The organism is Dysgonomonas sp. HGC4 (assembly GCF_001261715.1).
In the GTDB taxonomy this organism is placed as follows: Bacteria; Bacteroidota; Bacteroidia; order Bacteroidales; family Dysgonomonadaceae; genus Dysgonomonas_A.
The window spans coordinates 1-168597 of sequence record NZ_CVRU01000158.1; the positions used below are offsets into that span (position 1 = coordinate 1).

The following is a 168597-nucleotide window of genomic DNA, read 5'->3' on the forward strand; positions in this document are numbered from 1 at the left end:
CTGTTTCGATATCGAAACAGCTCCTCTTTTTTATAGTATAATTTCTGATCAGAAATCAAACCCGATCTTTATAGTAATAGCTCCGATATTAGGGTGAGACGAATCAATTTTTCGCCCATATTCATTAAGTACAGGAACTTCCAGTTGTTGTAATGTGTACCCCATACTAAAATTTATTGCTGTTCCTGTAGTAATAGCACATCTAGCACCTATAGAAGGAGAGAGATAAAGTCCTTCTACGTCTTCACCAAGTGTATAACCACCTTTTAGGTCAATAAAGGGAGAAATTTTTCCAGTATTAAAATCGATCCGAGGGTTAATGAATATAGGAAAAGACACAGTAGACTCAGAATCGTTGCCATGGTAAAAGCTCACTCCACCACCAACACCTAAAAACAGATATGGATTAAATTGGTAACCATGCGAAGTTGTAAATTCTAATCTATTCAATTCAGCAACATCCACACTTACAGAATAACCCAAATCGAACATACCACGATAACCTTCATGTAAGCTATATTCATTTGATGAATACATTGGCTCGGAAAATTCTTCCGCATGCCTGCCATAATGCCCAGATGATGTTCTACGATCATTATATCTTCTGGGAGGTGCAGCCGCCGCATTCTTTTCGATGCTCAATACCTCGTCCATATCATAAACATACACCTTACCATCTTTTGATCTTATTTCTAGAGACTTGTCAGGAATTATTTGTATAATTTCTCCTCGAATCAAATTACCATTTTTAAGATATACTATTTCAGGTAAATCTTGGGCACTCAGCGAAACGCCGACAAATATAAGAAGAGTTAATAAAATTAGTTTTTTCATCTTATTCAGATATTAGTTGTTAATAGAGTTTGTTCACTTTATATTATAATTTATTTTCAATCTGATCATTAGAGCCACTTAGAATATGTAAATTTATGTTATTTTATGATAAAAACCAAAACTTCTGTCAAATATATAGAGTATTATAATCTTAATTTAGAATGCATCCCCTCCTACCTTAACGATCATTATTAACAAACTGTCTTGAATAAGAAAGGGTTGCCTAAAACGACAACCCTTTTTCATACTATTTTAATAAGTATCTTTTATTTTATACATCTGCTCCAAATTCCATAAGGAAAGCTTTGATGAAACCATCAATATCGCCATCCATTACCGCATTGACATTCGAAGTCTGATAATTTGTTCTATGATCTTTCACACGGCGGTCGTCAAAAACATAACTGCGGATCTGCGATCCCCATTCTATTTTTTTCTTTCCGGCTTCAACCTGCGATTGCATACGGCTTCGTCTTTCAAGCTCCATATCATAAAGTTGCGATTTCAATAAACGTATCGCATTATCTTTATTACCGAACTGAGAACGACTCTCTGTATTTTCGATTACAATCTCTTTGTCCTCACCCGTTTCTTCGTCTTTATATTTGTAGTGAAGACGAACTCCCGTCTCTACCTTATTTACATTCTGACCTCCTGCTCCACTAGAACGGAAAGTATCCCATGTAATACTACCCATATTGACTTCAATCTCAATTGTATCGTCAACCAAAGGCACCACAAAAACAGAAGCAAAAGAAGTCATACGTTTACCTTGTGCATTGTATGGAGACACACGCACTAAACGGTGTACACCATTTTCCGACTTAAGGTATCCATAGGCAAAATCTCCTTCAACCTGAATAGTGGCTGTTTTGATTCCCGCCTCATCACCTTCTTGAAAGTTGGTAATGGTTACCTTGTAGCCTTTAGACTCGCACCAACGTTGATACATACGGAAAAGCATCGAAGCCCAATCTTGACCTTCGGTACCACCTGCACCACTGTTTACTTTGAGTACTGCACCCAGCTTATCTTCTTCACGGCGAAGCATGTTCTTAAGCTCCATATCCTCCAATACTTCTATTGTTTGGGCATAGGTCTCGTCCACTTCTTCTTCTGAAGTAATTCCTTCTTTGTTAAAATCAAAAGCCAGTTGTAGTTCTTCTACCGCTGCTTTTACTTTATTATAACCCGAAAGCCATCCTTTTAGTCCTCTGATTATTTTCATCTGCTCTTCGGCAGCTTTATTATCAGACCAAAAGTCAGGGTCTTGCGTTCTTATTTCTTCTTCTTCTAATTGGATTATTTTTGCATCGACGTCAAAGGTACCCCCTCAACGCTTGCTCGCGCTCCAACACTTCTTTGAGTTGGTCTACAGTAATCATATGCTATGATTGTTTAGTTATTATTCTTAATTTTTCAGTTGACAAAGTTAATTAAAATATCGTTTCATCACTGCATCTATCATTTTTTGCCAAACTACCACAAATATGAGAGTTAAAACCAAAGCTATAACATCTACAAACTTATTTGCATAGAACAATGTTATCTCTATTATCTTCACATGCGTAATATAAAGCAATAAAGAATGTGTCCCGAAAAATGTTAAGATTGAATATTTATAATTTTTAAATTTTGAAAGAAAATAAGATACAAACAGACAAAATGGGAATGTTATTAACCAAAATGGCAGCATAGTCTGGCTAAACCGTGTCCTAAATTCAGGGTGATATTCAAAGAAATAGAAAAGCAGCCCAATCCCTATGATAAAAGATAAAGCCCAAATACCTACCCACAAAGAATGTATTCGCATTTCTTTATTCTCCTTTATTAAGTATCCAACCCAAATCCCCCCCATAAATACAGGAAAACGGAGAAACGCAATAAGCAAATGATTTAGTTTAGTATCTACAAAAATGAAATAAGAAATCAGAGTGAAAGCTAATACTAATATTGTTGGGACTATCTTATTCTTCTTGAAGTAATGAAGAAACAAAGGAGTTAGTAAATACAATAATAACAATGATGGAATATACCAATCAAATGTCCCAGGTAAATTAAACCAAAAGCTTAATAACAATATGTTAGTTACAACTACCTCTCCACTGATATAGTTTATACTATACATATATAAAGAGTAGGCCAGAACCAACGGTAAATAGTATGGAAAAATACGTTTTACACGTCTGAGATAAAAATCCTTAACATCTCCTTTATAAGCATAATAAACCCCTAATCCCGATAAAAAATAGAAAAAATCAACGCCTCCATATCCAATATCCTGTAAGAATGTAAGGAAATGTACGGACTCAATTCTAGAATGTGCATGAAAAAACATCACCCACAAAATAGAAACGCCCATCAATTGAGTTCTATACTTACTTATAAGATTTAATTCCATTTAGCCTGTTACCAATTAATCCAAAAATCTTAGTTCAATTGCTCTATCAAGTTCGAAGGAAGATAGAATGTATCATTTTTATCGATATAAACTGTTACTGATCCTAAATCTATTTCTTTGCCATTAACATAAGCAATCGACTTAAATGCAGGAACAACTAATGTCTTCTTACCTTTTCTTACGGTTAGTTGAGGAAAAGCGGTCGATTTATCAATTGTACATTTTAATCCCTTAAATACCTCCTGATGTTTCGCAAAAACCTCTTTGGTCATTTCAGGTAAACTTTCTTCAAGCCCTAAAACGTCAGACAGATAATTGTTAATCTGTATATTGGTATTCATACCCAATGGCACATCTCCTTGAGGATGGTAAGCTGCCAAGAAAACCTCTTCACCTGTATGTCCTCCTGTTGTAAAACCAAAATAAGTACGGCTATTCATTATATCAACAATGGCATGTCCCATATTTTGACTCTCGGCTTTCTTCATATAATCCGCCTCTTTATAGTTCTTCGAACTTAACAAACTAGCCAATTCGTCCTCAGTAAGATCTATATCTGTGTATTTCTTAAATACAGCTTTAAAATCTTCGGGTTTCTCTTGTAATAAGATGCGCTCTAATCCTTCGCCTGTTCTTTTGTATTTCGAAACATTGGCAAACAGATCGTGAATAGTTGCTTTATCATAACTCTTTAAATCTCTGCGTCCGATGGTAAATCCGCTGTTACCATGATCGGGAAGTATTACAACTGCTGTTTCACCATCTTTTTTTGCAAATTCAATAGCTGCACCTACTGCCTTATCAAAAGCCAAGTATTCAGTTATACAACCTACTGCATCGTTTCCATGCGCAACCCAATCGACTTTACTACCTTCTACCATAAGGAAGAATCCGTTATCATTTTCAGATAAATGATCTATTGCTTTTCGGGTCATCTCTTCTAGAGACGGAATCTTCGAATCATCGCGATCTAAATCGTAAGGCAATTCTTTTTCCTGAAATAAAGCCCACACTTTATTATCGCCATCGAATGAACGAAAAGCGTTTATATCATCTTGTATCAAAGTTGTATTATTCTTTTTGAAGTGATTCTTCATATCATCCGTCACGATAGAATTACCACCGCCAAACATTACATCCAAATTATTATATGCTATCTGAGGAGCAATATATTCGTATTTGCCACGTGCATAATAGTGAGACGAGCAATCGGCAGGTGTAGCATGAGGAAATTCAACAGTAACAACCATCCCAACAGCTTTCTTCTTTTGAATCTTGGCTGCTTCGAGAATAGTTACTAACGGCTGATAGGCCATCGAAGGATCTACCTTTACTAAATCGTTTTCGGGGTCGGCAACAGGATAGATAGCTACATTACCTGTACGCTGAGGCATACCTGTCATATATGCAGAGGTAGTTGGAGCCGAATCGCCAATAGGAGCATTAGACGAGAAAGTTTTCACCGTACCACACACATAGGGGTCGATATTCAAATTCTCGCCACCCAACTTATTATATATTTGATACCATCTTGCAGCAGATACTACTCCTATAGAGGTACCATCGGGAATCATTACTATCACGTTTTTAACTGGTTTAACCGGTCTGTGGTATTGTTGAGACCAAACCAAGCCGCAAGAAAGAATCAGAATTAAGGAACAAATAGTTTTTTTCATAAAATAATATTTAACCAAACATCAATCTTAAGGTTCTAAACCTTAGCGTATCTACAAAAGTAGAAAATTTAGACCAACATTCCCCTTTTAAACCTCTGCCCTTTTTATTTATTCATCAAAATATAACAATAATGGATAGCCACAACTATAAGATATAGTAATAAATAGATAAAATTAGACAGTCCTACAAGATACCCTAAGCTATTATTTATCTATCAAACGGACATATTTTTTGAAGCACGGATACTTTCGGAGTGCAAAGCGTGAATCGCCTTGATATAGGAGACATGATTAGAGGCAACCGAGCAAAATTGAGTATATCGTTGGTCCACAAACAATTATTCAGATGGAAAAACAGCACAACCCAGCGAATAACCCAACAAACAATCCTCTTATCACATTGATAATAAACAACTTGAACACAAACAAAACCCAACGATGGATTCACAAAATAACTGAGTAACAACCCAGCGATAACCCAAACTTTAAGAAAGAAAAGAAAGAGGAAGAAAGAAATACTATTTCCCCCTATAATCCCCCAATGGGTAAAATCGCTCACCGAAAATATTTCTGTATCTTTGTAATTCAATGTAAAATATAAATTTGTTATGTCTGCAAAGAAACCATTAATACTCATTACAAACGATGATGGCTACCAAGCCAAAGGTATAAAATCGCTAACCGAATCATTGGTCGGACTAGGAGAAATAGTAGTTGTTGCACCAGATGGCCCACGATCAGGAATGTCTAGCGCCATCACATCAATACATCCGATACGCTATTATTTATTAGAAAAACACATAGAGAAAGATATAACCATTTACGGATGTACAGGTACGCCTGTGGATTGTGTAAAATTGGGAATTAGCGAAATATTAGATAGAAAACCCGATCTTGTGGTTTCGGGAATCAATCATGGCTCCAATGCCTCTATCTGTGTTATCTATTCGGGAACGATGGGTGCTGCAATAGAAGGATGCTTATACAAAGTACCATCTATCGGTTTCTCGTTACTAGATCATCATTTTGATGCTGATTTTTCTCATACGTACAAAATAACACGCTCGCTAAGTGAAAGCGTACTTAAAACCGGCCTACCTAAAGGAGTTTGTCTGAATGTAAACATACCTCATTCAACAAAAGAACTAAAAGGTCTGAAAGTTTGCAAACAAGCTCCGGGACAATTTGTAAAAGAATTCAAAAAATCGGCAGACGGTGCTGATAACGAAATATACTGGTTGACTGGATATTTTGAGAATGACACTCCTGATGATACTTCTACAGACGAATGGGCTTTAGCTAATGGTTACGCTTCGGTTGTTCCAACCAAAGTAGACTTTACTGACCATGAGCTAGTGGATCAAATGAAAAACTTGGAAAACCTTATTTAAGGGCACAATATCGATCTATTTACTTATAAAGTATCTGACATATGAAATATTTTCTTGTTGCGGGAGAAGCTTCGGGCGATTTGCATGCTTCTAACCTTATGGCTGCACTTAAAGCTTCAGATCCTAAAGCAGATTTCTGCTTTTTAGGAGGAGATCTTATGCAGGCTCAAGGAGGCAAGCTTATCAAGCATTACCGAGAAATGGCTTTTATGGGCTTCATTCCCGTCTTGCTAAATCTGAGGACAATTCTCCGCAATATGAAAATGTGCCAACAAGCAATTGTTGATTACCAACCCAATGTAGTTATTCTAATAGATTATCCGGGATTCAATCTAAAGATTGCCAAGTTTGTAAAGACACAAACTAATATTCCCGCATATTATTACATCTCGCCCAAAGTATGGGCATGGAAAGAATACAGAGTAAAATCGTTCAAGAAATATGTCGATGAAATGCTATGCATACTTCCTTTTGAAGTTGATTTCTTTAAGAAACACAACTATCGGGTAGATTATGTAGGCAACCCTACAGTTGATGCAATAGCAAGCTTCAAAGAAAAAAACAAAGAAGATTCTCGCGAAAAATTCATACAAGAAAATAACTTAGAAGAAAAACCTTTCATCTCTCTATTGGCGGGAAGCCGTAAGCAAGAAATAAAAGACAACCTCCCTACCATGTTGGAGGTAGTAAAGAAGTTCCCTAACTATCAAGCGGTGATTGCCGGTGCACCGGGTATGGACCCCCATTACTACAAAACATATATAGGCGATAGTAATTGCAAAATAATTTTCGACCAGACTTACCGCTTGCTTTCTTATTCAGATGCAGCACTTGTAACCTCAGGAACTGCAACTCTCGAGACATCCCTATTCAGAGTACCACAAGTAGTATGTTACAGAATGCCTGTACCCCACATTGCACATTGGGCATTCAAGCATATTTTGCATACTCCTTACATTTCGCTTGTGAATCTGATTGCAAACCAAGAAGTGGTTAAAGAATTGTTTGCTAAATACTTCTCGCGTCAAAACATCGAAGAAGAAGTAGATAGACTTCTAAACGATAAAGCTTATAGAAATAATATGCTGGAGGGATACGATCGCATTATCGGTATATTAGGCAAACCGGGAGCATCACAAAAAGCATCACAAATTATTATACAGAAGCTAAGCCCTAACAAAGAACTATAAGGAACGAATCAATCTACAATATTAATACTTCTCAAAAGCTGATTTTGAAGGAAATACTTCTTTAAAACTTCTCTTTAAAGTATTCTTTGCACGCTTGAAATCTAAGATTTCCACACTGTCATTGAGGCACATTATATCATACTCCTGACGTGATATCTGATCGCAGATATGAAGCAATGAACTATCTGTAATATCTACATACGTTGTGTCTTTTACAGTATTGTAAGGGTAAAAATTCCCCGCAGCCAATTGCCAATAACGTATCAACCATTGATTTACATCAGTGTTTGATCTAAATCTAGATCGACATGTCAAATGCAATACTGATGTTGCCTGAGACCACACCTCGTGGTAAGTAGATTTTAGGAACGCATTGGGAAGATGAGGATCTACAAATCCCGAGAAGTCGCGCCAAGTAAACAGAAAGGCATTACTCAATAGACTAAACCCATAATTTAAAGAAAACCATTTCCTCCAGAATTTTCTTATTTGTTGATGCTTATTGAAGAAAGAATCAATTATATCCAAATCATTTATAGCCATATGAATAATACTTCCATCCGAAGGCTTCGAAGTCATAACACCATAATCGCAAGGCAGTCCCTTTTTGAAAAACCGTGAAGGCTTTACAGGATTCAGAACATATAAGTCGTCATTGAAATATATAAAATGCTCGGATAACGATTCTATACGATGCAAATTGAGTTCTATCGTATTTGCACTGAATGTAGGTAGATATTCTTGAGGAATAAACTCTTCGTGCTTCACCCAGTTTAATTGAGGATGCTCGAGATTGAGCCAATCGGGAATATGCCCCGATGTCACAAAATGAATCTTATTAATCCAGGGCATAAACTTCTCTATCCCCCTAAACCAATAACGAAGCAAATCCCAATCTCTAAAACGAATAGAGCTGGTATCACCTATCGACGACCGTCCTGCATGTTGTCTGAAACTTTGCTGCCATTCCTTGTCTTGCCCATTCACCCAAGGCAACACAATATCGATACTGGATGTATTCATTTTTAATCTTCGTAACTTTTCTGTAACATCTAACCTAATAAGAAAAAGCCCCAACACTCTATTCTCCTATACTTATAAACAGTATAATTTTACAAAAGTTTATACCTTTGTTTGTACATCAATATTTTTTTGAATGAAAATTCTTTTATTGGGAGAATACAGCAACCTGCATTGGACTTTGGCACAAGGGCTACGGGCTTTAGGACATTCGGTTGTAGTGGCTTCTAATGGTGACAGGTTCAAGAATTACAAAAGAGATATTGACCTTTCGCGAAAGAGCGATAATATTATCGACACTCTTAAATACGCTTATCTACTCAGCAAGAACTTTAGACAATTCAAAGGATTTGATATTGTACAAATTATAAATCCTCTTTTTCTCGACCTTAAACCCTATAAAAATCTCTCGGCTTTCAATTATCTAAAAAAGCACAACGGGAAGGTTTTCATGGGAGCTTTTGGTAATGATGCATATTGGTTGCAAGCTTGTTTAAACAAAAACACCTTTCGATATTCTGAATTTGATATTCCCAATCAATCAGACTATCTCTGTTCTGCAAAAGATATAATCAAAGTTTGGACTGACGAAGACAAAGTGAATGTAAACAAAGAAATAGCCGAAAGAGCAGACGGTATAATTGCCTGCCTTTATGAATACTTTGTTTCTTACAAGTCACAATTCGAGAAGAAGCTGACTTACATACCTGCCCCTATCAATACTTCCGAAATAGCTTTTACACAAAGAGGCAAAGATCCATCTAAGGTTAGATTCTTTATAGGAATACAAAAACAGAGAAACGAAATCAAAGGAACTGATATCCTATATAAATGCTTGCAAGAAGTACAATTAAAGTACCCGAATGAATGTATCATCCACAAAGCAGAATCTGTACCTTACGATGAATACATCACCATGAGAGATCAATCGGATGTATTATTAGATCAACTCTATTCATACACTCCCGGAATGAATGCGTTGACAGCCATGGCACAGGGTCTTTTAGTGGTAGGAGGTGGAGAACCCGAAACATACGACCTCTTAAATAAAAAAAACAACCATCCTATCATAAATATACTCCCTAGCGAGGAGGATATATTCAACAAATTAGAGAATCTAATCTTAAATAGGGAACAGATTCCTCTACAATCAATTAATAGCCGTTTATTCGTAGAGCAACATCACGACTATCTAAAAATAGCACAGCAATATTTAGATACTTGGTCATAAAAATATTTTCTGACCTCTTTGATATTTAGATCAGAACAAAAACTATAATCTTTTAGAATAAGAAAACTGTTCATTTAAATACTTTCATCTACCGATTAACTCTTTTAAGATAAAAAATACAGTCTTTATAGTTATTTCTTTACCTTTGTGATACTAAAAAAACATATAATATGAAGAAACTTTTTGTAGCATCCGTTGCTCTATTGATAGCTGTATCAGCATGGGCACAAAACGATAACACGGGCTCATCCGGTTATCAGTTTTCTGTAGTAAAAGAAAACCCAATCACTTCTATAAAAAATCAGGGAAGTAGTGGCACATGTTGGTCATTTTCAGGCGTTGGCTTTTTAGAGTCAGAGCTATTGAAAATGGGAAAAGGAGAACAAGATATTTCCGAAATGTATATTGTACGTCGAAACTATGAAGACAAAGCTGTAAAATATATCCGTTTGAACGGAAGCCTAAACTTTGCACAAGGAGGTTCGTTTGCCGATGTTATCGAAACACTGAACGAATATGGAGTTGTACCCGAAGAAGCTATGCCTGGGCTTAGCTATGGCGAAACCGGACACAAGCATGGCGAAATGGCTGATGGTCTTACAGGATACATCAACGGTATCATGAAGAATGGTAACAGAAAGCTTTCAACTGCTTGGTACAATGGATTCACTGGAATACTTGATGCTTTTTTAGGACAAAAGCCTGAAAATTTTACATACAAGGGTAAGAGCTATACACCACAAAGTTTTGCTAAAGAGCTTGGCTTAAACAGCAATAACTATGCATCATTTACCTCTTTTACACATCACCCATTTTATGCACCTTTTGCAGTAGAGGTTCCAGACAACTGGCGTTGGGCATTGTCGTACAATGTTCCTTTGGACGATATGATAAAGGTAATGGATAATGCTATCGAAAAAGGATATACTATTGCTTGGGCTTCGGATGTAAGCGAAGTAGGCTTCTCTCGTAATGGAATTGCAGTAGTTCCAGATGATAGTGCTCCCGAAAATGTAGGTTCAGACCAAGCTCATTGGTTAGGATTATCCGCAACTGAAAAGACTTCAACTATAAAAAAGAAAATAGAGCAAGGTCCTGTTAAAGAACTTGTAATTACTCAAGAGATGCGCCAAAAAGGATATGATAACTATGAGACAACTGACGATCATGGTATGCAGATTTTTGGTATAGTAAAAGATCAAAACGGCACTAAATACTATTTAGTGAAAAACTCTTGGGGCGAAGCAGGAGCATACAAAGGTATCTGGTATGCATCAGAGGCTTTCGTAAAATACAAAACAATAAGTTTTGTTGTAAACAAAGAAGCTGTTCCTAAAGACATTGCAGGCAAATTAAATCTTAAATAAGCCATAACGTAGGACAATGTATAAAAAGACCCTTTCTTTTAAAGATTGGGTCTTTTTTATTGTTCAATAAACTGCATATATTCTCTTCTTTTTCATCCATATTGTCTGTAAAGAAATGACTAAAGATCATCTAAAATGGATCTATACACACACAATTTAACAAATAAGCTTTACTGATAAATATATCATTAATTTATGATAAAAATCTTTTTTTAGCAATATTGAAATTAAAAGATAGTTATTTGCCGAGCACCTTAGTCTAGTATTGATATTTTTTGCGTATTTTTGTAGCCGTTTTTTCAATTTATTCTATACATATTATGAGTTCAAAAGTAAGGGTGCGCTTTGCTCCCAGTCCTACAGGTCCATTGCATATCGGAGGAGTGCGTACTGCATTATATAATTACCTTTTTGCTAAACAACAAGGTGGAGATTTCATTCTTCGAATTGAGGATACAGACTCGCAACGCTTTGTGCCGGGTGCTGAGGAATATATCATTGAAGCACTTACATGGTTAGGTCTTAACTTTGATGAAGGAACTCATGCTGGAGGTCAATACGGTCCATACAGACAATCAGACAGAAAACATATTTATAAAGAATACGTTGATATTCTTCTCAACAAAGGTGCTGCTTATATGGCATTCGATACTCCTGCAGAGTTAGATGCTAAGAGATCTGAAATTGAGAACTTTCAATATGATGCTTCGACAAGAGGACTTATGAAAAACTCTCTGACTCTTTCGAAAGAAGAAGTTCAGGCATTAATTGACAAAGGAGAAAATTACGTTGTCCGCTTCAAGATAGAGCCTAATGAGGACATTACAGTAGACGACCTTATCAGAGGAAAAGTAGTTATCAACTCATCTGAGCTTGACGACAAGGTATTATTCAAATCAGCAGATAATTTACCAACATATCATCTTGCAAATATTATAGATGACCATTTAATGGAAATATCACATGTAATAAGAGGCGAAGAATGGCTACCATCTGCTCCTCTGCATGTTTTATTATACAGAGCTTTTGGATGGACAGATACCATGCCAAAATTCACCCACTTAGCACTTCTTTTGAAACCGGATGGCAAAGGTAAACTAAGTAAACGCGATGGTGACCGTTTAGGCTTCCCTGTATTTCCTTTGCTTTGGACTGATCCTAAGACTCAAGAAGTATCTTCGGGATATAGAGAAAGCGGATATTTACCAAGTGCAGTTGTTAACTTCTTAGCTCTGCTAGGATGGAATCCGGGCAACGATCAGGAGATTATGTCAATGGAGGAGTTGATCAAACTTTTCTCAATCGAAAGATGTAGCAAAAGTGGTGCAAAATTTGACTTCGAAAAAGGAAAATGGTTCAACCATCAATATATTCAAGCTACATCAAATCAAGAATTAGCAAAGTTATTCGAACCAATCTTGCAAAAAGAAGGGGTTAATGCTAAAATTGAATATATTGAAACAGTTGTAGGTCTTATAAAAGAACGTGCCAACTTAATTCCTGACTTATGGGATCAATCTTCTTTCTTCTTCAAAGCTCCCGATAGCTATGATGAGAAAGTAGTAAAAAAACGTTGGAAAGAAGATTCGTCTGCTCAGATATCTGAACTGTCTGATGTATTGAATGCAATCTCTGATTTCTCAGCACATAACCAAGAAGAAATTGTAAAACAATGGATCGAAGATAAAGGATACCATCTGGGCAATATAATGAATGCTTTTCGACTAGCAATTGTTGGCGAATCGAAAGGACCTCATATGTTTGACATCACAGCAACAATCGGAAAAGAAGAGACTCTTAATCGACTAAAAACTGCTATTTCTAAAATTGAATACAAAGCTTAAGCATGTATAATTTCATCATAGGTCTTTACGCTTTTATTGTATATATCATATCGCCTTTTCACAAAAAAGCCAGATTGATAGTTAAAGGACACAGAGATGTGTTCAAAAAACTTGAGTCAGAAATAGATCCAAATGCTAAATATATTTGGTTACACGCCGCTTCATTAGGTGAATTTGAGCAAGGAAGACCAATTATTGAAAACATAAAGGAGAATCACCCATCCTACAAAATACTATTAACATTCTTCTCCCCTTCGGGCTACGAAGTACGTAAAGATTATGAGTTGGCTGATATAGTATGTTACCTACCTTTCGATAGAAAGAGTAAAGTAAAACGCTTCTTGAATCTGGCAAACCCTCATATGGCGATTTTCATAAAGTACGAATTCTGGTACAATTATGTAAGCCAATTGCACAAGAGACAAATTCCGACCTATATGGTATCGGCTATTTTCCGTCCCAATCAGATATTCTTTAGATGGTACGGAAAATTTTACCAAAAGATGCTTCATTTTTACTCTTGTATTTGTGTACAAGATGAAAACTCGAAGCAACTACTCAACAATATTGGAGTAAATAATGTAGAAGTTTGTGGTGATACTCGCTTCGATCGGGTTTTAGATATTAAAGCCGGAGCTAAAACGCTTCCTATTGCAGAAGCATTTACCAAAAACGAAAAAGGCGAAAAACAGATAACGCTTGTAGCCGGAAGCTCATGGCCTAAAGATGAAGATATATTTATAAAATACTTCAATGGCAATCCTGACCTTAAGCTTATAATAGCACCCCACGAAATACACGAAGCACACTTAAGCTACATAGAGAGTATATTGAAACGTCCTTCTATTCGCTATTCGAAGGCAACAGTAGAAAACATACAACAATACGACTGTCTTATAGTCGATTCTTTCGGCTTATTGTCTTCCCTTTACGAGTATGGCGAAATAGCTTATGTAGGTGGTGGATTTGGAGTCGGCATTCACAATATTCTTGAAGCTGCTGTATATGGTATCCCTGTATTCTTTGGACCAAATTTCAAGAAGTTCAGAGAGGCGCATCAACTCATCGAAGAAGGTGGTGGATATCCGATACAAGATGACGAAAACTTCTGGAGTCTTATGAATGAGTTTTTAGAATACCCTCAAGTACTAAGTTCTGCGGGTAATCTTGCAGGAGAATATGTAAGAAACAATGCAGGTGTAGTAGATAAAGTAATGCAGATTATTGATTTGAAGTAAAGGAGCCGAGTTAGAAGTTAAAGCATTTACTCGTTTATCATTAACTTTCCAATAATCTCTATTGCTTTAACAACAGCCTCATTCAAATTAAAAATGCTTTTCCCTGTTTTCCTTATAGGATTCTCCCAATCTTGATTATAGATTATAGAAACGATAAATCCTTCACTTGCACCATACCAACCAACATCTAACAAATAGCCTTTCGGATAAATAACCTGCAACATATCTTCACGTAAACTGTCTCGGGAAAAATCAGTTTCAATATGGGTTACACATCCATCTTTAAAATCAATATCCTCAAAAGGGTTAGCTACTACTCTCACTTCGATTGGTTCTAAATTCTCATCCTGTTGTTCATGCCAGTTGAGTATCGCTCGAACATTATGAGTAGAAATAAATTCGTCTGCTATTGGTGAGAAGAAGCAATATAATCCTTTTTTCAATCTATTACTTTGCAGAACACTGATTTTCGGATGTATAAACTCATCACTGATTTGATTCACTCGATAGACCAGACACAGCCGCCTGTCATCCGAAATGATATGCAAATAAGGTATACCATAATCTTCATCTAATTTCACAAACCAATAAAACAATTGATCGTTATAGATAAGCTTGCGTTTTCCTCTTTCACTTATCATGCTCTACATCTATTAAGAATGAAGCTGCTTGAAGAAATCCCATATTACAATTCCCGTAGTTACGGCTACATTCAGAGAATGCTTTGTTCCATATTGAGGAATCTCAATGCAGCCATCGCAAGCATCAACAACAGCTTGTTGTACACCTTTCACTTCGTTACCCATAACAATTGCATATTTCTTATTAGAATCGAGCTGTAAATCATCCAGCATAACACTGTTTTCTACTTGTTCGATAGCAAAAACAGTATAGTTATTTTCTTGCAATTTCTCCACAGCTTTTACCGTATCTTCAAAATATTGCCATGTTACAGAATGTTCTGCACCCAATGCAGTCTTATGTATCTCTGGATTAGGAGGAGTTGCAGTTATTCCGCACAAATAGATTGCTTCTACCAAAAAAGCATCCGAAGTTCGGAATACAGATCCTACATTATTCAGACTTCTAATATTATCTAACACAACCACTAAGGGTATTTTCTCTGTCTCTTTAAATTCTTCTGTCGAAATTCTATTCAATTCCGTTATTTTCAGTTTTCTCATGACATTTCAATCTATAATCACCACACTAGCAAACTCGACTTGTCCTCCTACGGGAGGGTTTCTCTTCGAGATTTTCAGCTCTACTTTCTCGATTTTGGAAAACTCGCTTTTTAACGCTCTAACGATCCTGCCAGCTACATGTTCTAGCAACTTAGACGGTATCATCATTTCTCTTTTTACAACATCATAAACCGAAGCATAACTTAGAGTTTCATCCAGATCATCCGATACGGAGGCTTTCTCAAAATTAACGTTTAGCTTAAGATTTATAACGAAATGATTTCCAACCAGAGTCTCCTGAGCAAACACACCATGATTGGCATATATCTCGACATTTTCAAGTAATATGTATGTTTCCATAACCTGTGATATACATTAGTAGAAAAATAGAGCTGCAAAGCTAAGTTTTTTTTTTACATTTGTTATCTGAATAAACTCAATTATAATTTGACATATGCTAAATCGTAAGGAAGTCGCACCAGCCCCAAGTGGCATGCATAATGTATTATCGACAGGAACCGTCCTGACAGGAAATCTAGTCACGCAAGATGATATTCGAATCGATGGAGTTATTGAAGGAAATATTATCAGCCAAGGAAAAATAATCATCGGTAATAACGGTCACGTTTCGGGTGATGTAGAATGTCAAAATCTTGATTTACTTGGAAAAGTTTCAGGCAACGTGTTGTGCGAAGACACGATAATACTTAGAGTTACAGCAAATCTGATTGGAGATATTACTACTCAAATCATAGAGATAGAACCGGGAGCCCGTTTTACTGGATCCTGCAAAATGAAAAGTTAAATAGAGTCCCCAACTACTACGCCCGACTCTTATAGTTTCACCATACTTAAATATTGCACGTCATGGCAAACACAATACAGCGCCATCTGGGAGCACTAAGAAAGTTTCTGGAAGAAAAACAATTACATGCGTTTATAATCCCCAGCACCGATCCTCATCTGAGTGAGTATCCTGCTGCACATTGGGCTTCGAGAGAATGGATTAGCGGATTCACCGGATCTGCCGGTACTGTGGTTGTTACACGAGATAAAGCCGGTTTATGGACCGACTCACGATACTTTCTTCAAGCTGCAAAGCAGTTAGAGAATACAAATATCGATCTTTTCAGAGAAGGCTTGCCTACTACCCCAACTATTGAAGAATGGCTGATTTCTGAATTATCCGAAGGTAATACTGTGGGCATTGATGGAAACGTATATGCAGCAAACGAAGCTTTTCAGCTAAATGTTAGATTGAATCTGAACGGATTACATCTAATAACTGATTACGACCCTTTTGCTGAAATATGGAAAGATAGACCTCAGATACCTTTGAATCCTATTTTTGAACTGCCCGTTAAATATAGCGGACTTGAAGCTTCTAAAAAGATTTCACAAATCTGTACTATCATAGACAAGCATGGTGCCGACTCGCTATTAGTAGCATCGTTAGATACTATTGCGTGGCTCTTCAATATCAGAGGAAACGATGTTCAGTGTAATCCAGTAGCGGTTTGCTTTGCTTATATTTCTAAAAAAGAAACTGTAGTGTTTATCAACCCTAAGAAGCTAACTCAAGAGATGGGTCAATACTTCAAACAGGAAAATATACAAGTAGCCGATTATGATAAGATATTTGATTATGTAAGTTCAATTCCTGCTCAAACCCGAATTTGCTTACAAAGCTCAAAAGTGTCTTTTACCCTGCATAATAAGATACCAAAGACTTGCCGCATCATAGATATTCCTTCTCCTGCTGATCTGATGAAAAGCAAAAAGAATGAAACTGAACAAGAAGGCTTCCGCAATGCAATGCAACGCGATGGTGTTGCTTTAGTAAAATTCCTTATGTGGTTTGAAAAAGCTGTACCAACCGGTGAAGTAGAAGAAATGACAATTGTAGAAAAACTAATCGAATACAGAAGTCAACAAGACCTATATGTAGGAGAAAGTTTCGCTACAATAGCAGGTTATGGACCTAATGGAGCAATTGTTCACTACCATGTAACACCCGAAAGCTCAGCCAAAGTGATACCCGAAGGGCTTCAACTAATAGATTCGGGCGCTCAATATTTTGATGGCACTACCGACATTACACGTACTGTTGCTGTAGGACTTCTTACCGAGCAAATGAAAAAGGATTATACGATGGTACTCAAAGGTCACATAGGTATAGCAACATGCAAATATCCAGAAGGAACACGAGGCAGCCAGATAGATATATTGGCTAGAAAAGCTTTATGGGATAATGGACTTAATTATCTACATGGAACTGGGCATGGTATCGGTCATTTTCTCAATGTACACGAAGGTCCTCAAAATATACGGATGAACGAAAATCCGACTACATTACAACCGGGAATGGTAACATCTAACGAACCGGGACTTTATCGAGCTAATCAATACGGTATCCGTATCGAGAATCTGATCTTAACAAAAGAAGATTGTGTAACAGAGTTTGGAGCTTTCTATTCTTTCGAAACACTTACTCTTTGCCCGATAGACACGACCCCAATCGTAAAGGGAATGCTTACCGAAGACGAAATTTCATGGTTCAACAATTATCATCAATATGTATATGATAGATTGTCACCAAGCCTTTCGGCAGAAGAAAAAGAATGGTTGAAAGATAAGACTAAAGCAATTTAAGGCTACACCCTTTTTTGCTGCTCTTCGTATTACTTTATATTATATAGAAAAAGAACAATGGCTTTAATAAAAGAAGTTAGAGGTTTTACACCTCAAATAGGAAAAAATGCTTTTTTAGCGGACAATGCAACAATAATAGGAGATGTAATCATGGGTGATGATTGCAGCGTTTGGTTTAATGCTGTACTTCGTGGTGATGTTAATTCAATACGTATAGGCAACCGTGTGAATATTCAAGATGGTACTGTTTTACATACACTTTATCAAAAATCGACCGTTGAGATAGGCGACGATGTTTCGGTAGGTCACAATGTAGTAATACATGGGGCTAAAATCGAAAGCGGAGCTTTAATCGGCATGGGAGCAATAGTACTCGATCATGCAGTAGTAGGAGAAGGCTCTATTGTTGCTGCCGGATCGGTAGTACTCAGTGGAACAATTATAGAACCCGGAAGCATATACGCCGGAGTACCTGCCAAATTCGTAAAGAAAGTGGATGCTGAACAGGCTAAAGAAATGAATCAAAAGATAGCAAAGAACTATTTAATGTATTCAGGTTGGTTCAAAGATGAAGAATAAGGTTGCTAATCTTATTGTTAACTTTTACTTTCTTAAATAAAAGATAAACAATAATAAATCATCCCTAAAACATAAATACAAAACGAGGCTTTTTTATTAAATTGGCTTCGTTTTTATTTTAAACAAAACACTAAACTGATAAATAATGAAAACTAAACTTTTACTACTACTTTGCCTAGTGAGCTGTTCGTTTTTTGCGAATGCTCAGAAAATAACTGTTGCAACATACAACATTCGTAACGACAATGCGGATGATGTAAAAAACGGTAATGGCTGGCAGCAACGTTTACCCGTAGTATGTAACCTGATTAAGTATCATAATTTTGATATTTTTGGGACACAGGAAGGATTATATAATCAATTAGAAAATATAAAAGAACAATTACCCGAACTCAACTATATTGGAGTTGGGCGCGACGATGCTAAACAAGCTGGAGAATACTCTGCCATATTTTATAAAAAGGATAAGTTTAAATTGCTCGATTCGGGTAATTTCTGGTTAGCAAACAACTCTTCTAAACCCAATCTGGGATGGGATGCCGTTTGCATCCGTATCTGCACATGGGGTAAATTTAAAGAAAAAGCATCCGGAAAAGAATTCTATTTCTTCAATTTACATGCCGATCATGTTGGTGTAAAAGCACGTAAAGAAGGGGCAAAACTGGTTCTTGAAAAAATTAAAAAGATAGCAGGAAAACAATCAGCTATATTGACCGGCGACTTCAATGTTGATCAGCATAACGAAAGTTATTTATTTTTAGATACATCCGGTCTGTTAAGAGACTCTTACGACTTATCACCTATTAAGTATGCCAATAACGGGACATTCAATGCATTCAATTTGACGCGTGTTACAGATGAACGTATAGATCATATTTTTCTAACTAAGAAGTTCAGAGTTTCACGTTATGGCATCTTAACCGATATTTATTGGGATAAGAATGGAGTTCCACGCATACCTTCCGACCACTATCCGGTAGTTGCCGAAGTTGAATTTACGAAATAAAGGTCTCAGACCTCTATTTACTTTTGACAAGCATAACAAACATAAATGCTATAGCTCCAAAAACATATTATCAAATACTTTAATTTACTCAAAGTTATAGCCCTAATGAAAAAATTTATCAAAGAGTGGAAAAACAGATATAAGAATGCCAAACTTAAATACAAAATAGCGATTCCTTTGTGCAGTATTTTAGTTATCTGGTATATGTTCTGTCTACCTTCGCCACTTTTTGATGTTCCATATAGTACGGTGGTCTCCGATAGAGAAAACGAATTATTGGGGGCACGTATTGCTAACGATCAGCAATGGCGTTTTCCTTCCGTTGATTCTGTTCCCGAAAAATACAGAGTATGTGTTACTCAGTTCGAAGATCAGTATTTCAGTTATCACTGGGGTATAAATCCTATCTCGCTCTTTAGAGCTATTAAACAGAATATCTCTCAGAAACGAATTGTAAGTGGGGCTAGTACCATTACCATGCAAACCATCCGTTTATCGAGAAAAGAAAAGCGGACTTTCGGAGAGAAGTTTATTGAAATGATTTTAGCTACACGGCTCGAATTCTCTTATTCGAAAGATGAAATTATAAATCTATATGCTTCGCATGCACCAATGGGCGGTAATGTTGTAGGAATAGAAGCCGCATCATGGCGATATTTCGGGCATCAATCATCTACTCTATCTTGGGCAGAAGCTGCAACGCTCGCTGTACTTCCTAATTCTCCTGCCATTATGCACTTTGGGCGTAACAGAGAGAAACTTTTAAACAAACGAAACAACCTACTCAAGCGTCTGCAAGAAAAAGGAATTATCGATGAGATAGATTACGAGCTTTCGATAGCCGAGCCCCTACCCTTCGAGCCCTATGCATTACCTCAAGTTGCACCTCACCTTGTAACCAAGATATACATGGAACAGGGCGGAAAACATATACATTCGACTATTGATAAACGCCGACAATTACTGGTCGAGAATATATTATCGAGATGGAATGCCGAATTTGCACAGAATGAAATAAAGAACATCGCCGCCGTAGTTATCGATATAGAAAAGAATGAGGTTGTTGCTTATTGCGGAAATGTCAATTTCGACAAAAGCGTATCAGCCAATCAGGTAGATGTTATTCAAGCACCTCGAAGTACGGGAAGCATACTGAAACCTTTCCTTTATTGTGCCATGCTCCAAGATGGACAATTACTGCCCAATCAGTTACTGGCAGATATACCGATCAATATAAACGGTTTCAGTCCTAAAAATTTCAGTCTCAATTACGATGGTGCAGCTCCTGCTTCCGAAGCATTGGCACGATCTCTCAATATTCCCTTTGTGGTTTCACTTCGAAAATATGGAATACCTAAATTCTACTCCCTTTTGAAAGAAGCAGGTATGACAACTTTGTCACGTTCGCCCGATACTTACGGGCTTTCGCTTATTCTTGGAGGAGCTGAAGGTAAATTGTGGGACATCACGTCGATGTACGCACATATGGCACAATCTTTGAACGATTACAACAACGAACAACGTTACTGGAAACACAAACCGATCTCGTATATCTACAACGAGGATAATAACGAACCCATTGAGCGTATTACGAGACCTTTATTTGAAGCTGGTGCTATCTGGCTAACCTTTGATGCTCTGACGAATGTAAATCGTCCTGAAGAGATCGATTGGAGGTCTATCCCATCCATACAAAAGATTGCATGGAAAACAGGCACAAGCTTTGGTTTCCGCGACGGTTGGGCAGTGGGTGTTAGCCCCAAATATGCAGTGGGCGTATGGGTTGGAAATTCAGACGGAGAAGGTCGCCCCGGATTGACGGGTGCTAGAACTGCGGGAATGGTAATGTTCGACATCTTCAATTCGCTACCCTCCTCTAAATGGTTTACAGCTCCTACGAGCGATCTTGTACGAGCTGAAACTTGTAGAGAAAGCGGAATGTTGACGGGTATAAATTGCCCTGAAACATCTATTGATACAACATGGATTACAAAAAAAGGTATGGAGACTAATGCCTGCGATTTTCATATAAGGATAAATGTATCCGAAGATTTCAAATACAGAGTGTATGAAAACTGCGCAGGAAGCAGAGGTATAATACAAACTTCGTGGTTTGTTTTACCGCCTTCATGGGAATGGTTTTACAAAGAACAACATCCGTCTTATAAAATGTTACCTCCATTCTCGCCCGAATGTATGAACGAAGATCAAACCAAAACAATGGAATTCATATATCCGTTTGCAAATGGGGTTGTAAGCATTCCGAAGCAATTGGACGGATCGCCCGGAAAGGTAATCTTTGATTTAGCTCACCGCAATCCACAGACAAAAGTCTACTGGCATTTAGATGACACTTATGTAGGAGAAACTCAAAACTTTCACAAGAAAGAGTTAGCTCCTGCTGCGGGTAAACACCGATTGACTGTGGTGGATGAAACGGGCAACTCATTAGTTCTTAACTTTACTGTAAAGTAATTGGATAAACACCTTTTGTTACCTTTTGGAGTGAACGAATAAGTAGAATAAAGTGTTAATAACATACGGGTTTATACAGATTAAAAATGCATGGGTGTATTACGTATACTCCATAAGCAACAGAAAACCCTATAAATGGACGTATTTAATATGTCTATACAAGGAAAACAAGTTGTAAGAAAAATCGATAATCAGTACAAACTCTATAAACTAAATAAAATATGGCATTTATTGATTATTATAGCGTACTTGGGCTAAAGAAGGATGCCTCTGCCGACGATATCAAAAAGGCATATCGAAAATTAGCCAGAAAATATCATCCGGATTTGAATCCGGATGACAAGGAGTCACATCAAAAATTTCAGCAGATTAACGAAGCGAATGAGGTTTTGAGTGATCCCGAAAAAAGAAAAAAATACGATACATACGGCGAACATTGGCAACATGGCGAAGAATACGAAAAAGCCCGTCAACAACAATCTCAAAGTGGAGGTTTTGGAGGAGGCTTCGGCGGATTTGGAGGCGATGCCAGTTATAGCTACTCTAGTGACGACAGCGAATTTTCAGACTTCTTTGAATCCTTATTCGGAAACAGAGGAGGTAGAGGTTCGCGTTCCGGCAGATCGCATGGTTTCAAAGGGCAAGACTATACTGCTGAATTACATCTCAGCTTAAAAGATGCATCGGAAACACATAAGCAAACTCTTGCCGTTAATGGTAAAAATATACGTATAACCGTTCCCGCGGGTATTGCCGACGGACAAGTTATCAAACTACCCAAACAAGGAGGACCGGGAGTAAACGGAGGTCCTGACGGTGATCTGTATATCACATTTGTAATTGCAGAAGACCCTATATTCAAAAGATTAGGAGACGACCTATATGTAAATGAGTCGTTAGACTTATACACCGCAGTACTGGGTGGTGAGACTATGATAGATACTCTCTCGGGAAAAGTAAAATTGAAAGTAAAACCCGAAACTCAAAACGGAACTAAAGTTCGGTTAAAAGGCAAGGGATTTCCTGTATATAAAAAAGACGGACAGTTTGGTGACCTATACATCACCTACTCCGTGAAGGTACCAACAGGTTTGAATGATGAGCAAAAAGACCTCTTCAGAAAACTTGCAAGTTATCAATCCAAAGTCTAATATCTATTTATTACTTTGGTAAGTATAAGTACAATAAGCTGATATTATTGAATAATATTGTATTTAATATTTACTGTTACTTAAAGAATATCGTTATGAAAACAGGACTAATTATAATAGAAGAATACTGTAACAGTTCGCAAGTAGAACCATCTTTCATCGATCTGTTAGAGAACGAAGGATTGATAGAAATAGAGATAGTTGAAGGGGAACATTATATAAGAGAATCTCAATTGCAAGATCTCGAGCGTTTTGCTAATTGGTATTACGATCTTTCTATTAACATAGAGGGTATTGATGTAATACAAAATTTATTGCAGAAAGTGCAGAGCCTGGAACAAGAGCTATACTCGTTACGAAAACTAAAATCGCTCCATCATAAGGACTTGTGGGAAGAGATAGACGAATAAGAAAAGAGACATCAGTATTGATGTCTCTTTTTATTTTAGAGAGAAGTATTTATTGAAAGGCAACCATTAACTATATTTTATTTTATTTACTAATGACTATTTAGTACATTTATACCTTATTGTTGTAAGACAGTTTATTACGAAATACTATAATAACCAATCTTTTTAGATGCTATGAAAAAAAACTTGATTTTGGCAAGAAACTTAATCTGCCTAATAATACTTTGCGGAATATCTGCAAGTTGTGAACAGAAAAGACCCATAAAAACGTGTGACACTTTTGCTGAAATGGCTGATCCGACAGCAGATACTCTGTCGAACTGGAGCCAGACACCTCCGGGACTGAATGCTTCTTTTGTCAGCATAGATAATAAATACCCTAGATCGGTAATGCCCGAAATTACAAATAGTCAATCATATACGGTAACCGGATGGAAAGGTGAAAAACTTTCGGGACAACTATTGCTTTGGAGTGCTGAAGATATTCAACAAGTAGAATGCGAATTCAGCGATTTTACTTCTCCCAACGGAAAACTATCTTCTGATATAGCTCAAGCCAGATTTGTTCGTTATGTTATGACCGACATATTCGAACCGGGTTGCGGCTATCGTAAACCCGAGGATTTTCCTTCGTCACTAGCTGCCGATATGCTCGATAATTTGGAGTGCTTTAACATCGAAGCTAAAACGGTACGCCCAGTATGGCTTAGTATAAACATTCCTCAATCGGCAACAGCAGGAACTTATAATGGTAAGCTTAAAGTTTATGCAAGAGATCAAAAGACTCAGGAATTTGAGATAAGCATAGAGGTTCAAGACCGCACTTTGCCTTCTCCTTCCCAATGGACTTATCACCTTGATTTGTGGCAACATCCTTCGGCTGTGGCTCGTGTTCAGAACCTAGAAATGTGGAGCGACAAACACTTTGAAGCTCTTAAACCTCAGATGAAAATGCTTGCCGATGCAGGACAGAAGGTAATTACTGCAAACATCAACAAAGAACCTTGGAACAACCAATGCTTCGACCCATATGCAGATATGATTATATGGACTAAAAACACAGATGGAACATGGTCTTATGACTATACCATATTCGACAAGTGGGTACAACTAATGATGGATTTAGGAATCAATAAAATGATCAATTGTTACTCTATGATTCCTTGGAATAACGAGATACATTATACTGATGCTGCCTCTAAAGAGATTATAAACGTGAAGGCTGATCCGGGAACAAAAATATTCGCTGATATGTGGACTCCGTTTTTAACCGATTTCACCAAACATCTGAAAGAAAAGGGCTGGTTAGAGATAACTAATATTGCTATGGACGAGCGTTCGCCCGAAGCTATGAAAGCAACAGTAGACCTTCTACAAAAAGTAGCACCCGAGTTAGGAATATCATTAGCTGATAATCATAAAAGCTATAAAAAATACCCATTCATAAAAGATATGTGTGTAGCTGCCGGTGCAAAAGTAGATTCGGCTGACATAGCTATGCGTCGCGAAAAAGGTTTGATAACCACGTATTACGTTTGCTGTTCTGACAAATTCCCCAATATGTTTACATTCTCCAACTCAGCAGAGTCTGTTTATGCCAGTTGGTATGCTATTGCTGCCGATTTCGATGGCTTCTTGCGTTGGGCATACAACTCATGGGTAGAGAACCCATTAACCGACTCTCGATTCAAAACATGGCCAGCCGGTGATACATATATTGTATATCCTGAGGCACGCAGCTCTATACGCTTCGAACGTTTGATAGAAGGTATCCAAGATTTTGAAAAGATTCGCATTCTAAGAGAAGACTTGAAGAAAGCCAACACTCCCGAATCTTTAAGCAAGTTAGAAAAACTGAATGCCGAAGTTGCTAAATTCAATACAATTGAACCAACAGAGCCTATTAATGATATGTTGAAAAAAGCGAAGATGACGATTAACGAAATCTCTAAGTAAAGAGAACGAGAAATAGAAAAGAGGCGATGTTTGAAATCAAACATCGCCTCTTTTTATTTTAGAACAAATTTGTTTAAGCTTTTTCTGCAAAATACTGCTTGATCTTATCTTCTAAGAATAGAATAGCAATTATGGCACTGAATATAATCAAAGTACCAACACTATATTCTTTGGAAATTACAAAACTAGCAATCCATGAAGCAACTACTGCTACAATTAAAAGGATTCGGCCGATTGCTTTACCTTTCAATAATAACAATCCTGATATCAAGATTAGCGGACCTGCCACAAAATTTTCAATTATCACCTGAGTAATCAAATTAGGATTTTCAGTAAGAAAAGCTTGCAATCCTATAAGCCCCAATATTCCCGCAACTATTCTTATAATACCTAATACTATCAATACAATACTTACAACCCTTAAAGGTTTTGGTATATCCATTTTTTCAGAAAATTTAGTGTGTTTAATTTTATATCGAAGCTTTTTCTTCTGCCTCTTCTATGTTCTTTTCTGCCTCCTTCGATAATTCTGGATAGGCAATACGAGAATGGTATATAGTCATCAACTTCTCTTTGAATATATTCTTTGCAATCTCAATATCTCTAAAGGTAATAGGTGCATTCCTCAGTAATCCGTCATGCATTTGAGTATCAATTAGCTTATTTACCAATTGAGATATAGATTCTTCCGTATATTCTTTTAAGCTTCTCGATGCAGCTTCTACTGTATCTGCCATCATAAGAATCGCTGTTTCTTTTGTAAACGGATTTGGACCCGGATACGAAAAGTCAGCCTCATCTACAACCTCATCTGCATGCTCATTTTTATAAGAATTGTAGAAATATTTCACTTTTCCCGTTCCATGATGAGTAGCTATAAAGTCGATAATCTGTTGAGGTAGATTGTATTTTCGAGCAATCTTAATTCCTTCGGGTACATGGTTTATAATTATGCGTGCACTTTCTTTATATGAAAGGCCTACATGAGGATTCATTCCCGGAATCTGATTTTCGGTAAAATAAGCAGGGTTAGTCATCTTTCCAATATCATGGTATAATGCTCCGGTACGAACCAGCGGTGCATTTGCTCCAATACGTGTAGCTACCGCTGCCGCCAAATTAGAGACCTGCATCGAGTGTTGGAATGTACCCGGTGCAACCTCCGACAGTTGCTGTAATAAAGGTTTGTTGATATTCGATAATTCGATCATACTCACTCCCGATATAAAACCGAACACCTTTTCGCACATATACACCAATAGATATGCAAACATTACGAACATAAAGTTGATCGCAAAATAAAGGAACATCAAAGGGTCAATCTGTTTGATATCGCCTTTCAGAGCCAATGTTACACCAATATAAAGAGATGTATAGGTAAGTAAGATAAAGAATGACGATTTTATAAGTTGAGATCTTTCCGACAAATCTTTCAAACTAAAGATACACATAAAGCCTACGGGTATCTGTAACAGAAGAAACTCCTGAGGAAACGGCACCATCAGCGAGCAGATTATAGCGGTTATAAGATGCGTAAGCATGGCTGTACGAGAATCGATAAACGTACGTACCATAACCGTTGCCATAGCATAAGGGATTATATAGACATTGAATCCCAACTTTACAAACAGTCCTGTAAGTACACACAGTACAACAATCATCATCAGCATGAAGACGACATTGCGACGGTCATAATATTCTCTCGGACGGAAAAATATCAAGTAAGTCATAAATGCCATAATAAGGGCAGTTATCAAAATAATATCCCCTACTATCATCCAATTTTTACGCGTACCCGACCCTTCCTTTTGTTCGGTTATTTTCTGTAAAGAGTTGAGTATATGTACTGTTTTTGCAGTTACAATTTCTCCTCTATCGATAATTTTTTGTCCTGCTAAAACATTCCCCTCCGCAAAAGGAACCCTCATCAATAACTCATCTTTTGCTTTCTTCGACAGTTCGCTATCTAAGATTATATTATCGTACAAGTAATTATTCAAGTTGAGAGACTGAATAACATACAATTGCAAATTTTCGGGCAGATCATTTATCAACTTCTCATAAGCAAGCTTCGAAGTATAGAATGAATTGATATTCCGGATAGAAGCCACATTATCCCCATTAATTAGGTAAAGCTGTTTCAAGGAGCTTTCCTCTATCTTATCATAATCAGTAGCAGCAATTAATCCTGCCTGATAAATTTCGTGCATTTTTCGCTGTACATACTGAATATATCCTTTAGGAATTTCAGCTGCCTGAGCATCATTCGTGAAGAGAGTTATTGCCCGTTCCGATCTGAATTTATCCAAGCTATAATAAGGGATATATTCCTTTAAAATACTATCCCTTTCCTGCTCTAACTGCGCTTCTGGCTTATAGATAGGAAAGTCCATAGGGGCTGTCACAAGTCCATACCGCCAAGGCTTACCTTCGCTTTCATTGTAACTTACAGTAGTCTCACGCGGAGCAAAGTAAGCTATCAGAATAATCGCAAATATAAAAAAGGTAGGGGTTGGTATTTTTATTTTCTTATTTAAATATCCCATAGTTATATAATTAAGGTCGCAGACCTCTTTACTTGTTTAATAGTATTTGTCGGAAGAAGAGTTTAAATCTGATCAATCCAATGATAAACACACATCGAAAAGATTGTCTCTACAATAACAACATGGCACTAAAACAGTTTAGTGTTACTCAATATATTAACTATTGAGCAATGACTTTAGTTCAAATTCACCAAGAAATTGAAATCATCGTTAGAAGTCAATTCGCATGGCTCTTTTCCGAATTTAAATATACGTGCAGAGCGATCTCCAATCAACGACAATTTTCCATTCTCAAAATGCAGAATAGTTGATTCTCTCAGACCCACTACATAAACATCTGGATTTTCGATCACAAATTCATTTATTCTCATTTCTCTGGTTTCTCCACCATGATTATCAGGATGAGCATCCAGATAATGTGGGTTCAACTGAAAAGGAACTAAATTGAGTGTTTCGAAACTCAAAGGAGCCACAATAGGCATATCATTTGTAGTTCTCAATGTTGGGCATGCCACATTAGAACCTGCACTCCATCCAATATAAGGTGTACCTGTATTTACTTTCTCGCGAATAAGATCTATTAAATCGTTTTCTTGAAGAGTTCGGGTCAATTTCCAAGTATTACCACCACCAATCATTATAGCATCTGCTGTGCGTATAGCTTCTTTGGGGTCTACAAATGTATGTATTCCTTTTACCTGAATACCTACTTCCTGCAAGCTATCGTTTACTTTTCCCGCATATTCGTCATACGAAAAAGTTACTGCTGCATAAGGTATAAACACTATATTGAGGGGTTTATCTCCTAAAAAAGATTTTATTGTTTGTTTAGGATAACCTAAATACGACTCACCCGGATTAGTTGAATTGCTCAGTAATAATAATTTCATCATTCTAATTATTGGTAATTTCTATACAAATTTAAGTATAATATGATTGATGCAGTGCATATTGCAAAACAAAGTTTAGATAAGTATTCCTATTTTAGAGATCATTGGGTCTTAAAACTCGTCAGAAAGGCTACTCTTAATAGTGATTTTTTCTATATATTTGCTTACGAATAAATAACAAGTAAGTATTTAATGTTGCATTATTTAATTCTAAACATTGTGCATCCAATACTTTCAAAAAAACAATTACACCATGGTTAAACATATTGTGTTCTGGAAGCTCAAAGAAGAAGCTCATGGAAATGATAAGGCTACAAACGCTTTGCTAATCAAAGAAAAACTAGAAGCTCTTAACGGAAAAATAGATGGTCTGCTTAAAGTTGAAGTAGGTATCAATTTTCTTGATTCGGCTGCTAATTACGATGTAGCTCTTTATTCCGAAGTGGCATCTAAGGAAGCATTGGACGTTTATCAAAATCACCCATTGCACCAAGCTGTATTACCTTTTGTAAAAGAAGCCGTAAATAGCCGAGTAGCTGTTGACTACGAGATTTAAGAACACATATCTATTTGTGCTCTATCTAAATATACATCAACTGCCGGTTACACTCTTGTAATACGGAATTAAGGTTGCAAGCCTTATTTACTGCTTTGCCATGCACACAACTAGAAATAGTTAGGGTGATAGAACATTGCATTAAGTATTAGCATTACTTACATACTTTCAGTTACTAAAATGATGCAGGAAAAAATTATAAAAGATATTCGCAAGCGATGCCGAATGGCAATGAATGGTGTTGCTTCTGCGAGTATGAGAGGTTATGGGCTTAATTACAAGCTCAATTTTGGCGTATCGATACAAAAGATTAAAGAGATTGCCTCTCGTTATGAATCGGATAAAGATCTGGCTGAAACTCTTTGGTTAGACGGAACTCGTGAATTAAAGATATTGGCAACATTGTTATACCCTACTGATCAGTTTTCAAAAGAAACGGCTAATGAGTGGGGGTCGCAAGTTCCTAATCAGGAAATAAGGGAACAGGTTTGTGTAAATCTTTTTCAGGTTCTCGACTTTTCTGATCAAATAGCTTTAGAGTGGATAAACGAAGAGGATGAGAATGTACGAGCAACAGGATATTGGCTTATTGTAAGACTTTTTCTCGCGAAAAAATTTGCAGGAACGATAGAAATAGATACATTTCAGTATATATGGAAAGATATTGTTTCCGAAAACGTATCTCTACGCAATGCCGCCGTTTTGTTTCTGAAAAATGCAGGTAAGTTCTCCCCCACATTGGCTGAGAAAATTTTAGAAAAGGTGACAATATTCAAAGATTCGGAAGATCCGTTACTAAAAGAAATTTATGACAGCCTTTCTTTTGAGTTCGAATTTTTCTACGATAATTAATTGAAGAGATAAATAATTCTAAAAGAAATACTTTAGAGAATATATTTGATTTCTTTAAAGGCGAATTTTCGGATCATACCCGATTCGAGTTTTAAGACTAATAAGCCTGAATCTTCAACATCGTGAATCTGGGCAAGAAAAGTTGCCTCATTGTCAGTAAATAGATGAAACCCCTCTTTTCTGAATAAAGAGGCTTTATATTCAGCTTTTATTATTTCCGGAGAGTCTAGTTTTGCATAGTAAAAAAGCAGACGCTCTATTATTTGAGTCAGTATATCCTCTACATTATATGAATCGCCCGTAATCTGTTTCAACGATACAGGATTAGGGGCGTTACTCGTAAAAGTATCTTGATTAAGATTAAGCCCTACCCCTATAATCATTCGGTTGACTTCGTCTCCCATAATATCGTTTTCGATAAGAATACCCGTTATCTTCTTCTCGTTCCAATAAATATCATTCGGCCATTTGATAGAGATACCCAAGGTATAGTTATCCAACACATCTTTTATTGCAAGAGATATAATTTGAGATATAATAAACGGACGATCGGCTTTTAGTCCCTTGGGATATAAGATAGTACTGAACATGAGGTTCTCGCCTTTTGCCGACTCCCACGAATTGCCTCTTTGACCTCGCCCAGCACTTTGAAAATCAACATATACAGATGTTCCATCTCCCAAAGACTTTACATCACTGAGGTTTTTCAGATAAGAATTGGTAGATGTTACTTCTTCCAAATGAATAAACAATGGCTTCTTCATATATTTCGATCCTCCATAACAGCATATTCCGCTTGTCTTTTTTTAGGCAATTTCTTGATTACTTCTTCTACCGAATGCATAATAAGCTCTTTTATTAAATCATCTGGAACATCACTCTCCAGATAAATAGAGTTCCATGTTAAGGTTTTAGTATGCTGACCATTTACAACGCCTTCATATTTTTCTCTCAACTCTACCGACCTTTCGGGATAACACTTCATACTCACTCTGAACATTGCATCTTTAGGTTCGATATTCACATAAGCAAACATTTTATCCATTACTTTAAATACCAATATTCTATCATCAAAGAATGGAAACGATTCACTCGCTCCTTTTACAGACATACAGAACTCTCTCAGGTCTTCAATATTCATAGAGTTTCTTTTTATAGAGAGTCCGACTTCATTTCAGCATATTCTGCCTGTTGTTTCTTGGGTAGTTTTTTAATGACTTCTTCTACTGAATGATTTACCCAATATTTAAGTTCGTCATCCGGCATATTTTGCTCAATAAAAATAGAGTTCCAATATTTCTTATTGGAATGATAACCGGGAATAACACACTCATATTTTTCTCTAAGTTCTATTGCCTTTTCGGGATCACATTTCAGGTTTAACAGAAACCCATCATCGCGCCTTTCTAGCCCCATATAGGCAAACATTTTACCCATTACCTTAAATACAATTGTAGTTTCATCAAAAGGAAAACATTCTTCCGCTCCTTTTACCGAAAGGCAATATTCTCTTACATCTTCTATATTCATATCACTTAAGTAATGCTAAGTATTTATTTAATCCTATTCTCAACTATAATAAACTCTCGTAGCTCAATTTACCGGTGCAAAAAAAGCATCTTCTATATGATCTATTTCCTGCGTTTTCTTATTTATAACGATAGCTATTACATCAAATCGGGCAGGAGTTTCGATATTATGTTCTTTAAGATAAAAATCGGCAGCCTCCACTATTCGTTTGATTTTTGTTTTCGACACAGCCTCTTCCGGATTTCCCCAGTGATTGGATGTTCGGGTTTTTACTTCCACAAAAACAATAAATTCGGTGTTAGATGCAATTATATCTATTTCATATTTCCCGACACCCCAATTACGTTCTATAATCTGATAACCATTCTTACGAAGATAGTCTTCGGCAAGATCTTCACCTTTTTTCCCCAGATCGTTGTGTTCTGCCATCTTCTTAGATTAGTTTGGTTATTAAGTATTACAAATATATGATTTATACTCTTCTTTATTAATAACCTTCTAAAAGAATTCTTCTAATTGAGGCTCGTAACAAATTGTTATTTTTATAATAATTAGCAGCTTTGATATTCACATTGGCTTGATTGTAACAAAAATTATTTAGTTTTGTATTTATTATTGTATAAATATTTAAGGTCTTGTACCTATTTAATATTTTGGCAAGTATAACAGATATAGTCTGTTATTACCCTAAGATGTATCACTAAATACTTTTATCTACTTAATAAATGGCAAAATATAAGCGAGTACTACTCAAACTTAGCGGCGAATCTCTCATGGGAGATAAACAATATGGCATCGACGAAAAACGTTTGTCGGAATATGCAACCCAAATTAAAGAAATTGCAGAAATGGGTGTGCAGGTCGGAATAGTTATCGGAGGTGGAAATATTTTTCGCGGACTGAGTGGTGCATCGAAAGGATATGACCGCGTAAAAGGCGACCAGATGGGTATGCTGGCAACTGTAATCAATAGCTTGGGACTCAGTTCGGCTTTGACTGCTATCGGACAGAAATCTCGTGTATTGACAGCCATACGAATGGAACCTATTGGCGAGTTGTATTCTAAATGGAAAGCTATAGAAGCATTGGAGAACGGCGAAGTTGTTGTTATCTCATGCGGAACGGGCAATCCATTCTTCACGACCGATACAGGTTCGGCACTTCGAGGTATTGAGATAGAAGCCGATGTTATGCTAAAGGGTACTCGTGTAGATGGTATTTATACCGCCGATCCTGAAAAAGACCCTACTGCAACCAAATTTGAGAATATATCTTACGACGATGTATACAACAAAGGGCTTAAGGTTATGGACTTAACTGCAACTACGATGTGTAAAGAAAACAATCTTCCGATCGTTGTTTTCGATATGGACACTGTTGGCAATCTGGCGAAGGTGATGAGAGGCGAAAACATTGGTACTTACGTTCACGCATAAGAGGTTGCAGACTTTTTTATGGCTTCGCTTGATATAATAAGCAGATAAGCTGCTAATGATACGCTCCATACAACCATATTTAATAAATAGAAAGAATAAACATATTTGTAATTTTCACAACAAATGACAGACATTAAAGACTTCGAAAAGAAAGCTGAAGCCAAAATGCAATCAACAATTGAGTTTTTAGAAGAAACTTTGGCTCACATACGTGCAGGAAAAGCAAATCCTCGTATTTTGGATGGTATCAAATTAGACTATTACGGAAACATTACTCCTCTTACAGGTGTTGCTTCTGTTAATACTCCTGATGCTAGAACTATCGTTATCCAACCTTGGGAAAAAAATATGTTAAGCGAAATAGAAAAAGCTATTATCAACTCCGATCTTGGATTAAACCCTGATAACAATGGAGAGATGATTCGTTTATCTATTCCTCCTCTTACCGAAGAACGCCGTAAAGCACTCGTAAAACAATCGAAACAAGAAGCCGAAGATGCTAAAATAAGCGTTCGTAATGCTCGTCGCGATGTTATAGATGCTGCAAAGAAATCAGTAAAAGAAGGTACTCCCGAAGACGTTGCTAAAGATGCCGAAGCTTCTATTCAAAAAATTCACGACAAGTATATCAAACAAATAGATGACTTGTTTGCTGCTAAGGAAAAAGAGATTATGACTGTATAAGTATCAGTCTTTTCTTAAAAAGAAATAGGGAGTAAAGAATTTAGAGGTGTAAAGCTCTTTATTCTTTACTCTTTTGCTATCTTACACACTTTATCAAATTGTCATACCTTATTAAAAACAGTAACAGCCAAAGGGTATTCTAAAATATATCCTTAAATAATTTAGATCAACTTAATACGCTTACATGAAATAAAGAAACCTTTTATCCATTCCACTTAAAACACATCTCTTATGGCTACAATTAAACCATTTAAAGGCTTACGCCCTCCTAAAAGCATCATCAAAGAAGTAGCATCACGCCCCTATGATGTATTGAATTCTCTTGAAGCCAGACTTGAAGCAGAAGGTAACGAAAAGTCGTTGTACCGAATAATTAAACCCGAAATTGATTTTGAAACAGAAATAGACGAGCATCACCCCGAGGTCTATGAGCGTGCTGTGAAAAACTTTCACAAATTTCAGGAAAGAGGATGGCTTGTACAAGATGAGCAGGAAAATTACTATGTATACGCTCAAACAATGAATGGAAAAACTCAGTACGGTTTAGTAGTTTGCTCTCATGTTGACGATTACATGACGGGGAAAATAAAGAAGCACGAACTGACCCGAAAAGACAAAGAAGAAGATCGCATGTTACATGTTAGTGTGAATGATGCTAATATAGAGCCTGTTTTCTTTGCATACCCTGACAATGAAGAATTAAATATAATCATAAAGCGAGTTATAGCATCGCCTGCCGAATATGATTTTACGACTCCCGATAATGTAGGGCATCATTTCTGGATAATAAATGATAAAAAGGATATAAATAATATAACCGATCTCTTTGCTCGAATACCCTATTTATATATTGCAGATGGGCATCACCGATCGGCAGCCGCCGCATTAGTATGTGCTGAAAAGGCTAAGAAGAACCCCAATCACACAGGAAGCGAAGAGTATAATTACTTTATGGCGGTATGTTTTTCGGCAAGCCAGCTCAACATTATTGATTATAATCGTTTGGTAAAAGACCTCAATGGACTAACTCCCTCTGAGTTTCTAAAAAAGCTAGAAGCCTCTTTCGTAATTGAAGAAAAAGGATCGGATATAATCCGCCCAACAGGATTACACAACTTCTCTATTTATGTAGACCACAAATGCTATAGTTTAACTGCTAAAGAAAATACTTATAACGATGATGATCCTATAGATGTACTTGATGTAACCATTTCATCTAAATATATTCTCGATGACATTCTTGGTATCGAAGATTTGCGCACCGACAAGAGAATTGATTTTGTTGGAGGGATAAGAGGCTTAAATGAATTGAAGCAACGTGTAGACAGTGGAGAAATGGCTCTGGCAATAGTTCTCCATCCTGTTACTATGGAGCAATTGATGAGAATCTCAGATTCAAACAATATTATGCCCCCAAAAACTACATGGTTTGAGCCAAAGCTTCGATCAGGATTAGTTATTCACAAGCTAAATTGAGGTATGCATTCTTAAATCGCACAAGAATAAATCATTATTAGCACTTAATTTATACCTTTACAGACGAAAGAAAAGTAGAGGTATAGCGTTATACACCTACGGAAAATTAATTAATATCAAAAAGGTATAAGACCTTAAGAATTAGAAAACAATGAAAAAAGCTTGATGAGAGGATTGGTTATAAAAAATACAGGAAGTTGGTATCTTGTACGAACAGATGAGAACAAAGATGTTGAGTGCAAAATAAGAGGCAGTTTTAGGCTTAAAGATATCAGAAGTACCAACCCTATAACGGTAGGAGACAGAGTATCTATTGTAATGAACGAAGATAATACTGGCGTTATTACTGAAATTGAAGCCCGTAAGAACTACATCATCAGACGATCGTCTAACCTATCGAAGCAATCTCATATCATAGCTTCTAATCTCGATCTGTGCTTTCTCATTGTCACCGTTTCAAAGCCTGTGACTACGACAGTCTTTATAGATCGTTTTCTAGCCTCAGCCGAAGCATATCGTATTCCAGTCAATCTACTATTCAACAAGATAGACATTTGTGATGAAGAGGAAATAGAATATATGGAAGCGCTGATAAACTTATATGAGTATATAGGTTATCCATGCTTCAAAATTTCAGCAAGAAACAGCACCGGACTAGATATTCTGAATGATAAGCTAAAAGACCAGATAACTTTATTCTCAGGACATTCGGGAGTCGGAAAATCAACTCTTATCAATGCCATAGTGCCCAATGCTACTTTGCGGACAGGTGATATTTCTAATTATCACGGAAAGGGAATGCATACAACGACGTTCTCCGAAATGCTCGAACTACCACAAGGAGGCTTCATTATAGATACTCCTGGCATTAAAGGCTTCGGAACGGTAGATATGAGTCCCGAAGAAATAAGCCACTACTTCCCCGAGATATTTAAATTCTCGCACAATTGCCGCTTCAACAATTGCATGCACACCAATGAACCGGGATGCGCTGTTAGAGAAGCCGTAGAGAATCATTATATAAGCGAAACCAGATATAAATCATATATCAATATTTTAGAAGACGAAACCAATGACAAATACAGAAAGTAAGGTCGCTATAAAATTTAGATTCGATCTTAAATCTTTTTTATGTTTTTTACTTATATTTGTTATTGAGGTTATTATAGCTTTATTTGTAAAAGATAGTATTATCCGACCCTATGGAGGCGATGTACTAGTTGTTATTTTGATGTACTATTTTTTCAAGACCTTTGTAAAGATGAATCCCTTACCTTTGGCTATCGGAGTTTTATTCTTTGCATACGCTGTAGAAATTGGACAATATTTCAACTTAGTTGAAGTTTTAAATATGTAGGACAATCGAATTATGCGAATCGTAATAGGTTCGTCATTTAGTTGGGGCGATATGCTTTGCTATACATTAGGAGCAATTATCTGTCTATTTTTAGATAGAAAAGAAATGAAAGCAATCACACAATAAGAGCACTGACCTTTTTATTGATAAGGTTAGTCTAATAAAAACAGTTAGTTATCGTTATCAAAAATAGCACTAAACAGTTGAAATTACTTACATGATTCAGCAAAGAAAAAAAGATTATTTACAACGACTTATCGAAGACTTTTTCAGCAAGCTACACGAACTGATAAATCAGGATAAGAATTTAGAATCTGTCACTACCGAGAAAAAACAGATTCTGCGTGAATGCTTTACTCTTTTTGATAATGATTTCAACATCAGCCAAGAAGATTCGGCAGAGACTATTATTATAAAAATAGGCGACAACGACCTGATTGAGCAATACGCCAAACTCTTGCTAACTAAGTACGAAATAAGTGATATAAAGGAAGTGTATCAACTGCATATAGCTCTCGACCTGGTAGAGTATATCGAAGCTACAGACAAAACATATTCGTGGAACAGAACTATCTTAAAAGAAGATATACTTAGACTACTCGATGTATGAATAATATAATGGAAATCTTTTCGGCAAATAACTTCATTTTAGTATTCCAATTGCTATATGTACTTACAGCAATAGGAGTAGTAATAGTTGTTATTTCCGAGAATAGAAATCCATTAAAAACAATAGCATGGGTATTAGTGCTTCTTCTGCTGCCTTTGGTCGGACTTATTTTTTATTACTTCTTTGGAGAAGATCACCGTAAACAAAGGTTGATCTCTCGTAAGATGCACAAAAAGATAAACCGAAAAACTCTAGAACGAATAGAATTACTAGAGACTCTAAATCCACCCATAGAGTACAAAGGATTAATCAATCTGCTCAACAAACAAAAAGACACACCACTTTACGGAGGCAACAAGATTACCTTTTATACAAATGGTATTGATAAATTTGACGCCCTTTTCGAAGAAATAAGAAAGGCGAAGAAATACATCCATCTCCAATATTACATCTTTATGGATGATGTTATTGGCAATCAGGTGAAGAGTCTTTTGATAGAAAAAGCACAAGAGGGTGTCGAAGTTAGAGTCTTATACGACGACGTAGGCTCTTGGACTGCCAAAAGAAAATTCTATAAAGAGATGGCAAAAGCAGGAATACAAGTTACCCCATTCCTTAAAGTTGCATTCCCCTTATTAACCAGCCGTGTAAACTATCGTAATCACCGTAAAGTTGTGGTTATTGATGGCGAAGTCGGTTTCATGGGAGGAATGAATATTGCTGACCGATACATCAATGGTGTTAAGGGTGGAGTATGGCGAGACAGCCACTTTAAACTCGAAGGGAAAGCGGTGCATGCCCTACAAACCTCTTTTGTTATAGACTGGTATGCCTCTCGTTCTGAATTTTTGGTAGCTAATAAATACTTCCCGCCCCTCTCTGCTAAAGGTGATAATCTGATGCAGATTGCAACAAGTGGTCCCGTTGGAGAATTTAAAGAGATACATCAAGGCATATTTCAGGCAATAACCAATGCAAAGGAATATGTTTATATACAAACTCCGTATCTGATACCTACCGATGCCATTATGTTGGCCATACAAACGGCTGCTATGAGTGGTGTAGATGTACGGATTATGATACCTAAAAAATCAGATACTACATTTGTGAATATCGCATCCCAATCGTTTATCAAGAACTTTTTAGACACCAAGGTTAAGATTTATTTCTTTACAGGAGGATTCATTCACTCTAAGATGATAGTTATAGATGATGCCCTCACCATAACCGGATCGGCAAATATGGATGTGAGAAGCTTTGAACATAATTTTGAGATTGATGCCTTTATCTACAACCAAGATACTGCATTGACTGCTAAAAATATATTTCTGGATGATATGGAATCTTCTGAGCTAGTCGACCCCGAAGAGTGGGACAAAAGACCTAGACACAGACGATTCTTCGAATCAATTTTCAGACTATTTACACCTCTCTTATAAAATGAACTATCAAGAAACTCTAGAATATCTATATAGCCAGTTACCCGTTTATCAGCATGTTGGCGGAAGCGCTTACAAGGAAGGCTTAGACAATAGTTTGTCATTAGACAAATACTTTAACCATCCTCATAAAAAGTATAAAACAATACACGTTGGAGGTACTAATGGTAAAGGCTCGACATCGCACTTGCTTGCGTCTATACTTCAACAAGCAGGACATAAGGTAGGACTCTATACGTCGCCTCATCTGGTAGATTTCAGAGAACGAATACGTGTAAATGGCAAGAAAATATCGGAACAATACGTAGTCGATTTTGTAGCTAATCACAAGAAACATTTCGAGCCTATACACCCTTCGTTTTTCGAACTGACGATGATGATGTCTTTCTGCTATTTTGCAGAGCAAGAAGTAGATATTGCTATAATTGAAGTAGGTCTTGGCGGACGCTTAGACAGTACAAATATTATAACTCCCGAGCTATCGGTTATCACCAATATAAGTCTTGATCATACTCAATTTTTAGGAGATACACTCGAAAAGATAGCCTATGAAAAAGCAGGTATTATAAAACCCCATATTCCCGTAGTTATAGGCGAAGCCGAAGGAGAGGTACGCAAAATATTTGAATCGAAAGCCCAATCGGTTGATGCTCCTATTATATTTGCAGAAGATGAGAATCTGATATATGCAGCCGATAAATTGGACAACGGCTCGTGGCTGTTCCAGACAAATGCTTACCCTAATCTGAAAGGCGAATTGGGTGGTTTACCTCAGATCAAAAATGCGGCAACTGTACTTTGCGCTGTTGATGCCCTTCGTAAAAGAGGAATCCACACCACTATGCAATCGGTTTACACAGGCTTTTCGCTGGTAACAGAAATTACAGGCCTTATGGGCAGATGGCAGATAATCCAACAAGCTAACCCTAAAATAATTTGCGATACAGGTCATAATGTTGGAGGCATAAAATATGTCTCAGAGCAGCTGCTTTCCGAGAAATACGACCGTCTGCACATTGTTATAGGAATGGTAAACGATAAAGATATTAGTCATGTATTAGCTCTCCTTCCCAAAGAAGCTATCTATTACTTCACAAGAGCAACAATATCGCGTGCATTGGACGAAAAAGAACTTGCTGATAAAGGTTCGGCTTTTGATCTGAAAGGAAATACATTTCACACTGTAAAAGAAGCTGTTGAAGCAGCTCTCACCAATGCCAACCCCGATGATCTTATATTTATAGGAGGAAGCAACTTTGTTGTGGCAGAAGCTTTCGAATGCTTTTAAACTTACCTTATTGACTCTTAATTAAATCTTCATAAGATAAAAACGGCTCCGAAATCTCGGAGCATATTTTTTGTTGCAAATTTACATTTGTTACAACGAGAATCTTATGACTACTATTGGAAACTACCACATAAACTATAGCCTTTAACTATAGTAATATCAGATAAATTAGAAACAAAACCCCTCAGTATCTGTTTATAATAATATAGAGTTCTGTTTGCAGGAAAACAAACAACTATTTAATGATGTATTCTCATATTACAGCTTTATATCGTTGTTTTACATGCCAAAGCGATAACACGGTCTTATATCTTAACTATATTCTTAACCATTTCGTAACATTTCCTTGACACCATTGTTGCAATTCTCCTCTAATATTGCAACAGATAAAAGTAACTAAAGAAAACGAAAATATGAAAAAATTACTATTCATTCTAGCAGCAGCTATCTCGCTGACAGCCTGTAACTCTAACAAAGGTGAAACAGCAAAACTATCGGGTGCAGGAGCCACATTTCCTGCTCCATTTTATAATATAGTATTCAAAAAGTTTGGAGAATCATCTGGTAACAATGTTACATACGGTGCTATTGGCAGTGGTGGCGGAATACGAAGCTTAAAAGACAAAACTGTGGACTTTGGAGCAACTGATGTATTTTTATCAGATGCAGAGCTTAAAGAAATGGGATCAGATGTAATACATATACCAACAGCACTTGGCGCGGTAGTTTTATCTTACAACCTGCCAGGAGTAACTGATTTGAAACTGAATTCTGAAATCATCTCAGATATTTTCAGAGGTAAGATTACAAACTGGAATGATGCTAAAATCAAAGCTATCAACCCAAACATTACATTCCCAAACAAAGAAATAACAGCTGTTTATCGTTCGGATGGCAGTGGTACAACCTCAGTATTTTCTGAATATATGGCTAAAACCAACGAAGCTTGGAAAAACGAAATAGGCAGCGGAAAATCGTTGAAATTCCCCGTAGGAGTTGCAGCAAAAGGTAATCCGGGTGTAGCAGGTATTATTTCGGGAACAGAAGGTTCTATCGGATATATCGGTTCTGAATATGCATTGGCACTGAATATTGCATCAGCATCACTACAAAACAGTTCTGGCAACTTTATCGCAGCTAATGATAAGAGTATCTCAGCATCAGCCGAAGCTGACCTTCCCGATGATACAAGACAAATCATTACCAACTCATCTAATCCTGAAGCTTATCCTATCAGTACTTTTACTTGGATTATTGCCTACAAAGATCAAGGCTACAACAAGAAAACCGAAGTTCAGGCTAAAGCATTAGTGGCATTGTTCGACTACATTATAAGCAAAGAAGGACAAGAGATTGCAGTGAAAACTCACTACGCTCCCCTACCTGCTAAAGCTTTAGAAAAAACAGAAGCTATCATCAGATCAATCACATTTAATGGTCAAGCAATAGAGGTTACTAAACCTACTGCTACACCTCAGAATTAAATAATAAATAGGTCTGCAACCTAAAGAAAGAAAAAAGACATTAATTAGTCGGAATGAAAGACAAGATTTTCAAATCAATATTATTCATAGCGTCATGCCTTATCTTGGTTCTGACAGCAGGGGTTATTTATGCTCTGGTCACCCAGAGCATAAGTGCTTTTTCTGCCTTTGGCTTATTCAACTTTATAAGTTCAACCAATTGGGATTCTGTCAATAACGATTTCGGCGCTCTCCCTTTCATTACAGGTACACTTATTACAGCACTATTGGCTTTGTTTTTTTGTATACCCTTTTCATTATCAATTGCATTGTTTAATGGAGAGTATTTCAAACAAACCAAAATAGCAACCATAGTGAGTTCCATAGTAGACCTCCTAGCAGGAATACCCTCTATTGTATTTGGTCTATGGGGATTCTATGTTTTACGTCCCATTCTTATAGATATGGGTGTAAGCGCTCAGGGATTTGGCGTATTACTGGCTTCAATTGTTCTTGCGATAATGATTATTCCTTACGCATCATCGCTAAGTACAGAGTTTATATCAATGGTTCCCAACGAGCTGAAAGAAGCTGCTTATAGCTTGGGTGCTACCAAAATGGAAGTCATAAAAACGGTTAGCTTGCCCGTATCTTTATCGGGTATCTTTGCCGCATATATATTGGCATTAGGTAGAGCATTAGGCGAAACAATGGCGGTAACGATGCTTATAGGAAACACCAATAACATACCAACTCACATATCGGATACAGGAAATACAATGGCGAGTATCATAGCCAACCAATTTGGTGAAGCTGATGGCTTGAAGCTAAGTTCGCTTATGGCTATCGGATTATTATTATTCCTGATAACAGCAACGATTAACTTTATAGCCAAGTATATATTGAAACTTGTAAATAAATGAAAAAGACAATATTCTCAACATCCCGATACAGACAATTCAAAAGTAAATTGTTCTTTTACGCTGTTTGTACCTTCTGCGGAATCACAATGATTCCACTATTCCTCATCTTGTGGGAACTGGTGAAGAAAGGATATAAACAATTCAATCTAAGTTTATTTACCGAAGTATCGCCTTCGTCAATGGATGCCATGCTTGCCAAAATAAGCGACGAGGCTATTCCCGGAGGTATATTAAACGGACTGACAGGTACACTACTTATTCTTTTATTGGCTATGATTATAGCTATTCCAGTAGGGATTCTTACCGGAATATATCTTGCCGAAAATCAAAAGAAAACTTTCACTAAACTCATAAGAAGCCTTTCCGATCTCTTGCAAGGTATTCCTTCTATCGTAATAGGTATTATAGTATATGTATGGGTAGTAAAACCAATGCACAGCTATTCGGCACTTGCCGGTAGTATTGCACTTGCTATTATGATGTTACCCATGATTATCCGATCCACCGAAGAGAGTATTAAGATGCTGCCCACTTCGCTCAAAGAAGCAGGTTTAGCATTGGGAGGCTCATACACATCCGTAGTATTACAAATACTTGTACCGTCGGCTTTTGGAGGATTATTTACAGGTTCGCTGCTCGCAGTATCAAGGGTTATGGGAGAAACAGCCCCTCTGCTCGTTACCGTTTTGGGAGCATCTACTGTAAACTGGCATATAACCGAACCCACAAGTGCAATATCTTTACTAATCTGGGAATTTTACAACGACCCCAATCTTGCACCGCTTGTATGGTCTTCATCACTATTACTTTTGTTAGTTGTATTAGGTATAAATATATTTGCTAAAAGCATTGCTAAAAAATGGAAAATTCAATAAATAACGATAAATATATTCTGGAGCTTAAAGATGTTTCGGTATCTTACAACCCTGAAAAGAAAGCGATAAAAGACGTTAATGCAACTATTAAGGAGCATACAGTGACTGCAATTATGGGGCCTTCAGGGTGTGGAAAGAGTACCCTTCTGAGAGCCATAAACAGAATGCACGAATTATATCCTGATATTAAAACAACGGGAGAAATTTTGCTCAAAGGTGAAAACATTTTCGATATGAATCCCATGCGCGTAAGACGTTTGGCGGGTATGGTATTCCAACGTCCAAACCCATTCCCAGCCATGAGTATTTATGATAATGTTTTGGCAGGATACAAGCTGAACAATATTGGACTCAACAAAACTGAAAAGGACGAAATTGTAGAAAACAGTTTAAAGAGTGTTGCTCTTTGGGATGAGGTAAAAGACTCGATGACTCAAAAAGGAAGTTTCCTTTCGGGAGGACAGCAACAACGTTTATGTATTGCTCGCGCCATTGCTCTGAAACCTGAAATATTATTGATGGACGAACCTACATCGGCACTTGACCCTATTTCGACAAACAGAGTTGAAGATCTAATTCTTGAACTGAAAAAGGAGTATACGATAGTAATTGTTACGCACAATATGTCGCAAGCGGCTCGTATATCTGACAATTCGATGTTTATGTATCTGGGAGAACTGATAGAATATGGTACAACAAAACAAATGTTTACCAAACCTAAGGATAAACGCACCGAAGATTACTTAACAGGAGTATTCGGATAAGGTTGCAGACCTTATTCATCTACAAATGGCTATAATATAAACGAGTTACAACTGAATACAATACAAATATGACAACCAATATAAAACTAAAACAGCTTAAGGTATTACTTAATGATTTTGAGTTACTCTCGCGAACAGCTTTGTTGCAAATGCAAATTGCTGAAAAAGTATTGCAGGATCAGAGTTTAGTAGCACTTTATGAGGAAGCCGAAGCAAATGAGATAATCATGGACAGGCTCGAAATAAAGATACGTGAAGAAGTCGTTTTCTCTATCTTTCAGTTTTCGCCAAAGGCTGCCGATCTAAGATTAATCATTACCTATCAGGATATAACAACCAATCTCGAGAGAGTTGGCGATATGTTATTGAATGTGATTCATTACACAAAAACGACTTATCAAAATCAACCAGAATTTGAGGAAGAGAAGAAGCAAATATACAAGATGCTGAAATCGGTAGATGAGATGCTTCGCAATGCAATATTCTCATTTTCGAATGAAGATACACGTCTTGCTTATCAGGTGATAAAAGACGATGACAAGGTAGATCACCTTTTCTATCAAATAAGCGAATCGTTACAAAGTTCTTTTGCAAACAAGAGTTTAACGAAAGAGCAGATCATGAATATTATGAATACAAGCGCAATAGCTCAGAATCTCGAACGTATTGGAGACAGTGCTACGAATATTGCCGAAGCAACAATTTATCTAACAGAAGGTAAAGACATTAGACATGGAAACAACGAATAAAGATATTTCGATCTTAATTGTCGACGATGAAGTCGACATCAGGGAGATTCTACAATTCAACCTCGAAAATGAAGGTTATAAAATAGATTTGGCGGAATCTGCCGAAGAGGCTATAAAGAAGTTAACGCCCGATCATAAATTGATACTGCTTGATGTGATGATGGGTGGAATATCAGGATTCAAGATGGCAGATCAATTAAGAAAATCGGGAAATTATACACCTATCATATTTCTGACTGCCAAAGATACCGAAAATGATATGCTCACAGGATTCTCTATCGGTGGCGACGATTATATATCTAAACCTTTTTCGATAAAGGAAGTTATTGCCCGTGTTAAAACTGTATTGAAGCGTACAGCATTGCCTGTACAAACCAATCAAGGAGATACCTTAAGTATCGGCAGCTTAAATATAGACATGGATATGAAAACCGTTTCGGTAAGTGGTAAACCAATAGAACTGACTAAAACGGAATTTAATATACTTACTCTTTTAGTGAAAAATACGGGAAAAGTATTTTCACGATCCGATATCTTAGCTAAAGCTTGGGAGGGAGACGGCATCGTATTAGAAAGAACAGTAGATGTGCATATAGCCCGTTTGAGAAAAAAAATAGGAGTATATGGCGATCATATTGTGAATAGAACAGGCTATGGATATAACTTCGTCTCTGAATAATAAACCTGATAACATATCTATCAAAAATAGCGATACTATATGAAACTAAATTATAAGCAACGGATATTCGGATTCATGCTAATCCTTTTTGCTATCTTCTCGATATGTATTATTATATCAGAACAAAAGCAGGAGAAAAAATACAGGACGGAAGCTCTTGAGTCGAAACTCGATGGCTATGTAGAAATTATCCACCAATATATTGCTCTGAACCAATCGGGCGATGGCAATTTGGCACATGTAGATGAATTGATTAAAATTCTACCTCAAGATATAAGGGTTACTATTATCAATGGAGAGGGAAATGTTCTTTATGACAAAGACGTTTCAGACCTTAAGACCCTAGATAACCACCTCAGCCGTCCCGAAGTAAGAAAAGCTCAATATCAAGATTTCGGAACCAATATCCGCATGTCGTCTTCCACACAACATGAATACTTGTATTATGCAAAATACTTTCAAACATATTTTATTCGTGTAGCTTTACCTTATAATGTAGAAACTCAAAGTTCGCTTCAAGCTGATAACTTATTTATATACATCGTAATAATACTATTCATAATTATATTGATATTAGTAAATATAGCTGCTACCCGCTTCGAAAATTCTATCACTAAACTGAAAGACTTCACGTCACGAATAAAAACAGGAAAACCTCTTCCTGAGGATACTAAGTTTCCGGATGATGAGCTGGGAGACATAAGCAAAGAGTTGGTACATATATTCAACGAAATAGAGAATAGTAAACGAAATGTAGAAATAGAACGCGAAAAGCTAATTCAACATTTCCAATATTCGGAAGTTGGACTGTGTATATTTACCTCCGATTTTCAGAAAATATATGCCAATACACATTTCATTCAATTTCTGAATCTGATAGCAAATCGTCCTACATTCGATGTAAATTCGTTATTCGAAAATGAGGCGTTTAAACCCATATTGCAATTTTTAAACACCAGAAGAAAAGATCAAAACTATTCGGCATCACAATACGAAGTCGGCGGAAAAATTCTTTCGATACAAGTTATTGTTTTTGATGACAAATCGTTCGAGATCACGATCAGAGATATAACCAGAATAGAGAAAAATCGTCTTTTGAAACAAGAAATGACCAATAACATTGCACACGAGTTAAGAACTCCTGTTACAAGTTTACGTGGCTATCTTGAGACTTTAAACGAACAGCATCTACCCGAAGACAAGCAAGCCTTCTTCATTAGTCGAGCTTATCTGCAATCGATACGCTTATCAAATCTGATAGAAGACGTAAGCCTTATCAGCAAGATAGAGGAAGCTCCTGCACAATTTGTGATGGAACAAGTAAATCTTTCTCTCTTATTGGACGAGCTGAGAATAGACATGGCCAGCAAGCTTAAAGACAATAACATTGCTCTTTCTATTTCAGTAGATAAAGATTTGGTTATACATGGTAATTACACTTTGCTATATTCTATATTTCGTAATCTTATGGATAACTCCGTAAATTATGCAGGAGCCAATATAGAGATTCATATCAACAATTATATGCAAGATGACAAGTACGTGTATTTCTCATTCTACGATACAGGAGTTGGTGTAGGCGAACAGTATCTGGGACGTTTATTCGAAAGATTCTATCGTGTAAATGAGGGTCGCACCCGAGATTCGGGAGGCTCAGGTCTTGGCTTGTCTATTGTGAAAAATGCCGTACTGCTTCACAAAGGAGAGATACAAGTAAAGAACAGATTGGATGGAGGCTTAGAATTTCTGTTCTCGTTGATGAAATGATAATTATCATTTATTAACACCTAAAGAACTTACTTATACGTTTCTGCTTAGATAAAATGTGTATTTTTATAATTGAGTTATATATGAATACACACCTTTAAATCTAATTAAGTATGAAACTTAGAAGTAAGTTCTTTTGGCTATTTTTGTGCATTATAGCCTTCTCTTCGATGGCACAAATACCCCTCGTCAGGGACGGAAAGCCACATTCTCGCATTATTGTAGACCCAAGTGACAGCATAGATATGCAAGCCGCCATATTGATGCAGGATTTTGTGAAACAAATATCAAATGCAGAACTACCTATTATTACAGATAGCCGTCAAATAAAAAAAGGCGATATTCTTCTTGGTAATTTTCAACTACCCATCCAAGGATTAGACCCTACAAAACTCACCGAAGATGGATTTTACCTCTCAACTAAAGGTGGCTACATAAGAATTGCCAAAGGAAAAGGAAAGGGTACAATCTATGGTATAGTCACACTTTTGGAAGACTATTTCGGCGTACGCTATTATGCAGCCAATACGGCAGTATTTAAGCCTGATAAGAATTTGACCTTAGCGGAAAACATCACGCGCATAGATAATCCCTCCTTTCGTTATCGCCAAACACAGGCATACAGCACAAAAGATCCCATTTATAAAATGTGGCATCGCCTAGAAGAACCTTCTGAAGTATTTGCAGATCACTTATGGGTACATACCTTCGATAGAATATTACCATCCAAAGAATTCGGAAAGTCACATCCCGAATATTATGCACTCATCAATGGCGAGCATCGCCCCGGATGGGCCAGCCAATGGTGCTTGACCAATCCTGAGGTTTTTGATATTGTGGCTCATCGGGTAGACTCTATATTCAAAGCCAATCCCGACAAAAATATGATTTCGATCAGTCAGAATGATGGTCATGACACCTATTGTACTTGCGAGAACTGTACTACAATCAACCAATACGAAGGGAGTTTATCGGGTAGTATCATTCATTTCCTGAATAAGCTAGCAGCTCGTTTTCCAGATAAAGAGTTCTCAACATTGGCGTACATGTATTCGGTTGCACCACCTAAACACGTGAAACCGTTATCCAATGTAAACATTATGTTATGCAATATTGAATGTACACGTGAAGTTACGTTACCCGAAAATGAGATTGGACAAAAGTTCGTAAGCGATATGGAAGGATGGGCTAAAATAACTGATAATATTTTCGTTTGGGATTATGGCATTGACTTTGATAACTACCTCTCGCCTTTTCCTAATTTCCATGTACTGCAACCAAACATGAAGTTGTTTAAAGACAATAAAACAACCATGCATTTCTCTCAGATTGCAGGAAGTAAGGGTGGCGATTTTTCTGAATTACGCTCATACGTAGTCTCTCAACTAATGTGGGATACATCGCTAAACTCTGATTCTTTAGTTGTAGAGTTCTTAGAAGGCTATTATGGAAAGCCTGCCTCACCTTACCTTTACGAATATATCAAACTGAGACAAGGTGCATTAATTGGTAGCAACATTCCTCTTAAATTGTACGATACTCCTGTATCTCATAAAACAGGAATGCTCAACCAACCGATGCTAACTATTTATAAGAACCTTCTTGAGAAAGCAGAGCAAGTATCAAAAGATGATCCAACTTTTTATAAAAGAGTAAAAGAAGCACACCTTCCCATACAATATTCAGAATTAGAGATAGCTCATACCAATAAAATAAACAACCCAAGAGAGTTAGAAAGCAAACTCAACTTTTTCAGACAGCGTGCTCATGAACTTAATGTTACCGATCTGAACGAACAGAGCAGTAAAATAAACGACTACTGTGATCTCTATAAAGAAAGGTATCTTACTAACAGAGATAATAACTTAGCCTTAGGAGCTAAAGTCAGTTATATTACAACACCCAATGCCCCTTACAATCATCTACCCGAGAGGACTCTCACTGATGGTATATTAGGAGCAGCGGCACCGAGTGAAGAATGGATAGGTTGGCAAGGGCAAGACGGAGAGTTTGTAATTGATCTGGGAGAGACAAAGAGTATCCAAACTATCCATTTCGATTTTTTGCAACGCCTTGGTTCTTGGGCTATATTACCCAAAAGTGTAACAAGTTATACATCCGTTGACAATACTAACTTCACAGAGATGGGTCGCAAAGATATTCCCGAAGATCGCGATATAAAAGCTAAGTTTGTGAATGTAGAAATACAATCGAAAGAAAAAGTTGAAGCCAGATATGTCAAGATAAAAATTGAAAATATCGGATTATGTCCTTCGTGGCATTTAGCAGTAGGACATCCTGCCTGGTTCCTCATCGACGAAGTCTTTATATACTAAGAAAACAACTTAGATAGATATTGTTTCCCAACAGATTTAAATTGTTAATTACCCAGGGGAACAATATCTATTTATAATCGTTGTATATTTGTATATATTTCAGAAAAAAGAAAGCTCTATGATAATAACTATTTCTCCAGCCAAGATATTAGATTTTGAAACTCCTCCAACAATTGAGAAAAAAACAAAACCTGTTTTCGAAAAAGATGCGCATTATTTAAATGAAATTCTGAAAGATTTATCAGCAAATGAGATTGGTACACTAATGAATATCAATCCAAAGATAACTCTTGATGTTTATCAGTATGTGCAATCTTTCGGCATTGGCAGAGCTCCAAAGAAACAAACAGCCTTGGCTTATAATGGAATGGTGTATCTGGGATTGGATAGTAAAACATTCTCCGAAAACGATTGGGATTTTGCGCAAAAGCATCTTACTATCTTATCGGGATTGTATGGAGCTTTGAAACCTTTCGATATAATACATCCCTACCGTTTAGAGATGCACACCAAAGTTGCTAACGACAGAGGTGTAGACTTGTATGCTTATTGGAGAAAGACTTTAACTGAATATCTTTCTAAACAACTTAAAGCTAATGGGAATATCTGGCTCAATCTAGCATCGAATGAATACAGCAAAGCAATCGATAAGAAAGCTCTGGATAAAAAGGTACGTATAATAACACCTTCATTCAAACAAGACACTCCTAAAGGCTACAAGCAAATAGTAGTATATGCTAAAAAGGCTAGAGGTTTGATGAGTCGTTTTGTAATCCAGAATCAGATTACAACCATTGATGGTTTAAAAGAATTCGATACTGAAGGATATTCTTTCTCTCCTTCTTTATCAAATGGTGATGACTGGGTATTTATAAGATAGATGCTCGCAGAGCCTTTTGTAGTTCCGGACTATAAACCAAACTTAATAAAATGATTTTTGTGTCCTAACGTTTGCTCTTGAAGAAGTCTTGCATCAGTTGGGCACATTCTTGTTCTAAAACTCCTGAAACGATAGTTGTTTTAGGATGCAATGATTTTGGAGAAACCATCGAGTAACCTTTTTTCTGATCAGTAGCTCCATATACAATTCTTGTAATCTGAGCCCAACCTAAAGCACCTGCACACATAGGGCAAGGCTCTACTGTTACATACAAGGTGCAATCAATCAAATATTTTCCACCCAGCACATTTGCCCCTGCTGTTATAGCTTGCATTTCGGCATGGGCAGTTACATCATTCAATGTTTCGATGAGATTATGTGCTCGGGCTATAATTCGGTTCTGACACACAACTACCGCACCAATAGGCACTTCGTCTTTTTCGTATGCATATTTAGCCTCATTAAGAGCCTGACGCATAAAAAATTCATCGTTAAGTATAGGTGTTGTCATCGGCGCATTTCGTTTTCACCAAAAAGGGTAGGATAATCCAGTTCGAGATTCTTTAGGACATGAGCTAATACAGTCTCTCTTAACCACCGCGATTTATTCGATATTTTATACTTCTTCATGTATAAAGATATCAGATTGTACTCTTCATCACTCAATGAAAAGTTTGCTTGTTTGGTGCGAATCGCAGCCGTCAGTTTCGGTTTTGGCTTCATTGGTGCAAAAATAACTTGCTTTGAGCGAATATAAAAATAAATTGTTGTTTTTATACCACTAAGCCAGCTATATACTTAGCGAATACAAGAATGAGCTTATATAAACAGAAATATGTTTACCTTTATATCCTCAGTATGTCATTAATAAAAATCTTCTTTATGCATTTTTCATTTAGCCATATCACTAAAGACCAAAGCTCTATAATAAAAGCAATAGCAATTGTAATGATAGTGCTTCATAATTTTCTGCACTGGTCAAATAATATAGGTGAAAACGAATTGGTCTTAGACCCCAATAGAATAAATCTGTTTATCAGTTCGATATACAACACTCCTCTGATGATTTTCAATTCTATTATTTCTTATTTCGGACACTATGGAGTACAATTATTTGTCTTCATAAGTGGCTATGGGTTAACCAAGCAATATTCTCAAAACAGTAATATATCATATTATAACTATATTGTACCTAAGCTAGTTAAAATTTATTCTTTACTTATATTCGGAATAATAGTTTACTTCCTGTTTTTCTTTTATTCGATGGATATACATTATGCTATATCTTTCGTATCATCTACTCTATTGATGTTTAACAATTTATTTTCTTCACAAATTTTCAGATTTGTAGGTCCATGGTGGTATTTTAGCTTAGCAATACAACTCTATCTAATTTTCCCTTTCTTATATAAATTCATAAACCGAAAAGAAAACACATCCAGGTATTTTGTTATATCTCTAATAGCTACTTATATCGTAATCTATTTGTTATTCCCGACAACACAAAAATATAACATCCCGATATTTGGCAATTTCATCGGACACCTTCCTGAATTCTTATTAGGTATATTTCTGGCAATATCGCCTAAAACAATATTATCATGGAAAGTAATACTACCCACTTTGCTTATATTCGTCCTATCAAATAAAATCATATACCTTTTCCCTTTTAGCTTTCTATGTGTCACCATATTGTTGCTAGTAATATCTTATTATATATATACCTATTCAAAAGGGATTATTCTAAAACTCCTGCTTTTTATAGGTACTATTAGTATGATGATATTTGTAATTAATGGACCTTTAAGATATATATCCATACCTATTTTAGAAGGTACTCCTTTTTTGGAAGGACCTTTGATTCTTAAAAAAACGCCCTATTTTGAGGGAATACCTCCACTTGTAATTTTAGGCTTTTCATTTCTGCATTTAGCATTTGTAATAATGGTATCATTTATTCTTCAAAAAATTTATAACAAGTTCGTAACTCCTAATACCATAAAAGTCACAAACTTGCTTATTAATAAAAAGAATAAATAATATATACATACTTTAGTAGTTTCAAAATTTTCTCTCATCTATTAAAATATTGGATACTTATATATAAAACCATTTCAGTAATGGAAAAAGCGATACTAAAACCCTTCTGGCGAAGCTTCCTTACATACAATTGGAAATTTGGCATTCTACTGATACTTCTATTCGGTATACCCCGATTCATCATAGTTCTTCAAGCTAACGTTTCAGGGAGTTACGGTTGGGTATCTATCATATTCATGCTTATGTGGATTACTCCGTTTATTCTTCTGAATAAAGACGGACGAAGATATATTGGCATAAAGAAGCCCCAGAATTATAGATGGTTATTATATTCTTTCCTGATCGGGATAGCTTTTTGTTCCTTTATGTTTATAAGTGCGAATCTATTATTTGGAGACTCCTTAAACAATAGCTTTATATACATTTCTAAATCATACACCCTTCCGGCAGGTGAACTAACAGCAACTAATAAGCTGATATTATTTCTTACATTCTCACTTACGGGCATGACATTTAGCCCCATTGGTGAAGAGTTTTTATATAGAGGACTAATCCATGGCAGCTTTGTCGAGAAATACGGTGAACAAAAAGCTTCAATATTTGATAGTCTGGCATTCGCTCTTACACATTTAGCCCATTTTGGAATTATTTACAACCTAGGTAAATGGGACTTCTTATTTATCCCTGCTCTACTTTGGGTATTGGGGATGTTTATTTTAAGTCAGTTATTCTTTAGATGCAAACAAATGACTGGATCAATATGGGGAGCAGTAGTCTCTCATGCTGGTTATAACTTTGGAATGATGTATTGGATATTTTATCATATATTTTAAGCCGATGAAAAGAGGACATGCCGATCTTCCCCTCCACTACGGAACTGTACCACCTTGGCTTGCACAACGCATGAGTCATCTGGGCGGAGCTATTGTAGAGGCTATTGTTATAGAATATGGACGTACTGCCTTGTTACAAAAATTAAGCGATCCGTTTTGGTTTCAGTCCTTAGGTTGTGTCTTAGGTATGGACTGGCACTCTTCGGGTATCACAACATCGGTGATGAATGCTTTAAAGAAAGCCATTAATGTACGTTCAGCTGAGTTAGGCGTATATATTTGCGGTGGACGAGGAAAAGCATCGCGGCAAACCCCTACCGAATTATTAGCAGTTGCCAATAGAACAGGGCTAAACGGAGCTGAACTTGTTACTGCCAGCCGACTATCTGCTAAAGTAGATAATACAGCAATACAAGACGATTTTCAACTGTATCTTCACTCATTTGTAGTTACTGTTGAAGGCGAATGGGCAGTTATACAACAAGGTATGAACCCTAATGAGAAAATGGCGCGCCGTTATCACTGGATGTCGGAGAATGTAAAGTCATTTACCGAAGAACCTCATTCCTATATTTATGGGAAGAATCAAGGGCTAATTCTGAATCTCACAGACAAAGATGCTCGACCTCTAAAAACTGGTATATTGGACTTAACCAAAGAAAACCCAAATAAGTTGATGCGTGAAATATCGTTGATAATGCCTCGACACCACGAGGTGAAAGCAAAAGATGTTAACTTGAAACGTTTGGGTGCTGCTCTGGCATTGGCCCACGAAACTAATGTACAAGATATTGAATCATTACTACTTTTGGAAGGTGTAGGACCTCGTACAGTACAATCTCTAACATTGGTGAGTGAAGTTATACATGGTTCGCCGTCACGATTTTCAGACCCTGCCCGATTTAGTTTTGCTCATGGTGGCAAAGACGGGCATCCGTTTCCCGTTCCATTGACTATTTATGACGAAACTATTGAGATATTCGATAAGGCTGTTCATCTTTCCAGTTTAGGCGAAAAAGATAAGTCAGATGCTCTTAAAAACTTATCAAAAATTGCTCAGGAGATGGAGCGCGGATTTACTCCAAACAATAATTTTGATGCAATTATTCAAAAGGAGAGAGATGAATCGTACCTCTACAAAGGAAAAACAGTCTTTGGAGATGCTAAAAAGCCCGATAAACCCAAAGGAAATATTCAACTTAACTTGTTTGATTGATCTGAGTAACAGCCCTTACCCATCGCCAACGAAAAGGATATTCGTTTTTGATGATTTTTTTTCGGGTAAACATCTTGTTTGAGTAAAAAAAATATATATCTTTGCACCGCAAACAAAATGGTGATTGTAGCTCAGTTGGTTAGAGCGCCTGATTGTGGTTCAGGAGGTCGCGGGTTCGAGCCCCGTCTTTCACCCTTAAGCATAGAAGCATTCTTGATTCATTTCAAGAATGCTTTTTTATTTCACTATTTTTACATACGTTTGTAATCATTAAACCTTATAACTAAGGTTGTACACGTTTTTATTATTCTGATAAGTCTCAACTATAAAACCAGAGATGATTATAAAAACAATACTCAATGTCACTAAAAATTACACAACATATGACTAGAAAATTATTAAATCTGTCTAAAATAGCATTGCTAGTATTCTCAATTTCATTTTTATTAGGTTCATGTACTAAGGAAAATTTCACTGACGTATACATAGATAACCCTACTCAATGGGATGCAAGAGACTTTGTAGTGAATGAGAATATGTGGCTATGGGATTCTAAAGACGAATGCTATTATTGTGAATTTAATCATCCACTATTAACTGAATTTGTGGCAGAAGAAGGTGCTGTATCCGCTTCCGCATTTATTGAAGGGACATTTAGACCATTAGCTTTTACGACTTACTTTTGGGACGAAAAATCTCATTATGTATCGGAAACTATAAACTTCGAATATGGCACTAACTTTATTCGATTTAATGTTACTGCATCTGATCTTTTTGACAATGTAAATGTTAGTACATTTAAACCAGGTAAGTATACTTTTAAAACCACTTTGATTTGGTAAGTAATCCTCATCACATAAAGTCCTCTCTATTAAGTTAGTGAGGACTTTTTTATTTTACCCCTCTTTCTAATCCAATTCTAATGTTACCTTAACAAACTTCTAATACAACTCAAAAACGCCTCTAATCTTAGGACAATATATTTGTAAAATAAAATATTGACTCCTAAAGATGAAAAAATATCTACTACTTCTGCTGAGTATTTTCAGCCTGACAAATATCAAAGCACAAGAACTACAAGTGCTACAGCTATCAGCCGAACAGGTTGAAGCATTATTCCTAAAACAAAACCTACAACTTATAGCCGAGCACCTGAATATAGATATTGCAGATGCTGCCATTGTACAAGCTAAATTATGGGATAATCCCGAAATATCTGTCGGACAAATCAACCTCTGGAGTACTGACAGACAACGTGAAGGTGAGAAAGAAGCTATTCCTCCCCTATTCGGGTCTTTTGCCCGAAACACGCAATTCTCAATTGAACTGAGCCAACTAATTCAGACAGCAGGAAAGAGAGGCAAACTTGTAAAGCAAGAGAAAATATCTAAAGAAATAGCCATTCAAGAATTTGAAGAAGTATTCAGAGGACTTAAAGTTGAACTCAGAAAATCAATCAACGAAATAGTTTATCTACAAGCCTACCAAAAAGTTTTAGCACAACAAGAAGAGTCTTTGGGGCAATTAACCATTGCTTATCAAAAACAAGTGGCACAAGGTAATATTGCCAAAAGCGAATTACTCAGATTACAATCGGCTTTACTCGAATTGGAAAATGAGGCTAATGACACTCAAATAGATATAAATGAACAGCAGAAAGGGCTTAAAACTCTGCTAAATGTTCCCCCTTCGGTTGTTATCAAAATAATAGATAATACAAAAAAGGTTCAAGATCCTACTAACTTATCATTAGCTGAACTGTTAGCTATGGCTTCAGAGTATCGCCCTGATGTAAAAGCATCCAGATTACAAACTCAATATCACGAAAAGTCATTGGCTTATGAAAAAGCGCAGCGCATTCCCGATCTTACAGTAAATGCCAATTACGACCGCTATGGTGGTGTATGGAAAGACTTTATTGGCTTTGGAGTAAGCTTTGATATACCCTTTTTCAATCGTAATCAAGGAAACATAAAAGCTGCCCGTATAAACAGAGACCAAAGTATTCATTTGGCAGAATTACAACAAAATCAAGCACAGCACGAAGTTGCTGAAGCATTCGGAAATTATGCTTTAGCATATCGATTTTATAAACGTGTAAGTGAAAATAGTTTACTATCGGAACTAGACGGAATGCTCACCATATACACAAAGAATCTATTAAATAAAAACATAAGTATGCTTGAATATATAGACTTTATGGATTCTTATAAGACAAACAAAGAAACCCTTCTTTCGGCACGCAAGAAAGTTGATACACAATTTGAGGAACTACAATACACAGTGGGCTCTGAAATTAAATAAGATTACAACAAATAGAAAGAACTAAAATATATGATAAAGAGACAGATTACATTTACGATTGCTGCTTTACAAATTCTGCTTTTTGCTTCTTGCGGAAGTAAATCAAATGCAGATAACGCAGACGGAAAACCTGAGATCAAGCAAGCTTTTCTTCAGAATGTAAAAACAACCAAAGCCCTATTAAGCAACCAAGAAGAAGAGTTGACTTTGACAGGTAAGGTAGAATATGATCCTGACAAAGTAATCAACTATGTACCTATGGTTGGGGGGATTATAGAGCGTTCTTATTTTTCTCTTGGTGATAAAGTGCAGAAAGGACAGACATTACTTGATATCAGAAGTACAGAGTTAAGCTCCCTACAATCGGAACGGGTTGGTTTGGAATCGGATGTTAAGATTTCCGAGCGTGAATTAAAGACTGCTCAAACAATGTTCGATGATAATATGCTCTCCGAAAAAGAACTGATGGAAGCAGTAGCCAAACTTAATCAAGCAAAAGCGGCTTACAGCAAAATACAAACTGATATGGCGGTATTTGGGTCAGACAAAGGAAGTGGTACATTTTCCATTAAAGCCCCTATGAGTGGATATATTGTCAGCAAAAATGCCTCATCAGGAAGCACCGTCTCAGCCGACAGTGATCCTCTGTTTATTATTGCAGATTTGAGTACTGTGTGGATTACAGCAAATGTATATGCAAGTAATCTGCTGTTTGTAAAAGAGGGGCAAGATGTTAAAATCACTACCCTATCCTATCCTGGTGAAATATTTCAGGGTAAGATAAATTCTCTGTCACAAGTATTTGATCCCGAAGAAAAAGTACTTAAGGCTCGCATTGTAATGCCTAATAAAGACTTACGCCTAAAGCCTGAAATGTCTGCCGTGATCAGATTAAAAAATGAGACTCACAATAAATTGGTATCAGTACCATCAGAAGCTTTAGTTTTTGATAACGATCGCTATTATGTTGTAGTCGAAGAATCGCCAGATAATTTCAAATCGAAAGAAGTCACTCTCAGCGGACACCATAACAATGTAACCTATATAACCTCAGGGGTATCGGAAGGAGAGAACATTGTTATAAAGAATCAATTACTGATACACTCAGGTCTAAAAGATTAAGGTTTCATTCCTTTGTCACTATTCTGGTAAGCACAATAACAACAGACTGTTATAGCTTTTAAATATATCATTTAATATTACTAGTTATCTATATAGTATGCACAAGTTTGTCGAAAAAATAATAGCATTTGCCTTACGCAATCATATACTTGTACTATTTCTTACCGGTATACTCTTTATTGCAGGTATCATATGCTACATACATACGCCCATTGAGGCCTATCCGGATGTAACCAACACCCGAGTCAGAATTATTACACAATGGCAGGGACGGAGTGCCGAAGAAGTCGAAAAATTTATAACGCTCCCCATTATGCGGGAAATGAACACTATTCCCCGTAAAGCAGATGTGCGCTCTACTTCACTTTTCGGTTTATCTGTAGTTACAGTAATATTCGAAGATGATGTTGACGATTTCTTTGCACAGCAATATGCTTCGAATCGTATGCAGGGGTTGGATTTGCCCGATGGAGCCGATCCTTCGATTGAACCACCTTCAGGAGCAACAGGCGAAATTTATCGCTATGTTCTCAAAAGTGACCTGCCAATCAGAGAAGTAGCAGCCATCAACGAATGGGTTGTAGAACGCGAGTTATTATCTGTACCAGGTGTGGCAAGTATCGCCAGCTTTGGAGGTGAGGAGAAGATGTTCGAGATAAAAGTGAACCCTGCCGAACTTAACAATTACGATTTATCTCCTTTGGAAGTATTCGAGGCCGTATCGAACAGTAACATCAATGTTGGTGGAGATATTATACAGAAAGGTAGTCAGGCATTTGTTGTAAGAGGTGTAGGATTACTCGAAAGTGTAGAAGATATAGAGAATATACTTATCGAAGTGAAAGGTGGTACACCCATCCGAGTAAAACAGGTAGCATCGGTTAATGTTTCATCTAAACCGCGATTGGGACAAGTAGGTCTTGATGACGATGACGATGTGGTTCAAGGTATTGTTATAATGCTTCGTGGACAAAATCCGAGCGATGTAATTGTCAACCTCAAAGAGAAAATAACCGAACTTAATGAGAGAATATTACCCGAAAATGTCAAAATAGAACCATTTCTCGATCGTACAACTTTAGTAGATTCTACTGTGCATACAGTTATCAGAAACTTGCTGGAAGGCATCATCTTGGTTTCTATTGTAGTATTCATTTTCCTATTCAACTGGCGAACAACTTTAATTGTAGCCACAGTGATTCCACTATCGTTTTTATTCGCCATTGTAATGCTGCGTATCCAAGGGTTACCCGCCAATCTTATTTCGATGGGGGCACTCGATTTTGGATTGCTTCTGGAAGGGACTCTGGTCATAGTGGAGATTGTTTTTGTGGAGATGGAAAAACGATCCGTCTTACTTCAAGGTAGGTATGAAAACACGCTCAAGAGCGGACTTATCAAAAAGAGTGCAGGAACTGTTGCCTCACACATTTTTTTCGCCCAATTGATTTTGGTTGTAGCCCTATTCCCTATTTTCTCGTTCCAAAAAGTCGAAGGCAAGATGTTCTCTCCTTTAGCATTTACACTAGGATACGCGCTTCTGGGATCACTTATCCTTAGTTTAACTTATGTGCCTGTAATGTGTAAGGTTCTACTGACAAAACCTTTAAAAGAAAGAACTAATTTCATCAGCCGATTCTTTACATCAACATTGTATAAGATATATGAATTGAGTACACGATACCGTAAAGGAACTATTATTGCTTTCTGTATCTTATTATCGCTGTGTGTTGCCAGATTCTGTTATTGGGGTACCGAGTTTATACCCAGTATGAACGAAGGGGCTATTTATATTCGTGCCACTCTACCGAATAGTGTAAATCTGGAAGAGTCGGTAAAAATAACCAAACAGATGAAGAAGAAACTGAGAAATTTCGGCGAAGTTGAATTTGTTTTATCACAAACAGGTCGCCCCAATGATGGTACGGACCCAACGGGATTTTTCAACATAGAATTTCACACTCAGTTAAAACCTGAAAAAGAATGGGATCGTAAGATCACCAAAGATGATCTTATAAACGAAATCAAAGATTCGCTCGATATATATCCCGGTGTAATCTTCGGCTTCAGCCAACCCATACAGGATAATGTTGAAGAATATGTAGCAGGAGTAAAAAGCTCATTGGTTATCAAAATATTCGGAAACGACCTGCACCAATTAGAAGACCTTGCCAATCAAACAGCAGCTTCCATTAAAGGTATTAAAGGCATCGAAGATGTGAACGTTTTTAAGAGTATAGGTCTTCCCGAATTACAAATCAAATTAGATGAAACCCGAATGGCTCGCTATGCAGTATCTATGGCGGATGCACAAGCCGTAGTAGAAATGGCAATCGGAGGAAAATCGGCAACTAAGTTTTATGAAGAAGAACGAACCTTTGACGTAAATATCCGTTTCCAAAAAGAATATCGAGACAATGAAGATAAAATTGGAAATATACTGATACCTACAATGGATGGTAAGCAAGTACCTTTAAAAGAGATTGCTGATATAACATTCATCACAGGGCCCACATTTATTTACCGAGACGGAAACAGCCGATACATTGGTATAGGATTCAGCATACGCGATCGAGATTTAGGATCTACTATTGCCGAAGCACAGAAGAAGGTAGCTGACAATGTTCAGTTGAAACCCGAAAACAAGATGCAATGGGCAGGCGAATTCGAAAGCCAACAACGAGCCACTAAACGTTTGATGGTTATTGTTCCTGCTGCGTTACTTCTTATATTGTTCCTTCTTTATATGAATTTTGGAACTATAAAAGATACCCTTATTGCAGCCAGTGCCATGCCTTATGCCTTTATTGGAGGGTTTATATCGCTATGGATAACGAATACAACCTTCGGCATATCGGCAGGAATCGGCTTTATTATCTTATTCGGTATAACGGCAATTGACAGTATTCTGCTTATCGCATTAATGAAAAATAAAATGCAGAGGAGCCATAATCTTCGGTTAGCGATCGACGAAGCAGTACACAATAGAGTACGCCCAGTATTGATGATTGCCCTTATGGGATCGATGGGGTTATTTCCGGCAGCTATGTCAACAGGAATGGGTTCTGAAATACAAAGACCACTGGCAATTATGATTGTAGGGGGGATATTAATTTGTATGCTCTTATCATTTACCGTTTTGCCTCAAGTATTTTACTTTGCTTACAGACGTGACAAAAGGCTGAGATAACAGATCGTTTTATTGACACACCCAATATAATACCCAATGTAGGGTCAGCCCTATGTACCTATTCAGAGAAAAGGAGCGAACAAGCAGGTTCGCCCCTACCTCGAAATACATCATTAATTTTTATTGATTACTCAAAAGAGATTAAGCTCAATAAAAATTATTATTTTTAGATTTTAAACTAATATAATCCGCTTACTATTGTATTCTATAGTTAGAACTATCTTTAGCTAGTATACAATAAAAGGTCTTCGACCTTAATCAAATGATTGTTCTTATGGAGCTACTTCTTGTTGAAGATAACATACGCATTAGTGAGTTCATGGTTAAAGGACTTACCGAAAGTGGATTTTCAGTTGTTCTGGCTGAAAATGGCACGGATGCACGAAGTTTGATAAGCCAACGGGAATGGGATCTGATTTTACTTGATATTATGTTACCCGATATTGACGGGATAGAGCTTCTGCAATACACCCGTTACAAGAAGATAAACACCCCCATCCTTGTAGTCAGTGCTTTGGGAGAACCCGACGATAAAGTAAAGGCTTTAGATTATGGAGCTGACGATTATTTAGCAAAACCTTTTCATTTCAAAGAATTGATTGCGCGCATCAATGCTTTGACTCGTAGAGCTAAGCTGAATTACAATACACCTTCGGAAATTCTGGAATGTGATGATCTTAAACTCTACATAGATGAGCATCGCATAGAAAGAGGTGATACTGAAATAAAACTAACTCTTCAAGAATTTAAGCTGCTTAAGATCTTGATGGAAAATAAGAATAAAGTTCTTCCCCGTAGCCAAATTCTTGATTCGGTATGGGGTATCAACTACGATTCGAGTACCAATGTAGTAGATGTATATATATCATATCTGCGTAACAAAGTAGATCTTGAAGGCCATACCAAACTCATAGAAACTATTAAAGGAAGAGGGTATATGATAAGAACACATAACGAATGAGATTATGAAAGTTCAGACCCGTTTAAGCCTATTTTGTTCTATTGTATTTGGAGTGATATTTGCAATCTTATCTTTCCTTATATACGCTTTGTATTACAATAATCTAGAGAAATCTATCTATCAGGGCTTGCAAAAAACGGTTCAGATTACAGCTCTTTTTTATCTGGAAGAAGACGAGCTAAACAGTAAAGACTTTGCCAAGATCAGGAAGCAATTCGAAGAGGCAGTTTCAGATTCTCACTATCAAATATACAACGAAGAAAATAAAGTTAGCTATGGAGCTAAGCCCGCAAACATTCCGATTGACATACTCGATCGTATACGTAAAGAGAGACAATTGTCGTTTTCGACCGACGAGTTTCTCTGCACTGGTATCTTCTACGAAGATAATCAAGGAGACTTTGTGGTTATCACTAAAAAGAAAAAAGAATACCTCAACGAGCAGATGAATCAGCTTCTATGGGTTCTTCTGGCAGCTTTTATAATAGGATTGTTAACCATCATAGCATTGAGCCGATGGGTATCGCATGTGGCATATCGTCCATTTAGAAGGATAATAAATCAGGTGAATAATATCTCCACCAAAAATTTAGATGTTCAGATAGAGTCTCCTCAAACCAAAGACGAACTGCAAGACCTAACAGATACCTTCAATGTACTTCTAGATAAACTTTCAGAAACATTTATCATACAAAAGAATTTTGTGAATTATGTATCCCATGAGTTTAAAACACCTCTTGCATCAATACTTGGTAATCTGGAAGTATTTTCGATAAAAGACCGCACAGCAGAAGAATACAAACAATTATCGGATAAACTTATTCAACAGATTTATCAATTGGAAGAAATACTCAATATCCTGATTGTTATTTCCGATCTGAGAGAAGACTCAGATATTAGGGCACAGATACGGATTGACGACTTGATATGGGAAATAATAAGTAAGATATCCGATCGTTATCCCGACTCTAAAATAAAAGTCAATGTAGATATTTTACCAAAAGATGAGCAACTGCTATCTGTAAGCAAAGACAAAACTCAATTACTCATGGCGATGTTCAACCTCATAGAAAATGCGGTAAAATACTCTCAGGGAAATACTGTGGATATTCATTTATCTAAAAAAGGGGGCAATCTATCAATGTCAATTACAGACAAAGGTATAGGAATACCTTCCGACCAATTAGCCAATATAAGCAAACCTTTTTATCGGGCAGATAATACAAATAAAATACAAGGTAGTGGCATAGGCTTATCTATCGCTCTGCGCATTCTTGAAAAGAATAATATCAACTACGAAATAATCTCAGAAGAGAATAAAGGCACTACAATAATACTCACATTACCCAAAGCCTGATCTCGTCTTACATGGACCTCACATTAGACGATTTATGATATAGATGACCGAGTTATTGATTTTAAAGGAAGACTTATTTATAAAGTCATCTTATCTATTGAACACAAATACTATCTAAGAAAAGCTGATAGGAAATAATTTAGTTTTCCATAAATATATATTCTATCTTTAATGCTTAAATCTATCAAAACCGAATAAATAAATACTAATATCTATGAAGAAAATCTTTTCTCTATTGCTAGCTATGTGCTCTATTTTAGGGCTCCTTGCCCAGCAAAGCAATAATAACGAAGCAATATTAGCAGCAAAACACGAGCGTTTATCGTTAGATAAAGGGTGGCGCTTTCATCTGGGAGATATTCCCTTTCCAATAATCAAAGGTCATAATGCAACCTATAGCAGCACCAAAGCAGCTCGTGCTACAGGCGCAGCAGCTCCCGGCTATGATGATAAAGGGTGGCGCGAACTTGACTTACCACACGATTGGGCAGTAGAAATGCCTTTCGACTCTACCGAAAACCTGTCGCAAGGCTATAAGCAAAGAGGTTACGGATGGTATCGTCGTCACTTCAAACTAGATAATTCTGACAGAGGCAAACACCTCGAACTCCAATTTGATGGTATTGCAACACATGCCACTATTTGGGTGAATGGCACAGTTGTACATCGCAATTGGTGTGGCTATACCTCATCATACATTGACGTATCTCCTCTGGTAAAATATGGCGATGAAATAAATACAATCGCTATTCGGGTAGACGCAGTAGCACAAGAAGGATGGTGGTACGAGGGTGCAGGCATTTATCGCCACACATGGCTGGTAAAGCGTTCGCCTCTTCATATTATTACTGATGGAGTATATGCCAACCCTGTAAAAACAGTAAGCGGTAGCTGGAAGATTCCTGCCGAAATAACATTACAGAATTCAGGAAAAGGTGATGCCTCAAATATAGAAGTAGAGGTAAGTTTATTGGACAAGTCGGGAAAGCTAGTTGTACAGAACGCAACCAAAACCTCAGTAAAGCTTTTCGATCAGGCAGTGGCAGCATTGTCTATACCCGTAAGCAATCCGCATTTATGGTCAGTAGATGATCCTTACTTATATACTGTAGAAACCAAGGTGAAACAAAATGGGAAACTATTGGATGAAGCTACAACTAAATGTGGTTTTCGCACCATCCGTTTTGATAAAGACACTGGCTTTTATCTGAACGACCAGCCTATGAAACTTAAAGGAACATGTAATCATATAGATCATTCAGGTGTAGGAGTTGCTATGCCTAATTCTCTTTGGGAATTTCGTTTACGTAAGCTGAAAGAGATGGGATCAAACGCTTATCGTTGTGCCCATAATCCGCCATCGCGCGAATTTCTGCAAGTGTGTGATAGTATAGGTATCATGGTTATGGATGAAAACCGTAACTTCAATTCTTCGCCCGAATATATACGTCAATTACAGTGGCTAATACAGCGCGACCGTAATCACCCCAGCGTTATCCTATGGTCGGTTTTCAATGAAGAACCTATGCAAGGAACCGAAATCGGTTACGAAATGGTACGACGTATGTCGACCGAGGTAAAGAAATTAGATACAACACGCCCCGTTACTGCTGCAATGAATGGAGGACTATTTTCTGAAATAAATGTATCGCAGGCTGCCGATGTTGTAGGTTTCAACTACCAATCATACGCTTATGATGATTTCCGAAAAGCAAACCCACACATGTGTCTCACCAGTTCGGAAGATGTATCGTGCGTAATGCAACGAGGACAATACGTGACAAATCATAGTAAAAATCTATTAGATTCGTACGATACACAGCACCCAGATTGGGGCACAACTCACCGTAAATCGTGGAAAGATATTAATGAACGCCCGTTTCTGGCAGGTTGTTTCGTCTGGACAGGTTTCGACTACAAAGGAGAGCCTACCCCATTTGCATGGCCAACAGTAAGTTCTAATTTTGGAATCATGGATTTATGCGGATTCCCAAAATCGGCTTATTATATCTATCAGGCTTTCTGGTTAGATCGTCCTATTCTTCGCCTAGAGCCTCACTGGAATTGGCCTGCTGATAGTATTGGCAAGAATATAAAAGTAATGGCTATCAGCAATGTTGATAAAGTTAAGCTTATAGTGAATGGTAAAACAATAGCGGAAGAAGATGTAGATAAATACAATTTCAATTCGTGGGATATCCCTTATCAACCCGGAAAACTAGAAGCTATCGGTTACCGAAATGGCAAAGAAGTAATTCGTACGAAAGTAGAAACTACGGATGAACCCGTAAGCATTCAGTTAATTGCAGATCGCCCTTCTATTGACGGAGACGGATGGGATGCTATGCCCATCACCGTACAAGCTTTAGACAAAAAGGGAAGACCCGTACCTACAGCAAATATGCTTATTGAATTTGAAGTATCGGGAGATGGTAAACTGATTGGTGTTGGTAACGGAGATCCAAACTCACATGAATTAGATAAAGCTTCCACAAGAAGTCTTTACCATGGGTTAGCTCAGGCAATAATTCAAAGTAACGAGAATACAAATGACAAAGTGATAGTGACAGCTAAGAGCAAAGGTCTAAAATCGGCAACAATAAGTATTCCCGTCACACAAGTTACACAGATTCCCCTCGTAACAAGAGTATCACCTACTCTAGTACTCGATAAATGGCTCTTGTCTCCTAGTACAACATCACGACCCGATCCAAATCTAAAACTTTCGGATAATGATATGAATAGTTGGGAACCCATCCGTAATGGTCAGTTACAGACTTTGGAAAAAGGAAAGTATCAGGTTTACCGATCAACATTTACACCATACAAACTTCAACAAACCGAAGGAGGCAGAATTCTTTTCAAAAACCTAACTGGCAAAGCTGAGATCTGGCTTAATGGACAACTCATCGGAACCAAAAATAAAGCGGAGGCTTCTGACTTTGTTGCTGAATTCCCTCCATTAGCAGGAGACTATCAGCTTAATGTTCTTATCGAAGGAAATATAAGTGATAAAGTAGGATTAGGAGGAATGGTTTCTATTCTCGATAAAGCTACAGTTACTAAATAGAAAATAACTTTTTAAAAGTTTTCTATTAATTCAATTATAGAAGAAATAAAAAACGTCAGATTACATCTGGCGTTTTTTTTAGTTTAGAGTTGAGCCCTTATTTATAACTCCAGAATATGAATATTTTGAAAAACTTTACATGGTTTTCCTTTGTTTAGTATAAGGCTTCTAAATCGGAAGCCACAACAAAAGTGACCACTATTCAAATGAACATTATGAAATCTATTTTAATCTTAGCAGCCTTTTTTCTATTGGTAGTTTCTAACTCATTGGCACAAAGTTCAACACAGAATGATTCGGTTGAAAATATAATTCCATATGGCAAAATGCTGAAAATGTCACATGAAGAATTATTGAATCAAAAATTCAAGTATAATAGCGATAAGAACCAATATACCCTGAGAAAGAAAAACGGTCTGATGGTTGCCGCCAGCATCTTGGGAGCTCTCGCTGATAATCCGACTAACTATATTCCCGATGTCAATGACTATGAAGTTATTATTCAGAAGGGAGAAACAGGCGTGGCATCTATTGAAGTCATATTCTATGACCCAGAGTTATATCACAAAATAATGACATTCGCCAAAGATAATGGAGAGGCTCAACTCGAGACCAATTCCGGACTATTAAATAAGATGCAGTTTAATTACGACAAGTATTCGTTTGCATTGACCTATACTACAAGATCACAATCATCTACTCAATCCACAACACAAGATACCAGCACCAAATGGTCTCCAGCCAAAGAACAAACTAAATCTGCATCTCACGATGAATCTTATAATGTTTATACCTTTACACTTTACACAGGAATAGAACCTTCTTCCAATTACATAAAAAAGCATCAGGATAAAGAAAGAAAAAGAGATGAAAAAGGTAAGAAGAAAAACAGTGTAGCCGATTTGATGTAATAACAATATGGACTAATTTCATTTAGAATCGCTATATCCACAGATTCGTTTACATTAGTTTTGTAGGTTTTGCAATAGGAAATACAATGAAGAAAGAAACAAGAAAACTCAACTATTTGAGTTTTCTTGTTTTTAGCACTTCTAGTCCTTCTATTCTCAAACGAGTTAGAGATTTAAACCTCATTTCTGAACTGAGATAGCAGATTCCTAAATCATATATTGCATATATTTGCAAGAGAGAATTACTCTGAAAAGACATATCCTTTAAGAATAAACATAATTCTTGTATTATAAATTCGTTAAGGTTTTTGTATAGATAATCTTAACGAAGATAAACATCTCCTCAATACAAATAACAAATAGAAATAAAATGGAAAATAGAAATGGAGTCCCTATAATCGGTATGAACGTTGTGATAGATTGTGCTGATGCAAGCATTATGGCTGCGTTTTACAGTAAATTAATGAGTTGGGAATGGACGCATCCTCGTGCTAATGAAGGTTGGGCGGCAATTACTTCTCCAACAGGAATGGTCTTTATATTTCAGGAAGTCGAAGGATACCAACCACCTATGTGGCCATGGCAAGAAGGGAAACAAGCGCAAATGTTGCATCTCGATTTATTTGTCAATAATCTCGAGGAAGGAGTGGAGCATGCGATCAAATGTGGAGCAAAAATAACAGATGAACAATATTTCAAAACATCAAAAACAATGATCGATCCGGCAGGTCATCCATTCTGCATTGGTACATACACACATGAACCCGTATAATATTTATCCGTGACTTTCATGTATATAAAGTAATCTATAACAGTAAACGAAGCTTGTCTTAGTATTTTATGTAAAGAAGAGGAATTGCAAGCTGAATACTATCAATTGAAGCCAGTCGCCATTATTTTAATAATAGATGAAAGACGAACGACAGATACATAAATACTACATAAAACAAAAATCTGACAGGTTTCTCTATCTATTTTCTTTAAGTACCCTTAAGCGTTCTATTCTCTGACCAAATTCTTGAAAATTGAGACTTAATTTTTGAAGTGAGGTAATGAATACCGAAACCGTAAATTACATATATTTGTATATAAAAAAGCGACATAAGTATGGAAAATATACTCATAAAAAAAGTAACTCTAAATAATATTAATCAATTACAAGAAATTGGTAGACGAACTTTTCATGAAACATTCTCATCAACAAATACAGAAGAGAATATGACTAACTATTTAGAAGAGAAATTTTCGATAGAAAAATTAACCACTGAACTTAGTAATAGTGATTCCTTACTTTATTTCGCAATCATTAACGATGACATAATCGGCTATTTAAAAATAAATTGGGGGCAAGCTCAGACGGAAATAAAAGATGAGCAAGGACTGGAGATTGAACGGATTTATGTTCTTCAAAAATTTCAAGGGAAATATGCAGGACAGTTACTTTATGAAAAAGCAATAGAAAAGGCAAAACAGAAAAACATCGACTACGTCTGGCTAGGAGTTTGGGAAGAGAACCCAAAAGCCATAGCCTTTTATAAGAAAAATGGTTTTATCGAGTTTGATAAACATATTTTCAAATTAGGTAATGATGAACAGACAGATATAATGATGAAACTACAATTAACTAACAAAAATAAATCCTGACAGATTTCTCTATCAGGATTTATTAGTACCCAGACCCGGGATCGAACCGGGATGGAAGTGAATCCACTGGTGTTTGAGACCAGCGCGTCTACCAATTCCGCCATCTGGGCATTTTTTGTGAGTGCAAAGATAGATATATTTTCGAGATTACCATACATCTGCCCTTTTTTTTGGAAAAAGAAGTATTTTTTTTTCTATGCATAAAATATATTACATTTGTTTACGTCTTAATAATGTTAGACGAACATATAAATATAAATTCATACCATATTTTAAACCATGGACAATAAAAACAGTTATTGTGTAATTATGAGTGGCGGAATTGGCAGCCGTTTTTGGCCTTTCAGCCGAGAAGCTCGTCCTAAACAATTTCTTGATTTCTTCGGTACAGGTCGTTCTCTTTTACAGATGACAGTAGATCGATTCAAAAAGATTCTGCCTCTTGAAAATATATTTATTGTGACTAATGAGAGTTATGCAGAACTTACGATGCAAGAAGTTCCTGAATTATCTCCCAGCCAAATACTATTAGAACCACTTAGGCGAAATACAGCCCCTTGCATTGCTTATGCAAGCTATCACATAAATTCGATAAACCCTAATGCCAATATAGTAGTAGCACCTTCTGATCACCTCATACTCAAAGAGGATGAATTTGCTGCTGTCATTAACAAAGCATTAAGTTTTGTTGATAACCATGAAATTCTTTTGACTTTGGGTATTAAACCCAATAGACCAGAGACAGGATATGGATACATCCAAATTGACGAAGCAACTGTTGGAGATATCAACAAAGTAAAAGTTTTTACAGAAAAGCCAAATCTTGATTTAGCTAAAATTTTCTACGAAAGTGGGGAGTTTCTTTGGAATTCGGGACTATTTATATGGAATGTAAAAACAATAATAAAAGCCTTCAATGATAATCTACCTGAAGTAGCTACTATTTTCAACCAAGGAAAAGAAATATACAGAACCGATAAAGAACATGCTTTTATAAAAGAACAGTACTCTTATTGTCCTAGTATCTCTATTGATTATGGAGTTATGGAAAAAGCCAATAATGTATGTGTGATAATGGCAGATTTTGGATGGTCAGATCTTGGAACATGGGGTTCACTACACGACATCTCTGACAAAGACAAAGATGCAAATGTGTCACTCAAATGCGAAACTCTATTTTATGACAGTTCAGAAAACATAGTTGCTTTACCTGATGGAAAATTAGCTGTAATTCAAGGACTAAACAATTATATTGTGGCTGAGGTAGACGATATTCTTTTAATTTGTCAGAAAGAAGAAGAGCAACGTATCAAACAATTTGTAGCCGACACCAAATTAAAATATGGTGATAGTTATATTTAATATATTAAAAGACTTATCGATATATAAAAAGTGGCATTATCTGTCACTTTTTTTCTTTAATTTTGTCGACAATGAATAAGATATCCATCATAACAGTAAACAGGAATAATGCTGAGGGTCTAGAAAACACGATCAAAAGCGTTATCGAACAAACTTATAGCAACTATGAGTTTATTATTATTGATGGAGATTCAACAGACAATAGTATAGAAGTTATTAAGCGTTATTCTTCCAAGATATCTTTTTGGATTAGCGAAAAAGATACCGGCATCTTTAATGCAATGAATAAAGGAATCGCACGCGCCACGGGAGACTATTGCTATTTTCTTAATTCGGCTGACAGATTTGCGTCTAAGAATGTTTTAACTAAGATTTTCAATAACCAAAGATATAAAGCTCCGTTTATTAATGGTCACCAAATTAATGACTTTGGAAGCTATACACAAAAGGTTCCCTGCCTAAACAGAAAACTAACTTTATTTGATTTCTATTGGGGAACTATAAAGCATCAAGCAACTTTCATCCGCAGAGACTTATTCGTAACCTATGGTCTTTATGACGAAAGCTTAAAAATAACTTCTGACTGGAAGTTTTTCCTTCAAACAATCGGATTACATAATGAGCAGCCTCTATTTATAGATGTAGATATTGTTCTTTTCGAATGGAATGGTCTAAGCACCAATCCTCAATTAACTGCAGCGCATGCAGAAGAAAGAACACATGTTCTCAACGAATGTATTCCAACATCAATACAGAGTGATTATGAACACTTTCACGAAATGAGCGATTATCAATACATTGTTAGAGTGATGAAAAAAAACCGCATATTTAGATTCCTTGTAAAAGGGCTAGTGAAAGTATTCAAATAAAAAAATAACTAAAGCTATAAGTATCAAAGTATCTGCTTTAGATATCTAAGCAACGACACAATATAATACTTACACTCTCTACCCTTAAGATTTTAACTGAGTACTATCTATAATACACTTTTCTTCGATAGAGATACCAAACAAAGCAAAATCATACTTCACAGGATCATTAGCATCAAACAATCTTAGATTATCAGTCAATTCTATTGCAGCAGCCCAATCGGGCTTATCACGAGACAATATCCCTATTTTTTTAGCAGTACGCTCCACATGTAAATCTAAAGGGCATATCAAATCTTTTGGTTGAATTGTTTTCCACAAACCAAAATCAACACCTTGCTCATCGTTCCTCACCATCCAACGCAAATACATATTTAATCGTTTACATGCCGATTTTCGGGTAGGATTAGGAATATGTTTACGAGTACGGGAAGGTGCATCCGGTGCATTAAAAAAATACTCTTGAAAATGATTCAAACCCAGTTCTACAGTCATACCCTCATTCGGAAAGAATGCACTTTCCAAAGTAGCATATTTAGAATAATGTCTCTTGAAAAAATCGATACAATACAGTAGGTCTGTATCATTAAACGTGCGATGCTTAAAGCCGAGTAATTGCTTTAAATCGTTGTCCTTATGTTGTGTTATAAACTCATAAGGAGCATTATCCATTCGTTGAGATAATTCTTTACATTTTTTTATGATAGTTGGACGTTGTCCCCACGCAAAAATAGCAGCAAAAAATCCCATAATTTCTATATCTTCGCATTTACAATAAGCATGCGGAATACAAATAGGATCATTTTCTATGAATTGTGGACGATTATATAGTAAGACCTTCTGATCTAAAAAATCTTTTAGGTATTCAAAATTAATTACAGCCATTATTATAGATTAATATATTTCTTCGTATCTTTAGTAAACAAGTAATGTATATGATACGTTATTAATAAATATGAACTAAAATTAATTATAAAAAAACAAAAGACATGAAAAACAAGGTTGAAATTCTCTTTCGGTCTACTATGATTGCATTATTTGCTGTCATATTAGTGTCGTGTAGTAGCAAATTAACACCCCTCTCTCCTTCACTTTTCAGTGTAACACCTAGCCCATTAGAAGTTCAAGGCTCTAAAATCCCTGCAACAGTTAATGGCAAATTCCCTGAAAAATGGTTCAATAAAAATGCAGAAATAACTATTACACCTGTATTGAAATGGGGTATTTCGGAACAGTTAGGAACAGCCGTTACTTATCAAGGCGAAAATATAGCGGGAAATGGTATTGTTGTCCTTCAAAAACAAGGTGCGCCTTTCACAATCAAATCTGAGTTCGACTATGACCCAGAGATGGCTAATCCTGCACTCTATCTACGATTTACAACTCTTGTAAAAAACAAACCTGTAACTCTTCCTGATGTAAAAATTTCAGAGGGACTTATTACTACGGCTGCATTAGCAAATGCTTTAACAAACACTCCAGCAGATGCTCCTGATGATTTCCAAAAGTTGATAAAAGACGCTTATGATGCGAATATTCTTTTCCTTATTCAACAAGCAGAACTTAGATCAAGCGAATTGAACTCTAATAATCTTGCAGCTTGGAAAAGCTTAGTAAAAAGTGCAGATAACAACCCAAGACAAAATGTAAATGTAGAGGTTCTTGCTTATGCATCTCCTGACGGTGGTTATGAATTAAACTCAAAATTAGCAGCACAACGTGAAAAAAACACGACTGGCTATTTGAATAAAGAATTTAAAAAAGACAACGTAAACACAAATGTATATGCTAATTATACAGCTCAAGACTGGGAAGGTTTCAAGAAACTGGTAGAGGCTTCAAGCTTACAAGACAAAGACTTAGTATTGCGTGTACTTTCTATGTATACTGACCCTGCGGACAGAGAGCGTGAGATTAAAAATATATCTGTAATCTACAAAGATCTTGCAGAAACTATCTTGCCTCAATTGAGACGTTCACGTTTAGTTGCTAATGTTGAAACAGTAGGAAGAACTGACAATGAGTTGATACAAGCATTCAACACAAATCCATCTTCTCTTACTGCAAACGAATTGCTATATACTGCAACGTTACAAGGTACACCTCAAGAAAAAATATATACTGTGGTTACTCAAAGATTCCCTGCTGATTACAGAGGATGGAATAATTTAGGAGCTTTCTATTTTGCAAACGGTCAAATAGATGCTGCTCAAAAAGCATTCTTGAAAGCTCAACAAATAAATAACAAAGCTCCTGAACCAAACATGAATCTAGGTTTATTAGCTATGGCAGACGGAGATATTGCTAAAGCTGAGCAACTAATTGCTAATGGATCGCAAGCAAATACTTCTAACGAAGCTCTAGGCTTGTTGTACCTAAAGAAAGGTGATTACAACAAAGCCATTCAAGCTTTTGGTGATACAAAATCGAACAATGCTGCTTTAGCTCAAATATTGACTAAAAACTATAATCAGGCAGAACAAACTTTAAATAGCATCAGCAACAAAGATGGTATGACTCATTATCTTGAAGCAATAGTAGCTGCACGTACAAACGATGCAACGGGTGTTGCTCACCATCTTGGAGCGGCTTTTGAAGCTGATCCTAATTTGAAACAAAATGCGATATATGATTTAGAGTTTGCTAAGTTTGCAAACAATACAACTGTATCTTTCCTTTTTAAATAATATAGAACAACCATTCTATACTATTATTAAGTAAGACTATAAAATAAATAAGGCTACCCAAGGGTAGCCTTATTTATTTTTGCAATCATTATTAGTATATCACATCGTGATTTCTCTTCCTTGATAGAAGTCTAATATCTTACTTCTGAATACAAAATCGTATTTAGCTTGTATTTGTTCCGATTTACTGCTTATCAATCTGGTTTGAGCCTCATTATATTCAAACACACTTGTTTTACCTATCTGATAACGTTCTTCGGCATATTTGAATGACTCTGCGGCTGCCTCATACGCTTTCTCTGTAGATATAAACTTAGCTTGCGATGCCGTAGCATTCTGATAGGCTTGTTGTATTTCCTTAAAGAGTGCCAATTTCACATTCTCCAGTATCAACTCTTGATTTTCGATACTTAAACGAGCCTGACGTACCTTATTGCGAGTTTGAAATCTATCAAAAATAGGAATACTTAAGTTTAAGCCCATTGCTATACGATAGTTATCTCTCAACTGATGAGCTATTCCTGCATTAGGAAATGCCTCATCTGCTCCGTAAACATGACTAAAACTATTATCATACGAAGCTCCAAAGCTAAGCGTTGGCCAATAACCTGCTTGAGCAACTTTGAGTGCTTTCTTTGTGCTTTCCACATTAAATTCAGCCTCTTTTACATGAGGTCTCGTTTGTACTGCTTGATCATATACAACATCAGGCTTTACCAAACCTGCAAGTACATCCTCCACCATCAAAGTTTCGGTCAATTTAGGAGCTTCAATATCAAACCCATCAAAAGTAGGTAGATTAAGAGCTTGAGATAAATCCAACAAACTAAGTTGAAGTTCATTTTCTGATGTAGTTACATTCAGCTCGTCTTTAGCAAGTTGTGCTTTTATATCATACAATTGAGATTCGGCAACCTTACCTGTCTCTACAAGAATAGAAGTTCTATCAACTTGCTTTTGAGTTAAAGATACCTGCTCTTTATACACTCTCAGTATTTCTTTTTTAAATAGAACCTCTAGAAAATAGGAGGTGACTTGTAACTCCATATTTTCTTTAGCCTTATTCAATCCTGCCATAGCAGCAAGCAAACTCAACTCATCCGCTTTTATCTGATTTTGTATCTGAAATCCGGTAAAAATCGGAACGTTAGTAGCAACTGAAAAGCTTGTAAGTGAAGCCGTTTTTGCTTCAAAAACACCAGTAGATGCATTAGGTGAACGCCCGAAGTTAAAGCTTTGACCTGCCCCTCCCGTTAAATCAGGGAGACGTTGATTTTTGCTTGTATTTACATCTACCTCAGCACCTTTCACCTTCAAGTCTTGCTGTTTTATTTCTATATTGTTTTTTATTGCATAATCAATACATTGCCTCAAATCCCAAGCCGATTGGCTTTGCATACTAAAGCTCAATAATAAACAACCTACAGCTATAATATATTTTTTCATAGAGTTATATCGTATTTTATAAGTAAAGTATCAGACCTATTTATTATTTAGGTTGTTGTGGCATATCAGCCTTTTCATCTCTTTCGTTACCCCTTACTTTCTGACCTTTGGTTAAACCTGATTTAACTTCGATATTGATACCATTTGATAGTCCAACTTTTATAAATTGTTTATCAAATACCTGTTTGGGTGTTTCTTGTTTAAGTATATACACAAATGCAGAATCGTTACTGAAAGATACTGTACTCTCTGGTATTGTTAATACACCTTTTGCATTTGCTACAATAATTTGAGCATTGGCACTATATCCTGCACGTATATTTATAGTATCAGTAATCTGAGCAGCAGCTTTTATCTCGAAAAGGATTGCTCCATTCTCTTCAACACCTTTAGGAGCAACATACTCAAGTGATGCGTCAAATTTCTTATTATCAATAGCTCCGATCGACAATTTAATAGGCATTCCGGTATGGATACGTCCTACTTCTGTTTCATCTACTTTACCTATGAAGATCATATCGTTCATGTTTGCAACAGTAGCAATAGTAGTTCCCTCGTTGAAGTTATTAGATTGAATTACCGAGTTACCCACTTTTACGGGTATATCTAAGATCATTCCATCTATAGTAGAACGGATCTGAGTATTACTGTATTTAGCGGTTTTCTTAGAGACCCCTGTCCGTATAATATCCAGATTATCTTTTGCATTTTCAGCATCTTCTTGTGCCTTTCTATAATCAGCTTCGGCTTTGTCCATTTCCTCTTTAGCTATTACACCCTTTTCAAATAATTGCTTTTGACGGTTATAATCAGCATTAGATAAATTCTGATTAATTTTAGCAATATTCAATTGAGATTCGGCAGCACTCAACGATGCAGATTCGGGAACAACTTGTATGGTAGCAATTACTTCTCCCGCTTTCACATAGTCACCAGCTTCTTTAAGAACCGTTTCTATAATACCTGCAATTTGCGGCTTAATAAGAACTTCGTCACGAGGAGAGACTTTTCCTGTAGCAACAGTAGCATTCTCAATATCCCCTTCTACAACCTCTACTATTTCATAAATAACCTCCTTCGGTTGGCTCTTTTGCCAAAGGAAAACAAAGATGCCAACAACTACAACTGCGATAAGAACTACTCCAAGTATACTGAAGATTTTCTTCACAGGACTTTTCTTTTTTGCGCTACTTTCCATATTTATTTGATGTTTATTTTTTTGCTTTTAAGGTTGTAAACCTGCTTCTTTTTATTTTATATATCAGTATTATATTGTACTTATCTATTCTTCTCGAATTGCATCGATTGCCTTAATATTCAGAGCTCGTAAAGCAGGTATCAATCCGGCAAACAAACCCGAAACAATAAGTATTGTCATCGAAATGATAGCTGTTCCGAAGGATATAAACGGAGGTATAAAGAACATATCGTCACTAGCTCCTCCCCTCATTGCTGTACTTATCATTTCCAAGATAACCACGCCCCAAAACAAGCCTCCAAATCCCGCAATGAAAGTAAGAACAAAACTCTCACTTACAATTTGAGATACAATTGCAACTGGTTTTGCTCCCAATGCACGACGCACCCCAATCTCTCGGGTTCGCTCACGTACAGTAACCAGCATAATATTACTTACACCAATAATACCCGAAAGTAAAGACCCTAACCCTACAATCCAGATAAGTGATCTTATGCCCAGGAATAAGTTGGCAAAAGTTTTAAACTCCTTTTCTATATTAAAGCTTCGCACAGCTTTCTCATCATTAGGAGCAATATTATGATTCGTTTTTAAAATTGTTTTAATTTGATCTTCCAAAACCGAAACAGCCATTCCAGGTTTAGCTGTAGCCCCTAGAAAGTGGATAACATCCCCTTGGTTAAAAGCTTTTTGCATAGTAGAGAATGGTATAAAAACCGAAGTTTCGGCATCTCCTCCAATCTGAGCTTTAGAATTGGGACGAATTACCCCCACTACTTGAAAATATATACCATTAACCCGAATATACGCTCCAATAGGATCTTGACCACTATCGAACAAGTTTTCGGCAACTGTTTTACCAATCAAGGCAACCTTGCTCACATTACGAATATCTAAATCATTAAATAATCGCCCTTTCAATATAGTCTGAGTTTGTATTTTGAATTGATCGGGGTAAACGCCCATTACCTGAGCCGATGTTGATTTACGACCAATTACCACATTCTTCGAAGAGCTTTCGCCAAATAACATTGGCGAGATATATTCAAGAGCCGTAGCTTTTTGTTTAATAATTTCGAGATCTCTATTATTCATATTCCACCAACGTCCCTTGCGAAAACCTTTGTAAGGCTCGCTTGTTACATTCGTAAAAAAGAAGCCCGAGTTAGTTGCAAAACCTTTTACGTTTTTCGCCATACCTCCCTCTAGAGCATTACCTGCACCTATAAGAATGACTAACATTAAGATCCCCCAAAAGACTCCAAAGCCGGTCATCACACTTCGCATTTTGTTTGCGGTGATGGTATTCCATATTTCCTGCCACTTATCTAAATCGAACATAGTCTACTATTTCTTTTTTATTTTTATTCGGAACGCATAGCTTCGATAGGACTAATACTAACAGCCCTTTTAGCAGGAATATAGCCTGCAAATACTCCAGAGACAATCAATACGGCAGTTGCTGCTAAAACAATACCCAGATCGACAGTAGGATCTTTGAAAATACTAGGTCCTCCATCCGCAGAAGCAGGAGCCATCTTCATTCCCTCACTGATCAACTCGGTAAGTCCGACACCAAATACCATTCCTATATAACCAAATGAGGTGGTTATAATTATCGACTCCAATAATACGAGTTTCAATATAGAATAGGGATTTGCTCCGATTGCTTTTCTAATACCAAATTCGCGAGTACGCTCCTTTACAGTTATAAGCATAATATTACCTACGCCTACAATACCTGCAATAAGAGAGGCAATACCCACAATCCAAATAAACATAGTTATTCCACCAAATATAGCCTCAGTTTGCACTGCATCTTCTGCTGTATTCCAAATCCAGATGGCAGATTTATCTTCGGGATCGAAATTATGCAGAGCGCCCAATTTCTCTCTCAACCTTTTAATGAAAGCTTCGTTCTCGGGCATTGTATTAAGCCCTTTTACTGTAAAATCGAGCCTATCTACATTGTAGCCTTTTCCGTAAAGACTTTGAGCTGTAGAAAATGGGACATAAGAGGGAACATTGGTACGTCCCGTTTCATCTTTATATACACCTACTACTTGATAAGCAATTCCATCGGAAGTTACATACTTGCCCAATGGATCTTCATCTTTAAAAAGAACTTGCTGCATCTCGGTATTAATGACGATAACCTTGCGTCTCTGATCCATATCTATCTGATTGATAAATCGACCTGTTCCTGTAGACATATCAATATTACTAATATAAGCTGCATCAGGATATACACCATTCATTCCCCAAGAACCATATTCTTTTTCAAATGAAATAGTTGATCTTCGTTCGATCTGAGCCGACACATAATCTATCTCAGGAATTTTATTTCGTAGTAAGTCGTAGTCTTTATTATCAAATTTAACTTGTCTATCAACAGGCAAACCTTTATAAGGCATCGAAACATATCCAGTTCCAACACTTACTGCATTTTTTGCCCGACTCGAAAAGTTAGCCGTTATTCCGTTTTTCAGCCCATTGCCTGCTCCAAGCAAAACAATAAGCATGAAGATACCCCATGCAATAGAAAATCCCGTCAAAAAAGTACGGAGCTTATTCTTATTGATCGTGGCACCAATTTCTCTTAATGAATCAAAATCAAACATAGATTATTTTTTATTTATCTCGATCGATCCTATTATACCATCTTTTATATGTATCACACGATCGGTAGCATCAGCTACACCCTGCTCGTGAGTTACAATAATCATAGTCATGCCATCAATCTCATTGATTTCGCGAAGCAAACGCATCACATCTTCCGAAGTCTTACTATCTAATGCTCCCGTTGGCTCATCCGCAAGAATAATCTGAGGCTGAGCAATCAAAGCACGAGCTATAGCTACACGCTGTTTTTGTCCTCCCGACAATTCGTTAGGTAAATGTGTAGCATGACTGGCCAACCCCATTTTATCGAGATATTCCATTGCCATTATATTTCTCTTTTTACGGCTCACCCCTTGATAATATAATGGAAGAGCTACGTTTTCCAACGCGTTCTTAAATGTTATCAAGTTAAAGGATTGAAAGATAAAACCAATCTTACGATTACGTAGTTCTGCAGCCTTCGACTCACTAAGGTCTTTTATGAGGACATTGTCTAAATAATAGTCACCGGTATCATAAGTATCCAATATTCCGAGAATATTTAACAAGGTAGACTTACCAGATCCTGAGGCTCCCATTATAGATAGAAACTCGCCTTTATCAACACTCATATCTATACCTTTGAGCACGTGCAAAGGTGAGCCTCCATAGTACGTTTTATTGAGATTTCTTATTTGTATCACTTTAAGTCTGTTTATATGTTTTTAGTAAGCCACACTTCTCTATTAGTATCATTTCGAAAGGAAATATCACAAAGTTCTAAATTATTTTTATTAAGCAAGCTTTTTAAGATTTTTTTTATTACAATAGCTTCTAAAAACTATATTTAATAGTCAAAATAGATGTTTTTAACCTCTCACTACATTGCTCAACATACATAAGACTCCATATTTTATTATTGGTTACAGAAAAATGTTAGTTTTTTTCATGACATCTCTTTTTTATCATATTTAAAATTATTCTTACTTTTTTTCATCCAAAATTCGCTGTATATTTGTAGTATCTTTTTAAAAGTATTAAAAGAACATTTCCACCTTAGAAAACTGTAATGACAGAAGCATTAAAGCACGAATGCGGGATCGCAATGATCCGTCTTTTAAAACCACTTGAATACTATCAGGAAAAGTATGGTACATGGAGGCACGGTCTTAACAAACTGTACCTGCTTATGGAAAAACAACATAACCGAGGACAAGAGGGAGCCGGACTAGCTGTTGTAAAGTTAGACGCACAGCCGGGTACTGAATTTATTTTCAGAGAAAGAGCAACAGGGTCGAGTGCCATTTCCGAAATATTCGGCAATGTACACAACCACTTTGGCAAAATCTCTTCTCAAAACCTCGAAGATCCTCTTTATGCAAAGGAGAACCTCCCTTTTGCCGGAGAACTATTTCTTGGACATCTAAGATATAGCACTACGGGAAAAACTGGATTATCTTATGTACATCCTTTCCTAAGACGTAACAATTGGGCTTCACGCAATCTGGCTCTTGCCGGAAACTTCAACATGACTAATGTTGACGAGTTATTCAACGATTTGGTAAAAGAAGGACAACATCCACGTGATTATGCTGACACCTTTGTTCTATTAGAATCATTAGGTCATCATCTTGATCGTGAGGTGCAATTTCAATACGACAAATACGGTAAAGACAAAACTGTAAAAGGCACCGATCTTAATAAGCTTATCGAAGAGAATCTAGATATACCATTTATGTTACGTACAGCGAGCGAGAAATGGGATGGAGGATTTGTTATTGGTGGACTTATAGGTTGTGGAGACTCTTTTGTATTCCGTGACCCATGGGGAATTCGTCCAGCATACTATTATATGGATGATGAGATTGTGGTTGTTGCATCGGAACGCCCGGTTATCCAAACAACAATGAATTTAGATGTATCTGACATCAAAGAACTGGAAGCGGGACAGGCTATCGTAGTAAAGAAAGACGGTCGTGTTATGTTCCCTCAGATATTAGAAAAGAAAGAATCATTTGCACCTTGCTCCTTCGAACGCATTTACTTCTCGAGAGGGTCTGACTCTGACATTTACAGAGAAAGAAAAGAGCTTGGGAAACTGTTACTTCCACGTATCCTAAAATCTATTGATTCGGATCTTCGCAATACTGTATTTTCATTTATTCCAAACACAGCCGAAGTTGCATTTTATGGTATGACCCAAGGCTTGGAAGAATATATGCAGGAAGTAAGATTCAAAAAGATCAGAGAAAAAGGTGAACATGCAACCAATGACGATCTTAAACGAATATTGGCAATGAAAGTTCGCACCGAAAAGGTGGCGATTAAAGATATCAAACTAAGAACATTTATTTCCGAAGATAAAGGTCGTAACGATCTGGCAGCACACGTATACGATGTAACGTATGAGTCGATCCGTCCATACAAAGACAATCTTGTTGTTATAGATGACAGCATAGTTAGGGGAACAACTCTTCAACAAAGTATTATCAAAATGCTAGATAGACTACACCCTAAGAAAATTGTAGTATTATCTTCATCTCCTCAAATTAGATATCCCGATTGTTATGGTATAGACATGTCTAGGATGAGCGAATTTGCTGCTTTCAGAGCAACAATACAACTTCTAAAAGACAGAAATCTAGAACACATTATTGACGAAGTTTATCAAAAATCGGCAGCACAACGCAATAAGCCGAAAGAAGAAATAGTTAACTATGTAAAGGAAATATATGCACCTTTCACCGAAGAAGAAATATCTTCAAAAATAGCAGAAATGCTAACACCCGAAGGTACGGAAGCAAAAGTAGAGATTGTATTCCAAAGCATTGATAATCTGCACAAAGCATGTCCAAACAACAATGGAGATTGGTACTTCTCTGGTAACTATCCTACTCCGGGAGGAAACCGCATGGTAAACACAGCCTTCCTTAACTATGTTGAAGGTTTAGAAAAAAGATCATACTAATGTAGTAAACTTTAGATAGTACAATTCTATAAAAAAAGCGACAGATTATTCTTCAAGAATACGACTGTCGCTTTTTTTCGTATTAACACATTCTAATTTTGCATAAAACTGCATCTATTTAGTATTTAATACACAAAAAATTGTCTATCTTTGTATGATTATTTCTCAGCAATCACTTTGTATAGCTAAAACACTATTATACATGAAGATATTGGTAATAAACGGACCTAATTTAAACTTATTAGGAAAACGTGAACCTTCAATATATGGCAATACTACATTTGACATGTATTTTGCCGAATTGGTTTCATTATATACTGATAGTTGCAAATTATTCTATTACCAATCTAATCACGAAGGCGATCTGATAGATAAAATACATGAAGTCGGATTTGAATATGATGGTATCGTAATGAATGCGGGAGCATACACCCATACCTCAATAGCACTGCATGATGCAATAAAAGCGGTAACCACTCCGGTTATAGAGGTGCATATCTCTAACATACATGCAAGAGAAGAGTTTCGTCACAAATCGATGATAGCACCAGCCTGCAAAGGGGCAGTAGTCGGACTGGGACTCGAATCCTACAAATTAGCGATCGAATACATTATTAGAAATACAAAATAATTATTATAATTAAAAACTACTTTTATGTTTAAGAAAACGAAAATTGTTGCAACAATTTCAGACATGCGTTGTGATGTTGATTTCATCCAATCGTTGTACAACGAAGGGATCAACGTAGTTAGAATGAACTCGGCTCACATGACAGAAGAAGGATTCGTTCAAGTAATCAGCAACGTGCGTGCAGTATCAAAGACTATTGGTCTTATGATGGACACTAAAGGTCCTGAGATCCGTACAACTGCAACTGAGTCTGGTGAGAAGATTGTTGTAAAAACAGGTGATAGACTGAAAGTTATCGGAGACATCAATGTAAAATCTACTCCAGAACAAGTAGCTGTATCATACCCAAGTATCGTAAAAGATGTTCCTGTAGGAAATCTTCTTCTTATCGACGATGGTGAAACTGCTCTTAAAGTAATCGAAAAAGGAAATGACTATCTTCTTGTAGAAGTTCAAAATAACGGAACAATTGGTAGCCGTAAAAGCGTAAACATCCCTGGTGTAAGCGTAAACTTACCTTCAATCACTGAGAAAGATAAAAAATGTATTGAAATCGCTATCAAATACGGAGCTGACTTCATTGCACACTCTTTCGTAAGACATAAAGAAGACGTTCTTGACGTTCAAAAAATATTAGATGCTCACAACAGTGACATTAAAATCATTGCAAAAATCGAAAATCAAGAAGGTGTTGATAACATCGACGAAATTTACGAACACGCTTATGGTGTAATGGTTGCTCGTGGTGACTTAGGTATCGAAGTTCCTCAAGAAAACATCCCAGGAATCCAACGTTTGTTGATCCGTAAAGCAATCGAATATAAAAAACCGGTTATCGTTGCGACTCAAATGTTGCACACTATGATCGAAAACCCACGTCCAACACGTGCTGAAGTTGCCGATATTGCAAATGCAGTATATTACGGAACTGACGCTGTGATGTTGAGTGGTGAGACTGCTTATGGTAAATATCCAGTTGAGGCTGTTCGCACAATGGCTCAAGTAGCTCGTGCTGCTGAAATCTCTAAATTAGAAGAGAACATTATTCCTGTTCCATTCAAAGATTCAGAATACGATAATACTTCATTCCTTGCTAAACAAGCTGTTAAATCAGTAAACCAACTTGGTGTTAAAGCAATTATTACTGATAGTGTAACTGGACGTACTGCACGTACATTAGCTGCTTTCCGTAGCAAAAACCCAGTATTCGCAATCTGTAACAAAGAAGAAGTAGCTCGTTACCTTTCTGTTTGCTATGGTGTTGATGCTCGTTTCCAAGAGGATACCGGTTATACAACTAACAAACACAAACAATATTTCTTGAAAGCATTAAAAAATCTTACTGAAGCTAAATCTGTTAGCAAAGAAGATACTGTTGCATATTTAAGCGGAAGCTTCACTGAAGGTGGAGGTACATCTTTCCTTGAAATCAACAATGTAGGTAAAGTGCTTGAAGCTGGTGACAAATATGATGTTCCAGTAGAATAATATTGCAACTTTGTATAGAAACAAAATAGCATAACTGCAACTGATGAGATAATAGCGATATAACAATCGCCTATTATCTCATTCGTTTTTAGTATCCCAGCCACATGCAAATTAGAGAATATATTCCGGAAGATTCTTCCTACTTGACTAAAATATTATATCTGGCAGTACATAATATCCCCACCGATATATATACTCGTGAGCAGCAAAATGCATGGGCACCCATTTCAATTCTTGAGCAGAATCTCAATCTGACTAAAACTTGGGTCTGCCTTATTGATGATACAATCGCGGGATTTATAGATTTCATCCTTTCAAAGGGACACATCAATTATTTATATACTCACCCCAATTATCAACGCAAAGGAATAGCGTCTTTATTATATGAAAAAGTAGAGACAGAAGCTATAAGACTGCAAATAGAAAAATTGACAACAGATGCTTCGAAAGTAGCACTTCCATTTTTCTTACATAAAGGATTTACTTTAGAAAGAGAAAACATTGTAGAACGAAAAGGCGTAGAAATGATTAATTTTACCGTCAGTAAGATTATCATATAAAAAGTATGGAGCAAGACAATATAGAACAATACATCCTATCGCATATAGATGAAGAGGGCGAATTATTGAGAAATCTCAACCGAGATGCTCACGTAAACTTGCTTCGTCCACGTATGATATCGGGACATCTGCAAGGAAGACTTTTGAAAATGTTTTGCAGAATTGTACAACCTAAATATATTCTGGAAATAGGAACATATACTGCATATGCAACCCTATGTTTGGCAGAGGGAGCTGATGATAATGCAGAAATCCATACGATAGAAGTTAACGATGAATTGGAAGATTTCATCATGAAACACCTACATAAATCGAAACTCAAAGACAAGATACACTTACATATTGGCGATGCAATACAAATAATCCCAACAATAGATTGTATCTTTGACCTTGTATTTATAGATGCTAACAAGCGGCATTACTGCGAATATTATGATTTGATATTCGACAAAGTACGTTCGGGAGGTTTAATCATAGCCGATAATACCCTTTGGGATGGGAAAGTTTTAGAAAGCCCTCACCCCACCGACAAACAAACAATAGGCATACAAGCATTTAATGACATGCTTGAAAAAGATAACAGAGTGGAGAAAGTTATATTACCAATTCGGGATGGACTGACTCTAATTTGGAAAAAATAAGGTCTCAGACCTTTTTATCACTTTGGCGAAAAAGACAGCCAAACACAATTATAATTATAAAATGCAGTAATAGAATTGAATATTACTGAACTAGGAAACATTCAAGATATACATAAAAAAAATGGAAACAACCAGACAACAAAAAATAAACAGACTGATCCAAAAAGAATTGGGTGAAATTTTCTTATTACAAACTAAAGCTATGCCCGGAATATTGGTATCGGTTAGTGGTGTAAGAATTAGTTCTGATTTAAGTGTAGCAAAAGCTTACTTAAGTATTTTCCCTTCTGAGAAAGGACCCGAATTATTAGTAAACATCAAGACTAATGTGAAAGCAATACGCTACGATTTGGGACAACGCTTAGGGAAACAACTACGCATTATTCCTTCACTGGTATTTTACATAGATGATTCATTGGATTATCTGGAGAATATCGATAGATTATTAAAACCTGAAGATAAGAAAGAAACCGAAGAGTGAATCTATCTTTCTACATAGCACGCCGATATTTATTCTCCAAGAAATCGCATAATGCAATTAATGTGATTTCGATGATTTCGGTGTGCGGAATAGCTATTGCTACTTTGGCAATGGTATGTACTCTTTCTATATTTAACGGGTTTACTCAACTCGTATCGGACTCTTTTAGTGTGATTGATCCTACTTTGCAAATTTCTCCTGCAAAAGGAAAAGTATTTGACCCCTCCGATCCTAATATTCAAAAAATAAAGCAGCTACCCGAAATAGAAGTCATATCCGAAACTATTGAAGAACATGCCTTAGTGAGGTATGGAGAGAGACAAGACCCGGTTTTAATAAAAGGAGTGTCGGACAACTTCAAAAAGATGGCAGATATAAACCGAATTACAATAAATGGTGTTTTTGCCCTGAAAGAAGGCGATGTAGATTATTGTGTGGCGGGAGTTGGACTGGCTATGAATTTGGGATTAAGAGCAGATAATATCACCCCACTAGAGATATACTCTCCCAAGCGAGATGTAAAAATACAATTAGCTAATCCTTCAAGTGCATTCACACAAGTATATGCTTACCCTTCGGGAATCTTTTCTCTTAATCAGGCTAAGTACGATGAACAAATGTTGATTGTATCACTTAGTCTGGCACGACAACTTTTCAGATACGACAAAGAAGTTACATCATTAGACCTAAAACTAAAGGATGATGCTTCGGTGGATAACGTACAAAGTAAAATTCAAAATATACTTGGTGATAGCTTTATTGTAAAAAATAGGTTTGAGCAACAGGCAGACTCATTCCGAATGGTGAATATCGAAAAGTGGGTAACATTCCTTATACTTGCTTTTATCCTCATTATTGCAGTCTTTAATGTTGTGGGATCATTATCTATGCTGATAGTAGACAAGCACGATGACATTAAAATACTACAAAATATGGGAGCAAATAACAAACTGATCTCACGAATTTTCCTAATAGAAGGATGGCTTATTTCGATGACAGGAGCTATCATCGGGCTCATCCTAGGACTTACACTTTGTCTTTTACAAGAGCATTTAGGTCTACTTAAACTAGGACAAACTCCTGGCACCTTTGTAGTTGATGCCTACCCCGTCTCAGTTTTGGCTTCCGATATATTATTTATATTCGTCACAGTTAGTCTTATAGGATTTTTAATTGTTCTATATCCCGTAAACACTTTGAAGAAGAAATTAAATACATATTCTTAACTGACAAGTAAATAGATTATCACAATGTTCAAATTGTTCACTTTTTAATGTTAAAAAAAGGTTAACTTTTTATTTTTTTACTATATCTTTGCACCAAAATATTCAAACCGAGTATCTAGACTTACAGGTTAAATAAACATATGAAGAATAACTTATTCGACAGATTTGTTCCAAAAGAAAACAAATTCTTTCCACTACTCAGTCAAATGGCTGATGTTATCCTAACGGCTTCTGATTTAATCATTGGATGTGTACAAGCAAAAAACCATGAAGAAGCAGTTGAGTTATACAAAAAAGTAAAAGATCAGGAACGTCGCGGAGATAAACTCCAAGCGAAGATTTTTGAAGAGTTAAACAACACGTTTATTACTCCATTCGACAGAGAAGATATCAACACACTGTCGAGCAGGCTGGATGACGTAATTGATCACATCAATAGTTGTGCTAAAAGAATCATGCTGTACAGCCCGAAAGTGATGCCCGAGAGTGCTAAATTACTAGCTCTATTGGTTCGTGAATCGGCTGAATACTTGACTAAAGCTATTGACGAGCTTGATGTTTTAAAGAAAAACCCCACAAAGGTTAGAGAGTATTGTAATAAATTACATGAAATAGAATCTAAAGCGGACGATGTGTATGAGCATTTCCTCATCGATCTTTTCGAGAATGAAAAAGATGCTATTGAAGTAATAAAGTTGAAGGATATCCTACATGAGCTTGAAAAAGCAACTGACACTCAAGAGGCTGTTGGTAAAATAATAAAGACTATCATCGTCAAATACTCATAAAATAAAGCAAATCAATGACGCTATTAATTATTATTATTGTTCTTGCTATTATTTTTGATTACATAAATGGTTTTCACGATGCTGCAAACTCTATTGCAACCGTAGTGTCAACTAAGGTCCTTACCCCTACTCAAGCTGTTATCTGGGCAGCATTCTTTAATTTCGTTGCCTATTTTATTGCGAAACATATTATTGGAGGATTCGGTATAGCAAACACTGTTGCAAAAACAGTAGATTTGTCTAATATCGCATCGCCTTCGCATGTTATCATAGCAGGATTAGTAGCTGCAATTACATGGAACCTTATCACTTGGTGGCTTGGTATTCCTTCCTCGTCTTCGCATACTCTTATCGGAGGATTTGCGGGTGCTGCTATTGCAGGAGGTGGACTCAAAGCTGTTCATTTAGATACAGTTGGTGTAATAGCATTATTCATTGTGGTTGCTCCTCTAATAGGTATGATCGGTGGTAATATTATTACAATAATTACCCTTCATGCAATGAAGAAGGTAAAACCGGGCAAAGCCGACAGATGGTTTAAAGGATTGCAACTTATATCATCAGCTTTACTTAGTATTGGGCACGGACTGAATGATTCTCAAAAAGTAATGGGTATTATAGCTGCGGCACTTATTGCCAATCAGGGTATACCTGAACTTCCTCATTGGATGGCTATGTCTGACATGAACGAAATGCATGATTGGATTCCGTTGGTTTGTTTCTCTGCTATTGCAGTAGGTACTATGTCAGGAGGATGGAAAATCATGAAGACTATGGGTAACCGTATCACTAAGATAACTCCTGTTGAAGGCTTTTGTGCACAAACTGCAGGTTCTATTACTCTATTCATTTCTGAAATGTTACACATTCCGGTAAGTACTACTCACGTTATCACAGGTAGTATCATGGGTGTAGGAGCAGTTAAGCGACTATCAGCAGTTAGATGGGGTGTAACCAAAGATCTATTGGTTGCGTGGATTATAACTATTCCGGTAAGTGCTCTTATGGCTGGATTCGTATATTGGATATTGACTCTTTTCTTCTAATACTAGAGTTCTTATTTCTAAGAAGGAAACTTAAAGATATACCGAAAAGGGGAGATTTTACAATCTTCCCTTTTTAATTTTAAATAGCGTGATACAGTTCATTTAGATATGATAATGCTTCATCCTATTTGATGATTCTTTCTCTTATAACATCAAATGGTTGCCTTTAAAGTCATATCAAACCAACGCTCCATACCTTTATGCCGATTAAAATACAGATCTTGATTCATACAGACACAAAATATAAAACGGTTTCAATTGATTGAATTGAAACCGTTTTATATTTTGTTCTATGGCTATTTCACTAACCATTTTTAGATTATCTACCTTTTAGTTCTCTGTTGTTTCTGTCCCCGGACTTCTCAGATCTGGATTTGCTAGAAACATACATCCTCTGGCATTGGTGTGATAATACAAAACATAAGGACCACAAGTAGCATCTGTTATCGTAAGACGCATATATCTGCGCGAAGGATTCGCTTGTGTACTTGTAAATACATAAGTTGTGGAAGTGGATTTAAATATCGGATTTGTCTCTCCAGCGATATCGTACCAAACTCCTGTACCTAAATTACTACTATTATATGCCCATTGGTATGTAAAGTTTTCACTTCCTCCGGTAGCAGCCTCTCCTAGCATAATTGCCTGATATACACAGAATGTTGCTTCTTGAGTTTTTCCATGCAAATCGGCAATACTCACAGGATCATATACCGAGATATCAATAGTATCTTTAACTGTTACACCACATGTTGTACTGGTAATTTCTACTATATACAATCCCTCTTCTTGGGGTGACGCATTAGGTATTACAGGATTTTTTTCCGTTGAGGTAAATCCATTCGGACCTGTCCACTTATATGTTGCATTAGTAACTGTAAATCCATTGAGACTAATAGGGCTACCATAACATACCGGAGTTTGCCCGTAAGCTAAGGCTGTTCTGTCTAATGAAACAAGTGTAACTTGCTGATTAAAAGCATTTCCACATCCATCTGAAATACGCACTGTATACGTCTCGTTGGCTATACCAAAATTACCGAGATCAATTTCATGGTCAGAAGTCATAGGTTCTGTCAGTCGTATTGTATTTGTCTCATCATAAACCGTATAAGTATACGGTAATACTCCGTTGGTAGCCTTTAGGGTTAGATACCCGGTATCACCCGAAGGACAAGAGTATGCACTTGTTCTGTCTCTGTCTAAAGCCAACGGCACCGGATTATAGACTATAGTATCTAACTTTATGGTACACCCTGAAATACTGTTTGATGTCATCATCCCCAGAATATAGGTACCTGCTGTAGTAAGCAAGAAAGAGTCATTGCTTGCACTGGATATCACTTTGGTGTTGGCTGCACTTCCGGACGGCACCTGAGTCATGCGGAAATAAACGGTACTCAAAGGGTTTCCATTATTAGAAATGACACCTGTAGGAAAGAGATTCATACCCATACAATCCCGCACGGTGGTATAAGTCAGTTTATCTCCAGTATACCCTCCTGCAATATTATTTCGTACCGTAAAAGTTTCACCACAAGATACAATTGTAGCAGTATACTCACCTGCAGGCATATAGGCTTCAGGAGTATAGTGGTAAGCACCATCAACATTATATGGATAAGTATAAGAATACCCTGCATACCCAGCCGGACCTGTAATTGTTATTGTTGTACCAGCTTTAAAACTTCTAGCACGAGCTCCGGTAGAGATAGATAATTGCCCTCTATTATCGAAACATGTAGAAGTCGCGTATTTTGTCATTGTGAAAGCGATAGGAAGAACATCTGCTCTATTCTGAAATGTAGTAGTAGAAACTGTACGATTATCCCAATTAGGGAAAACAACAGTAACTGTATATGTTACTCCGTACTGGAAATTATCAATTGTTCCACTTGTTCCAGTTGTCACCGTATCCGATTTAATTACATTTCCAGAGCCATCAGTTACCGTCAGATAGTGGGGTGAGAGCGATTGCCCATCACATGGAGTACCACCTAGAGAATAAACTCTTTTGTAACTGTCGCAGCTATTGTATTCAGGCCAAGTAGCTATAGAATTAAGCGAGATTGTTGGCAACGCAGACGTTGGAGTAGCACCGGTCATCGGATAATTAGTTTGTATTTTATATCCGGAAGCATCGGTTATATTCAAGTACTGGTCGTCTCCTGGGTTACAATCCCATGAGAAATTTGGATCTGTAAATAAATAATTAGCATTAGAATATTTTACATCTCCAGTCACCCTGTCAGTTATAGTAATAGTTAATGGATAACACCATACATGGTAGTAAGGATAGCTACTTTTCGAATAATTAAAAAAATAGTTTCTAACTCCTGAACATATATTCGTAGTCGAAGTTACACTTGTATTATTCTGATTGTTTGTAACATACGATACTATAGCAGAGGGGCAACTTTTTATCCTTGTATATACAGTTAAAGAGTTTGTAGTGTAAAAATCGGATACTTTCTTTGGACTAAGATCAACTAAATCTCGATATGTAGCACTAGAGCCAGAAAAGTATCTTACTCGAAACCAATTTTCCTCTTTTGGCATTTCTCCCACTGGTGCTACCCCGTACTCTAAAAGTCCATCATACATGTACCGATACCAGTCTGGATAAGAAGCCACAGGTGTATAATAATAATATGGCTGGGCATAAATTTTTGAGCAGTCCGTTCCATCTCCATATACATTAAAGAGATTAGAACTATTTGATCCGGAAGGAACAGCCGTAAGTTCTTCTATTATAAATGATGTAGCAGCAGTGTAACAACCATCGTTAACAGCCACCGTATATGTACCGGCAGGCCAGGTACCATCTAGTAAGTAACGCCAGCCGGCAGCAGCTGAACCACTGGTTGCCTTGGTAGCACCTACTGTTTGTGGTACTGTTACTCCTGTGGGAGCTGATGTGATCGTAAAAGTAGGCATATCAGTCTGATTACCGTTTTCAAGATTTACTACTATCAGTCCGGTACTACAACCTATATATGATTTACGTGAAGTCATCACAGATGCTGTATTAGCACTAGTACCTTGAGCAACAAACGACAACCGTGGTTCTTGATAAGAACCTGTAACTACAACATTATTAATAGTACGCACAATGCTTTCGCCGGTTATACTATTACAGAAACCTGCAGCTTCGAGATTATAGTTTCCCGGAGGCAGGTTCGTAAATACATTAGTGCTAACAGGTCCTATAGAAAGGCTTCCTGTTGTTGATCTCAGTGAGTATTGTTTATTTACCAGTTTATCTGCCGACGCACCGGCGAAGTTAATCGTGATAGTTCCGTTACTCTGACAAGTAGAAGGAGTCACAACAGCAGAGGCTGTAACATCGTTACAATCCTGAGCATATATGCTGGGAATGAAGAGTGTAAAACTCAAAAATAGATAAAGTAACTTTTTCATTGCTGATTTTCTGCTTTTAAGGTTTTACATAAATCATTTCGCACTTTCCTACCAGTGTTTGTCCAGGATAGTTAGAAGAGCCGTAAATAATCTGGTCGAAAGTTATTGTCAATTGATTACCCGATTGTCGGATAGTATATTCGGGAATATGAGATCCACTGATTGTCTCGGTAGCCTTCTTTTCGTCTAGGGAAAATCCTACGATTTCCTCCTTTTCGGGTAAAGCTTCTATTAAAGTCAATACATTAGATTCAGCATCTAGATTATATCTATTGCCATTATCTAAAAGTTCTACCGACGTAATTCTATCACCTTCTAACATCACTGATTTAAAAACGGGTATTAGAGGAAAATTCCATTCATAAGAAACAATCTGTGCAGAATCATTTAGACTCTTCTCTAAAACCAAAGCCTTAGAATCATAATCGCGAATGTTCAATACTACTTTGTCTAAACTATAAACATCCTGCGAATACACAGTCGAAGTTGCTAGACAAACTATAATAAATATCAATAGTTTTTTCATTTTTCTTTCAACATTATATTCATAAATGTTTTCTCTGATACACTATAATCTGCAACAATGCTATAACTTAACACTCCTGCCGTAGATACAGAGACAGAAGTATATACTGAGGGATCATAGTAAAGAATAAAGTAATCGAGTGCAGAAGCTGCCGCTGCCACTGATAAAGCAGCCGAAGAAATACTCTTAGCCACAGGAGTACCATACTGATTTTTATAAAGGTTGAACAGATTAACTGTAAAAACTCCATTAGAGTATGTGTAGTATGTAGTATTGGGCAAAGCATCGCCTTTAATAGGTAGGACTACCGAGGGCATATAAAATTGCGGTTTTTTAACTCCCGAAAGAGGAATCCACAAACCCGAATTTGCTCCTGCTCCATTATTTGCTGCAGCATCGTAATAGTAGTACCCGGATGCTGTTATATTCAAAGTTTTACCGGCAGGCGCTGTAGCCGCATCTGTAACATATACGATAGCTCCATTTTGTGCCGCTACGTATAGTGCGTTTTTATCCGCCAGCTGGTCTCCTGTCAATCGGGGTGCGATAAATCCTTCGGCAGTAGTAGCACCTGTGCTTCCTGCTACCACATCGAGAGTAGCTACAGGATTATCCGTATTTATTCCCACCTGCGCAAACATAAAACTGTTCACACAAAAAAGTGAGATTAGCGATAAATATAGTCTTAACCTTTTCATTGTTAGCTGAGTTTTTATTGTTGTTGTTTTTATTTTTCTCTGAATACTATATTCATAAATGTTTTTTCCGTTGGGGTATATCCAGTTAGAAGATAGTATGTCAATATACCAGCTGCACTTACTGAAACCGAATAATACACAGTAGTGTCGTAATAGAGTACAAAGTAATAGTAGTCACTTGCTGCTGTTCCTGTTCGCAAAGAAGATATGGGATTACTTGAAGCTTTAGGACTACCCAATTGCTCTTTATAAAGATTATACAAATTAACAGTGAACCTATTGGTTGACGGGGCTGTATAATTCACATTATCGGGCAATGTATACATATCAGTAGGTAAAAGAGTCGTCTGAATGTAAAACTGTTCTTTACTCGGGTCAGCAAATGGCACCCATAAACCTACCCCACTTTCGGCCGTAGCATCATAAAAATAATACCCAATGGTTTTCACATTCTTAGTCTTGCCCGTAGTAGCACTCGCTACCTCTGTAACGTATACGAGAGTTGCATTTTGAGCTACCCCATACTGTGCATTTTTGGCTGTTAGTTGATTCCCTGTCAATCGGGGTGCGATAAAACCTTCCACTGTTGAGCCATCGGTAGCAATTGCTGTTACATCTAACGTGGCAGATGAAGTAGTCTTACCTATCCCTACTTGGCTGTATATCGCCATCGAGAATAGAGAGAGTACAATCGAAAAAAACAATTTAACTTTCATCCTAATTTTCATTTATAATTAAACAAACTTTTCTCTAGGTTTGTTGCTAGTGTTATATCCTAATATTGGGGACTTTTATTTCTTAACGTATATAAATACATCCAAGACATTGCCGCAGGCTTCATTTTAACCATTTATATTACATATATTTATCATCGACATACTTTTATTGCCTAGAGAAGAGAGTCCCACTAAAAAGTCGAAAAAAAATCTCGTCCTCATAGTTTCTTTATCTGAAATCCATCCCCAATCTTTCAATTACAGATACTTATGTTGTTGTCTTTAGACTTATTAATATGCAAGAATAGACCTTAATTGTTAAATCAAAGTCTACACAATTGTTATATAGTAAATAAGTTGTTGTCATTCAAGTACTCTAAAGTCCCCCAGACTCTAGTAACACAAAACTAGTATAAATTTATTAAATGACAAAAAAAGCCTAAACCGAATTATGAATTATTGTGCTCTTTCTATAAAAATCTTTACAAAAAGCCTTTTTTCCTCATATTCCGCATCCATTTACGCAAAATACTCTCACAATTATGAATTATTAAAGCAACAGAATGTGTTAAAAAAAAATAGAGGTAAACAGTTTTTTTTCTCAATACCTAGTACGTCTTTTAATACATTTCACTCTTTCGTTTTTATTTATAACTATCTTTGTAAGATATCATTTATATCTATTATGGATTTCAAGATTACCTCAGCATATAAACCCACCGGAGACCAGCCCACAGCCATAAAAGCGTTAGTGGAAGGTATCAATGGTGAGATTCCTCATCAAACACTCTTAGGAGTTACAGGATCAGGAAAAACTTTTACAATAGCTAATGTTATACAAGAGGTTCAAAAACCGACATTAATACTTAGCCACAATAAAACTCTGGCAGCTCAGCTATATAGCGAGTTCAAAGGTTTTTTTCCTGAGAATTCTGTGGAATATTTTGTATCGTACTACGATTACTATCAACCCGAAGCATACATTCCTTCAACCAATACATACATAGAAAAAGACCTCTCTATTAATGACGAAATAGAGAAATTACGATTGGCCACCACATCTGCCCTACTATCGGGACGAAAGGATGTAATCGTTATATCGTCTGTATCTTGCTTGTATGGTATGGGAAATCCTGAGGATTTTGCGAATAACACTATACTTATCGAGAAAGGCAAGAAGCTAGTTAGAGATAAATTTCTACGAGATTTAGTTGCTTGTTTATACTCAAGAAATGAAGTAGAGTTTTCGCATGGTAATTTTAGGGTAAAAGGTGACACTGTTGATATATTTCTGGCATATGCCGAAATAATTATTCGTGTTATGTTTTGGGACGATGAGATAGAAAGCATTGAAAGCATAGACCCTTTGACAGGAGCCAGAATAGAACGATTTGAAGAATACCGTATCTATCCTGCTAACTTGTTCGTTACAACAAAGGAAAGAATACACAGGGCAATAGATGAAATATCAATAGACCTTGGTAAACAAGTTGATTTCTTTCAATCGATAGGTAAACCTTTGGAGGCTAAACGTCTTTACGAAAGGGTAACCTACGATTTAGAAATGATTCGCGAAATAGGACACTGCTCCGGAATAGAAAACTATTCGCGCTATTTTGACAATCGTCCTCCCGGTACACGTCCTTTCTGCCTTTTAGACTTCTTCCCCGACGATTATCTGGTAGTAATAGACGAAAGTCACGTTACACTACCTCAGATACGTGCCATGTATGGAGGCGACCATTCGCGAAAAGAAAATCTAGTCGAATATGGTTTTCGTTTACCTGCTGCTATTGACAACAGACCTTTGAAATTTGAAGAATTTGAATCGCTTGTAAAACAGATTATATATGTAAGTGCAACTCCTGCCGACTACGAATTGATTCAATCGGAAGGCGTAGTTGTTGAACAGTTGATACGACCTACGGGATTATTAGATCCGCCAATTGATATTCGTCCAAGTCTCAATCAGATTGATGATTTAATGGAGGAAATACAGATACGGGTAGATAAGGACGAACGTACGTTGGTAACAACACTTACTAAACGCATGGCCGAAGAGCTTACTACTTATCTGGCTAACAACGGTGTAAAATGTAACTATATCCACTCGGATGTAGACACCTTAGATCGTGTTCAGATTATGGACGATCTCCGCAGCGGAGTATTCGATGTGCTGATAGGTGTCAACTTGCTTCGTGAAGGGCTCGATCTACCCGAAGTATCGCTGGTAGCCATTCTGGATGCAGATAAGGAAGGCTTTCTTCGATCTCATAGATCTTTAACTCAGACAGTGGGACGTGCTGCCCGTAATGTGAATGGAAAAGTTATTTTTTATGCTGACAAGATTACGAATAGCATGCAGCTAACGATAGACGAAACAAATCGTCGTCGAGAGATTCAGTTGGCTTACAATGAAAAGCATGGAATCACTCCACAGCAAATCAAGAAAGCAAGAGGATCAGCATTGGGAGGCAAAGGAACAGACAACGAGCCTAAACCATATATTGAACCAACTCATATGAATATCGCAGCAGAAACAAAAGCCGGCTATATATCAGAAACCGATTTGAAGGCTGCTATTGCTAAAACAAAAAAGCACATGACAGAAGCTGCTAAAAAGCTTGATTTCCTCGAAGCTGCTCAATATAGAGATGAAATTATTCAGTTAGAAGATTTACTAAAATCTCACAGCAAGAAATAAAGCATATTTCCAGAAGACATTTTAAAGAGGCTATCCAAAAGGATGCAGCCTCTTTTTTGTGCTATTATCATTTAATGGTAATCTCTAAAACCAAAAAGTGACTATACCTTTTATTAGTATAGTCACTTTATATTTCTTTGCGTATTTATACGTCAAAATTACTTATTCAGCATCTTCATGCACTTTCACTTCATAGCCTAATTTTTCGATCGCTTTTTGAAGCTTCTCCTGATCGGTTTTGTTTGCCTGATAAACAACCATCACCGTTTTTCCAGGAAGATCTACTTTCATATCGCTGACACCTTTTTCGAAAGCAATATTTTTTTCAATCTTTTTCTTGCAGTTATCGCACGTCATAGACACATCAAATGTGATCTCTTTCTTCTCATTCTTCTTCTCTTTCTTATCCTGAGCATAAGTACTAAAGCTCAGAGATACCAGACACAACATAACGATTAAAACAATTTTTGATTTCATATTTCTAAGGATATTTATGTTAAACAATTATTTACCAATAGTATATCTAAATCCAAGATAAAAGCGGCGTCCTTGTGTTGGCCCCCATGCCATAGTAGCATCAAAATCGGGACTGAATGGGTTGTCTGCCGAAATTATCGGATTGTCCTGAATAAAATCTGTAAGATTCTCACCACCTAGGTACACACTCCAAGTTCGGAAAAATTTTGTAACCTGAGCATTCATTATCACAAAAGATTTGAATCTCTTGTCCCAAAGTGGAGTCTCAGCATCAGGCAAAGGCATTCTACCTCCCCCATTGAATTGCGATGTTAGATCAAATTGCCATTTTCTCAATGGAGTTTCGTAAGAAGCGGTTAGCAAAGCTTTATAATCACTCACTAAAGGCTTTTGCATTTCTATCCCTCCATAATTCACTTTAGTATTCATCCATCGGTACGAAGCCAATACATTAAATCCTCTGAACACGGGATATGTAGCTTCAAGCTGAATTACATGTGCATGCGATTTCCCATCAAGATTATAGAAACTAACAGCACGTGGATCAGAATCCATATCCATTACCACTTGTCGCGAAAAATCGGTATAGAACCATTCAGCCGAAAGAGTAAGTTCTTCGCCTTTAATCGGGATATGATACGTTCCACTTACACCATAATTCCATGCACTTTCTTGTTTCAAGTTATCCGCAATATTCAATGTTCTGCTACTAGCCAGCAGGTAACTATTTTCAGCTAAAGCAAATACCGAGCGATATCCTTTTCCTGCTGAGACTCTGAAATAAAGAGAAGAGTTCAGGTCATACTTCACATGTAGACGAGGTGTAACAAACCAATCATGAAGCGAGCTATAATCAGCCCTTAATCCGGCTAATACCGTAAACTTATCGTAATTAAATGTGTATTGACCGTAAGCTCCCGAGACTGCTTCCCTATCAGGCTGCTTACCCGAAACTAACTGAGGAATATCATAAGATTGTCCAAAATTATCCCAATTGTAACTCAAACCTGTACTGATTTTATGCATAGGTGAAAAATCTTTCTCATACATCAACGATGCATAAGCATTGCTCTCATAAAGATTGTAAATACTTTTGGCATAACGCGATTTTTGATCGTGATAAGATCCTGAAACGATTAGTGCTATACTTTCGTTTTTATCTGGATTTAAGACATAACCGTTTTTCGTAAAGAACTCAGCTCGGTTGGTAAAAATAGAAATCTTATACGGATCATGCATACTTTCGCTATTCATTGTATGGTCATCCTGTCCACTAAAACGCTCATCATTCAGAAACTTAATTCCTGTTTGAGAAATCAGTCTATCCTTTTGATAATGCCATCTATTCATCATATTGAATTGATGCTTCTTTGGCATATCAAGGAAACCATCATTATTGACATCATGACTTGTTTTCTCATTCGAATAGTGAAGAAAAATTCCCGTAGACAGATTCTCGTTTACTGTGATGGCTGCATCTGCATTACCCTCAACACGCCCCACATCTCCCAAGAATAAATTAAGACTCAAAGGATCAGCTGTTGTAGGTTTCTTATAATCTACGTTTACCTGCCCCGATATAGATTCAAATCCATTCTTAACAGAGGCTGCTCCTTTTGATATTTGTACTCCTTCCATCCAAGGACCGGGTATATAATCGAGACCATATACTTTAGCTGCTCCTCTAAAGTTAGGGAAATTCTCTGTCATTATCTGAACATACTGACCTGATATACCGAGTAATTGAATTTGCTTGGCTCCTGTTACCGCATCACTAAAAACGACATCCACAGATGGATTAGTTTCGAAACTCTCTCCCAGATTACAACACGCTGCACGAGTCAATTCCTTTACTGTCAACTTCTCGGTCTTGAGTAAATCAGTACGTGAGCTTATACGCCCCGATACAGATTTGGTTACTACTACCTCACCCAATTCTGTATTTTCTTTTAGAATTATATTTTGAAGATCTGTGAAGCTATTTATATGAGTCACATTTTCGGCATACCCAATATAAGCGATATGCAACATATGATCTTTATGAGGTGTACCATCTATTTCGAAATAGCCATTCTCGTCCGTAACAACACCTTTCTTAGCATTCTCCCAATGCACCTGAGCCCCTATAATCGGGCTATTATCTGTTGCATATACATATCCTTTGAGCTTTTGAGCTGCAAAAGTAAAAATAGGTATAAAGAATAATAATATTATAAGTTTAAATTTTCCCATTAAATTTTCATTTATTTGATAGGATCTCAGATCCTTTTTATTGTTTTGATAAGTAAAACAACCATAATTGGTTATGATACAAAATAGCGGCAGTACGAGATAACTAAGTTATCTGTACAACAAAATTTTGCTTTACAAACAATAAAATCAAATAATGAGAACTCTGATCAGACTCAGATAGTTTCGGGGAGGGATAGGTATAGGATCTCGTGCTTCTGCAATCAGCAAAGGCTCGTTATTATCAGCTATTAAAAGAAAGTTGCTGATAAAAGAAGGAACCAATGTCCAAACCATTGAATGTAGAAGATTGGCTTGCTTTACTGTATAATTGATGTCAATAGAGACACGTTTAGCTTCGCAGCATTTGTCGGTATGCTCGCTTACGCACAATGAGCCATCTTCTGAATGACTGTTTTGCGAACAGCATGAAGGAACTTCTGCCTTCATTTCTGTTTTCATACAATCGCCTTTATGAACATTAAGAGACATAACCTGCTCGATACATCTCGAACAGCAAAGATCTACAACAGTTACTCCAGCTCCAACAAAAAATACAATTGCAGCCAGAAACAAAACTAATATGTTACGATATTTCATCTCCATATTCCATTGCAAATATATGGATTCGCTCCTATTATAACAAAAGAATAGTAATTGTTTAGTATTTTTTATTCATATATTTGCAAAAAATATTTACACTTAGATAGCCATATATTATGAAGGTCTTCCAGAATTTATTTGCCATTTTTATTTTGTGTGCCCTTGTATCGTGTTCTGATAAAGGACCCAAATTTGTTATTGAGGGAAAGATATCTGACACAGCAGATACAACAATGCTTTATTTAGAAAAGCGTGAATTGAGCCAGATAACTCTACTCGATTCTGTGAAACTTGGCACTAAAGGTGAATTCAAATTTAAAGGGACATCTACTCCCTACCCCGAGTTTTATGTACTACGTCTCAACGGACAAGTTATTAATTTGGTTATCGATTCAACTGAAACTATTAAAGTAAATGCTTCGGCGGGAACCTTCGGAACTGAATATACCGTAGAAGGTTCTGAATATAATTTACAATTAAAAGCTATCACCTTAGCTCAATACAAAGCGACTCAGGCACTGGACGATCTTCAAAAAAGATTTGCTAATAAAGAAATTCAGGAACAAGAATACTTCGATCAAATACAGATTATAGCTTCTGAATATAAAGATACTGCCTTGAAGATTATATTTGCAGACACTAAAAATCCTGCATCTTACTTTGCTTTGTTCCAAAAGGTAAGAGGTTATTTATTTTTCGATCCTTACGATAAGTCAGATTATAAGCCTTTTGCAGCAGTAGCAACAGCATGGGATATGTATTATCCTAATTCGCCACGAGCTAAACATCTTCACGACTATACTTTGAATGCTATAAAAGTACGCAGACAAAGCGAAAAGCAACCTTTTGACATAAATAATGCTAACGAGATTGACGCTGCTAAATATTACAACATAGAATTACCTGATGTAAACGGTACTCTTGTAAGTTTAACTTCACTCAAAGGAAAAGTGGTTTTACTAGACTTCACAGTATACCAATCTGAAAAGTCACCCGAACATAATATTGTATTAAACAGATTATACAATAAATTCAAACCGAATCTCGAAATATATCAAGTTTCGTTCGATACCGATGTTCATGTATGGAAAAATTCAGCACTCAATATACCTTGGGTTGCTGTACACGAAAAAAACTCTTTAAACTCCGATCTGGTTGCCAGATTCAACATACAAGCATTACCTGCCTTACTATTAATTAATCGTAATGGTGAAATTGTAAAACGCTTAGTACCAGGAGAAAATATAGAAACTGAAATCCAAAAATTATTATAATTATGTGATAGGATTTTGTTTTGTCCGAAATTTAAGTATATATTTGCATCAAGCATAAAAAGAAAAGGAGTTCTGGTCTATACGACAAGGATTCTTTTTCTTTTTATCTCTTATAAAAAGTACTAATCTTTAATTAACATTTTGCTATGGCTGTTACTTACATGACCGCAGAAGGTTACGACAAGTTGAGAGAAGACATCAACTTATTGGAAACAGTGGAAAGACCTAAAATCTCAAAACAAATTGGAGAGGCTCGCGATAAAGGCGATCTTTCCGAAAATGCTGAATACGATGCAGCAAAAGAAGCTCAAGGTTTACTTGAGGCTAAAATAGGACAACTTAAAAATCTATTGGCTAACGCTAGACTAATAGACAAGAGTTCTATTGGCATAGACTCTGTACAGATTCTAAATAAGGTTACAATAAAAAACACAAAAAACAATCAGCAAATGACATATATGCTGGTTGCAGAAAGTGAAGCTAATCTTAAGGAAAATAAAATTGCTATAAACACACCGATAGCTCAAGGTTTAATGGGCAAAAAAGTAGGTGAGATTGCAGAAATAAAAGTTCCTAATGGGATAGTATCTTTTGAAATTATTGATATATCTATTTAAAAAAGAAGAAAAATGTCGACTATTTTCAGTAAAATAATAAAAGGAGAGATACCATGTTATAAGATTGCCGAAAACGACAATTTCTTTGCTTTTTTAGACATCAGACCGATGGCTAAAGGACATGTATTGGTTATACCGAAACATGAAACAGATTATTTATTCGATTTGGACGATCAGATATTATCTCAGATGATTGTATACAGCAAAAAAATTGCCAAAGCCATACAAAAGGCTGTGCCTTGTAAACGAATAGGACTTATGGTTATAGGAATGGAAGTTCCCCATGCACACATACATTTAATACCGATCAATGCCGAAAAGGATATGAATCTGTCTAATCCAAGACTAAAGTTATCTGAAGACGAATTCCAACAAATCACTAAAGACATTACATCTGAATTAGAAAATATCTAGGTCAGAAATTTCCACAAATAACTAGAGAGTAAGCACAAGTGCCTACTCTTTTTTCTTTTAGAACCAGTCCAATACTACTCATCCGGAATAGACACTCCTTCCTTATCTGTAAATATCTTTAACTGAAACTGTATAATTATTTTACACTCTATACATACATTCTCATCATAGAGTACTATTAACCAATAGACTATATCTTTGGCACGGGTTTAGTAGACTTTTCAATGAACGTTTTTATCCAAAAATATCATGAAAGCTATATTCCGCAATTTTCTGCATGTTATAAAACGCTTTAAGACAGCATCAGTACTGAATATACTGGGATTATCTGCCGCGCTTGTAGTATTTACTATTTGTGCGATACAGACCTATTATGACTTGACGTTTAACCATAGTCTAAAAAATGGGAACAGGCTATATCAACTTTCAATTTATCAAGATACTAACTATGGAAGATGGTCAAATTTTGATATGTATTATAAGTACTCGGAAATTATTAGGCTCAATCAACCAATGTTTAATACTTCTAATATGGTGAGGGTTCTCAAAGCTTCCGACTTAAGTGTAAAATATAAAAAGGATGGGGAACAATTTAATACAAAAGTATCTGTAACCAATGCAGAACCGCAGTTTTTAGATATTATTGGATTGGATATTATTGAGGGGGATGGTTATAGTGCATTGGCAGATATAAACAAGGTACTTATCAGCGAGAAAACAGCTAAACGACTTTTTGGGGAGAAGAGTCCTATAGGTGAACTTATATCTATTTCAATGGCTAGAACTCATATCACAGAAGAAGGGGTAAGCAGTTCACGCGAAGATGTAGTAATGCCTGTATCTGCGGTTTACAAAGATTTTCCAACAAATACAAGCTTCGACAATGGAATATTTACTCGTCTGGAGCCAAACAGATTCGAGTTATTTACCTCCGAAGGTGGTAGTATTCAAATGGATGGCAACTTTGCAACATTCTATTTATTAGATAACAATCAAGAATTAGCCGATCTGAAAAATATTTTAACCGATAAAAGGCTGCTTGATTTGATTTACTTAAATCCTCCCCGAAGAGAAGAAATCAAAAATGCGGAAGGACAAGGTGAACTCGAAGTTATAAAAAAAGGCTTAAACCTCACTCCTTTATCTAACATACATATAAGTAACCCTGAAACTGTACCACAAAAAGCTAAAAGTTGGTCGAGTATTCTGGCACTCATGGCTATAGGTATAATAACATTATTGATAGCGTATATCAACTTTATGAATTTTATTACAGCAATGGCTCCTATGCGGATACGATCTATTAATATTCAGAAAATATTAGGAGCAAGACGTGTTACACTTGGTATTTCAATTCTCTTAGAAACTTTGATATTTACATTCTTTTCTTTTGCTATAGCACTGCTGGTGATTTACTATATTAACAGCAGTATTATTGCAGAGTTTTTCACAGCCAGTTTGTTACTCAAAGATAATGTGGGTATCCTTGTTGCACTAGGTGTTATTCTTACGATAGTAAGTACGCTAGTAGCACTTTATCCATCGTTCTATTTGACTTCCTTTAACCCTGTAGCCAGCTATGGAGGAGCAGGAGTAGGAAAGGATGGTAAACGATTAAGGAATGTACTAACTACTATACAATTTGTAGCCGCAAGCATACTAATACTAGTTACACTATTTATAAAATTGCAACACGAATATTTCAAGTCATATAATTTAGGTCTAAATACTGAGAATATATTAGTTGTCAACAATAGCAATTTAGATCTGGAGCCTTTATTAAATGATGTTTATCCTTATATGAAAGCAACTACAGGAGTAAACGGAATTGTAAATAGTACAGCCAGCAGTTTTCGTTTAGGTTTGGGAGTCCCGAGGTATGGACTAATGGTAGAAGATAAACAAGTCATGTATTCTGTTATTGAAGGGTCTAAAAACTTCTTAGACTTCTTTGGCGTAGACATAGTAGAGGGAAAGAAAAATATCGATAATAAGGATAAAGAAAAAATAGAGGTAGTAAATCAAAAAATGATGAATCAATATGGAAGTGAGATTGTTGAAAACCATGTAACCAAGGGAAGTTCTGTTGTAGTCAGTGATTTTAATTTTATGCCTCTCCGCGAAGATATATCCTCTTTAAATATCGTATTGTACGATAATTCTAAATATTCGAACATATACTTTAAGGTAAACGGTAAGGGTATAGATCAATCGATCAAACATCTGGAAACTACGTGGAAGAAATTTACTACAGCTCCTTTCGAATATTATTTTATGGATGAGTTAGTAGATGGTCTTTACAAGCAGGAAAGTAATTTGGCCTCTCTACTATCCATATTCTCTGTAACCGCAATCCTTATAGCTATTATGGGTGTTTATGGCCTGGTCTCCTTCAATTCAAAATACAGAGCCAAAGAAATAGCTATCCGCAAAGTACAAGGTTCTACTATTCAGCAGATCATGCTATTGCTAAACAAAGGTATGTTAACACAATTTGTTATAGCGTTTGTCATTGCCATGCCAATAGCCTATTACATTGTTAGTAAATGGCTTGAGCAGTTTGCGTATAAGACTCCGATATATTGGTGGGTGTTTCTGCTAGGAGCATTGATTGTACTACTGATAACTGTTTTGACAGTAAGTGTACAAAGCTATCGTGCCGCCAGTTCAAACCCAATCGGAGCTTTGAAAAATGAGTAAAAAAAGTCTAATCTACAATGAAAGCACAAAAGAGTAAGCATTACTGCCTACTCTTTTTTCTTTCTCCTATCAGAAGTCGCATATTGCTCTCGCATGAAAATTATAGCTCTTATCCTGCGGAAAACGTTCTCCATTTCCAAAATGTAAAACTAATGCTTTCGACTCGTCATACTCAGTTGATGAGACATATACCCCACTCCCCAGATTGTCACTTCGGAGCATAGTAGATAATACATGATTCAAAATTTCTTTTTGCTTATATATCATAAACAACTCATTAATAGCCGGAAGATACCAACCTTTACCCTTATTTAAACACCAACTGAGAGCTTTATATTGAGATAAAGAGCTAACTTTTTTACTTAAAATGACTTTATTACTAGCGCCACTTATTCTACTTTTTGCTCCCGTTTCGAAGAAAGGTCCCCATTCCAGATCAATAGCCTCATCTAGTGATACCATTTTGCCATGCACTCCTTTATTATCGATGATGCTAAATACAACACCGATAGCCGACAGAGGGTCATCTGGAATGGGATAATAATCGCCCACTTTATAGACCCTTTCAGATACTGCACCTACATTATCCGATCCGCAATTTTTAGTTCTCGGATATTCTTCCGCTTCTACATGTAAGCCCGAATTATCAACAACTATATTGCACGTATACTGCATGCTAACCTCTACATTAACATCATACTTTGTTAGATAAGAATACTCCTTCGTTCCTATCCTTAATTTAAAAATAGGTGTATTAGCCAGTATAGTTTGGGGGATCAGTATAGCTTCTAAGGTATAATTAAACCCAGCAGGCACCTTTTTCTTTCTTATAGGTTTTATATTACTTATATCATCAGATCCGAATAAAACTCCGGTACGTAGATTTATATTTGTAGAGGTTGCGACATTCGTGATTTCAAAATCAATATTTTCGGAATTCAAAAGTCCAAATGTTTTTATATTAATTACAATTTTTGAAAACTTTGTCTTAAACGGAAGATTTATCTCATTTGAAGATGTTCCCTTACTATTGGTATTTGCATATAAAAAGTCACTAGCAATATAATTAGCCGAGTCTCTTTGATCCGAAGAAACTATTATATGATGATTAGTGAGGCTTGACTTAATATCTTTCCGATATGGAGCATAGGCATATATACTTACATTTTGGTTCTCCAGATCTTTGTGGCAGATCTCACTTGAATCAGCGAGTAAATACAAGCCTTCTTTATTTTCGTACTTCAGATTAATACACGATGTTGAAGAACTTTCACTCTCCATATACACACCTATGGGCATAGAGTCACCCTCTTCATCCGGAAAATCAGCTTTAAAATGAGCTAAAGAAGCCAATTGTTGTAAACTCATTTGTTTTCTACTTTCGCAAGCCGCAGATAGTAAAATAAGTAGGAACACAGCAATACAAGAATAATAAATCGTAATGTTTTTCATATAGGCACACCAATTAGCACAAAGTTTATTTAAAACTCAATATTTAATATTCAACAATTTTATTCAATATAAATTGCTAGCTAATGTGCTTCAAAAGTGAGGGATAAACTTATTTTCGGCTTAATGCATTATTTTAAACAATAATTCGCGTAGAAGTTCTCCATCTGGAGTCGAGGGATTATCTACACCCTTGCATTTTGCATCATAAGTTCTTAAAAGTGACATGATTTCCATAGTCTTAAATGCATTGTAGCTCTTAAGCGCCAATACATAATCTTTCGCTTGATAACTGTTTCTAAAACCTAATTCGGCAGCAATACCATTCTCCGATTTGTCTTTTGCCCAATAACAAATCATCAGATTACTAAAGAAATTAAATAACACTACAAGCGTAACAATCAAAGGATTGTTCTTTGGATTCTTCTCGAAATAGTCTGCGATCTGATTCGCTTTAAACGTATTCTTTTCGACAACTGCTTTCAGTAATTCATAATTATTGAAATCCTTACTTATTCCAATATTATACTCAATCAGCTCTGCAGTAATACGTTTTTCGGAAGGAGGTATTGATAACAATAACTTTTCGATCTCATTTACAACCTTACTCAGGTCGTTTCCTAGATAATCGGTCAACATCTGAGCCGATTTCTGATCTATACCCAAACCTTTTGTACTTATAAAGGAGGTTATAAAAGCAGGCATTTTATAATCGGGAATCTTTTTTGATTCAAAGACAACTCCACATTTCTCTATACTTGCATAGAGTTTTTTACGTTTGTCTATCGTTCCATTTTTATAATTCAATACCAATATGGTACTGCTCAAGGGATTTTTTAGATATATCTCCAAATCCTCGATCTTTTTTAGCGACTGTGCCTCTTTGACTACAATTAGTTGATGATCGGACATCATAGGAAAACTACGAGCCAACGTTATTACTGTTGCCACATCGGTTTCTGATCCGTATAATATGGTTTGATTAAAATCGCGTTCCGTCTCTGGGATTACTTTATCCAACAGACAGTTCGTGAGATCATCAATGTAATAAGATTCATCACCCATCAAAAGGTAGATGGGGTGAAACTTACGTGATACTATATCTTTTTTTATTTGCTCGAATGACATCTTTTATCAAAAATCTTCGAAACGAAGATGTTTTACTGTAGAACCGTTATTTATTAATGTAGTCAAAGCTTTGATTCCGATCATTACATGCTCGTTCACAAAATTTTGAGTAACTACACTGTCACTTTTCTCAGTTTTTACTCCGTCCGAAATCATGGGCTGGTCAGACACCAAAAGTAAAGCCCCTGTGGGTATTCCATTTGCAAAACCGCAAGTAAATAGTGTTGCAGTTTCCATATCTACAGCCATAGCTCTTATCGAACGCAGATATTCTTTGAATTTATCATCATGCTCCCATACACGGCGATTGGTAGTATATACTGTTCCTGTCCAATAATCTTTATTGAAATCGCGAATATTAGATGATAGCGAACGAAGCAAATTAAATGCTGGTAATGAAGGAACTTCGGGTGGAAAGTAGTCGTTAGATGTACCTTCTCCTCTGATAGCTGCAATAGGTAGAATATAATCTCCTAATTGATTGTGCTTTTTCAAACCTCCACATTTGCCGAGAAACAATACTGCTTTGGGTTCTACTGCACTTAACAAATCCATCACCGTTGCAGCATTGGCACTACCCATACCAAAATTAATAATCGTAATTCCATTTGCCGAAGCATTAGGCATATTACCATCTAATCCTAATATAGGAACATTAAAGTGATTGGCGAATATCTCAACATACTTCGAGAAATTAGTCAATAAAATATGTTTTGTGAACTGTTCTAACGGGCGTTTAGTGTACCGAGGTAACCAATTGTCTACAATTTCTTGTTTAGTCTTCATAATAAACCTATTTTTGTTTTATACAAAGAAGCCTTATTTCCTCTTCGGAAACCATTTCTTCTTCTGGTGTTATTACTAAACAAAGATAGCAAAAATGTTAGAACTAAATTTACCTCAATATGATCCAAAAATAAAAAAAACGGATAAATTATATATATGGGATCAAATTCGTTCTAAGTATGTGGCTCTTACACCTGAAGAATGGGTGAGGCAACATTTTATTAACTATTTGATAACAGAAAAACAATATCCATCTTCTCTCATTGCTAATGAGACTCAGATATCTCTCAACAATCAGCGTAAAAGATGCGACTCAGTGGTTTATGATAATCATTTGAATCCTTTAGTGATTGTAGAGTATAAATCTCCTAATGTAAAGATTACCCAAGAGGTATTTGATCAGATTGCCCGATACAACATTGTTCTCAAAGTGAAATACCTTATCATATCAAACGGATTGGAGCATTATTGTTGCTGTATAGATTATGAGAATCTCGGTTATGAGTACCTCCCCGATATTCCGTTGTATTCAGCATTAAATAAGAACGGTTAATAACAAAAATGAGGATAGCCATTGTTTATGGCTACCCTCATAGTATATATCCAATTTTGAATGGCTTAATCTAGAGGAAGTAGTGTACTCACCCCTATTCTATTCCACCCATTAATAGTTACAATTGCCATAATTACTTCAGCTAATTTTTCTTTGCCTAGCAAGGCTTCTGCTTGTTGATATGTTTCCTCAGAAACTCCGCCTTCACTTATTAAAGTTATCTCCTCTGTTAGAGTCAGAATAATTCTTTCTGTTTCTGTATATAACTCCGTTTCATGCCAAACGTTTAACAGGTAGATACGTTGTTCTGTTTCGCCAAGCTTACGAGCGTCCCTTGTATGCATATTGAGACAAAAGGCACACCCATTGAGTTGAGATGCACGAATCTTAATCAACTCTTTCTCGATAGGAGATAAAGTTGTTGTATGCAAATATGCCTCTAATTTTAGCATTACTTTGTATGCTTCGGGAGCTACTTCGTGTATTTTTATTCTTTTCGATTCCATAATTCTTTGTTTATTAATGATAAACAAAACTACATCAATTATGTTTCAATAAAATTAAACTGGTTTAAGAAAATCTAATAGTATAAGCTTTTAATAAAAAACAAAAGAAGAGGCTACCTTAAAGGTAACCTCTTCTTATTTTCAGATAGAAAATCTATTTCTTATTTAACTGAAACCGGTCTGTCAGCTTTATCTACGCCAAAAGTTTTTGAAGGTTGAGGACCCATTTCAAATTCTAAAGTACCACCTGCAATTACATCTCTGTGGTTGATATACGATTTAGTATAAGGTTTGCCATTCAGCTTAGCACTTTGAATGTATTTATTCTCTGCATTATTGTTTTTAGCAATCACTGTAAATGTTTTGCCTCCACCCAATTTTATGGTTGCTTCTTTCATCTGTGGGCTGCCAAATATATAGTCGCCACCAGCGGGAGCCATAGGATAGAATCCAAGTGCCGAAAGGATATACCATGATGACATTTGACCAACATCTTCGTTTCCACTGATTCCAGCAGGTTTGTCAAAATAAAGAGTAGTCAATACCTCACGTACCTTCTCAGCAGTTTTCCATTGTTGTCCTACAAATGGGTACAGATATAGAACATGGTGACTAGGCTCATTTCCATGTGCGTATTGTCCAATAAGACCGCTAATATCAGGAGAAGCTTCTGCTCCTAGATCACCTTCGATAGTAAATAATGAATCAAGTTTTGTTATGAAAGCTTCTTCGCTTCCAAACAAACTAATAAGACCATTTACATCGTGAGGAACCAACCAAGTATATTGCCAAGCATTACCTTCTGTATAATCATCCTCGCGGTGAGTAGAATGCAATGGATCGAATGGTACACGGAATGTTCCGGTAGAAGAAAGACCTCTCATAAACTGAGTCTCTTTGTCAAAGTAATGTTTATATGACTCGCTTCTTTTGATGAAATAATCATAATCTTCGGTCTTACCCATTTCTTTTGCAACCTGAGCAATACACCAGTCTGCTATTGCATATTCGAGACCTTTAGCTACCGATTCGAAAGTTTTTTCCTTATCGTAAGGTATATAGCCATATTCTTTCAACCAATTAAGACCTCTTTCGTCTAACATAGCAGAAGTTTTCATAGCTTCGAAAGCAGCTTCTTTATCAGCATCAGCAACAAAACCTTTTAAGAACAAATCTCCCATAACAATGATACCTGGGTTACCCACCATACAGTCGGTTTCGTTAGACATCAAGTGCCATACAGGTAGTTTTCCTTGTTGTTTAAAAATTTGTAAGAAAGTTTTAGCTACATCTGTTGCCAACTCAGGATGGATAATTGTTTGCAACGGTTGAGCTGCACGATATGTATCCCACAATGAGAAGGTTGTATAGTTTGTGAAGTCGTTATTTGTATGAACTTTCTTGTCCGTTCCCCAATAGTCGCCATTTACATCAGCAAATACTGATGGTGCTACCATAGAGTGGTACATAGCTGTATAGAAGTTACGAAGATCGGTTTTGCTATCCGACTTCACGACTATTTTATTCAACTCTTCATTCCATGCTTTATCTGCATTTGCAACTGTTTGATCAAAATCCCATCCAGTAAGCTCAGCTTCCATGTTTTTCTTTGCGTTTTCAACACTTACAGGAGATAGAGCCACTTTAGCGTACACTTTTTCTCCGGCTTTTGTTCCATCAAAAAATACTTGACCATAGATTTTACGCATTGGAGTTTTTGAACCTTCGTATACAGCGGTAGTATCCGAGATTGTAAACTTAGATATTGGTTTTGAAAATACTGCTGTAAAATAGATACGTTGGTCATTTGCCCATCCTTTAGAAAAACGGTAACCCGAAATTACGCTATCATTTTCTTGAACCAAAGCACCATCAACAGGCATATCCCATCCGATACCATGTTCTAGATCGATGATAACTTTAGGGTCTGTCGATTCGGGGAATGTATATCTATGGAAACCTACTCGTTTAGTAGCTGTCAATTCTACATCAATATTGAATCTATCTAAATGGACAGAATAATATCCTGCTTTTGCAGTTTCTTTATCGTGAGAGAAGTAAGAGTAAATACCCGTAGATTCGTCAGGTAATGTACCTCTCGTTAATTTAACATCTCCTGTTGCAGGCATAAATGAAATATCACCCAAATCGCCGATACCTGTTCCGCTAAGGTGCATATGTCCGAAGCCAATGATAGTAGAATCGGAGATGTGATATCCCGAACACCAGTCCCAACCCTGACTATGTTGTGTTGGTCCTAGTTGAACCAATCCGAAAGGAACATTTGCTCCCATAAATACGTGTCCATGATCACCGGTTCCGATGTAAGGATCAACATATTGAGTCAGATTCTCTAGTTCTGCATCTTTTTGCCCTTTGTCGCTACAAGCAATTGCACCGAGCATCAAACCCATACAAAGACTCAAACCTAGAGCGTTTCTCATGATTTTTTTTGTTACCATACTTTAGTTAACTTATTTAAGATTTATGACAATGAAGGCCTTAGACCTATTTGTTACATTGGTAAGTATAAGCATTACTGCCAGTTTTCACTGAATAGTATTGGATTAAATACTCACTGTTAATTATAATATTTGTTCTTGTGTTGTTAGTCATAAAAATGGCAGTTAAACACCACTCTTTACTACTTCGTGTAAAAATAGCAATAATTTCTCAAAAGAGAATTACATACAATAGCCTCTCTTGAACTGAATCCTTAATTAAACTTTAGATTTAGGACTACTATCTCCGATATAGTACCTATACGATATTGAGGTCCTGCAAGTCCCAACCCCGAAGTAACATAGATATGTGTATTCTCTTTTTTCTTATATCCATGTCCCACTTCATATATTAGACTCATTATTAAATTATTTGGAAATAACTGTCCGTTATGTGTATGTCCATAAACTGCCAGATCTGCTTGCTCTGTCGATTCTTCCGATAATTGTTTAGGCTCGTGATTCATTACAATTACAGGTAGTTCTTTATCTACATGCTGCATTATATCCGATAATGACTTTCTTTTTGTGGCATGATCGTCCTCTCTACCTACAATATAGAATTTATCTGCCACCTTTATGGCAGTATCTCTCAGCATGGTCATACCTGTTTCAGAACCCAACCAAGCTATTTTTTCTTCACCATTCAATCGGTACTCATGATTGCCTGTCGATACATACACCCCATAAGGAGCTTTCAATCGACGAAACTCTTCATCCATCTTTTGATCTATTAGCGGGGGAAGATCGTAATCTATAATATCACCAACCAAAAGGATAACATCTGGCTTTTGCTCCATGATCTTATCCACATACATGCTTAAAACTTTTTTATCAATCAGATGACCTGCATGAACATCAGCAACCATCACTACCCGTAGGCTCTTAAGCCCATCCACTTTTTTGTCTACTTTCAGATCGAGTTCCGTTACAACAGGATGCCAGAAACGATAGTGACCATATGTCATAGATGAGATAATGACTATCAACGATATTATAATGTATCTTCTTTTTACGGAAACCCTTTGCAAATTCAATTTCTGAATTTTATCAAACTTCCGTCCCAGAAATTTTATAAGATCATAAATAAGTAAAAGAGCCGTAGTATATCCTATAAACACCATCCACGATGTACCAATCAATAAAATTGGTTTTAGTATCGCAGCCGGTAAGCTGACATTAAAAATGAGTCCTATCAAATACACTATAAGCTCTACTATAAACAATAAAGCATAAGGTATTCTATATACGTTTTTCTTTGGCAAAACCTGCCATCCTCGTATAAATACATATATATTCAGTATAATATGTACTATAAGTGCTTGATAGAAAAAAACTTTCATTTCGTTTTCACTTTAATTACTGTATATTCGGATTGTGTACCGATACGGAATTTTCCGCCCCAAAGCCCCATCCCCGAACTTACATAGACATTTGTATTCCCTTTCTTCAAATAACCATACGAATCTTCATAGATCATATCTGTTATAAGCGAAACAGGCCATATCTGTCCACGATGAGTATGTCCCGAGAATTGAATATCTACTCCATTATTTTCGGCTTCTTCCAGATTATAGGGTTGATGATCTAATAGAATAATCGGCTTCGACTTATCTAATGAATTGGTCAAAGCAGCCAATGGTTTACGATTAGGGTTTGACTTATCATCACGCCCCACCACATAAAACGTACTATCAATTAAAACAGCAGAATCTCTAATTAGTTTAATACCTGATTCTTCTATAAATTTAGCAGATGCCGCAGCCCCGCTTATATATTCATGATTGCCCATAACAGCATAGACTCCATACTTCGATCTTATCTTCCTCAAGTCCTCCGACATATTCTGAGCAATCAAAGGTCTTAGGCTACTATCTATAATATCTCCTGCAATCAGAACAATATCTGGATTCTCTTTATTTATCAGTTGCACCCATTGTTGAAGTTCGCTTTTTCCGATTCCATAACCTAAGTGCATATCACTAAGAGCTACTATTGTTAGAGAATCTCCGTCACCTATATTTTTAGCTATCTCAATAGGTAAGTCTACACGCTCCTTTATTCGATATTTTAGGTATCCGCATAACATCAACAAACCGATAAAGCCCACTGTAAGACCGAAGCTCAACCAATTATCTTTCGTATATTGATTCAGTGTATCTCTTGGTACAAGACGAGATGCACGTATCAAATCGGTTAGCAAATTGAATATCAAAAAATAAAGGAATATAAAGAACCATGATGTTCCGATTGTATATAATACCGAAGTTACCGAAACTGGAAAATGTTCTCCAGCCAGGAACAACAAGAAAATAGATCCGATTAATATTACAGCTATTCCGATTAGTAATGAGCGTGTTATTATATTCAGGGGAATAACAGTCCAAGCCCTATAAAAAACATAATAATTACCTGCTAAGAAAAGCAAAATAAAAACAATAAAAAAAAGATACCTCATAACTATTCTGAGCTTGGTTTTTAAAGTGAAATCCTATCTATAAGTGTGAATGTGTTATCTAAAACTATTTCAACCTAAAAGGCGTTTAATTAAAATGTAAAAAAAAGAGTAACTATAAGGTTACTCTTTCTATTTTAGAGGGAATAAGGATTATCTCCTACTCCCCAATGCGATAAAGATATAATATATAAGAGTTGCCAAAGAACCTAAAGCAGCTACAACATAAGTGTATGCAGCCCATTTCAGAGCATCTTTCGCTTTATCTTTATTAGAATCTCTTACAATACCCGCTGTATTAAGCCATACTAATGCACGATTACTTGCGTCTATTTCGACTGGCAATGTTACAAAACTAAAGATTGTAGTCATTGCAAACAAAGCTATACCTATCCATATTAATATAGGAAAAGTATTGATCATAAATATACCTGCCAATAATACCCACATAACCCATTTAGATGCAAAACTAACTGTTGGCACTAAAGCCGATCTTAATGTCAAAGGTCCATATGCCTTTGCATGCTGCACCGCATGACCACATTCGTGAGCTGCAACTGCTGCCGCTGCTACACTATTGCTATGATATACACCTTCACTCAGATTGACAGTCTTATTGCCCGGATTGTAATTATCAGTCAACATTCCTTGTGTAGAAACGACTTGCACATCATATATTCCATTATCGTGTAACATCTTCAATGCAACATCTCTACCAGTCAAACCGCTATCTAATGGTACTTTTGAGTATTTTTTAAATTTGCTTTGTAAAGTAGCCGAAACAATCCAGCCTCCTAAAGCAATTATACCGAATAAAATCCATCCGAAATACATAATCTTACTATTTTAATTAATAACCTTTTCTACCTTATAATTATCTTTATCAAAAGATATGCCAAAGATATACATATTAATTGTTTGTAAATTTGATAATTACTTAAAAAAGGCTAATCACGGATTACACGAAATACTGACGTTTAATAGTCTGATCGCGATCAGGACCTACTGACACTATGCTGATAGTAACATCTAATTCTTCTTCTAAGAAATTGACGTACTCTATGAACTCCTGAGGAAATTCTTCCTCACTCTGCATTTTTGTCATGTCAATATTCCAACCCGGAAGTTCTTTGTATATAGGTTTTACATTATCTCCAATTTCGAAAGGAAATTCTGTTGTTTGTTTACCATCAATTTCATAAGCCACACATGCCTTGATCGTTTTAAACGTATCAAGAACATCACTTTTCATCATAATCAACTGAGTTACCCCGTTTATCATAATAGCATAACGAAGTGCAACCAAGTCAATCCAGCCACAACGACGAGGACGTCCTGTAACCGAACCAAACTCAAAACCTAATTTACGAAGTTCATCGCCTGTTTCGTCAAATAACTCCGTTGGAAAAGGACCACTTCCTACTCTTGTACAGTATGCTTTAAAGATACCAAACACCTCTCCAATATTACTAGGAGAAATACCCAAGCCAATACAAGCTCCAGAAGATATTGTATTAGAAGAGGTAACAAATGGATAAGAACCAAAGTCAATATCCAACATAGTACCTTGAGCACCTTCTGCTAATACCGATTTATTTTTTGACAATGCATCATTTATATAATACTCACTGTCTACAAATGTAAATTCTTTTAATTTTTCGACACCACTAAACCATTCTTTCTCAACTTCAGCTAAAGAACTACAATCGAAATTATATTGATTCAAAATATCTAAATGTCGAGTTCTTACTTGTTGGTATTTCTCATCGAAGCCACACAAAAGATCTCCGACTCTCAGACCTCCACGACCTACCTTTTCGGTATATGTAGGACCAATGCCTTTACCTGTTGTACCTATCTTTGAATCACCTTTTGCTTTTTCATAACAAGCATCTAATAAACGATGTGTTGGTAAAATAAGATGAGCTTTTTTAGATATCAGCAAACGTTTAGTCAGATCGTGTCCTGATTTCTCCAAAGATTCAACTTCTCCTTTGAACAATGCAGGATCAAGAACAACACCATTACCTATGATATTGACTTTATCTCCTTGAAAGATTCCTGAAGGAACCGATCTTAAAACATACTTCTCTCCTTCGAATTCGAGCGTATGCCCAGCATTAGGTCCTCCCTGAAAACGGGCTACCACTTCATACTTCGGAGTCAATACGTCCACTATTTTGCCTTTACCTTCGTCACCCCATTGTAACCCCAGTAGTACATCTGCTTTCATTTCTTCTTATTGGTATTTATTTTATTTTCTTCTGTCTTTTTACTTTTCTTCTCCGCTTGCTGCCTCTCCTTTAAACACTTTGCACATGTACCATATATATACATACTATAATAAGCAATCTTAAACCTGGCAAACCTTTTTTGCTGAGTCTGAGTAAATGGATTGGCATTCTTATATTCTTTTACTTTTCCACAAGTTGTACAAATCAGGTGATCATGATTTTCGGCGCCGTATATACGTTCGTATTGAGAAATATTTTCTCCAAACTGATGCTTCACAAGCAAGCCACAGTCCAAAAGTAATTCGATTGTATTATACAACGTTGCTCTACTAACCCTGATACTCTGGGTGTTCATCGTTTGAAAAAGTGAGTCGACGTCAAAATGTCCTTTTGTGGAATAGATATGATCAAGTATGGCAAAACGTTCGGGTGTCTTGCGATGTTTATGCTGATTAAGGTATTCAGTAAACTTATTTAATACTTGTTCTTTTATCTTCTGATTATCCATTTTACCAGATCAAGAATAGCAAATATACGTTTTTTTTTGAAGAAGACACTTTTTATTGGAGGAAGAACTTTATATAAACAAAGAGGAACTATCTTTAATAGATAGCTCCTCAGTATATTAATGATCTTTAATAAAGCTTATTCAAATCTCTTTATTTGACGCAAGTTCACTTTGAGGTATAGGCCAAGTATAACCATTATCAGTAGGTTTAAGAACGAAAGTTCCTCTCTTCAGAGATTCTCCTTTTCTTAGTATATCTACTCCTCGTATACCTTCTCCTATCAATTCTAAGCGTCGTTCATTAGATATCGCTTCTTTTAACTGCTCCCCAGACAATGCATCTATAACCAGAGGATCACCCGTAGGAATTGATCTTGATCTTACTTGCTTTAAATAACCTTTTGCTAAAGTTTCATTTGCTGCTCCACCCAAATTGGCATAACTTTCAGCTAAACCCAATAAAGTTTCTGCATATCTGAATATTGGTACCCACTCTAGTTTATTCGTAACATCAACATATTTAAGAAGCTTTCTATCCGAAGGAGAGAAAAAATTCTTAACACGTGCATCATTTGCTAATGAATAATTAGGCTTAGACATAATACCATTCTCATTATCAACAAGTAAAATCTTGCCATCAGTATAATACTCAGCTAAACTTTGTTGCGTATTAGGCACGTTAGTTGTCGCCATAGGCAGAGAAAAGATAGACTCTGTTGAATAGAAAGGAGTTTTATACAAAGAAGTTACATTCGTAACTAAAGAATACCCGCTAACGGCTTTTCCTTCTTCAATAGCTTTATTCCATTCTCCTGTAGACATATAAACCCTCATTCTCAACATATGAGCTGCAGCTTTAGTTGCTCGAGTTGCTCCATCGTAAGTATTTACACCATCGGGTAATACTGCAATATTTGCATTATCCAAATCAGCTAACACTTGATCATATACTTCTTTTACAGTAGAAGCAGCCAAATTATTATTAGCATTGGTTGACTCTGCCTGTAATCTTAAAGGAACTGATTTTGCATCTTTATTTAAGATATAAGGAGTAGCATATAAATTATTTAGATAATAATAACTAACTGCTCTTACAAACAAAGCCTCTGATCTGAATTGACTGTATTTCTCATCACCTAACACCTCTTTAGCACCTTCTATTGACTGCAGAAAAGTATTCACCCTATTTATAGCCAAATACGATGCTGTCCAATAGTCTTCATTCTCTCCAGATACAGACAGAATTCTCATATTGTAGGTATCAAATAATGAACTTAAATTATTCGATATATTAATTACATCATCACCTCTGTTATCAAAAACTAAATAACCTTTTCCTCCTAATAATGATAAAGATCTAGTATTTGTATTAAAATTCTTAATCGTTCCATACAACCCTAGTAATGTACTTTCTATTCTCTTTGGTGAAGAGTAAATATCTCCTTCATTTACATATAACGGAGGCTTTTCTTCCAGAAAATCACTACAACTTCCAAAGAAAAGTAGTCCTGAAAAGATAGCGTATGCATATAATATTTTTTTCATTGTGCTATATTTTATTGTTATTAAAATGTTACATTAACGCCAAAAGTATAAGTCCTTTCTTGTGGTAAAGTATTTTTATCAACACCTCCCGCTAGATTAGGCTCAGAAACATTCGTTAATGTTTCAGGATCTAACCCTGAATAACCAGTTATAACAAATAGGTTTTGAGCTTGACCATAAAGACGTAAAGCCGAAATTCCTATTTTAGAAGACCATTTCTTTGTATCAAAAGTATAACCAATCGATATATTTTTCAATCTCAAATAATCTCCTTTTTCAACCCAATCACTAATAGGCATTGCAGAACCATTTGACACATTATCACCATAAATAGGAAGCGCATATTCTGCGTTTCTTCTTTCAGGTGTCCAATATTTAGCCAAAACATCTTTACTATTATTCCAATAACGCATATCACTAGTAGTTGCTCGTGTCCCATTGTAAATTTTATTACCCCCTGAGAACTGAAAAAACACAGACATATCAAATTGTTTGTAAGAGAAATTATTGTTCCAACCTCCAAACCAAGTTGGCAGTGTTCCTCCACAATCTACTTGGGTAAAATCTCCATCATAAGGTTTCCCATCTTCAGTGAACCAATTACGCTCTTCATACTTATAGATAGTGCGTTCTCCATTTTCCCCAATAAAAACTCTTCGTCCTGTTGCAGGATCTATACCAGCAGTAGGGAACAAATATAGGTGGCCTATCGATTTTCCAACAACTGTAATATTAGTTCTTTCAAGTCCAGAGGCGTCTCCACTCAAAATCTCATTAACCCCATCTGCCAATGCAATTACTTTATTTTTATTGGTTGTTATATTAAAGCTTGACGTCCATTTAAAATCTTGATTTCTAAGAATATCAACAGACAGAGTCAATTCAACTCCACTATTTTGCATTTTACCAGCATTTGTAGTTAACTCATTTTCCGGAATACCTTTAGAAGGTGCCTGAGGCACATTTAATATTAGATCATTAGATTTAGTTAAGTAATAATCAAAATCCAAAGTAAATCTATCTAAGAATGTTGCATTAAATCCAAGATCATACTTAACAGAAGACTCCCATTTCAAGTTAGGATCACCGATCTGTCTCAAACTATACGTACCTGAATTTCCATAATAATAACTTCTATAAAAAGAGCGCGCAGCATAGTCGGCGATATTAGTATTACCAACAACTCCGTAGCTACCTTTAACTTTAAAATCTTCAACTATTGTCTTTAACGGTTTGAAGAATGATTCTTCCGAGACTCTCCATGCAGCAGAAAATCCACCAAAATCACCCCATCTATTATTTGGTCCTAATGCAGAAAAACCATCTCGTCTAAAGTTCAGAGAAAGAATATATTTATATGCATAGTCATAATTAACACGTCCAAAAAACGAAAGTAATGAATTATTAAGGGTATTACCTCCTGCTGTTGCATCTAAAAATGGTCCACCAAAGTCAACAAACATATCATCAGACAAGTTTTTACGTTGAGCAGTCCAATATGTAATTTGTCTCTTAGAGGCCTCAGTCCCACCTAAAACATTAAAATGGTGATTCTCATTTATATTAAATGCATATGTAGCAGTATTAGTCCATGTCCATTTATTATTAGTCCCGGCATAGTTATTAGCTAAACCATTACTATTTACACCATCTCCATGTATGGGAGACCAAAAACGTCTATCTTCGGTTCTTGCATAATCCAAACCATATTGGGTTCTTAAGACTAGCCCTTTAGTAGGAGTAACCTCACCATAAAAAGTAGCCATTAAACGATTTACATCTGTTTCTATACCATTTCCTAATTCTAATATTTTTGCAGGATTTGAAAAAGTACTAAATATAGTGTTAGGTCCATAACCCAACCCTTTTGTTTCAAAATAAGGAGATCCATCCTCATTAAATGCAGGAATATTAGGAGCGTTCACTAGTGCCAAACGAGGAAATCCTCCAATAGCAAAATTAGAACCATTTCGAGCAGCATCAACAAAAGAAGTTGTTCCTGTTGTTGCATTCGCATTAAGTCCAACCTTAAGCCAGCTGGTTGCTTGCGCGTTCACATTAGCCTTCAATCCTAATCTATCATATTTATCTCCTTTAACAATACCTTCTTGAGTTACATAATTTGCAGACATGTAATATTGAACTTTATCACTACCTCCACTAACTCCTAAAGTTTGGTTTTGAGTAAATCCATTTTGAAAAACTGTTTCACTCCAATCCGTATCATAATGTCCACCACTACTATTTGGCATTAAATTAAATGCTTTATTGCCATATGGAGAGACATAGCCATTAGTCAAAGATTTTTCATCTGTACCATACATGTTCTTTACTGCCATATTTTTGAAGTCTACATACTCCTGGGCATTCATCATATCATAAAAACCTGTCTTCGCAGAAAATCCAACAAATGCATCATACGAAACTTTTGCTTTTCCAGACGAACCTTGTTTTGTAGTTATCAATATAACACCATTTGCTGCTCTTGATCCATACATTGATGCAGCAGCTGCGTCTTTCAGGACCTCCATAGATACAATATCAGCAGGATTTATGTCAGCTAAAGCATTTGCATTACCCATATTAGCAATATCTCCAGACTGAATAGGTACTCCATCAACGACATATAAAGGAGAAGTCCCCGAGGTTATTGAGTTAACACCACGAACACGAACAACTGGAGGTTGTCCAACACCCGCAGATGGAGTTGTTACACTAACCCCGGCAGCACGTCCTTGCAACATCTGATCGAAACTCACACTAGGAACATCCTTAATCGCGCTTGCTTTGATAGAAGAAATTGAAGAAGCTACAGTACGAGAAGATTGTGTCCCATAAGCAACTACAACCACTTCATCCATTAATCTGGAATCATTCTCCATTACTATTCTCAAATTTGTTCCGGCAGCAACCTCTTTGGCTTTCATCCCAATAAGAGAAATTACTAACGTTTTTCTATCTGATGGAATATTCAAAGAGAAATTTCCATCCACATCGGTTACTGTTCCCACAGTTGTACCTTTAGCTACGACCGAAGCTCCAATCACAGTTTCACCAGTATCATCCAAGATAGTACCTGAAACATGTGTAGTTTGAGCTACTGATAACCCGACACTTGCCACCACGCAAGCCAAAATCATTATCAATTTTTTCATAAACACTACTTTAAATTACTCAATTATATTAATATCAATCAATTACCTAACAATCCAAGGGAAGTTGTTTACATTCTTTCACAATGGGAGAGGCAAATGTATGTTTTTTTCACAAAATACACAAAACATGGGACGTTAAATGTTAGTTTTTCTTTATTTAAAAAAGATATTAGATATAAAGATAGAACTATTAAACATCTTTTAAGGTTAAAAAATTAAAAATGAACATCAATTTGTCAATAAAATCTCATTTGTATATTTATGCAAAGAAAAAACCGCCAGTCAAAAGACCAACGGTTTATATAATAAGTGCTTATCCGGAAAGTAGCTATAATAAACGCTTCTAGATGTTAATATAAGACAATATACAGTTCTAATACTTAATATTTTTATACAACAACCGACATTCATATGCCTCATTTAATCGGAGTAACAATGATTCTCGATTTGGTGTATCTGAGATGTCATTTGGATAAAAAACAGAGAAAATAGAAAACAGCGATTCATCATCGAAAGATTCAATACTAGTCTGAAATTTTTCTTTATCCCCATTTTCCATATACAATAACGCTAATTTTTCATGAGCACCAGCTGATTCTGTCATTTCAAACAATCGCTGTTGGCATTCAATAGCATTTAGCAACTCGTCTTTACGAAGATATACAGATACCAACTTCTCTAAAACCTCCTCAGCCTCATCTTCTCTTAGAGAAAGAGCCTTTTTATAGAAAATTTCAGCACCGGATGGAATATTCAGCTTTAAATACACCTCACCAGCAATCATATTGACATCGAAAGAGTCTGAATCTGCATTTAGAGCTTTATCTATAAACTCCACGGATTCATCAATCTTACCTTGAAGTAAATAAACATGTGCTTTTTTCGCCATAGACTCAGGGGTTTCCCCTGCATGCTCTTCATATGATAATATTGCTTTCAGCACATCTCCATACTTCTCTAAACTCATATAACATTCTGCTAAAGAAAGATACAAAAGGCTTTCGTCCGGAGACATCAAAAGACATTCTTGCAACATCTCAACAGCTTCTTCCGATCGCTCTGACAATAACAAACAATGAGCCTTTAACTTTAATATATTGATATTCGTTTCATCTAGAGCTAGAGCAAAATCAAAAGCATCGATTGCTTTCTCAAAATCCTCTTCTAATGAATATAATTTACCAAGCATAATCCAGCTATCTACTGAATAAGGATCAAGATCCAAAATCTGATTACAAACTATTATGGCAGAGGCAAAATCAGATCTCACTTCATAAGCGTATGCAAGATCATTCAAGACCTCCATATTACTAGGATCGTACTCAAGACTTTTTTCAAAATAAAGGATCGCCTCATCATAATATTCGGCTTCTACGTAAAGAAAACCTAACTCTGATAAAATCACATCTAAATCGGTATCTTCATCCCTAAGAATTTCAGCAGTCAACTCATATGCTTCCGCATACAAATCAAGATTCAGTAGACATTCTATCTTTAGCAGATAAAGCTCAAAGTCATACGACGAGAAACGAGAATTCAAGTAATGTAACGCTGTGGTATATTTAGCATCATATACGAGATATTTGCCATATCTCAACATTAACGATTCGTTATCAGGATGAATACTTAGCCCAAGATCAACTATTTCTCTGGCTATTTCAATATCATCCAATTTATCATAGTACTCCGCCAAGTCGTCATATTCGTCGGCATCAAAGTACACACTCTTTCCTGTCAAGAGCATTTGCTCGTAACGGGAAAGTAAATCAGAGATATTTCGTTCTTCCATAAGACAATTTGTTATTATTTATATAAATACAAACAAATATTGTGCTACATTTTACAAAACAACAGGTTTTATCATACCTGCTATATATAATAAGGTGTAAACCTTATTTATCTTTCATTTTACTCCATGAATCTTTTAATGTAACTGTTCGGTTAAACACTAAATGATCTGGCGTAGAATCGGGATCAAGATTAAAATAACCGATACGTTGAAATTGAAAATGATCATACGCTTTAGCCTCTTTCAAGTACGATTCAGCTTTACAACCTGTTTTCACTATCAAAGATTCCGGATTCAGTAAATCTCTAAAATCCCCTTCTTTTTCGTCCGCTGGATTTTCCGACACAAAAAGGCGATCATATAAACGAACTTCTACATCAATAGCATCACTTGTAGATACCCAATGGATTGTTCCCTTTACTTTTCGGTTACTTTCTGCCATACCACTTTTGGTCAAAGGATCGTACTCAGCATATACCTCTATAACATTTCCTGCTTCGTCATGCTTACAACCTGTACATTTTATTATATAACCATGCTTCAAACGAACTTCTTGTCCAGGAGTTAAACGGAAATATTTTTTAGGAGCATCTTCCATGAAATCGTCTCTTTCAATATATAACTCGCGAGAGAAAATAACAGAGTGACTTCCTGAATTTTCATCTTCCGGATTATTTTGAGCAGTAAGAACTTCTGTTTGTCCTTCGGGATAATTTGTCAGGATCAATTTTATAGGATCAATAACAGCCGAAACACGCGTTGCTCTTTTATTAAGATCTTCACGAATTGCATATTCCAACAGGGCAAAATCTATCATACCATCATATTTGGTATATCCAATACGATCGATAAAATTATGTATTGCCTCTGGTGTATATCCTCTTCTTCTAAATCCACTAATAGTAGGCATACGAGGATCGTCCCATCCATTTACAAAACCTTCTTTTACCAATTGTAATAGTTTTCGCTTACTCATCATTGTATAAGTAAGGTTCAAACGATTAAATTCGTATTGAGCTGGTCTGTACTCGTTTGTAGCCAATTGATCTATAAACCAATCATACAATGGACGGTGAACTACAAACTCTAATGTACAAATAGAGTGAGTTACTCCCTCAAAATAGTCACATTGCCCGTGTGCAAAATCATACATCGGATAGGCATACCATTGGTTTCCTGTACGATGATGAGCTTGTTTAATTATTCTATATATAATAGGGTCTCTAAAGTGCATATTAGATGAAGCCATATCTATTTTGGCTCTTAACACCATGCTTCCTTCTTCGAAAACTCCTTGATTCATCTTTTCAAACAAATCCAGATTTTCCTCTATCGGACGATTCCTATATGGACTTTCGATTCCGGCTTGAGTAGGTGTACCTTTTTGTTTTGCAATTTCCTCTGCAGATTGCTCATCAATATAGGCTTTACCTTCTTTAATCAATTGAACGGCAAAATCCCATAGCTTAGGAAAATAATCGGATGCATAATATACATTTGCCCAATCGAAACCTAGCCATTTAATATCTTCCATTATAGCATCAACATACTCTACATCCTCTTTCACAGGATTAGTGTCATCAAAGCGTAGGTTACAAATGCCATTGTATTTCTGCGCCAAACCAAAATCTAAACAAATTGCTTTTGCATGTCCTATATGCAAATACCCATTTGGCTCTGGTGGGAAACGTGTCTGAATGCGTCCTCCATCTTTTCCCTCTTTTAAGTCTTTCTCAACTATTACTTCTATAAAGTTTAGACTTTTTTTGTCTTCTGCTGGCGTTATTTCTGACATTGCTTATGTTGATTATATTCTGTTTTTAATTATTGAGGAGTTGATTCCGATCCGGAAGACATAGACTTTTGATCATCCATCACTGCACTTTCTTCCAGATAGCTATTATATAGTTGATAAAACTCTTCAAATTTACCATTCTCTCTGTATTTATTCATTATGGTCTGGACTTCATTATACAGTTTTCCGGCATTACTCAAATCATTATCCATAGCTGAAGCATTTGACAATCTTGACAACTCAGCAGCTTTATGTGCGTCGTCCTGTATGCTTGGTTCTGAACAAGCCAGAAAGAACAAACTAAAAAAGAGACTAAACACTAAAATTAACCTAGATCCGTTCATTTTTATATTTTCTTTTTTACAAAGATAAATATTTTCAATAATAAACTACCTAGAATAACATTAGGGAAGTTACAATTATGCATATCAGCATACTTTTCAAACAACCAAACTTACCCATTAATAGAAATTATTTATCGCCAATACCTAGATTAAGCTATAATTTAGATAGAATATCATTATTTATGGTGATTGACTCTAAGGTCTCGAATCTTGAACTTTGCAACTCTTTTCTAATTTATATCAATTTTAACTAAACAATAAATAAAACCATGTTCAAAAAAGTCTATTTTTCACTCCTGTTGCTTTTCATATGTACAACATATGCTTCAGCACAAAGGGTGAGAGGAAATGTTTATGACGAGAACGGAGCGCCGCTCGTCTCAGCAACAATCGTGATTGAAGGAACTAATTATTCGACTCTTACAAACGACGAAGGCGAATTCAAATTCAGAAATCTACCTAAGGGTACATTTACAATAGCCGCAAGTTTTATTGGATACAATTCACAAAGACAAGAAATTGCAGTAACAGAACATTCTCAACAAACGCTTCGCTATGACCTGAAAGTAAGTAATACTCTTAACGAAGTGGAAGTTTTTGGTGAGCGTTTTAAACAACCCGAAAAACTGGAATTGATCACTCGTATGCCATTGCGTCCAAGTGAGCAAATACAAACCATATCTGTAATTTCAGAAAAAGTAATAGCTGAACAAGGAGCTTTAACCATTACTGATGCATTAAGAAACGTACCGGGGGTAACCCTTTTCGGATCATACGGTGGTGTGAAAGAAAGTATGTCGGCTCGTGGATTCCGTGGTATTCCTGTTCTAAAGAATGGAGTACGTATAGACTCTCAGTTTCAAACAGCAGCCGGCGTGGCAGACATGCAAGGTGTAGAAAGCATACAGATGATAAAAGGTTCTGCAGCCGTTACACAAGGTGTTATTTCGGATCTAGGTAATGCTGGGGGTGTTATCAATGTAGTAACTAAAACACCTAAGTTCATCAATGCCGGTCAAGTTGACTTAAGAGCAGGCAGCTGGGGACAATTCCGTCCAACATTTGATGTACAATCTGTGCTAAACAAAAGCAAAACAGCAGCATTCCGTATAAACGGAGCATACGAGAGAGCGGACAACTACAGACCTGTAGTATCTATGAGCAGAGTTTATATAAACCCTTCTTTCGAATGGCGCCCTGACAGCAAGACAGTAATCAACCTTGAACTTGACTACTTAAACGAAAACAGAACTCCTGTTACTAGTACTGTCAACTTAGCACCAGATAGCATTGAGGCTCTATATGATATGCCTCACGACAAGTTCCTAGGCTTAAAAAATGACAATGTAAATACAGAAGTAACTACATATTCAGCTCGACTAAATCGTCAATTAACCGACAATCTAAGCATCAGAGCTGCTTATTTCGGATCTTCATACAATGTAGATAATACAAGTACAGGACTTGCGAATGCAAGTAAAACAGATTACAACAAAAGAAAAAGAACTCTTACTCGTAATCTTCGTGACGATAACAACTCTACATTCCAGTTAGATTTCATCGGAAAAGATGTTTATACCGGAACTATTAAGCATACATTCCAACTAGGATTTGACTATAGAATAGCAGAAGCTACTACCAGAAATCTTGGTTCTGCTGTAATCGATACAATAGATGTAACAGCAAATCGCATCGACAATTCAAGAAAAAACATTTCGTTTAAAAACCCAGAAAGTGTAACTCCTGCCATCAACAAATATACCACATACGGGTTTATGGCACAAGAAGTAATGACCATCAACAAATACCTTAAAGCTATTTTGGGGGCACGTTACAGCAGTATATCTACTATAAACGCTGTAGCAGCAGGAACTTCTGATGCAGGACCAACTATTGAAGATGCATGGGATCCAATGTTAGGAGTTATGATTACCCCTATTAAGAATGTAAATGTTTTCGGTTCATATACTACTAGTACAAGTTTGAGAAATGCAGGGTATATATTAACAGATAGTGTTACCAGAGCTGGAGCATCTAAAACTAAACAATTTGAAGTTGGTATTAAATCAGATTGGTTAAATAATAGATTACGCTTTAATTTCACTTACTTCAACATCCTTACTGACAACTTAGTAAATGCTTATTACCTAGAAGGAGCAACTGTACCTACAGATTTCTACCGTAAAGCTGGAAACCTAAGAAGAGACGGGGTTGAGGTAGAATTAAACGGCCGTGTGCTAGAAAATTTACAAGTAATGTTAGGATATGCGTACTTAAACGCTAGATATCAAGACAGCCCTTCTTACAAAAATGGTTCGGCACCAATGAATACTCCTAAGCATACAGCTAATGCGTGGGCACAATATACAGTTAACAGAGGAGTCCTAAAAGGATTCGCAATAGGAGCCGGAGCGTATTATGTAGGAGAACGTCCTGTAAATGATTTCTCTTTAAGTCCTGATGGACATGGATCTCTAATTGGAGCTAGACCATTCGATATGCCTGCTTTTACAACAGTAGATGTACAGCTATCTTATACTTATGGACCTGTAACCACTCGTGTATTCTTCAACAATGTATTTGATGAATTAGGTTACAATTCATATTACCGTGGTGGATACATAAATCAGGTTGACCCTCGCAACTTTTCAGCTATCGTATCTTATCAATTCTAAAAGAAAGAGAGATAAGCTAAATTAATAAACAAAAAGAGTCCGCTGTAATTAGCGGACTCTTTTTTATTTCTATCACTATTAATAGTGATTAAGATGATAGAAATTCATCATTTCTTGCGATTGCTCCATAATGCGTTTAGACCTAACTTTGTCAATGTTATAATATAAATATACGACTTTAAATATAACTTACTGACTTAATGACAAAGTGTATCCGATGTTTTGAATAACCATTCATAACATCGGTTCATTTTTTTTACGGTCACATACCATTTTATAACTCTGGCTATGAGCCCAATTAAAGCTCATATATCCAATTTTAATTTTTACTTAAACCCAATGACAACCAGAAAATTCTTCAAAAAAGTACACTTATGGCTTTCTTTGCCCGTAGGTTTAATTATTACAATAATCTGTATAACAGGAGCTATCCTTTCATTTGAAACAGAAATACTCGAATCATATTATCCTGAACGCTATTTCGTAAAAGAAATAAAAGAGACAAAAATACCCGTAGACCAACTTATACCAATTGTCAACGCACAACTCAAAGACAATACAGTGGCAAGCATAAAAGTAAGCTCAAACCCTGGAAGAACTTACATAGCATCACTATCCGAAGGATTCCGCATCTCAGCTTTTGTAGATCCATACACAGGCGACTTGAAGGGAACATATAGTTTCAGAGACAGCTTTTTCTTTACCATGATGTCATTACATAGATGGCTTATGGATGGATCACGTACATGGGGCAAATACACTGTTGGCATTACAACCATATTATTTGTATTCATACTTATAAGTGGTCTTGTCTGGTGGTTTCCGACGGATAAAAAGAAACTGAAAAGCAGATTTAAGATCAAAACCAAATCGGGACTAAAACGATTCCTACACGATATTCATGTGAGCCTCGGTATATATGTATGTATATTCCTCTTAATATCGGCACTAACGGGACTAATGTGGTCTTTTGAATGGTACAGAAATGGAGTATGTAAACTCTTTGGAGTAGAAGTTCCTGCCGAGAAAGAAGGTAAAGGTGGAGGAGGCAAGGGTAATAAAGAAGGCAAAGGGCCTAAAGAAATAAACTACCAATCGTGGCAAGCTGCCTTGGATAACTTAACGAAACAAGTACCAAATAACGAATACATTACAATATCAGACGGGTCGGCAACGATTCTAGATAAGTCGGCACCGCATCTAAGAGCTACAGATAAATACTCTCTGGACAATACCTCTGGTGAAGTCTTGAAAGCTGAGCTTTTTGCCGATCAAAAATCGGTATCTAAAATAATGTCATGGGCATATGCACTCCATGTAGGCGCATTCGGAGGTATTATTGTCCGTATCCTTACTTGCATAGCTTGTATTATAGGTGGGACATTACCTCTTACTGGATATTATATGTTTTATAGAAAAAGCCTGAAGAAATCAAAAAAGAAGAGACCCATCCCTTCTGCATCGTAAACAACGATAAAAAATATATCTGGCAGATACAGTAATATCCCAAAAAGATATTAGACTATTTGTAAATATTCCTTCTATATCCTAGAGGGAATATTTACATTTGCAGCGAACTTCGAAACAAACACTAATTAACAGCAATCGAAATGAAGAAATTATTTATTTTGTTATTCGTAGCAACATCATTTATACTTACATCGTGCGGAGACACAAAAAAAGCTGAAAAGACCGAAACTGAAAGTGCAGAGAAAGTCTCGACCGAAGATTCAGGACAATCATCCGATAAGGAAGCGCTGGCAGTATTAGTGAAATTTGAAGAACAATTAGACAAAATGGCTCCTTTCGTTGAAAAAGCAAAAGCAGGAGATAAAGATGCAATTGCAGAAAGAACTAGAATAGGTCTGGAAATAACAACATTTCTACGAGAAGAAGGTACTATAATGTATAAACTCTCTGATGCTGACACAAAAAAATATCAGGAACTAGGAGATAAATTCATTTCTTTTGTGGAATAAGTAACTCTAAACAGCGCACCCTATTTTAACAGTGCTATAAAAAGAATCATTACCATAAAAAGAACAGCAACAATTGCTGTTTTTCTTATTCATTTGGCTCAGTCTATCTTAAAGATAAACCACTAAAGTCTACGAGATAACGATTCCAACTCTCTATACAATTTCAAGGAAAAGGTATTAAGACCAAATAAAAAAAGAATAAGGTACACTCTCCTTATCCTAAGCTTTTATAAAAGTGAATCAATCTTTTGTGATATTTGATTGTTTTTGATTACTTTCGCACGGTTAAAACATCAATCGACAAATCGATTTTTATTTATGTTTTTAAGACTATATGAGTAAACAGGAAAAGAAAAAAGGGAAAAATACAAGTAATAAGTCCAATAAGATTGTTAAATTACTGTGGATAATATTCATAGCAATAATACTATTTACTGCTTCAATCTTCACCCTTATTGCCACAGGCACCATAGGTTACACACCACCCATCGAAGATCTGGAAAACCCTATCGACAAATACGCCTCTCAGGTATACTCTACCGATGGTGAATTATTGGGAACATACTCTCAAAGTAAAGAAAACAGAATCTATTCGAGCTACGATGAACTATCTCCTTATTTAGTGGAGGCTTTAGTTGCAACCGAAGATGCCCGTTTCTACGGACACTCGGGAATAGACGTATATGCTGTAGGACGTGCTGTTGTTAAACGTGTTATTTTCCAACAAGAAAGTGGAGGTGGAGGTAGTACCATCTCTCAACAACTAGCAAAACAACTATACTCTCCACCCGTTGATGATGTTATTGACAGAGTTCTGCAAAAACCAATAGAATGGGTTATTGCTGTACAATTGGAGAGAAACTATACTAAAGAAGAAATTATCAATTTGTATCTTAACAAATTTGACTTCCTAAATAATGCAGTAGGTATTCAATCGGCAGCAAAAGTCTACTTTAATAAAAAGCCTAAAGATCTTACAATAGAGGAGGCTGCAACACTTATAGGAATGTGTAAGAATCCTTCGCATTTCAACCCTAAAAGAAGACCTGATGCTACAAAAGGGCGTAGAAATGTGGTATTGGAGCAAATGTACAAATCGAACTACATTACTAAAGCCGAGTTAGATTCGTTAAAACAATTACCACTCACGCTTGATTATGTAAGAGTAGATCATAAAGATGGATTAGCACCTTATTTCCGCGAATACTTACGTCAGGTAATGACTGCAAAAAAACCCGATCCGGATAATTATGCTGCATGGCAAAAAAATCAATTTAGCCAGGATTCTCTTTCATGGGAAACAGATCCTCTCTACGGATGGTGTAACAAAAACAAAAAAGCAGACGGAAAACCTTACAGTTTATATACTGATGGTCTGAAAATATATGCAACCATAGACTCTAAAATGCAAACCTATGCTGAAGAAGCTATGAAGGAGCATTTAAGCAAAGATTTACAACCTTTATTTGACAAAGAAAAGAAAGGACGATCTTATGCACCATTCTCTTCGAGTGTTGCAAAACAAGCCGATTCTTTGATTTACAAATCGATGAAAGTATCGGATCGTTACCGCAACATGAAGAAGGAAGGATATTCTGAGAGTGAAATACTCAGAGCCTTTAAACAACCTACTGACATGAAAGTATTCTCATGGTCGGGAGATGTAGATACAACGATGACCCCTTGGGATTCGATACGCTACCACAAAAGCTATCTTCGCGCCGGCTTTATGGCTATGGAGCCAAGTAACGGACAGGTTAAAGCTTATGTGGGAGGAATAGATTTCAAATTCTTCCAATACGACATGGTGAATATCGGACGCAGACAAATCGGTTCTACCATAAAACCATTCCTATATACTTTGGCTATGGAAGAAGGTATGACTCCTTGCGACCAAATGCTACACGTACAGCAAGTACTTATTACTGAGGATGGAAAAGAATGGATTCCCCGTAATGCCAACTCTGCTAAAATAGGAGAGATGGTATCTATCAAATGGGGATTGCAGAATTCTGATAACTGGGTAACAGCTTATCTAATGAAGCAAACATCACCCTACTCTTTTGTACGCACACTGCACTCTTTCGGTATTACCGGAAAAATAGACCCTGTGGTATCGCTAGCATTAGGTACACCCGATGTATCTGTTGCTGAAATGGCAGGAGCTTACACTGCATTCGTTAACAAAGGAATAAGATCTCTACCTACATATGTAACTCGTATCGAAGATACTCACGGAAATATTATTGCTAATTTCGAACCTCGAATGAGGGAAGTATTCAACGAATTAACTTCTGTCAAGATGCTTGATATGCTACGTGCAGTAATGGATGGAGGTACCGGTGGTAGAATAAGATGGAGATACAACCTACGAGCTCCGATGGGAGGAAAAACGGGTACTACTCAAAACAACTCCGATGGTTGGTTTATGGCATTCACCCCCAAATTAGTCACAGCAACATGGGTAGGTGGCGAAGACCGTTCAATACACTTCGATAGAACTGCTCAAGGACAAGGCGCAAGTATGGCACTTCCTATTTTCGGATTGTTTATGCAAAAAGTATATGCTGATCCAACATTGGGCTACTCTGCGGATGACCAATTCAGCAAAGTATCAGGAAACCCTAATCCATGTGCCGGAGCAACAACAGAAGAAGCTCTGATGAATGCAGCAGACATTCAGCAAGGAAGTGGAGGTATTGACGATATATTCAATTAAGATAAGGTATTGCTTTGATGAATGAGATCGCTATTTTAATTATAGCTCATAAGAATCAGGAACAATTAGAATTATTGATAAATAATCTGGTTAGTGATTTTGATCTCTACATTCATATTGATACTAAATCGACAATAAACAAAGAGGAACTTATCTCTAAATATCCGAATGTAAAGTTCTACTCTAAATACAATATTATTTGGAGCGGCTATACACAGATACTTTGTCCTCTTTTTCTATTTAGAGAAGCATCTAAAAGCAAATACCAGTATTACATATTAATCAGTGCACAAGACATACCTCTAATTTCGAACGAGGCCATCAAACGCAGATTAAAGGAAGAAGATACAAGCTATGTTGTTTCAGATAAGCTCCCTCTTCCTCAATGGAAATTCAATGGAGGGTTCGACAGAGTTCAACTCTTTTGGGAATCTGATATAATAGGAAATAGCCTTTGGGACAAACTGAAACGTAAGGTTATATGCAACATAAAAAAGAATCAACGAAAGTATAATTTTCGCAGACCTTTATATAAAGATGTAGAATATTACGGAGGTTCAACTTGGGTTATCTTGCGATATGATGCAATGGAATATCTTCTGAACTTCATAGATAAGAACCCGAAATATCTGAAGACATTCAAATACTCGTATTGTGCTGATGAACTGTGGTTGCAAACAATATTGGGAACGTCTGATTGTAAAACTAAAAATGAGCACATCACCTATCTTGATTGGTTTACGGGACCTGAATATCCCCGAACTCTCAGAATAGATGACTACGATGCCATAATAAACAGTCCACATTTTTTTGCTCGTAAATTTGACATTGACGTAGACAAAGAAGTTGTTCGCAAAATACTAGACAGAAGAAATTCAACAACATAAAAATAAAAGGCGATAATAGAATTCTATTATCGCCTTTTATTTTTATCAGCATATCTTTAATTTACGGGTTTTAGGCTCAGAGCCTCCGCCTTATCAACCAAGTATTTATAAGCTGCATCGTATTCGTTAGGTATTACCCCATCGAGGATAGCATCTTTTATGGATGATTTTAAGCGACCAACTGTTGCCCCTTGAGGAATATTGAATATCTGCATAATCTCCTCACCCGATATAGGCGGCTGAAAATTACGAACATGATCTTTCTCCTCAATATCTTTCATTTTCTGACGTACAATCTCGAAGTTTTTCAAGAAACGACGTACTCTATCAGGATTTTTTGAAGTTATATCAGCCTCACACAAAGTCATAAGATCTTCAATATCATCTCCTGCCTCAAACAATAGTCTTCTGACAGCCGAATCTGAAACTACATCTTCCACCAATGCAATTGGACGCATATGCAATCCTACAAGCTTTTGTACATACTTCATTTTCTCATTCAACGGCAACTTCATTTGGCGAAATATACCATGTGTCATTTTCGCTCCTACAAAGTTGTGATTGTGGAAAGTCCATCCCAATTTAGGATCCCAACGTTTTGTTGCAGGCTTAGCAATATCATGTAGAATAGCCGCCCAACGTAACCATAAATCGTCTGTCTTTCTCGATATATTATCAAGTACGGCAAGTGTATGATAGAAGTTATCTTTGTGCCCTATCCCATCCTTAGTTTCAGCACCTTTTAGCGCAACTAATTCGGGAAATATCAATTCGAGCAACCCTGTTTTATCCAATTGAATAAAACCGATTGAGGGCTTAGGTGATAGCACAATCTTATTCAGTTCATCAATAATACGCTCTTGCGAAACAATACTGATTCGTTCTCTATTTTTACTTATCGCATCAAATGTTTTACTTTCGATATCAAAACCCAATTGACTAGAAAAACGAATGCCACGCATCATTCTCAAAGGATCGTCACTGAAAGTTATATCCGGATCAAGAGGTGTACGGATGATACAATTTTCCATATCTTCCAATCCTCCAAAAGGATCGAGAAGCTCACCATATCTATTTTTGTTCAAACAGATAGCTAAAGCATTAATTGTAAAATCGCGTCGATTCTGATCGTCTTCCAAAGTACCATCTTCTACAAAAGGTTTACGCGATCCTCTTTCGTACGATTCTTTTCGGGCACCTACAAATTCTACTTCAATATCTTTGTGCTTAACCTGTGCAGTTCCAAAGCTCTGAAAAACGGACAGTTTTGTAGGTCTTCCCAATCGTTTAGCAACAGCAGTTGCCAAATCGATACCTTTACCTACTGTTACAATATCTATATCTTTCGATTTTCGATGCAGGAATATATCTCTTACGTATCCTCCGATAGCGTAACACTCTAATCCCATCTCATCGGCACATTCGCTTATTATATCAAATATTTTCCCCGAAAAATGCTTATCTATATATTCTTTATCTAAATGCATCAAGTAACGTTAAATATTTAGTTCTCTATACTTTAATTTGGGGTAAGATGAACTGTTCCCTATACTAAAATAATAAAAAGGTCTGCGACCTTCGCTGCAAAATTACAACAATAAGGCGTACTTGCCGCAAAATAATATTATTTTTGTAAAAAACACATCGGTTATGAAAAAGTCTATATATGCCTTTATACTATCTGCAATGATTCTAACAGTAGTTTCATGTGGAGATAAAAAAGATCCACAAGCAATTCAGTATCTTGATAATATACGTGCCTTGTATGAACAAGGAGAATACAATACTGCTCTTCAACAAATAGATAGTATTCAAGTTTTATTTCCGAAAGCTTTTAAGGAAATAAAGGACGCCTTGGCTTTAAAGCAGGAAGTACGAAGAGCTTCGGACGAAAGACAAATAACCAGCTGCGATTCATTAATCGTTATATATCAGCCTAAGATTGATTCTATAAAGAAATTGTTTATTTACAGAAAAGAAAAAGACGATGACTATGGAGTCTATATACCTAAAACAGTTTCGAGCAACACTCCAACATCAATGATGTTACGATCAGGAGTTAACGACAATGGTTCCATGTACATAGAAAGTGTATATATAGGAGGACAACTACATAACACAATAAGAGTGAGCACCAAAGATGGTAACTTTGCAGAAAGCTTATCAATAGAAGGAGACGGTTTTGTATTCAGATTTAGCCATATGGGTAAGCAATATGAAATAATACAGGCAACCTCTATTCATGACAATGGTCTGGCCAATTTTATTTCCACAAATATAGATGCGCCGCTTACTGTTACCTTGAAAGGGAAGAATACAACAACGTTCTCTCTGCCCAATATTCAGAAGAAAGCTATCAAAGATTCTTATCAGCTTTCCAGACTAATGCTGCAACGCGATAGTTTAGCCACAGCAAAAGACAAAGCTCAGATGCGTATAAAATATCTGGATGCTAAAAGAGACAGTATACCAGTGGTACTGCCTAATTCATTGAAACAAGAGGAGTGATTTAACTTTCGCAACCTTATCGTCATCGGACAAAGTGGCATCTATCCAATGTATATGAAGTCCTCGTTTTTCCATACCCCTAAACCAAGTCATCTGTCGCTTGGCAAACTGATGTATGGCAATTTCGAGTTCTGAATACATCTGATTATAAGAGATTTCTTTTAGAAGATATTGAGTCACAAATTTATATTCTAAGCCATAATACAAAATATCATCGGGGGCAATACCTGCATCAAGCAGCGATTGCACTTCTTCGATCATCCCCTCTTCGAGTCTCGCTTTTAGTCGTATCGAAATCCGTTGTCGTCTGAGTTCCCTATCAATATCAACACCTACAATCAGACTGTTTAATGGAGGATATTCATTACAATCGGCATTGTTTATTTTCTTATACTCTTCTATTTCAATTGCTCTTATTGCTCGCTGAGCCGTATCTACATCTGTATTATTATGCAAAGACTTATAAGAAGCTAATATGTCTGTCAATTCTGTCAACGATTTACCTTCCAATTGTTGACGCAGGTCTTTATTTTCAGGTACATTAATTAAGTTATAGCCTTTCAGCACTGATTCAATATACAGACCCGATCCCCCACACAAAACGGGAATCTTATTACGTTCTTTTATAGAAGTATATGCTTGATAAAAGTCATGTTGATATTCGAAGATATTGTATTTATATCCTGCACCACGAATATCTATCAAATGATATGGTATTGGCTTACCATCAACAATATAGTCCGAGAGGTCTTTCCCTGTTCCAATATCCATTCCTCTATACACCTGACGCGAATCGCCACTAATGATTTCTGCATTCAAATCATCAGCTAGTTTACAGGCAAAAGAGGTTTTTCCCGATGCAGTCGGGCCCACTATTGTTATTAAATCGAATGAACTCATACTTAACTAAACTATATTTTGATAAATCAAAGGTATCTATTTTACCCCAGATCATAAAAGTACTACAAAAAACAAACACAAAAGATTCGACAAAGCAACAAATAGCAACGAAAAAATTATAAATTACACACTCAATAGAATCCACATAAATCACTAATTACTAAATAACAATAGAAAGAAAGGCTGCAAAAGTAACAAAAAAGAGGCTCAACTCTCTCCATTAATTTAATCAGTGTCTTTTTCACTAAAACACAGAAACTGACCACACCCTTAAATCGCTCCGATATACCAAACTGATAAATACCCCTCATCTATCGCCTTTTGTAAACTTGTAACTGATTGCATCCATAGTATATAGATAAATGAAGCCTTGACTCGCATTAATAAAAAAAACAGTTATATTTGTATCCTATTAGGTCTCCGATCTATAAATTGCTATTTCGAGTATAACATATTCAAATTGTTATACTTGAAAATTACAGCATTAAAATTAAAACAATTGATCCTCAAATAATGAATGACGTAAAAAATTTAGTTAATCACATAATTGCTGCTTGTCAGGAAAAAAAAGCTAAAAACATTGTAACTATCGACTTATCCGAACTTCCGGGTGCTATCTGTAAATATTTTGTAATCTGTGACGGAAATACTCCGATGCAGGTTTCAGCTATTTCGGACGAAATTATTAGCAGTGTTAAAAAGAAAGTACAGGACAGACCTATTACTACAGACGGCTTGCGTGAAGCAAGATGGGTAGGAATTGATTATGGCACAGTTATTGTTCATGTATTTATACCAGAATTGAGAGATTTTTATGACTTGGAACATCTATGGGCTGACGCAAAGCTTGAAAGAATTCCGGACATAGATTAATCTCGACGAATGAACAATCATTTTTTTTAGATGTTATTCATACACGGAACAGAACATCTAAAAAACATAAACAATTAGTTAGTTCCTGATTATACTATATGGAAAAGAAAGATAACAAAAATTTACTTCAGAAGGGCGGAAAAGGACCTAAAATTCCTGTATCAAGCTACTGGATATATATTATTGCATTAGCGTCTATCATAGGAATATACTTCTTCTCACAAGATGCTGTAGTGAAAAAAGTTGGTTGGTCTGACTTTCAAAAATACACTGAACAAAACTATGTAGAAAAGATTGTTGTATTCAACAAGAAAAATGAACTTCAGGCATATATACGCCCTGATTCTGCACAACATATTTTTCAGGAAGGTGCTGCAAAGATGGGGAAAAACCCTTCTATAATAGTTAGTATTCCTTCGGCTGACAAATTTTCTGATTTCTATGACAAAGTAATTGCAAACAGTTCTAATAAAATTGATGTAAGTTACGAAACAGGAAGCGATTTCACCGATATTCTAGTCGGATTACTCCCCTTTGTATTACTTATAGGTCTTTGGATTTATATTATGCGTCGTATGTCGGGAGGAGGTTCCGGAGGTAGTGGTGGAGTATTCAGTGTAGGAAAATCAAAAGCTCAGCTATACGATAAAGGTTCGCCCGATGCCAAAACTACATTTAAAGATGTAGCTGGATTGGCAGGAGCTAAGGAAGAACTCGAAGAAATGGTAGAATTCCTTAGAAACCCAACAAAATATACCGAAATTGGTGCAAAGATACCTAAAGGTGCACTACTTGTAGGCCCTCCGGGAACAGGTAAAACATTACTAGCGAAAGCCGTAGCCGGCGAAGCTGATGTACCTTTCTTCTCTATGTCGGGATCTGACTTTGTTGAAATGTTTGTGGGAGTAGGAGCTTCTCGTGTGAGAGATCTATTTAAACAAGCCAAAGAAAAAGCACCTTGTATCATCTTTATTGATGAGATAGATGCCATAGGTCGTGCCAGAGGTAAAAACCCTAATATGGGTTCTAACGACGAACGCGAAAACACATTGAATCAGTTATTGACAGAAATGGATGGTTTCGGAACAAACAGTGGAGTTATCGTACTTGCTGCAACTAACCGTGCCGACATTCTCGATAAAGCTCTACTTCGTGCAGGACGTTTCGATCGTCAGATTTATGTTGATCTACCAGATATTAATGATAGAAAACAAATATTCAAAGTTCACCTTCGTCCTATCAAAATAGACGATTCGGTTGATTTGGAATTCCTTTCTCGTCAAACACCCGGTTTTTCGGGAGCTGACATAGCCAACGTTTGTAACGAAGCCGCCTTGATAGCTGCTCGTAACGGGAAGAAAGTGGTTACAGAAGGGGACTTTACAAGTGCTATTGACCGTATAGTTGGAGGACTTGAGAAGAAAAGCAAAATAACAACTCTCAACGAGAGAAGAACTATTGCTATTCACGAAGCAGGTCATGCCACATTAAGTTGGTTCCTTGAACATGCCGATCCTTTAGTGAAAGTAACAATCGTACCACGAGGTAAAGCCTTGGGTGCTGCTTGGTATCTTCCTGAGGAAAGACAAATCACAACCAAAGAGCAAATGCTTGACGAATTGTGTGCATTACTTGGGGGACGTGCTGCAGAAGAGGTTTTCATCGGACACATATCTTCGGGTGCAATGAACGATTTGGAACGTGTTACAAAACAAGCTTATGCCATGATTTCATACATGGGTATGAGTGATGCACTTCCTAACATTTGCTACTACGATTCTTCGGGTCAAGGTTATGGCTTTACAAAACCATATAGCGAAGAAACATCGTTATTGATTGACAAAGAAGTACAAGCGATGATCAACAGTCAATACGAAAGAGCAAAACAGCTTTTGAGAGAACATACTGAAGGTCATAATAAATTGGCTGATTTGTTACTCGAGAAAGAAGTTATTTTTGCGACCGACTTAAAAGACATATTTGGTACACGTCCATGGATATCTCGTTCAGAAGAAATCCAAAAGGAAGTAGAACATAATACTGCTAAAGCAGAAGAAAAAGAGAAACAAGAAAAAGAAACACAGACCGAAACAGAAGTCAGCTCTCCTCCGGGAATAATTGCTGAAGAGAACCAGTCCGAGTAACTTTTTAAAATAAACAAAGAAGGTATAGTTTTCACGAGCTATACCTTTTTTATTATATTTGCACTCATAATGCTCAAATCTTGAATCTTATATTGCTCAAAAGCATAATATACAGGACTAAGAGAGATAAAAGCATAGCATAATATTATTTTGTAATCTAATTACATATCACAAAAACTATCAAATAAGTGTTGAATATAAAGAATCTTGGAGTCCGTATTGCCACAGGCATCGTATTTATAGCCGTCCTAATGGGAGGCATCTTATATAATCAATACTCCTTTTTGATAGTATTTTCTCTAATCACAGCACTTGCTTTATATGAATTCTACGGATTGCTTTGTAAAACCCAAAATGCAGAGTTAAGCAGAATTCTAAATACTTTAGGTGGTTTATTCCTATTTATTGGTGGATACTTTTTCTTTTCATCTACTGAAAAATCTCTCATAACATTAGTTCCTTATGGAATTTATGTTCTATCATTATTCATTTCAGAACTATACTTAAAACGTACCAACCCTATTCAATCACTGGCATATGCTGTGTTGGGGCAGATATATTTAGCCATTCCTCTTTCGTTACTAAGCTATCTCGCTTTTGGCTACGACATGGATAACGGAGGCTATCACTATGCATTCTTATTGGCTTTGCTTGTATTCATATGGGTAAACGATTCGTTTGCATATCTTACGGGTTCGTTGTTTGGCAAGCATCATATGTTCGAACGCATATCTCCCAAGAAATCATGGGAAGGCTTTTTCGGAGGTGCAATATTCTCTATTGGTGCGTCTGTTATATTTGCAAACTATTTCACACAACTCCCTCTATGGGGATGGATTGGATTCGCTCTTGTTATGATCACCTTTGGTACATTAGGCGATTTAATAGAATCTCTTTTCAAGAGAACTCTAAATGTTAAAGATTCGGGAAATATTCTTCCCGGACATGGAGGCATTCTCGATCGTTTCGATAGCGTTATCTTCTCGATACCTGCTCTATTTATATATATCGAGATTGTATCGTTCTTCATTTATAAGTAAGACATGAAAAAAATTACGTTACTGCCAATTCTTGCAGTATTTGCTATATCCTTGTTTTTTATTTCCTGCTCTAACTCTGCAAAAAATAGCAGCAGCCCTCAAACTCTCAATTTAGGAGTAATGTCATCGATGGACTATTTACCATTGGCTGTTGCACAAAGAGAAGGATACTTCGAAAAAGTAGGCCTGGATATTAAATTGCACAAGTTTTATTCGGCGAATGATCGCGATGCTGCTTTTCAAAGCGAAAACATAGATGGTTGTATTATAGATTATACGGGAGCTATTCTGCAAAAAGCGGGAGGTATCGATCTAAAGCTAACCTCAAAATGCGATGCACCTTTCTATATTGTTGCATCAAATAAAAGTAACATCAATACTCTCAGCGATCTAAAGAACAAACAAATTGCCGTATCAAAGAACACTGTCATTGATTTTATTACAGACATGGCTCTAAAATCAGTAGGTCTTAACGATTCGGATGTAAAGAAAGTTGAAATAAATAAAATTCCTGTACGATTCGAGATGTTACGCAATAACAAGATTGATGCAACAGGCTTACCCAATCCCTTTGCTTTGATGGCTCAAAATGCAGGTGATAAAATCCTAACATCAAATGACAGCTTAGGATTCAGCATCACAGGTATTGTATTTCATAAGAAAGCAATAACAGACAAATCGGCTTTAATTACAAAAATGTACGAAGCATATAACATGGGGGTTGAATATCTTAAAAATCATTCAGCTGAAAATATTAAAGACATACTTAGTAAAGAACTCGGCTTTCCTGAGGAGATTATCAAAGAAACTCAACTTCCTGATTATTCGCCTACTCAACTTCCGGCAGATAAAGATATAGTAGCAACTATTGACTGGCTAAAGAATAAAGGTTTGATTAAATCAGACTTTGATCAAACATCTTTATTAGATGCACAATTTATAAAGAAGTAAGACAACTAATCACTCTCCATGATTTCAATAAATAACCTTTCCGCATCGTATGGAAAAACAAAAGTATTGGATAACTTTTATTTGAATTTAGATGATGGAGAAAGTTATGCCCTCATAGGACCATCAGGTTGTGGGAAATCTACCCTTTTGAAGATATTAAGCCGAATACATAAAGAGTTCTCCGGAGATATCACTTACAATGATCAACCATTCTTTTCTCAAAAAATTTCCATCGGATATGTACCTCAATCTTATGGTTTGCTTGATTGGAAAACAGTAAAGGAAAATATTCTCTTACCCATAAAACTCAATAAGTCTAAAAGCTATAATAAGACAGAGGCAGAAGATATTATTGAAACTTTAGAAATTGAAGATTTACTGAACAGGTATCCTATTCAGCTAAGTGGAGGGCAACGACAAAGGGTTGCTTTGGCTCGTGCTTTTATATACAAACCCGATCTCCTTTTGATGGATGAACCTTTTTCATCTTTAGATTCCTTTACCTCCATGCGTTCACAAAAGCTATATTTAGAGTTATGGAGGAAGTATAATATTACAACCTTGTTTATTACCCACAATATATTTGAAGCCACAGCCACTTGTAAACACATATTATTGATGGATAAACAATCGGGAACGATAGTGGAACAAATAGAAAATAATACGCTAGGTGAAACAGATAATATCCAACAAATGCAATTGGCTAGCCACATATTAAACCTTTTTGAAGAAAGAGTGATAGAATGAAACAACAAACAAAAAACATTCTCCGTTATATGGGGTTCTTGGCACTTGGCTTTATATTGTTCCATACAATATGGTATATAGCATCTATATATTTAGACTTAAAAGCTCTCCCCTCTCCTTTCGAAGTATATAAGTCGTACGAAATTGCTTTGGAAAATGGAATCTTAGATCATATTCTGGCAAGCCTGCGACGTATAGCAATAGCATTGGGAGTTTCTTTACTCATTGCTCTTACAATTGGTATTGTTATGGGATACAACCGAACAATTAATAAGATACTAAGCCCTTTGGTTTACTTTTCGTATCCACTGCCTAAGCTTGCTATTCTACCCGTTATTATGATATTATTCGGAATAGAAGATACTTCCAAAATCATTATCATAGTACTAATCATCGTTTTTCAGCTTACTATCAACATTCGTGATGCAGTGCGCAATATTCCCAAGGAAGATTATGACATACTAACGTCATTACATTCTACTAGCCTACAAAAAATAATACATATCACACTACCTGCCATATTACCCGAAATATTTTCATCTCTACGGGTCGCTTTAGGCATTGCTCTGTCAGCATTATTTTTTACTGAAACATTCGGCACAGATAAAGGTCTGGGTTTCTACATTACCGATTCGTGGATGAGAATTGATTATATCCAGATGTTTTTCGGAATACTTACACTTTCCTTTATGGGGTTAATTCTCTTTATCCTCCTAGACATTGCTGATCAATTGATCTGCAAATGGAGAAAATTGTAAGAAAATCAGATAAAACATTAAAAATCTAAAAAAAAGATAATAGATACTTCCTATATATCATAGACAATAAAAAAAGATAATAGTACTTTTGTACGTTCGCACACTTATTCATCTCATACCATACGATCATGAAAAAACTATTCATCATCTCATTCCTACTTCTGGCATTTACGACTATATATGCTCAGGATGCAGACACAACCTTACTTCGAAAACTAGTAGAAAAGCAAGTACTTACTCAGCAGGAGGCTGATGAGATTATACTAAAAAATCAGCCCAAAGAAGTAAAAAGTGAAACAGGATTAATTCCCCAAAAGATAAGAGAGGCTTTTAATACTCCTTATTTGAATTTTGGAGGTTATGCCCTTTTAATGTATAAGTATAGTGATGTTTCGCACATAAAACATGACTTAAATCCAAGACTTGTTTTTATCAGTATGAATGGTAAATTATATAACAATATTGGATATACTGTTTTAGCCGATTTCGTTAACCCTTTAGTACACGAGCTTTATGGTATCTGGTCTCCATCTAATGCATTCAACCTTAAAATAGGACAGATGAAGGTTCCTTTCACTATAGAGAATCAATTTTCATTAACTCAACTTGAAACAGTTTATAACACAAGATCTATTTCGAGTCTTGCCAGTATGGCAGACGATGTTATGAAACTACAAAACGGAAGAAACAACGGAGGTCGTGATATAGGTATCAATGCGTCGGGTAGTTTAATCAACATGAAGGGCTATGACCTGCTGGAATACGGTATCGGAGTATTTCAGGGTTCGGGTATATCTTCTCCTGAAAAAGACAACAAGAAAGACTTTTCGGCACAAGTAATTTTACAACCTATAAAGGGATTCCGCTTTGGAGGTAGTGTTTATTTCGGATCTGCAACTTATACGCTGGATGAAAAGATAGCACCTGCGGCTACCCATACAAGAGACCGCTGGGCGTTGAGTACCGAATATCGTGGAAACAGATTTTATGGTCGAGCAGAATGGTTACATGGAAACGACGGAGGCATCAAAAAAGAAGGCTTATATGGAACAGTACTTTATAATGTTGTTCCCAATAAAGTGAATGTAACATGCAAGGTTGATTATTACAACAAAAATAAAGATACCAACGCAGAGGTTATTGATTATACAGTAGGTGCTAATTACTATTTCTTCCCACAATGTAGAGTACAATTAAATTATACATACTCTGACTATTCTTGCCAATGGGGAGCACGCAATTCTAACGTTGTATATTCTCAGCTACAATTCTTATTCTAAGAAGAAAAGAATCTAAAATTTAATATAAAGAGAAACCTGTACCCCTATAAACTGGAGATACAGATTTCTCTTTTTCTCCTTTTATTCAAATAGCAAAATCACATTAAAATCAGGGATAATTTGCTACTTTTGCATTCAATTATATCATTTATTTTCTGTTAAGGTTTCAGACCTTTTAATCTTCGGGTAGGTATATAACAATAGGTTGTAACAGCTCGAAAACAGATCATTAAATACTTTTGGTTACTTAATAGTTTAAGCCAGCAATGAAGAGATTCTGGAAATGGGTTCGCAATATTATTATCAATCTTTTTATACTCAGCATACTACAAGTTGTAGTATTTAAGTTTGTGCCCGTATACTACACTCCATATATGGTCTCTAATAATATAAGCCAGCTATTTACAGAAGGAAAGATAGAATGCGAGCACACATGGGTTCCTCTCGATAAGATCTCACAAAAGCTACCCTTGGCGGTTGTAGCCTCAGAGGATAATCTGTTTATGGATCATTCGGGGTTCGATTTTAAGCAAATAGAAAAAGCTCAGGACGAAGCCGAAAAAGGGAAACGTGTACGTGGAGCCAGTACCATCACTCAACAGACTGCTAAGAATGCTTTCCTTTGGCATGGGAAATCGTATATAAGAAAAGGACTCGAAGCCTATTACACAGTCTTGATAGAATTTATATGGGGTAAGAAACGAATAATGGAGGTGTATCTTAATTCCATAGAGATGGGAGAAAACATATATGGAGCAGAAGCCGTTGCCCAAAAACATTTCAACAAATCGGCAAGTAAACTTACAGCAGGAGAATGTGCTCTTATAGCAGCCACATTACCCAATCCGAAGAAATTTAACTCTGCAAAGCCATCCAATTATATCCAAAAGAGAAAAGCAAAGATACTAAGCCTTATGAGCAAGGTTCCTCCTGTAAATTTTGATTGAATGATGCGCTAATCTTTCTATATAGGAAAGCTTGCATTATACCCCGCATCCCTAAATAAACAATAAAGGCAAACCATAGAGCATTGTTTCCCCAATTATCGTACAACGAATAATAAATTGCAAAAAAGCAAGCAGCAGCTACAAACATAGAGTTTCGCATTTGCTTGGAAGCCGTTGCTCCAATAAAGATACCATCCCAAAGGAATGCCGAAAATCCTGCAATAGGTATTAGCAATACCCATATCTGATATTCTTTACAAGCTGCAATCACATCGGTCTTATTTGTCAGTAGCTGTAATATTTCGTCCGTAAACAATCCATACATAACGGTAAAGAACACAGCCAGTAATGCACCCCAAGCAAAAAGTCTTTTGACTAACGTCTTCAATACATCGTGCCTTTTTGCACCTATATATCTCCCTGTCAGAGCCTCTGCCGAATACGCAAAGCCATCCATAATATACGAGAATAGAGTAAACATTTGCATTAATAAAGCATTGGCAGCCAAAGTGATATTACCCATCTTAGCCGACGAAGAAGTAAAGAATGTAGTTACAATAATAAGCAACATGGTACGCAGAAAAATATCTGTATTTACCCGAAAGAAGGGTATAAACGCCGCAACATTCTTCAATCGATGAAAATCGATATTAATTCTTACAACTTTGTATTTGAAGTACCAGATAATAAATGCAATAAGAAAGCCCATAATTTGCGCAATAGTTGACCCTAAAGCAACACCTTCGATATTCATATTCAACACATATACAAATACCAAACTCAGACTTATGTTGATTATATTAACAGCTATTGCAATATACATGGGAGTTCGGGCATCTTGCATCCCCACAAACCAACCCGAAAAAGCATACATACCCAATACAGCAGGTGCAGCCCACACATAAATATGAAAATAATTACCTGCATACAATCGAACATCGCTACTTGCTTTGATAACCTTAAAGGCTACATCAAAAATAATATTCTGGAAGAGTATGATTAATAATCCTGCTACAAAAGCTATCAACAACGAGCGTAACAATATAGTAGCCATCTCTTTATTATTCTCTGCACCATATGCCTGAGCCGTAAAGCCACTAGTGCCCATTCTGAGAAAAGAAAAACTCCAATACATAAAATTGAAGATTATACTAACTGTTGCAATAGCTCCAATATATACATCAAGGCTTAAATGACCTACAATAGACATATCTACCATACTCAACAGAGGTACTGTTATATTCGATATAATATTGGGTATTGCAAGTCTCAGTATATTCTTATTCATTTCTATAAAAGTAAGTTCTGCAAAAGTAAACAATATAAAATAGTTTTTTGACATATACTTCATCACTCACCTACTATTACCTCCATTCTTACTAAGGTAAAAAAAACGCTAACCCTAATATTTAGAAATGATCTTTCGATTTGTTAAAAATTAAGATTCGTTCAAATAGCTTATATCTTAATACTGAAAAGATTTCAGAAAATCTTAATATCTTTGCAGTTAGATAAACCTGTTTAATTGTTATCTACCCTAAATTTTATGAATATAATTAAATTCGTTTCCACACTTATTATTATTTTGTCTTGTTATACAGCTTACGGACAGTCAGCAACTGATCCTGTATTGATGCGAATCAACGGAGAACAAATTACTGTATCTGATTTTAAATATGCTTACAACAAAGCCGATAATAGTAACTCTACGAAAGGACAATCAATCGATCAGTTTTTAGAATCGTTTATTAACTTCAAGCTAAAAGTCGCAGAGGCCAAAAATTTGCGATTAAACGAAGATCAATCGTTCAAAAAGGAGTATTCCACATACCTAGATCAAACCCAAAAACTATACACAACAGATACAATATCTACGAATACAATTGCCCGAAAAATCTATGACAGATTAGGTCAAAATATTCAGATAAGTCAGTTATTTATAGCTTTTCCAAAAGGAAATATCTTACCAAAAGATACTCTTGAAGCATACAATAAGATTGTATCTATAAGAGAATCAGCGATCGATGGAGGTGATGAAAAATTTGAAGAGTTAGTTCTCCAATTTTCGAACGACAGCGTTAGCACAAACTCTAGCATACCGGGATATCTAGGGTGGAAGACAGCCTTAATGTTACAACAAGATATAGAAGAAGCTATATACAATGCAGACCTAAATACAATATCGCAACCCATAAGAACTAATGATGGATATTACCTAATAAAGGTATTCAACAAGAGAAAAGATTTAGGACAGTTACACCTTGCTCATATATTTTTACCTTATCCTTATGAGGATTCGGATCAAAATCAGAAAGACAGTGTTCGTAATCAAGCCCTCGAAGTATATAATAAATTAATATCCGGAGCTGATTTTGACCAGACGGTTTTTAGATACTCTGCTGATAAACAGACCGCCGATCGGGGTGGTGTATTAGGATGGTTTGGTGTAAGCAACCCAATACCCACAGTTTTTGAAGCTCCTCTTTTCAACCTCAATATAGGCGAGGTATCACCTCCTTTGGAAATGGATTATGGCTTCCATATTTTCAAAAATCTAAACAAAGTAGCTTTACTACCTTGGGAAGAGATGAAAAAAGACATTACAAAATCTGTCACGCAAAGCGATAGAAACGAATTTGTAAAGAAATTACAGAGAGAAAGATTATCAGAAGAATATCCGTATATCGTAAATTCGCTTGTATATAATCAACTTCAATCAATAGCAAACAACTTTCACATTGCCGATTCTGCTTATTTTGAAAAGATTGCCTATCTGGATAATCAGGTTTTATTATCAATTGGATCTCAAAACTACACAGTAGTTGACTTTATCGACTTTTTGGTAGAAGACCCAGAGACCAATTTTACATTGTCAACAGATATTTTATCATACAAAGTGAACGATTTTATTCTGGCTAAACAGCAAGAAGTTCAAAAATCAACGCTTGCGGATAGATACCCTGAATTTCGCCATCTTACCCAAGAGTATTATGAGGGGATTTTGCTATTTAATGTAATGAATCAGGAAGTATGGGAGAAAGCTCAAAATGATACAGAGGCATTACAAGAGTTATTCGATAAAGACCCGATGAAATACAAATGGGATTCGCCAAAGTATAAAGGATATGTAATTCATGCAAGAGATAAAGCCACCATACAAAAGGCTGAAAACTTGATAAAAGAGCATAAAGGTTCTCCCGATTTACAACAAATCTTAACCAAGAACCTGAATATAAATAAAGAGCCATCTGTTTATATTGAAAAAGGGTTATGGGGCAAGGGCGACAACGGGTTTATTGACAGGACTATTTTCAAAACAAAGAACAATAGAGAGATAATAGGCTATCCTAAATTTATAGTAGAAGGAAGATTAATAAATGCTCCTGAAACTTTAGATGATGCCAGAGGGCAAGTTGTTGCAGATTATCAATCTATGATCGAGAAAGAATGGATAAAGAATCTCCACAATAAATATAAAGTAGAGATTAACAAAGATGTGCTACAAAGTATAAAATAAGGTATATTTCTTACATCAGAAATATGTATCATACCATAAAAAACGGCAAAATGATTAAACAGAAAAGAAAATCAGAAGTTTATGTTATACTGATAATATCAGTCATAACATCAGTATTTGCTGCCTGCTCCTCTAAATCGGAGGCAAACCCAGACAAGGCAAACCATCCGATAGTTTCCGTTAATCAAAAAACGTTGTATCAAGCTGATATAGAAACTGCTATACCTGAGGGGCTAAGTGCTGCCGATAGTACTACTGCTGCTGATGCTTATATAAAAATGTGGATTAATGATGAGTTGATTTACGAAAAGGCTAAGCAGAATGTGACCGATCAGGACAGAATAAACGAACTTGTGGAGAATTACCGTCAATCGCTGACTGTCTTTACATATCTTGAACAATTACTGAAAGAGGAACTATCGAAAAAAATATCGGAAAGCGAATTGAAGGATTATTATGACAAACATCCTGAAAGCTTCGAATTAGAATCGAGTCTTGTTAAAGGATTATTCCTGAAAATTCCCCGCTCATCTAATGAGGTGAACAATTTCAGACAATGGTATCAGTCGAAATCAGAAAGTGCTAAAGAAAAAATAGAGAAAGCTTCATTCCAGAATGCTGTTATCTATGATTATTTTTACGATCGTTGGGTCAATTTTGATGATATTGCAACCAACATTCCTACTCCGATAAGTAATGTAGATCAGTTTGTGAAAACAAATAAGAATTTCGAGACACAAGACTCTCTATATGTTTATCTTCTCCATATCGAAGAATTTGCCCCATCGGGAACAACAGCTCCTTATGAATATGCCAAACCTCAAATAACCGATATTTTGATCAATAAACATAGAGAATCTTTCCTGAAACAGATCGAAACAGATTTGTATAAGAAGGCTACGGATGCAGATGAGATAAAATTCTATCAAAAAAAGGAGAATAACACCAAGAAATAGTAGGCTGACAAAGGCTTATAACTTCTTTTAATATATTCCAAATATAACTTCAACCTATTATTGCTATATTTACGCCTCTTTTAATAATATACAAGGATGACCGTTTTAAAGAAAGCATTACTGTTTTTTAGCTTAATAAGCTCTATTTCATTTAATTTGAAAGCCCAAGACAATGTTATTGATCAGGTGGTTTGGGTAATTGGAGACGAGGCCCTTCTCAAATCCGATATCGAAGGAGTAAAATTGCAAATGCAACTTGAAAAAGAGCATTTTGATGGTGATCCATATTGTATAATACCCGAGCAATTGGCAGTTCAAAAACTATTTCTGCATCAAGCCAAATTAGACAGTATTGAAATTAGCGCAGGCGATGTTTCAAGAATGGTAGAAAGAGAAGTAAACAGAAGGATAGCAATTGTTGGCTCACAAGAAAAACTCGAAGAGTATTCGCATAAAACGATAAGCGAATTGCGCGAAGAGCTAAGAGAGCCAATGCGCGATAATCAAATCATACAGGAAGTTAAGCAAAAAATAGTTGGTAATATAAAACTAACTCCATCTGAGATTAGAAATTATTATACAGAATTACCACAAGATAGTTTACCATTTATTCCAACAACAGTACAAGTTGAAATCATCACGATGCTTCCGACTATACCTGTTGCTGAAATAGATGCTGTAAAAAATCGATTGAGAGAGTTTACCGATAGAGTAAATAAAAAAGAATCGAGCTTTTCAACATTAGCTTTATTATATTCTGAAGATGTGGAATCGGCTAAAAGAGGTGGTGAACTTGGATATATGGGACGTGCACAACTTGTTCCCGAATATGCCAATGCTGCATTTATGCTAAATGACCCTCAGAAAGTATCAAATATTGTAGAGTCTGAGTACGGTTTTCACATCATACAGCTTATCGATAAAAGAGGTGACCGTATAAATACACGTCATATTTTATTAAGTCCTAAAGTTCCTGCTGAAGAATTAAAAAAGACTACAACTCGTATGGACTCCCTTCTTATGGATCTTCAGGCTAAGAAATTTACGTTCGAAGAAGCCGCTACACACATTTCGGCAGACAAAGACTCACGTAACAACAAGGGTCTTATGGTAAATAAGAACGACTACAGTAATTATGGAGGAACATCACACTTCGAGATGCAAGATCTACCATTACAAGTATCTAAAGTTGTAGATAAAATGGCAGTAGGAGAAATGTCTAAACCCTTCACTATGCTTAACAACAATGGAAAAGAAGTTGTTGCAATTGTAAGACTAAAAGGAAGAATTGATGCTCACAAAGCCAACCTTTCGGATGACTATCAGGTAATGAAATCGATTGTTGAAGGCAGAAAAAGAGATGATGTTCTTAAGAAATGGGTACAAGATAAAATTAAGACAACCTACGTAAGAATTAACGATGATTGGAAAAACTGTGACTTCCAATACTCGGGTTGGATTAAATAAATCAGTACCACAACTTATTACTTGCGAGTAATAGAAACCCTGAGATTTATTTTGTAGGACTTAAACAATTTACATCTTTGCTACATAAGAATAAACTTCTTGATAGCAAGTACAAAAAAGATGAACAACGATATAAAGAATTCTCCAAGAAACAGGCGCAAAATGCACATAGCAGCTATTTTGTGCCTGCTTGTTCTATATACCTCGGCTCAAGCTTGGGTACAACAGCAGAAGCCTCAACATCCTATAACCCCTCAAACGGCAGCATCGGCAGCTAACAAGAAGGTTATACAGCTAATTCAAGCAGAAACTCTGAATAAAAGAATTGGCTTCGACCCTCAAATCTTAATAGACAATGTAGTTCTGTATCACGATGGAGCTTTTATGTATTGTGACAGTGCTTATCTGGATGAGGCCACTAACCAATTTGAAGCATTCGGGACAGTACGTGTCGAACAAGGAGATACACTCTTTCTTTATGGCAGTTATCTTCAATATGATGGAAACACCCAATTGTTACGAGTAAGAAACAATGTGCGTCTGGTAAACAGAGATATAACATTATTTACTGATAGTCTAGATTATGACAGACTAAGCAATATTGGCTATTACTTTGATGGAGGTATGCTAGTAGATTCTTTAAATGAACTGACTTCATTTTGGGGACAATATGAACCGACTAAACAGCTTGCATTATTTAGAGACAGTGTGAAGCTTACAAATGATAAGTTTGTGATGTTTACCGATACTTTGTTGTATAATACAAACAGTAAAGTTGCTACCATACTGGGTCCTACACGAATAGAATCGGATAGTGCAACCATATATTCAACCAGAGGTTGGTATGACACCACCAATGAGCTTTCTCTACTTTTGGATCAATCACGTATTATCAACAAAGAAGGAAACCGAATATTAATAGGCGACTCTATCTCTTATCATAAAAAGGACGGATACGGAGAAGTTTTCGGTAATATGTTCCTGCAAGATACCATCAAGAAGATAATACTTACAGGCAATTATGGTTACTATAACGAAATCACGAATTACGCAATGGCAACCGACTCAGCTCGAGCCATTGAATACTCACAACCTGATAGTTTGTTTCTTCATGGGGATACCCTTAAACTTATAACAGATTCGATATTTAGGGAAATAAAAGCCTATCATAATGTAAGGTTCTTTCGTACCGACTTGCAAGGAGTATGCGACTCATTGTTATTCAAAACAAAAGATTCGATTCTCTACATGTATAAGAATCCTGTTCTATGGAATGAAAATAATCAGATATTAGGAGACTCCATCAGTATATTCTTCAATGACAGTACTATTGACAGGGCTCACGTAAGACCTAACGCTTTTTCAATAGAACAGAAAGATTCTATACACTTCAATCAGTTGAAGGGGCGGAGTCTGAAAGCATTCTTTGACAATAAACAAATTAAGCATATTCTAGTAGAAGGAAATGCCGAGTCGATATTCTATCCCGAAGAAAAAGATCAATCTATGATGGGAATGAATCAGACCGAGAGCAGTTACTTGTCTATTGACTTTAAAGATAAAAAGATAGAAAAGCTCAAACTTTGGCCTAAAGCAACGGGAAAGATGATTCCTCTCTCAGACTTAAAACCTGACCAGGGCAGATTACCGGACTTCGAATGGCTCGATTATTTACGCCCTCTTGATAGGGATGATGTATTCAGAAAAGTGAAGCGAAAAGGCGGTTTCGATCCTCGTAAGCCAAGATCAAACGTACCCGCTCCACCTGCGAACTAGAAGAATACCTATATTTGCACTAGGTAAGCAGAATACACAATTACAGAAAGACTCTTACAGTTTTTTTGCAGAATCTTAGATAAAAGCAAACTCAACGACTAAAGCAATGAATGATATTATACATTTACTTCCCGATTCAATAGCCAACCAAATAGCTGCCGGTGAAGTTGTACAACGCCCGGCATCTATAGTCAAAGAGCTTCTCGAAAATTCGATTGATGCAGGAGCTACAAGCATACAACTTATAATAAAGGATGCAGGACGTACATTAATACAAGTCATAGACAATGGCAAAGGTATGTCGAGTACCGATGCACGATTGGCTTTCGAGAGACATGCAACCTCTAAAATCCGTACTGCAGAAGACTTATTCGCCTTACGCACCATGGGATTCCGTGGAGAAGCTTTGCCATCTATTGCTGCTGTGGCACATGTTGAGCTAAAAACAAAACGTAAAGAAGATCAAGTAGGTACACATCTTGTTATTGCAGGATCTACCGTAGAGAAACAAGACGAAATTGTTTGTGCAGACGGAAGTAACTTTGCTATCAAGAATATTTTCTTCAATGTTCCTGCACGCCGTAAGTTCTTAAAATCGAACGAAACCGAACGTAAAAATATACTTACCGAACTCGAAAGGGTTGCTATGGTAAACTCCGAGATTGAATTTTCGTTTATCGAAAATGATATTGAAGTTATAAAATATCCTGCCTCTAATCTCAAACAACGCATTATCAATGTAATTGGTAAAAACTTCAATCAACAATTAATCTCGATTGAGATAGAAACCACCATTGCTAAAATATATGGTTTTGTAGGCAAGCCCGAATCGGCTCGCAAAGCCCGTGCTCAACAATACTTCTTTGTGAATGGCAGATACATGCGTCATCCATATTTTGCAAAAGCTATAACATCAGCATTTGCACCACTAATACCCGTTGGAGAGAATCCTAACTTTTTTATTTATATAGAAGTTAGTCCTGATACTATTGATGTAAACATACATCCAACGAAAACAGAGATTAAGTTCGAAAACGAACAACCAATCTGGCAAATACTAGCAGCAACAGTTAAAGAGGCATTAGGCAAATTCAACGAAGTGCCTACTATTGATTTTGACACACTGGATGCTATTGATATACCAATACATACACCGGGAGTTACGAATGCTGCACGACCACAGGTTAACGTAAATCCTGCCTATAATCCTTTTAAATCAGCCTCATCGGGTGGTAACAACCAAGGAGGAGGAAGTAGCTATCAACGCCCTAATTTTGATTGGGAAAGCTTATATAAAGGTTTCGAAACAGACACCAATATAGATAGTTCGGAAGCAGGAGAAGCGATCGAAATAAGATCATCTGAATCTGATTTGTTTGAAGAAAGCTCAAACTCCCTACATTATCAATACAAAAACAGATATATACTTACATCTGTTAAGTCGGGATTGATGATGATAGATCAGCGTAAGGCTCATGTACGCATACTCTTCGATCAGTTTCTACAAAATATAAAACTTAAAAGAGGTATCTCACAACGAACTCTATTTCCTGAAATAGTAGAATTTTCAGCTTCGGAGGCTGCCATGATTCCTTATTTGTTAGATGATATAGAAGCCGTAGGTTTCGATCTTAGTAATCTGGGGAATAACTCATACGCCATAAATGGTGTTCCTTCAGAGATTGATAAGATCAACTCAGTAGAATTGATTCACAATATGGTCACCAAAAGTATTGAAACTGGTAGTGATGTGAAAGACGAAATACAAGAAGCTTTAGCATTATCACTAGCCTATGCTGCTGCCATACCATACGGACACAGATTAACTAATGACGAGACTAGTGATATCGTAAATCGTTTATTGGCTTCACCATCGCACAAATACACACCTGATGGCAAACTCATAATTTCAATCTTTGATGATTCGGAGATTGATAGAAGATTTAAATAACTCAGCCTTTCTCATATAAAACAATAGCCTTACATAAAACCCTTTACACTTCCACTTATAGAAGTACAAAGGGTTTATTTTAACTAAAAAAACGTAAATATTTGTTTCTTTTAGGTACTTTTGTATTCCAATACATACACAACTAACAATTTATGAAAAAATCATTCTTTTTTATTCTATTAAGCTGCTTTATTCTTCTTGGATATTCTTGTAGTAGCGATGACAACAACGTTGTAGGCACTCAGTCCGAAAATGAATTGAGGGAAGTCTCATTTAACATTAGCAACTTTTCTTCTGAGACCTCAGAAATATCCACTAGATCGAGTTTAGCCGATAATAAGATAAAATACCTCCGCTATGTAGTATTTAATAGAGATCCAGCTCACCCAGAGATAGAAGGTGAAGTCGTTGAAAGCAATACACTAGAGGGTTCTGATCTTGGTTCAGTCTTTAAACTTAAAATAAAGAAAGGTAGTTACAGAATTGCTATTTTTGCTTCTGAGTTACCAATAAGATCCGAGAAAGTCAATCCAAACGGAGGATCACTGGGATCTTCTGAGCCTATTGAAGCAACTATTATTGAGGATATTACAAATCCTAATAAATTTCATGGATCAATAGATTTTGAAGTAAGCAATACTGATATACAAGAGACTGTCAAACTAAAAAGGTCTGTAGGCAAAATTACACTAGCAATATCTGATTTAGATAAAGCTCCAAGCGATGTACAAACAATCATACCCATCTTGTGTGTTACAGATAAGAATGCTCCACAACCATATGCTATGTATTTCCAACCTTCTTATAATCTGATGTATAATGGTGCTAGTGTTTTTTCTGGGGTCGATCCAGATCATTCACATCTATACTCTAGTATTTATATTGACCGAAGTAAATTCAGCTCAATAAATGAAGAGAATCCTTTCAGTTTTTATATGCTGCAAAATATTAATATTAATTATAGTGTTGTTGGAATGTATCCAAGTGCTCCTTTAAGCTATGATTTGTATCTCCAAGGATCGAGAACGAATAAAATAGAAAGACAATATCTTATAAATCCTACCAGACCAGGAGAAGATGTGAAAAATACGGATGTAGTTTTTATGATCCGTATCAAGGAAGGCATTGTTATAAATCCAAATGAACAAATAACAATAAAAGGACTGTTATTTAAAAATAATCAAGGCTTTGACATTACTGTTGATCACGAATGGGGAAACAATACTAACGAAATAATAGACCAACTATTATAAAAATCTCTTAAGTACTCACTTATAAAAAAGTGGGGTTATTCACTAATAGCGAATAACCCCACTTTTTTTATTATACCTAACTAATTATTGGCGCTATTAAAATCTTTTGCATTGACCACCGTAGCATAGAAATAATTTAACGCAGCAAGAAATGCATTATGTACATTTTCTCCACTAACCGTTTTTCCATTAATCTCTAAGTTAGGAGCGGCACAAGCATCTCCTATAACTGTACAATTATAGCCAAAATCTTTAGCTGCACGAGTAGTTGCATCTACACACATACTTGTCATCATTCCACAAATAACAAGATCAGATATACCTAACTCTTTTAGATAATCCAGAAGTTCTGTTTCTCTAAAACTATTAGGAAAATGCTTTACAATTATCTTCTCGTTATTTAGAGGAGCTACCTCCGAATGAATCTCTACTCCTGGTGTTCCTGGCACAAAAAATGTAGCACCCGGACGATCTGATATATGTTGTATATGTATAACCGGAAGACCTTCGTTCCTGAATTGTTCTAAAACCAGCTTGGCATTTAAAACGGCTTCATCACTACGCACAAGAGGCATATTTCCTCCTGCAAAGTAATCATTTTGTATATCAATTATAACTAATGCTTTTTGTTGTGCATTCATCGTTAATGAGAAAATTAGTAATAGAATAAAACTTATTGTTTTCATCTTAAATAAATAATAGCATTTAATGGCATACGCAACCTTACAAACTGAAGTTGTTATGTTTACCAAAGCAACAAAAGTCTAAGACCTTAATCTATACCAAGTGTTAGTTTGCAGATTTCGATCTCACGCTCATTACCCGTATTCTTACCCATTACATCCGAAAGCTTAACTGCTTGAAGAAACTCACCCTTCGGATTAGCTTTTATTGCTGATAATTTAATTACAATATTCAGAGGCTTTACACCTACATCATTTGTAAAATAAGTTCCAATTCCATAAGTATCATGAACGCGATTACCTACGAAATCCTTTATACGTTTTACTTCTCCAAGATTCAACGAATCACTGTAAACTATTGTTTTAGATGCAGGGTCAATGCGATTTTCTTTGTAAAACTGGATAGCTTTTTCAGTAAACTCAATAACATCACCACTATCACAACGCACTCCATCAAACAATTTAGCCTGTTTCAGACTAAATGACTTGAAGAAAGAGTCTGTTGTATATGTATCAGTAAGAGTAATACCTAGACTTCCTTGAAACACCTCTACCCAAGCTTCGAGAGCTTTAATATTTGCAGCACGATAGCCAAATAATGCCCCATGATACATAAACCACTCGTGCGGCATAGTCCCGATAGGCGTAGTATTGTGTTTCATTGCCAGATACACATTACTTGTACCTTTGAAATGATCGCCTGAACTATCACGAAGAGTACCTACTACTTCGTCATGTACATCGAATGAGAAACGGCGACGAGTGCCAAAGTCCGAATAATCGGCTTCCATCTCAACTAGAGCTTTCGCCTTTTGTAATGTCTTTTTCTTTACTCCTTGAGGCGATTCTCCAACCATAACAAAATACAACTCAGAGATTATTGCCATAAGTGGCACTTCCCAAAGTACTGTACGATACCAATGACCTTCTATCACCACCTTAAGGTCGCCACCTTGTTGTGTTATCTGAACTTCTTCTGGATTATATTGATAACCTTCAAGAAAATCTATAAATGCAGGATCGAAGAAATAACAACGTCTTTCTATATACTTCTTTTCCTCTTTGGTCATTTTCAATTGAGTCATGGCTTGCACCTCTTGTTTAAGGCGTTCAGCAAACCCTTCAGGAAATTCGGTATGACCTCTGTTTATGAATTCATATCTTACATACGAACGTGGATATAACTTCTGTATAGCAAGCATTACAGAAAACTTATATAGATCGTTGTCCGTAAAATGTTTTATAATCATAATCGGTTGTGTTTGTTTATCAATGCAGAATCAAATTTTTACTGATTCATATATTTAAAGGTCATCGACCTCTTTACTGTACATAAATAACACCGAAAATACGAAATTGTTATTTCTTAATCAATAAAACTACATTCTCAACATGATGTGTATGAGGAAACATATCCACTGGCTGAACTTTCTCCACCTTATATTTAGCATCAAGCAGATTCAAATCTCTAGCTTGTGTAGCAGGATTACAGCTCACATAAACCACTTTTTCGGGCTCAGCAAACAATATTGCTTCGATTACATTGTCGTGCATACCTGCACGGGGAGGATCGGTTATAATAACATCGGGCTTACCATGTTCATTGATAAAGTCTTGAGTTAAAATATCCTTCATATCACCTGCATAAAACAAGGTATTTTCTATTTTATTGTTTTGAGAATTGAATTTTGCATCTTCAATTGCATCTTCTACATATTCTATACCTACTACCTTACGAGCATTGCGAGCCACAAAATTGGCAATAGTTCCCGTTCCTGTATATAAATCATATACCAGTTCATCTCCTGTCAATCCGGCAAAATCACGGGTTATTTTATACAAGTTGTAAGCTTGCTCGCTATTGGTTTGATAAAATGATTTCGGTCCGATCTTAAATTTAAGACCTTCCATTTCTTCATATATATAGTCATTGCCTTTCCAAGTTAAGACCTCTTGATCAGTTATCGTATCATTGGCTTTCTGATTGATGATATACAATAAAGATGTAATCTGAGGGAATTTTTCGGCAATAGCATTCAATACATCCTCATGCTTTTCTTTGTCATCGTCATAAAATACCACGATTACCATTAACTCTCCTGTACTTGATGTACGAATAATTAAGGTACGCATCAATCCTCCTCTATTTCTCAGATCGAAAAATGTATATTCTTTTTCATAACAATAATCACGGATGAAATTTCGAAGCTGATTCGACACATCTTCCTGCAACCAACATTTATTGATTTCTAATACCTTGTCAAAACAACCAGGAATATGAAAACCAAGTGCATTCATATTATCGAATGTCTCGCCTGATTTAACCTGATCCCAAGTCAGCCATTTTTTATTGGAGAAAGTATATTCTAGTTTATTTCTGTAGAATGTAGTCTTTTCTGAACCTAGAATCGGTTTTATCTCGGGTAAATCTATTTTACCGATACGAGTAAGGTTATCCTCTACTTGTTTTTGCTTATATCTTAATTGTTCCTCGTAAGGTAAGATTTGCCATTTGCAACCACCACATACCCCAAAGTGTTCACAAAAAGCTTCGGTACGTATATCCGAATACTTTTCGAAGCGAATAGGTTTACCTTCGGCATAATTCTTTTTCTTACGGCTTAATTGTAGGTCTACAATATCACCGGGAACTACGAAAGGGATAAACACGATCATATTATCGATCTTTGCAATAGCCTTACCTTCGGCTGCAATATCTACTATTTCGACCGAAGGATATATCGGTTGTGGTTTTCTATCTTTTCTCATTTCTATTTAGGTCGCAGACCTCTTTATTATTTTTGTAGTTGACATTAACAAGCCTTACCAAATAAACAATATAGCAACAGACTGTTATCTTGTATATACTTGTGCTGCAAAAGTAATATAAAAAATTAAGCCCATAAATCAATATTGATTCAATGGGCTAATTATTCTAAAAAATAAGTTATTATTATTTCTCGACTTCCTTATCACAAAAAAGTCCCCAAGTTTTTTACTTGAGGACTTTTCTTATATTAAATATAGTTCTTTATGCCATTTCTGCTTTCTCTGCTTCTAATTCAGCTTTCTTTGCATCCATCTTCCGAGTTATCTTTCCATAAATAACAAGGGCAATAGCCGAAACCAATCCTATACCAAAGAAGAATACCCAGATATAGTGCGCATTCTCAGTAGCCGCAGCATAGGCTTCGGGCGTTGAGAATCCTTTTGGATCGGGACAATATTTTTGCAAAAGGAATCCTGAAATACCAAATGCAAGCAACGAAGATACGAACGAATGCAAGTGACTAAAGCCAAGATAAAGCCCTTCTTCACCCTTAGGAGCTTGAAGAGAAAAATATTCCAAGAAACGAGGAGATATAAAACATTCAGCCAATGCTTGAAATGCAATACCCACAATCATCATGAAAGTCACAGGATGAATAGTACCAAAGAGCAAGTCATTTCCCATAAGAGAACCTCCAGCCATGATACATGCCGATATTGGGATAATAAACATACCAACAGTCATAGATGCCAAAGCCGAACGTTTTTGCATCACTGTAGTCACTAGGTTAACCAGAAGAAATACAACCAACGGATTTACGTTTGCAATCCATCCAGGAGATGCTTCTTGTCCTACCAAACGAATAACGTATTTAGGCATAGTAGCATACATCTGTTGTTGTACCATCCAGAAACCACTTACGATAAGGATAAGAGCAATTAAACGTCCGTTCTTACAAACTTTCACTAAAGCTTTAAATATATCTGAAAAGGTTTTTCCTTGTCCCGAAACATTCGACGATTGATAGAAGAAATAAACAGCTACTAAAGCTAGTAACGTCATAGATGCAGAAAAGTAATTTAGATATACTAAACCTATATCGCCTAAACTTTTACGAAGTGGATCTACCACAGTTTTACCCGTGAAAGCTCCAATATTCACCATCATATAGAATATAGCAAATCCACGTGCGCGTGTACTCTCTGTTGTCTCACGTGCTACCGTTCCCGATATTACAGATTTAATAAATGCTCCACCTATAACAATCAATAAGAGAATAGGAACAATAGACCAACGTTGAGAACTATCTAAAAGCCCAGTAAATTCGGTATCATGTCCGAAAGTAACAAGCCCTCTCTCTTGAAAAAATGAAGAAAACATCCCTTCTCCCGTTCCAGCACCATAACTAACCAGTCCTGCATTTTCGAACATAGTTGGGAATATACCCAAACCAAAGTATCCGATTGTAAGAAGTGCAAAAGCTATAATAATAGATGTTCTGAAACCTATTTTATCAGCATAAGCACCAACCAAAGTAGGCAGAAGATAAAGTAATGCAGAGAATGTACCCGAGATCAATCCCGATTCAACATCAGAAAAGCCCCATACATTGGATAAATAAATAGTAAGAACGATAAAGACGGCATAATATGCCAACCTTTCCAATAATTCGACGGAATTGGCAACCCAAAAGGCTTTAGAGAATTTAGTCATAATAGTCTAGAGTCTGTTTTTATATTTAAGAATAGTAATATATTTAATAGTTAAACGGACATGGTACTTATGCAAATATTCTATGATATCTGCATTTAGAAAGGTTTCATATAATAAGTTATAGCGGCCGACATAACTCGGTTGGCAGATCTCGAAAATGGATCTGTTTTATGGCTTTTGTAAATATCAGAAAAGCCCATATAATAACGTCCTTCTATTGTAAAATTACCTGCACCTGTACGAAGTTCAAACCCCATTCCGACAACTAAACCATAGTCTAATTTATGTTGGGCTTTGCTTCCATAATGAGCAACAACATAAACCGAGTCGGGAGGAGAAGTGGCAATCCACTCCGAAAAAGCTTCATTCTTTTTTTCAGAATCACCTACAAGGAAACTTATTTGGGGTCCTAAATTTACAAAAGCACGTCCCTTCTTTCCAAAGTAGATGTGCGTCAAAAAGGGGATTTGAATATAACTAAGTGTCCTGCTATATTTAAGTTTTGGTAGATCCTCCCCAAATTTTTGCTCATATCCTTGTTGACTGTAATTCAATTCAGCTATAAACCCTAGGTTCTTCTCACTGATATATCGAACAGATACCCCCCCCTTATATTGTTGCAACATTTTTGTGTTTAACTCAAATCCTGGGGCTGTCGTAACAAAGCTCATTGTTGAGAATGTAGGACCGAAGTTTACCCCAAAATTCCATTCGGGAGTAAATTCGGATTGAGAATATCCTTTGATGCAAGCCAAAGCAAGCAATAAAACGGTGAGAGCTTTTTTTATCATTTGCCATATTCTATTTTATCGACACTACCATCTATCTTATAATGAACTATATAAAATCCATTATTCATATAACCACCTGCCGAATTTACCTTACTAAAGGAAATGGGGGTTTGCAAAGTCGATACTGATATTGAATTTATATTAGATTCGAAGTTCTTTCCATATTTTAATAATCCTGTCAGAAAATAGATACCTGTATCATAACCTAAAGCTCCGTATTTAGGATAAGTATTAATCAAAGACTTATCGTTATACCATCTCTGATAATTGGAGATAAATTGCTTAGTCTTATAGTCATCATCCGACATATAGAATGGAGTATATATATACGTATCATTTTTATGAAAATTGGCAAAGAACTGAGGATAGGTTTGCCACTCTGGATGTCCAAATAAAGCCAAGTCAATATTAGGCTCTTCTTCTTTGATCAAATTTAATACCGGTAGCAGAGTCTCTAGCAACTGAGCAGAACCCGAAGCTGCAACTATTATATTTTTTCGATTCAGGTCTAATACCGAAGCCAAATTAGTAGCCAAGTTATCATTCAGAGCAATACTACTGGCACGCATTCCTCTTTGATTTAACTGACCATTCAAAGTTGTAACAAACTCTTTCTTGCTATTATTTCCATTCTCCATTATGTAGATAATGTTATCATTCCCAAAGAAATCAGCAAGAACTTGGGCAGTGTTATCATACAAAACATCAGAAGGAGCATTCAATTGCAATACCTGTGTATTTTTCTGTGCTTCATTTGTTTTTGTAGGAAAAGGTATTGCATACTTTATCCCTTCTTTCTTCGCAAAATTAGAAAGCACATCTACTTGTTCGGGAGAAAAGCCACCAATAATCAGATCCAGATCCCTCATTTCAGTGGTTTCTAATAAGCTCTCTAATTTAGTAGTTCCTTCTTCGGAACCCATATCAAAAACATATACATTGGCTGAAAGACCTTTAGCCTTCATCTCCTCCAATGCCAATAAAAAGCCTTCGTAATACTCTATAAAACGTGCACTTTTCCCCTCTGATTTATTTACAAAAGGAAGCACTACACCTACTTTTATTGCATCTACATCCTGCAAATTCCATTCGGGAGCAGACTCCGTTTGAGAATACCCATTAATGCAAGCCACAGCAAGCATCAAGAAAGCCAAGGTTCTTTTTATCATTTGCCGTATTCTATTTTATCGACACTACCATTTGTTTTATAATGCACTATATAAAATCCATTATTCATATATCCACCTGATCCACTTACTCTATTAAAAGAGATTGGTGTTTGCAAAGCTGGTACTGATATTGAATTTATACTAGATTCGAAATTCTTTCCGTGTTTAAATAATCCAGTCAGAAAATAAATACCTGTATCATAACCTAAAGCTCCATATTTGGGGTAAGTATTTATCAATGATTTATTATTATACCATTTTTTATAATTCGAGAGGAATTGTTTGGTCTTATAATCGTCATCCGACATATAAAATGGCGTATATATATAAGTGTCGTTTTTGTAAAAATCAGTAAAGAACTGAGGATAGGTTTGCCATTCAGTATGTCCGAATAGAGACATATTAGTATTAGGTTGTTTCTCTCTTATCGAACTTAAAACAGGCAACAGACTCTGCAATAACTGAGCAGAACCCGAAGCTGCAACTATCACATTTCTGCGATTTGCATCTAAAGCCAATGCCAGATTAGCAGATAAATTCTGATTTGCAGCAACACTCGTTGCACGCATTCCTCTTTGACTTAACTGAGCGTTTAAAGCTGTAATAAATTCTTTTTTGTCATTATTCCCGTTTTCAGTAATATAGATCACATTGGCATTACCAAATAGGGTAGAAAGAGTTCTTGTTGTATTATCGTACAATATTTCATGAGGAGCATTTAACTGAAACACCTCATTGTTTTTTTGAGTCTCATTTGTTTTAGTCGGAAAAGGTATTGCATATTTTATCCCCTGCTTCTTTGCAAAATTAGAAAGCATGTCTACTTGATCTGACGAGAAACCTCCGATAATAAGATCTAAGCTTTTCATTTCAGACGTTTCCAATAAACTTTTCAATTTGGCTATTCCCGTTTCAGAACCCATATCGAAAACATATACATTAGCCGAAAGACCTTTTGCTTTCATCTCTTCTAATGCTAATAAGAAGCCCTCGTAATACTCTATAAAACGAGCACTTTTCCCTTGTGATTTATTGAGGAAGGGAAGCACAACTCCTACTTTTATAGCATCTATGTCCTGTAAAGTACTCACCGGAACTTGCCCACTTGGGTAAGAAGAACCAGCACTTTGAAGCGAAGGTATTAGAATAGTCATACCTTGCTTTAACCCATCCTTTAATATAGGATTAAAGTCAATCAAAGCTTCAGGAGTAGTGTTATATTGTCTGGCAATTCCATAAAGAGTTTCTTTTGGAACCACCTGATGTTCTATGAAACGACTCTTTGCCTGAGCAATGGATTGTGGGACTGGAGTATTTGAAACATTATTAGAAGAACGACCTCCTGATGATGGTATTAACAATGATTGCCCTTCACTTAAAGGCTTTAACTTTAATTCGGGATTAGCGTTTATCAAATCGTCTACTTTCAGATCAAATTGTTTCGCTATCGAATATAATGTTTCCTTTGCTTTTACTATATAAGACCGTACATTTGAGTTTGCGGTTTGATTTAGTGAAGTATTACTCGTAGGTATTTTGATCTGCTCACCCAACTTCAAGCCTTTTTCGGCCTTTGGATTCAGAGCATAAATATCACTAACCGAAATATTATATAAGCGAGCTATCGAATAAGCAGTTTCTCCTTTTGCAACTGTATGTGTTGTAAATTTACCATTGCCTTGCAAAATTTCGACTTTGAGAGCCGATGCAGATACTCCTTCTGTCGCCGACAAAGAAAGAGTAGTTGCTAAAGCGAGATAACAACCTGCAAGAATGGATTTAACGTATTTAAAATTCATTTGAGTGTGTATTTATTATTCTAAACAAAGGTATAAAAATTAGTGGTATTTTTTATAAATATCGAGGTTTGTTCCTCAAAACACTATTTGTATTTATCCCAAAGTTGCGATTCTATGACTTCATGTGTTCTCTTTATCAAATCAGGGATATCAAGCTCGGTAAGCCCCTCAGTAGATATAGGATCATGCACTATTATTTCCATCTCTTTACCAAAACTCATTACTCTCGAATGTATTTTCAATATATCATAAGGTCCATTCAATGTTATCGGCACAATAGGCAACTTCATCTGGGTTGCAATTATATATGCACCTTTTTTGAATCGCCCCATTTTTCCGGTATAAGTACGTTGACCTTCAGGAAATATAGCCATAGAAACTCCTTTTTCGAGTTCATCCTCAGCCTTCTCTATTGTTTGTGCCAATGCTCTTGTATTTGAACTGTCTACAAATACATGACCAGCAATTTCGGATGCTTTACCTACAAATGGAATTTTACGCAACTCATGCTTTTGCACCCATTTAATATTATGCCCCAGATAACCATAGGTCAAGAAAATATCGAATGCTCCTTGATGGTTTGCTATAAAGATATAAGACCCATTGGGATCCAACTTATCATTCTGTTTCACCCTAATTTTACATAAAGCAGCTTTACAAACTATTTTCGACCAATACTCTGGAGGAGTATATCCCCAGAATTTACGATTTCCGATCGAACAGCCTAGCATCACAAGAATTGCTGTAACTATACTAGTCACAACAAGAATAGGAATAAAAATAAGCCATTGGTACAAGAAAGAAAGAATACCCTTCATCTTATTCTAATATAGTTTTTCGGTTCAGATAAACAAAAATACATTTTTTTGTTCTCTTCTGAAACAAATGCTACACTTTAAGATAATGATGTACCCCTACTACACTTTATAAAGGGTAAGGAAAAAGCTTTTAAAGCAGTAAAATGAAGTAATGGAAAACATTATTCTATTTTTTATTACAACATGCTTTCCTTTCATAAAGGCTTAAATGCTTACATTTGTCTACTTGATGTTAATAGCAGATATGGAAGAAGATTTAAGAGAATATAACCCTGAAGGTTCAGACTTGAGAAAGCTACAACTCAAAATGTTTGAAATACTCCAAGTAGTAACCTCAATTGCAGGCAAACACAGCATCCCCTATTGGTTAAGCGGAGGTACTCTGCTAGGCGCTGCCCGACATGGAGGCTTTATACCTTGGGATGATGATATTGATATTGAACTGCTTCTACCCGATTATAAGAAACTACTTAAAATTCTGGAAAAGGAATTGCCATCGGATCTTTATTTACAAACGCCCAAAGACAAAGGCTATCGTCTGCTATTCTCCAAAGTAAGAGACAAGCACTCGGTTGTAGTTGAAGAAGATGATTTAATGGATAATTATTTTGAAAAAGGAATATACATAGATATATTTCCGGAAGAGAGAAGTTATAAGCCTTTAAAGAATGTAGTTGATTTTTTTTATGGTAGATCTTTTCGCCGACTCAAACGAGGAAAGCCATTTCATTCTCTAAAATATTTTTACGAATATACATTATCTCTCCTTCTCTACCCTATTGGCATTTTATTGACCTGGTTTGCCAGAGGATTATGTGCCATCACCCACCCTAATAATATCCTGCATAGTTATGGCATTGGTAATACAACCAATCATAATGCGAGCTACATGTTTCCATTAAGCACAATCGAGTTTGAAGGAAAAACATTCTCTGCTCCGGGTAGCACCGAAGCCTATCTTACAAAACAGTATGGTGATTATATGAAAATTCCACCAAAAGATAAAAGAGCAACTCACTTTTTAAGAGTGAAATATAAATAAAGAGAAAGTGAGG

The 168597-nt window shown here is 36.3% G+C and carries 140 protein-coding genes, 2 tRNA genes and 1 pseudogene; 86 read left to right on the forward strand and 57 right to left on the reverse strand.

The genetic code is table 11. The annotated features are described in order from the left end of the window. Positions 1 to 48: 48 nt before the first annotated feature. From HGC4_RS14945 to HGC4_RS14960, 4 genes are all read right to left on the reverse strand, one after another. Positions 49 to 834: a hypothetical protein gene (locus HGC4_RS14945; protein WP_050710941.1), complete on the reverse strand. Its 786-nt coding sequence runs from the start codon at positions 832 to 834 to the stop codon at positions 49 to 51. Positions 835 to 1105: 271 nt separating this feature from the next. Beyond that, positions 1106 to 2219 (reverse strand): peptide chain release factor 2 gene (prfB, locus tag HGC4_RS14950; RefSeq protein WP_157258327.1). Its coding sequence is split into 2 segments (ribosomal slippage): positions 1106 to 2155 and positions 2157 to 2219, totalling 1113 coding nucleotides; the frame shifts between segments, so codons are not numbered across the junction. Between the two features lie 47 nt (positions 2220 to 2266). After that, positions 2267 to 3235 carry an acyltransferase family protein gene (locus tag HGC4_RS14955; protein WP_082204197.1) on the reverse strand — a complete coding sequence of 323 codons (969 nt, stop codon included), beginning with the start codon at positions 3233 to 3235 and terminating at the stop codon, positions 2267 to 2269. 29 nt (positions 3236 to 3264) lie between these two features. Beyond that, entirely contained in the window at positions 3265 to 4911 is a 1647-nt protein-coding gene (locus tag HGC4_RS14960) for an alkaline phosphatase (protein ID WP_050710944.1), read from the reverse strand. Positions 4912 to 5519: 608 nt separating this feature from the next. On the opposite strand from HGC4_RS14960, the gene surE reads away from it, so the two are divergent. Together surE and lpxB are read left to right on the forward strand one after the other, a co-directional pair. Next, positions 5520 to 6302 carry a 5'/3'-nucleotidase SurE gene (surE, locus tag HGC4_RS14970; protein WP_050710946.1) on the forward strand — a complete coding sequence of 261 codons (783 nt, stop codon included), beginning with the start codon at positions 5520 to 5522 and terminating at the stop codon, positions 6300 to 6302. Positions 6303 to 6343: 41 nt separating this feature from the next. After that, positions 6344 to 7492: a lipid-A-disaccharide synthase gene (lpxB, locus tag HGC4_RS14975; protein ID WP_050710947.1), complete on the forward strand. Its 1149-nt coding sequence runs from the start codon at positions 6344 to 6346 to the stop codon at positions 7490 to 7492. A 21-nt stretch (positions 7493 to 7513) separates the two neighbouring features. Here the strand turns inward: lpxB and HGC4_RS14980 are convergent, their stop codons facing one another. Further along, positions 7514 to 8515, reverse strand: a complete 1002-nt coding sequence (locus HGC4_RS14980) for a Stealth CR1 domain-containing protein (RefSeq protein ID WP_050710948.1) — start codon at positions 8513 to 8515, stop codon at positions 7514 to 7516. Positions 8516 to 8648: 133 nt separating this feature from the next. Between HGC4_RS14980 and HGC4_RS14985 the strand changes: the two genes are divergently transcribed. The 4 genes from HGC4_RS14985 to HGC4_RS15000 all read left to right on the forward strand — a co-directional run bounded on the left by HGC4_RS14985 (position 8649) and on the right by HGC4_RS15000 (position 14192). Further along, positions 8649 to 9743 (forward strand): glycosyltransferase family protein, encoded by a 1095-nt coding sequence (locus HGC4_RS14985; RefSeq protein ID WP_050710949.1) that lies wholly within the window; start codon positions 8649 to 8651, stop codon positions 9741 to 9743. A 170-nt stretch (positions 9744 to 9913) separates the two neighbouring features. Next, positions 9914 to 11110: a C1 family peptidase gene (locus HGC4_RS14990; protein WP_050710950.1), complete on the forward strand. Its 1197-nt coding sequence runs from the start codon at positions 9914 to 9916 to the stop codon at positions 11108 to 11110. 317 nt (positions 11111 to 11427) lie between these two features. Continuing rightward, on the forward strand, positions 11428 to 12954 hold the full coding sequence (gene gltX, locus HGC4_RS14995) for a glutamate--tRNA ligase (protein WP_185099981.1): 1527 nt from the start codon (positions 11428 to 11430) through the stop codon (positions 12952 to 12954). Positions 12955 to 12956: 2 nt separating this feature from the next. Further along, entirely contained in the window at positions 12957 to 14192 is a 1236-nt protein-coding gene (locus HGC4_RS15000) for a 3-deoxy-D-manno-octulosonic acid transferase (RefSeq protein WP_050710952.1), read from the forward strand. A 26-nt stretch (positions 14193 to 14218) separates the two neighbouring features. On the opposite strand, the gene HGC4_RS18540 is transcribed toward HGC4_RS15000, so the two are convergent. The 3 genes from HGC4_RS18540 to folB are packed head-to-tail and all read right to left on the reverse strand — an operon-like array spanning position 14219 to position 15736. Continuing rightward, positions 14219 to 14833, reverse strand: coding sequence for a hypothetical protein (locus tag HGC4_RS18540; RefSeq protein ID WP_050710953.1), 615 nt, complete (start codon positions 14831 to 14833; stop codon positions 14219 to 14221). 12 nt (positions 14834 to 14845) lie between these two features. Then, the gene (locus tag HGC4_RS15010) at positions 14846 to 15376 is read right to left on the reverse strand and encodes an RNA methyltransferase (protein WP_050710954.1); all 531 of its coding nucleotides are present in this window, start codon (positions 15374 to 15376) and stop codon (positions 14846 to 14848) included. 6 nt (positions 15377 to 15382) lie between these two features. Then, on the reverse strand, positions 15383 to 15736 hold the full coding sequence (gene folB, locus HGC4_RS15015; RefSeq protein WP_050710955.1) for a dihydroneopterin aldolase: 354 nt from the start codon (positions 15734 to 15736) through the stop codon (positions 15383 to 15385). A gap of 94 nt (positions 15737 to 15830) precedes the next feature. Here folB and HGC4_RS15020 point away from each other — a divergent pair, with 94 nt between their 5' ends. The 8 genes from HGC4_RS15020 (at position 15831) to HGC4_RS15055 (ending at position 25605) form a co-directional block, all read left to right on the forward strand. After that, positions 15831 to 16181, forward strand: coding sequence for a bactofilin family protein (locus tag HGC4_RS15020; RefSeq protein WP_050710956.1), 351 nt, complete (start codon positions 15831 to 15833; stop codon positions 16179 to 16181). Positions 16182 to 16243: 62 nt separating this feature from the next. Then, positions 16244 to 18028: an aminopeptidase P family protein gene (locus HGC4_RS15025; protein WP_050710957.1), complete on the forward strand. Its 1785-nt coding sequence runs from the start codon at positions 16244 to 16246 to the stop codon at positions 18026 to 18028. Between the two features lie 57 nt (positions 18029 to 18085). Continuing rightward, positions 18086 to 18607 (forward strand): gamma carbonic anhydrase family protein, encoded by a 522-nt coding sequence (locus tag HGC4_RS15030; RefSeq protein WP_050710958.1) that lies wholly within the window; start codon positions 18086 to 18088, stop codon positions 18605 to 18607. A gap of 145 nt (positions 18608 to 18752) precedes the next feature. Then, positions 18753 to 19613 (forward strand): endonuclease/exonuclease/phosphatase family protein, encoded by an 861-nt coding sequence (locus HGC4_RS15035; protein WP_050710959.1) that lies wholly within the window; start codon positions 18753 to 18755, stop codon positions 19611 to 19613. Positions 19614 to 19718: 105 nt separating this feature from the next. Continuing rightward, a complete protein-coding gene (pbpC, locus tag HGC4_RS15040; RefSeq protein ID WP_050710960.1) occupies positions 19719 to 22088 on the forward strand; it encodes a penicillin-binding protein 1C in 2370 nt (789 codons plus the stop codon). A gap of 221 nt (positions 22089 to 22309) precedes the next feature. After that, on the forward strand, positions 22310 to 23239 hold the full coding sequence (locus HGC4_RS15045) for a DnaJ C-terminal domain-containing protein (RefSeq protein WP_050710961.1): 930 nt from the start codon (positions 22310 to 22312) through the stop codon (positions 23237 to 23239). Positions 23240 to 23334: 95 nt separating this feature from the next. Further along, on the forward strand, positions 23335 to 23649 hold the full coding sequence (locus tag HGC4_RS15050; RefSeq protein ID WP_050710962.1) for a chaperone modulator CbpM: 315 nt from the start codon (positions 23335 to 23337) through the stop codon (positions 23647 to 23649). 174 nt (positions 23650 to 23823) lie between these two features. Then, complete coding sequence (locus HGC4_RS15055; protein WP_050710963.1) at positions 23824 to 25605, forward strand: DUF4091 domain-containing protein; 1782 nt, start codon at positions 23824 to 23826, stop codon at positions 25603 to 25605. A gap of 73 nt (positions 25606 to 25678) precedes the next feature. Here the strand turns inward: HGC4_RS15055 and HGC4_RS15060 are convergent, their stop codons facing one another. The 3 genes from HGC4_RS15060 to pepE form a co-directional block, all read right to left on the reverse strand. Further along, entirely contained in the window at positions 25679 to 26047 is a 369-nt protein-coding gene (locus HGC4_RS15060) for a hypothetical protein (RefSeq protein WP_050710964.1), read from the reverse strand. 28 nt (positions 26048 to 26075) lie between these two features. Continuing rightward, positions 26076 to 28151 carry an HD family phosphohydrolase gene (locus HGC4_RS15065; RefSeq protein WP_050710965.1) on the reverse strand — a complete coding sequence of 692 codons (2076 nt, stop codon included), beginning with the start codon at positions 28149 to 28151 and terminating at the stop codon, positions 26076 to 26078. 176 nt (positions 28152 to 28327) lie between these two features. Beyond that, a complete protein-coding gene (gene pepE, locus HGC4_RS15070) occupies positions 28328 to 29041 on the reverse strand; it encodes a dipeptidase PepE (protein ID WP_050711074.1) in 714 nt (237 codons plus the stop codon). Between the two features lie 253 nt (positions 29042 to 29294). Here pepE and HGC4_RS15075 point away from each other — a divergent pair, with 253 nt between their 5' ends. Beyond that, positions 29295 to 29597 (forward strand): Dabb family protein, encoded by a 303-nt coding sequence (locus HGC4_RS15075; protein ID WP_050710966.1) that lies wholly within the window; start codon positions 29295 to 29297, stop codon positions 29595 to 29597. 180 nt (positions 29598 to 29777) lie between these two features. Beyond that, positions 29778 to 30449 carry a DNA alkylation repair protein gene (locus HGC4_RS15080; RefSeq protein WP_050710967.1) on the forward strand — a complete coding sequence of 224 codons (672 nt, stop codon included), beginning with the start codon at positions 29778 to 29780 and terminating at the stop codon, positions 30447 to 30449. A gap of 32 nt (positions 30450 to 30481) precedes the next feature. Here HGC4_RS15080 and HGC4_RS15085 read toward each other — a convergent pair whose 3' ends face one another. The 4 genes from HGC4_RS15085 to HGC4_RS15100 form a co-directional block, all read right to left on the reverse strand. Further along, entirely contained in the window at positions 30482 to 31213 is a 732-nt protein-coding gene (locus HGC4_RS15085; RefSeq protein ID WP_050710968.1) for a biotin--[acetyl-CoA-carboxylase] ligase, read from the reverse strand. Next, entirely contained in the window at positions 31210 to 31590 is a 381-nt protein-coding gene (locus tag HGC4_RS15090) for an MmcQ/YjbR family DNA-binding protein (protein WP_050710969.1), read from the reverse strand. The genes HGC4_RS15085 and HGC4_RS15090 overlap by 4 nt, the downstream gene beginning before the upstream one ends. Before the next feature lie 11 nt (positions 31591 to 31601). Then, complete coding sequence (locus HGC4_RS15095; RefSeq protein WP_050710970.1) at positions 31602 to 31979, reverse strand: MmcQ/YjbR family DNA-binding protein; 378 nt, start codon at positions 31977 to 31979, stop codon at positions 31602 to 31604. Between the two features lie 63 nt (positions 31980 to 32042). Next, the gene (locus HGC4_RS15100) at positions 32043 to 32408 is read right to left on the reverse strand and encodes a YraN family protein (protein ID WP_050710971.1); all 366 of its coding nucleotides are present in this window, start codon (positions 32406 to 32408) and stop codon (positions 32043 to 32045) included. Between the two features lie 296 nt (positions 32409 to 32704). Here HGC4_RS15100 and pyrH point away from each other — a divergent pair, with 296 nt between their 5' ends. The 17 genes and pseudogenes from pyrH (at position 32705) to yaaA (ending at position 50705) form a co-directional block, all read left to right on the forward strand. Further along, positions 32705 to 33415 (forward strand): UMP kinase, encoded by a 711-nt coding sequence (gene pyrH / locus HGC4_RS15105; protein WP_050710972.1) that lies wholly within the window; start codon positions 32705 to 32707, stop codon positions 33413 to 33415. Between the two features lie 123 nt (positions 33416 to 33538). Continuing rightward, complete coding sequence (gene frr, locus HGC4_RS15110; protein WP_050710973.1) at positions 33539 to 34099, forward strand: ribosome recycling factor; 561 nt, start codon at positions 33539 to 33541, stop codon at positions 34097 to 34099. 231 nt (positions 34100 to 34330) lie between these two features. Continuing rightward, positions 34331 to 35575 carry a DUF1015 domain-containing protein gene (locus tag HGC4_RS15115; protein WP_050710974.1) on the forward strand — a complete coding sequence of 415 codons (1245 nt, stop codon included), beginning with the start codon at positions 34331 to 34333 and terminating at the stop codon, positions 35573 to 35575. 165 nt (positions 35576 to 35740) lie between these two features. Then, positions 35741 to 36667 carry a ribosome small subunit-dependent GTPase A gene (gene rsgA / locus HGC4_RS15120; RefSeq protein ID WP_050710975.1) on the forward strand — a complete coding sequence of 309 codons (927 nt, stop codon included), beginning with the start codon at positions 35741 to 35743 and terminating at the stop codon, positions 36665 to 36667. Beyond that, a pseudogene (locus tag HGC4_RS15125) lies at positions 36648 to 37058 on the forward strand (DUF2809 domain-containing protein). The gene rsgA and the pseudogene HGC4_RS15125 overlap by 20 nt, the downstream one beginning before the upstream one ends. Positions 37059 to 37149: 91 nt before the next feature. After that, the gene (locus HGC4_RS15130; RefSeq protein WP_050710976.1) at positions 37150 to 37542 is read left to right on the forward strand and encodes a hypothetical protein; all 393 of its coding nucleotides are present in this window, start codon (positions 37150 to 37152) and stop codon (positions 37540 to 37542) included. Continuing rightward, complete coding sequence (gene cls / locus HGC4_RS15135) at positions 37539 to 38981, forward strand: cardiolipin synthase (protein ID WP_242047185.1); 1443 nt, start codon at positions 37539 to 37541, stop codon at positions 38979 to 38981. Before HGC4_RS15130 ends, cls begins: the two co-directional genes overlap by 4 nt. Before the next feature lies 1 nt (position 38982). Then, positions 38983 to 40269 (forward strand): bifunctional folylpolyglutamate synthase/dihydrofolate synthase, encoded by a 1287-nt coding sequence (locus tag HGC4_RS15140; protein ID WP_050710977.1) that lies wholly within the window; start codon positions 38983 to 38985, stop codon positions 40267 to 40269. A 413-nt stretch (positions 40270 to 40682) separates the two neighbouring features. After that, positions 40683 to 41753 (forward strand): phosphate ABC transporter substrate-binding protein PstS, encoded by a 1071-nt coding sequence (gene pstS / locus HGC4_RS15145; protein WP_050710978.1) that lies wholly within the window; start codon positions 40683 to 40685, stop codon positions 41751 to 41753. A gap of 53 nt (positions 41754 to 41806) precedes the next feature. Further along, complete coding sequence (pstC, locus tag HGC4_RS15150) at positions 41807 to 42655, forward strand: phosphate ABC transporter permease subunit PstC (protein ID WP_050710979.1); 849 nt, start codon at positions 41807 to 41809, stop codon at positions 42653 to 42655. Continuing rightward, a complete protein-coding gene (gene pstA, locus HGC4_RS15155) occupies positions 42652 to 43530 on the forward strand; it encodes a phosphate ABC transporter permease PstA (RefSeq protein ID WP_050710980.1) in 879 nt (292 codons plus the stop codon). The genes pstC and pstA overlap by 4 nt, the downstream gene beginning before the upstream one ends. After that, positions 43515 to 44294 (forward strand): phosphate ABC transporter ATP-binding protein PstB, encoded by a 780-nt coding sequence (gene pstB / locus HGC4_RS15160; RefSeq protein ID WP_050710981.1) that lies wholly within the window; start codon positions 43515 to 43517, stop codon positions 44292 to 44294. Before pstA ends, pstB begins: the two co-directional genes overlap by 16 nt. 68 nt (positions 44295 to 44362) lie before the next feature. Beyond that, positions 44363 to 45043: a phosphate signaling complex protein PhoU gene (gene phoU / locus HGC4_RS15165; RefSeq protein WP_050710982.1), complete on the forward strand. Its 681-nt coding sequence runs from the start codon at positions 44363 to 44365 to the stop codon at positions 45041 to 45043. Continuing rightward, a complete protein-coding gene (locus HGC4_RS15170; protein ID WP_050710983.1) occupies positions 45027 to 45722 on the forward strand; it encodes a response regulator transcription factor in 696 nt (231 codons plus the stop codon). Before phoU ends, HGC4_RS15170 begins: the two co-directional genes overlap by 17 nt. A 39-nt stretch (positions 45723 to 45761) precedes the next feature. Next, positions 45762 to 47489: a sensor histidine kinase gene (locus HGC4_RS15175; RefSeq protein ID WP_050710984.1), complete on the forward strand. Its 1728-nt coding sequence runs from the start codon at positions 45762 to 45764 to the stop codon at positions 47487 to 47489. A gap of 113 nt (positions 47490 to 47602) precedes the next feature. Next, the gene (locus HGC4_RS15180) at positions 47603 to 49825 is read left to right on the forward strand and encodes a DUF4838 domain-containing protein (protein ID WP_050710985.1); all 2223 of its coding nucleotides are present in this window, start codon (positions 47603 to 47605) and stop codon (positions 49823 to 49825) included. Between the two features lie 118 nt (positions 49826 to 49943). Then, positions 49944 to 50705 (forward strand): peroxide stress protein YaaA, encoded by a 762-nt coding sequence (gene yaaA / locus HGC4_RS15185; protein WP_050710986.1) that lies wholly within the window; start codon positions 49944 to 49946, stop codon positions 50703 to 50705. Positions 50706 to 50769: 64 nt separating this feature from the next. On the opposite strand, the gene HGC4_RS15190 is transcribed toward yaaA, so the two are convergent. Both HGC4_RS15190 and HGC4_RS15195 read right to left on the reverse strand, forming a co-directional pair. After that, positions 50770 to 51216, reverse strand: coding sequence for a nucleoside deaminase (locus HGC4_RS15190; RefSeq protein WP_050710987.1), 447 nt, complete (start codon positions 51214 to 51216; stop codon positions 50770 to 50772). Next, complete coding sequence (locus HGC4_RS15195) at positions 51213 to 51428, reverse strand: hypothetical protein (RefSeq protein ID WP_050710988.1); 216 nt, start codon at positions 51426 to 51428, stop codon at positions 51213 to 51215. The genes HGC4_RS15190 and HGC4_RS15195 overlap by 4 nt, the downstream gene beginning before the upstream one ends. 135 nt (positions 51429 to 51563) lie before the next feature. Between HGC4_RS15195 and HGC4_RS15200 the strand changes: the two genes are divergently transcribed. The 14 genes from HGC4_RS15200 (at position 51564) to HGC4_RS15265 (ending at position 69353) form a co-directional block, all read left to right on the forward strand. Beyond that, a complete protein-coding gene (locus HGC4_RS15200; protein WP_185099980.1) occupies positions 51564 to 52745 on the forward strand; it encodes an acyltransferase family protein in 1182 nt (393 codons plus the stop codon). 80 nt (positions 52746 to 52825) lie between these two features. Then, a complete protein-coding gene (locus HGC4_RS15205; protein WP_050710990.1) occupies positions 52826 to 53578 on the forward strand; it encodes a CPBP family intramembrane glutamic endopeptidase in 753 nt (250 codons plus the stop codon). 4 nt (positions 53579 to 53582) lie between these two features. Next, positions 53583 to 54794 (forward strand): DUF763 domain-containing protein, encoded by a 1212-nt coding sequence (locus tag HGC4_RS15210; RefSeq protein WP_050710991.1) that lies wholly within the window; start codon positions 53583 to 53585, stop codon positions 54792 to 54794. A 119-nt stretch (positions 54795 to 54913) separates the two neighbouring features. Further along, positions 54914 to 54989 (forward strand) — tRNA-His (locus HGC4_RS15215). 188 nt (positions 54990 to 55177) lie between these two features. Further along, positions 55178 to 55636: a hypothetical protein gene (locus HGC4_RS15220; RefSeq protein ID WP_157258330.1), complete on the forward strand. Its 459-nt coding sequence runs from the start codon at positions 55178 to 55180 to the stop codon at positions 55634 to 55636. 169 nt (positions 55637 to 55805) lie between these two features. After that, positions 55806 to 57098, forward strand: a complete 1293-nt coding sequence (locus HGC4_RS15225) for a TolC family protein (protein ID WP_050710993.1) — start codon at positions 55806 to 55808, stop codon at positions 57096 to 57098. A gap of 30 nt (positions 57099 to 57128) precedes the next feature. After that, positions 57129 to 58220 carry an efflux RND transporter periplasmic adaptor subunit gene (locus HGC4_RS15230; protein ID WP_050710994.1) on the forward strand — a complete coding sequence of 364 codons (1092 nt, stop codon included), beginning with the start codon at positions 57129 to 57131 and terminating at the stop codon, positions 58218 to 58220. Between the two features lie 97 nt (positions 58221 to 58317). Beyond that, entirely contained in the window at positions 58318 to 61410 is a 3093-nt protein-coding gene (locus tag HGC4_RS15235; protein ID WP_050710995.1) for an efflux RND transporter permease subunit, read from the forward strand. 274 nt (positions 61411 to 61684) lie between these two features. Then, the gene (locus HGC4_RS15240) at positions 61685 to 62371 is read left to right on the forward strand and encodes a response regulator transcription factor (protein WP_050711077.1); all 687 of its coding nucleotides are present in this window, start codon (positions 61685 to 61687) and stop codon (positions 62369 to 62371) included. A gap of 4 nt (positions 62372 to 62375) precedes the next feature. Then, a complete protein-coding gene (locus tag HGC4_RS15245) occupies positions 62376 to 63728 on the forward strand; it encodes a sensor histidine kinase (RefSeq protein WP_050710996.1) in 1353 nt (450 codons plus the stop codon). A 214-nt stretch (positions 63729 to 63942) separates the two neighbouring features. Beyond that, entirely contained in the window at positions 63943 to 66798 is a 2856-nt protein-coding gene (gene galA / locus HGC4_RS15250) for a beta-galactosidase GalA (RefSeq protein ID WP_050710997.1), read from the forward strand. 215 nt (positions 66799 to 67013) lie between these two features. Then, complete coding sequence (locus HGC4_RS15255) at positions 67014 to 67709, forward strand: hypothetical protein (RefSeq protein ID WP_157258333.1); 696 nt, start codon at positions 67014 to 67016, stop codon at positions 67707 to 67709. Between the two features lie 370 nt (positions 67710 to 68079). Then, on the forward strand, positions 68080 to 68481 hold the full coding sequence (locus HGC4_RS15260) for a VOC family protein (RefSeq protein WP_050710999.1): 402 nt from the start codon (positions 68080 to 68082) through the stop codon (positions 68479 to 68481). A gap of 335 nt (positions 68482 to 68816) precedes the next feature. Continuing rightward, on the forward strand, positions 68817 to 69353 hold the full coding sequence (locus HGC4_RS15265; protein ID WP_050711000.1) for a GNAT family N-acetyltransferase: 537 nt from the start codon (positions 68817 to 68819) through the stop codon (positions 69351 to 69353). Between the two features lie 26 nt (positions 69354 to 69379). Here HGC4_RS15265 and HGC4_RS15270 read toward each other — a convergent pair. Next, positions 69380 to 69463 (reverse strand) — tRNA-Leu (locus tag HGC4_RS15270). A 169-nt stretch (positions 69464 to 69632) separates the two neighbouring features. Between HGC4_RS15270 and HGC4_RS15275 the strand changes: the two genes are divergently transcribed. Together HGC4_RS15275 and HGC4_RS15280 are read left to right on the forward strand one after the other, a co-directional pair. Continuing rightward, positions 69633 to 70715 (forward strand): mannose-1-phosphate guanylyltransferase, encoded by a 1083-nt coding sequence (locus HGC4_RS15275; protein ID WP_050711001.1) that lies wholly within the window; start codon positions 69633 to 69635, stop codon positions 70713 to 70715. 71 nt (positions 70716 to 70786) lie between these two features. Continuing rightward, complete coding sequence (locus HGC4_RS15280) at positions 70787 to 71584, forward strand: glycosyltransferase family 2 protein (protein WP_050711002.1); 798 nt, start codon at positions 70787 to 70789, stop codon at positions 71582 to 71584. A gap of 84 nt (positions 71585 to 71668) precedes the next feature. On the opposite strand, the gene HGC4_RS15285 is transcribed toward HGC4_RS15280, so the two are convergent. Further along, positions 71669 to 72469, reverse strand: coding sequence for a TIGR02757 family protein (locus tag HGC4_RS15285; protein WP_050711003.1), 801 nt, complete (start codon positions 72467 to 72469; stop codon positions 71669 to 71671). 104 nt (positions 72470 to 72573) lie between these two features. Between HGC4_RS15285 and HGC4_RS15290 the strand changes: the two genes are divergently transcribed. Further along, positions 72574 to 74271: a tetratricopeptide repeat protein gene (locus HGC4_RS15290; protein ID WP_050711004.1), complete on the forward strand. Its 1698-nt coding sequence runs from the start codon at positions 72574 to 72576 to the stop codon at positions 74269 to 74271. 99 nt (positions 74272 to 74370) lie between these two features. Here HGC4_RS15290 and HGC4_RS15295 read toward each other — a convergent pair whose 3' ends face one another. From HGC4_RS15295 to HGC4_RS15315, 5 genes are all read right to left on the reverse strand, one after another. Further along, positions 74371 to 75717 (reverse strand): TolC family protein, encoded by a 1347-nt coding sequence (locus HGC4_RS15295; protein WP_050711005.1) that lies wholly within the window; start codon positions 75715 to 75717, stop codon positions 74371 to 74373. Between the two features lie 43 nt (positions 75718 to 75760). Next, a complete protein-coding gene (locus tag HGC4_RS15300) occupies positions 75761 to 76915 on the reverse strand; it encodes an efflux RND transporter periplasmic adaptor subunit (protein ID WP_050711006.1) in 1155 nt (384 codons plus the stop codon). 84 nt (positions 76916 to 76999) lie between these two features. After that, positions 77000 to 78256: an ABC transporter permease gene (locus HGC4_RS15305; protein ID WP_050711007.1), complete on the reverse strand. Its 1257-nt coding sequence runs from the start codon at positions 78254 to 78256 to the stop codon at positions 77000 to 77002. A 23-nt stretch (positions 78257 to 78279) separates the two neighbouring features. Beyond that, the gene (locus tag HGC4_RS15310; protein ID WP_050711008.1) at positions 78280 to 79536 is read right to left on the reverse strand and encodes an ABC transporter permease; all 1257 of its coding nucleotides are present in this window, start codon (positions 79534 to 79536) and stop codon (positions 78280 to 78282) included. Between the two features lie 3 nt (positions 79537 to 79539). Then, positions 79540 to 80220 (reverse strand): ABC transporter ATP-binding protein, encoded by a 681-nt coding sequence (locus HGC4_RS15315; RefSeq protein ID WP_050711009.1) that lies wholly within the window; start codon positions 80218 to 80220, stop codon positions 79540 to 79542. A gap of 365 nt (positions 80221 to 80585) precedes the next feature. Here HGC4_RS15315 and HGC4_RS15320 point away from each other — a divergent pair, with 365 nt between their 5' ends. The 9 genes from HGC4_RS15320 to HGC4_RS15360 all read left to right on the forward strand — a co-directional run bounded on the left by HGC4_RS15320 (position 80586) and on the right by HGC4_RS15360 (position 89345). Next, the gene (locus tag HGC4_RS15320; protein ID WP_050711010.1) at positions 80586 to 82484 is read left to right on the forward strand and encodes an amidophosphoribosyltransferase; all 1899 of its coding nucleotides are present in this window, start codon (positions 80586 to 80588) and stop codon (positions 82482 to 82484) included. Between the two features lie 202 nt (positions 82485 to 82686). Next, entirely contained in the window at positions 82687 to 83115 is a 429-nt protein-coding gene (gene aroQ / locus HGC4_RS15325) for a type II 3-dehydroquinate dehydratase (RefSeq protein WP_050711011.1), read from the forward strand. 24 nt (positions 83116 to 83139) lie between these two features. Beyond that, on the forward strand, positions 83140 to 84603 hold the full coding sequence (gene pyk / locus HGC4_RS15330) for a pyruvate kinase (RefSeq protein WP_050711012.1): 1464 nt from the start codon (positions 83140 to 83142) through the stop codon (positions 84601 to 84603). Positions 84604 to 84707: 104 nt separating this feature from the next. After that, positions 84708 to 85163: a GNAT family N-acetyltransferase gene (locus HGC4_RS15335; RefSeq protein WP_050711013.1), complete on the forward strand. Its 456-nt coding sequence runs from the start codon at positions 84708 to 84710 to the stop codon at positions 85161 to 85163. Positions 85164 to 85168: 5 nt separating this feature from the next. After that, the gene (locus tag HGC4_RS15340) at positions 85169 to 85804 is read left to right on the forward strand and encodes an O-methyltransferase (RefSeq protein ID WP_050711014.1); all 636 of its coding nucleotides are present in this window, start codon (positions 85169 to 85171) and stop codon (positions 85802 to 85804) included. Positions 85805 to 85925: 121 nt separating this feature from the next. Further along, positions 85926 to 86285, forward strand: coding sequence for a 30S ribosome-binding factor RbfA (gene rbfA, locus HGC4_RS15345; RefSeq protein ID WP_050711015.1), 360 nt, complete (start codon positions 85926 to 85928; stop codon positions 86283 to 86285). Beyond that, positions 86282 to 87511 (forward strand): ABC transporter permease, encoded by a 1230-nt coding sequence (locus HGC4_RS15350; protein WP_050711016.1) that lies wholly within the window; start codon positions 86282 to 86284, stop codon positions 87509 to 87511. The genes rbfA and HGC4_RS15350 overlap by 4 nt, the downstream gene beginning before the upstream one ends. A gap of 140 nt (positions 87512 to 87651) precedes the next feature. Beyond that, positions 87652 to 88299: a DUF47 domain-containing protein gene (locus tag HGC4_RS15355; protein ID WP_050711017.1), complete on the forward strand. Its 648-nt coding sequence runs from the start codon at positions 87652 to 87654 to the stop codon at positions 88297 to 88299. 14 nt (positions 88300 to 88313) lie between these two features. Next, positions 88314 to 89345, forward strand: a complete 1032-nt coding sequence (locus HGC4_RS15360; protein WP_050711018.1) for an inorganic phosphate transporter — start codon at positions 88314 to 88316, stop codon at positions 89343 to 89345. A 330-nt stretch (positions 89346 to 89675) separates the two neighbouring features. Here the strand turns inward: HGC4_RS15360 and HGC4_RS15365 are convergent, their stop codons facing one another. The 4 genes from HGC4_RS15365 to HGC4_RS15380 are packed head-to-tail and all read right to left on the reverse strand — an operon-like array spanning position 89676 to position 94705. Next, the gene (locus HGC4_RS15365) at positions 89676 to 92765 is read right to left on the reverse strand and encodes a hypothetical protein (RefSeq protein WP_050711019.1); all 3090 of its coding nucleotides are present in this window, start codon (positions 92763 to 92765) and stop codon (positions 89676 to 89678) included. A gap of 16 nt (positions 92766 to 92781) precedes the next feature. Then, entirely contained in the window at positions 92782 to 93291 is a 510-nt protein-coding gene (locus tag HGC4_RS15370) for a hypothetical protein (RefSeq protein WP_050711020.1), read from the reverse strand. Then, positions 93288 to 93989, reverse strand: coding sequence for a hypothetical protein (locus HGC4_RS15375; protein WP_157258335.1), 702 nt, complete (start codon positions 93987 to 93989; stop codon positions 93288 to 93290). Before HGC4_RS15375 ends, HGC4_RS15370 begins: the two co-directional genes overlap by 4 nt. 29 nt (positions 93990 to 94018) lie before the next feature. Continuing rightward, positions 94019 to 94705 (reverse strand): hypothetical protein, encoded by a 687-nt coding sequence (locus HGC4_RS15380; RefSeq protein ID WP_050711022.1) that lies wholly within the window; start codon positions 94703 to 94705, stop codon positions 94019 to 94021. A gap of 685 nt (positions 94706 to 95390) precedes the next feature. On the opposite strand from HGC4_RS15380, the gene uvrB reads away from it, so the two are divergent. Further along, complete coding sequence (gene uvrB, locus HGC4_RS15385) at positions 95391 to 97409, forward strand: excinuclease ABC subunit UvrB (protein ID WP_050711023.1); 2019 nt, start codon at positions 95391 to 95393, stop codon at positions 97407 to 97409. Between the two features lie 162 nt (positions 97410 to 97571). Here uvrB and HGC4_RS15390 read toward each other — a convergent pair whose 3' ends face one another. The 3 genes from HGC4_RS15390 to HGC4_RS15400 form a co-directional block, all read right to left on the reverse strand. Then, positions 97572 to 97886: a heavy-metal-associated domain-containing protein gene (locus tag HGC4_RS15390; RefSeq protein ID WP_050711024.1), complete on the reverse strand. Its 315-nt coding sequence runs from the start codon at positions 97884 to 97886 to the stop codon at positions 97572 to 97574. 27 nt (positions 97887 to 97913) lie between these two features. Then, a complete protein-coding gene (locus HGC4_RS15395; protein ID WP_050711025.1) occupies positions 97914 to 100118 on the reverse strand; it encodes a TonB-dependent receptor in 2205 nt (734 codons plus the stop codon). Positions 100119 to 100265: 147 nt separating this feature from the next. After that, on the reverse strand, positions 100266 to 100715 hold the full coding sequence (locus HGC4_RS15400; protein WP_157258339.1) for a hypothetical protein: 450 nt from the start codon (positions 100713 to 100715) through the stop codon (positions 100266 to 100268). Between the two features lie 119 nt (positions 100716 to 100834). Here HGC4_RS15400 and HGC4_RS15405 point away from each other — a divergent pair, with 119 nt between their 5' ends. From HGC4_RS15405 to HGC4_RS15420, 4 genes are all read left to right on the forward strand, one after another. Continuing rightward, a complete protein-coding gene (locus HGC4_RS15405) occupies positions 100835 to 101992 on the forward strand; it encodes a DUF4369 domain-containing protein (protein WP_050711027.1) in 1158 nt (385 codons plus the stop codon). A gap of 146 nt (positions 101993 to 102138) precedes the next feature. After that, positions 102139 to 102609 (forward strand): transcription elongation factor GreA, encoded by a 471-nt coding sequence (gene greA, locus HGC4_RS15410; protein WP_050711028.1) that lies wholly within the window; start codon positions 102139 to 102141, stop codon positions 102607 to 102609. A 12-nt stretch (positions 102610 to 102621) separates the two neighbouring features. Further along, positions 102622 to 103023, forward strand: a complete 402-nt coding sequence (locus HGC4_RS15415) for an HIT family protein (RefSeq protein ID WP_050711029.1) — start codon at positions 102622 to 102624, stop codon at positions 103021 to 103023. Positions 103024 to 103272: 249 nt separating this feature from the next. Beyond that, positions 103273 to 105723, forward strand: coding sequence for an ABC transporter permease (locus HGC4_RS15420; protein ID WP_050711030.1), 2451 nt, complete (start codon positions 103273 to 103275; stop codon positions 105721 to 105723). 69 nt (positions 105724 to 105792) lie between these two features. Here HGC4_RS15420 and HGC4_RS15425 read toward each other — a convergent pair whose 3' ends face one another. The 3 genes from HGC4_RS15425 to HGC4_RS15435 form a co-directional block, all read right to left on the reverse strand. Then, on the reverse strand, positions 105793 to 107175 hold the full coding sequence (locus HGC4_RS15425) for a fimbrillin family protein (protein ID WP_082204199.1): 1383 nt from the start codon (positions 107173 to 107175) through the stop codon (positions 105793 to 105795). Between the two features lie 120 nt (positions 107176 to 107295). Then, entirely contained in the window at positions 107296 to 108300 is a 1005-nt protein-coding gene (holA, locus tag HGC4_RS15430; protein WP_050711032.1) for a DNA polymerase III subunit delta, read from the reverse strand. Between the two features lie 6 nt (positions 108301 to 108306). Beyond that, on the reverse strand, positions 108307 to 109086 hold the full coding sequence (locus tag HGC4_RS15435; RefSeq protein ID WP_050711033.1) for an AMP nucleosidase: 780 nt from the start codon (positions 109084 to 109086) through the stop codon (positions 108307 to 108309). 94 nt (positions 109087 to 109180) lie between these two features. Between HGC4_RS15435 and HGC4_RS15440 the strand changes: the two genes are divergently transcribed. Then, the gene (locus HGC4_RS15440) at positions 109181 to 109639 is read left to right on the forward strand and encodes a type I restriction enzyme HsdR N-terminal domain-containing protein (protein WP_050711034.1); all 459 of its coding nucleotides are present in this window, start codon (positions 109181 to 109183) and stop codon (positions 109637 to 109639) included. A 65-nt stretch (positions 109640 to 109704) separates the two neighbouring features. On the opposite strand, the gene HGC4_RS15445 is transcribed toward HGC4_RS15440, so the two are convergent. The 12 genes from HGC4_RS15445 to HGC4_RS15500 all read right to left on the reverse strand — a co-directional run bounded on the left by HGC4_RS15445 (position 109705) and on the right by HGC4_RS15500 (position 126471). Further along, entirely contained in the window at positions 109705 to 110145 is a 441-nt protein-coding gene (locus HGC4_RS15445; protein WP_050711035.1) for a carboxymuconolactone decarboxylase family protein, read from the reverse strand. Between the two features lie 161 nt (positions 110146 to 110306). Then, on the reverse strand, positions 110307 to 112589 hold the full coding sequence (locus tag HGC4_RS15450; RefSeq protein ID WP_082204204.1) for a GH92 family glycosyl hydrolase: 2283 nt from the start codon (positions 112587 to 112589) through the stop codon (positions 110307 to 110309). 272 nt (positions 112590 to 112861) lie between these two features. Beyond that, positions 112862 to 113989: a metallophosphoesterase gene (locus HGC4_RS15455; protein WP_050711037.1), complete on the reverse strand. Its 1128-nt coding sequence runs from the start codon at positions 113987 to 113989 to the stop codon at positions 112862 to 112864. Continuing rightward, positions 113986 to 115104: a metallophosphoesterase gene (locus HGC4_RS15460; protein WP_050711038.1), complete on the reverse strand. Its 1119-nt coding sequence runs from the start codon at positions 115102 to 115104 to the stop codon at positions 113986 to 113988. Before HGC4_RS15460 ends, HGC4_RS15455 begins: the two co-directional genes overlap by 4 nt. A 150-nt stretch (positions 115105 to 115254) precedes the next feature. Continuing rightward, positions 115255 to 115935: a zinc metallopeptidase gene (locus HGC4_RS15465; protein ID WP_050711039.1), complete on the reverse strand. Its 681-nt coding sequence runs from the start codon at positions 115933 to 115935 to the stop codon at positions 115255 to 115257. A gap of 124 nt (positions 115936 to 116059) precedes the next feature. Beyond that, entirely contained in the window at positions 116060 to 117334 is a 1275-nt protein-coding gene (locus HGC4_RS15470; RefSeq protein WP_050711040.1) for an adenylosuccinate synthase, read from the reverse strand. Then, positions 117331 to 117843 carry a Fur family transcriptional regulator gene (locus tag HGC4_RS15475; protein WP_050711041.1) on the reverse strand — a complete coding sequence of 171 codons (513 nt, stop codon included), beginning with the start codon at positions 117841 to 117843 and terminating at the stop codon, positions 117331 to 117333. The genes HGC4_RS15470 and HGC4_RS15475 overlap by 4 nt, the downstream gene beginning before the upstream one ends. Positions 117844 to 117984: 141 nt before the next feature. Then, positions 117985 to 119388: a RagB/SusD family nutrient uptake outer membrane protein gene (locus HGC4_RS15480; RefSeq protein ID WP_050711042.1), complete on the reverse strand. Its 1404-nt coding sequence runs from the start codon at positions 119386 to 119388 to the stop codon at positions 117985 to 117987. 20 nt (positions 119389 to 119408) lie between these two features. Then, positions 119409 to 122543, reverse strand: a complete 3135-nt coding sequence (locus HGC4_RS15485; RefSeq protein WP_242047187.1) for a SusC/RagA family TonB-linked outer membrane protein — start codon at positions 122541 to 122543, stop codon at positions 119409 to 119411. Between the two features lie 373 nt (positions 122544 to 122916). Beyond that, positions 122917 to 124332 (reverse strand): tetratricopeptide repeat protein, encoded by a 1416-nt coding sequence (locus tag HGC4_RS15490; RefSeq protein ID WP_050711043.1) that lies wholly within the window; start codon positions 124330 to 124332, stop codon positions 122917 to 122919. A gap of 103 nt (positions 124333 to 124435) precedes the next feature. Beyond that, complete coding sequence (locus HGC4_RS15495; protein ID WP_050711044.1) at positions 124436 to 126127, reverse strand: glutamine--tRNA ligase/YqeY domain fusion protein; 1692 nt, start codon at positions 126125 to 126127, stop codon at positions 124436 to 124438. A gap of 29 nt (positions 126128 to 126156) precedes the next feature. Further along, on the reverse strand, positions 126157 to 126471 hold the full coding sequence (locus tag HGC4_RS15500; RefSeq protein WP_050711045.1) for a hypothetical protein: 315 nt from the start codon (positions 126469 to 126471) through the stop codon (positions 126157 to 126159). Positions 126472 to 126740: 269 nt separating this feature from the next. Between HGC4_RS15500 and HGC4_RS15505 the strand changes: the two genes are divergently transcribed. The 5 genes from HGC4_RS15505 (at position 126741) to HGC4_RS15525 (ending at position 134731) form a co-directional block, all read left to right on the forward strand. Then, positions 126741 to 129146, forward strand: coding sequence for a TonB-dependent receptor (locus HGC4_RS15505; RefSeq protein WP_050711046.1), 2406 nt, complete (start codon positions 126741 to 126743; stop codon positions 129144 to 129146). A 339-nt stretch (positions 129147 to 129485) separates the two neighbouring features. Beyond that, positions 129486 to 130613 (forward strand): PepSY-associated TM helix domain-containing protein, encoded by a 1128-nt coding sequence (locus HGC4_RS15510; RefSeq protein ID WP_050711047.1) that lies wholly within the window; start codon positions 129486 to 129488, stop codon positions 130611 to 130613. Between the two features lie 143 nt (positions 130614 to 130756). Continuing rightward, positions 130757 to 131125 (forward strand): hypothetical protein, encoded by a 369-nt coding sequence (locus HGC4_RS15515; protein ID WP_050711048.1) that lies wholly within the window; start codon positions 130757 to 130759, stop codon positions 131123 to 131125. A gap of 334 nt (positions 131126 to 131459) precedes the next feature. Continuing rightward, positions 131460 to 133844, forward strand: a complete 2385-nt coding sequence (locus HGC4_RS15520) for a transglycosylase domain-containing protein (protein WP_050711049.1) — start codon at positions 131460 to 131462, stop codon at positions 133842 to 133844. A 17-nt stretch (positions 133845 to 133861) separates the two neighbouring features. Beyond that, positions 133862 to 134731, forward strand: coding sequence for a beta-1,6-N-acetylglucosaminyltransferase (locus HGC4_RS15525; RefSeq protein ID WP_050711050.1), 870 nt, complete (start codon positions 133862 to 133864; stop codon positions 134729 to 134731). Between the two features lie 56 nt (positions 134732 to 134787). Here the strand turns inward: HGC4_RS15525 and HGC4_RS15530 are convergent, their stop codons facing one another. Further along, entirely contained in the window at positions 134788 to 136218 is a 1431-nt protein-coding gene (locus tag HGC4_RS15530; protein ID WP_050711051.1) for a CCA tRNA nucleotidyltransferase, read from the reverse strand. A 163-nt stretch (positions 136219 to 136381) separates the two neighbouring features. Here HGC4_RS15530 and HGC4_RS15535 point away from each other — a divergent pair, with 163 nt between their 5' ends. Then, complete coding sequence (locus tag HGC4_RS15535; protein WP_050711052.1) at positions 136382 to 137239, forward strand: outer membrane protein assembly factor BamD; 858 nt, start codon at positions 136382 to 136384, stop codon at positions 137237 to 137239. Here the strand turns inward: HGC4_RS15535 and miaA are convergent. Continuing rightward, positions 137219 to 138139, reverse strand: a complete 921-nt coding sequence (gene miaA / locus HGC4_RS15540) for a tRNA (adenosine(37)-N6)-dimethylallyltransferase MiaA (protein ID WP_050711053.1) — start codon at positions 138137 to 138139, stop codon at positions 137219 to 137221. The genes HGC4_RS15535 and miaA overlap by 21 nt on opposite strands. 513 nt (positions 138140 to 138652) lie before the next feature. On the opposite strand from miaA, the gene rsfS reads away from it, so the two are divergent. From rsfS to mtgA, 8 genes are all read left to right on the forward strand, one after another. Beyond that, positions 138653 to 139012, forward strand: a complete 360-nt coding sequence (gene rsfS / locus HGC4_RS15545; protein ID WP_050711054.1) for a ribosome silencing factor — start codon at positions 138653 to 138655, stop codon at positions 139010 to 139012. 98 nt (positions 139013 to 139110) lie between these two features. After that, positions 139111 to 141156 carry an ATP-dependent zinc metalloprotease FtsH gene (gene ftsH / locus HGC4_RS15550; protein WP_050711055.1) on the forward strand — a complete coding sequence of 682 codons (2046 nt, stop codon included), beginning with the start codon at positions 139111 to 139113 and terminating at the stop codon, positions 141154 to 141156. Positions 141157 to 141344: 188 nt separating this feature from the next. Beyond that, on the forward strand, positions 141345 to 142196 hold the full coding sequence (locus HGC4_RS15555; RefSeq protein WP_255349838.1) for a phosphatidate cytidylyltransferase: 852 nt from the start codon (positions 141345 to 141347) through the stop codon (positions 142194 to 142196). Positions 142197 to 142199: 3 nt separating this feature from the next. Next, complete coding sequence (locus HGC4_RS15560; RefSeq protein ID WP_050711056.1) at positions 142200 to 143147, forward strand: ABC transporter substrate-binding protein; 948 nt, start codon at positions 142200 to 142202, stop codon at positions 143145 to 143147. 18 nt (positions 143148 to 143165) lie between these two features. Beyond that, complete coding sequence (locus HGC4_RS15565; protein ID WP_050711057.1) at positions 143166 to 143894, forward strand: ATP-binding cassette domain-containing protein; 729 nt, start codon at positions 143166 to 143168, stop codon at positions 143892 to 143894. Next, complete coding sequence (locus HGC4_RS15570; protein WP_050711058.1) at positions 143891 to 144652, forward strand: ABC transporter permease; 762 nt, start codon at positions 143891 to 143893, stop codon at positions 144650 to 144652. Before HGC4_RS15565 ends, HGC4_RS15570 begins: the two co-directional genes overlap by 4 nt. 128 nt (positions 144653 to 144780) lie before the next feature. Continuing rightward, a complete protein-coding gene (locus HGC4_RS15575; RefSeq protein ID WP_050711059.1) occupies positions 144781 to 145932 on the forward strand; it encodes a porin family protein in 1152 nt (383 codons plus the stop codon). A gap of 266 nt (positions 145933 to 146198) precedes the next feature. Next, entirely contained in the window at positions 146199 to 146879 is a 681-nt protein-coding gene (gene mtgA / locus HGC4_RS15580) for a monofunctional biosynthetic peptidoglycan transglycosylase (protein ID WP_050711060.1), read from the forward strand. On the opposite strand, the gene HGC4_RS15585 is transcribed toward mtgA, so the two are convergent. Beyond that, positions 146845 to 148167 carry an MATE family efflux transporter gene (locus tag HGC4_RS15585; RefSeq protein ID WP_050711080.1) on the reverse strand — a complete coding sequence of 441 codons (1323 nt, stop codon included), beginning with the start codon at positions 148165 to 148167 and terminating at the stop codon, positions 146845 to 146847. The two genes, mtgA and HGC4_RS15585, sit on opposite strands and share 35 nt — an antisense overlap. Before the next feature lie 258 nt (positions 148168 to 148425). Here HGC4_RS15585 and HGC4_RS15590 point away from each other — a divergent pair, with 258 nt between their 5' ends. From HGC4_RS15590 to HGC4_RS15615, 6 genes are all read left to right on the forward strand, one after another. Further along, on the forward strand, positions 148426 to 150396 hold the full coding sequence (locus HGC4_RS15590) for a foldase protein PrsA (RefSeq protein ID WP_050711061.1): 1971 nt from the start codon (positions 148426 to 148428) through the stop codon (positions 150394 to 150396). Between the two features lie 50 nt (positions 150397 to 150446). Beyond that, positions 150447 to 151352, forward strand: coding sequence for a peptidyl-prolyl cis-trans isomerase (locus HGC4_RS15595; protein ID WP_050711062.1), 906 nt, complete (start codon positions 150447 to 150449; stop codon positions 151350 to 151352). A gap of 96 nt (positions 151353 to 151448) precedes the next feature. Beyond that, entirely contained in the window at positions 151449 to 152819 is a 1371-nt protein-coding gene (locus tag HGC4_RS15600) for a peptidylprolyl isomerase (RefSeq protein ID WP_050711063.1), read from the forward strand. A 120-nt stretch (positions 152820 to 152939) separates the two neighbouring features. Further along, positions 152940 to 154595, forward strand: a complete 1656-nt coding sequence (locus tag HGC4_RS15605; RefSeq protein ID WP_082204205.1) for an OstA-like protein — start codon at positions 152940 to 152942, stop codon at positions 154593 to 154595. A gap of 106 nt (positions 154596 to 154701) precedes the next feature. Continuing rightward, positions 154702 to 156546 carry a DNA mismatch repair endonuclease MutL gene (gene mutL, locus HGC4_RS15610; protein ID WP_050711064.1) on the forward strand — a complete coding sequence of 615 codons (1845 nt, stop codon included), beginning with the start codon at positions 154702 to 154704 and terminating at the stop codon, positions 156544 to 156546. Positions 156547 to 156698: 152 nt separating this feature from the next. Beyond that, on the forward strand, positions 156699 to 157799 hold the full coding sequence (locus tag HGC4_RS15615) for a hypothetical protein (RefSeq protein ID WP_050711065.1): 1101 nt from the start codon (positions 156699 to 156701) through the stop codon (positions 157797 to 157799). An 80-nt stretch (positions 157800 to 157879) separates the two neighbouring features. Here HGC4_RS15615 and HGC4_RS15620 read toward each other — a convergent pair whose 3' ends face one another. The 8 genes from HGC4_RS15620 to HGC4_RS15655 all read right to left on the reverse strand — a co-directional run bounded on the left by HGC4_RS15620 (position 157880) and on the right by HGC4_RS15655 (position 167542). Next, positions 157880 to 158485, reverse strand: a complete 606-nt coding sequence (locus tag HGC4_RS15620) for a cysteine hydrolase family protein (RefSeq protein WP_082204201.1) — start codon at positions 158483 to 158485, stop codon at positions 157880 to 157882. A gap of 86 nt (positions 158486 to 158571) precedes the next feature. Then, positions 158572 to 159732 carry a nicotinate phosphoribosyltransferase gene (pncB, locus tag HGC4_RS15625; protein ID WP_050711067.1) on the reverse strand — a complete coding sequence of 387 codons (1161 nt, stop codon included), beginning with the start codon at positions 159730 to 159732 and terminating at the stop codon, positions 158572 to 158574. Between the two features lie 109 nt (positions 159733 to 159841). Continuing rightward, positions 159842 to 161251: a 23S rRNA (uracil(1939)-C(5))-methyltransferase RlmD gene (rlmD, locus tag HGC4_RS15630; protein WP_050711068.1), complete on the reverse strand. Its 1410-nt coding sequence runs from the start codon at positions 161249 to 161251 to the stop codon at positions 159842 to 159844. Positions 161252 to 161513: 262 nt separating this feature from the next. Next, the gene (locus HGC4_RS15635) at positions 161514 to 162965 is read right to left on the reverse strand and encodes a POT-type proton-dependent oligopeptide transporter (RefSeq protein ID WP_050711069.1); all 1452 of its coding nucleotides are present in this window, start codon (positions 162963 to 162965) and stop codon (positions 161514 to 161516) included. A 95-nt stretch (positions 162966 to 163060) separates the two neighbouring features. After that, a complete protein-coding gene (locus HGC4_RS15640) occupies positions 163061 to 163756 on the reverse strand; it encodes a porin family protein (RefSeq protein ID WP_050711070.1) in 696 nt (231 codons plus the stop codon). Beyond that, positions 163753 to 164925 (reverse strand): ABC transporter substrate-binding protein, encoded by a 1173-nt coding sequence (locus HGC4_RS15645; protein WP_050711071.1) that lies wholly within the window; start codon positions 164923 to 164925, stop codon positions 163753 to 163755. Before HGC4_RS15645 ends, HGC4_RS15640 begins: the two co-directional genes overlap by 4 nt. After that, a complete protein-coding gene (locus HGC4_RS15650; RefSeq protein WP_050711072.1) occupies positions 164922 to 166724 on the reverse strand; it encodes a LysM peptidoglycan-binding domain-containing protein in 1803 nt (600 codons plus the stop codon). The genes HGC4_RS15645 and HGC4_RS15650 overlap by 4 nt, the downstream gene beginning before the upstream one ends. Positions 166725 to 166807: 83 nt before the next feature. Then, entirely contained in the window at positions 166808 to 167542 is a 735-nt protein-coding gene (locus HGC4_RS15655) for a lysophospholipid acyltransferase family protein (protein WP_050711073.1), read from the reverse strand. A 208-nt stretch (positions 167543 to 167750) separates the two neighbouring features. Here HGC4_RS15655 and HGC4_RS15660 point away from each other — a divergent pair, with 208 nt between their 5' ends. After that, on the forward strand, positions 167751 to 168584 hold the full coding sequence (locus tag HGC4_RS15660) for a LicD family protein (RefSeq protein ID WP_242047188.1): 834 nt from the start codon (positions 167751 to 167753) through the stop codon (positions 168582 to 168584). The last annotated feature ends 13 nt before the right edge of the window (positions 168585 to 168597 follow it).

Bases quoted from the DNA above. Each gene is read 5' to 3' on its own strand.
- HGC4_RS14945 (WP_050710941.1), bottom strand. From the start codon at position 834: ATGAAAAAACTAATTTTATTAACTCTTCTTATATTTGTCGGCGTTTCG.
- HGC4_RS14955 (WP_082204197.1), bottom strand. From the start codon at position 3,235: ATGGAATTAAATCTTATAAGTAAGTATAGAACTCAATTGATGGGCGTT.
- HGC4_RS14960 (WP_050710944.1), bottom strand. From the start codon at position 4,911: ATGAAAAAAACTATTTGTTCCTTAATTCTGATTCTTTCTTGCGGCTTG.
- surE (WP_050710946.1), top strand. From the start codon at position 5,520: ATGTCTGCAAAGAAACCATTAATACTCATTACAAACGATGATGGCTAC.
- lpxB (WP_050710947.1), top strand. From the start codon at position 6,344: ATGAAATATTTTCTTGTTGCGGGAGAAGCTTCGGGCGATTTGCATGCT.
- HGC4_RS14980 (WP_050710948.1), bottom strand. From the start codon at position 8,515: ATGAATACATCCAGTATCGATATTGTGTTGCCTTGGGTGAATGGGCAA.
- HGC4_RS14985 (WP_050710949.1), top strand. From the start codon at position 8,649: ATGAAAATTCTTTTATTGGGAGAATACAGCAACCTGCATTGGACTTTG.
- HGC4_RS14990 (WP_050710950.1), top strand. From the start codon at position 9,914: ATGAAGAAACTTTTTGTAGCATCCGTTGCTCTATTGATAGCTGTATCA.
- HGC4_RS15000 (WP_050710952.1), top strand. From the start codon at position 12,957: ATGTATAATTTCATCATAGGTCTTTACGCTTTTATTGTATATATCATA.
- HGC4_RS18540 (WP_050710953.1), bottom strand. From the start codon at position 14,833: ATGATAAGTGAAAGAGGAAAACGCAAGCTTATCTATAACGATCAATTG.
- HGC4_RS15010 (WP_050710954.1), bottom strand. From the start codon at position 15,376: ATGAGAAAACTGAAAATAACGGAATTGAATAGAATTTCGACAGAAGAA.
- folB (WP_050710955.1), bottom strand. From the start codon at position 15,736: ATGGAAACATACATATTACTTGAAAATGTCGAGATATATGCCAATCAT.
- HGC4_RS15020 (WP_050710956.1), top strand. From the start codon at position 15,831: ATGCTAAATCGTAAGGAAGTCGCACCAGCCCCAAGTGGCATGCATAAT.
- HGC4_RS15025 (WP_050710957.1), top strand. From the start codon at position 16,244: ATGGCAAACACAATACAGCGCCATCTGGGAGCACTAAGAAAGTTTCTG.
- HGC4_RS15030 (WP_050710958.1), top strand. From the start codon at position 18,086: ATGGCTTTAATAAAAGAAGTTAGAGGTTTTACACCTCAAATAGGAAAA.
- HGC4_RS15035 (WP_050710959.1), top strand. From the start codon at position 18,753: ATGAAAACTAAACTTTTACTACTACTTTGCCTAGTGAGCTGTTCGTTT.
- pbpC (WP_050710960.1), top strand. From the start codon at position 19,719: ATGAAAAAATTTATCAAAGAGTGGAAAAACAGATATAAGAATGCCAAA.
- HGC4_RS15045 (WP_050710961.1), top strand. From the start codon at position 22,310: ATGGCATTTATTGATTATTATAGCGTACTTGGGCTAAAGAAGGATGCC.
- HGC4_RS15050 (WP_050710962.1), top strand. From the start codon at position 23,335: ATGAAAACAGGACTAATTATAATAGAAGAATACTGTAACAGTTCGCAA.
- HGC4_RS15055 (WP_050710963.1), top strand. From the start codon at position 23,824: ATGAAAAAAAACTTGATTTTGGCAAGAAACTTAATCTGCCTAATAATA.
- HGC4_RS15060 (WP_050710964.1), bottom strand. From the start codon at position 26,047: ATGGATATACCAAAACCTTTAAGGGTTGTAAGTATTGTATTGATAGTA.
- HGC4_RS15065 (WP_050710965.1), bottom strand. From the start codon at position 28,151: ATGGGATATTTAAATAAGAAAATAAAAATACCAACCCCTACCTTTTTT.
- pepE (WP_050711074.1), bottom strand. From the start codon at position 29,041: ATGAAATTATTATTACTGAGCAATTCAACTAATCCGGGTGAGTCGTAT.
- HGC4_RS15075 (WP_050710966.1), top strand. From the start codon at position 29,295: ATGGTTAAACATATTGTGTTCTGGAAGCTCAAAGAAGAAGCTCATGGA.
- HGC4_RS15080 (WP_050710967.1), top strand. From the start codon at position 29,778: ATGATGCAGGAAAAAATTATAAAAGATATTCGCAAGCGATGCCGAATG.
- HGC4_RS15085 (WP_050710968.1), bottom strand. From the start codon at position 31,213: ATGAAGAAGCCATTGTTTATTCATTTGGAAGAAGTAACATCTACCAAT.
- HGC4_RS15090 (WP_050710969.1), bottom strand. From the start codon at position 31,590: ATGAATATTGAAGACCTGAGAGAGTTCTGTATGTCTGTAAAAGGAGCG.
- HGC4_RS15095 (WP_050710970.1), bottom strand. From the start codon at position 31,979: ATGAATATAGAAGATGTAAGAGAATATTGCCTTTCGGTAAAAGGAGCG.
- HGC4_RS15100 (WP_050710971.1), bottom strand. From the start codon at position 32,408: ATGGCAGAACACAACGATCTGGGGAAAAAAGGTGAAGATCTTGCCGAA.
- pyrH (WP_050710972.1), top strand. From the start codon at position 32,705: ATGGCAAAATATAAGCGAGTACTACTCAAACTTAGCGGCGAATCTCTC.
- frr (WP_050710973.1), top strand. From the start codon at position 33,539: ATGACAGACATTAAAGACTTCGAAAAGAAAGCTGAAGCCAAAATGCAA.
- HGC4_RS15115 (WP_050710974.1), top strand. From the start codon at position 34,331: ATGGCTACAATTAAACCATTTAAAGGCTTACGCCCTCCTAAAAGCATC.
- rsgA (WP_050710975.1), top strand. From the start codon at position 35,741: ATGAGAGGATTGGTTATAAAAAATACAGGAAGTTGGTATCTTGTACGA.
- HGC4_RS15130 (WP_050710976.1), top strand. From the start codon at position 37,150: ATGATTCAGCAAAGAAAAAAAGATTATTTACAACGACTTATCGAAGAC.
- cls (WP_242047185.1), top strand. From the start codon at position 37,539: ATGAATAATATAATGGAAATCTTTTCGGCAAATAACTTCATTTTAGTA.
- HGC4_RS15140 (WP_050710977.1), top strand. From the start codon at position 38,983: ATGAACTATCAAGAAACTCTAGAATATCTATATAGCCAGTTACCCGTT.
- pstS (WP_050710978.1), top strand. From the start codon at position 40,683: ATGAAAAAATTACTATTCATTCTAGCAGCAGCTATCTCGCTGACAGCC.
- pstC (WP_050710979.1), top strand. From the start codon at position 41,807: ATGAAAGACAAGATTTTCAAATCAATATTATTCATAGCGTCATGCCTT.
- pstA (WP_050710980.1), top strand. From the start codon at position 42,652: ATGAAAAAGACAATATTCTCAACATCCCGATACAGACAATTCAAAAGT.
- pstB (WP_050710981.1), top strand. From the start codon at position 43,515: ATGGAAAATTCAATAAATAACGATAAATATATTCTGGAGCTTAAAGAT.
- phoU (WP_050710982.1), top strand. From the start codon at position 44,363: ATGACAACCAATATAAAACTAAAACAGCTTAAGGTATTACTTAATGAT.
- HGC4_RS15170 (WP_050710983.1), top strand. From the start codon at position 45,027: ATGGAAACAACGAATAAAGATATTTCGATCTTAATTGTCGACGATGAA.
- HGC4_RS15175 (WP_050710984.1), top strand. From the start codon at position 45,762: ATGAAACTAAATTATAAGCAACGGATATTCGGATTCATGCTAATCCTT.
- HGC4_RS15180 (WP_050710985.1), top strand. From the start codon at position 47,603: ATGAAACTTAGAAGTAAGTTCTTTTGGCTATTTTTGTGCATTATAGCC.
- yaaA (WP_050710986.1), top strand. From the start codon at position 49,944: ATGATAATAACTATTTCTCCAGCCAAGATATTAGATTTTGAAACTCCT.
- HGC4_RS15190 (WP_050710987.1), bottom strand. From the start codon at position 51,216: ATGACAACACCTATACTTAACGATGAATTTTTTATGCGTCAGGCTCTT.
- HGC4_RS15195 (WP_050710988.1), bottom strand. From the start codon at position 51,428: ATGAAGCCAAAACCGAAACTGACGGCTGCGATTCGCACCAAACAAGCA.
- HGC4_RS15200 (WP_185099980.1), top strand. From the start codon at position 51,564: ATGTCATTAATAAAAATCTTCTTTATGCATTTTTCATTTAGCCATATC.
- HGC4_RS15205 (WP_050710990.1), top strand. From the start codon at position 52,826: ATGGAAAAAGCGATACTAAAACCCTTCTGGCGAAGCTTCCTTACATAC.
- HGC4_RS15210 (WP_050710991.1), top strand. From the start codon at position 53,583: ATGAAAAGAGGACATGCCGATCTTCCCCTCCACTACGGAACTGTACCA.
- HGC4_RS15220 (WP_157258330.1), top strand. From the start codon at position 55,178: ATGACTAGAAAATTATTAAATCTGTCTAAAATAGCATTGCTAGTATTC.
- HGC4_RS15225 (WP_050710993.1), top strand. From the start codon at position 55,806: ATGAAAAAATATCTACTACTTCTGCTGAGTATTTTCAGCCTGACAAAT.
- HGC4_RS15230 (WP_050710994.1), top strand. From the start codon at position 57,129: ATGATAAAGAGACAGATTACATTTACGATTGCTGCTTTACAAATTCTG.
- HGC4_RS15235 (WP_050710995.1), top strand. From the start codon at position 58,318: ATGCACAAGTTTGTCGAAAAAATAATAGCATTTGCCTTACGCAATCAT.
- HGC4_RS15240 (WP_050711077.1), top strand. From the start codon at position 61,685: ATGGAGCTACTTCTTGTTGAAGATAACATACGCATTAGTGAGTTCATG.
- HGC4_RS15245 (WP_050710996.1), top strand. From the start codon at position 62,376: ATGAAAGTTCAGACCCGTTTAAGCCTATTTTGTTCTATTGTATTTGGA.
- galA (WP_050710997.1), top strand. From the start codon at position 63,943: ATGAAGAAAATCTTTTCTCTATTGCTAGCTATGTGCTCTATTTTAGGG.
- HGC4_RS15255 (WP_157258333.1), top strand. From the start codon at position 67,014: ATGAAATCTATTTTAATCTTAGCAGCCTTTTTTCTATTGGTAGTTTCT.
- HGC4_RS15260 (WP_050710999.1), top strand. From the start codon at position 68,080: ATGGAAAATAGAAATGGAGTCCCTATAATCGGTATGAACGTTGTGATA.
- HGC4_RS15265 (WP_050711000.1), top strand. From the start codon at position 68,817: ATGGAAAATATACTCATAAAAAAAGTAACTCTAAATAATATTAATCAA.
- HGC4_RS15275 (WP_050711001.1), top strand. From the start codon at position 69,633: ATGGACAATAAAAACAGTTATTGTGTAATTATGAGTGGCGGAATTGGC.
- HGC4_RS15280 (WP_050711002.1), top strand. From the start codon at position 70,787: ATGAATAAGATATCCATCATAACAGTAAACAGGAATAATGCTGAGGGT.
- HGC4_RS15285 (WP_050711003.1), bottom strand. From the start codon at position 72,469: ATGGCTGTAATTAATTTTGAATACCTAAAAGATTTTTTAGATCAGAAG.
- HGC4_RS15290 (WP_050711004.1), top strand. From the start codon at position 72,574: ATGAAAAACAAGGTTGAAATTCTCTTTCGGTCTACTATGATTGCATTA.
- HGC4_RS15295 (WP_050711005.1), bottom strand. From the start codon at position 75,717: ATGAAAAAATATATTATAGCTGTAGGTTGTTTATTATTGAGCTTTAGT.
- HGC4_RS15300 (WP_050711006.1), bottom strand. From the start codon at position 76,915: ATGGAAAGTAGCGCAAAAAAGAAAAGTCCTGTGAAGAAAATCTTCAGT.
- HGC4_RS15305 (WP_050711007.1), bottom strand. From the start codon at position 78,256: ATGTTCGATTTAGATAAGTGGCAGGAAATATGGAATACCATCACCGCA.
- HGC4_RS15310 (WP_050711008.1), bottom strand. From the start codon at position 79,536: ATGTTTGATTTTGATTCATTAAGAGAAATTGGTGCCACGATCAATAAG.
- HGC4_RS15320 (WP_050711010.1), top strand. From the start codon at position 80,586: ATGACAGAAGCATTAAAGCACGAATGCGGGATCGCAATGATCCGTCTT.
- aroQ (WP_050711011.1), top strand. From the start codon at position 82,687: ATGAAGATATTGGTAATAAACGGACCTAATTTAAACTTATTAGGAAAA.
- pyk (WP_050711012.1), top strand. From the start codon at position 83,140: ATGTTTAAGAAAACGAAAATTGTTGCAACAATTTCAGACATGCGTTGT.
- HGC4_RS15335 (WP_050711013.1), top strand. From the start codon at position 84,708: ATGCAAATTAGAGAATATATTCCGGAAGATTCTTCCTACTTGACTAAA.
- HGC4_RS15340 (WP_050711014.1), top strand. From the start codon at position 85,169: ATGGAGCAAGACAATATAGAACAATACATCCTATCGCATATAGATGAA.
- rbfA (WP_050711015.1), top strand. From the start codon at position 85,926: ATGGAAACAACCAGACAACAAAAAATAAACAGACTGATCCAAAAAGAA.
- HGC4_RS15355 (WP_050711017.1), top strand. From the start codon at position 87,652: ATGAAGAATAACTTATTCGACAGATTTGTTCCAAAAGAAAACAAATTC.
- HGC4_RS15360 (WP_050711018.1), top strand. From the start codon at position 88,314: ATGACGCTATTAATTATTATTATTGTTCTTGCTATTATTTTTGATTAC.
- HGC4_RS15365 (WP_050711019.1), bottom strand. From the start codon at position 92,765: ATGAAAAAGTTACTTTATCTATTTTTGAGTTTTACACTCTTCATTCCC.
- HGC4_RS15370 (WP_050711020.1), bottom strand. From the start codon at position 93,291: ATGAAAAAACTATTGATATTTATTATAGTTTGTCTAGCAACTTCGACT.
- HGC4_RS15375 (WP_157258335.1), bottom strand. From the start codon at position 93,989: ATGAAAAGGTTAAGACTATATTTATCGCTAATCTCACTTTTTTGTGTG.
- HGC4_RS15380 (WP_050711022.1), bottom strand. From the start codon at position 94,705: ATGAAAGTTAAATTGTTTTTTTCGATTGTACTCTCTCTATTCTCGATG.
- uvrB (WP_050711023.1), top strand. From the start codon at position 95,391: ATGGATTTCAAGATTACCTCAGCATATAAACCCACCGGAGACCAGCCC.
- HGC4_RS15390 (WP_050711024.1), bottom strand. From the start codon at position 97,886: ATGAAATCAAAAATTGTTTTAATCGTTATGTTGTGTCTGGTATCTCTG.
- HGC4_RS15395 (WP_050711025.1), bottom strand. From the start codon at position 100,118: ATGGGAAAATTTAAACTTATAATATTATTATTCTTTATACCTATTTTT.
- HGC4_RS15400 (WP_157258339.1), bottom strand. From the start codon at position 100,715: ATGAAATATCGTAACATATTAGTTTTGTTTCTGGCTGCAATTGTATTT.
- HGC4_RS15405 (WP_050711027.1), top strand. From the start codon at position 100,835: ATGAAGGTCTTCCAGAATTTATTTGCCATTTTTATTTTGTGTGCCCTT.
- greA (WP_050711028.1), top strand. From the start codon at position 102,139: ATGGCTGTTACTTACATGACCGCAGAAGGTTACGACAAGTTGAGAGAA.
- HGC4_RS15415 (WP_050711029.1), top strand. From the start codon at position 102,622: ATGTCGACTATTTTCAGTAAAATAATAAAAGGAGAGATACCATGTTAT.
- HGC4_RS15420 (WP_050711030.1), top strand. From the start codon at position 103,273: ATGAAAGCTATATTCCGCAATTTTCTGCATGTTATAAAACGCTTTAAG.
- HGC4_RS15425 (WP_082204199.1), bottom strand. From the start codon at position 107,175: ATGAAAAACATTACGATTTATTATTCTTGTATTGCTGTGTTCCTACTT.
- holA (WP_050711032.1), bottom strand. From the start codon at position 108,300: ATGTCATTCGAGCAAATAAAAAAAGATATAGTATCACGTAAGTTTCAC.
- HGC4_RS15435 (WP_050711033.1), bottom strand. From the start codon at position 109,086: ATGAAGACTAAACAAGAAATTGTAGACAATTGGTTACCTCGGTACACT.
- HGC4_RS15440 (WP_050711034.1), top strand. From the start codon at position 109,181: ATGTTAGAACTAAATTTACCTCAATATGATCCAAAAATAAAAAAAACG.
- HGC4_RS15445 (WP_050711035.1), bottom strand. From the start codon at position 110,145: ATGGAATCGAAAAGAATAAAAATACACGAAGTAGCTCCCGAAGCATAC.
- HGC4_RS15450 (WP_082204204.1), bottom strand. From the start codon at position 112,589: ATGAGAAACGCTCTAGGTTTGAGTCTTTGTATGGGTTTGATGCTCGGT.
- HGC4_RS15455 (WP_050711037.1), bottom strand. From the start codon at position 113,989: ATGAAAGTTTTTTTCTATCAAGCACTTATAGTACATATTATACTGAAT.
- HGC4_RS15460 (WP_050711038.1), bottom strand. From the start codon at position 115,104: ATGAGGTATCTTTTTTTTATTGTTTTTATTTTGCTTTTCTTAGCAGGT.
- HGC4_RS15465 (WP_050711039.1), bottom strand. From the start codon at position 115,935: ATGTATTTCGGATGGATTTTATTCGGTATAATTGCTTTAGGAGGCTGG.
- HGC4_RS15470 (WP_050711040.1), bottom strand. From the start codon at position 117,334: ATGAAAGCAGATGTACTACTGGGGTTACAATGGGGTGACGAAGGTAAA.
- HGC4_RS15475 (WP_050711041.1), bottom strand. From the start codon at position 117,843: ATGGATAATCAGAAGATAAAAGAACAAGTATTAAATAAGTTTACTGAA.
- HGC4_RS15480 (WP_050711042.1), bottom strand. From the start codon at position 119,388: ATGAAAAAAATATTATATGCATACGCTATCTTTTCAGGACTACTTTTC.
- HGC4_RS15485 (WP_242047187.1), bottom strand. From the start codon at position 122,543: ATGAAAAAATTGATAATGATTTTGGCTTGCGTGGTGGCAAGTGTCGGG.
- HGC4_RS15490 (WP_050711043.1), bottom strand. From the start codon at position 124,332: ATGGAAGAACGAAATATCTCTGATTTACTTTCCCGTTACGAGCAAATG.
- HGC4_RS15495 (WP_050711044.1), bottom strand. From the start codon at position 126,127: ATGTCAGAAATAACGCCAGCAGAAGACAAAAAAAGTCTAAACTTTATA.
- HGC4_RS15500 (WP_050711045.1), bottom strand. From the start codon at position 126,471: ATGAACGGATCTAGGTTAATTTTAGTGTTTAGTCTCTTTTTTAGTTTG.
- HGC4_RS15505 (WP_050711046.1), top strand. From the start codon at position 126,741: ATGTTCAAAAAAGTCTATTTTTCACTCCTGTTGCTTTTCATATGTACA.
- HGC4_RS15510 (WP_050711047.1), top strand. From the start codon at position 129,486: ATGACAACCAGAAAATTCTTCAAAAAAGTACACTTATGGCTTTCTTTG.
- HGC4_RS15515 (WP_050711048.1), top strand. From the start codon at position 130,757: ATGAAGAAATTATTTATTTTGTTATTCGTAGCAACATCATTTATACTT.
- HGC4_RS15520 (WP_050711049.1), top strand. From the start codon at position 131,460: ATGAGTAAACAGGAAAAGAAAAAAGGGAAAAATACAAGTAATAAGTCC.
- HGC4_RS15525 (WP_050711050.1), top strand. From the start codon at position 133,862: ATGAATGAGATCGCTATTTTAATTATAGCTCATAAGAATCAGGAACAA.
- HGC4_RS15530 (WP_050711051.1), bottom strand. From the start codon at position 136,218: ATGCATTTAGATAAAGAATATATAGATAAGCATTTTTCGGGGAAAATA.
- HGC4_RS15535 (WP_050711052.1), top strand. From the start codon at position 136,382: ATGAAAAAGTCTATATATGCCTTTATACTATCTGCAATGATTCTAACA.
- miaA (WP_050711053.1), bottom strand. From the start codon at position 138,139: ATGAGTTCATTCGATTTAATAACAATAGTGGGCCCGACTGCATCGGGA.
- rsfS (WP_050711054.1), top strand. From the start codon at position 138,653: ATGAATGACGTAAAAAATTTAGTTAATCACATAATTGCTGCTTGTCAG.
- ftsH (WP_050711055.1), top strand. From the start codon at position 139,111: ATGGAAAAGAAAGATAACAAAAATTTACTTCAGAAGGGCGGAAAAGGA.
- HGC4_RS15560 (WP_050711056.1), top strand. From the start codon at position 142,200: ATGAAAAAAATTACGTTACTGCCAATTCTTGCAGTATTTGCTATATCC.
- HGC4_RS15565 (WP_050711057.1), top strand. From the start codon at position 143,166: ATGATTTCAATAAATAACCTTTCCGCATCGTATGGAAAAACAAAAGTA.
- HGC4_RS15570 (WP_050711058.1), top strand. From the start codon at position 143,891: ATGAAACAACAAACAAAAAACATTCTCCGTTATATGGGGTTCTTGGCA.
- HGC4_RS15575 (WP_050711059.1), top strand. From the start codon at position 144,781: ATGAAAAAACTATTCATCATCTCATTCCTACTTCTGGCATTTACGACT.
- mtgA (WP_050711060.1), top strand. From the start codon at position 146,199: ATGAAGAGATTCTGGAAATGGGTTCGCAATATTATTATCAATCTTTTT.
- HGC4_RS15585 (WP_050711080.1), bottom strand. From the start codon at position 148,167: ATGAATAAGAATATACTGAGACTTGCAATACCCAATATTATATCGAAT.
- HGC4_RS15590 (WP_050711061.1), top strand. From the start codon at position 148,426: ATGAATATAATTAAATTCGTTTCCACACTTATTATTATTTTGTCTTGT.
- HGC4_RS15595 (WP_050711062.1), top strand. From the start codon at position 150,447: ATGATTAAACAGAAAAGAAAATCAGAAGTTTATGTTATACTGATAATA.
- HGC4_RS15600 (WP_050711063.1), top strand. From the start codon at position 151,449: ATGACCGTTTTAAAGAAAGCATTACTGTTTTTTAGCTTAATAAGCTCT.
- HGC4_RS15605 (WP_082204205.1), top strand. From the start codon at position 152,940: ATGAACAACGATATAAAGAATTCTCCAAGAAACAGGCGCAAAATGCAC.
- mutL (WP_050711064.1), top strand. From the start codon at position 154,702: ATGAATGATATTATACATTTACTTCCCGATTCAATAGCCAACCAAATA.
- HGC4_RS15615 (WP_050711065.1), top strand. From the start codon at position 156,699: ATGAAAAAATCATTCTTTTTTATTCTATTAAGCTGCTTTATTCTTCTT.
- HGC4_RS15620 (WP_082204201.1), bottom strand. From the start codon at position 158,485: ATGAAAACAATAAGTTTTATTCTATTACTAATTTTCTCATTAACGATG.
- pncB (WP_050711067.1), bottom strand. From the start codon at position 159,732: ATGATTATAAAACATTTTACGGACAACGATCTATATAAGTTTTCTGTA.
- rlmD (WP_050711068.1), bottom strand. From the start codon at position 161,251: ATGAGAAAAGATAGAAAACCACAACCGATATATCCTTCGGTCGAAATA.
- HGC4_RS15635 (WP_050711069.1), bottom strand. From the start codon at position 162,965: ATGACTAAATTCTCTAAAGCCTTTTGGGTTGCCAATTCCGTCGAATTA.
- HGC4_RS15640 (WP_050711070.1), bottom strand. From the start codon at position 163,756: ATGATAAAAAAAGCTCTCACCGTTTTATTGCTTGCTTTGGCTTGCATC.
- HGC4_RS15645 (WP_050711071.1), bottom strand. From the start codon at position 164,925: ATGATAAAAAGAACCTTGGCTTTCTTGATGCTTGCTGTGGCTTGCATT.
- HGC4_RS15650 (WP_050711072.1), bottom strand. From the start codon at position 166,724: ATGAATTTTAAATACGTTAAATCCATTCTTGCAGGTTGTTATCTCGCT.
- HGC4_RS15655 (WP_050711073.1), bottom strand. From the start codon at position 167,542: ATGAAGGGTATTCTTTCTTTCTTGTACCAATGGCTTATTTTTATTCCT.
- HGC4_RS15660 (WP_242047188.1), top strand. From the start codon at position 167,751: ATGCTTACATTTGTCTACTTGATGTTAATAGCAGATATGGAAGAAGAT.